This is a genomic window from Symbiopectobacterium purcellii, assembly GCF_052050035.1.
Classification (GTDB): Bacteria; Pseudomonadota; Gammaproteobacteria; order Enterobacterales; family Enterobacteriaceae; genus Symbiopectobacterium; species Symbiopectobacterium purcellii_A.
In genome coordinates this window covers 3,098,706-3,318,698 of sequence record NZ_CP189882.1, presented here as the reverse complement: position 1 = coordinate 3,318,698, position 219,993 = coordinate 3,098,706, and the positions used below count along the sequence as shown (strand labels likewise).

General features: G+C 49.7%; 257 protein-coding genes, 4 tRNA genes, 1 other RNA gene and 30 pseudogenes (2 of these 292 running past the window's edge). 87 read left to right on the top strand and 205 right to left on the bottom strand.

Annotation, left to right across the window (positions count from 1 at the left end; genetic code table 11):
- The 23 genes from ACQGXV_RS22910 to ACQGXV_RS22800 all read right to left on the bottom strand — a co-directional run.
- Positions 1-414, bottom strand: partial view of an HNH endonuclease gene (locus ACQGXV_RS22910; RefSeq protein ID WP_440863193.1) — the 5' portion only. Its footprint begins 237 nt before the window's first position; the window shows 414 of its 651 coding nt (coding positions 1-414); its start codon is at positions 412-414; its stop codon lies beyond the left edge, outside the window.
- Positions 415-427: 13 nt separating this feature from the next.
- On the bottom strand, positions 428-784 hold the full coding sequence (locus ACQGXV_RS22905) for an HNH endonuclease (RefSeq protein WP_440863192.1): 357 nt from the start codon (positions 782-784) through the stop codon (positions 428-430).
- Positions 785-846: 62 nt separating this feature from the next.
- A complete protein-coding gene (locus tag ACQGXV_RS22900; RefSeq protein ID WP_440863250.1) occupies positions 847-1,149 on the bottom strand; it encodes a hypothetical protein in 303 nt (100 codons plus the stop codon).
- A 118-nt stretch (positions 1,150-1,267) separates the two neighbouring features.
- Positions 1,268-1,951, bottom strand: coding sequence for a KilA-N domain-containing protein (locus ACQGXV_RS22895; protein ID WP_440863249.1), 684 nt, complete (start codon positions 1,949-1,951; stop codon positions 1,268-1,270).
- 224 nt (positions 1,952-2,175) lie between these two features.
- A complete protein-coding gene (gene lysC / locus ACQGXV_RS22890; protein WP_440863248.1) occupies positions 2,176-2,508 on the bottom strand; it encodes an Rz1-like lysis system protein LysC in 333 nt (110 codons plus the stop codon).
- A gap of 287 nt (positions 2,509-2,795) precedes the next feature.
- Positions 2,796-3,323 (bottom strand): lysozyme, encoded by a 528-nt coding sequence (locus ACQGXV_RS22885; RefSeq protein WP_440863247.1) that lies wholly within the window; start codon positions 3,321-3,323, stop codon positions 2,796-2,798.
- The gene (locus ACQGXV_RS22880; protein ID WP_438815808.1) at positions 3,323-3,535 is read right to left on the bottom strand and encodes a class II holin family protein; all 213 of its coding nucleotides are present in this window, start codon (positions 3,533-3,535) and stop codon (positions 3,323-3,325) included. Before ACQGXV_RS22880 ends, ACQGXV_RS22885 begins: the two co-directional genes overlap by 1 nt.
- 81 nt (positions 3,536-3,616) lie before the next feature.
- Positions 3,617-3,691: transfer RNA gene (locus tag ACQGXV_RS22875), tRNA-Asn, on the bottom strand.
- A 216-nt stretch (positions 3,692-3,907) separates the two neighbouring features.
- Complete coding sequence (locus ACQGXV_RS22870; protein WP_440863246.1) at positions 3,908-4,585, bottom strand: bacteriophage antitermination protein Q; 678 nt, start codon at positions 4,583-4,585, stop codon at positions 3,908-3,910.
- Between the two features lie 755 nt (positions 4,586-5,340).
- The gene (locus ACQGXV_RS22865; protein WP_440867562.1) at positions 5,341-8,028 is read right to left on the bottom strand and encodes a DUF927 domain-containing protein; all 2,688 of its coding nucleotides are present in this window, start codon (positions 8,026-8,028) and stop codon (positions 5,341-5,343) included.
- Entirely contained in the window at positions 8,028-8,366 is a 339-nt protein-coding gene (locus tag ACQGXV_RS22860) for a hypothetical protein (protein WP_440867360.1), read from the bottom strand. The genes ACQGXV_RS22865 and ACQGXV_RS22860 overlap by 1 nt, the downstream gene beginning before the upstream one ends.
- 15 nt (positions 8,367-8,381) lie before the next feature.
- Complete coding sequence (locus tag ACQGXV_RS22855) at positions 8,382-8,960, bottom strand: hypothetical protein (protein ID WP_440863245.1); 579 nt, start codon at positions 8,958-8,960, stop codon at positions 8,382-8,384.
- On the bottom strand, positions 8,957-9,289 hold the full coding sequence (locus ACQGXV_RS22850; protein WP_440863244.1) for a hypothetical protein: 333 nt from the start codon (positions 9,287-9,289) through the stop codon (positions 8,957-8,959). The genes ACQGXV_RS22855 and ACQGXV_RS22850 overlap by 4 nt, the downstream gene beginning before the upstream one ends.
- Positions 9,282-9,482 (bottom strand): hypothetical protein, encoded by a 201-nt coding sequence (locus ACQGXV_RS22845; RefSeq protein WP_440863243.1) that lies wholly within the window; start codon positions 9,480-9,482, stop codon positions 9,282-9,284. The genes ACQGXV_RS22850 and ACQGXV_RS22845 overlap by 8 nt, the downstream gene beginning before the upstream one ends.
- Positions 9,475-10,362, bottom strand: a complete 888-nt coding sequence (locus ACQGXV_RS22840; RefSeq protein WP_440863242.1) for a hypothetical protein — start codon at positions 10,360-10,362, stop codon at positions 9,475-9,477. The genes ACQGXV_RS22845 and ACQGXV_RS22840 overlap by 8 nt, the downstream gene beginning before the upstream one ends.
- Complete coding sequence (locus ACQGXV_RS22835) at positions 10,355-11,149, bottom strand: ORF6N domain-containing protein (RefSeq protein WP_440863241.1); 795 nt, start codon at positions 11,147-11,149, stop codon at positions 10,355-10,357. Before ACQGXV_RS22835 ends, ACQGXV_RS22840 begins: the two co-directional genes overlap by 8 nt.
- 10 nt (positions 11,150-11,159) lie before the next feature.
- Positions 11,160-11,660 carry a hypothetical protein gene (locus ACQGXV_RS22830; RefSeq protein ID WP_440863240.1) on the bottom strand — a complete coding sequence of 167 codons (501 nt, stop codon included), beginning with the start codon at positions 11,658-11,660 and terminating at the stop codon, positions 11,160-11,162.
- A gap of 186 nt (positions 11,661-11,846) precedes the next feature.
- Positions 11,847-12,134: an ANR family transcriptional regulator gene (locus ACQGXV_RS22825; RefSeq protein ID WP_440863239.1), complete on the bottom strand. Its 288-nt coding sequence runs from the start codon at positions 12,132-12,134 to the stop codon at positions 11,847-11,849.
- 238 nt (positions 12,135-12,372) lie between these two features.
- Positions 12,373-12,975 carry an ORF6N domain-containing protein gene (locus tag ACQGXV_RS22820; RefSeq protein ID WP_440863238.1) on the bottom strand — a complete coding sequence of 201 codons (603 nt, stop codon included), beginning with the start codon at positions 12,973-12,975 and terminating at the stop codon, positions 12,373-12,375.
- A complete protein-coding gene (locus ACQGXV_RS22815) occupies positions 12,968-13,138 on the bottom strand; it encodes a hypothetical protein (RefSeq protein WP_440863237.1) in 171 nt (56 codons plus the stop codon). The genes ACQGXV_RS22820 and ACQGXV_RS22815 overlap by 8 nt, the downstream gene beginning before the upstream one ends.
- Complete coding sequence (locus ACQGXV_RS22810) at positions 13,131-14,297, bottom strand: hypothetical protein (protein ID WP_440863236.1); 1,167 nt, start codon at positions 14,295-14,297, stop codon at positions 13,131-13,133. Before ACQGXV_RS22810 ends, ACQGXV_RS22815 begins: the two co-directional genes overlap by 8 nt.
- Before the next feature lie 96 nt (positions 14,298-14,393).
- Positions 14,394-14,591 (bottom strand): helix-turn-helix transcriptional regulator, encoded by a 198-nt coding sequence (locus ACQGXV_RS22805; protein WP_440863235.1) that lies wholly within the window; start codon positions 14,589-14,591, stop codon positions 14,394-14,396.
- A 99-nt stretch (positions 14,592-14,690) separates the two neighbouring features.
- Positions 14,691-15,449, bottom strand: coding sequence for a protein kinase (locus ACQGXV_RS22800; protein WP_440863234.1), 759 nt, complete (start codon positions 15,447-15,449; stop codon positions 14,691-14,693).
- Positions 15,450-16,888: 1,439 nt separating this feature from the next.
- On the opposite strand from ACQGXV_RS22800, the pseudogene ACQGXV_RS22795 reads away from it, so the two are divergent.
- A pseudogene (locus ACQGXV_RS22795) lies at positions 16,889-18,008 on the top strand (tyrosine-type recombinase/integrase).
- Between the two features lie 67 nt (positions 18,009-18,075).
- Here ACQGXV_RS22795 and ACQGXV_RS22790 read toward each other — a convergent pair.
- The 7 genes and pseudogenes from ACQGXV_RS22790 to ACQGXV_RS22760 form a co-directional block, all read right to left on the bottom strand.
- On the bottom strand, positions 18,076-19,287 hold the full coding sequence (locus ACQGXV_RS22790) for an IS256 family transposase (protein WP_440863233.1): 1,212 nt from the start codon (positions 19,285-19,287) through the stop codon (positions 18,076-18,078).
- 145 nt (positions 19,288-19,432) lie between these two features.
- Positions 19,433-20,407 carry an IS30 family transposase gene (locus ACQGXV_RS22785; protein ID WP_440862690.1) on the bottom strand — a complete coding sequence of 325 codons (975 nt, stop codon included), beginning with the start codon at positions 20,405-20,407 and terminating at the stop codon, positions 19,433-19,435.
- 102 nt (positions 20,408-20,509) lie between these two features.
- Positions 20,510-21,129 (bottom strand): annotated as a pseudogene (locus tag ACQGXV_RS22780) (IS5 family transposase); the annotation flags it as partial.
- A gap of 75 nt (positions 21,130-21,204) precedes the next feature.
- Positions 21,205-21,277: transfer RNA gene (locus ACQGXV_RS22775), tRNA-Lys, on the bottom strand.
- 9 nt (positions 21,278-21,286) lie between these two features.
- Entirely contained in the window at positions 21,287-21,418 is a 132-nt protein-coding gene (locus ACQGXV_RS22770) for a hypothetical protein (RefSeq protein ID WP_440863232.1), read from the bottom strand.
- A 19-nt stretch (positions 21,419-21,437) separates the two neighbouring features.
- A pseudogene (locus tag ACQGXV_RS22765) lies at positions 21,438-22,283 on the bottom strand (IS3 family transposase); the annotation flags it as partial.
- Positions 22,284-22,320: 37 nt separating this feature from the next.
- Positions 22,321-23,480 (bottom strand): IS3 family transposase gene (locus tag ACQGXV_RS22760; protein ID WP_440863231.1). Its coding sequence is split into 2 segments (ribosomal slippage): positions 22,321-23,225 and positions 23,225-23,480, totalling 1,161 coding nucleotides; the frame shifts between segments, so codons are not numbered across the junction.
- Positions 23,481-23,978: 498 nt separating this feature from the next.
- Here ACQGXV_RS22760 and ACQGXV_RS22755 point away from each other — a divergent pair.
- From ACQGXV_RS22755 to ACQGXV_RS22745, 3 genes are read left to right on the top strand one after another with little or no spacing between them, the layout of a single operon-like run.
- Positions 23,979-24,344, top strand: coding sequence for an IS630 transposase-related protein (locus ACQGXV_RS22755; protein ID WP_440862584.1), 366 nt, complete (start codon positions 23,979-23,981; stop codon positions 24,342-24,344).
- A 15-nt stretch (positions 24,345-24,359) separates the two neighbouring features.
- Entirely contained in the window at positions 24,360-24,800 is a 441-nt protein-coding gene (locus ACQGXV_RS22750; RefSeq protein WP_440862664.1) for an IS630 family transposase, read from the top strand.
- 42 nt (positions 24,801-24,842) lie between these two features.
- Positions 24,843-25,052 (top strand): hypothetical protein, encoded by a 210-nt coding sequence (locus ACQGXV_RS22745; RefSeq protein ID WP_440863230.1) that lies wholly within the window; start codon positions 24,843-24,845, stop codon positions 25,050-25,052.
- A gap of 19 nt (positions 25,053-25,071) precedes the next feature.
- Here ACQGXV_RS22745 and ACQGXV_RS22740 read toward each other — a convergent pair whose 3' ends face one another.
- From ACQGXV_RS22740 to ACQGXV_RS22730, 3 genes are all read right to left on the bottom strand, one after another.
- Complete coding sequence (locus ACQGXV_RS22740; RefSeq protein ID WP_440867561.1) at positions 25,072-25,605, bottom strand: IS630 family transposase; 534 nt, start codon at positions 25,603-25,605, stop codon at positions 25,072-25,074.
- Complete coding sequence (locus tag ACQGXV_RS22735; protein WP_440863229.1) at positions 25,529-25,717, bottom strand: IS630 transposase-related protein; 189 nt, start codon at positions 25,715-25,717, stop codon at positions 25,529-25,531. The genes ACQGXV_RS22740 and ACQGXV_RS22735 overlap by 77 nt, the downstream gene beginning before the upstream one ends.
- A gap of 180 nt (positions 25,718-25,897) precedes the next feature.
- Positions 25,898-26,092, bottom strand: coding sequence for an IS630 transposase-related protein (locus ACQGXV_RS22730; protein ID WP_440863228.1), 195 nt, complete (start codon positions 26,090-26,092; stop codon positions 25,898-25,900).
- A gap of 38 nt (positions 26,093-26,130) precedes the next feature.
- On the opposite strand from ACQGXV_RS22730, the pseudogene ACQGXV_RS22725 reads away from it, so the two are divergent.
- A pseudogene (locus tag ACQGXV_RS22725) lies at positions 26,131-26,282 on the top strand (IS5/IS1182 family transposase); the annotation flags it as partial.
- Positions 26,283-26,383: 101 nt separating this feature from the next.
- Here ACQGXV_RS22725 and ACQGXV_RS22720 read toward each other — a convergent pair.
- Complete coding sequence (locus ACQGXV_RS22720; RefSeq protein ID WP_440863227.1) at positions 26,384-27,490, bottom strand: hypothetical protein; 1,107 nt, start codon at positions 27,488-27,490, stop codon at positions 26,384-26,386.
- A gap of 360 nt (positions 27,491-27,850) precedes the next feature.
- Between ACQGXV_RS22720 and ACQGXV_RS22715 the strand changes: the two genes are divergently transcribed.
- The 5 genes and pseudogenes from ACQGXV_RS22715 to ACQGXV_RS22695 all read left to right on the top strand — a co-directional run.
- The gene (locus ACQGXV_RS22715; protein WP_440863226.1) at positions 27,851-28,102 is read left to right on the top strand and encodes a hypothetical protein; all 252 of its coding nucleotides are present in this window, start codon (positions 27,851-27,853) and stop codon (positions 28,100-28,102) included.
- Positions 28,103-28,912: 810 nt separating this feature from the next.
- Positions 28,913-29,212 carry a hypothetical protein gene (locus ACQGXV_RS22710; RefSeq protein ID WP_440863225.1) on the top strand — a complete coding sequence of 100 codons (300 nt, stop codon included), beginning with the start codon at positions 28,913-28,915 and terminating at the stop codon, positions 29,210-29,212.
- 21 nt (positions 29,213-29,233) lie between these two features.
- Positions 29,234-29,617: a Rha family transcriptional regulator gene (locus ACQGXV_RS22705; RefSeq protein ID WP_440867560.1), complete on the top strand. Its 384-nt coding sequence runs from the start codon at positions 29,234-29,236 to the stop codon at positions 29,615-29,617.
- 81 nt (positions 29,618-29,698) lie between these two features.
- Positions 29,699-30,210 (top strand): annotated as a pseudogene (locus ACQGXV_RS22700) (IS5 family transposase); the annotation flags it as partial.
- 57 nt (positions 30,211-30,267) lie between these two features.
- Positions 30,268-30,654: pseudogene (locus ACQGXV_RS22695) on the top strand (transposase); the annotation flags it as partial.
- Between the two features lie 65 nt (positions 30,655-30,719).
- Here ACQGXV_RS22695 and ACQGXV_RS22690 read toward each other — a convergent pair.
- The 3 genes from ACQGXV_RS22690 to ACQGXV_RS22680 form a co-directional block, all read right to left on the bottom strand.
- Positions 30,720-31,643 (bottom strand): IS5 family transposase, encoded by a 924-nt coding sequence (locus ACQGXV_RS22690; RefSeq protein WP_440863224.1) that lies wholly within the window; start codon positions 31,641-31,643, stop codon positions 30,720-30,722.
- Between the two features lie 128 nt (positions 31,644-31,771).
- Entirely contained in the window at positions 31,772-32,671 is a 900-nt protein-coding gene (locus ACQGXV_RS22685) for a transposase family protein (protein ID WP_440862705.1), read from the bottom strand.
- Positions 32,672-32,738: 67 nt separating this feature from the next.
- A complete protein-coding gene (locus ACQGXV_RS22680; RefSeq protein WP_440867832.1) occupies positions 32,739-32,873 on the bottom strand; it encodes a hypothetical protein in 135 nt (44 codons plus the stop codon).
- 898 nt (positions 32,874-33,771) lie between these two features.
- On the opposite strand from ACQGXV_RS22680, the pseudogene ACQGXV_RS22675 reads away from it, so the two are divergent.
- Positions 33,772-34,395 (top strand): annotated as a pseudogene (locus ACQGXV_RS22675) (DUF1611 domain-containing protein); the annotation flags it as partial.
- 48 nt (positions 34,396-34,443) lie between these two features.
- On the opposite strand, the gene ACQGXV_RS22670 reads toward ACQGXV_RS22675, so the two are convergent.
- Positions 34,444-34,623, bottom strand: a complete 180-nt coding sequence (locus ACQGXV_RS22670; RefSeq protein ID WP_440863223.1) for a hypothetical protein — start codon at positions 34,621-34,623, stop codon at positions 34,444-34,446.
- On the opposite strand from ACQGXV_RS22670, the pseudogene ACQGXV_RS22665 reads away from it, so the two are divergent.
- Positions 34,539-34,808, top strand: a pseudogene (locus ACQGXV_RS22665) (alpha/beta hydrolase fold domain-containing protein); the annotation flags it as partial. The gene ACQGXV_RS22670 and the pseudogene ACQGXV_RS22665 sit on opposite strands and share 85 nt — an antisense overlap.
- A gap of 153 nt (positions 34,809-34,961) precedes the next feature.
- Here the strand turns inward: ACQGXV_RS22665 and ACQGXV_RS22660 are convergent.
- A complete protein-coding gene (locus ACQGXV_RS22660; RefSeq protein ID WP_440862665.1) occupies positions 34,962-35,495 on the bottom strand; it encodes an IS630 family transposase in 534 nt (177 codons plus the stop codon).
- Positions 35,419-35,784 (bottom strand): IS630 transposase-related protein, encoded by a 366-nt coding sequence (locus ACQGXV_RS22655; protein WP_440862584.1) that lies wholly within the window; start codon positions 35,782-35,784, stop codon positions 35,419-35,421. The genes ACQGXV_RS22660 and ACQGXV_RS22655 overlap by 77 nt, the downstream gene beginning before the upstream one ends.
- Positions 35,785-35,846: 62 nt before the next feature.
- Here ACQGXV_RS22655 and ACQGXV_RS22650 point away from each other — a divergent pair.
- From ACQGXV_RS22650 to ACQGXV_RS22630, 5 genes and pseudogenes are all read left to right on the top strand, one after another.
- Positions 35,847-36,864 (top strand): annotated as a pseudogene (locus ACQGXV_RS22650) (IS5 family transposase).
- A gap of 74 nt (positions 36,865-36,938) precedes the next feature.
- On the top strand, positions 36,939-37,085 hold the full coding sequence (locus ACQGXV_RS22645) for a hypothetical protein (protein ID WP_440863222.1): 147 nt from the start codon (positions 36,939-36,941) through the stop codon (positions 37,083-37,085).
- The gene (locus ACQGXV_RS22640) at positions 37,086-37,451 is read left to right on the top strand and encodes an IS630 transposase-related protein (RefSeq protein ID WP_440863221.1); all 366 of its coding nucleotides are present in this window, start codon (positions 37,086-37,088) and stop codon (positions 37,449-37,451) included.
- Entirely contained in the window at positions 37,375-37,908 is a 534-nt protein-coding gene (locus ACQGXV_RS22635) for an IS630 family transposase (protein ID WP_440862665.1), read from the top strand. Before ACQGXV_RS22640 ends, ACQGXV_RS22635 begins: the two co-directional genes overlap by 77 nt.
- 84 nt (positions 37,909-37,992) lie before the next feature.
- Positions 37,993-39,204 (top strand): IS256 family transposase, encoded by a 1,212-nt coding sequence (locus tag ACQGXV_RS22630; RefSeq protein ID WP_440862551.1) that lies wholly within the window; start codon positions 37,993-37,995, stop codon positions 39,202-39,204.
- 115 nt (positions 39,205-39,319) lie between these two features.
- Here the strand turns inward: ACQGXV_RS22630 and ACQGXV_RS22625 are convergent.
- From ACQGXV_RS22625 to ACQGXV_RS22615, 3 genes and pseudogenes are all read right to left on the bottom strand, one after another.
- Positions 39,320-40,164, bottom strand: a pseudogene (locus tag ACQGXV_RS22625) (IS5 family transposase).
- Between the two features lie 81 nt (positions 40,165-40,245).
- Positions 40,246-40,932, bottom strand: coding sequence for a transposase family protein (locus ACQGXV_RS22620; RefSeq protein ID WP_440863220.1), 687 nt, complete (start codon positions 40,930-40,932; stop codon positions 40,246-40,248).
- Between the two features lie 183 nt (positions 40,933-41,115).
- Entirely contained in the window at positions 41,116-41,469 is a 354-nt protein-coding gene (locus ACQGXV_RS22615; RefSeq protein WP_440863219.1) for a helix-turn-helix domain-containing protein, read from the bottom strand.
- A gap of 85 nt (positions 41,470-41,554) precedes the next feature.
- On the opposite strand from ACQGXV_RS22615, the gene ACQGXV_RS22610 reads away from it, so the two are divergent.
- A complete protein-coding gene (locus ACQGXV_RS22610; RefSeq protein ID WP_440867559.1) occupies positions 41,555-41,752 on the top strand; it encodes a helix-turn-helix domain-containing protein in 198 nt (65 codons plus the stop codon).
- A 37-nt stretch (positions 41,753-41,789) separates the two neighbouring features.
- Here the strand turns inward: ACQGXV_RS22610 and ACQGXV_RS22605 are convergent, their stop codons facing one another.
- From ACQGXV_RS22605 to ACQGXV_RS22595, 3 genes are all read right to left on the bottom strand, one after another.
- Positions 41,790-42,128: a transposase family protein gene (locus ACQGXV_RS22605; protein WP_440867558.1), complete on the bottom strand. Its 339-nt coding sequence runs from the start codon at positions 42,126-42,128 to the stop codon at positions 41,790-41,792.
- 123 nt (positions 42,129-42,251) lie between these two features.
- Positions 42,252-42,422 (bottom strand): hypothetical protein, encoded by a 171-nt coding sequence (locus ACQGXV_RS22600; protein ID WP_440863218.1) that lies wholly within the window; start codon positions 42,420-42,422, stop codon positions 42,252-42,254.
- Entirely contained in the window at positions 42,374-42,886 is a 513-nt protein-coding gene (locus ACQGXV_RS22595; RefSeq protein WP_440863217.1) for a helix-turn-helix domain-containing protein, read from the bottom strand. Before ACQGXV_RS22595 ends, ACQGXV_RS22600 begins: the two co-directional genes overlap by 49 nt.
- A 100-nt stretch (positions 42,887-42,986) precedes the next feature.
- Between ACQGXV_RS22595 and ACQGXV_RS22590 the strand changes: the two genes are divergently transcribed.
- Positions 42,987-43,199: a hypothetical protein gene (locus tag ACQGXV_RS22590; RefSeq protein ID WP_440863216.1), complete on the top strand. Its 213-nt coding sequence runs from the start codon at positions 42,987-42,989 to the stop codon at positions 43,197-43,199.
- A 6-nt stretch (positions 43,200-43,205) separates the two neighbouring features.
- Here the strand turns inward: ACQGXV_RS22590 and ACQGXV_RS22585 are convergent, their stop codons facing one another.
- From ACQGXV_RS22585 to ACQGXV_RS22565, 5 genes are all read right to left on the bottom strand, one after another.
- Positions 43,206-43,718, bottom strand: coding sequence for an IS630 family transposase (locus ACQGXV_RS22585; protein WP_440867557.1), 513 nt, complete (start codon positions 43,716-43,718; stop codon positions 43,206-43,208).
- Between the two features lie 343 nt (positions 43,719-44,061).
- On the bottom strand, positions 44,062-44,424 hold the full coding sequence (locus ACQGXV_RS22580; protein ID WP_440863215.1) for an IS630 transposase-related protein: 363 nt from the start codon (positions 44,422-44,424) through the stop codon (positions 44,062-44,064).
- Positions 44,425-44,621: 197 nt separating this feature from the next.
- A complete protein-coding gene (locus ACQGXV_RS22575; protein ID WP_440863214.1) occupies positions 44,622-45,545 on the bottom strand; it encodes an IS5 family transposase in 924 nt (307 codons plus the stop codon).
- A 65-nt stretch (positions 45,546-45,610) separates the two neighbouring features.
- Complete coding sequence (locus ACQGXV_RS22570) at positions 45,611-45,712, bottom strand: DUF3772 domain-containing protein (RefSeq protein ID WP_440867556.1); 102 nt, start codon at positions 45,710-45,712, stop codon at positions 45,611-45,613.
- Complete coding sequence (locus tag ACQGXV_RS22565) at positions 45,675-46,175, bottom strand: hypothetical protein (RefSeq protein ID WP_440867831.1); 501 nt, start codon at positions 46,173-46,175, stop codon at positions 45,675-45,677. Before ACQGXV_RS22565 ends, ACQGXV_RS22570 begins: the two co-directional genes overlap by 38 nt.
- 274 nt (positions 46,176-46,449) lie before the next feature.
- On the opposite strand from ACQGXV_RS22565, the gene ACQGXV_RS22560 reads away from it, so the two are divergent.
- A tRNA-Arg gene (locus tag ACQGXV_RS22560) sits at positions 46,450-46,526 on the top strand.
- A 111-nt stretch (positions 46,527-46,637) separates the two neighbouring features.
- Here the strand turns inward: ACQGXV_RS22560 and ACQGXV_RS22555 are convergent.
- The 29 genes and pseudogenes from ACQGXV_RS22555 to ACQGXV_RS22415 form a co-directional block, all read right to left on the bottom strand.
- Positions 46,638-48,470 carry a hypothetical protein gene (locus ACQGXV_RS22555; protein WP_440863213.1) on the bottom strand — a complete coding sequence of 611 codons (1,833 nt, stop codon included), beginning with the start codon at positions 48,468-48,470 and terminating at the stop codon, positions 46,638-46,640.
- 268 nt (positions 48,471-48,738) lie between these two features.
- Complete coding sequence (gene gpJ, locus ACQGXV_RS22550; RefSeq protein WP_440863212.1) at positions 48,739-52,686, bottom strand: TipJ family phage tail tip protein; 3,948 nt, start codon at positions 52,684-52,686, stop codon at positions 48,739-48,741.
- A gap of 59 nt (positions 52,687-52,745) precedes the next feature.
- Complete coding sequence (locus tag ACQGXV_RS22545; protein WP_440863211.1) at positions 52,746-53,363, bottom strand: tail assembly protein; 618 nt, start codon at positions 53,361-53,363, stop codon at positions 52,746-52,748.
- Positions 53,347-54,075 (bottom strand): C40 family peptidase, encoded by a 729-nt coding sequence (locus ACQGXV_RS22540; RefSeq protein WP_440863210.1) that lies wholly within the window; start codon positions 54,073-54,075, stop codon positions 53,347-53,349. The genes ACQGXV_RS22545 and ACQGXV_RS22540 overlap by 17 nt, the downstream gene beginning before the upstream one ends.
- Before the next feature lie 3 nt (positions 54,076-54,078).
- Positions 54,079-54,831 (bottom strand): phage minor tail protein L, encoded by a 753-nt coding sequence (locus tag ACQGXV_RS22535; RefSeq protein WP_440863209.1) that lies wholly within the window; start codon positions 54,829-54,831, stop codon positions 54,079-54,081.
- Positions 54,832-54,843: 12 nt separating this feature from the next.
- Entirely contained in the window at positions 54,844-55,197 is a 354-nt protein-coding gene (locus tag ACQGXV_RS22530; protein WP_440863208.1) for a phage tail protein, read from the bottom strand.
- Positions 55,194-58,505 carry a phage tail tape measure protein gene (locus ACQGXV_RS22525; protein WP_440863207.1) on the bottom strand — a complete coding sequence of 1,104 codons (3,312 nt, stop codon included), beginning with the start codon at positions 58,503-58,505 and terminating at the stop codon, positions 55,194-55,196. Before ACQGXV_RS22525 ends, ACQGXV_RS22530 begins: the two co-directional genes overlap by 4 nt.
- A gap of 37 nt (positions 58,506-58,542) precedes the next feature.
- The gene (locus ACQGXV_RS22520) at positions 58,543-59,010 is read right to left on the bottom strand and encodes a hypothetical protein (RefSeq protein WP_440863206.1); all 468 of its coding nucleotides are present in this window, start codon (positions 59,008-59,010) and stop codon (positions 58,543-58,545) included.
- A 56-nt stretch (positions 59,011-59,066) separates the two neighbouring features.
- The gene (locus tag ACQGXV_RS22515; protein ID WP_440863205.1) at positions 59,067-59,342 is read right to left on the bottom strand and encodes a phage tail assembly protein T; all 276 of its coding nucleotides are present in this window, start codon (positions 59,340-59,342) and stop codon (positions 59,067-59,069) included.
- Between the two features lie 23 nt (positions 59,343-59,365).
- Positions 59,366-59,740, bottom strand: coding sequence for a phage tail assembly chaperone (locus tag ACQGXV_RS22510; protein ID WP_440863204.1), 375 nt, complete (start codon positions 59,738-59,740; stop codon positions 59,366-59,368).
- Between the two features lie 17 nt (positions 59,741-59,757).
- Positions 59,758-60,465, bottom strand: coding sequence for an immunoglobulin domain-containing protein (locus ACQGXV_RS22505; RefSeq protein WP_440863203.1), 708 nt, complete (start codon positions 60,463-60,465; stop codon positions 59,758-59,760).
- A gap of 59 nt (positions 60,466-60,524) precedes the next feature.
- Positions 60,525-60,872: a tail completion protein gp17 gene (gene gp17 / locus ACQGXV_RS22500; protein WP_440863202.1), complete on the bottom strand. Its 348-nt coding sequence runs from the start codon at positions 60,870-60,872 to the stop codon at positions 60,525-60,527.
- On the bottom strand, positions 60,869-61,318 hold the full coding sequence (locus ACQGXV_RS22495; RefSeq protein WP_440863201.1) for an HK97-gp10 family putative phage morphogenesis protein: 450 nt from the start codon (positions 61,316-61,318) through the stop codon (positions 60,869-60,871). Before ACQGXV_RS22495 ends, gp17 begins: the two co-directional genes overlap by 4 nt.
- On the bottom strand, positions 61,311-61,652 hold the full coding sequence (locus ACQGXV_RS22490; RefSeq protein ID WP_440863200.1) for a phage head closure protein: 342 nt from the start codon (positions 61,650-61,652) through the stop codon (positions 61,311-61,313). Before ACQGXV_RS22490 ends, ACQGXV_RS22495 begins: the two co-directional genes overlap by 8 nt.
- Entirely contained in the window at positions 61,649-61,948 is a 300-nt protein-coding gene (locus tag ACQGXV_RS22485; RefSeq protein WP_440863199.1) for a head-tail connector protein, read from the bottom strand. The genes ACQGXV_RS22490 and ACQGXV_RS22485 overlap by 4 nt, the downstream gene beginning before the upstream one ends.
- Before the next feature lie 89 nt (positions 61,949-62,037).
- Complete coding sequence (locus ACQGXV_RS22480; RefSeq protein ID WP_440863198.1) at positions 62,038-63,258, bottom strand: phage major capsid protein; 1,221 nt, start codon at positions 63,256-63,258, stop codon at positions 62,038-62,040.
- Between the two features lie 8 nt (positions 63,259-63,266).
- Positions 63,267-63,866 (bottom strand): HK97 family phage prohead protease, encoded by a 600-nt coding sequence (locus ACQGXV_RS22475; protein ID WP_440867358.1) that lies wholly within the window; start codon positions 63,864-63,866, stop codon positions 63,267-63,269.
- The gene (locus ACQGXV_RS22470) at positions 63,859-65,088 is read right to left on the bottom strand and encodes a phage portal protein (RefSeq protein ID WP_440863197.1); all 1,230 of its coding nucleotides are present in this window, start codon (positions 65,086-65,088) and stop codon (positions 63,859-63,861) included. The genes ACQGXV_RS22475 and ACQGXV_RS22470 overlap by 8 nt, the downstream gene beginning before the upstream one ends.
- Positions 65,078-65,236, bottom strand: coding sequence for a hypothetical protein (locus ACQGXV_RS22465; RefSeq protein WP_440863196.1), 159 nt, complete (start codon positions 65,234-65,236; stop codon positions 65,078-65,080). The genes ACQGXV_RS22470 and ACQGXV_RS22465 overlap by 11 nt, the downstream gene beginning before the upstream one ends.
- Positions 65,233-66,990 (bottom strand): terminase large subunit, encoded by a 1,758-nt coding sequence (locus ACQGXV_RS22460; protein WP_440863195.1) that lies wholly within the window; start codon positions 66,988-66,990, stop codon positions 65,233-65,235. Before ACQGXV_RS22460 ends, ACQGXV_RS22465 begins: the two co-directional genes overlap by 4 nt.
- Positions 66,990-67,463 carry a phage terminase small subunit P27 family gene (locus ACQGXV_RS22455; protein WP_440863194.1) on the bottom strand — a complete coding sequence of 158 codons (474 nt, stop codon included), beginning with the start codon at positions 67,461-67,463 and terminating at the stop codon, positions 66,990-66,992. Before ACQGXV_RS22455 ends, ACQGXV_RS22460 begins: the two co-directional genes overlap by 1 nt.
- Positions 67,464-67,609: 146 nt before the next feature.
- Complete coding sequence (locus tag ACQGXV_RS22450; protein WP_440863193.1) at positions 67,610-68,260, bottom strand: HNH endonuclease; 651 nt, start codon at positions 68,258-68,260, stop codon at positions 67,610-67,612.
- 13 nt (positions 68,261-68,273) lie between these two features.
- Positions 68,274-68,630: an HNH endonuclease gene (locus tag ACQGXV_RS22445; RefSeq protein ID WP_440863192.1), complete on the bottom strand. Its 357-nt coding sequence runs from the start codon at positions 68,628-68,630 to the stop codon at positions 68,274-68,276.
- A gap of 550 nt (positions 68,631-69,180) precedes the next feature.
- Positions 69,181-69,426 (bottom strand): annotated as a pseudogene (locus ACQGXV_RS22440) (colicin E3-like toxin immunity protein); the annotation flags it as partial.
- 8 nt (positions 69,427-69,434) lie between these two features.
- Positions 69,435-70,769: a colicin E3/pyocin S6 family cytotoxin gene (locus ACQGXV_RS22435; protein ID WP_440863191.1), complete on the bottom strand. Its 1,335-nt coding sequence runs from the start codon at positions 70,767-70,769 to the stop codon at positions 69,435-69,437.
- Between the two features lie 175 nt (positions 70,770-70,944).
- Complete coding sequence (locus ACQGXV_RS22430; RefSeq protein WP_440863190.1) at positions 70,945-71,634, bottom strand: Rha family transcriptional regulator; 690 nt, start codon at positions 71,632-71,634, stop codon at positions 70,945-70,947.
- A gap of 164 nt (positions 71,635-71,798) precedes the next feature.
- Complete coding sequence (locus ACQGXV_RS22425) at positions 71,799-72,386, bottom strand: hypothetical protein (protein ID WP_440863189.1); 588 nt, start codon at positions 72,384-72,386, stop codon at positions 71,799-71,801.
- Positions 72,365-72,880 (bottom strand): lysozyme, encoded by a 516-nt coding sequence (locus tag ACQGXV_RS22420; RefSeq protein WP_440867555.1) that lies wholly within the window; start codon positions 72,878-72,880, stop codon positions 72,365-72,367. The genes ACQGXV_RS22425 and ACQGXV_RS22420 overlap by 22 nt, the downstream gene beginning before the upstream one ends.
- Positions 72,880-73,134 (bottom strand): HP1 family phage holin, encoded by a 255-nt coding sequence (locus ACQGXV_RS22415; protein WP_440867554.1) that lies wholly within the window; start codon positions 73,132-73,134, stop codon positions 72,880-72,882. Before ACQGXV_RS22415 ends, ACQGXV_RS22420 begins: the two co-directional genes overlap by 1 nt.
- A gap of 165 nt (positions 73,135-73,299) precedes the next feature.
- Between ACQGXV_RS22415 and ACQGXV_RS22410 the strand changes: the two genes are divergently transcribed.
- On the top strand, positions 73,300-73,512 hold the full coding sequence (locus ACQGXV_RS22410) for a YdiH family protein (protein WP_440863188.1): 213 nt from the start codon (positions 73,300-73,302) through the stop codon (positions 73,510-73,512).
- A 284-nt stretch (positions 73,513-73,796) separates the two neighbouring features.
- Here ACQGXV_RS22410 and ACQGXV_RS22405 read toward each other — a convergent pair whose 3' ends face one another.
- The 12 genes from ACQGXV_RS22405 to ACQGXV_RS22350 form a co-directional block, all read right to left on the bottom strand.
- Positions 73,797-74,594 (bottom strand): ORF6N domain-containing protein, encoded by a 798-nt coding sequence (locus tag ACQGXV_RS22405; protein ID WP_440863187.1) that lies wholly within the window; start codon positions 74,592-74,594, stop codon positions 73,797-73,799.
- 241 nt (positions 74,595-74,835) lie between these two features.
- Entirely contained in the window at positions 74,836-75,174 is a 339-nt protein-coding gene (locus tag ACQGXV_RS22400) for an antiterminator Q family protein (RefSeq protein WP_440863186.1), read from the bottom strand.
- On the bottom strand, positions 75,171-75,329 hold the full coding sequence (locus ACQGXV_RS22395) for a helix-turn-helix domain-containing protein (RefSeq protein WP_440863185.1): 159 nt from the start codon (positions 75,327-75,329) through the stop codon (positions 75,171-75,173). Before ACQGXV_RS22395 ends, ACQGXV_RS22400 begins: the two co-directional genes overlap by 4 nt.
- Positions 75,326-75,787 (bottom strand): hypothetical protein, encoded by a 462-nt coding sequence (locus ACQGXV_RS22390; RefSeq protein ID WP_440863184.1) that lies wholly within the window; start codon positions 75,785-75,787, stop codon positions 75,326-75,328. The genes ACQGXV_RS22395 and ACQGXV_RS22390 overlap by 4 nt, the downstream gene beginning before the upstream one ends.
- Before the next feature lie 2 nt (positions 75,788-75,789).
- Positions 75,790-76,305 (bottom strand): phage N-6-adenine-methyltransferase, encoded by a 516-nt coding sequence (locus ACQGXV_RS22385; RefSeq protein ID WP_440863183.1) that lies wholly within the window; start codon positions 76,303-76,305, stop codon positions 75,790-75,792.
- On the bottom strand, positions 76,302-76,757 hold the full coding sequence (locus tag ACQGXV_RS22380; RefSeq protein WP_440863182.1) for a YbcN family protein: 456 nt from the start codon (positions 76,755-76,757) through the stop codon (positions 76,302-76,304). Before ACQGXV_RS22380 ends, ACQGXV_RS22385 begins: the two co-directional genes overlap by 4 nt.
- A gap of 169 nt (positions 76,758-76,926) precedes the next feature.
- Entirely contained in the window at positions 76,927-77,127 is a 201-nt protein-coding gene (locus tag ACQGXV_RS22375) for a hypothetical protein (RefSeq protein ID WP_440863181.1), read from the bottom strand.
- A gap of 23 nt (positions 77,128-77,150) precedes the next feature.
- Entirely contained in the window at positions 77,151-79,025 is a 1,875-nt protein-coding gene (locus ACQGXV_RS22370; protein WP_440863068.1) for a toprim domain-containing protein, read from the bottom strand.
- Positions 79,026-79,125: 100 nt separating this feature from the next.
- Positions 79,126-79,935 carry a hypothetical protein gene (locus tag ACQGXV_RS22365; protein WP_440863067.1) on the bottom strand — a complete coding sequence of 270 codons (810 nt, stop codon included), beginning with the start codon at positions 79,933-79,935 and terminating at the stop codon, positions 79,126-79,128.
- Positions 79,932-80,096, bottom strand: coding sequence for a hypothetical protein (locus tag ACQGXV_RS22360; protein ID WP_440863043.1), 165 nt, complete (start codon positions 80,094-80,096; stop codon positions 79,932-79,934). Before ACQGXV_RS22360 ends, ACQGXV_RS22365 begins: the two co-directional genes overlap by 4 nt.
- 98 nt (positions 80,097-80,194) lie before the next feature.
- Positions 80,195-80,527: a hypothetical protein gene (locus ACQGXV_RS22355; RefSeq protein ID WP_440863180.1), complete on the bottom strand. Its 333-nt coding sequence runs from the start codon at positions 80,525-80,527 to the stop codon at positions 80,195-80,197.
- A gap of 237 nt (positions 80,528-80,764) precedes the next feature.
- Positions 80,765-80,989, bottom strand: coding sequence for a Cro/CI family transcriptional regulator (locus ACQGXV_RS22350; protein ID WP_440863179.1), 225 nt, complete (start codon positions 80,987-80,989; stop codon positions 80,765-80,767).
- Between the two features lie 64 nt (positions 80,990-81,053).
- Here ACQGXV_RS22350 and ACQGXV_RS22345 point away from each other — a divergent pair, with 64 nt between their 5' ends.
- From ACQGXV_RS22345 to ACQGXV_RS22320, 6 genes are all read left to right on the top strand, one after another.
- Complete coding sequence (locus ACQGXV_RS22345; RefSeq protein WP_440863178.1) at positions 81,054-81,710, top strand: S24 family peptidase; 657 nt, start codon at positions 81,054-81,056, stop codon at positions 81,708-81,710.
- Positions 81,711-82,167: 457 nt separating this feature from the next.
- Entirely contained in the window at positions 82,168-82,539 is a 372-nt protein-coding gene (locus tag ACQGXV_RS22340) for an antitermination protein (RefSeq protein WP_440863177.1), read from the top strand.
- Positions 82,540-82,734: 195 nt separating this feature from the next.
- Positions 82,735-82,917 (top strand): hypothetical protein, encoded by a 183-nt coding sequence (locus ACQGXV_RS22335; protein ID WP_440863176.1) that lies wholly within the window; start codon positions 82,735-82,737, stop codon positions 82,915-82,917.
- Positions 82,914-83,219, top strand: coding sequence for a hypothetical protein (locus tag ACQGXV_RS22330; protein WP_440863175.1), 306 nt, complete (start codon positions 82,914-82,916; stop codon positions 83,217-83,219). Before ACQGXV_RS22335 ends, ACQGXV_RS22330 begins: the two co-directional genes overlap by 4 nt.
- Positions 83,219-84,124: an ATP-binding protein gene (locus ACQGXV_RS22325; RefSeq protein WP_440863174.1), complete on the top strand. Its 906-nt coding sequence runs from the start codon at positions 83,219-83,221 to the stop codon at positions 84,122-84,124. The genes ACQGXV_RS22330 and ACQGXV_RS22325 overlap by 1 nt, the downstream gene beginning before the upstream one ends.
- Positions 84,121-84,729 carry a hypothetical protein gene (locus ACQGXV_RS22320; protein ID WP_440863173.1) on the top strand — a complete coding sequence of 203 codons (609 nt, stop codon included), beginning with the start codon at positions 84,121-84,123 and terminating at the stop codon, positions 84,727-84,729. Before ACQGXV_RS22325 ends, ACQGXV_RS22320 begins: the two co-directional genes overlap by 4 nt.
- Positions 84,730-84,795: 66 nt before the next feature.
- Here the strand turns inward: ACQGXV_RS22320 and ACQGXV_RS22315 are convergent.
- Positions 84,796-84,868, bottom strand: a tRNA-Lys gene (locus ACQGXV_RS22315).
- Positions 84,869-84,877: 9 nt separating this feature from the next.
- Positions 84,878-85,267 (bottom strand): DUF1640 domain-containing protein, encoded by a 390-nt coding sequence (locus ACQGXV_RS22310; protein ID WP_440863172.1) that lies wholly within the window; start codon positions 85,265-85,267, stop codon positions 84,878-84,880.
- Between the two features lie 109 nt (positions 85,268-85,376).
- Here ACQGXV_RS22310 and ACQGXV_RS22305 point away from each other — a divergent pair, with 109 nt between their 5' ends.
- The 5 genes from ACQGXV_RS22305 to ACQGXV_RS22285 all read left to right on the top strand — a co-directional run bounded on the left by ACQGXV_RS22305 (position 85,377) and on the right by ACQGXV_RS22285 (position 88,420).
- A complete protein-coding gene (locus tag ACQGXV_RS22305; RefSeq protein ID WP_440863171.1) occupies positions 85,377-86,162 on the top strand; it encodes a KilA-N domain-containing protein in 786 nt (261 codons plus the stop codon).
- Positions 86,163-86,453: 291 nt separating this feature from the next.
- Positions 86,454-87,023: a Rha family transcriptional regulator gene (locus ACQGXV_RS22300; protein ID WP_440863170.1), complete on the top strand. Its 570-nt coding sequence runs from the start codon at positions 86,454-86,456 to the stop codon at positions 87,021-87,023.
- A 63-nt stretch (positions 87,024-87,086) separates the two neighbouring features.
- Complete coding sequence (locus ACQGXV_RS22295; RefSeq protein ID WP_440863169.1) at positions 87,087-87,668, top strand: Rha family transcriptional regulator; 582 nt, start codon at positions 87,087-87,089, stop codon at positions 87,666-87,668.
- Between the two features lie 366 nt (positions 87,669-88,034).
- Entirely contained in the window at positions 88,035-88,244 is a 210-nt protein-coding gene (locus ACQGXV_RS22290) for a ParE family toxin-like protein (protein WP_440863168.1), read from the top strand.
- A gap of 14 nt (positions 88,245-88,258) precedes the next feature.
- Positions 88,259-88,420 carry a protease FtsH-inhibitory lysogeny factor CIII gene (locus ACQGXV_RS22285; RefSeq protein ID WP_440863167.1) on the top strand — a complete coding sequence of 54 codons (162 nt, stop codon included), beginning with the start codon at positions 88,259-88,261 and terminating at the stop codon, positions 88,418-88,420.
- Positions 88,421-88,832: 412 nt separating this feature from the next.
- On the opposite strand, the gene ACQGXV_RS22280 is transcribed toward ACQGXV_RS22285, so the two are convergent.
- Positions 88,833-90,053, bottom strand: a complete 1,221-nt coding sequence (locus tag ACQGXV_RS22280; RefSeq protein WP_440863166.1) for a tyrosine-type recombinase/integrase — start codon at positions 90,051-90,053, stop codon at positions 88,833-88,835.
- A gap of 90 nt (positions 90,054-90,143) precedes the next feature.
- Here ACQGXV_RS22280 and ACQGXV_RS22275 point away from each other — a divergent pair, with 90 nt between their 5' ends.
- Positions 90,144-90,350, top strand: coding sequence for a hypothetical protein (locus ACQGXV_RS22275; RefSeq protein WP_440863165.1), 207 nt, complete (start codon positions 90,144-90,146; stop codon positions 90,348-90,350).
- Between the two features lie 59 nt (positions 90,351-90,409).
- Entirely contained in the window at positions 90,410-91,573 is a 1,164-nt protein-coding gene (gene yqhD, locus ACQGXV_RS22270) for an alcohol dehydrogenase (protein ID WP_440867553.1), read from the top strand.
- Positions 91,574-91,636: 63 nt separating this feature from the next.
- Here the strand turns inward: yqhD and ACQGXV_RS22265 are convergent.
- Both ACQGXV_RS22265 and ACQGXV_RS22260 read right to left on the bottom strand, forming a co-directional pair.
- Positions 91,637-92,743: pseudogene (locus tag ACQGXV_RS22265) on the bottom strand (NADH:flavin oxidoreductase).
- Between the two features lie 71 nt (positions 92,744-92,814).
- Positions 92,815-93,183, bottom strand: a complete 369-nt coding sequence (locus ACQGXV_RS22260; protein WP_440863164.1) for a MarR family winged helix-turn-helix transcriptional regulator — start codon at positions 93,181-93,183, stop codon at positions 92,815-92,817.
- Positions 93,184-93,210: 27 nt separating this feature from the next.
- Between ACQGXV_RS22260 and ACQGXV_RS22255 the strand changes: the two genes are divergently transcribed.
- The 4 genes from ACQGXV_RS22255 (at position 93,211) to ACQGXV_RS22240 (ending at position 96,731) form a co-directional block, all read left to right on the top strand.
- Positions 93,211-93,378, top strand: coding sequence for a hypothetical protein (locus ACQGXV_RS22255; protein WP_440863163.1), 168 nt, complete (start codon positions 93,211-93,213; stop codon positions 93,376-93,378).
- 127 nt (positions 93,379-93,505) lie between these two features.
- The gene (locus ACQGXV_RS22250) at positions 93,506-94,066 is read left to right on the top strand and encodes a hypothetical protein (RefSeq protein ID WP_440863162.1); all 561 of its coding nucleotides are present in this window, start codon (positions 93,506-93,508) and stop codon (positions 94,064-94,066) included.
- Positions 94,067-94,714: 648 nt separating this feature from the next.
- The gene (gene pykF / locus ACQGXV_RS22245) at positions 94,715-96,127 is read left to right on the top strand and encodes a pyruvate kinase PykF (protein WP_440863161.1); all 1,413 of its coding nucleotides are present in this window, start codon (positions 94,715-94,717) and stop codon (positions 96,125-96,127) included.
- 367 nt (positions 96,128-96,494) lie between these two features.
- Entirely contained in the window at positions 96,495-96,731 is a 237-nt protein-coding gene (locus ACQGXV_RS22240) for a major outer membrane lipoprotein (protein ID WP_440863160.1), read from the top strand.
- A gap of 203 nt (positions 96,732-96,934) precedes the next feature.
- Here the strand turns inward: ACQGXV_RS22240 and ACQGXV_RS22235 are convergent, their stop codons facing one another.
- From ACQGXV_RS22235 to sufA, 7 genes are all read right to left on the bottom strand, one after another.
- A complete protein-coding gene (locus ACQGXV_RS22235) occupies positions 96,935-97,957 on the bottom strand; it encodes a L,D-transpeptidase family protein (RefSeq protein ID WP_440863159.1) in 1,023 nt (340 codons plus the stop codon).
- 285 nt (positions 97,958-98,242) lie between these two features.
- Positions 98,243-98,659 (bottom strand): cysteine desulfuration protein SufE, encoded by a 417-nt coding sequence (gene sufE, locus ACQGXV_RS22230; protein WP_440863158.1) that lies wholly within the window; start codon positions 98,657-98,659, stop codon positions 98,243-98,245.
- A 103-nt stretch (positions 98,660-98,762) separates the two neighbouring features.
- A complete protein-coding gene (sufS, locus tag ACQGXV_RS22225) occupies positions 98,763-99,986 on the bottom strand; it encodes a cysteine desulfurase SufS (protein WP_440863157.1) in 1,224 nt (407 codons plus the stop codon).
- Positions 99,983-101,287: a Fe-S cluster assembly protein SufD gene (gene sufD, locus ACQGXV_RS22220; RefSeq protein ID WP_440863156.1), complete on the bottom strand. Its 1,305-nt coding sequence runs from the start codon at positions 101,285-101,287 to the stop codon at positions 99,983-99,985. The genes sufS and sufD overlap by 4 nt, the downstream gene beginning before the upstream one ends.
- Positions 101,262-102,008, bottom strand: a complete 747-nt coding sequence (sufC, locus tag ACQGXV_RS22215) for a Fe-S cluster assembly ATPase SufC (RefSeq protein WP_440863155.1) — start codon at positions 102,006-102,008, stop codon at positions 101,262-101,264. Before sufC ends, sufD begins: the two co-directional genes overlap by 26 nt.
- 108 nt (positions 102,009-102,116) lie before the next feature.
- Entirely contained in the window at positions 102,117-103,613 is a 1,497-nt protein-coding gene (gene sufB, locus ACQGXV_RS22210; RefSeq protein ID WP_440863154.1) for a Fe-S cluster assembly protein SufB, read from the bottom strand.
- A gap of 8 nt (positions 103,614-103,621) precedes the next feature.
- Entirely contained in the window at positions 103,622-103,996 is a 375-nt protein-coding gene (sufA, locus tag ACQGXV_RS22205; RefSeq protein WP_440863153.1) for a Fe-S cluster assembly scaffold SufA, read from the bottom strand.
- Between the two features lie 442 nt (positions 103,997-104,438).
- Between sufA and ACQGXV_RS22200 the strand changes: the two genes are divergently transcribed.
- Complete coding sequence (locus ACQGXV_RS22200) at positions 104,439-104,840, top strand: hypothetical protein (RefSeq protein ID WP_440863152.1); 402 nt, start codon at positions 104,439-104,441, stop codon at positions 104,838-104,840.
- 57 nt (positions 104,841-104,897) lie between these two features.
- Here the strand turns inward: ACQGXV_RS22200 and ACQGXV_RS22195 are convergent, their stop codons facing one another.
- Both ACQGXV_RS22195 and ydiJ read right to left on the bottom strand, forming a co-directional pair.
- Complete coding sequence (locus ACQGXV_RS22195; RefSeq protein ID WP_440863151.1) at positions 104,898-105,314, bottom strand: hotdog fold thioesterase; 417 nt, start codon at positions 105,312-105,314, stop codon at positions 104,898-104,900.
- A gap of 12 nt (positions 105,315-105,326) precedes the next feature.
- Complete coding sequence (gene ydiJ / locus ACQGXV_RS22190) at positions 105,327-108,383, bottom strand: D-2-hydroxyglutarate dehydrogenase YdiJ (protein WP_440863150.1); 3,057 nt, start codon at positions 108,381-108,383, stop codon at positions 105,327-105,329.
- 370 nt (positions 108,384-108,753) lie between these two features.
- Between ydiJ and ydiK the strand changes: the two genes are divergently transcribed.
- The 3 genes from ydiK (at position 108,754) to apbE (ending at position 111,421) form a co-directional block, all read left to right on the top strand.
- On the top strand, positions 108,754-109,872 hold the full coding sequence (ydiK, locus tag ACQGXV_RS22185; RefSeq protein ID WP_440867552.1) for an AI-2E family transporter YdiK: 1,119 nt from the start codon (positions 108,754-108,756) through the stop codon (positions 109,870-109,872).
- Between the two features lie 269 nt (positions 109,873-110,141).
- Positions 110,142-110,255, top strand: an RNA gene (gene rprA, locus ACQGXV_RS22180) — antisense sRNA RprA.
- Between the two features lie 131 nt (positions 110,256-110,386).
- On the top strand, positions 110,387-111,421 hold the full coding sequence (gene apbE, locus ACQGXV_RS22175) for an FAD:protein FMN transferase ApbE (RefSeq protein WP_440863149.1): 1,035 nt from the start codon (positions 110,387-110,389) through the stop codon (positions 111,419-111,421).
- A gap of 74 nt (positions 111,422-111,495) precedes the next feature.
- Here the strand turns inward: apbE and ppsA are convergent, their stop codons facing one another.
- Positions 111,496-113,871 carry a phosphoenolpyruvate synthase gene (ppsA, locus tag ACQGXV_RS22170; RefSeq protein ID WP_440863148.1) on the bottom strand — a complete coding sequence of 792 codons (2,376 nt, stop codon included), beginning with the start codon at positions 113,869-113,871 and terminating at the stop codon, positions 111,496-111,498.
- Positions 113,872-114,204: 333 nt separating this feature from the next.
- Between ppsA and ppsR the strand changes: the two genes are divergently transcribed.
- Positions 114,205-115,026 (top strand): posphoenolpyruvate synthetase regulatory kinase/phosphorylase PpsR, encoded by an 822-nt coding sequence (ppsR, locus tag ACQGXV_RS22165; protein WP_440863147.1) that lies wholly within the window; start codon positions 114,205-114,207, stop codon positions 115,024-115,026.
- A gap of 551 nt (positions 115,027-115,577) precedes the next feature.
- On the opposite strand, the gene ACQGXV_RS22160 is transcribed toward ppsR, so the two are convergent.
- From ACQGXV_RS22160 to ACQGXV_RS22145, 4 genes are all read right to left on the bottom strand, one after another.
- A complete protein-coding gene (locus tag ACQGXV_RS22160) occupies positions 115,578-115,850 on the bottom strand; it encodes a hypothetical protein (RefSeq protein ID WP_440863146.1) in 273 nt (90 codons plus the stop codon).
- Positions 115,772-116,983: an IS256 family transposase gene (locus ACQGXV_RS22155; RefSeq protein WP_440863145.1), complete on the bottom strand. Its 1,212-nt coding sequence runs from the start codon at positions 116,981-116,983 to the stop codon at positions 115,772-115,774. Before ACQGXV_RS22155 ends, ACQGXV_RS22160 begins: the two co-directional genes overlap by 79 nt.
- A 4-nt stretch (positions 116,984-116,987) precedes the next feature.
- The gene (locus tag ACQGXV_RS22150) at positions 116,988-117,251 is read right to left on the bottom strand and encodes a transposase family protein (RefSeq protein WP_440863144.1); all 264 of its coding nucleotides are present in this window, start codon (positions 117,249-117,251) and stop codon (positions 116,988-116,990) included.
- A gap of 120 nt (positions 117,252-117,371) precedes the next feature.
- Positions 117,372-117,992, bottom strand: a complete 621-nt coding sequence (locus tag ACQGXV_RS22145) for a transposase family protein (protein WP_440863143.1) — start codon at positions 117,990-117,992, stop codon at positions 117,372-117,374.
- Between the two features lie 75 nt (positions 117,993-118,067).
- Here ACQGXV_RS22145 and ACQGXV_RS22140 point away from each other — a divergent pair.
- Positions 118,068-118,199: pseudogene (locus ACQGXV_RS22140) on the top strand (ornithine carbamoyltransferase); the annotation flags it as partial.
- 288 nt (positions 118,200-118,487) lie between these two features.
- Here ACQGXV_RS22140 and ACQGXV_RS22135 read toward each other — a convergent pair.
- The gene (locus ACQGXV_RS22135) at positions 118,488-118,664 is read right to left on the bottom strand and encodes a substrate-binding domain-containing protein (RefSeq protein WP_440863142.1); all 177 of its coding nucleotides are present in this window, start codon (positions 118,662-118,664) and stop codon (positions 118,488-118,490) included.
- Positions 118,665-118,889: 225 nt separating this feature from the next.
- Here ACQGXV_RS22135 and ACQGXV_RS22130 point away from each other — a divergent pair.
- A pseudogene (locus tag ACQGXV_RS22130) lies at positions 118,890-119,192 on the top strand (helix-turn-helix domain-containing protein); the annotation flags it as partial.
- A 230-nt stretch (positions 119,193-119,422) separates the two neighbouring features.
- On the opposite strand, the gene ACQGXV_RS22125 reads toward ACQGXV_RS22130, so the two are convergent.
- Positions 119,423-119,689, bottom strand: coding sequence for a transposase (locus tag ACQGXV_RS22125; RefSeq protein WP_440867551.1), 267 nt, complete (start codon positions 119,687-119,689; stop codon positions 119,423-119,425).
- Positions 119,690-119,833: 144 nt separating this feature from the next.
- Between ACQGXV_RS22125 and ACQGXV_RS22120 the strand changes: the two are divergent.
- Positions 119,834-120,493 (top strand): annotated as a pseudogene (locus ACQGXV_RS22120) (FecCD family ABC transporter permease); the annotation flags it as partial.
- Positions 120,486-121,362, top strand: a pseudogene (locus ACQGXV_RS22115) (heme ABC transporter ATP-binding protein). The pseudogenes ACQGXV_RS22120 and ACQGXV_RS22115, both read left to right, overlap by 8 nt.
- Position 121,363: 1 nt before the next feature.
- Here ACQGXV_RS22115 and ACQGXV_RS22110 read toward each other — a convergent pair.
- From ACQGXV_RS22110 to ACQGXV_RS22085, 6 genes and pseudogenes are all read right to left on the bottom strand, one after another.
- A complete protein-coding gene (locus ACQGXV_RS22110) occupies positions 121,364-122,815 on the bottom strand; it encodes a protein adenylyltransferase SelO (RefSeq protein WP_440863141.1) in 1,452 nt (483 codons plus the stop codon).
- A 246-nt stretch (positions 122,816-123,061) separates the two neighbouring features.
- Complete coding sequence (locus ACQGXV_RS22105) at positions 123,062-123,241, bottom strand: hypothetical protein (protein WP_440863140.1); 180 nt, start codon at positions 123,239-123,241, stop codon at positions 123,062-123,064.
- 25 nt (positions 123,242-123,266) lie between these two features.
- Positions 123,267-123,800, bottom strand: a complete 534-nt coding sequence (locus tag ACQGXV_RS22100) for an IS630 family transposase (RefSeq protein WP_440862665.1) — start codon at positions 123,798-123,800, stop codon at positions 123,267-123,269.
- The gene (locus ACQGXV_RS22095) at positions 123,724-124,089 is read right to left on the bottom strand and encodes an IS630 transposase-related protein (RefSeq protein ID WP_440862584.1); all 366 of its coding nucleotides are present in this window, start codon (positions 124,087-124,089) and stop codon (positions 123,724-123,726) included. Before ACQGXV_RS22095 ends, ACQGXV_RS22100 begins: the two co-directional genes overlap by 77 nt.
- A 35-nt stretch (positions 124,090-124,124) precedes the next feature.
- A pseudogene (locus tag ACQGXV_RS22090) lies at positions 124,125-124,358 on the bottom strand (transposase); the annotation flags it as partial.
- 198 nt (positions 124,359-124,556) lie between these two features.
- Positions 124,557-124,940 (bottom strand): annotated as a pseudogene (locus ACQGXV_RS22085) (transposase); the annotation flags it as partial.
- A 235-nt stretch (positions 124,941-125,175) separates the two neighbouring features.
- Here ACQGXV_RS22085 and ACQGXV_RS22080 point away from each other — a divergent pair.
- Positions 125,176-125,589, top strand: a complete 414-nt coding sequence (locus ACQGXV_RS22080) for a GNAT family N-acetyltransferase (protein WP_440863139.1) — start codon at positions 125,176-125,178, stop codon at positions 125,587-125,589.
- A 497-nt stretch (positions 125,590-126,086) separates the two neighbouring features.
- Here the strand turns inward: ACQGXV_RS22080 and mfd are convergent, their stop codons facing one another.
- Positions 126,087-129,536 (bottom strand): transcription-repair coupling factor, encoded by a 3,450-nt coding sequence (mfd, locus tag ACQGXV_RS22075; RefSeq protein WP_440863138.1) that lies wholly within the window; start codon positions 129,534-129,536, stop codon positions 126,087-126,089.
- 147 nt (positions 129,537-129,683) lie between these two features.
- On the opposite strand from mfd, the gene lolC reads away from it, so the two are divergent.
- The 9 genes and pseudogenes from lolC to ACQGXV_RS22030 all read left to right on the top strand — a co-directional run.
- Complete coding sequence (gene lolC / locus ACQGXV_RS22070; RefSeq protein ID WP_440863137.1) at positions 129,684-130,886, top strand: lipoprotein-releasing ABC transporter permease subunit LolC; 1,203 nt, start codon at positions 129,684-129,686, stop codon at positions 130,884-130,886.
- Positions 130,879-131,586 carry a lipoprotein-releasing ABC transporter ATP-binding protein LolD gene (gene lolD, locus ACQGXV_RS22065; RefSeq protein ID WP_440863136.1) on the top strand — a complete coding sequence of 236 codons (708 nt, stop codon included), beginning with the start codon at positions 130,879-130,881 and terminating at the stop codon, positions 131,584-131,586. Before lolC ends, lolD begins: the two co-directional genes overlap by 8 nt.
- A complete protein-coding gene (lolE, locus tag ACQGXV_RS22060; RefSeq protein ID WP_440863135.1) occupies positions 131,583-132,830 on the top strand; it encodes a lipoprotein-releasing ABC transporter permease subunit LolE in 1,248 nt (415 codons plus the stop codon). Before lolD ends, lolE begins: the two co-directional genes overlap by 4 nt.
- Positions 132,831-132,880: 50 nt before the next feature.
- A complete protein-coding gene (nagK, locus tag ACQGXV_RS22055; protein ID WP_440863134.1) occupies positions 132,881-133,795 on the top strand; it encodes an N-acetylglucosamine kinase in 915 nt (304 codons plus the stop codon).
- 78 nt (positions 133,796-133,873) lie between these two features.
- Positions 133,874-134,704, top strand: a complete 831-nt coding sequence (cobB, locus tag ACQGXV_RS22050) for a Sir2 family NAD+-dependent deacetylase (protein ID WP_440863133.1) — start codon at positions 133,874-133,876, stop codon at positions 134,702-134,704.
- A 208-nt stretch (positions 134,705-134,912) separates the two neighbouring features.
- Positions 134,913-135,812: a transposase family protein gene (locus ACQGXV_RS22045; RefSeq protein ID WP_440862939.1), complete on the top strand. Its 900-nt coding sequence runs from the start codon at positions 134,913-134,915 to the stop codon at positions 135,810-135,812.
- A 189-nt stretch (positions 135,813-136,001) separates the two neighbouring features.
- Positions 136,002-136,976, top strand: a complete 975-nt coding sequence (locus ACQGXV_RS22040; RefSeq protein WP_440863132.1) for an IS30 family transposase — start codon at positions 136,002-136,004, stop codon at positions 136,974-136,976.
- Between the two features lie 203 nt (positions 136,977-137,179).
- Complete coding sequence (locus tag ACQGXV_RS22035; RefSeq protein ID WP_440863131.1) at positions 137,180-137,647, top strand: NlpC/P60 family protein; 468 nt, start codon at positions 137,180-137,182, stop codon at positions 137,645-137,647.
- A gap of 57 nt (positions 137,648-137,704) precedes the next feature.
- A pseudogene (locus ACQGXV_RS22030) lies at positions 137,705-138,617 on the top strand (lipoate--protein ligase); the annotation flags it as partial.
- Between the two features lie 35 nt (positions 138,618-138,652).
- On the opposite strand, the gene ACQGXV_RS22025 reads toward ACQGXV_RS22030, so the two are convergent.
- Together ACQGXV_RS22025 and ACQGXV_RS22020 are read right to left on the bottom strand one after the other, a co-directional pair.
- Positions 138,653-139,186 (bottom strand): IS630 family transposase, encoded by a 534-nt coding sequence (locus ACQGXV_RS22025; RefSeq protein WP_440862665.1) that lies wholly within the window; start codon positions 139,184-139,186, stop codon positions 138,653-138,655.
- Positions 139,110-139,475 carry an IS630 transposase-related protein gene (locus ACQGXV_RS22020; protein ID WP_440862584.1) on the bottom strand — a complete coding sequence of 122 codons (366 nt, stop codon included), beginning with the start codon at positions 139,473-139,475 and terminating at the stop codon, positions 139,110-139,112. Before ACQGXV_RS22020 ends, ACQGXV_RS22025 begins: the two co-directional genes overlap by 77 nt.
- Before the next feature lie 21 nt (positions 139,476-139,496).
- Between ACQGXV_RS22020 and ACQGXV_RS22015 the strand changes: the two are divergent.
- The 3 genes and pseudogenes from ACQGXV_RS22015 to yegD all read left to right on the top strand — a co-directional run.
- Positions 139,497-139,775: pseudogene (locus tag ACQGXV_RS22015) on the top strand (transposase); the annotation flags it as partial.
- On the top strand, positions 139,753-140,520 hold the full coding sequence (locus tag ACQGXV_RS22010; RefSeq protein ID WP_440863130.1) for a transposase family protein: 768 nt from the start codon (positions 139,753-139,755) through the stop codon (positions 140,518-140,520). The pseudogene ACQGXV_RS22015 and the gene ACQGXV_RS22010, both read left to right, overlap by 23 nt.
- Before the next feature lie 52 nt (positions 140,521-140,572).
- Positions 140,573-141,406, top strand: a pseudogene (gene yegD, locus ACQGXV_RS22005) (molecular chaperone); the annotation flags it as partial.
- Positions 141,407-141,447: 41 nt separating this feature from the next.
- On the opposite strand, the gene ACQGXV_RS22000 reads toward yegD, so the two are convergent.
- From ACQGXV_RS22000 to ACQGXV_RS21965, 8 genes and pseudogenes are all read right to left on the bottom strand, one after another.
- Positions 141,448-141,987, bottom strand: coding sequence for a glycine zipper 2TM domain-containing protein (locus ACQGXV_RS22000; protein WP_440863129.1), 540 nt, complete (start codon positions 141,985-141,987; stop codon positions 141,448-141,450).
- A 334-nt stretch (positions 141,988-142,321) separates the two neighbouring features.
- The gene (locus ACQGXV_RS21995) at positions 142,322-143,629 is read right to left on the bottom strand and encodes an NAD(P)/FAD-dependent oxidoreductase (RefSeq protein WP_440863128.1); all 1,308 of its coding nucleotides are present in this window, start codon (positions 143,627-143,629) and stop codon (positions 142,322-142,324) included.
- A gap of 392 nt (positions 143,630-144,021) precedes the next feature.
- Positions 144,022-144,558 (bottom strand): annotated as a pseudogene (ycfP, locus tag ACQGXV_RS21990) (alpha/beta hydrolase YcfP).
- Positions 144,559-144,704: 146 nt separating this feature from the next.
- Complete coding sequence (locus tag ACQGXV_RS21985) at positions 144,705-145,571, bottom strand: phosphotransferase (RefSeq protein WP_440863127.1); 867 nt, start codon at positions 145,569-145,571, stop codon at positions 144,705-144,707.
- Complete coding sequence (gene lpoB, locus ACQGXV_RS21980) at positions 145,552-146,130, bottom strand: penicillin-binding protein activator LpoB (protein ID WP_440863126.1); 579 nt, start codon at positions 146,128-146,130, stop codon at positions 145,552-145,554. Before lpoB ends, ACQGXV_RS21985 begins: the two co-directional genes overlap by 20 nt.
- 20 nt (positions 146,131-146,150) lie before the next feature.
- Positions 146,151-146,537 carry a YcfL family protein gene (locus ACQGXV_RS21975; protein WP_440863125.1) on the bottom strand — a complete coding sequence of 129 codons (387 nt, stop codon included), beginning with the start codon at positions 146,535-146,537 and terminating at the stop codon, positions 146,151-146,153.
- A 4-nt stretch (positions 146,538-146,541) separates the two neighbouring features.
- A complete protein-coding gene (hinT, locus tag ACQGXV_RS21970) occupies positions 146,542-146,892 on the bottom strand; it encodes a purine nucleoside phosphoramidase (protein WP_440863124.1) in 351 nt (116 codons plus the stop codon).
- A 185-nt stretch (positions 146,893-147,077) separates the two neighbouring features.
- Positions 147,078-147,794 (bottom strand): annotated as a pseudogene (locus tag ACQGXV_RS21965) (glucose PTS transporter subunit EIIB); the annotation flags it as partial.
- 35 nt (positions 147,795-147,829) lie between these two features.
- Here ACQGXV_RS21965 and ACQGXV_RS21960 point away from each other — a divergent pair.
- Positions 147,830-148,195, top strand: coding sequence for an IS630 transposase-related protein (locus tag ACQGXV_RS21960; protein ID WP_440863123.1), 366 nt, complete (start codon positions 147,830-147,832; stop codon positions 148,193-148,195).
- Positions 148,119-148,544, top strand: coding sequence for a transposase (locus tag ACQGXV_RS21955; RefSeq protein ID WP_440867550.1), 426 nt, complete (start codon positions 148,119-148,121; stop codon positions 148,542-148,544). The genes ACQGXV_RS21960 and ACQGXV_RS21955 overlap by 77 nt, the downstream gene beginning before the upstream one ends.
- Positions 148,545-148,615: 71 nt before the next feature.
- Here the strand turns inward: ACQGXV_RS21955 and ACQGXV_RS21950 are convergent.
- Positions 148,616-148,885, bottom strand: a pseudogene (locus ACQGXV_RS21950) (alpha/beta hydrolase fold domain-containing protein); the annotation flags it as partial.
- Positions 148,886-148,926: 41 nt separating this feature from the next.
- Here ACQGXV_RS21950 and ACQGXV_RS21945 point away from each other — a divergent pair.
- Complete coding sequence (locus tag ACQGXV_RS21945) at positions 148,927-149,109, top strand: transposase (protein ID WP_440867469.1); 183 nt, start codon at positions 148,927-148,929, stop codon at positions 149,107-149,109.
- Between the two features lie 21 nt (positions 149,110-149,130).
- On the opposite strand, the pseudogene ACQGXV_RS21940 reads toward ACQGXV_RS21945, so the two are convergent.
- Positions 149,131-149,802, bottom strand: a pseudogene (locus ACQGXV_RS21940) (PTS transporter subunit EIIC); the annotation flags it as partial.
- A 663-nt stretch (positions 149,803-150,465) separates the two neighbouring features.
- Here ACQGXV_RS21940 and ACQGXV_RS21935 point away from each other — a divergent pair.
- On the top strand, positions 150,466-151,365 hold the full coding sequence (locus ACQGXV_RS21935) for a transposase family protein (RefSeq protein ID WP_440863122.1): 900 nt from the start codon (positions 150,466-150,468) through the stop codon (positions 151,363-151,365).
- Positions 151,366-151,590: 225 nt separating this feature from the next.
- Here the strand turns inward: ACQGXV_RS21935 and ACQGXV_RS21930 are convergent, their stop codons facing one another.
- From ACQGXV_RS21930 to yceD, 13 genes are all read right to left on the bottom strand, one after another.
- A complete protein-coding gene (locus ACQGXV_RS21930; RefSeq protein WP_440863121.1) occupies positions 151,591-152,388 on the bottom strand; it encodes a metal-dependent hydrolase in 798 nt (265 codons plus the stop codon).
- Positions 152,389-152,407: 19 nt separating this feature from the next.
- Complete coding sequence (holB, locus tag ACQGXV_RS21925) at positions 152,408-153,421, bottom strand: DNA polymerase III subunit delta' (protein WP_440863120.1); 1,014 nt, start codon at positions 153,419-153,421, stop codon at positions 152,408-152,410.
- 2 nt (positions 153,422-153,423) lie between these two features.
- Positions 153,424-154,092: a dTMP kinase gene (gene tmk / locus ACQGXV_RS21920; RefSeq protein ID WP_440863119.1), complete on the bottom strand. Its 669-nt coding sequence runs from the start codon at positions 154,090-154,092 to the stop codon at positions 153,424-153,426.
- Complete coding sequence (mltG, locus tag ACQGXV_RS21915; protein WP_440867549.1) at positions 154,082-155,107, bottom strand: endolytic transglycosylase MltG; 1,026 nt, start codon at positions 155,105-155,107, stop codon at positions 154,082-154,084. The genes tmk and mltG overlap by 11 nt, the downstream gene beginning before the upstream one ends.
- A 14-nt stretch (positions 155,108-155,121) precedes the next feature.
- A complete protein-coding gene (gene pabC / locus ACQGXV_RS21910; protein WP_440863118.1) occupies positions 155,122-155,922 on the bottom strand; it encodes an aminodeoxychorismate lyase in 801 nt (266 codons plus the stop codon).
- A 197-nt stretch (positions 155,923-156,119) separates the two neighbouring features.
- Entirely contained in the window at positions 156,120-157,361 is a 1,242-nt protein-coding gene (gene fabF / locus ACQGXV_RS21905) for a beta-ketoacyl-ACP synthase II (RefSeq protein WP_440863117.1), read from the bottom strand.
- 82 nt (positions 157,362-157,443) lie between these two features.
- Positions 157,444-157,680 carry an acyl carrier protein gene (gene acpP, locus ACQGXV_RS21900; RefSeq protein ID WP_440863116.1) on the bottom strand — a complete coding sequence of 79 codons (237 nt, stop codon included), beginning with the start codon at positions 157,678-157,680 and terminating at the stop codon, positions 157,444-157,446.
- Between the two features lie 154 nt (positions 157,681-157,834).
- Positions 157,835-158,569, bottom strand: a complete 735-nt coding sequence (gene fabG / locus ACQGXV_RS21895) for a 3-oxoacyl-ACP reductase FabG (protein WP_440863115.1) — start codon at positions 158,567-158,569, stop codon at positions 157,835-157,837.
- Positions 158,570-158,582: 13 nt separating this feature from the next.
- Positions 158,583-159,512 (bottom strand): ACP S-malonyltransferase, encoded by a 930-nt coding sequence (fabD, locus tag ACQGXV_RS21890; RefSeq protein ID WP_440863114.1) that lies wholly within the window; start codon positions 159,510-159,512, stop codon positions 158,583-158,585.
- A gap of 18 nt (positions 159,513-159,530) precedes the next feature.
- The gene (locus ACQGXV_RS21885; protein ID WP_440863113.1) at positions 159,531-160,484 is read right to left on the bottom strand and encodes a beta-ketoacyl-ACP synthase III; all 954 of its coding nucleotides are present in this window, start codon (positions 160,482-160,484) and stop codon (positions 159,531-159,533) included.
- Between the two features lie 5 nt (positions 160,485-160,489).
- A complete protein-coding gene (gene plsX, locus ACQGXV_RS21880; protein WP_440863112.1) occupies positions 160,490-161,536 on the bottom strand; it encodes a phosphate acyltransferase PlsX in 1,047 nt (348 codons plus the stop codon).
- A 29-nt stretch (positions 161,537-161,565) separates the two neighbouring features.
- Positions 161,566-161,736, bottom strand: a complete 171-nt coding sequence (gene rpmF, locus ACQGXV_RS21875) for a 50S ribosomal protein L32 (protein ID WP_009112338.1) — start codon at positions 161,734-161,736, stop codon at positions 161,566-161,568.
- 16 nt (positions 161,737-161,752) lie between these two features.
- Complete coding sequence (gene yceD, locus ACQGXV_RS21870) at positions 161,753-162,274, bottom strand: 23S rRNA accumulation protein YceD (RefSeq protein ID WP_440863111.1); 522 nt, start codon at positions 162,272-162,274, stop codon at positions 161,753-161,755.
- Between the two features lie 158 nt (positions 162,275-162,432).
- Here yceD and ACQGXV_RS21865 point away from each other — a divergent pair, with 158 nt between their 5' ends.
- Positions 162,433-163,029 carry a Maf family protein gene (locus ACQGXV_RS21865; protein WP_440867548.1) on the top strand — a complete coding sequence of 199 codons (597 nt, stop codon included), beginning with the start codon at positions 162,433-162,435 and terminating at the stop codon, positions 163,027-163,029.
- Between the two features lie 60 nt (positions 163,030-163,089).
- On the opposite strand, the gene rluC is transcribed toward ACQGXV_RS21865, so the two are convergent.
- Positions 163,090-164,043 carry a 23S rRNA pseudouridine(955/2504/2580) synthase RluC gene (gene rluC, locus ACQGXV_RS21860; protein ID WP_440863110.1) on the bottom strand — a complete coding sequence of 318 codons (954 nt, stop codon included), beginning with the start codon at positions 164,041-164,043 and terminating at the stop codon, positions 163,090-163,092.
- A 597-nt stretch (positions 164,044-164,640) separates the two neighbouring features.
- Between rluC and rne the strand changes: the two genes are divergently transcribed.
- Positions 164,641-167,952, top strand: coding sequence for a ribonuclease E (gene rne, locus ACQGXV_RS21855; protein ID WP_440863109.1), 3,312 nt, complete (start codon positions 164,641-164,643; stop codon positions 167,950-167,952).
- A gap of 69 nt (positions 167,953-168,021) precedes the next feature.
- Here rne and ACQGXV_RS21850 read toward each other — a convergent pair whose 3' ends face one another.
- From ACQGXV_RS21850 to ACQGXV_RS21830, 5 genes and pseudogenes are all read right to left on the bottom strand, one after another.
- Positions 168,022-168,309 carry a putative quinol monooxygenase gene (locus ACQGXV_RS21850; RefSeq protein ID WP_440863108.1) on the bottom strand — a complete coding sequence of 96 codons (288 nt, stop codon included), beginning with the start codon at positions 168,307-168,309 and terminating at the stop codon, positions 168,022-168,024.
- A 60-nt stretch (positions 168,310-168,369) separates the two neighbouring features.
- Entirely contained in the window at positions 168,370-169,170 is an 801-nt protein-coding gene (istB, locus tag ACQGXV_RS21845) for an IS21-like element helper ATPase IstB (RefSeq protein ID WP_440867547.1), read from the bottom strand.
- Positions 169,170-170,399: an IS21 family transposase gene (gene istA, locus ACQGXV_RS21840; RefSeq protein ID WP_440863107.1), complete on the bottom strand. Its 1,230-nt coding sequence runs from the start codon at positions 170,397-170,399 to the stop codon at positions 169,170-169,172. The genes istB and istA overlap by 1 nt, the downstream gene beginning before the upstream one ends.
- On the bottom strand, positions 170,338-170,598 hold the full coding sequence (locus tag ACQGXV_RS21835; RefSeq protein WP_440863106.1) for a hypothetical protein: 261 nt from the start codon (positions 170,596-170,598) through the stop codon (positions 170,338-170,340). The genes istA and ACQGXV_RS21835 overlap by 62 nt, the downstream gene beginning before the upstream one ends.
- Positions 170,520-171,464, bottom strand: a pseudogene (locus tag ACQGXV_RS21830) (IS256 family transposase); the annotation flags it as partial. The pseudogene ACQGXV_RS21830 and the gene ACQGXV_RS21835, both read right to left, overlap by 79 nt.
- Before the next feature lie 36 nt (positions 171,465-171,500).
- Between ACQGXV_RS21830 and ACQGXV_RS21825 the strand changes: the two are divergent.
- Both ACQGXV_RS21825 and ACQGXV_RS21820 read left to right on the top strand, forming a co-directional pair.
- Positions 171,501-171,866 (top strand): IS630 transposase-related protein, encoded by a 366-nt coding sequence (locus tag ACQGXV_RS21825; protein WP_440862584.1) that lies wholly within the window; start codon positions 171,501-171,503, stop codon positions 171,864-171,866.
- Positions 171,790-172,323, top strand: a complete 534-nt coding sequence (locus tag ACQGXV_RS21820; protein ID WP_440862665.1) for an IS630 family transposase — start codon at positions 171,790-171,792, stop codon at positions 172,321-172,323. Before ACQGXV_RS21825 ends, ACQGXV_RS21820 begins: the two co-directional genes overlap by 77 nt.
- Positions 172,324-172,349: 26 nt before the next feature.
- Here ACQGXV_RS21820 and ACQGXV_RS21815 read toward each other — a convergent pair.
- The 4 genes and pseudogenes from ACQGXV_RS21815 to ACQGXV_RS21800 all read right to left on the bottom strand — a co-directional run.
- Positions 172,350-172,604: pseudogene (locus ACQGXV_RS21815) on the bottom strand (transposase); the annotation flags it as partial.
- A gap of 211 nt (positions 172,605-172,815) precedes the next feature.
- Positions 172,816-173,589 carry a transposase family protein gene (locus ACQGXV_RS21810; protein WP_440863105.1) on the bottom strand — a complete coding sequence of 258 codons (774 nt, stop codon included), beginning with the start codon at positions 173,587-173,589 and terminating at the stop codon, positions 172,816-172,818.
- Positions 173,590-173,802: 213 nt separating this feature from the next.
- A complete protein-coding gene (locus ACQGXV_RS21805; protein WP_440862665.1) occupies positions 173,803-174,336 on the bottom strand; it encodes an IS630 family transposase in 534 nt (177 codons plus the stop codon).
- Positions 174,260-174,625, bottom strand: a complete 366-nt coding sequence (locus ACQGXV_RS21800; RefSeq protein WP_440863104.1) for an IS630 transposase-related protein — start codon at positions 174,623-174,625, stop codon at positions 174,260-174,262. The genes ACQGXV_RS21805 and ACQGXV_RS21800 overlap by 77 nt, the downstream gene beginning before the upstream one ends.
- Here ACQGXV_RS21800 and ACQGXV_RS21795 point away from each other — a divergent pair.
- From ACQGXV_RS21795 to ACQGXV_RS21780, 4 genes are all read left to right on the top strand, one after another.
- Positions 174,617-175,528 (top strand): IS30 family transposase, encoded by a 912-nt coding sequence (locus tag ACQGXV_RS21795; protein WP_440867546.1) that lies wholly within the window; start codon positions 174,617-174,619, stop codon positions 175,526-175,528. The genes ACQGXV_RS21800 and ACQGXV_RS21795 overlap by 9 nt on opposite strands.
- A 587-nt stretch (positions 175,529-176,115) precedes the next feature.
- Positions 176,116-177,159 (top strand): dihydroorotase, encoded by a 1,044-nt coding sequence (gene pyrC, locus ACQGXV_RS21790; RefSeq protein WP_440863103.1) that lies wholly within the window; start codon positions 176,116-176,118, stop codon positions 177,157-177,159.
- A 141-nt stretch (positions 177,160-177,300) separates the two neighbouring features.
- The gene (gene dinI / locus ACQGXV_RS21785) at positions 177,301-177,540 is read left to right on the top strand and encodes a DNA damage-inducible protein I (RefSeq protein WP_440863102.1); all 240 of its coding nucleotides are present in this window, start codon (positions 177,301-177,303) and stop codon (positions 177,538-177,540) included.
- A 380-nt stretch (positions 177,541-177,920) separates the two neighbouring features.
- Positions 177,921-178,913, top strand: a complete 993-nt coding sequence (locus ACQGXV_RS21780; RefSeq protein WP_440863101.1) for an Rpn family recombination-promoting nuclease/putative transposase — start codon at positions 177,921-177,923, stop codon at positions 178,911-178,913.
- On the opposite strand, the gene ACQGXV_RS21775 is transcribed toward ACQGXV_RS21780, so the two are convergent.
- From ACQGXV_RS21775 to ACQGXV_RS21655, 25 genes and pseudogenes are all read right to left on the bottom strand, one after another.
- Positions 178,910-179,557 carry a tail fiber assembly protein gene (locus tag ACQGXV_RS21775; RefSeq protein ID WP_440863100.1) on the bottom strand — a complete coding sequence of 216 codons (648 nt, stop codon included), beginning with the start codon at positions 179,555-179,557 and terminating at the stop codon, positions 178,910-178,912. The genes ACQGXV_RS21780 and ACQGXV_RS21775 overlap by 4 nt on opposite strands.
- Positions 179,557-179,991: pseudogene (locus ACQGXV_RS21770) on the bottom strand (phage tail protein); the annotation flags it as partial. The pseudogene ACQGXV_RS21770 and the gene ACQGXV_RS21775, both read right to left, overlap by 1 nt.
- Positions 179,992-180,869: 878 nt before the next feature.
- Entirely contained in the window at positions 180,870-181,514 is a 645-nt protein-coding gene (locus ACQGXV_RS21765) for a DUF2612 domain-containing protein (RefSeq protein ID WP_440863024.1), read from the bottom strand.
- Positions 181,511-182,743 carry a baseplate J/gp47 family protein gene (locus ACQGXV_RS21760; RefSeq protein ID WP_440863023.1) on the bottom strand — a complete coding sequence of 411 codons (1,233 nt, stop codon included), beginning with the start codon at positions 182,741-182,743 and terminating at the stop codon, positions 181,511-181,513. Before ACQGXV_RS21760 ends, ACQGXV_RS21765 begins: the two co-directional genes overlap by 4 nt.
- Positions 182,740-183,099 (bottom strand): hypothetical protein, encoded by a 360-nt coding sequence (locus ACQGXV_RS21755; protein WP_440863022.1) that lies wholly within the window; start codon positions 183,097-183,099, stop codon positions 182,740-182,742. The genes ACQGXV_RS21760 and ACQGXV_RS21755 overlap by 4 nt, the downstream gene beginning before the upstream one ends.
- Positions 183,096-183,521 carry a hypothetical protein gene (locus ACQGXV_RS21750; protein ID WP_440863099.1) on the bottom strand — a complete coding sequence of 142 codons (426 nt, stop codon included), beginning with the start codon at positions 183,519-183,521 and terminating at the stop codon, positions 183,096-183,098. Before ACQGXV_RS21750 ends, ACQGXV_RS21755 begins: the two co-directional genes overlap by 4 nt.
- Positions 183,496-183,900 (bottom strand): hypothetical protein, encoded by a 405-nt coding sequence (locus tag ACQGXV_RS21745; protein ID WP_440863098.1) that lies wholly within the window; start codon positions 183,898-183,900, stop codon positions 183,496-183,498. Before ACQGXV_RS21745 ends, ACQGXV_RS21750 begins: the two co-directional genes overlap by 26 nt.
- Position 183,901: 1 nt before the next feature.
- Entirely contained in the window at positions 183,902-184,588 is a 687-nt protein-coding gene (locus ACQGXV_RS21740) for a hypothetical protein (protein ID WP_440863097.1), read from the bottom strand.
- Positions 184,589-184,751: 163 nt separating this feature from the next.
- A complete protein-coding gene (locus ACQGXV_RS21735; RefSeq protein ID WP_440863096.1) occupies positions 184,752-185,054 on the bottom strand; it encodes a phage baseplate plug family protein in 303 nt (100 codons plus the stop codon).
- Positions 185,051-185,287 carry a hypothetical protein gene (locus ACQGXV_RS21730; RefSeq protein WP_440863095.1) on the bottom strand — a complete coding sequence of 79 codons (237 nt, stop codon included), beginning with the start codon at positions 185,285-185,287 and terminating at the stop codon, positions 185,051-185,053. Before ACQGXV_RS21730 ends, ACQGXV_RS21735 begins: the two co-directional genes overlap by 4 nt.
- Positions 185,288-185,384: 97 nt before the next feature.
- Complete coding sequence (locus ACQGXV_RS21725) at positions 185,385-186,284, bottom strand: transposase family protein (protein WP_440862939.1); 900 nt, start codon at positions 186,282-186,284, stop codon at positions 185,385-185,387.
- Positions 186,285-186,351: 67 nt separating this feature from the next.
- A complete protein-coding gene (locus ACQGXV_RS21720) occupies positions 186,352-186,906 on the bottom strand; it encodes a phage baseplate protein (protein WP_440863094.1) in 555 nt (184 codons plus the stop codon).
- A 103-nt stretch (positions 186,907-187,009) separates the two neighbouring features.
- Entirely contained in the window at positions 187,010-187,672 is a 663-nt protein-coding gene (locus ACQGXV_RS21715; RefSeq protein WP_440863093.1) for a transglycosylase SLT domain-containing protein, read from the bottom strand.
- A gap of 48 nt (positions 187,673-187,720) precedes the next feature.
- Positions 187,721-188,818, bottom strand: coding sequence for a hypothetical protein (locus ACQGXV_RS21710; protein WP_440863092.1), 1,098 nt, complete (start codon positions 188,816-188,818; stop codon positions 187,721-187,723).
- A gap of 211 nt (positions 188,819-189,029) precedes the next feature.
- Positions 189,030-189,440, bottom strand: coding sequence for a hypothetical protein (locus ACQGXV_RS21705; protein WP_440863091.1), 411 nt, complete (start codon positions 189,438-189,440; stop codon positions 189,030-189,032).
- The gene (locus ACQGXV_RS21700) at positions 189,440-189,874 is read right to left on the bottom strand and encodes a phage tail fiber protein (protein WP_440863090.1); all 435 of its coding nucleotides are present in this window, start codon (positions 189,872-189,874) and stop codon (positions 189,440-189,442) included. The genes ACQGXV_RS21705 and ACQGXV_RS21700 overlap by 1 nt, the downstream gene beginning before the upstream one ends.
- Positions 189,875-189,884: 10 nt before the next feature.
- On the bottom strand, positions 189,885-191,372 hold the full coding sequence (locus ACQGXV_RS21695) for a DUF3383 domain-containing protein (RefSeq protein ID WP_440863089.1): 1,488 nt from the start codon (positions 191,370-191,372) through the stop codon (positions 189,885-189,887).
- Positions 191,369-191,884 (bottom strand): phage neck terminator protein, encoded by a 516-nt coding sequence (locus tag ACQGXV_RS21690; protein WP_440863088.1) that lies wholly within the window; start codon positions 191,882-191,884, stop codon positions 191,369-191,371. Before ACQGXV_RS21690 ends, ACQGXV_RS21695 begins: the two co-directional genes overlap by 4 nt.
- Positions 191,881-192,252, bottom strand: a complete 372-nt coding sequence (locus ACQGXV_RS21685; protein ID WP_440863087.1) for a hypothetical protein — start codon at positions 192,250-192,252, stop codon at positions 191,881-191,883. The genes ACQGXV_RS21690 and ACQGXV_RS21685 overlap by 4 nt, the downstream gene beginning before the upstream one ends.
- Entirely contained in the window at positions 192,239-192,691 is a 453-nt protein-coding gene (locus ACQGXV_RS21680; RefSeq protein WP_440863086.1) for a hypothetical protein, read from the bottom strand. Before ACQGXV_RS21680 ends, ACQGXV_RS21685 begins: the two co-directional genes overlap by 14 nt.
- Positions 192,684-193,088 carry a DUF4054 domain-containing protein gene (locus ACQGXV_RS21675; protein WP_440863085.1) on the bottom strand — a complete coding sequence of 135 codons (405 nt, stop codon included), beginning with the start codon at positions 193,086-193,088 and terminating at the stop codon, positions 192,684-192,686. Before ACQGXV_RS21675 ends, ACQGXV_RS21680 begins: the two co-directional genes overlap by 8 nt.
- A 2-nt stretch (positions 193,089-193,090) precedes the next feature.
- The gene (locus tag ACQGXV_RS21670; RefSeq protein ID WP_440863084.1) at positions 193,091-193,417 is read right to left on the bottom strand and encodes a hypothetical protein; all 327 of its coding nucleotides are present in this window, start codon (positions 193,415-193,417) and stop codon (positions 193,091-193,093) included.
- A complete protein-coding gene (locus ACQGXV_RS21665; RefSeq protein ID WP_440863083.1) occupies positions 193,417-194,436 on the bottom strand; it encodes a hypothetical protein in 1,020 nt (339 codons plus the stop codon). Before ACQGXV_RS21665 ends, ACQGXV_RS21670 begins: the two co-directional genes overlap by 1 nt.
- Positions 194,436-194,933 carry a structural cement protein Gp24 gene (locus tag ACQGXV_RS21660; RefSeq protein ID WP_440863082.1) on the bottom strand — a complete coding sequence of 166 codons (498 nt, stop codon included), beginning with the start codon at positions 194,931-194,933 and terminating at the stop codon, positions 194,436-194,438. The genes ACQGXV_RS21665 and ACQGXV_RS21660 overlap by 1 nt, the downstream gene beginning before the upstream one ends.
- A gap of 1 nt (position 194,934) precedes the next feature.
- Positions 194,935-195,183, bottom strand: coding sequence for a hypothetical protein (locus ACQGXV_RS21655; RefSeq protein WP_440863081.1), 249 nt, complete (start codon positions 195,181-195,183; stop codon positions 194,935-194,937).
- Positions 195,184-195,189: 6 nt separating this feature from the next.
- Between ACQGXV_RS21655 and ACQGXV_RS21650 the strand changes: the two genes are divergently transcribed.
- A complete protein-coding gene (locus ACQGXV_RS21650; RefSeq protein WP_440863080.1) occupies positions 195,190-196,095 on the top strand; it encodes an IS3 family transposase in 906 nt (301 codons plus the stop codon).
- A 1-nt stretch (position 196,096) separates the two neighbouring features.
- On the opposite strand, the gene ACQGXV_RS21645 is transcribed toward ACQGXV_RS21650, so the two are convergent.
- From ACQGXV_RS21645 to ACQGXV_RS21595, 11 genes are all read right to left on the bottom strand, one after another.
- A complete protein-coding gene (locus ACQGXV_RS21645; RefSeq protein ID WP_440863079.1) occupies positions 196,097-197,074 on the bottom strand; it encodes an anti-CBASS protein Acb1 family protein in 978 nt (325 codons plus the stop codon).
- Positions 197,071-198,441 (bottom strand): PBSX family phage terminase large subunit, encoded by a 1,371-nt coding sequence (locus ACQGXV_RS21640; protein WP_440863078.1) that lies wholly within the window; start codon positions 198,439-198,441, stop codon positions 197,071-197,073. The genes ACQGXV_RS21645 and ACQGXV_RS21640 overlap by 4 nt, the downstream gene beginning before the upstream one ends.
- The gene (locus tag ACQGXV_RS21635) at positions 198,428-198,901 is read right to left on the bottom strand and encodes a terminase small subunit (RefSeq protein ID WP_440863077.1); all 474 of its coding nucleotides are present in this window, start codon (positions 198,899-198,901) and stop codon (positions 198,428-198,430) included. Before ACQGXV_RS21635 ends, ACQGXV_RS21640 begins: the two co-directional genes overlap by 14 nt.
- Positions 198,902-199,378, bottom strand: a complete 477-nt coding sequence (locus tag ACQGXV_RS21630) for a BRO-N domain-containing protein (RefSeq protein ID WP_440863076.1) — start codon at positions 199,376-199,378, stop codon at positions 198,902-198,904.
- A gap of 167 nt (positions 199,379-199,545) precedes the next feature.
- Positions 199,546-199,968, bottom strand: a complete 423-nt coding sequence (locus ACQGXV_RS21625; protein WP_440863075.1) for a lysis protein — start codon at positions 199,966-199,968, stop codon at positions 199,546-199,548.
- Positions 199,965-200,492, bottom strand: coding sequence for a lysozyme (locus ACQGXV_RS21620; protein WP_440867545.1), 528 nt, complete (start codon positions 200,490-200,492; stop codon positions 199,965-199,967). The genes ACQGXV_RS21625 and ACQGXV_RS21620 overlap by 4 nt, the downstream gene beginning before the upstream one ends.
- The gene (locus tag ACQGXV_RS21615) at positions 200,492-200,746 is read right to left on the bottom strand and encodes a phage holin (RefSeq protein WP_440863074.1); all 255 of its coding nucleotides are present in this window, start codon (positions 200,744-200,746) and stop codon (positions 200,492-200,494) included. Before ACQGXV_RS21615 ends, ACQGXV_RS21620 begins: the two co-directional genes overlap by 1 nt.
- Before the next feature lie 124 nt (positions 200,747-200,870).
- The gene (locus ACQGXV_RS21610) at positions 200,871-201,404 is read right to left on the bottom strand and encodes a hypothetical protein (protein ID WP_440863073.1); all 534 of its coding nucleotides are present in this window, start codon (positions 201,402-201,404) and stop codon (positions 200,871-200,873) included.
- A 306-nt stretch (positions 201,405-201,710) separates the two neighbouring features.
- A complete protein-coding gene (locus ACQGXV_RS21605; RefSeq protein ID WP_440863072.1) occupies positions 201,711-202,463 on the bottom strand; it encodes a BRO-N domain-containing protein in 753 nt (250 codons plus the stop codon).
- Between the two features lie 239 nt (positions 202,464-202,702).
- Entirely contained in the window at positions 202,703-203,047 is a 345-nt protein-coding gene (locus ACQGXV_RS21600; protein ID WP_440863071.1) for an antiterminator Q family protein, read from the bottom strand.
- Positions 203,044-203,202 carry a helix-turn-helix domain-containing protein gene (locus ACQGXV_RS21595; RefSeq protein WP_440863049.1) on the bottom strand — a complete coding sequence of 53 codons (159 nt, stop codon included), beginning with the start codon at positions 203,200-203,202 and terminating at the stop codon, positions 203,044-203,046. Before ACQGXV_RS21595 ends, ACQGXV_RS21600 begins: the two co-directional genes overlap by 4 nt.
- A gap of 109 nt (positions 203,203-203,311) precedes the next feature.
- On the opposite strand from ACQGXV_RS21595, the gene ACQGXV_RS21590 reads away from it, so the two are divergent.
- Positions 203,312-203,839, top strand: a complete 528-nt coding sequence (locus ACQGXV_RS21590; RefSeq protein ID WP_440863070.1) for an IS630 family transposase — start codon at positions 203,312-203,314, stop codon at positions 203,837-203,839.
- 176 nt (positions 203,840-204,015) lie between these two features.
- Complete coding sequence (locus ACQGXV_RS21585) at positions 204,016-204,291, top strand: hypothetical protein (protein WP_440863069.1); 276 nt, start codon at positions 204,016-204,018, stop codon at positions 204,289-204,291.
- A 7-nt stretch (positions 204,292-204,298) separates the two neighbouring features.
- Here the strand turns inward: ACQGXV_RS21585 and ACQGXV_RS21580 are convergent, their stop codons facing one another.
- The 7 genes from ACQGXV_RS21580 to ACQGXV_RS21550 form a co-directional block, all read right to left on the bottom strand.
- Entirely contained in the window at positions 204,299-204,814 is a 516-nt protein-coding gene (locus tag ACQGXV_RS21580; RefSeq protein ID WP_440863047.1) for a phage N-6-adenine-methyltransferase, read from the bottom strand.
- Positions 204,811-205,248 (bottom strand): recombination protein NinB, encoded by a 438-nt coding sequence (locus tag ACQGXV_RS21575; RefSeq protein ID WP_440867544.1) that lies wholly within the window; start codon positions 205,246-205,248, stop codon positions 204,811-204,813. The genes ACQGXV_RS21580 and ACQGXV_RS21575 overlap by 4 nt, the downstream gene beginning before the upstream one ends.
- Before the next feature lie 109 nt (positions 205,249-205,357).
- Entirely contained in the window at positions 205,358-207,232 is a 1,875-nt protein-coding gene (locus ACQGXV_RS21570; RefSeq protein WP_440863068.1) for a toprim domain-containing protein, read from the bottom strand.
- 100 nt (positions 207,233-207,332) lie between these two features.
- Complete coding sequence (locus tag ACQGXV_RS21565; RefSeq protein WP_440863067.1) at positions 207,333-208,142, bottom strand: hypothetical protein; 810 nt, start codon at positions 208,140-208,142, stop codon at positions 207,333-207,335.
- Positions 208,139-208,303: a hypothetical protein gene (locus ACQGXV_RS21560; RefSeq protein WP_440863043.1), complete on the bottom strand. Its 165-nt coding sequence runs from the start codon at positions 208,301-208,303 to the stop codon at positions 208,139-208,141. Before ACQGXV_RS21560 ends, ACQGXV_RS21565 begins: the two co-directional genes overlap by 4 nt.
- Positions 208,304-208,401: 98 nt before the next feature.
- Complete coding sequence (locus ACQGXV_RS21555) at positions 208,402-208,734, bottom strand: hypothetical protein (RefSeq protein WP_440863042.1); 333 nt, start codon at positions 208,732-208,734, stop codon at positions 208,402-208,404.
- A gap of 202 nt (positions 208,735-208,936) precedes the next feature.
- Complete coding sequence (locus ACQGXV_RS21550; RefSeq protein WP_440863066.1) at positions 208,937-209,191, bottom strand: transcriptional regulator; 255 nt, start codon at positions 209,189-209,191, stop codon at positions 208,937-208,939.
- An 88-nt stretch (positions 209,192-209,279) separates the two neighbouring features.
- On the opposite strand from ACQGXV_RS21550, the gene ACQGXV_RS21545 reads away from it, so the two are divergent.
- The 3 genes from ACQGXV_RS21545 (at position 209,280) to ACQGXV_RS21535 (ending at position 211,395) form a co-directional block, all read left to right on the top strand.
- Positions 209,280-209,939 (top strand): LexA family protein, encoded by a 660-nt coding sequence (locus ACQGXV_RS21545; protein WP_440863065.1) that lies wholly within the window; start codon positions 209,280-209,282, stop codon positions 209,937-209,939.
- Between the two features lie 257 nt (positions 209,940-210,196).
- Positions 210,197-210,511, top strand: coding sequence for a hypothetical protein (locus tag ACQGXV_RS21540; protein ID WP_440863064.1), 315 nt, complete (start codon positions 210,197-210,199; stop codon positions 210,509-210,511).
- 521 nt (positions 210,512-211,032) lie between these two features.
- Positions 211,033-211,395, top strand: coding sequence for an antitermination protein (locus ACQGXV_RS21535; RefSeq protein WP_440863063.1), 363 nt, complete (start codon positions 211,033-211,035; stop codon positions 211,393-211,395).
- Between the two features lie 14 nt (positions 211,396-211,409).
- Here the strand turns inward: ACQGXV_RS21535 and ACQGXV_RS21530 are convergent, their stop codons facing one another.
- Positions 211,410-211,856 (bottom strand): hypothetical protein, encoded by a 447-nt coding sequence (locus tag ACQGXV_RS21530; RefSeq protein WP_440863037.1) that lies wholly within the window; start codon positions 211,854-211,856, stop codon positions 211,410-211,412.
- Between the two features lie 268 nt (positions 211,857-212,124).
- On the opposite strand from ACQGXV_RS21530, the gene ACQGXV_RS21525 reads away from it, so the two are divergent.
- The 7 genes from ACQGXV_RS21525 to ACQGXV_RS21495 all read left to right on the top strand — a co-directional run bounded on the left by ACQGXV_RS21525 (position 212,125) and on the right by ACQGXV_RS21495 (position 214,755).
- Positions 212,125-212,400 (top strand): hypothetical protein, encoded by a 276-nt coding sequence (locus tag ACQGXV_RS21525; protein ID WP_440863062.1) that lies wholly within the window; start codon positions 212,125-212,127, stop codon positions 212,398-212,400.
- Between the two features lie 18 nt (positions 212,401-212,418).
- Positions 212,419-212,550, top strand: coding sequence for a hypothetical protein (locus ACQGXV_RS21520; RefSeq protein ID WP_440863061.1), 132 nt, complete (start codon positions 212,419-212,421; stop codon positions 212,548-212,550).
- Positions 212,551-212,787 (top strand): hypothetical protein, encoded by a 237-nt coding sequence (locus tag ACQGXV_RS21515; RefSeq protein ID WP_440863060.1) that lies wholly within the window; start codon positions 212,551-212,553, stop codon positions 212,785-212,787.
- Positions 212,788-212,929: 142 nt separating this feature from the next.
- Positions 212,930-213,109, top strand: coding sequence for a hypothetical protein (locus tag ACQGXV_RS21510; RefSeq protein WP_440863059.1), 180 nt, complete (start codon positions 212,930-212,932; stop codon positions 213,107-213,109).
- Positions 213,106-213,411: a hypothetical protein gene (locus tag ACQGXV_RS21505; protein WP_440863058.1), complete on the top strand. Its 306-nt coding sequence runs from the start codon at positions 213,106-213,108 to the stop codon at positions 213,409-213,411. The genes ACQGXV_RS21510 and ACQGXV_RS21505 overlap by 4 nt, the downstream gene beginning before the upstream one ends.
- Complete coding sequence (gene bet, locus ACQGXV_RS21500) at positions 213,408-214,148, top strand: phage recombination protein Bet (protein ID WP_440863057.1); 741 nt, start codon at positions 213,408-213,410, stop codon at positions 214,146-214,148. The genes ACQGXV_RS21505 and bet overlap by 4 nt, the downstream gene beginning before the upstream one ends.
- The gene (locus ACQGXV_RS21495; RefSeq protein ID WP_440863056.1) at positions 214,132-214,755 is read left to right on the top strand and encodes a lambda exonuclease family protein; all 624 of its coding nucleotides are present in this window, start codon (positions 214,132-214,134) and stop codon (positions 214,753-214,755) included. The genes bet and ACQGXV_RS21495 overlap by 17 nt, the downstream gene beginning before the upstream one ends.
- A 66-nt stretch (positions 214,756-214,821) precedes the next feature.
- Here ACQGXV_RS21495 and ACQGXV_RS21490 read toward each other — a convergent pair whose 3' ends face one another.
- Positions 214,822-215,223, bottom strand: coding sequence for a coiled-coil domain-containing protein (locus ACQGXV_RS21490; protein ID WP_440863055.1), 402 nt, complete (start codon positions 215,221-215,223; stop codon positions 214,822-214,824).
- A 109-nt stretch (positions 215,224-215,332) separates the two neighbouring features.
- On the opposite strand from ACQGXV_RS21490, the gene ACQGXV_RS21485 reads away from it, so the two are divergent.
- A complete protein-coding gene (locus tag ACQGXV_RS21485) occupies positions 215,333-215,455 on the top strand; it encodes a hypothetical protein (RefSeq protein ID WP_440863054.1) in 123 nt (40 codons plus the stop codon).
- A gap of 287 nt (positions 215,456-215,742) precedes the next feature.
- Here ACQGXV_RS21485 and ACQGXV_RS21480 read toward each other — a convergent pair whose 3' ends face one another.
- Both ACQGXV_RS21480 and ACQGXV_RS21475 read right to left on the bottom strand, forming a co-directional pair.
- On the bottom strand, positions 215,743-216,528 hold the full coding sequence (locus tag ACQGXV_RS21480; RefSeq protein ID WP_440863053.1) for a hypothetical protein: 786 nt from the start codon (positions 216,526-216,528) through the stop codon (positions 215,743-215,745).
- 240 nt (positions 216,529-216,768) lie between these two features.
- Positions 216,769-216,936: pseudogene (locus tag ACQGXV_RS21475) on the bottom strand (IS5/IS1182 family transposase); the annotation flags it as partial.
- A gap of 305 nt (positions 216,937-217,241) precedes the next feature.
- Here ACQGXV_RS21475 and ACQGXV_RS21470 point away from each other — a divergent pair.
- Positions 217,242-217,538 (top strand): annotated as a pseudogene (locus ACQGXV_RS21470) (Rha family transcriptional regulator); the annotation flags it as partial.
- 602 nt (positions 217,539-218,140) lie between these two features.
- On the opposite strand, the gene ACQGXV_RS21465 reads toward ACQGXV_RS21470, so the two are convergent.
- The 3 genes from ACQGXV_RS21465 to ACQGXV_RS21455 form a co-directional block, all read right to left on the bottom strand.
- Positions 218,141-218,674 (bottom strand): IS630 family transposase, encoded by a 534-nt coding sequence (locus ACQGXV_RS21465; RefSeq protein WP_440862665.1) that lies wholly within the window; start codon positions 218,672-218,674, stop codon positions 218,141-218,143.
- Positions 218,598-218,963 (bottom strand): IS630 transposase-related protein, encoded by a 366-nt coding sequence (locus ACQGXV_RS21460; protein WP_440862584.1) that lies wholly within the window; start codon positions 218,961-218,963, stop codon positions 218,598-218,600. The genes ACQGXV_RS21465 and ACQGXV_RS21460 overlap by 77 nt, the downstream gene beginning before the upstream one ends.
- 663 nt (positions 218,964-219,626) lie before the next feature.
- Positions 219,627-219,993, bottom strand: partial view of a BRO-N domain-containing protein gene (locus ACQGXV_RS21455; protein ID WP_440863052.1) — the 3' portion only. The gene runs 254 nt beyond the window's last position; 367 of the gene's 621 nt are visible here — the last part of the coding sequence; the start codon falls outside the window, past its right edge; the stop codon is at positions 219,627-219,629.

Genomic DNA, 219,993 nt, shown 5'->3' with positions numbered 1-219,993 from the left:
TTTCTGATTACACACGGGGCAACTGGCAACCAGGTTTGTCAGCTCATTGTTGGTCTTACAGTTATCAAGATGATCGATGTGAAGGGTATCCCAGTTCACAGACTTACAGCACCAGTGACAGCGGAAAGGGCCAGCGCCATGCTTATCGTAATAAACCAAGCGATGTTCATAGACTCGGCTAGTACCACAGGCTAGGGGGTGATTGGGTGCATAGACCAGTAGATAACCACCTGAGTGCTCTAGCTTACCCTCCTTTCTGGTGCTTTGTTTTTCGGTTGAACCATGACGACGAACGCGCATGTAATGTTTCTCACAGTACCTGCTGTTGCGTGAACGGACAGGCACGCCGCAGTTTTCAACTTCGCAAATACTATGGGCGTGCGAAAGCCCTGAATCATTATTTGATTCAGTCATATTCACCTCGTTATTAAAATCGTTTCAGGCGTTCGTGTGCAGTCTTGGCTTTATGGCAGGAGTAACAGATCGACTCCAAATTAGAATCATCATCGGTACCCCCATGCGCCTTAGCGTTGATATGGTCAACCGTCTTAGCCTCTACTGCACGGCCATTGCGTAGGCATTCTTGACACAGATGATTGTCACGCTTCAGGATGCGAGCACGAATGATATCCCACGGGCGACCATAACCACGCTCATGCCTGCTCTTGCCTTGTTGGTGTTGCTGCCAACCTTCATGCCTATGCTTCTCGCAGTAGCCTGAGCGATCAGTTGTTGTGCCTGGGCAACCCCGCTTACGGCAGGCACGAGGTATTAGCGCTGGCATGAGAGACCTCATAAAGAAAAGCCCGGCAGATGCCAGGCTCTAATGGACAGATACAACAAAAGCTATTCGCTCTTTATTAGTTTTACAGGCTTCTCACCCGCTTCAGGACACCAGTTGTTGTATTCGTGAACCGTGCGCATTAATTCGCCGTCATACTTACCAATCTTATCAACCAACTCGGCAAGTAGTTGAGGATCAAACTCTACAATCTCAGGCGGAGTGCGATTGATATTCCCCTTTTGATGCAGGCCGTAAATGGCAGAACGCAGACTGCTAATTACTCCCATGCGTTTAGCGTGAAGCGCTTTGATTTTTTCGCTCAGTATTTTACAGCGTCCGATAGCTTCATAATTCAACGCAGACATTGGACTTCCCCATACCAATCAAGGGTTATATTTTAACTTATGAGCAATAAACAAACAGCTCTGGCGAGAGCGATAATCGTCGAGAACATCGCGGCGAGCGTGAGGAGTTTCCAGCGCATCATGCTGCCAGTCGGTGCTGTTCTTCAATCAATGGCTGACGATGGTTTTTGTTGAATATCCCCATCAGCGTAGCCTTGCGTTGCTCGAAGTCCCATCCCATGCCAATGAATACCGTATTAGCGCGTTGCAGCTCGGTAATGCAGTGGATCTGCTCAGGTGTCAGGTAGTCTCGGATGCTCTCTTTCTTATCTATCTCGTGATAGACGCGGAATTTCGCCGCCGTCATATCAAGCGCGATACGATTAATCAGGTCAGCCTCGTTGCTGAAGTGATGTGGTGATATCTGCTTACCCTGCGCCTCACGCTCATGCTTAATGGCATCAGTCATGGGCTTGTATTCAAGACGAGCTGTATCTCGATAAGAAACGCGAATCTTCTCTTTAGCGGCCAAAGCATCAAATGTGCGAATAACCTGGAGGTTGAACTCGGGGCTTATCCACATGGCGTAGGAATAAACCAATTCCTTGCACACGAATGTACCTTGATTCTTCCCACCCTTTACGGTCGTTACGGGAATTCCCGTATCGCTCAATAAATTAATGAGGTCTTTTGTCTGTTTGAGGCGCATCCAATCATGCGGATCGTTACGACGTTCACCACCCGCCGCCTTGTGTAAATCATTCAGACAATAGCGACCATCTTTATCTTGCTTTACGGCAACATCAGAAATTACTAATTGCATCGTATTTACCTTCTGTGGTGCGAGCCTGTTCGCGTAGACATGGGCAGCCGAGAGCGGAACGATGTGATCCACCGCCCTATCTCAGACTCACACTACGGAAAGCTCTCTAGTGAAGTGCACGCGAATGCACGGTTTGATTTACTTCAGGTACAAAAAAGGCCCGGATTAACCGAGCCTCATTGTTGGGTTTCGCAGCCTTTCCACCTCTTCACAGAGTTGCGCAGCTACTTGTCAGGTAAATTCTTCCGGGATCCTTCGATTTCACGAATGCTTCGCTTGTCGGCGTTACACTTCTCAATAACGGTCAGCAGTTCTTCATTCAGCGCTACGCTCTTACCGTAGGTCATTCGCGGCGTAATTTCCGGTGCTGGGCAGTCCTGTAAGAGTTCAGCGGAGATCGGCACGATGGGTGCCGTTGCGAATTCTGTCCGCGTGCTCTCGCAGCTTGCTAACGACATCATCAGGAACAGGCCGAACAGCACACTCATCAGTCGATAACCTTTCACGGATGTAAACCACGGCATTTTCAGACCGCTGCTGTATCTGCTGTTTTTCATCGTGATTGGCCCGCGTGATGGCGTTGAATATGCGCATCGACTGGATCACATTTCCAGCGATGGTTTCGGCCTGCTGTTGTTTCCGCGCTGCTACTTTGAGGTCTTCCTTTGTGTCACTGTATGCGTCGTGGTAGTAGTAGAAGCCGAATGACAGTGCGGAAATGAGGGCAGCGAGAGCGGCATAGAGATATGGCCTCACGATAGAATTATCCCAGCGAATAAGAACCAACCCCAACCGTCCGATCCATTAAATGCGAGCAATGCGGCACAGACAAAACAGAATACATTCATCCGCCCATCCCCCAGCACGAAAGCTCAGATTCCTGGTCCCGCCGTTCTATCTGCCCATAACAGTTGTTTGAGCGGATACGGCAATCTTTCCCACCGTCCCACATCCAGCGCTTAATCTCTTTACAAGCACCCATCAGATCGCCTGCATTCAATTTGCGGTAGAACGTTGAGGTGAAGCATTTAGCGGGGCCGATGCTCCACGGACAAAACGAGGCAATACCGACTTTTTGCACCTCAGTGAGCGGCACGTTAACGTTGCGGTCCAGCCAATCGAGCGCCTTCTTCTGCTCAATGGCGTCAATCTTTGCGCAACGCTCAGCGGTGAGCTTCATGCCCTTCACGACCGGTTTGCCTTCTACCCACGTCACACCACCGCAAATCGTCCAAATGCCGCCGCCGTCAGGATAAGCGGTTAACCGCATACCCTCTTTTTCCGACTGGAATTGCGCCATCATCACCGGGGCTAATGCGCCCGCAGCGATGAGCGCCAGCATTGCCGCACTGAGTTTGCTTGCTTTTGACATTATTCACCCCGCGCTTCTTTGCGCCTGTCTTCCCTGATTTTAAAATAGAGGTTGGTCAGAAAAGTAAGCAGGCCAAATACCAGGCTACTGAGTACGCCCAGCGCCGCCCATTGTGTCGGCGATACGGTATCGAGTAATTGCAGCATCCAGTAACCGCCGCTTACACCCGATGCGCCGTATGAAACGCCAGTGGTTATTTTGTCCAATTGCATAGCCTCACCGCCGATTTTTCGGATGGCGCTGTGTGATTGAGGGGAAATAAAAAAAGCCACGCCGGAGCGCAGCCTGAAATGTGGCGAGACAGGAAGGATTCGAACCTTCGACCATTCGGTTAACAGCCGAACGCACAACCGCTATGCTTCTGACCCTGAAATAGAAAAACCCCAGCGGTTAACTGGGGTCTTATCGCACATCTTAACCAAACTGATATAGAGGGAACAACAAGCGAGATGTGCGACACAATCATCTTATTCAGCAATCAGTCGCTGTCAATAGTCACGTCAAATTTAAGTAAAGGATTTAAATTTATGGCAGCATATCAAATATGGCGAAAATATAGTCCATAAAGTTCGGTTTTGCAAGCGCTATGTTGCAAAATATGCCAAACGTGATTCGCTTCGCCGTGTTTTTACGGCTAACAATGCGTCACTGTCCAGACATGATACGCAAGCAATCAGCCCCTGCCAGTGATGACGATAATTCTCTGACCACGTTGATTTAGTGACACCAGATAAAACTGCCAGTTCACTATCACTGTAATCAGGACATGCCTTCGGACAGCCACATTCAGACGCATAACGTTGTACAGCTAACCATACCAGAGATTCGATACGACGGCGGGATCTATCTGTTGTCCGCTTGCCCGATAGCGTTTCCCGGTATTCGTTCCAGACGTGCTGGCAAATGATTACCTGGTAGTCGTAGTTCAAATCGTTGCCATAGCAGTACCGTATCCATGCCTCTTGATGGGGTTCAAGATGCCCTAAAGCCCTGCGCCATGAAGCTGTGCTGTAGGTGATAGGGTCTATCGGGGGCATTGGCTTTCTTCTGCTGCGTGTTTCCGTACAGTGCATTGGGTCTGTTGTAGCGCAAACTTTACGTCCCTCAAGCTGAACCAGGCGGGGGCGTTTACGGGTGTGTACCGTTGTTCCGACCATCGCAGCACCGTTAAATGTATCCAGTTGGCCCCTCCCGGTTTGCCGAACGTCTGCCAGTGCGGTACTGACACAGCCACGCAAATATTCAACATATTGCTGATTCATCAGGCAACCCCCATAATTATTTTGACAGCATCAGAAATAAAGGCGTTGAACCAAAAATAATTCAACGTTCATAGCCGATTATTTTTTTATTTTCTGATAGATTAATTATCGCATAATAAATCGCGGTCAGTAAGCCTTACTGGATCTTATGCTGGACAATAAGATTAAGATAAGCCTGCTCAACTTTTATCCCTTTATTTAATAGCGTCTGAAAGTCAGCGTTAATTAGTTTTATTTCAACTGCCGATAATCGTCTATTTCTGTCTCCTTTTGGTTAGGTGCTAAATAATGTATCCCGGCGTCGTCTGCAAGCAGGGTAGGCCAGCCAGAGAAGAGGCTTTTCCTTTGGCTGGCGATGTTGGTTTAGCTGAGGTGCCAGCATCGACGGTAGATAAACTATCTCTTGCCTGAAAAACTTATTTATTTAGATAGGCGAAAAGTGGTGGTTTCAGTAGTTTCAGTGGTTTCAAAAAACACATAGTATTGATTTATAATAGATTTAAAAATAAACTTGAAACCACCATCCCCCATTTTGAAACTACTCCCCCAAACTTTGAAACTACCCCGGCGACAAAGTACTATTTCTTTGCAAGCATATATATTTTTCATTCAGTGGTTTCAAAACCGCCTTAAGTAGTTTCACTGTGGTTTCGGAGGTGAAAATAAAATCATTAAATAACATAATCTTATTAAATATTGTTACATTTGAAACCACTGAAACTACTGAAACCACCTAACTTGCCTCATGTGGAAAACTACTCTTCTTCCTTGGCTGTGAGCGGTATCAGCAAATAGGCTTTTTGCTGAATCCCCCCGAGATGTTCAAGGCGTGGAGTAAGAACCTGATAGCCTCTTCCACTGGCTGGCTTCTTCAACCGTCCTGACTCGTGCAGAGTCTTGGCAAACTGTGCTGGGTCATGTCCTTTCGCCATCTCTTCCTTGAACGGCTTGGGCAGCACGTAGAACACCACAGGGTCGCCATAGCGCTTAGAGACACGATACCCGGCAAGATTGGGGATAATTAATGCCTGCTCATTATAATCCAGCGGAGCAAACCTGCTCATACCATAGGCGCTCAGGAATGCCTCCGCTTGCTCGATTATCTGTTCGCACTCTTTGTTACCCGTCCCGAATGCAGCAATCCATTCATTGAAAACATGCTGTAATGCATCGCGGCAATCCTGCGCATCCCACCCGGTTATGACTTTTCCCATGATCAATGCTGCCTCGATGACGGCAAAACGGTCGGTCACGCGATGCACCTGTTCACCGTAGCTTTCCGGGATAAGTGATAGCCAGCGTCGTTTAGCCTCTTGGTACGCTTCGATAGCTTCTTGCTTACGGGTTGATAGGTATTGGATCCACTCACGACCCGCCGCCCCGTGATGCTGTTTCCACGCGTCTTTCAACGCATCCGCATGCGCCTTACCACTTTCGTATCCGTGTAACTTCGTCGGACGTGTCACCGGGATATTGAGCAACCGCACCAGTTGCCCGGCGTTAACCTTGATACCTGCACTTTTCAGGTAGGTTTCCAGATCACGCTCTCCGGTACTTATTACCGCGGTTTTCCAGTATTTTTGCTCACGGTTGCCGCCTTCCGGGGAACCCTGCAATTTTCCCTTACCGTTGAACAGCGTATAGGCTGCGGTGTACACATGCTTGGGCGCGGCCCCCTGGTCTACCTCATCGAGCGATAGCAGACCGTGGTTATGCGCCTCCGCCTCGTTTGCTACACCAAGTGCCGTGCCGTACCACGTTAACCGCTGGCGCTCTGGCTCACCGTACAGGCTGGCGGCTAAATCCTCCGCGGTCGTCTTACCGGCGGTAGACTGTGCATACAGATGAACGCCGAACCCATCAGCCCCCACCAAGGGCAGCATCGGGGCGGCAAGGGCAACACCCACGGTGAGCATCTGGAAAGGATTACCAGAAGCCAGACGAGCCACATTATCCCGCCAGCTTTCAGGCGTTCCCGCGACGCTGTAGGCTTCTGAGGCGGCGGTGCTTCCGTTAAACAGAATCGGCTGTTCTGGATCCCCGATAATTGAACCATCGGGCATGATATAGGCCCCTTTATGCCAGCCAGAGCGCGGGGTTATGCGCCACATTTCTTCTCCTGCTGAACGTTGCAGCCAGTCGCCGAGCGTTGCCCGCAATCCTGATTTCGTCGTGACATCAACGCCGCCCGCTTTCAGGGTGCGCCATCCTTCACGCTCACCAATGTCAGCAGCCCGTATTGCCCGAGTCACCGCTTTTTGCTTACCCTTGCGCCATTCCAGAATCAGGTAACGCTCTTTTTTATCCTCTCCCTTGCCGATAACCGTGAGAGGCGAGCATAACCACTGCTCCCTGTTAACGATTTCACCACTGTCTTTATCCATTTTAGGCTCGACCCAATACACGCCTTCATCGCGGCTCTCAATCCGGGGCTTAAGCGGATCTGGCGTTTTCTTCGCTTTCTTTCCGCCTTCAATGACAGTTAATGTTGTTGGTGACACGACACTTTCCTCAACCTGCTCTCCCCCCTCCGCTATCAGTATTTCTGGCACCGCTGTACTTGCCACAAAAGCCCGCTGTAGCGCCTCTACGCCGTTCTGTTGGCGGTAATCGTTCCAGTCTGCCTTGTGGTCAGTTGGCGGCACGGCAACCAGGCAACCGGCAGCACGTGCGGCTTCCTCGGCAGCATGCTTACCGACGTTTTCACCCTCCGGGGTCACATCGTTATCTCCGGCTATGATGATCGGCGTTTGGGGCCAGCGCTCCCGCACGACTTGAGCGACAGATAGCAGATTGCCCGCATCAATGGCCGCCAGTATGACCTCAGCGCCACACGCAACCAGACTCAACCCAGTGGCATAGCCCTCGGTGATCACCACGTTATCGGGGTTCTCGGGGATATCGCCGACGGGAATAAAGGCCCCTTTCTTTTTCGTACCCGCGAGTAGACGCTTTTCTCCCGTGGGCCGTATGGTTTGAGCGCCCGTTACCGTGCCTGCCATCGTGCGCAGTACCAGCAGTAGCGAACCATCGTCAAGCAATGGATGGGGGCCTTTCAGCCCCTTATTGTTGAGATAGACGGACTCGTCCCTATGGGTAGCTTTCACCAATGCCGCCACACGTTCAGCTATCGGGCGTAGAGGCTTCTCTTTGGCGGGCTGCTTCTCCGGCAGCGGCATAGACATAACCTCCGCCACCATCGCGGTTGCCTCGGGGGCAGTGCATTGCTTGACCTTCATCACCAAATCCAGCCCGGTTCCTGAGCCACAGTGGGAACACAGGTAAGTTCCACGCCCCTCTAAATCATCAAAGCGGTAGCGGGTCTTGCCGCCACAGCTCGGGCACTCGCTTTCCTTGCGGTTGGTCGATATGCCAAGGCGCTCCAGAATTGGCTCCCAATGGCCGTTTGCCTTGGCGCGGACTTCATCGACAAAGGAGGGCATTATTTCCCCCTCGCGATAACGGTCGCACCCATGTCGTTGACCATGCTTTGCCATATTTCCCGCCCGGCCTTTGTCAGCCGTTTACCTTTCAAGGATTTGGTAAGCAGCGCGATTGCCAATGATTCCCACTGCGGGTAATTCAGCTTCATGGCTTCCAGCCCGTAAGCGTCTATCAGCTCACGCACCCCGGATACACCACCGATAATGTCAACGCGGATGTCCTGCTCACCTGCGTTTACGGTAAACCAATCGCCGCCGTTCTCTTTTTGTATCGCGGCATACACCGCGGCAGAGTACTGGTTAGCCAGCGAATTAAGACGGAAGTCTTTTGTTACCAGTGCCATATTTCCCCCTTAATGTGCGGTCGGCGCTTCCGGCATCCCGGAATCGTAAATTTGCTGAATGAAGCCATCATGCAACTCGGATAGCACTTCGCGTCCCATCTCGGAGAGGCCGCCGTTTTCATCCCGCATGGCGGCATAGAACTCGATGGCGTTTAGCGTTCCCTGTTCCGCGCCGTATTTCTTAATCAACGCCCCCTCAATGTTGTTAGCCATCGCGAAACGTTCAGTGGACAGATAAAGGTTCATTGCGCCATATTCGCCCTGATAAACCGCACATTCGCGGAACTCGCCCGGCCTCCACTCAACCGTCACGGTGCCGTTGGCTTCCCGCTGCTCATGGTTAAAGGCAAAGGCAATCACCCAGCGCCACAGCAGTAGCACGTCATTGTGGGTATAGTCGTAGTCGGACTGCCCCCATTTGCGGGTGATCTCAAACGCCAAATCAAGGTCGTCATCCCACTCACCAGCGTCAAGGCGCGTCATGGTCTCGGCGTAGGGAATAAGGTCTACATGTTCGTACAGGCGCTCGGCGGTGTGCTGCGATATATTGATACCGTCCGGGGTATTCTCGACGTGATAACGGCTCATGCGGCATCCTCCGTTTTAGCTTTGCAGGATGCAGGCAGACCTTCACGGCACCGGAGTTCAAAATCTGCATCGATTTCATTAAATTTGAGCGCTTCAGCAAAGCGCGGGAGGTACATCAATGGTTCAGCGACTGCCCGTAAATCTTCAAGGGCCAGATCATCGCCATATTCCTCACTGCTGCGCGCCCAGAATGCCATGCTGCCCATCGTGCGCAGTGCTGCCATAATGCCATCGAACGCATCGCTGTACTGGTTACGGGCCTCCCTCAGGCTATCCGTGTCCATCTGCTGAAAATCGTGGCGAATAAGTTGGTTGTAGATATCAGCCATGATGTTCCCCCTCCGTCACAGCATCCAACGAGCGACTGATTTCAAAGTTTATGTCACAAGCCAGACTGATTAAGTCGATGAGTACAGGTGAAGATTTCTCATCATTAGCCTTATCAAGAATGACCTCGTACAGCGAACAGGCCACGCTTGCCCGGTATGCGGCGGTATCGAGAGGGATGGGGGTATTACGCATGGTGCACCTCCAGCTTTACCGTCCTGGCTGTGTAGCCGGTTAGTTGTTGTCCATCGATGCGGATGCGTTTTTTCTTCAGTAAGCGGATGTGGTCGGCATAGACATACAGCCATTTACCATCAACGGGGATGCGTTTGAAGCCGAAGCGCTCACGTTCAGATGCCTGCACAAATGGAATAAAAGTATTTTTAGACAATTGGTTATCTGCACACACCCCCACATCTAGCAATCCCTTTCCCCTGATGCGGTATACCCAGAAGCTCTCAAAGCGCCCGGTGATTTTTCGGGTGCGGATGCTTACATACCCTAAGCGGGTCATCAATCGGCTGAATTCAGCATCGTTCCTGAAGATGCCGGTCAGGTAGTCTATAGCGTGCCGATGCCAGCCCAAGCGCTGATAATTTTTGGCGAGGCCCGAATAGCGCTTTGTATCCAGCAATTCGTACTTATCCGATTGGCGTGGGTTCTGAAATATCAACCAGCCATCCGTTGCCTTTCGCCGCACATCTGGATTGATTTGCAGGGCAAATGTTAATAGCTGCTTGCCATTGCGCCGCTGCTCAAAATGGGTACATGCGGAGCTACTAATGAGGATATTCAGACAGTAATCATCAAGCTTACGTGAATGCACAAAAGACAATAAATTCTTACCTTTCAGTTTATTATCTGCACATACCCCCCAGTGGTACTCATGTGATATCTTGCCGCTTCCTGCCAGCCCGGTATCGCTATCAGCCTCATGCACAGAGACGCCGGAATGCAGCCAGACAAGGCCGTTACCGTTATGCCGCAAGCCAAGGTCGGTCAGCGTGCATATGCCGTTGTTGATGGGCACCCAGTCACCAGAGATGACCTGACGGCGTAATGTTGCGTTATACATGGTGCACCTCACCAAACAGTTCGGGCAGATTGATACCGTGAACCGTTATCCACGCTTTAGCAGGCCATGCATTGACGATACCGTAACGTGCATCCGGGACGCGGATGACCGAGACATCATGCTCGGCACACCATTTGCGCAGCGGACGCCACGGGTATTCCTTGCCGGTTTTGTTCATCACTGCCAGCACCGTTGCGTGTTTGGTACATTCACCCAGACGGGCTGCCAGCTTATTGCGCTCCCGCACGGCTACAGAAGCGGTTGCCATCGCGCTTGCTTCACGGCGGCTGCCAATCTCCGCTTTGGTGCGGATAGCTTCGTCACGCTCGAAGGAAATCAGTTGTACGACCTTGCGCTCTTCACCCCATGCGATCGCCGCTTCCGCCGGGTCAAGGAAATTCGGCAAGCCGAGTTCGACGGGGGATTTTTGTTCGCGTAAGCGGAAGTAGTTATCCTCCAGCGCCTCATACCATTCCCACGCTTGGTCGGTCTCGAGCATCTTGGCGTGACGGGAAGCGCCGCGCTCAGTCCAGAGGGTGAGGGTGCGAGATTTGGATGAAATTTGTGCGTCGATTATTTCGACGCGCAAAGTGTTAAGCTCTTCCCCATCAATTTGGAAGTAATGCTTCCCTTCAACAAAGCGAGACTTGTTGTTGTTGAAGTTTTGACGGATGTTCTGAGTAGTTGCCCGATACCCCTGAGCCAACAGCTCAGTCGTAATCACACGCTGGCTCTGATATTCGATAACAGGCAGTTGGGTATTCTGAATAGTGATAATCTGGGTCATGATCCTTTCCTTAATGAATTTGTTTAGATTTAGGTGTGTCGATAAATGAATCCAGCATTTCTTCGGCGCAGGCGATTAACACTTCGTCGATAAAGTCAACCAGCCAAGGGGATGTGCTACGCTTCCGATTAATTTCATCCCGTTTATAAAATTTCATGACGGAAAGATATTTATCCTCGGGATCCTCATCTATCAGGACATCTTCAATCTGCGTCTTGAGCAGCTTTTCAATCACCGGCTTGTCGATTTCCACCACAATATTTTCATGACAAAAAATAAATTGTCCGTTTGGGCCACGACCAAATCGTTTAATACACTCACCGATATAGTAGAGTGCAGCACAGGACCTTAGTTGAATGCTGTGAATTTCCGCGAACTCTAATTGCTGTTCGCGTGTCAGTGGGCGTTGTTTTTCTCCCGGCTTCATATCAATTAACCATTGAGGGATATCTACACCGCTCTTTCTGATAAATTCAACGAGTTCTTTTTCACTCATTTCATCAATATTCATGGATATAATTCCTGATTAATTAATAACCCTTACGTTCAGAGCAACGCTTGATGGCGTTAATGCAGATGTTCTGCTTTTCGTTCGAGGGGGACAGCGGGACGGCTCGACGCCACAGCGTGACAGCCCGGCGGTAAAGCCCTCTGCCCTCCAGCCTCTCAGCGGCCTCTGCAAGGCATGTCCAACCGTTCATGAGGCGTTCTCCTCGCAAAGATGGGCTTGCAAAGCTCCCCCGATGACTTTCTTTTCTTTTTTCTCAGCATGTAATCGCTGAGCTTCCAGCTTCAACAGCCAATAACGTTCGTCCAGCGAATGAAGTTTATTGTTTAGCGTTACCCTTGCCAAAGCATATGCCTTGTTTTTAGGATTGTTGGCATATTCTGCCGCCCGCTTCCATGCGTATTCAGCTACTTTGTACTGCCGTTGTTTTTCCATCTCTACGGCATGATTGGCCTCTTGATAATAGAGTTCGTTCATCGCATATCCTGTATTTAGTTAAGGGGATCCCCTGCGGCTATTTCCGCATCATTTAAAATAATTAATTCATTTTAAGTATTAATGCCTGCCGCTCATGGCACCCTGTTTTATTTTATTTAGACATCTTCTCCTTTGGACGAAAGGTGAATTTCGCCACCCGGTTAGAATACTCCGTCCGTATTTATATTCCCTAAATGTTAGTAACGATCAAACTATTCATACCCATAGATATAAACAGTTAGGTGTTATTTATCACCTTGACAAAATCACTCAAGTCGCAAATAGAAATCTGGTGCAGGTCAATTAATGTCTTTATTGCCGGGCGTATCTGCTTTAATTCCTTGCGGCGTAGGGTCATGGCGGCACTACCGGGCTTGCCGTGACCATGAGAGGATTCCTTTTCAGCCTTGGCAACAATATGCTGGGCTTTCTCCGCTGGCATTTGGCGTAGCTCTTCGAGGCTGTGGATCTCGACGTGGCGGAGTTCGCCCAAGGTGTTGCTGCGGAAGTAGACTTCGACCATCTGGCGCTGTACATCCCAAGAGAGATCATCACTGAATGATTTGGTCAGCATCAAATAACCGAACTCTGTGATGAGGATCCCTTTTGAGGAACGAGCGGGGAATACCCCTTCCAGCGACCTCGTATGTTTAACATACGTGGTCACGTCCAAGAAGTCTCGGCCTTCTATAAAACGATGGCGGTTACGATTAAACGTTACACGAGCTGTTCCTTTCGGACGTCCATGCGCCTTATCGATCATGGAAAAGGTGACGACGCGCTTACCTTGGTACTCGACTACCGGCATAGCGGTGTTCTGGATGGCGACGAAGTTAGACATGTGCCACCCCCTGCGCTTTCTTGGCGGTCGATTCAATGACACCTATAACTTCATTACCTAATGCGCGCTCATATTCATCATCGGTAAGGTGCGCAGCGGCAGCGGCTAATGCCTCTATTTTTATTAAGGCGTCAAGCGGCGCTAATGTGATTTCTTCACGCATGTGCCACCACCTGAACTGTAACGATTTCCGTTATGGTTGAAGGTGGGGCGATGTTAACTCCGCCTTGGGTGGTGGAGATTTCCTCTATGCCTTCGACGGGCAGCTTTGGCGACTGGGTACGTTTAACGTTCTCAGTGAAGTACTTCACAGGTTGACGCCCAGCCCATATCAGGCGGCTGTCTTTGAACATGGCGATGAAAGTGCGGCGATCTTGACGTGTGAACGACACTTTGCCGTAGGGCGTGGTCTCGTAAAACGGGACGATCCAATATGTTTCTAGAAATTCAGGGCGAGCTTGGGTAAAGCTCGGCTTGTCCTTGCCGATAAGGGCTGTATAGTTACGCATAGCTACCTCGATACTTGCGTTATCGTTGGTGGTCAGAGGCCCGGTTAGTGTTGTCGCACTGCCGGGCTTCGGTTTACTGCAAGTCATACAATGAAGTACATTGTCAACTCTAGAGCAGGCTACCTCATAGGAGTTGACAATGTCAACATTAGAAAAGAAAGAACGCAATGTTGTCCAGTTACGGTTAGATAAAGATTTGTCAGATCGACTATCTATTGCCATGCGAGAAGATGGTGATGACAACAAATCTGGCTGGGTCAAGCGCTTGTTACGCCGTGAACTAGATAGAAGAGACATCAAATCCAAAGACTGAAGCAGCGGCTGGCATTGAGCGAAGCTGGTAGCTTGCAAGTGAGAATTGTGGTGTAATTCGTCCGATTCTCCAGTGCAGGAAATCAAGGATGTGGGAAGAAGGGCTGGACTAACCTCTGGCCCTTTTTCTTTGCCTGTCGTCTGCACAAATGCCGAATATGCCTTTATATTCAGTTGGTTATCTGAGCGTAAGCCCCCCATGTAAGCGGAAGCTAACCCATTGATTGGATTGCGAGAGGTCACAGTGACCTCCGGCATGGGGATCTGGTACTGACGATATTTTGCGATCGCCCGTTTTGGCGAACTCAAATTGGTGTAACCTACTGCATCCTCCGATGTCATCGATACAGTGACCTCGGGGTAAGGCTTTGATTCCTCCGAGGCCGTCACTTTGAATTGGCAAAATATTAAGCTTAGTAGGCCAGTCGGAGGATAGTTCTTTCCTTGGCTGACTTTAGGTTGAGTCCGTTCGCTACCAGTTAAGACAGTTAATTTTTTCATGATCGGTTATTCTCAGTTAAAGCGATGTATTGCTATCGCTGTTCTATTCGGATAATTAGCAAGCACATGTAAAAACGCACACCCCGTGTTTGCCTATTAGTTGCACTCCCCACGAGACTCGGTGATGCGCTCTTTAATCCACTCATCAATTTCACTCTCAATGAAAGCGACTGAACGCAAGCCTGTCTTAATGGGAGAGGGGAAACGTTTTTGGCTGATCAGGCGGTAAATCCATGCCTTACCGAACCCGGTACGGCGCTGGACTTCTGGTAGACGTATAAGCGTTTGAGACATTTTTGCTCCTGTTTGTCTGAGTTAACAGGAGTGATTAAAAAGCTTTTTGGAAGAGAGATCATCCCAATAGGGGTAAGATTGGCCCCTATTGGGGTAGTGCTATTCTTTTATGCTTCGATTTGCTGCAGCAAATTTTGATTCCAGGTTTGTTGAACTAATGCCATATATACCCTCATAGTACGCTAGCAAAGCGCTGATGATCGCCCCTTGGCTAGTAAAGATAGAGTGCTTTTGTCCACCAGATGACGTACCTAAAATTAAATTAACAAGAGCTCCAATAATGTTTGAGTAAGCTTTTTCGGTTCTAGAATCTAGGGCATAGGAGCCAGTATCCACCATTTTCTTCAATGATTCATTGATCCCCTGTAAGTGTTCAATAGTGGATTTTTGCTCACGAAAAGTTTTTACAGCATCGTCCAATCTAAGGCTCAGCCGTGTCTTTTCAGCAAGTAATGCTTGATAAGCATCAACTGTTATTCCCGAATGTAATTGTCTTTCTACTTCATCAAATAAAAATGCTGGCTTTTGGTTAGGGTAATATTTTGTGATCCATGCTTTTAAATTATTGTGGGCAATAGTTAATCTGTGTTTGGCAACTAGCTCCCCATCAGATACTGTCCTTCCATCACGGCCATATGGGAGTTCATGATTCATAGTGGCAGACAATATTTTTTCAGCATTAACGCGCAAACACGGCCATTGAGGGAAATCCCTGACTCCTGGCAATGTGGCATCACCAACTTTAGTAAGAATCATCACCTCATGAGCAATGAGGTTACACCATCTTAAAGCGGCTTCTAGTGGTGTGTAGTAAGCTTTTTCGAGCGAACTGCAACTTTTGGAATTATAACCTGACAATTATCGTCACCTCACGTCCTCTAATTTTAGATCGGCTATGTCAGCCCGTAGAGGTGTCCGGATTTTCGGAGATCAGCCTAGACATAGCCTATTCATCTACTGAAGTCTACCAACTGGCTATACATACAGCAAGATTGCAATACTATTAGTGATCAGCGTATTCCGTTAGCATAGGGACCAGCCAAGGAAGGGGCTTTTCTGCTAAACCATCGGCTTTGTTGAATAATTTAACCGTCTGATTTACATCTTCTTTAGTTAGAATGCATTTACAGAGAATGTATTTTGTTAGAACGACAAATCAAATAGTTAGCACAATAAAAAGCATTCCGAGAGGAAAAATTAGTCGTTGAAATGGCTTTGTTGAATAATTTAACCGTTTGATTTACATCTTCTTTAGTTAGAATGCATTTACAGAGAATGTATTTTGTTAGAACGACAAATCAAATAGTTAGCACAATAAAAAGCATTCCGAGAGGAAAAATTAGTCGTTGAAATGGCTTTGTTGAATAATTTAACCGTTTGATTTACATCTTCTTTAGTTAGAATGCATTTACAGAGAATGTATTTTGTTAGAACGACAAATCAAATAGTTAGCACAATAAAAAGCATTCCGAGAGGAAAAATTAGTCGTTGAAATTTTATAATGCTTATATAAATCAGTATCTTAAATTATTCAACAAAGCCAAACCATCCCCCCCGATGCCACATAGCCGCCATTACTGATAGATACCGCTCCTGTTCAGTGGTTTCAAAACCGCCTTAAGTAGTTTCACTGTGGTTTCGGAGGTGAAAATAAAATCATTAAATAACATAATCTTATTAAATATTGTTACATTTGAAACCACTGAAACTACTGAAACCACCTAACTTGCCTCATGTGGAAAACTACTCTTCTTCCTTGGCTGTGAGCGGTATCAGCAAATAGACTCTTTGCTGTATGCTGCCTAAGTGCTAAAGGGTAAGGATCAGCACTGGTAGCGCTTTCCTTTGGCTGGTTTCTTCAAGCGTTGGGATTTTGCTACATACCGAGTGTGCCTCGAGAATGGTTTTGCAGGAATTAAGTTCAGAATCTGTTCCTATTGCGGACTTCATATTTGTATAATATTTAAACAATAGACCTCGATAGATTTCTATAGCTCAGTGAAGAAAGTGAGACAGTAATTCTTTGTATTATACAAAGCGACGAAATTTCAAAAGGGGCTTTAAAATGGGGCTTAATTTTAAATTAAGTTAAAAAATAATATAAAACATAATACTTATTAAAGATTCGATTCCTGCTGGGGACACCATCAGTAAGTTCTATCACTTCCTGCAACGTTCTCAAAATCCCTTTAAAACCAATACTCACGTAAATATGACGTTCCGTAAAGTAATTTGACAACCGCTATGCTTGATGGGTAAAAAGTGGGTAAATGTTTTTTACCCGAAGAATTTTACCCATGCTAACCGTCAAGCAGATTGAAGCAGCCAAGCCGAAAGACAAACCTTATCGCCTGCTGGATAGCAACGGGCTTTATCTCTTTGTGCCTGTGAGTGGTAAAAAAGTCTGGCAACTGCGTTACAAACTGGCGGGTAAAGAGAAGGTTTTTACCGTGGGTAAATATCCGTACATGTCACTGCAAGAGGCAAGGGATAGGGCTCACGACGCGAGAAAGCTGATTGTCGATTATATTGATCCAGTTAAGTCAAAGCAAAATGACAGCGAGCCAGATTCTTTCTCCGTAATTTTCAGTGAATGGTATGAGCACAAAAGGCAGGTATGGTCGGAGGGCTATGCGTTAGGGTTTGAACGCATGTTCAGAGATGACATTATTCCAATCATCGGGCACCTCAAAATGGAAGAGATAGAGCCAATGGTGGTGCTGTCAGTGATACGCAGGTTTGAAGAGCGTGGAGCAATGGAACGGGCAAATAAAGCACGTCGGCGCATTGGTGAGGTGTTCAGTTACGCAATAAGCACAGGTCGAGCAAAGTACAATCCGTCTCCTGACCTTGCGGGCGCAATGCGAGGATACAGAAAAGAGGAACTTCCCGTTCCTGCCGGCAGAGCAGATACCAGCATTTAACGTAGCTCTTGCGACATACTCAGGCAGCACGGTTTCTCGCATTGCCACGCAGGTATTGCAGTAGACAGCCATGCGAACCAAAGAACTCCGCTCGATGAAATGGCGGTACGTCGATTTTGAAAACATGATGATCACAATCGAAGAGGAAGAGATGAAGAGCAGGAAAATTCATCTTGTGCCAATGTCTACCCAAGTGGCCGCATTGCTGCGTACTCTCAAGCCGATCACTGATATCTCTGAATTTGTTTTTTCTGGCAGGAACGATAAAAAAAAGCCGATCAGCGAAAACGCTGTGCTACTCGTCATCAAACAAATCGGCTATGAAGGGCTGGCTAGCGGGCACGGATTCCGGCACCAGTTCAGCACAATACTGAATGAGCAGGGATGGCCCGCTGATGTGATTGAAAAGCAATTAGCCCATGCAACCAGCGGTACTATACGCGGCATCTATAACCACGCCCAATACCTATACAAGCGCAAAGAGATGATGTAGTGGTGGGCGGATTGGATAGGTTAGCATCCTGAGTCTGTAAAGAATTTCGTGTAAATGGCTCCATCGCTTAACCGGAAATCCGATCTCCATACATCAACATGAATTGGCTCATAGCAGGTTTCCAGTCTCTGATTGGCAAGGTCCATTTAGCAGAGATATTATGCAAGGCTAGATAGAGTAATTTTATCACCGAGTCATCCGTTGGAAATATTCGTCGCGTTTTCGTTATCTTGCGCAATGAAGCATTTAACGACTCTATCGCGTTGGTGGTGTAGATAACCTTGCGAATCTCCGGCGGAAAATCAAAAATGACGATGAGACGTTCCCAATTATTTCTCCACGATGGGCTGATCGTCGGGAACTGCTCATCCCATTTGGCCGCGAAGGCATCCAGGGCCTCTTCAGCGCCCTCTAGCGTTGCGGAACTATAGATAGTGCGGAGGTCAGCAGCAACGGCTTTACGCTCTTTCCAGCCGACGTAGCGCAGCGAGTTCCGCACCTGATGCACGATGCAGAGCTGTACCCGCGTATGCGGGTAAACAGCTTCAATGGCATCAGGAAAGCCCTTCAGGCCATCGCAGCAGGCGATGAAGATGTCCTGTAGCCCACGATTTTTCAGTTCTGTCATTACAGATAACCAGAACTTGGCCCCCTCGGTTTTAGCTATCCATAGCCCCAGCAGCTCTTTTTCGCCCTGGCCGTTGATGCCTAGAGCCAAGTAAACAGACTTGTTGGTCACGGCTCCGCCGTCCTGGCTTTTGACCACAATACAGTCAAGGTAAACAATGGGATAAAACGCATCCAGCGGCCGTTGCTGCCAGCGCTTAACGTCATCCATCACGGCATTGATCACTTGAGAAATGAAGCTAGCGGAAACATCGACCCCGTAGACTTCTTTAAAGTGAGCCTGAATATCACGGGCTGATAGCCCTCTGGAATAGAGAGAAATAATGCGGTCATCGAAGCCGTTAAGCTGCTTTTCGTGCTTACCGATCAGTGTCGGCTCGAAGGTACTGTTGCGGTCGCGCGGAATATCGAGCTCGAGCGCCCCATTTTGGCTACGTACGCTCTTGGATGTCTTGCCATTGCGGGAGTTGCCTGAATTATTACCAGCCGCGTCATGCTTAGCATACCCAAGGTGTATCTCCATCTCAGCTTGAAGAACCCGTTCCGCCAGTCTTTTAGTCAGCACCTTGAGTAGGCCTGATTCACCCAGAAGCTCCTGAGGGGAGTGGCAATCCTGAAGCAGTTGGTCAATAAGTTCGTTGCTGATAGGCATTTTTTGTCCTCTGAAGGTTTTCCTCAAAATGCCATTTACACAGATCTTTTTACACTCTCGTGAGCGTCCATCTGAAGCCAGTTTTTCATTTGATTTTCGGGGAATAGCCCCATTCCCAGTCGAAACGCAACAAAACGGTAGGGCATTATGCCGCCTGTAAGTGCGTTAAAAATACCTCATTTGGAGAACGATAACCCAGCGATTTTCTGCCTCGCGTATTGAGCAGGTGTTCGAGTGCTGCAACCTTGCGATGGGTGACATAATTGAAGTCCGTTCCCTTCGGGTAAAAACGCCGTATCAGCCCGTTGGTATGCTCATTCAACCCGCGTTCCCAGGAATGATATGGCCGGGCAAAGTAGACCGGTGCCCCCGTGACTTTTGTAATTTCCCCGTGCTGGGAAAATTCAGAACCGTTGTCAGCAGTCAGGGTTTTAAACTCGCAGAAGGTATTGGCAACGATGTCCCTGAAGGCCGCTACCACTGTCTCTGCTCGCTTGTTGGGCAGTTTGCGAATGATGACCAGCTTGACGGCTTTATCGACCACCGTCAGCAGGAATGATTTCTGATCTTTGCCAAAGATGGTGTCAATCTCGAAATGCCCGGGTTCCTGCTTGAGGTCAGCAACGGCCGGCCGCTGCTCAATGCCAACACGGTTGGGAATAGGACCGCGTTTGTTCTCATCGGTCTGATAGTTATACCGTTTACCCCGATGAGGGAGCTGCTGATACAGCTCACCGCCGGCCCGGCGCTCCTGCTGGATATAGCGATAGAGCGAGTTCTTGCTGACGGACAGGCCAAATTCCAGGACCAGGCGCCCACTGATGACCTCAGGTGAGGTGTGGGTAGACAGCGCCGTTCTGATAAAGTCCTGAATGTGCGGTTCAAGCTGGTTAATCACGCTGTCCGGCCGTGTTTTCTGCCGCCGCCCTCTGGCCAACGTTTCGGCCCTTCTGCAGGAATAGACCCCGTTGAAAGCGGCGTCGGTATTGCGTCTGAGTTCCCTGCTGATGGTAGAACGAGGAAGCTCCAGCTCCCGGGCGATGGTGGCCTGGTTAACCCCATCACCACGCCGCTTTTCGATGTAGAACCGTTCTTTGTGAGTCAGATGTTTTCCCTGCATGCAACGGGATCTCCAGTAGGGCCAGAACGGTGATTTTATCCGACTCTGGCCAGTGGGTCACTTTGTTGCGTTTCGAGTGGGAATGGGGCATAACCTCTCTTATCCCTTTTTTTTCAACTTGTTACGGAGTGCATTGCCAGAGTAGGCTTTGTCAGCCAGTACCGCATGACCACGACGCTTCATGCTACCGTTCTGCCGTTGCACGCCAATGCCGTCCAGGAGTCGTAACGCGAACAGGCTTTCGTGAGCCTGCCCAGCACTCAGTACGATATTTAGCGGGATGCCGCTTCCGTCAGTCGTCATGTGGATTTTGGTGCCATAACCACCTCGTGAGCGACCCAGGCTGTTATCGTTGGTAATATCGGGATGTTTTTTTGAGCGCCAGCCGCACATTTGAGCGCACGGATATTGCTGCCATCCAGCGCAGTGGCTGACCAGTCAACAAGTCCATGAGCATCAAGAAATGAAAGTAACCTATTAAAAATAATGTTAATAACTCCAGACTTTGACCATCTATTGAAACGGTTATAAACGGTTTTCCATGGGCCGTAACGTTCAGGTAAATCACGCCATGGGGCACCTGAACACAGTATCCAGAACATGCCGTTGACGATTTTGCGATGTTCTGCCCATGGCCGGCCTGCCTGAGGAGATGTCAAAACGGTTGGTAACAAGGGCTCAATGATTGCCCATGCTTCATCAGAAAGATCGTAGCGAGCCATAATCCAAAGTGTCTTAGAAACAGATGGATACTATAGCTCAAGCAATTAAGGGACACAGCCTAATCCCCAATATTGTGGATTGTGCAGGATTTGAACATGCGACCGATGGATTAAGAGTCCACAGCTCTACCAACTGAGCTAACAATCCGTAGTGGCATCACATTTTGAGAATGGCAGCAATGATGCTGACGGCGGCGGCCACCATTAGCCCAAGCCGGATGGTCATCTGCATGCCAAGCTTCTCAAATTTATCATTAATTTGTATTAGTCGCGACTTGATCTGACACATGACCTTGAAAGTGTAGTGGTCAACTAAATTTGGCCACCCTACCTGACTGTTGATGGAACAGCCGTTCTGATTCATTTGGTGTTAACCCACCGTTATACCAGTGAGGTCTGACATCGCTATAATAATGGGTTATGTAGCGAATAATGGATGATTGAGCAGTACTAAAGCTTTGGTAGCCAGTCGTTGGCACCCATTCAGTCTTCAGACTACGGAAGAATCGCTCCATCGGACTATTATCCCAACAATTTCCTCTGCGACTCATACTTTGGGTCATCTGATAACGCCACAATGCCTGCCTATACTGACGACTGGTGTAATGGCTTCCTTGGTCACTATGAAACATGACTTGTTTGGGATGCCCACGCAGTTCCCAAGCCATTTGTAGTGCTTTGGCTGTTAATTCTGAATCTGGCGAAAACGACATTGCCCAACCCACGGGTTTTCGGGCAAATAAATCTAATACCACCGCCAGATACGCCCATCGGTCGCCTGTCCAAATATAGGTTACATCGCCGCACCAAACCTGGTCAGGCTTGGTAACAGCGAACTGCCTATTGAGCAGATTTGGAATATCAATACGTTCATTTCCACCGCGGTTGTATTGATGTTTTCTTGTTTGGCAACTAACGAGGGTTAATTCTTTCATCAATTTACCCGCTAACCACCGCCCAAGTTTCACGTCGTGTGTATTGGTAACCATCGTGGCGATAGTCCTTGCGCCCGCAGACCCGCCACTAACGTTCCACGCTTCGCTGACCAGGCTACGTTTTATCGTCCGCTCAATATCTGGCTCCTTAGGTCGACACCAATAGCGATAACTGCTTCGGTGAACATTAAAAATACGACACAACGCTTTCACTGGATAAAGCGCTTGATCTGGCCCAGACTTGGTGGACACGCCCTTAAGAGAGGACTTGTCGTTCAAATACCATCGGGCTGACATAGCCCAGCGTGCTATGCCGCCGTTTCTGATTGTAATCCACCTCAATGTAGTTAAACACCTCAGATTTCATGGTTTCCCGGTCAGGAAAGTGTTCGCCGTGGATCAGCTCCACCTTCAAACTGTGAAAAAAACTTTCAGCACACGCGTTATCATAACAGTTGCCTTTTCCACTCATGCTACATGTTAATTTACTGATTTTAATTAACTTCTGATAATCATCAGAACAGTACTGACTGCCACGATCCGAGTGGACGATGACGCCCTCTGGGGAACCCCGTCGGCTCAGGGCCATCTGCAGGGCATCGCAGACCAGGCCCGACTTCATCCTTACCGACATTGACCATCCCACAACGGCTCGTGAAAATAAATCAATTATTACAGCCAGATAAACCCAACCCGCTTCCGTCCATAAGTAAGTGATGTCACCGACCCATTTCTGGTTCGGGGCTGATGCTGTGAAATCCTGCTGTAGCAGATTCGGCGCCACCGGACGATTATGCTTCGAATCTGTTGTCACCCTGAATTTTTTTGCCGCTTTCGCCTTCAGCCCCTGCCGGCGCAGGCTGGCAGCGATGGTTTTGCGATTGTAATGATAACCGGCATCCTGCAGGTCCAGGCGCAGCCTGCGGGCACCGTTGCGTCCTTTCTGTTCCGTAAAGGCGCTGGCTACCCGGGTATCGCAAAGCTCCCGTCGCTGCTGTGAAACCGTTTTCTGCCCACATCGTCGGCTCCAGGCATAAAATCCGCTGCGGCTGACGACCAGAACACGCGCCATAGACTTAACCCGAAACTCAGCCTGATATTGTTGCATAAAGACGTACCTCACTTCAGGCGTCTGGCGAAGTACGTCGCGGCCTTTTGGAGGATGGCTAACTCCTCAGCCTGATCAGCCAGTTGACGTTTAAGCCTGACAATTTCAACAGATTGCTGCTGTTCACGTTCGGAGCAGGATAGCGCCATTTGCTGTTTTTTACGCCAGGCATAAAGCTGAGATTCGTGAAGATTCAACTCACTGGCTGCTTTGGCTACGCCAATCCGCTGAGCAAGTAGCAGAGCATTCTCCCGAAACTCGTCCGGATAGCGATTGTTGCTCATTTTACGACCGTTCGATTGAGTCATTTTCCACCTCTGTCAGCAATTTTACTCACTTATAGCCAACCGACTTAAAAATGATTACAGCCGATGCCCTGATATGTGGCAAAGAAGCATAGCTGGCTGTTATCAAAATAATGTCGCTTAGCTATAACAGCGTGTCCACGATCTCTGGGCCGGATCAATCTGAACCGGATGTAATCTGACAGACACCTGTATAAATAACCGGTAACTGTCAGATCAGGTCTGAGCTAGGCTGTGTCCCTTAATTACGTAACCGGGCGTAAAACAAGCGGATGCAGCCCAGTTTCACCATTGCTAGATAGTTTCTTGCCGTTTTTTCATATAGCCAACCGACTTAAAAATGATTACATCCTATGCCCTGATATGCGGCAAAGAATCATAGCTGGCTGTTATCAAAATAATGTCGTTTGGCTATAACGTGTGGCAATCCGTCTATATTCCTTTAAACGGCCAAAACATCTTTCTATAGCTAAACGACTTAATTTTGATTACATTATTTAAATGAGCTATTCAATTGATTTTAGGCGTAAAGTGATATCTACACGGAAAAACGAAGGGTTGAGTATCCGAGAAACAGCGAAGCAATTTCGGATTGGCCCTGCCTCTGTATCGCGTTGGATTAATCAAATAGAGTCAAAAGCATCGACCACGCGTCAGCGAAAGATCGATAAATCCGAGTTGATAAAAGATGTTGAACAATATCCAGATGCTTACCAAAAAGAACGTGCAGAGCGTTTTGGCGTTTGTCAGAAGGCCATTTGGCAAGCGCTTAAAAAGCTGGGATTGACCTATAAAAAAAACTCTACGTCATCCGAAAGCCGACGAAAACGCCCGGCAGGGATTTCAACAAAAAAAACAACAGTATGAAAAAGAAGGTAACCTATTGTTTTTATTGATGAAAGTGGTTTTTCACACGATGCCCCACGGACTCACGGCTATTCCCCAAAAGGTCAACGGTGTTTTGGCCTGAAGAACTGGGGAGCTAGGGGAAGAACAAATGTTATCGGCGCTTTATTAGGCACAACGCTGTTTGCTATCGGATTATTTGATATCAATATTAACAGCGATGTTTTCTATGCCTGGGTCACACAAGTCCTTATCCCAGTACTCCCTAAAAACAGTGTAATCATGATGGACAATGCCACTTTTCACAAAAAACATAATATTCAACAAGTCATCATCGATGCAGGGTATATGGTGGAGTATTTGCCTACATATTCGCCAGATCTTAACCCAATTGAGCATAAATGGGCACAAGCAAAAAGCAAAAAAAGAGAGATGGGTTGCGATACAGAGAGTTTGTTCTCAGTCCATATGGTGTAATCAAAATTAAGTCGCTTGGCTATACATCGTGAGAGCCGCATAATGAACACCTATTCAACTGATATTGAAAATGCCGAATTAGGCGAAAACGGCCTCAGCAAAAAGGCGGGTTGGATCACTGTTTATCAAGCGCACCCGGTCACGCGCGAATACCAAAGCGCCAGCATGGAATACCTCATGTTCGATGTAGGCCTTCCAGCCCACAGTTACCCCGATAAGCCAGAGTTACCGCCTGTTGGGCAAGCGCTATAGCCAAGCGACTTAATTTTGATTACACCATATGGACTGAGAACAAACTCTCTGTATCGCAACCCATCTCTCTTTTTTTGCTTTTTGCTTGTGCCCATTTATGCTCAATTGGGTTAAGATCTGGCGAATATGTAGGCAAATACTCCACCATATACCCTGCATCGATGATGACTTGTTGAATATTATGTTTTTTGTGAAAAGTGGCATTGTCCATCATGATTACACTGTTTTTAGGGAGTACTGGGATAAGGACTTGTGTGACCCAGGCATAGAAAACATCGCTGTTAATATTGATATCAAATAATCCGATAGCAAACAGCGTTGTGCCTAATAAAGCGCCGATAACATTTGTTCTTCCCCTAGCTCCCCAGCTCTTCAGGCCAAAACACCGTTGACCTTTTGGGGAATAGCCGTGAGTCCGTGGGGCATCGTGTGAAAAACCACTTTCATCAATAAAAACAATAGGTTTACCTTCTTTTTCATACTGTTGTTTTTTTTGTTGAAATCCCTGCCGGGCGTTTTCGTCGGCTTTCGGATGACGTAGAGTTTTTTTTATAGGTCAATCCCAGCTTTTTAAGCGCTTGCCAAATGGCCTTCTGACAAACGCCAAAACGCTCTGCACGTTCTTTTTGGTAAGCATCTGGATATTGTTCAACATCTTTTATCAACTCGGAGGCTTTGTTGAATAATTTAACCGTTTGATTTACATCTTCTTTAGTTAGAATGCATTTACAGAGAATGTATTTTGTTAGAACGACAAATCAAATAGTTAGCACAATAAAAAGCATTCCGAGAGGAAAAATTAGTCGTTGAAACTTTATAATGCTTATATAAATCAGTATCTTAATTTATTCAACAAAGCCCAACTCGGATTTATCGATCTTTCGCTGACGCGTGGTCGATGCTTTTGACTCTATTTGATTAATCCAACGCGATACAGAGGCAGGGCCAATCCGAAATTGCTTCGCTGTTTCTCGGATACTCAACCCTTCGTTTTTCCGTGTAGATATCACTTTACGTCTAAAATCAATTGAATAGCTCATTTAAATAATGTAATCAAAATTAAGTCGTTTAGCTATATCACGATGCGTTGCTGAGAAAAAAATCAGGCTCCTTATCCCGCCGCGAAGCGGGGCGCAATACTGGCCGGACAAGTACCATGAACGTAACCATGCGGTGGCGAATCAGCATCTGAGCGGCAGCAATGACGAGTGGAAGAAAAAAGTGGGCTATCCGGGCCAGGGGTCCGGATTACATAAAACAGGTGTTCCAGCGGGAACCATCCTGTCCGCTAACTCTGATTTATTCAACAAAGCCCACGTGTCATTTAAAATTTACGCGTATTTTTTCACATGCTTATATGCATATGGATAGTTTTTACTATTCTCTAATATAAAATTATCTATTTCTTTGAGTAATTCTGATTTATCAATACTCTTTTTATCTATTCTTGCGTAAACACCACCATTTGTTGGACGGTTATAATATTTATTAGATGGGATTTCTGATGAGTTAAATTGAAAATTATCACAAATAGGTTTATTGCTTTGGTTATATGGCTCTGCATATATAAATTCATCATCTAATTCACTAGAATGAGAATAGACTATCAATTTATTTAACTCATTAATTCTATTATTAATTTTTTCAGCAAGGCTTTTTTGTGTATTTTTTCTTATTTCGTTAATTGATTGAGCAAAACGATAAATCCACTCATTTTCTGTTCCTATTGTTTTTGTGATATCCATGCCATCAATAGAATCTAGCGAAGAGCGTTGCTGGGCATAATAATCAAAACATTTCATTTGTAATGAAATCCATTTTTGGGCTAAACTCTGATTAATAGCCATTTCTTGTTTTGCCTCTTCATTCAATAAATGCAGATTTACTCGTCCATGATTTGCTAAAGACACGCCTTCGAATTTATTTTGCTTACCATCGTATTTTACTTTATTTAAAGCTACATCGAGACCTTCACGGATGACAGTGTCATTGTCTAATAATTCGCTACTATTAGTTAATTCTCTTTCTTTTAAAGAACAAACATCTTTTTCAGTGCTCCCATAAACTAATTCTCGCTCATCCATAACATTTTTAATAGAAAAAGAAAGAGTATATGTACCATTTTTGTTATTTTGAGTAATAAATGCCTGAAATCTATTTTGATAAGCCGGATATGCCATTTCCTTAAGTTGATAAAAAGCAGTAATTTTTTTCAAAACAGATTCAGTAGTAGGTTCATCATTACTATGCGTTAACTCATAAATTTTTTCCAGTGCTTCACTTGCTTTGGCTCCACAAAACCAATCTTTAATTTTTTCCCATATTCCAACATGTATGGCTTCATCTTTTGATGAACTATTAATAGCGCGCTGGATATATTCATCACTAAGCGTTCTATTGAATGCGAATAGTGAATTACCTTGAATAGAAAGTGGCATAATATCGATCCTTTTCTGGTTGCGACTCAAATTCGTTGATAGTAGATATTTATCACATATTTATTCTAAACAGATTATCTATAGATAACAGTTAGCGATGTTTCTTTGTCAGATATCAGGTCATAGACAGGCTTTGTTGAATAAATCGAACTTTTAAGAGATTGGCGGATCTGATCACTACAGTAGTTTCAGCATCGGGTTCCCACGGCAAAGCAAACGTTTAAAATCACCAACTGGTCCGTCTACAACAATACTCTCAGTCAGCGCGGTTCATTAAACTAGTTGCTGAATAGAGACTTGCATTTTTTGTCAGACTATTGAGAATAAAAAGAGGTTTAACTTAGAGAATAAAGGTTTGAAATGATCAACAAAGAGCGGTTGTTACGAGATAATCGTTTATGTAAAGCAATCATTGGATTATCAGTCGAAGAATTGAAAAATTTAGCCGCTGAATTTTCAGCTTGTTATTTGATTTATCGGCAAAAGAATCGAAAAGATCACGAGCGGCAGATGGGTGCAGGGCAGAAAGGATTTATCCCAACCCCATTAGATAAACTGCTTTTTATTTTATTGTATTTAAAATGGGCTTTGTTGAATAATTTAAGATACTGATTTATATAAGCATTATAAAATTTCAACGACTAATTTTTCCTCTCGGAATGCTTTTTATTGTGCTAACTATTTGATTTGTCGTTCTAACAAAATACATTCTCTGTAAATGCATTCTAACTAAAGAAGATGTAAATCAAACGGTTAAATTATTCAACAAAGCCCCTTTATTGATGATACCTTCTTACTCCTTAGCGCCGGTCTTTGGAATTTCCATCTCAGAACAGCGTAAAATTTACTTCAATCACCGAAACACCCTTATTTCACTATTAAGCAACACGCTTATTGACAGTCTCGTTTCAAGCGCCAGCAATTGCTCGGACTCGCTGAGCGCAAGCCACGTCCCAGCAGCAAGCATCCCGACAAAGAGAAGCTGTTCTGGTCGCTAACGGAGAAAGCCCTGCAGTTTTTGGCAAGAATCACACTGACCCAGCCAATCCGCGCCAGACACAGTCACACTTCTACGGGCTTTGTTGAATAATTTAACCGTTTGATTTACATCTTCTTTAGTTAGAATGCATTTACAGAGAATGTATTTTGTTAGAACGACAAATCAAATAGTTAGCACAATAAAAAGCATTCCGAGAGGAAAAATTAGTCGTTGAAATTTTATAATGCTTATATAAATCAGTATCTTAAATTATTCAACAAAGCCTGTGGCAGCATAAACCAGCATATTGACGCAAGGATAAACCATGCGCTATAGTCGCTCTGCATATGCAAATTCAGGTGCATGGATTGCAAACCCGTCGATGAAACCGCGACAACGACACGCAGTAAGCGTGTTTTTTGTTGCCTGAAAGCTGCACCTCTATGGTGGGCCGGATGGGGGAGCCTCACTGCTCGCCGGGCGGCTTCTCCGGTTTTTGCAGCCCCGTTCAGCTCACCACCAATGAGTCTGCAAACTCTGGTGGTGATAACACAAAGAAACCATTGGAGGTCATTATGGCCCTTCAAACATCCCTTGCTTCACCCAAAGTCACTATCCGCAATGGTAAAGCTGTAACTACATCACTGGACGTTGCCGATTACTTCGGTAAGCTACATAAAAACGTCATCCAGAGGATAGAATCCCTGGATTGCTCGCCTGAATTTACATCAGCTAACTTTTAAGCCGATGTTCAAAAAGTCGGCATCGGCAACGGCGCAACCCGTGATTCCAAAATATTCACTATGACCAAGGACGGCTTCGTCTTCCTCATCATGGGCTTCACGGGCAAGAAGGCAGCAGCGTTCAAGGAAGCTTACATCGCGGAGTTTAACCGCATGGAGGCTCAATTATATGCATCAACATCTGATGAATCGATAAAAGTCACTATTCCCTCGGAAGGCCGCTGGTTAGTTTGCTACCAGCATAGACACCACAGAGTAATCAACATCGATGGTAAGGATTGTGTTGACTCAGACTATGTCCGACGTCTACGCCACGATATCCACTCGCTTGTTGAAATACTACAGGACTTTGGTTGCCGCACATTGGTAATGTCTGGTGATGCCAGTCCCGACGCGCTTAGATAAACCACTTATCGAAAAACACTAGGCTGTGTCCCTTAATTGCTTGAGCTATAGTATCCATCTGTTTCTAAGACACTTTGGATTATGGCTCGCTACGATCTTTCTGATGAAGCATGGGCAATCATTGAGCCCTTGTTACCAACCGTTTTGACATCTCCGCAGGCAGGCCGGCCATGGGCAGAACATCGCAAAATCGTCAACGGCATGTTCTGGATACTGTGTTCAGGTGCCCCATGGCGTGATTTACCTGAACGTTACGGCCCATGGAAAACCGTTTATAACCGTTTCAATAGATGGTCAAAGTCTGGAGTTATTAACATTACTTTTAATAAGTTACTTTCATTTCTTGATGCTCATGGACTTGTTGACTGGTCAGCCACTGCGCTGGATGGCAGCAATATCCGTGCGCTCAAATGTGCGGCTGGCGCTCAAAAAAACATCCCGATATTACCAACGATAACAGCCTGGGTCGCTCACGAGGTGGTTATGGCACCAAAATCCACATGGCGACTGACGGAAGCGGCATCCCGCTAAATATCGTACTGAGTGCTGGGCAGGCTCACGAAAGCCTGTTCGCGTTACGACTCCTGGACGGAGAGTGTAAAAAGATCTGTGTAAATGGCATTTTGAGGAAAACCTTCAGAGGACAAAAAATGCCTATCAGCAACGAACTTATTGACCAACTGCTTCAGGATTGCCACTCCCCTCAGGAGCTTCTGGGTGAATCAGGCCTACTCAAGGAGCTGACTAAAAGACTGGCGGAACGGGTTCTTCAAGCTGAGATGGAGATACACCTTGGGTATGCTAAGCATGACCCGGCTGGTAATAATTCAGGCAACTCCCGCAATGGCAAGACATCCAAGAGCGTACGTAGCCAAAATGGGGCGTTCGAGCTCGATATTCCGCGCGACCGCAACAGTACCTTCGAGCCGACACTGATCGGTAAGCACGAAAAGCAGCTTAACGGCTTCGATGACCGCATTATTTCTCTCTATTCCAGAGGGCTATCAACCCGTGATATTCAGGCTCACTTTAAAGAAAAGCGAGTTGGCTTTGTTGAATAAATCAGAATTAGCCGACAGGATGACTCCCTCTGCTACACCTGTTATCCTATCCTGACGCTGTGTGGCATACCCAACAACGTCATACGGTTCAGCGCTTTGACCATCGCTATGGCTTCACCTACTTGAGCCTCATAGTCACGCAGGCTCAGATGGCCACCCAGCAAAGTTTTTATGCGGAACATCGCTGTTTCTGCCACTGAACGCCGGTGATAACCCACTTTCTTTTTCCACATATCATTACTCCCGCTCAGACGCTGATTCGCCACCGCATGGTTACGTTCATGGTACTTGTCCGGCCAGTATTTGGCTCCGCTTCGCGGCGGGATAAGGGGCCTGATTTTCTTTCTTAGCAACGCATCGTGGCAGTAACGGGCGTCATAAGCACCGTCTGCTGACACTTCCCTGATTTTTCGGTGGGTTTGGTTAATCAGGCCCGGCAGTGCCTGCGCATCTGTCGTTCCGCTGAGCGATAAGTCGGCACAGATAATCTCATGCGTCGCACTGTCTGCTGCCAGATGAAGCTTGCGCCACACTCTTCGTCTGTCAGCCCCATGCTGCCTGACTTTCCATTCACCTTCGCCAAAGACCTTCAGACCGGTACTGTCGATGACCAGATGCGAGATTTCACCACGCGTTGGCGTTTTTATGCTGATACTGACGGTTTTTGCCCGCCGACTGACCAGAGAGTAGTCCGGGCAGCGCAGTGGCAGGCTCATCAGTGTAAAAACCGAGTCGACAAAGCCCTGTAATGCCCGGAGCGACAGGTTAAACACGCGCTTTATCATCAAAACCGTGGTAACAGCCATATCGGTGTAGTAAAGCGGCCGACCACGACCTTCAGGCGAAGCACTGTCAGTCCATGCAGCGATGGCCGACTCATCAAGCCAGACCGTCAGGGAGCCGCGTTGTCTGAGTGCTTTGTTGTAGGTGGGCCAGTTGGTGATTTTAAACTTTTGCTTTGCCATGGGGAGCTGCTATCGGGAGCGATGATAGTGCTTTGATCCGGCGATCCCCTGAAAGTTCGATTTATTCAACAAAGCCAAGCGAGTTGCTTAATAGTGAAATAAGGGTGTTTCGGTGATTGAAGTAAATTTTACGCTGTTCTGAGATGGAAATTCCAAAGACCGGCGCTAAGGAGTAAGAAGGTATCATCAATAAAGGGTCTACGATTCCGTAAAATTTGGGTCATGCAACCGAGGCGCTTGATACCCGCGATGGCGTGTTCAACTGTAATACGGATGCCCGAGATTATTTTATTTTCTTGTTTTTGTTCAGGCGATAAAGGTCTTTTTCGAGTTCCTTTTTTTGGGATTTGTGTATTAGGATGCTGTTTATCTATACCTTGAAAACCGGTATCTGCCCAGATGGTTACCTCAGGAGGAATATGGCGAATTATATCGACTTTATCGAGTAAGCGTTTATCGTGACCGCGCCCATTTTTGCTCATGGGGATAAATCCAATTTGCCTTGTTTCGTCAGTCATAATAAGCCCTTTTCGAGTGGTCTGTCTTTTCTTTCCCGAATACATTTTTTTTCGCCGACGCAGATTCTTAGGCTTTTGGACAGGTCGTTCTGTCCCATCAATAAAGACGTCTTTAACTCCAGGAAAGGCGCGAAAAAATTCCTCAGCAGAGCGAATTTGACGAGCGGGCAAAACACATTCTCGCCCCAAGGTCATCTCTAAAACCGGCAATAATATTTTTACCCAGCGACATACCCGTGTTCTATCTAAACCAAAAAGAAGTCCTTGCAAATCATAGGTCGGATAACATTTTAAATACAATAAAATAAAAAGCAGTTTATCTAATGGGGTTGGGATAAATCCTTTCTGCCCTGCACCCATCTGCCGCTCGTGATCTTTTCGATTCTTTTTCCGATAAATCAAATAACAAGCTGAAAATTCAGCGGCTAAATTTTTCAATTCTTCGACTGATAATCCAATGATTGCTTTACATAAACGATTATCTCGTAACAACCGCTCTTTGTTGATCATTTCAAACCTTTATTCTCTAAGTTAAACCTCTTTTTATTCTCAATAGCCTGACAAAAAATGCAAGTCTCTATTCAGCAACTAGTTTAATGATGTCCTCGCCACGACGGCGGGCAGCCATTTTCAATTCAGCGGTAATGTTAAATACATACGGTGGAAGACGATCGATGCGCGTAAAACGGCGCGGAGAATTTGAATCAGCCATAACATCCTCAGCGTGAGCGCCCGGACCGTCCGAGCGACGCTTAGCTCTTGTGAGCTAATTGTTACGCTATCTTAGAAATTGTTGGCTGTCGAGAGTGCGAACAAGAAAAATTTAAACTGAGAACTCTTATCGCCAAATTTTATGCTGACATTTGCCATCACCTTTCACGGTTCAGCATATTATTTCAAAAAATCAGAGAAACTTTGCATTACTTTTTCTTGTTTTCAAGGCGATGGTATGAGTAACGTGAATAAAGCTCAAACATCCATTGAGAAATAATGACGCATTGCATTATTAGTGGGCCCAATTTTATGGCATTGCGCCAAAACGAAGCAGATAATGAAAAACAAAAAACACTTAAAAAAACAACAAAATAAAAAGAATAAGAAAACAGTATGATCGTGCGTTTTTATAAAAAACCGAGGAAATAACAAAATAACGCACAACGCAGGCTAAAACACCACGCTAAAAAGCAATCAATTCATTCAATCGCCAAAAAACCAGACCATGCCATTACATTATGCTAAAAACACCGTCATATTGACAATAAAAAGACTATGAATATTATCAAAGGTAATCAGCTGTTATCCAGATAACAATCACTGACGCGCCTGATAGCGATTTATCATTTATTACGTCAAAAATTTAATGAGGAAAAATAATGGATATCAAAAAGCCCTATTTGCTTTTTCTTGGTGATGCGCACGATCAGTTAGCCGCCAAGGGGCTTTGTTGAATAATTTAACCGTTTGATTTACATCTTCTTTAGTTAGAATGCATTTACAGAGAATGTATTTTGTTAGAACGACAAATCAAATAGTTAGCACAATAAAAAGCATTCCGAGAGGAAAAATTAGTCGTTGAAATTTTATAATGCTTATATAAATCAGTATCTTAAATTATTCAACAAAGCCCCGCCAAGGTCGCTATCGGCATCAAGCAGTGGCACCCCGAATATTGCGTGGGCCAATACCGTATGGCCGATTGTCACGCAGATTGCGGCCTGCCGGATCTGGATATCCCAGCAGCACGGGCCGCTGGAGCACAAACCCTGTTGATTGGCGTGGCCAACCGGGGCGGCATTATTTCTCAACAGTGGATCGCCATTTTACGTGAAGCGCTGGAAAGCGGCATGGATCTCGCCGCCGGGCTGCACAACAAACTCGCTGACGTGCCGGAATTGCGCGAAGTGGCGGCAAAACTGGGGCGTTCCTTGTTTGACGTGCGCCATCCAACGGAAACCTACCCGGTGGCAAACGGCCGCAAGCGCAGCGGCAAGGCGACGTTCCGCGCGACCGGCCAGACCGGTATTCTGATCAGCGGTGCAGGTGTCAGTATTGATGCCGTGGTTTCTGACTTTATCGCCGGAGCCGTTGAAGTGTTGGCGCCCGCCAATGATGCGGATCACTGGGATGTGATTGAAGGCCAAGGCTCATTGTTCCACCCATCTTTCGCAGGCGTGACCACTGGGATTATTCACGGTGCACAACCGGATGCGCTGGTACTGTGTCATGAACCAACAGGCTTTGTTGAATAAATCGAACTTTCAGGGGATCGCCGGATCAAAGCACTATAGCCAAGCGACATTATTTTGATAACAGCCAGCTATGCTTCTTTGCCGCATATCAGGGCATAGGATGTAATCATTTTTAAGTCGGTTGTCTATACCTGCGCGAACACGCCGCAGAATATGGCATTGATCCGCAGCGTATCGGCGTATTGGGTGATTCTGCGGGTGGATATCTGGCACAAATGCTGGGTGTCACCAACGGTGAAAAAACCTTCGATAAAGGGGATTATCTCAATCAATCCTCGGATGTTCAGGCCGTGGTGACCCTCTATGGGCTCTCCAATCTGCTCAACATCGGTGCTGGCTTCCCAGAGAATATTCAGGATGTACACCGCTCACCGGCGTCAACCGAAGCGCTGTTGGTTATAGCCAACCGACTTAAAAATGATTACATCCTATGCCCTGATATGCGGCAAAGAAGCATAGCTGGCTGTTATCAAAATAATGTCGCTTGGCTATAACGGTGCAGCCTTCCGCGATTTCCCTGGTGCAGCTATAGCCAAGCGACTTAATTTTGATTACACCATATGGACTGAGAACAAACTCTCTGTATCGCAACCCATCTCTCTTTTTTTGCTTTTTGCTTGTGCCCATTTATGCTCAATTGGGTTAAGATCTGGCGAATATGTAGGCAAATACTCCACCATATACCCTGCATCGATGATGACTTGTTGAATATTATGTTTTTTGTGAAAAGTGGCATTGTCCATCATGATTACACTGTTTTTAGGGAGTACTGGGATAAGGACTTGTGTGACCCAGGCATAGAAAACATCGCTGTTAATATTGATATCAAATAATCCGATAGCAAACAGCGTTGTGCCTAATAAAGCGCCGATAACATTTGTTCTTCCCCTAGCTCCCCAGTTCTTCAGGCCAAAACACCGTTGACCTTTTGGGGAATAGCCGTGAGTCCGTGGGGCATCGTGTGAAAAACCACTTTCATCAATAAAAACAATAGGTTTACCTTCTTTTTCATACTGTTGTTTTTTTTGTTGAAATCCCTGCCGGGCGTTTTCGTCGGCTTTCGGATGACGTAGAGTTTTTTTTATAGGTCAATCCCAGCTTTTTAAGCGCTTGCCAAATGGCCTTCTGACAAACGCCAAAACGCTCTGCACGTTCTTTTTGGTAAGCATCTGGATATTGTTCAACATCTTTTATCAACTCGGATTTATCGATCTTTCGCTGACGCGTGGTCGATGCTTTTGACTCTATTTGATTAATCCAACGCGATACAGAGGCAGGGCCAATCCGAAATTGCTTCGCTGTTTCTCGGATACTCAACCCTTCGTTTTTCCGTGTAGATATCACTTTACGTCTAAAATCAATTGAATAGCTCATTTAAATAATGTAATCAAAATTAAGTCGTTTAGCTATATCATCGCTCCCGATAGCAGCTCCCCATGGCAAAGCAAAAGTTTAAAATCACCAACTGGCCCACCTACAACAAAGCACTCAGACAACGCGGCTCCCTGACGGTCTGGCTTGATGAGTCGGCCATCGCTGCATGGACTGACAGTTCTTCGCCTGAAGGTCGTGGTCGGCCGCTTTACTACACCGATATGGCTGTTACCACGATTTTGATGATAAAGCGCGTGTTTAACCTGTCGCTCCGGGCATTACAGGGCTTTGTCGACTCGGTTTTTACACTGATGAGCCTGCCACTGCGCTGCCCGGACTACTCTCTGGTCAGTCGGCGGGCAAAAACCGTCAGTATCAGCATAAAAACGCCAACGCGTGGTGAAATCTCGCATCTGGTCATCGACAGTACCGGTCTGAAGGTCTTTGGCGAAGGTGAATGGAAAGTCAGGCAGCATGGGGCTGACAGACGAAGAGTGTGGCGCAAGCTTCATCTGGCAGCAGACAGTGCGACGCATGAGATTATCTGTGCCGACTTATCGCTCAGCGGAACGACAGATGCGCAGGCACTGCCGTGCCTGATTAACCAAACCCACCGAAAAATCAGGGAAGTGTCAGCAGACGGTGCTTATGACGCGCGTTATAGCCAACCGACTTAAAAATGATTACAGCCGATGCCCTGATATGTGGCAAAGAAGCATAGCTGGCTGTTATCAAAATAATGTCGCTTAGCTATACTGCCACGATGCGTTGCTAAGAAAGAAAATCAGGCCCCTTATCCCGCCGCGAAGCGGAGCCAAATACTGGCCGGACAAGTACCATGAACGTAACCATGCGGTGGCGAATCAGCGTCTGAGCGGGAGTAATGATATGTGGAAAAAGAAAGTGGGTTATCACCGGCGTTCAGTGGCAGAAACAGCGATGTTCCGCATAAAAACTTTGCTGGGTGGCCATCTGAGCCTGCGTGACTATGAGGCTCAAGTAGGTGAAGCCATAGCGATGGTCAAAGCGCTGAACCGTATGACGTTGTTGGGTATGCCACACAGCGTCAGGATAGGATAACAGGTGTAGCAGAGGGAGTCATCCTGTCGGCTAATTCTGATTTATTCAACAAAGCCGAACCAACACGCAAAACCATGCGTGGCGTTGACTACCCGATCCCCGATCTGGCGGCCTGCATGGCGCTCAACCTGTCGATGGCGCGGCTGACCAACCCTGATGCCCGGTTTGTTGGCATCTCGGTGAATATAGCTAAACGACTTAATTTTGATTACATTATTTAAATGAGCTATTCAATTGATTTTAGACGTAAAGTGATATCTACACGGAAAAACGAAGGGTTGAGTATCCGAGAAACAGCGAAGCAATTTCGGATTGGCCCTGCCTCTGTATCGCGTTGGATTAATCAAATAGAGTCAAAAGCATCGACCAAGCGTCAGCGAAAGATCGATAAATCCGAGTTGATAAAAGATGTTGAACAATATCCAGATGCTTACCAAAAAGAACGTGCAGAGCGTTTTGGCGTTTGTCAGAAGGCCATTTGGCAAGCGCTTAAAAAGCTGGGATTGACCTATAAAAAAAACTCTACGTCATCCGAAAGCCGACGAAAACGCCCGGCAGGGATTTCAACAAAAAAAACAACAGTATGAAAAAGAAGGTAAACCTATTGTTTTTATTGATGAAAGTGGTTTTTCACACGATGCCCCACGGACTCACGGCTATTCCCCAAAAGGTCAACGGTGTTTTGGCCTGAAGAACTGGGGAGCTAGGGGAAGAACAAATGTTATCGGCGCTTTATTAGGCACAACGCTGTTTGCTATCGGATTATTTGATATCAATATTAACAGCGATGTTTTCTATGCCTGGGTCACACAAGTCCTTATCCCAGTACTCCCTAAAAACAGTGTAATCATGATGGACAATGCCACTTTTCACAAAAAACATAATATTCAACAAGTCATCATCGATGCAGGGTATATGGTGGAGTATTTGCCTACATATTCGCCAGATCTTAACCCAATTGAGCATAAATGGGCACAAGCAAAAAGCAAAAAAAGAGAGATGGGTTGCGATACAGAGAGTTTGTTCTCAGTCCATATGGTGTAATCAAAATTAAGTCGCTTGGCTATAGAGACTGTAAAATAATCTGTGTAAATGGCATTTTGAGGAAAACCTTCAAAGGATAACAAAATGCCTATCAGCAACGAACTTATTGACCAACTGCTTCAAGATTGTCACTCCCCTCAGGATCTGCTGGGTGAATCAGGCCTACTCAAGGTGCTGACTAAAAGACTGGCGGAACGGGTTCTTGAAGCTGAGATGGAGATGCACCTTGGGTATGCTAAGCATGACCCGGCTGGTAATCATTCAGGCAACTCACGCAATGGCAAGACATCCAAGAGCGTACGTAGCCAAAATGGGGAGATCGAGCTCGATATTCCGCGCGACCGCAACAGTACCTTCGAGCCGACACTGATCGGTAAGCACGAAAAACAGCTTAACGGCTTCGATGACCGCATTATTTCTCTCTATTCCAGAGGGTTATCAACCCGTGATATTCAGGCACACTTTAAAGAAGTCTACGGGGTCGATGTTTCCGCTGGCTTCATTTCTCAAGTGACCAATGCTGTGATGGATGAAGTTAAGCGCTGGCAGCAACGGCCGCTGGATGCGCTTTATCCCATTGTTTACCTTGACTGTATTGTTGTCAAAAGCCAGGACGGCGGAGCCGTGGCCAACAAGTCTGTTTATCTGGCCCTCGGCGTCAACGGCCAGGGCGAAAAAGAGCTGCTGGGGCTATGGATAGCCAAAACTGAGGGGGCCAAGTTCTGGTTATCTGTGATGACAGAACTGAAAAATCGTGGGCTAAAGGACATCTTCGTCGCCTGCTGCGATGGCCTGAAAGGCTTTCCTGATGCCATTGAAGCTGTTTACCCGCATACGCGGGTACAGCTCTGCATTGTGCATCAGGTGCGGAACTCGCTGCGCTACGTCGGCTGGAAAGAGCGTAAGGCCGTTGCTGCTGACCTGCGCACCATCTATAGTTCCGCAACGCTAGAGGGCGCTGAAGAGGCCCTGGATGCCTTCGCGGCCAAATGGGATGAACAGTTCCCGACGATCAGCCCGTCGTGGAGAAATAATTGGGAACGTCTCATCGTCATTTTTGACTTTCCGCCGGAGATCCGCAAGGTTATCTACACCACCAACGCGATAGAGTCGTTAAATGCTTCATTGCGCAAGATAACGAAAACGCGACGAATATTTCCAACGGATGACTCGGTGATAAAATTACTCTATCTAGCCTTGCATAATATCTCTGCTAAATGGACCTTGCCAATCAGAGACTGGAAACCTGCTATGAGCCAATTCATGTTGATGTATGGAGAACGAATCTCCGGTTAAGCAATGGAGCCATTTACACAAAATTCTTTACAGACTCTGGCTATATATCGCGCGGGTGAAAACACAGGTCGAATAACGGTGATCTAGCCGCTTGTTTCAGGCTAGGCTGTGTCCCTTAATTACGTAACCGGGCGTAAAACAAGCGGATGCAGCCCAGTTTCACCATTGCTAGATAGTTTCTTGCCGTTTTTTCATAACGTGTGGCAATCCGTCTATATTCCTTTAAACGGCCAAAACATCTTTCTACAACGTTGCGACGGCGATAAGCATCACGATAAAGTTGTGAGCGTCCATCTGAAGCCAGTTTTTCATTTGATTTTCGAGGAATAACCGTTTTTATCCCTTTTCTTTTCAACTTGTTACGGAGTGCATTGCCAGAGTAGGCTTTGTCAGCCAGTACCGCATGACCACGACGCTTCATGCTACCGTTCTGCCGTTGCACGCCAATGCCGTCCAGGAGTCGTAACGCGAACAGGCTTTCGTGAGCCTGCCCAGCACTCAGTACGATATTTAGCGGGATGCCGCTTCCGTCAGTCGCCATGTGGATTTTGGTGCCATAACCACCTCGTGAGCGACCCAGGCTGTTATCGTTGGTAATATCGGGATGTTTTTTTGAGCGCCAGCCGCACATTTGAGCGCACGGATATTGCTGCCATCCAGCGCAATGGCTGACCAGTCAACAAGTCCATGAGCATCAAGAAATGAACGTAACCTATTAAAAATAATGTTAATAACTCCAGACTTTGACCATCTATTGAAACGGTTATAAACGGTTTTTCATGGGCCGTAACGTTCAGGTAAATCACGCCATGGGGCACCTGAACACAGTATCCAGAACATGCCGTTGACGATTTTGCGATGTTCTGCCCATGGCCGGCCTGCATGCGGAGATGTCAAAACGGTTGGTAACAAGGGCTCAATGATTGCCCATGCTTCATCAGAAAGATCGTAGCGAGCCATAATCCAAAGTGTCTTAGAAACAGATGCCCCATTCCCACTCGAAACGCAACAAAGTGACCCACTTGCCAGAGTCGGATAAAATCACCGTTCTGGCCATACTGGAGAGCCTGTTGCATGCAGGGAAAACATCTGACTCAGAAAGAACGGTTCTACATCAAGCGTGTTGCTTAATAGTGAAATAAGGGTGTTTCGGTGATTGAAGTAAATTTTACGCTGTTCTGAGATGGAAATTCCAAAGACCGGCGCTAAGGAGTAAGAAGGTATCATCAATAAGGGTCTACGATTCCGTAAAATTTGGTTCATGCAACCGAGGCGCTTGATACCCGCGATGGCGTGTTCAACTGTAATACGGATGCCCGAGATTATTTTATTTTCTTGTTTTTGTTCAGGCGATAAAGGTCTTTTTCGAGTTCCTTTTTTTGGGATTTGTGTATTAGGATGCTGTTTATCTATACCTTGAAAACCGGTATCTGCCCAGATGGTTACCTCAGGAGGAATATGGCGAATTATATCGACTTTATCGAGTAAGCGTTTATCGTGACGGCGCCCATTTTTGCTCATGGGGATAAATCCAATTTGCCTTGTTTCGTCAGTCATAATAAGCCCTTTTCGAGTGGTCTGTCTTTTCTTTCCCGAATACATTTTTTTTCGCCGACGCAGATTCTTAGGCTTTTGGACAGGTCGCTCTGTCCCATCAATAAAGACGTCTTTAACTCCAGGAAAGGCGCGAAAAAATTCCTCAGCAGAGCGAATTTGACGAGCGGGCAAAACACGGCTTTGTTGAATAATTTAAGATACTGATTTATATAAGCATTATAAAATTTCAACGACTAATTTTTCCTCTCGGAATGCTTTTTATTGTGCTAACTATTTGATTTGTCGTTCTAACAAAATACATTCTCTGTAAATGCATTCTAACTAACGAAGATGTAAATCAAACGGTTAAATTATTCAACAAAGCCGCAAAACACATTCTCGCCCCAAGGTCATCTCTAAAACCGGCAATAATATTTTTACCCAGCGACATACCCGTGTTCTATCTAAACCAAAAAGAAGTCCTTGCAAATCATAGGTCGGATAACATTTTAAATACAACAAAATAAAAAGCAGTTTATCTAATGGGGTTGGGATAAATCCTTTCTGCCCTGCACCCATCTGCCGCTCGTGATCTTTTCGATTCTTTTTCCGACAAATCAAATAACAAGCTGAAAATTCAGCGGCTAAATTTTTCAATTCTTCGACTGATAATCCAATGATTGCTTTACATAAACGATTATCTCGTAACAACCGCTCTTTGTTGATCATTTCAAACCTTTATTCTCTAAGTTAAACCTCTTTTTATTCTCAATAGCCTGACAAAAAATGCAAGTCTCTATTCAGCAACTAGTTTATCGAAAAGCGGCGTGGTGAAGGTGTCAACCAAGCTACCATCGCCAGAGAGCTTGCTCTGCCTCGCTCGACCATCAGCAGGGAACTCAGACGCAATACCGACCCTACTTTCAATGGTGTCTACTGCTGTAGAAGGGCGGACACTCTGGCCCGGGAACGCCGTCATAAACCTCTGCCAAACAATAAGCGTGTTGCTTAATAGTGAAATAAGGGTGTTTCGGTGATTGAAGTAAATTTTACGCTGTTCTGAGATGGAAATTCCAAAGACCGGCGCTAAGGAGTAAGAAGGTATCATCAATAAAGGGTCTACGATTCCGTAAAATTTGGGTCATGCAACCGAGGCGCTTGATACCCGCGATGGCGTGTTCAACTGTAATACGGATGCCCGAGATTATTTTATTTTCTTGTTTTTGTTCAGGCGATAAAGGTCTTTTTCGAGTTCCTTTTTTTGGGATTTGTGTATTAGGATGCTGTTTATCTATACCTTGAAAACCGGTATCTGCCCAGATGGTTACCTCAGGAGGGGCTTTGTTGAATAATTTAACCGTTTGATTTACATCTTCTTTAGTTAGAATGCATTTACAGAGAATGTATTTTGTTAGAACGACAAATCAAATAGTTAGCACAATAAAAAGCATTCCGAGAGGAAAAATTAGTCGTTGAAATTTTATAATGCTTATATAAATCAGTATCTTAAATTATTCAACAAAGCCCTCAGGAGGAATATGGCGAATTATATCGACTTTATCGAGTAAGCGTTTATCGTGACGGCGCCCATTTTTGCTCATGGGGATAAATCCAATTTGCCTTGTTTCGTCAGTCATAATAAGCCCTTTTCGAGTGGTCTGTCTTTTCTTTCCCGAATACATTTTTTTCGCCGACGCAGATTCTTAGGCTTTTGGACAGGTCGCTCTGTCCCATCAATAAAGACGTCTTTAACTCCAGGAAAGGCGCGAAAAAATTCCTCAGCAGAGCGAATTTGACGAGCGGGCAAAACACATTCTCGCCCCAAGGTCATCTCTAAAACCGGCAATAATATTTTTACCCAGCGACATACCCGTGTTCTATCTAAACCAAAAAGAAGTCCTTGCAAATCATAGGTCGGATAACATTTTAAATACAATAAAATAAAAAGCAGTTTATCTAATGGGGTTGGGATAAATCCTTTCTGCCCTCCACCCATCTGCCGCTCGTGATCTTTTCGATTCTTTTGCCGATAAATCAAATAACAAGCTGAAAATTCAGCGGCTAAATTTTTCAATTCTTCGACTGATAATCCAATGATTGCTTTACATAAACGATTATCTCGTAACAACCGCTCTTTGTTGATCATTTCAAACCTTTATTCTCTAAGTTAAACCTCTTTTTATTCTCAATAGCCTGACAAAAAATGCAAGTCTCTATTCAGCAACTAGTTTAATGCTTTTTACCCGTTGGAGCCACACATTCAGAACTTCATCAGGCAGGCGCTTTCCACTCACTCTTCACCTGAAATCATCAGTGGCCGTTTGCACCTGGAATTCGGTATATCTGTCAGCAAGAATACGCTATATCGCTATATCCTGCAGGAGAGACAGGCTGGCGGGGAGCTATATCAGCAACTTCCTCATCGGGGAAAACGTTACAGGTATAGCCAAGCGACTTAATTTTGATTACACCATATGGACTGAGAACAAACTCTCTGTATCGCAACCCATCTCTCTTTTTTTGCTTTTTGCTTGTGCCCATTTATGCTCAATTGGGTTAAGATCTGGCGAATATGTAGGCAAATACTCCACCATATACCCTGCATCGATGATGACTTGTTGAATATTATGTTTTTTGTGAAAAGTGGCATTGCCCATCATGATTACACTGTTTTTAGGGAGTACTGGGATAAGGACTTGTGTGACCCAGGCATAGAAAACATCGCTGTTAATATTGATATCAAATAATCCGATAGCAAACAGCGTTGTGCCTAATAAAGCGCCGATAACATTTGTTCTTCCCCTAGCTCCCCAGTTCTTCAGGCCAAAACACCGTTGACCTTTTGGGGAATAGCCGTGAGTCCGTGGGGCATCGTGTGAAAAACCACTTTCATCAATAAAAACAATAGGTTTACCTTCTTTTTCATACTGTTGTTTTTTTTGTTGAAATGGCTTTGTTGAATAATTTAACCGTTTGATTTACATCTTCTTTAGTTAGAATGCATTTACAGAGAATGTATTTTGTTAGAACGACAAATCAAATAGTTAGCACAATAAAAAGCATTCCGAGAGGAAAAATTAGTCGTTGAAATGGCTTTGTTGAATAATTTAAAATACTGATTTAAATGGGTATTATAAAATTTTAACGACTAAATTTTACTACCGTAATGCTTTTTATTGTGCTAACTATTTGATTTATCGCTCTAACAAAATACATTTTCTGTACATGCATCCCACCTAAAGAAGTTGTAAATCAAAACGTTAAATTATTCAACAAAGCCCGTTGAAATTTTATAATGCTTATATAAATCAGTATCTTAAATTATTCAACAAAGCCTGTTGAAATCCCTGCCGGGCGTTTTCGTCGGCTTTCGGATGACGTAGAGTTTTTTTTATAGGTCAATCCCAGCTTTTTAAGCGCTTGCCAAATGGCCTTCTGACAAACGCCAAAACGCTCTGCACGTTCTTTTTGGTAAGCATCTGGATATTGTTCAACATCTTTTATCAACTCGGATTTATCGATCTTTCGCTGACGCGTGGTCGATGCTTTTGACTCTATTTGATTAATCCAACGCGATACAGAGGCAGGGCCAATCCGAAATTGCTTCGCTGTTTCTCGGATACTCAACCCTTCGTTTTTCCGTGTAGATATCACTTTACGTCTAAAATCAATTGAATAGCTCATTTAAATAATGTAATCAAAATTAAGTCGTTTAGCTATAAAACAACGTTCCATACCGCCAGTCCTGCTCCCAGGTTGCACTCAACGTATCACTGAGCTGCGCCTGAAACTGCGTCAACCGCTTTTCATCCTCAGCCTGAGACGGGCTTTGTTGAATAAATCAGAATTAGCCGACAGGATGACTCCCTCTGCTACACCTGTTATCCTATCCTGACGCTGTGTGGCATACCCAACAACGTCATGCGGTTCAGCGCTTTGACCATCGCTATGGCTTCACCTACTTGAGCCTCATAGTCACGCAGGCTCAGATGGCCACCCAGCAAAGTTTTTATGCGGAACATCGCTGTTTCTGCCACTGAACGCCGGTGATAACCCACTTTCTTTTTCCACATATCATTACTCCCGCTCAGACGCTGATTCGCCACCGCATGGTTACGTTCATGGTACTTGTCCGGCCAGTATTTGGCTCCGCTTCGCGGCGGGATAAGGGGCCTGATTTTCTTTCTTAGCAACGCATCGTGGCAGTAACGGGCGTCATAAGCACCGTCTGCTGACACTTCCCTGATTTTTCGGTGGGTTTGGTTAATCAGGCACGGCAGTGCCTGCGCATCTGTCGTTCCGCTGAGCGATAAGTCGGCACAGATAATCTCATGCGTCGCACTGTCTGCTGCCAGATGAAGCTTGCGCCACACTCTTCGTCTGTCAGCCCCATGCTGCCTGACTTTCCATTCACCTTCGCCAAAGACCTTCAGACCGGTACTGTCGATGACCAGATGCGAGATTTCACCACGCGTTGGCGTTTTTATGCTGATACTGACGGTTTTTGCCCGCCGACTGACCAGAGAGTAGTCCGGGCAGCGCAGTGGCAGGCTCATCAGTGTAAAAACCGAGTCGACAAAGCCCTGTAATGCCTGGAGCGACAGGTTAAACACGCGCTTTATCATCAAAACCGTGGTAACAGCCATATCGGTGTAGTAAAGCGGCCGACCACGACCTTCAGGCGAAGAACTGTCAGTCCATGCAGCGATGGCCGACTCATCAAGCCAGACCGTCAGGGAGCCGCGTTGTCTGAGTGCTTTGTTGTAGGTGGGCCAGTTGGTGATTTTAAACTTTTGCTTTGCCATGGGGAGCTGCTATCGGGAGCGATGATAGTGCTTTGATCCGGCGATCCCCTGAAAGTTCGATTTATTCAACAAAGCCCCTGAGACGCCAACAGAGGGGACCAGAAACTCGCCCCCAGAATGCTGCCCGAGTTAAGTGCCAGTTGCGTTTTTAGCGCATTGCGACGCAGCGTAACTATCTGCGCCGAGAGATTGAGGGCCCCCCGTTCTGATGGCCTGAATCTGCTCCAGTTGCGCGTCCAGTTTGGTTTTTTGCACACTCAAACTGGCACGTTTACGCGTAACTTCGCTAGTTTCCGTTATCGCTGCCCCCTGCTCTGGCGCAGGCCCCAGCACATCGACTTGCGCCTGGAGCTGTGCCTGAAGCGGCGCCAACGCAGTGGCGAGATCGTTGGTGTTGCCGATCAACTGCTGCACAGCGTCATTCAATTCGCCGTATTTACTGTCGCTGGCGGCATTTGAGACCTGCTGCTTGATGCCATCCAACTGCTTTTGCAATTTGGCGACTTCACTGTCTACATTGATTTTTGCGGCAGCAGTCACATCCGCAGGCGTGGTGTTATCAGCAGCCGTAGCCGGTGACGAGGCGCAAAACAGAGCAAATAATGCGGCAAACAGGACGGGAAGCCACACCTGCACAGCGCGTTGAGGCACTCGCCTCAAAAGGTTTCGTTGCATCAATAGGGCTCTTCTCTTGGCAATTGTCAGACCTGCATGTGCTTAATACACAATAGATTGCCTTTGTACGCAAGGGGGATAATCTGGAAGCCAGTTAACAGATATTGCGTTAAACTGTACAGCGATTCACCAGATAACATAATTCCGGGCGCAATGCGTTGACTCACCAAGACGTGTGGGTATAATCCAGCCCACTATGGTTACCTACCATAGTGACAACGCACTCTATGCGCCCTTAGCTCAGTTGGATAGAGCAACGGCCTTCTAAGCCGTAGGTCATAGGTTCGAATCCTATAGGGCGTACCATTTAAATCAACAAGTTACCTTAATGAAGCTAACCAAATCATTTTATTTAGGTGTTCTAACGGGTGCTGTAACGTTCAGGAATCTCCTAGCCGAGCGGAGTGTGTTTTTCGTTTAGCTTGCTACGGTATTGCAATAAACATTACTGTGAATTACCTTCGGGTTAGGCTCCTCACGTTCTGGCATCTGCACACGCACCGATATGAAGGTGTCACGCGGGATATCTATCGGGTCGCCGTTGGCGTATCCCTCTATCTCATTGCGAGCGAAAACAGGCGCATCCGGGTGTGGGCGGTGATAGGTGCGAATAACTATCGAGCCATCCGGGTTTATCTGCTCACTTCCATCATCACCACCGTAGTCCACCCACAGGCGCGGTAACTTGTTGCGGCACATCGGCACATCGATACCGCCCTCATCACCGCCCCAGGCGCGATCGGCATTCAGGCCCAAACAGCCGGAAATGCGGTACACACCTTCACTCAGACGTTCGGTGGTGATGTCCTCAGCTTCGCTGGTCAACTCGCTGGTACCATCGGCGAACAGCTTCACAACCGGGCTTGCTGTTTTCCAGAAGCCGTTGGAGTCGGTTACGGCGTTATTGCCAGTAACAAGCACGTTGCCGGACGCAGCGCTCGGGAACGTTACAACGGTTTGTCCTGTTGCTGATCCAGTGCCGTCCCGTCTTATTATTTTAAGTTGTCCGTTCTCAGCGGAAATAAGAACCCTGCGCCCAACTGTTGCCTGTGCGACCGTAGTCGATTCAAGGTATATCGCAGGGTATTGCCTAAGAATAAAGAAATCGTTAGTTAAGGTTTTTAGCCCGGATATTGTCTGTGCGCTGTCGAGCGTAGCCAACTCATGCCACGCACCAACGGCGTTGTTCTCGATTGTTCTAAAACGGTACGATGGCGTGCTATTTCTCACATCGATCCAAACTTGAGCGCCATAGGTGCTGCTTGGATTGCCGAACAGATTTTGTAAATAGCCGCTATTAGGAACATCAGACTGTTCAGCTGACCGGGCATACCAAACGCCATTTGCTCGGTGATCAGATGCAAGGGTTGCGCCGGGCAACACTTGCGATGTGTTACTGCCAATACCACCAGCTAACCCGGCAACCAACACCTGACCAGCAGTAGCCAATGACGCTGTCTGCTTAGCAAGATTTTTGTCGGTCCAAAAGTTATGGATCACCGTAGCCGTTCCGGCTTCGTTACCTACAGTTGCCCTAATACCAAAAGACGGCGCTCCCACAACGGCTTCATGACCAAAAGACATTGAAGCCCACAAATCGCCCGTTTTTAGAAGAACGGACGGCGCATATCTGAGGCCATAAGAAACACGGCTTGTGTCATTACGGTATATGCGACTCCCTGTGTCGGAAGCCCTAAGCCACGCAATCATTGCCGCATCATCACGGTTGAAAGCCTGCCCTTTCGCCCCCCAACCCCAAGCCCCGTTTATCAATAGCGAGCCTGCGGTAGCATCAAACTGGCCAGTCTGCTTAACCCCTGTTACCTTCCCATTCAGCGCATCATCCCATGCCTTTTGCGAGCGAACGGTGACAGTCTGGCCGTCGGGCGTAGTTAAGGTAACGTTTCCCGCTCCGGTTAATATCTGCTGCCAGCCTGATAGTTGCTGCTGGTAATAGGCCAGCGTTGATGCAAACTCATGGGCAAACTGTTCAACCGAAACAGCCGGTGAGGTGGGAATAGCATAAGCTTTGCCTGTTCCCGTTGTGCCATTGAACGCCGATACCAGCGTTAATTGTGTATCGGATTGCACAGACTCAATTTCATAAATCTGAACAGTGCCAGCAGCAGGCAACAATAACATCCGGCCCGCTGATACACCGTTTAATGGATGAGTGAATTGGGTTCCTGTGCCCGTAATGATTTTGCTGCCATTAGTGGCAGTTAGCGTTCCGGTTTTATACCAAGACATATTTTCACCACACACAAAAAAACCGCAGAATGCGGTTTATGGTTTTCGATAGCATTGGTTGATATAGCCAACCGACTTAAAAATGATTACAGCCGATGCCCTGATATGTGGCAAAGAAGCATAGCTGGCTGTTATCAAAATAATGTCGCTTAGCTATATACCAACATGATAGATATTTTTACTTTCTAAAGATCACCGGTTGTAACTAGCAACTACAAATATTAGATAGCACCCGTTGTGTGCCATGCTTTCATACGTTTACCCTGCTTTATTGCCAATTCATTATCGGCGTAATCGAACTTGATTGCCGAAAAGCAGCAACGTCGAATTTGAACACAACCTTGTGAACCATCGTTCCACCACTCGATGGGCTTCTATGCATCTTTATTGAAACGACAGAAAATCCCTCACCGGCTGGGATAGTGAGAATTATTTTTCGAGGACGGATATAGGGTGCTAATTCGGCGCGACCCCACATATTTATGACTAAATCATCATCAATATATAATCCACCGTACCCCCCAGCGCCGGTTTGTCCGTTGAAAAACCAAATTTCATTAGTTTCCCTGTATATGGGAGGATTGAAAGCGCGGGTCCTCTCGTCGGTCGAGCCAATCATAATGATTGTTTTATCAAATAATTCTCTTTTTATTTTAAATAATTGATAGCTATAATCGCCACCATCTAAACCAATAATGCCGGTATATTCTCCGGCAAAGCTGTAGGTGTAATCATAAACATCACCAACAATTTTTCCAGCATAGACAGTCCCGTAGAAACTACCGTCATGAAATTCAGCATCCCCGTTCTTAGATATCTTCCATCCACGCACATCTTTAGCATAATTATTTGATTGTAGGTCGCCTCTAAACAACATGTCGTTGAACTCAGCAGTACCGTCTTTATTGATCATCCACCCTGAAACACCAGCAGAATAGTTTTTTGACTTGATGAGATCGCCAATCATCAGGTCAGTGATTGTGCCCTTACCAATAATCGCAGAATTAATAATTACCTGATCCCCCTGCGTGGTGAATATGAGTTGTGGATTTCCCCCGGCTGCATTCATGATCGAGAATCGGTCTTGCAGGAATATAGTATTCGACTGCATACCCTGGTCCGAGTCCTCAATGCTCTGCGTCATGCCGGCCACATAGTGGCACCCATTTGCATCAACCTTAATGCGCAGTGTGCGATAGGCCGACAACTTCACATCTGTGCCATTCACAATGCTGCTGATATCGCTGATTTCCGTTGTGACACCGTTAACCGTGGAGGTGAGTTGGGTGAGCTGCGTAGCTTGCGCTGTAAGCTGCCCGTCAATGTTGGTGACAGAGGTTTGCAGCCCCTGCACCGCCGTCGCATTCGCTGTAAGGCCAGTAGCAGGATCGTTCATCTGACTGTTGAGATCGGTCAGCTGCTGCGATGTGGTTTCGTTTTGCGTTGCCACTGTCTGCTGCAACTGCGTCAGATTACTGTTCGTCGTGCCGATACTTGACTGCATTTCCAGCATCGCAATCGTTCTGGCCTCAACTTCATTTGCTATTACTGCACGCGTTTCCGTGATTTCTGCCGCTCTATCACCGTTCTGCGCGCGCCAGCGTCGTGTTTCAGCATCGTTAGCCAGGCTGTTACGGATAATCGCTTTGGCCTGTTCAATGCTGTTCAGCATGCCGTCCGATATTTGCAGGGTATTGTTCTCAACCTCACCAACCAGAGATTTCCATGCATCGGTTTCAGTGATTTCACCCACAATCACATCCGTAATATCGCTTACGTCTGTGCTGGATCCCCCGCGTATCCAGTTCGTCCACGGTCCCTGATTGCCTGACTTGTCAACAATACGGGCACGGTAAAAGAACGCCTGACCGACACTGAGCCCCATTTGCTGATAGGTGCGAGTGGGGTAAGCCACATCGGCCAGCAGCAACGCAGTCTGCCCGTCGCTCGTAGGGGAATACTGAATCTCCGTTTTCAGGGTATCGTCTGTGTCAGCAGGAAAACTCCAGTTAAGCTGAATGCCGAAAACGAGTGGCACTGTGATGAAACTCGCCAGCGCAGGCGGGTTGCCCTCTTTGCCGTTAAGCCGGGTCTCCTGCGCGTTAGCCCACATGCTGGAGATTTCAGCCGCATTAATAGCCCGGACGCGAGCCTGATATTGCCCGGCGTAAATGCCTGGTACTTCAAAACCCAACGCAGAAGTACGCGCTGCATTTATCCAGTTGCCATTATCACGTCGCCATTGCGCCTCATAAGCGATTGCGCTTTCAGCCCGATCCCACGTTACCCGAAGTGTCGTAACGTTTATGCCCTGATCGACAGTGTTGTAACTGCCAATCTCGACACTTTCGGGGGCAGGTTGTACTGAAGGCGGAATAACGCTGATCGGACGCGATTCAATGCGTGCGCCGTTATCAATATTGTCCCATTTGTCCGGGTCATACTCGACGCCGGTGATATCAAATGACAGACCACCATCAGCCTCGGCCACACCAACAATGCGGTACAGTTGCAAAGCCAAATCAGTGGCATCTATCGCCCATACAGATTCTGCGATCGGCGTTTCGCTGTAGTCTGTTGTGACCGTAATGATGTTGTCGTTTACCGCTTCAATGGTGCGCCCTTCCGCTTTCCCACTCGGCAGGTTAACAATCAGGCGCTCACCAATGGCCGCAGACGATACGCGATCAAGTGTGATGTTACGCCCGTCAACCGCACTGATGCGACCCCCCAGGGGACGCCCTGCCAGTAACGAATCAGCTACCCCAACAATTGAGCCAGGCACCGGAATATCGCCATCCAGCCCCATTGTGTACGCAATGGCCCTGTCCGCATCATTGGTGTGCAAAATCCATTTACCACGGCGGATCGCCTCCGTCTGACGAATACAACCAATCGCCGTCACTTCGGCCTGTTTAATCCCGTAACGTTTAACCAACTTGTTATCATTGACGGCTTCAACGGCATCCTGATAGCTGTTGGCAGGATCGGACCATGACACCATGGCCTGGCTATAATGTGTTTTCTCGCTGGCGTTGCTGTAGGTGAATTTCCCGTCTTTCACGTTGGCGCGCGTCACGATGTAATCAATATCGCGCGGCATATCGGCGATCACATTCATCTGGTTGTTGCCCCAGAACGTGGCACCGCGAAAGATTGCAGCCAGATCATTAAGCACGGTCCAGGCTTCTTCCTGCGACTGGATATACACATCGCATAAAAAACGTGGTTCAGTGCCATTACCGCCCCGGCCATCCGGTACTAACTGATCGCAATACTGTGCAATCTGATACAGCGACCATTTTGAAACGGAGAGGTTTTCAGCCTTGATGCGGTTGCCAAGGCCAAAGCGATCGCTGATCTGGATGTCGTAATACACCCAGGCAGGGTTATTGGTGAATGCCCATTTAAAGGTGCCGTTCCATGCCCCGCTGTAAGTTCGGGCTACCGGATCATAATTTGAGGGGACGCGGATAATGCGCCCATCGGGCTCACAGGAAATGACCGGGATATTCTGGAACTGTTTCGCATCAAACTGAATAAACAGCAGCGCGGTTTCCGGGTAACGCAATTTCGCATCAATGATTTCCGTAACGGCATCAATAACCATTTTATCGGCAATGCGGTTGCTCGTTGAATTCGGCGTAATGCGACGCACACGGATTTGCCAGCCGGTTGTTGCATCAGGTAAGTCAATACGGTGGCTACGCTCATATTTCGTCGTAGTCTTACCGTCGACCGCTGTTTTCAGCAGTTCCTGATAGCTGCCGCCATCCGTGGCCACATCAATCGCATACTCAATGCGATAACCACCAACATCGCCGTTATCCTGTTGTTGCTGGAGTGCAGACCACGAAAAGCGTAGACGTACCGCTGAAAGCTGAGTATTGGTGAGTGACCGCACCCAGGCTGTCTGACTGGTTAATTCTGTGCTGACGGTAATTTCATTCTCAACGCCAGGGAAGCCGGGTATATAGGATTGATCGGGCGTGCCGGAGCGAAACTCCCACGTCACGCCTGAAAAGTTTGCGTTGCCGTGCGCATCAGTGATCGGTGTGCCGTCCAGAAAAACCCGCGAGCCATCCAGCCCACCGCTAAATTCCCCCTCCCCCAACGCCAGCAGAATTTTTGCGTAGGACGTAGACTGAATAGAATCAGGTGACTCAACCGGTGTGCGGGCATTACCGCCGCCACCTTTACGACCACGAATCGTCATGAATGCTCCAAAAACAAAAAAACCGCTAAGCGCGGCTTAAACGTGTGAAGGGATAATGATTACTGCTGATCTTCTGCGTAAATACCCGCAGAGATAATCGCGCCACCGATTCGGCGACGGCCATAGAGGATCGGCACCGGATCCCCCTGAGCAATGGAGTTAACCGGCCCACCGAAAGCGTATGAGGGTTTGTTGTCGGGAGATTCACGCATAGCAATCCCGCCCTGAACGGGCGTTAGCATCTGCACCACTCCGCCAAGCATCATCGATGCCCCCATCATTCCCATACCGAACGCTAGTTTGGGCCAGAGAAACCCAATTCCATACGCAGGGCCAAGAATAAGAGAACTGGCTAGTAATACGGCCCCAAAAATCGTTTGAAACATTCCCGCCTTCTTGCTCCCGATAATGACGGGAGCAATACGGATTTCATGACTGACATTAAAATCCAGCTCATCACGCGTAAGATTTCGCTTACCGTCAAATACCGCATAGGTCAGCCCCCGCGCTTTACTCGTCAGTAGAAACTTCTCAAAGCCGGGGATGACTATGCTTAGCGCCTTGATAGCCTCCTGACGGCTTTCAACCGCCAGACGGTGCACGCGCCCAAACGTTGCACCCAGGACGCCATAGAGACGGATGTTTTTTAGGGGTTGGTACTCAATGGCTACCGACATTAACACCTCCTGTATAGCGCAAGCGGGTTATGGTTCTGTCAAACCAGTAACCGCCATAGGGGATTTTTTGGCTCAACTGGTTATACATATGATGGAGCATTTCACCGTTTCCAACATAAACCCCTGCGTGGTTTGGCTCGCTGGCGCGTACTTGCATAATGATCACGTCACCGGGTTGTAGTTCACCACTGACAGCAGTAAATCCCGCCTCGGCGTAATGTTTCATGTAAAGGTTTTCGCTACGGTTCCACCATCCATCGGCGCGTTCAAAATTGGGCAGCGTTATGCCTCGTTCCAACAGATACCAGTCACGCACAATGGCATAGCAATCCCAGATGCCATGCACAAAAGGACGCCCCAGCAACGGCTTGATACTCTCCGCAGGCATAATGGTGCGAATATCCCCCTCCGGCCAACTGGCGATCACCCAAGGCAGTTGCGACACATCACACTCAGCCTGATCAACATGACTAGGTTGTGTGGTGGCATCCGGGTGACTGTGGACAATGGCAATGATGGCCCCGCTATCTTCCGCCTCTGCGTAATCCTCCGGGTTCATCGTGAAATGTTCTTCTGGCTCCAGCGCCTGATTACGGCAGCGCACATAGCGTTGTTTCCGCCCGGTCTGGATAATTAATCCGCACGCCTCATAGGGATAGACGTGCTCAGCATGTGCCAGTATTTCTGTAATGATTAATTTGCTGAGTTTCACTATTCACCTCTTAATCAGCGCGGAGCCGGGAAAACCGCCGAAGGGCAATTCGGCATCTTCACCAAATCGCAACTTACAGCCTGTCGATAGCAACCCCGAGCATTCATCCAGCGCCGGATCGTCAACAGGATTGCCATCCGCATCAAAAAAGTTTGTGCCGGTATAACCACATGATGCCCCGCGATACTGACCACGCATGCACCAGGTGCACAGACTGTGTATCTGCCGGGTGGGGATCATGATGCCTTGCAGGTCTGCCGGGGATGACAATTTAAAGGTCACTGACTCATCATCCTCTGCGGTCTTGCTGTCGATGTACCAGACCTCTAATCGTTCCTGCGTTGGATCTGCGTCGGCATTACCTTTGGGGAAATTACGCGCATCAAGATAGTGGGCAAACGTAGTGTGAACGCGCACCGTGGCTTGTGCCAGATTCTGATAAGCCAGACAGAGCGCCGTAATGGTGCCATCGATATTACCCACCGTCAGTGTGGGCGTGGGGGCGCTGCCGTCGCTGGTCATTTCCAGCCCTTCGACCTGCGTTGGCCAGGCTTTGTATTCTTTGCCCTGCCACCAGATCGATTTTGCGAGTATCTTTGCTGCATCGTCACCCGCTTCCTCAATTTCCTCCGAGGTATGAGCGATAGCATGACTGTGGAAGTACAATTCCGGGCCATCAAATGCGGTGCAATCCACTTCAAATAGACGCACGCGATCGCCCGGCTCCAGTTTTTGGGAGTCGGTGTTTATAGCCATGATTAGCCTTGATTACGGATGATAGGCGGTGACAAACGTTGCGGTGAGTTGAAATACCTGGTCGCCACGACTGTTTTTACCCAGCGCCGTAACGTTAAATCCGTCAGGGCAGCAATACAGCCCTAACTCAGAGAATGGGTTTACCCATTGAAATGCGGTATAGCCCTTGTGACGTCGCAGGAATGCAATAATTGGCTGAACATGGACATTATCGCCAACAAACGTTAACGGCCAGCTTTGTGACTCGCTGTTAATCCCATCGCCTGCCCGCTGGGTGTACCCATCATCGAACTGTATCGATCGGGTTCGTTGTGTAAATGCGCCCTCCGGGTTAACGCGAGGGCAAAAATTAAAGGTTTCCATCATCCTCCCCTACGCCCATTTCTTGCTGCTGATAAAACGCCACCTTGTCCCAAATCCTTTTCACGCAACTTACGGTATTCTTCCTGAATTATTTTCGTGAATGTACGAGCGAAATCCTGATTACCATTACCCGCAACAGATGTTGTGCCGTTTTCATTAATGGTTACGTAGACGTTGCCGCCATTACTAACGGTAGATGTATCTGGCATGATCGCCCTGACACCGAGCGAACCATTTGCAGCACGAGTGAGTGGCATGATGGCTTCTGGTCCTGCCTCAGCAAACACCCCTGCGCCTTTAGCAAAAGCAAAAAGCTGTGGTGTACTGTATACACCTCCACTGTAGGCGCTGAGAGATGGAGAGTCATAAACTCCGCCCTTAGCATTGGGGACATAGGACTGCCACCCCGTACCCATCCCCATTGCCCCGGTACTGCCAGCGCTTGCAGCGCCTGCAATTCCCGAAGCAGCAGAGAGTCCGATGCCAAATAAACTGCCGATTGAGCTGGCTGCGTTGGCAACCATCATATTCACCAAAACGTTCTCGATAATTTTAAGAACGCTAACACCCCAGTCTTTCCAACTATCAACGTTGCCATTGAGCATTTCAGTGATTGACCCCACCGCACCGCTCATGGCTGTCTTCATCCCTTGAGATGCCTGAGTAGTATAATCGGTAGCCTCATCAGCCCAATCGGCAAAACCATCACGCATGCCGCCCATCCAGTTATTGCGCTGGTCATCAAGCGAGGAGTAATACACCTGCTGGTCACTCAGGCGTTTATCGAGATAGCGCTTATTCAGGGAAATGGCTCGATTGAAAAATTCGTCATCAATTTCACCCGCCTGATGCTGACGCCGTAGCTCATCATCTTTCTGGATAAACTCGCGGCGAATGCTGATCATTTCCTGCATACGTTCACGAACGCGGGAGCCCTCACCAAAACCAATAAAGTTCGCGTCATTAGCTGCTTTAGCGTTGGCATTGGAATCAATCAGACCATTTTCGTATTCAGTAGCCTTCTTACGTATTTCTGCCTGGTCTATCAATGCAGCATTGCGTAAAATCTCCTGCTTTTGAAGACTGGAAAGGGTCGATAATTCACCCTGAGAGGTTTGATACGCCATTTTTGCCAGTTCTGTGTTTGAACTCCCCAGCGCCAGCCGTTCACGTTGTTGCTTAATCAGGCGGTCATAGGTATCAACCGCTTTTTCTTCTTCACTTTTTGGCCCTTTTGCTGTGGGTTTATTGGCCTCGATATTTTTCCACTCCGCCACACCATTATTGATATATTCCTGCCGTGCTTTTTGGTCTGAGGGAATATGAGTAAACCCAAGCGAATCGGCGGCATAAGCAAGACGTTGCCGCTCTCTTGCTTCACCTTTAAGTTTTGATATTTCCAGATCCTGACGACTTTTTTCCAGCGCATCCGTTTGCTTGTCTGTTAAGGTAGCGTCAGGAACTCGAAACGGGAATGACGCGCTACCCTGACGAGCGGATAATAGGACATTACCCAGAGATAGCAGACGGTTAAATTCGGTGTGCTGTCCATTCATTCGCAGAAGAGATTGATAAGCAGCATTCTGCTCAGCAGCTTGTTGTTGAATTAAAACCACGCGGCGATGTTCTAATCTTGCCAAAACACTTTGAATGTCTTGAGATTTATTCTGAAGACGAGAAAGACGATCCTGCTCAACGGATAAATTGTCTGTTGCCGCTGACAGTCCATTAGTTGCCTCTTCAACGCTCATCAAGTGGTTAATCATATAACCATTGATGGTTAGCCCTGCGTTTGCCAGCATTTGCTGATAACCCTCAATCTCCACTTTGATTAACCGAACCTTTTCTTTTTGCTCATCAATCAACCGGTTCTGTTCGGATAACGATGACTTTGCTTTATCATAATTATCTACCGTATCGGCTAAAGACATAGCGCCTGATCGCTGGCGAATTTCTTCAATAGTAGTAGCGTATTCCTGCGCAGATCGTCGGGCTTGTTCTTGGTTTTGGTACATTGAATACCAGGAGCCGCCAGCCAATAGAAGCGCGGCTGGCCACCCCCCGATAAGTCGCAACATGCCACCAGCCAATCTTGAGCCTACAGCGGTAATGCCATTTAATGCAGTTTGAGCTGTTGTACGCGCAGCTATGTTTCGTGACAGTGAATTTTGCGCAGCATTCAATCGGACCTCTGCCGCCGCCTGAGCATCAGTTCCGCGCGCAGCGACTAATGCCTGCTGAGCGCGGTAAACAGCAGCACGAGCGCGAGCGATAGCTATTTGAGTTCCTCGAAGTTGCGCTTCAGCTAAAGCAACCTCACTTTTTGCGGCTGAAATAATGCCCGCCGTAGCGCTGTATGCTCCGTTAGCCATATTCCCAAAATAGCGGGCGGCACCGACAGCCACCAGCGCCCCGGCTGCGGTTGCTACATCGTCAATATTACCTGCAAGTTTATCCAGCGTACCGGAGAGCGTGGCCGTCACGCCGGATGTCTGATTAACACCACCTACCCATTGCTGAAAAGCATTTTGCACTTTCGTTACCGATCCACCAACGGTGGCTGGCATTGCCTCAAACTCTTTTTGCATCGCTCCAAGCTGGCTAATGAGCGCAGGGACAACTTTGTCGGCCGTGAGCTTTCCGTCATCAGCCATCGCTTTAAGGTCTTTACGCGCAACACCCATCCCTGCCGCCAGAGCACGAATGACGCGATCACCATTTTCGTTTACAGAGTTGAACTCTTCACCGCGTAGGACGCCTTGCGCCAGCGCCTGGCTGAATTGGGTAATAACAGAACTGGATTCCTGAACACCAGCACCAGAAAGTTTAAGGCCGGTAGCCAATGCCTCAGTAACCTTTAATGCGTCCTGCGATGAGTAACCGTATTCGCGCAGTGAAGCCGCAGAACGGGCAAATAACCCTGCATTATCTGCAAAAGCGGTTCCTGTTCTTTGGCTAAGAGCCATTAACGCAGACTGGTTACTGGTAAAATCCTGCGTAGACGTTGATGCTTGTTTCAGGCGGGCATTAACCAAATTCCACTGATCAGCAAGATTAATCAGATGCCCGGTAGCGAATGCGCCAGCGAGTGCACCGGTCATGCTCAACGCCGTAGATTTAACCGACGCAAGCTGTGCATTGACTTCTGCCAATGCGCGTTGACTTTCACGCGACGCTGCCGCCGCTTGTCGCCCACCATTTTGCATGGTTTTGTAATAGTTTTCGCCCATACGCGAAGCACGGGCGATCTCGGACTGAAATGATTGTGAATTGGCTGAGATTTTTATGATTAATTCGCGCAGGGTTGCCATTTTTTCTCCGGCTGTAAAAAAACCCGCCGAAGCAGGTTTATTCTCTCACGTAATTATTACTTAGGTTAAGTATTCCCTCGCTAGATCTTTTTTTGTTCACTTGCTTTAGAAATTTATTCTTAACAGGAATGTCATAACCAGCTGATGCACAATTTGAAGATATTATATCTTGATCATACTGCTCACCTGTCAATTTATTAAAATCCATAGTCGGCGCAACGATAATACCGTCATTATTTCTCACTACAAAGTTAGAGAACAACTGCTTACCAGTAAAAGCACCAAATGAATTTTTAGCATTCATGTATCCGCAATATATCCCTGTTTTATCTGGATAAGGGTAATCTCCATGATAAAACTTAACAGAGTCAGGATCTTTCAAGTTTTCTTTTACTAACTCCTCGACTGCTAATATTTCTTCTTCTGTGATTGGTCTGCTATTTGCGAATGGTAAATAAATAGTAAAAATGAATAAAGCAAAAAAAATCTTCATCTCTATAGTCATCAGTAACAAGTGGTTACAAACTACCACCAGTTGACGTAGGGATCTATACATGAACGCTAACTCGCCGCCATAGAAAGAAACGCCTCCAGATTGCCAAACGGATCGGCCTCATCCTCTTCCCTGCCTGACCAGTCGAGCATTGCGTCAGTGAGAGGCACTTTTACACCCTGAGCCCCCCAAACAGCACTGACAATCTGCGCCGCTTGAATGTCGCCACGCGTATCACTGATGGGGGAAAGTTTGTCGTACTCAATCCACATCATCAGTTCGCTGGCCGTCATCGTCTGGCGCATTTCTGACAGCGTGCGCCCCATGCGGAGCGCCAGCGCCATCAAAAACTGCATGCCAGGCTGAGCTACTTTTTTTTGGCTATCTCCGCGTCGTTGATGATGTCCAGCGCCTGACGCAGCAAGCGACTGTGTACAGGACCATAAACGCATTCCACCTCTTCGAGATCATCGACTGAAAATACAGGCTCACCCTCTTCATCGCGCAGAATATCGATAAACAGCGTGGCATCAGCGTGAAGATTACGGCGGGCGCGCTCAGATATACACAGAGTTTCTTTGTCGTCGTCGGTTTTCAGTGCATCCTGCCAGCGCAGCCAGGCTTCGGCGGTGGGTTCGCGTAGCATGACTTTCACCCCCTCCCACTCTGGCACCTCGATAGCCTTGGTGAGAAAGCCAGCACCGGGAGCCAGAGCCAGAGATTTAATGCTTTTCTTTGCCATGCGTTTGTTGCTCCGGGTTAGCTGATGGTGACAGTGCAGGATGCGGAGGTGATTGTTACCGGGGATGGTGCCGAGTCTGTAACTTCACAGGTATAGACGCCTGCATCTCCTGATTCGGCCGCTGCCTTATTGAATGATGCAGATGTGCGACCACTGATCGCGGAACCACCTTTCAGCCATTTGTAGGAATACGGCGCGATACCACCATTCACCGCAACGGCCATCGCCAACGCAGCACCCTCAGCCACCGTTTTTGTCGATGGAAGATTAGTTGTAAACGCCAGTGGACCGGGCGCAATGTTTGTTGGCTTGCCCTTTAGCCGCAGGGAGAACGTTGCAGCCACCACGTTGTTGGTGCCTGACGACCAGGTGTGCTGGCGCACCTCTGCCAAAAACTGGAAGCCGTTACCGGACGGGAAAATCACCTGGAAGGCATAGCGCGTGTCATTGTCGTAGGCATCTCGCAGGGCATCCTGCGCTGGATTACGGTAAAAGTTACCGGACAATGAAATTTCAGACGGCGCAGGCAGGCCGTTGATGTTCTCCGTTTCGTCCGAACACAACGTTGTTACGTCGATATCGTTTTTCTGTCCACCAGTGAACTGAATTTCTTTAATGGTGCAAGTCAGATCGAGAAATGTGGCGGTATCAATCCCCTCCAGCGTGGTTGGCGCTGACGAGATTCGGATCACCGTTTTCTGTGACTTTTCATACAGTGATGACATGGCTGTCTCCAAAATAAAAAACCCGCTCTATGGCGGGTCTGGATGATGAGGATGTAGGGTTAGTCGATAAACTGTAGTTCTACTGTAGCCCGGTACAATGCTGTTTCGGTGTCAAATTCCTGAGTGAGCATTTGATGGGCAGGTGCAAGGGGTGATACTGCGGCAATAACAGCACTGCGTATATCCCGCGCCTGGGCGATGGTTGTGGCGTAAACATCAAACTGAACGGACGATGCGGTTTCTGCTGGGCCACACAGCACATCAGCGGATAGTTGGGACACAAACGAGAACACCACCCACGGCGGCGAAATCGCGGGCTCTCCTTCGCTATTCAGCGGAATGATATAGGGATAAACATTACCGTTTGCTATTCCGGTTATTAGTGGATGAATATCGGTTTCTGTCATTTACTCAATGCCTCGTCGATAGCGGTATTCATGCGTTTGATAGCCGCCTCTGCCGCCATTTCTTGTGCTGTATCGAATGCAGGGCGCACAAAAGGATGCGCAGGCATATTCACTGTACCCATTTCAACAAAGCGCCAGTAAAAGACATTGCGTGGGTTTTTCGCCTTCATAGTATTATCGCTGTTACCCGTTCGGGGATTAACACCGCGAATATGTACGCCAGATGATATTTCCCCTTTTCGCCGTGATTTCTGAGTAACCACCACAACGTTTTTGCGCATTTTCCCAGTGCGAACCGGGGCGCGGGCAATAACCTCCTCTTTCAGCACTTCGGCACCGGCGCGAGTAGCATCACGCAGTACCTTGTTGTTTTCGGCCCGACTCAGTTTTTCCAAATCCCTTGCAATATCGTCCAGGCCGGAAAAATCAAGACCAAAATCAATCACGTTTCACCCCCAGCTTGCACAATATTTCCAGTCGGGTGCACTTACCGTCTGGGATGGGTGGCCCGATAACGTCCAGTGTTAAGCCTTTAAACGGCCCGTTCAGGCACAGTAACCGTGACGCCGCCGATACATCACGGCGGTGACGCATCCACACACGAATTGTCGCCTCAGCAGATACCGCCCCTGAAGCCACCAGCTCACGTCCGCTTATAGGTGCGACCTCGGCCCACACAGTAGCAGCATCAAACCACGTCTTGATGAGTTGCCCGCTGGCATCGCGTGTTGTGGTGAAGTTCTGGATGGTGACGCGGTGGCGCATTTTTCCGATGTTCATAGCGGAATAAACCTGTAAGGTTGCAGTATTGAGAAAAATCCCGCTGGCAGGCTCTGCGCCTCACGATTTTCATACCAAAACCCAACCGCAAGCATCAGCGCCAGTTTAATATCCGACGAGATCACCAGCCCCTCACTTTCGTTTTCAGGCACCGCAGCATCATATAACTTACGGTTAATATAATTCTCGGCCCTTCCCTTTGCCGCCAAACAGTAAAGCGTAAGCATCTGGTCTTCGGTAGCGTCATCGCTGTCTATTCGGCACTGATTGCGCAATTCATCAATCGTTGGGACCATAGAAAGCACTCCGCCCGCAACCCGTTACCAGATTGCGGTCATGAAAAAACCGCCTAAGCGGTAAACGTTGTCAGTACAGTGATTGTGCCTTATGCGGGCTTGCCCACCAGCGCCTTAATAGCCGCGACATCTTCCAGTACGCAGTCAAAGCGATGGAACGCGAGGAATGCAGTCTGGTCGTACTCAGCGTAGCGTTCAACCAGGCGCTTAAGCGTCATGTACGTGATTCGGCGGATGATGAAGCGGTTAAAATCTCCCAGGAATGCGAACTTTTTACCCGCTGCAATGCTGCCGATAGCCTGATCGATAACGTATGGAATGTTCAGAATCGTAGCGGGAGAACCGCCGACGATATCAGGAAGCCATAGCGGGCGCTTCTGATCATCAACCATCTCTTCGATGATTTGGAGTGTTGAATCGTTGAACGCCCAGCGGTATTTAGGTCCACCTCGATACGCGGGGTCAATGGCGTGCTTGAGGCTATTCATCTCTTTCCATGTAAATGCAGCAGCGGCAGCGGTATTAACCGTCCCCGTCACGGACGTTACAAGTCCTTTCGGTTGAACCGGAGCACCAGCGCCCGTCCCTTGTACCAGATATTTGGCCTCACCGCGCCCAATGCGCTGCCCGATGCGCCCAGCTAAATAGGCTTCAATATCAACACCGCTATCTTGCAGTAATTCATTAGAGACGCGAATGATTTTGGATGACAGTTTTTTTGCACCCAAGATCGCTGTACCAAAGCTCACATCTTCTTCCGATGCCTCGGTATTTTCACCCAGCAATTCGCCTTCTTCAGAAGTGCCGTCAGACGTTGACCAGGTGATGTCCTGACCATTAGATGTGTTGAGAATCTGCGCTACGCTGGCAATGCCGCCGTAAGCCTTCATTGAATCGACAATCTTATTCAGCATCTGCGTTGGGACGGTGTAGCCACCCTTTGCATCTGGCGTAGTGCCCTGAGCGCGCAATTCTTTCAATGCCTGGCGTTCTTCACTGGTTAATTCGGCAAAACCATTACGCAGGAAGCGATCGAACGCAGCAACGCGTTTTTCTTGAGCTTGCGCAGCCGGATCGCCATTATTTTGCTGGCGCTGTTCCTGCTCGTTGTCATTAACATACAACTGATCTTGACGGCGCAACTCGTCTTCACGAGCAATCTGCGCATCCAGACCGTCCAGTTCAGACTTGGCTTTATTCCACTCAGTACGCTGCTCATCAGTCCATGTGTTTTCACCGATTTTGTCATGCAGGGCGCGCATATCGGTGGCGATGGTGTTACGTTTTTGCTTCAGTTCATGATATTTCATGTCTTTCCTCACGCATTTATCAAATTAAGGAGACGCTCACGCGCCATTTTTTCATTGATAGCTTTCTGTATTGCGCCGCTATCACGCGCCTCCTGCCATGCCGCCATAGAACGCAGCGCGGAATCGGCCTCTTGATACGCCGGGTACGTCACCGGGCTGACATCGAATAGTCGGGAAACCTTGGTGATTTCACGAAGAACAATCCCCTCTTCGTCTTCGTACCAGTGCTCCCCGTCACGAGCGACACGGAAAGCAAAGGAGGACTGGCTGATATCGCCGCGAGCCATGGGTGACAAAACCAGATCGCGGATCGTCTGCGTATCGGGCGCGGTAATGTCATAGCGCAACCCTTTATCATCAACAGCCACAAACAGTGTTCCTGCTGTTGAGCGACCAAGAATAAAATTGGCATCGTGGTTGAACAGCGCTCGCACATCGTCGTTCAGCACATCGTCAAACGCCCCCGGCTTGATGATTTCCCGAAAACCCCATAGCGGTTCGGATCGGGAATTGAAAACAGAGCCGTAACCGATAATGTATGCTGGTCCGTCCCCCGTCTGTTCGGTGCGAACTTCGCCGCTATAGCAACGCAATTCACGATCATTCATTGGTGTTATCCCCATCATCATTTTTCGTGGTTTTAAAATCGCTGGCAGGGTTGGCTGCATTAACGTTCACCAGCATTTCGTCCAGCCCATCCACAGGGTTCATGTCTTCAAAGGCGCGGGCTTCGTTACGACTCATCCAGCCATCAGTGATAGCAAAGTGATAGAACTGCGCACGCTCTTGCGGAGTACCGCGAAGCAGGCCAGTGAGGTTAAAACGGGTGTAATATCCGGCAGCTCTCTCGGAACGCGTAAACAAACGTCTGTTTAGCTCCTGCTCCCAGTTCGTCACCCAGGGCAGCATGGTGTAACGCACAAACTGGATGGCTTGCTGGGTGATGTTGGAAAATGTCGCCTTTTCCAGATCGTTAATCATGTGTGCGGGTACGTTATATATCCCGGCGATCATCGAGCGATTGAGCTTCAGCATGTCGATGATCTGGGCATCGACCGGAGAAATGGTCAGCGCTTTATAGTCAAGGTCAGCAGGCAGCAGCATAGTTTTATTTTCCTGGCTGCGCAGCATGGCAGTGGCCTTCTGCCACTGGTCTTTCAGCCACCCCCAGCTGTCTTTATTCAGTGGCCCTTTAACCGACACGATCCCGGCAGGGCGGGCATTTCCACTGAAGAAATTTTCGGTATATTTCTGCCCACTCATGCCCATGCCGATGGTTTCAGCATGCTGTAGTACAGGGCTGACGCCCATCTTCTGATCGTTGCCCAGCGCCCGAATATGCACCATATCTTCCGGACTAATAGCAAATGAACCTTCGTCGTTATAAACACCGTAGGTGTAGCGCCCGCCAGTATTCAGCAGCGTGGTTTCCCACGGCATGCACGCTTCAAGCTGGATAACTTCGCCCCTGCGATTGCGCTTTATGTGGGTATAGCCATTTCCCCAACCGAGGATATGGCGCTGTTTCAGCTCGCGCCATTTGTAGCTGGTCTGCCAGTCGTTCGGCTCATCATGTACCAGGTGAAAAACAGGATGATCTCGCGCTGGCTCCACCTTGTTATTTGATTTGCGCATCACATGCAGGGGCATCTGCGCAATGTTTGATGAGATGACGTAGATACAGGCATAAACCGCAGCCAGTTTCATGGCCGTTTCGGGACTCACAAAAACGTCACGGCCAAAAATATTGTCTGTTTCTGCTGCATCACCGGTGATCGGTGTCGCAGGACTCTCCAGCGGTTCGTTGCGAAACAAGGCATCAAGCAGCATTTCTCCCCCTTGCAGCCAGCAGCGCAAAAATAAGCAACAGGACACCAGTCAGCATCAATGCCACGGACACCCCAAATTGCAAATACACGCCAGCGGTGAGCGAACCGAAACCGGCTAGCCCGATAACATCAGTAATCAGTGATTTCATAGCATCAACAGGTCTTCATCAGGATCGAGCGTTGAAAGGAAGTCGATTTCATTACCACCATTGACCAGTAGCCGACTCATCGCAGTAAACAATGCGGCGGGACCGTCAATTTTGGCTTCGGGTGTCGATTTGTTGGGGAAAATGTTGTCATGTTTATCCGGCTTAACGGTCACGTTCGACATCATCCAGTTCATGACCGGGTGATTGCTGTGGTGAAAACGTTCACCGTAAACCAGCGCTTCAACCTCTTTCATCGCTTCAGAGAAATTTTTGACCGTTTGAGGGACTTCCACCATCGCTACACCATCATCACGCATCGCAATGCTGAATTGCAGGGCGCTCCACGGGTCAAAACCTGTCTCTCTCAGGTTTTCTCCATTAATCCATTCCAGAAGGTCGGCTTTGATTTGTGCATGGTCAATAACGTCGCCGTCAGTCAGCGCTAACTTGCTGAGATCTGCCCACTTGCGATACATCTGCGCCATTTGTGCAGAGCATCGCTCCAACCGCCCTTCGGGTAACCAGAACTTAAAATCAGCATGCACATGGCCATTGTTTGCCCGCCAGAGTTTGACGGCGGCACAAATATCGATTTTATGCGCCAGATCGACCCCCACCCACATCGGGTAGGTCTTCAGTTCGTGTTGTGGGGCAAGGTATTCACACTTCTCCCACTTAATCATGTCCATCCAGGCAGACTCAGCGGTCACCCAGATATTCATGTGCTTGGTGAAAAAGTTAACGCGGGCTGAAACCTGCTCTTTGGCTTTTTTAGCCAGCCGCCGCAGGTCATCCCAGCGCTTGCAGATGCCAAGTCCGGGATTGGCTTTCTGCCAGACGGTCTCATCAAAGGGATCGTCGTCTTTATCCAGGGTGTAGATAATGGCAAAAAACGTATCGTCCTTTACTGCACCCTCGACCGCGCTGTTATAGCCGTGCAACACCTTGATGGCGTAATCACGCAGTTCGTAACAGATACCTTCTTTATTGAACCCCGCCGTGGTGATGCCAAACAGTAATGATTGCAGGCGAGCGCCGGTTGCCGTCTCCAGAACGTCCCACACGTCGCGGGTTTTGTGCGCGTGCAACTCATCGACAATGCCACAATGAATATTGAGTCCGTCGAGGTTGTTGGCATCCGATGAGAGCGGCTCAAACTTTGACGCTGTTTGTTCCTGGTAAATGGCAAGTTTGTTGAATTCAAACAACCTGCCGAGCGTCGCCTTGGCCTTTTTGACCATGTTTTTCGCATCTTCAAACACAATGCGGGCCTGATCGCGCGTGGTGGCCGCTGAATAGACCTCGGCACCCCCTTCGCTGTCAGCGCCAGTCATATACAGGCCAATACCGGAGGACAGCGTTGATTTGGCGTTTTTGCGCGCCACCTCGTTATAGGCAGTGCGGAAGCGGCGTACCATCACCGGGCGTCCGCTGCCATCGTTGCGTAACACGACCTCCCCGGTCTGCTCATCCATCAGCGGTATAACAAAGCCGAAGATATTGATCAGAATAAACACATGCCAGTCCATCAATTCGATGGGCTGTCCAGCCAGATTGCCCTTAACGTGTGGTACGAACTTATAAAAATTGAGGATGTGTTGTGCGCGTGGCTCGCTGAAATAAATGTTACGGGCTTCGCCATGCTTTAAGTCATCAAGAAAACGCTGGCATGCCAGGCGCACGTACTCGCAGGCAATAATATCCCCCGCCACGACACGTTCAGCGTAGCGAATACCATCAGCAACGTTTGCCATTAATCCCTCGCGTTAAGAAATTCAGCAAGAGGATCACTCTCGCCCGGATCACCCACATTTACTTTTGATCGGCTGGATGGCGTCATGCCAAATTCCTGAAGCCAACCTCGGACTTCTTTTCTGGCTTCTCGGCTCTCACCAAAAAAATCGCTCGGCTTAACCCTGACATCACCAGTAGTGGTGGTGATTTCTTTTGTCGCGCCCTCGCGCTCCAGCGTTTCTTTAATAAGTCGATAGTCAACGTAGGCGTCGACCAACATTTCAAGCGCCTTTCCATCAAGCGCTGTGAGTACGCCGATCCCTGCTAATTGATCGCCCAATCGCTTAAACCAGTACTTACCTTGCTTGGTAAAATGCTTCGGCGTTGGGGGGACCCCTTTTGTCGGTTGCGGCTCATTTTTGTTGATCGGGCGTTTTGATGGGTTACCCCTCACCAAACGTAGATGGGTCGGGGTTTTCGGTGGTCCAGACATAATCGAAAACTCCTATTAATCATCGTATGGGGAACCCCAAAAAAAAGTTTCTAACCTGCGGCGATGTGAAGAAAGGCTAGGCGGCGGTACTGGAGCGACAGGGCTGTAGAGATTTACCCTCCCCCTCCCGCTGATGAGAATCGCTATCATTTGATCGCTTCATGTACTATTTTTGCCAATTTGCGGCTTGGGGGACCGCTGTTGCCAATGCGTGGACTGAATGCTTTGTTGATATCCCATCCAGCATTGAGACGGTACTCAATGGAGTTAGGTGATATGCCGAGATAATCAGCCCATTCATTTAGACACATGGTCTTTCCGTGCACGTTATAGCGTCGGTGTGATTTCTTCCTCATCGTCTGTCTCATCTTTGCTCTACCGCGTTTCTGATTACACACGGGGCAACTGGCAACCAGGTTTGTCAGCTCATTGTTGGTCTTACAGTTATCAAGATGATCGATGTGAAGGGTATCCCAGTTCACAGACTTACAGCACCAGTGACAGCGGAAAGGGCCAGCGCCATGCTTATCGTAATAAACCAAGCGATGTTCATAGACTCGGCTAGTACCACAGGCTAGGGGGTGATTGGGTGCATAGACCAGTAGATAACCACCTGAGTGCTCTAGCTTACCCTCCTTTCTGGTGCTTTGTTTTTCGGTTGAACCATGACGACGAACGCGCATGTAATGTTTCTCACAGTACCTGCTGTTGCGTGAACGGACAGGCACGCCGCAGTTTTCAACTTCGCAAATACTATGGGCGTGCGAAAGCCCTGAATCATTATTTGATTCAGTCATATTCACCTCGTTATTAAAATCGTTTCAGGCGTTCGTGTGCAGTCTTGGCTTTATGGCAGGAGTAACAGATCGACTCCAAATTAGAATCATCATCGGTACCCCCATGCGCCTTAGCGTTGATATGGTCAACCGTCTTAGCCTCTACTGCACGGCCATTGCGTAGGCATTCTTGACACAGATGATTGTCACGCTTCAGGATGCGAGCACGAATGATATCCCACGGGCGACCATAACCACGCTCATGCCTGCTCTTGCCTTGTTGGTGTTGCTGCCAACCTTCATGCCTATGCTTCTCGCAGTAGCCTGAGCGATCAGTTGTTGTGCCTGGGCAACCACGCTTACGGCAGGCACGAGGTATTAGCGCTGGCATGAGAGACCTCATAAAGAAAAGCCCGGCAGATGCCAGGCGCTAATGGACAGATACAACAAAAGCTATTCGCTCTTTATTCGTTTTACCTTTTCTCTTTTTCGCCACACACCACGGAAACCCGCCTGTTGTTTTTTTGGCGGGTTTTTCTTTTAGTAACAGTGACTTTGGTGATTATTTAGCCCTCAATACGCACCGCCAGTTCTATAATCAATGGCATAGGCCCGATAAATTTCAGGGATTTATGCCGGTGCCGGGTGGGGGTAACCGGATGCACCACCTCAAACGCCTGACCTTGGGTTAACTGTCTGTTTTGGGGGGTAAAGGATAGGGTGGTTCCCACATGACCCAAATCACAGTCGAAGGTGCCGCCCAGCAGATGCACCCGCATCATGGCATTGGGTAAGCGGTTTCCATGATATTGATAACTGGCGCGCAGGATTTCCCCGCTAATCTCTGGGGTTAAGGTATAGTGCCAGTTTCCGTCCTGCTGACGGGCAGAGGATTGCTCACACAAATTCCAGCGTAAGGTACGCATGTCTTCTGGCCACTCATCGGCATAATGAAAAGCAACCTGATAATCATATTTATCATATTGAATCGGATGCTTAAAATAGGGCTGAAGGACAGTGACCCACTGGGGTTTAACATCAAATACGCCATTATTGACATTGTCTTCAATCGGCAAGCCTAACTGTTCAATCACAGAGCCATCATCACGTAAGTCACGCGAATATTCTTCATTAATTAAATTTTCTGTTGATTTATCAAAAGATTCTAATCTTAGTTTAAGACCCATATCCTACCTCACAGATATTTTTTAATGTTGCGCCCCGGCACAGCCGGTTTACTTTGCTGACCGGTTTTAGGATCAAAGCTGCCAAGATGCTCACCGTCACTGGCTCGATAACCTTCCAGCTCGCCGTGTTGGTAATCCCATTCGTAAATAGTACGGCCCTTGGCATCAATCCAACGATCCCTTTTTCCTGAGCCACCCTGTTTTGGGGTATTGCCTTTTTTCTTAATAAGACCCGAAAATCCGGTTATATCCTGCGTTTTAGGGGGCTGATGATAATCGTGCCCGGCGGGTTTTGCGCCTTTTCGGGGCTTGTTGAACATCACATAGACCGGCTCCATCCCCGCATCGTCGGGATAGACCAGTATAATATCCCGGTTGACTGAATCAAAGGCGTCAGGAAAGGGGGTGATGGGCACCGCAGGGGGATGGCTTTCGCCGCCGGTATGCACGGTGACGGGCACATCAGCGATTGGCGTTATCAACGGTCCCAATGAGGGAATATCGGCCATTACCGGTGGTGTTGTCACCAGTTTTCCGCCCGGTACCTCGACAACGTCATGGACATACAGTCCGGTACTGACATCGTATTTTGCTTTCACCACCTTGACAGGCTGTACGGTAGGATGTCTGACCACCTTGATGTCAATCGCTTTTTCAGCGGTTAATACACCGCGTACCGGCATATTGACGGTACCTGCGGTATTTGCAGCCTGCGCCAGGGCTGTTTTATCCGGTAAATTCATCACCTGAGCGGGGAGCGCCAGTGAAAAGAAATTTTCAGGGGTTCTGCCCGGCACCTTGTCACTGCCGATACCGACCTTTGGCGAATAAAAAGCTGAAGCGACCAAAAATCCCATTGGTGTCGCTGCGGCGATTTCCGCGCCTGCGCTGGCTAATGCACTGATAGCCGTGCGCAATCCGGCCAGCAAAGCCGCGGTAGAGATGTCGGTGAGGGCAATGCTGCCCACGCCGGCGACCGAGAAAACCGGGACAGGGTGGGCCAGTGCCTCAGGCGTTATCATCGCCCCGGACAGGGAAAGTGTCTTTACCTGACTCAACAAGGCGTGAGCCTGCTGATAACGCGCCCGTTGAGCCGCTATCTCGGCGTTATTCGGGCCTTGATGTCGATGTCGGTCTCCACGCTCGCCACCATTGCCACCGCCACGGTGAGTATGACTGCTAGAGCGGCGATCACTGCCGGAATAGTGGCTTATTGAGCCACGATTATCGGTTGTGGTGGCGGTACCGTCACCATGATGCGTGGTATGGCCCCCGAGATTATGGCTATCATAGCCACCGGGACTGCGTTTTTTTCTCGTGGTTTTTTCTTCTTCGTCAGCCATCAGATAACGCTCCTTATATTGATGCTGTATATTTGTACAGAAAACCTGTTCTGACACGACGTCAACGCCAGGTTTTCGGTGTTTTTAGATGCGCTATTGGTGCGCGGGAATATTGCGGACACAAAAAGGCCCGGATTAACCGAGCCTCAACGTTTCTCTTTCGCTTTTTGTCATACTAAGCCGCCAGTCGGTGTTGTTCTTCAATCAATGGCCGGCGATGGTTTTTGTTGAATATTCCCATCAGCGTGGCCTTGCGTTGTTCAACGTCCCAGCCCATGCCAATGAATACTGTGTTGGCGCGCTGTAATTCGGTAATGCAATGGATCTGCTCAGGGGTCAGGTAGTCGCGGATCGATTCTTTCTTACCTATTTCATGGTGGACTCGAAATTTTGCGGATGTCATACCCAGTGCAATGCGGTTTATTAAATCGGCCTCGTTGCTGAAGTGGTGCGGCGCGATAGTTTTCCCCTGAGCCTCACGCTCATGCTTGATAGCGTCAGTCATTGGGCGGTACTCAAGCCGGGCTGTATTGCGATCTATCTTTTTGCCCGCTAATGCCTTGCGCATACGAAAGAATTCAGCAACCAGACGCTTTTTAAAAGCACGCACAACCTCATTGTTGCGCATATAGGTAATTAAGAGTGTAGTTTGCTGCTCGTTGAGAAATGCAACACGAAGAGGCTTGCCACCACCTTGACTTCTTTCAACCATACGGATTTCAAATCCGAGTGGCCCGAACTCTTCCAGATCGTCTTTATTACGGTCAACAAGCTTGATGATGGTGTCATGATCTTTCTTAACACCTTCAGCAATCGCCATAGTATTCGCTACGAGATCAAGTTTCTTTATTTCCACTAATTGCATCGCTTATTTCCTTTTGGTGATAGAGCCTGCCTCGTAGACATGAGTGGCCCAAGAGGGGTTAGCGATGAAACCGCCACTCTGTCTCAGGCTCATATCCCGAAAGACGCTTGGTTTTGTGCGCACGAGGATGCGCAGGCGAAAAAAAGCCCCGCGAGATACGAGGCTCATTGTTTGGTTTCGTAGCCTTGCCACTTCTTCACAGAGTTGCACAGCGACTTGTCAGGTAAATTCTTCCGGGATCCTTCGATTTCCCTGATACCTGCCAGTTGCCTATTAGCCCGGTCAATCGCTGTCAGCAGCGGATCAATCCAATAAACGGCCTGCGCGTATGTCAATCGGCAGGCGGTGGTAATGGCGCTAACACGGCCTGCGTCAGACTTGCCGGTAGCGGTGTGCATGGCGCTGGAGCGTAAACGGTACGTGTGGTCGAGCAACCGGCTAGCAACATCATCAGGTACGCACTGACGGCCAGCAGGATCACGCTTGATGATGGTGCGGTAAACACTCTGTTTTTCATCGGATTGAGCCTTAATGTTGATGGCGTACTGACTGGCTTGCTGGGATATCTGGTTGAAGCGGTTAAACTCGAAAGCCTGTCTAGCAATTACCGATGCTTGACCTGCTGTTTCTTGCTCCAGCCTTTTTGTTTCGCCTTGCTCATCACTGTACTTGTCGTGGTAGTGGTAGACGCCGAATGACAATGCGGTAATGAGGGCAACGAGAACGGCGATCACTGTAGCCCTGATAGACATAGTTCACGCTCCTTCTCGCGCCGAGCAACGAGGCCAGGAAGAACTTTACCGCCGCTATATACCCAGCGCGGGAACTGCTCACACGCTGCCTGAATTTTTCCGGCACGGAATAACTGGAACATGGTTGAAGCCTGAATCTTTGGACAGCCAGCATTAAAAGCAATGCTTACCGCTGCGCTGAATGCGTTATCTGGCAATTTCTTACCAGCGGCGTATTTGTCAACGCAACTTTCAGCCTCCAGGATGTTTTTTTGCCAGTCGGCGGTAATCTGCTCGTTCGTCTTACGGGTGCCATCAACAACGCCATGCGTATTGCCAATGCCATCAGTTAAAATACCGGCTGGGCATACGTAGGGGTCACGGCGGCATGATTCGGCATTCCCGATAAGCTCCAGGCCTGCTTTGTTAGTTCGCACCTGTCCGTTATTCATCACAATGCCGATGATCACACCCACGGAGCAAATTACACCCGTGGCAGTTTTACGATTGCTCATCACGCACCGCCTTTTTCCCTCAACTGGTATTCCTTCCTGCGGTAGTACCAGTTGATAGCAAAGGTGCCTATTGTGCAGACCATACCGACAATAATAGCCCAGTCGCCAAGGCTTAACGCGGCCATTTTGTCCGCCAGCAGCCATACGCTTTCTTTAGTTGCCTGGGCGTAGGCTCGGGCAGACGCGCCAAGGCCCATTAGCCCCGTTCCGCTTCCGTATGAAAGCCTGCTGTAGAGCGTGCTCATTCGTGTCATAGCCTCACCGCCGATTTTTCGGATGGCGCTGTGTGATTGAAGGGAATAAAAAAGACCGAGCAATGGCTCAGCCTTAGGATATTTATTAAACAAGAATTATGATTAAGTCGTGTTACTGTGGAGTGCTGCACCAAACTGCCGAGTCATAACGAGAAGGACACCGCAATGAACAATAAACCAACAGCCCGCCAACTTGCGTTTGAATATCTTCGCAGACTGTCCGAGGAGCTAAGCCCTACCGATTACCTGAAGAGATTTGAACAGCTGGAATCAGAATTCAGCGCATTACTTCACTCATCAGGCTCCAATGATAAAACAACAGCGCTTTGTGAATTTCTGTCGCGCTTTTGTCCAAAATCAAAATGCAACACTAAATAGTCAACGCTGAAACTTTTAGAAAGGAAAAGCCCCGGAATTAACCGGGGCCTTATCGCACAGCTGAGCCAAACTGATATGGACAAACCAACAAATTCAGATATGCGACCCGACTGATTTTATTTAACAATTAGTTGTTGTCAATAGACAAAAGCCCCAACCACCAGAGGGAGTTGAGGCTTCATGTCCTGCGCGCTTTTGCCGCACTATAGGAGTATTATGTGTGGCCACGTGGCCACAGTCAAGCATTTAACTGATCGTTTGATCAGTTATTTAGCCTCATGCCGTCAATGGCGTTGTAGAAACTGCTGGATATCCGCCTGTTGCCATCGTGCTAAGGTATTCGTCAGCAACAGATTGTGCGACTGATTGGTTTCATCAAGCAGCTGTTTCATTTCAGATACTACGGCGTCAGCATCCTCACGATTCTTGAGAACTCGTCGGACAGCTTGCTTTTCAGCATCGTACATGACTTCTTTCAGCGCATTAGTGAAACTGTAAATACGCTGGCACTCTTCCGCGAGTATCGGAATATGGCTGACGCCAAAATGCTGTGGGGAAGAGACGCCCGCCGCATAGCGTAGTGCGTGCCAGATGGCATTGCTCCATGAGCGCTCGAATCGGAAGCCGTTAGATATGCCCCAGATAAGCCGCGCAAGATGAGATGTATCGTCGGCGGTTAGTGGCTCTCGCGCTTCTGGCTGGTAACGTAGCGGATTGTTAGCACGTGCAGCATTGAAGTAACAGTCTTCCAACTTCTCGAATACTTCCCATGCCTTATCTGTCTCGAGCATCTTGGCGTGTCTTGCGGCTCCGCGTTCTGTCCAGAGCGTTAGATGTCGAGCATTCCGGGCTATTTTCACAAAGTAGTTTAAAGCTACTTTGCTCTTAAAATCGCGTAGTTCATCGCCTTCAAGTTTGAAGTAATGCTTACCTTCGATGAATCTGGTTTTGTTCTCATGATGATTCTGTCTGATGCGAATAGGATCAGTGTCATAAAGCTGAGCAAGAAGATCTGACGTCACGACCAGAACATCTTTGAAGGTGATTGGTGCCAATGTTTCAACAGTAATCTGATTAGCCATGACTGGCCTCCATTTAGTTTAGTTTTCTTAGCACCAGTTAGTGGCTGGTGCCGGGTGTCAACTGAGTCTAAATGAAACTCCGGGCATATTTCCCTTGCGGGTATTGTATTACGCCTCTCCACCCGACTTTGTCTGGATGTAGTTATGCCGGATCGCAGGCATAAAAAAGCCGCATAGCTATCGGGTGCGGTGAGCCGCATTTAGTTCAGTACGGCCAGTATCCCGATAGCTGCGTAAGTTGTCAAGCCGCCTCCAAAAGTTCAGCTACCCTACCCGCAATGTAGGCTTCAGCTCTCGCAAGAAAAACCGCAATACTTTTGTAGTCCCGATTAATTTCACGCCCTATCGCCCTGCACGACACTTTGCCTTTGTAGTACGCCACCACGATATCGTAGCCCAGCGGATCGAAGTGCTTGAGCCGCCCTACCGCCCGGTCAACTATCTCCCCGTCGGCATCAGACAGCATGGGCCGGATATCGCTGCTGGCCGTGACGAGGGGCCATGCTGCCTTGTACTCGGTGCCAATACGTGAGCCACTCCAGTTTCCCCATGCCGTCAACAGGTATCGAATATCTCTCATTTCACCGCCCCCCAGTTTTTGCCATTCCTGATATTGTAGATATGCTGCTTGCTGGTCTCGAATTTCCTCGCCACCTCAGCCACCGGCATACCGGAGGCCAGCAGTGCCCGGATAAGCGGAATATCTTCCGCCGTCAGTCGCACACGCTGTCTCATGCCGCCTTCCCCATCCGATAAGTAATGCCCTCCTGATACCAGGGTGGTAGCGTGAACTCGATGCGCCAGATATTTCCGCCGGCGCGTAATTCCCGGAGACGCTTGAGTTCAGCTTTCATGTGCTGATAAATCCCATCCATTTGCCACGGCTTCAACCGCACCGGCACTGCCGCCAGATGCGCCACGCGGTCAATGACCATCTCCCCATAAGTGATGTTGGCGTGCATCGTGAACTCATACGGGTCTTCGCCCAATTTACGGTGGCAACCCACGCAGTGTGCGAAGGCGTTGAAGGGATGGTAGCGGGTCGCCTTGTGACGGCGGGACTTGAAGTGGGAGCAATGGAGATGACCGTGGTCGTGATGAAAATAGTTACCGCAATAATCACACTGCCAGTTGGTCCTCTCGCGCACAAGTTCGGAAAATACCGCGTCATGCTTATCGCGTTTTAGTGCCATAGCTACCTCCACATCCGGTTAATCAGCGCGTGTTTGCTTACCGTAGTCATCCCTTTTGGGGTTGTGCGCCACGGTCGCCAGATGAACAACACGCTGCCCTTGCTGTTACCCGCCTTGCCTTTTTTGCCCGTTTCAGCGCAGATAAACGACAATCGGCCTTCGGTGATGAACCGCACCTCATCAACCGTTTTCTGTGCCTGTGCGAACCATCCCGTCGACGTATCAGCAGGCAGCAGCATAACGACCGTTTTATTCTGCTTGCGGCTCTGCTCAGCAGCTTTATCAACCCAAGGGCGGATATTGCTGTACGGGGGATTGCAGAATATGGCTCCTCTGCTGCTCCAGTCACAGGCAAGGGCATCATCCTCTGGCGTCAGATACAGACGGCACAGGGTATTGTCGTGGTCAGCGGCAGCATCGAGGTAGAAGCTGAACTCCGCATCCAGCGCGTGGAATATTTCCGGCGATGTGCGCCAACAATCCTTGTGCTCTGGCGCGGTATTGGATTTAATCGTCATTCATTCTGCACCTGTTTGAGTTTTTGATATTCGCAGTCGTTAGGTATCGTCAGGTTGCACCCCATTTCACGCGCCCAGCCCTCTACCTGCGTTAGGTAGAAATGCATGTCGCCCGTATCGAGGTCGGACGTATGCCGTAAACTGCTCACCGTTGTTTTTGCGCCCGTCACCACATCAACCCTCTCGATATCTTCATAGCCCAGATACGTGTGCTTCATGGCATCCTTAACCCATTCTGGAGACGCAAAAGGCTTGCCGCGCTTAATGAGATAGGCGCTGATTTCTGCGTACCACATGTGGGATAGGCTGTTCTGGGAAAGGCTTCGCTTGTCGCGCCACGGTTTGATTGTGAGGCGGTAACATTCTCCGGATTCGAGAAGAGGTTGTAACTGTTGGCCTATGGCCTGAAAGTTTGATTTGTGGATGCGGACGCCATCTTTCGATAGCTCCAATAATTACTCCTTGTCAGGTTCATTTTTGAACAGTTCAATAAACGCTTTCAGGTTTTTTCGTATTCGTTCATCACGCAGCAGGAAGCGTGTTTTATCCATCACCCACCTCTGAATTTACCCATCCAAACAAAAAGGGCTGCCATTGCCAGCAGTCCCATGATGAATTCTGTTAGATATGCGCTCGTTGCGATTTCTCCAAAACTCGAATGTCGATACCTAGAAACTCGCAAGCCCGACGCATGTCATTTTCAGGAATAACGCGCTGACCGTTACTTAACACAATGACTTTGATAGTCAATTCCGGTGAAATGGTGATATTATTTTCTGAAATAACTGTTGGTAAATTTTCTTCGGTCAGATATGCTGTCATGCCTATTTCCCTCGCTGTTTTCGTTAAACCGCCATACGGCGCATTTCAGATATCACCGTGCTTTGTGACTCCCCCCGTGCGTAGTTAAACGGAATGCTCTTTCTGTCGGCCAGAAACTGATTACTCAGCAGGTTGAACACCAAGGGAATTTTTCCCATCCAGCCCTCGCCGTTACGCTGCTTGTCGAGCAATAACAGCGTTCCAGGCGCTTCCAGTAGCTTTTGCTCTTTTTCCGATAAAACCTCGTTGCCAAACTTCCTCGCTTTCTCTACCACGGCTTCACGCGCCTTGTTGCGCCAGACGGTGAGCAGGTTATCGGTCAAATCCGTGATAGCGCCGCTTCCCTTGACATCCATTTTGCCGACCGGTTTTTCTTCGTTCTCCCCTTTTCGAGGATGAGTGACCAACAGCACATGCACCGGATAAGTCAGCTTGAACTCGCATAGCGCTTCCATAAACGCCTTCTGGCCGTTGTAGTCGTCCTCATTAAGTCCGCACATCATCAGCGAGTCCACGACAAACAGCTTGACGCCATAGCGCTTGTGCGCATATTTGAACACGGACAAAATCCGTTCTCCCTTGGCTTTACCCGTCACGTTGAACAACCACATCCGCGCATCGAGCAGGTCCATCATCCGGTCTACATCCTCCGGTGAGGTATCCCCCGTAGATACGGCTTGTCGAATCATCCGTTTCAGCAGGATAGCAGGCCGTAGCTCCATCGAGGCGATGCAGGCAGACACCCCCTGGTACGTCGCCTCAAGCGACAGATGCCCCACAAACTGCGATTTGCCGTGACCGTTAACGCCGTTGACCAAGGTCAGTTCGTGCGTCCTGAATCTGAAATTCTGCTCCAGCGTGGGCCACGGACTGGTGAACAGACCGGGAGCGGGTGAAAAAAAAGCCGCATGGACTTCCTGACGGAATTCGCCCGCCCGTTTGAGTTCTGTGGGGTCGAACGTCTCAGCGTTCATGAAGAGGCGTTGAAACTGCTCCACGGAAATATTATTGACCAGGCATTCGTTAGCGTCCTTGTGGGGTAACTTCACGAAGCTGCAACGATGAATACCCAGCCGGGTAGCAATTTCCTTGGCGGCGGATTGCCCGGCGGCGTCCATGTCCATGCACAGGAATATCTCTCCGAAACGTGATAGATTTTCGTACTCATGCTCAATCCACTGCTGCTTGGCCCCCGTCCCTCCACCGAAGGGAACCGACAGTGCCGGGAGGCCGTACTGGTGGAGGCTCATCGCGTCAATTTCGCCTTCACAAATCACCACCAGATTGCGCTCTTTGGGGTTGATGGCCTGCCAGCCAAACAGACAGGGTTCACAATCAGACTCCGCCATGATGATTTTTTTACCGTCATGACGCTCAATCCCCAACCGCTTGATTTGTTTCAACTCACCGTCGCGCAGGTAGGGGAAGGCGATGGCAGGGACTTCCTGCTTGGTCTCGTGGTTGAATATCACCGCGTCGGTCACTTTGAACGCTTGTGCCGTCTCGTGGGAGATCCCCCTTGAGGCCAAATACGCGAAACAGTCGCGGGAGCCTTTGACGCCCTTGCGCTCAGGCTTCTTGAAGATTTTTGGCTGTTTCGGCAGGAACTCATTGCTCTCGTCCTTGACACCCAGAAACACTTTGGCCTCCTGCATGGCCTGATGGAGTTGGATACCGCACACCGCTACCCACAAGTCCAGCAAGTCGCCACCCTGTCCGCCGTTGAACTCACACCAGACCTGCTTGCCGGTGAGATTGACCTTGAGCGATTGCCCCTTGTTGCCGTCCAAATCACCGACAACCCATTCCCCATTGACGCGCCGACCGTTGGGGAGTAAGTGAGCCACCACCTGCTCCACCCGCTGCCACAACAGGCCGGATAATTCCTGGATAGTCATACTGCCTCCAATCGAAAAATCTTAAAGCCCAGCGTCACTGCCGATATCGGCATAACCCCGTGGCAGTAACCGGCAATCAAAACCGGTTTCAGCCATGATTTCATCGCCCCTCAAGAAGTTCATACAGTGCCAGTTCACGCCGCTGCTCTTCGGTCAACCGGGAGGCATCGAACGCGGGCGTGGTATTGGCTGGCTCGGTGATTTTTTCGGGGAACAAGCCCTGCCAACCGCGCTCGATGGACAAGCCAATCACCGCATCGGGGTTGACATGGTTCTCCAGCATCGACCTGATGCGCTTGCAGGTGGTCGGGGTGAGTGGGTGACGAATTTCTTTCCGGTGCTCCACCCAATCGGCCCAAACCTCTGCCGACACGTTCGACGGTTTTTCGGTTAGCGGGTCAAATTTGTTTTTCTTGTCGGTAAGGGGTAAGGGGGTTTTGTTTTTAATCTCTGTAGTAATCTCTGTAGTAGTCTCTGTATCCTTATCTATACATTGGGTCAAACTTACCATTTGCATTTGGTCAATTTGACCTGATGCATTTGGGTCAATTTGACCTGATGCATCGTCCACATTTTTAACCTCCAGAGATTTCAGCGCGTCATAGTTGATGCTGTACCATTTGCTCCGATCGCGCTGGTCTTTGTTATAATTCGCCGTAAGCAGTAGCCCTTGCTTTTCCAGGCTGGTAAGCGCACGTTTAACGGTAGTTTCACTCCAAAATGGAAATTGAGTTTGCCATTCAGCAACGCTGTTATAGACCCACTTACGGCCGTTATGAACGTGACGAGAGTTGCCCAGCCAGTAATGGATTTGTTGCAGTACCATCGCTTCATTCAGGCCAATGGTGCAGGCCAGAGACGGGAGTACCTGCAACGGATTTTCGTGGATAAGTAAACGGCTTGTGCTCATTTGCGTTTCTCCTCGGACTCATGCTGAGCCAGGTAAAGTTGTTGTTGCAGGCGGAAGAGTTCGGCGAATTTCTTCGCCGCATCCTCCGGCATCAGTGTTTGGGGTTCAGGATGAGGTCGACAGGCGCCCTTTTGCTTGAAATTCCGGCGGTTTAGTGCCATAATTTCTCCTGAAATTAATGAGTTATTGCAGTTTTAAGCCGGAAAAGTGTTCGCGCACTGACCGGCTTTTTCTTTTGTGCTTGCATCATGTTCTCCTCCTATGCAGCAAGGCATTCGTCGCCTGATACAGATTCAGCCGCTTCCAGTTGATACTTCGCGAACTCCATCGCTGAACGAAGCAGATAGCGGTATTCATCCAGCGGCATCTTCTTCTCGCCCTCGAAGACAAAATCCTGCACACCACTGGCGGCTAAGATATCCATTGTCTCGGTGAGCTTCTCTGAGCGGCGCAGGACGGTTGAATCGGCGACACCGAGCATTTTTGCGATGTTGGTCTGGCGTACCCTGACAATCGCCTGATATGCTGTTGTAACGAGGTGACGGCTAATGAACTCAACCGCAGATTTTTTGCGTGTTTTTGCACGTTGCATTTGTGATACTTTCCTTATTGAAAAAAACAGGTTATCGGATGCACGTGTAGAAACACGGCACCTGTGTTTTGGTGATCAACAGACGTGACGAAGCCGTGAGGCAGTCACAGTCAGTTTGTTACTGTGGGATGTTGCGTTCGCCACGTTGTCGGTGGCTTCCGTAGGACGAGTGTCCGTTGTGAAGAGCGGTGCTGCTGGTTAGGCTGCGTCTAATTCAGTACACTGGTTTTAAGTTGGCTATGACTTACATTCCCCCAATGCAGTGTCCACATTTTCCGTATACAAGCTGACTTCAAACTTAAGTTTTGTTTCCGTCAATTTTTCAATCAGAAGCGCGTATTTCCACGGGATTATTGCTTCCCATAGACTGACTGTAGACTTAGAAACCTTTAGGGCTTTGGCTGTAGCCGTTGTACCCCCAAAGTGTTCAATTACTTGTTTTTTAAACATAAATTTTCCCATATATCATGTTTTATATCTTTAGTTTAAATAACAAAACAAAAAAGATCAACAAACAAAACAAACCTTGTTTAATAATACGAACATGAAAAAAACAACACTCTCCGAACGCATCAATCAACGAATGCGGGAATTAAACCTCAAAAGCAAGGATCTAGTTCAAGCAACTAGAGCTTCCAAAGGTTCTGTTAGTCAATGGATTAACGGCGGAAACGAACCCTCAGCAAGGTATGTAACTGCCTTGGCAAGAATATTGAAAGTCAGTGAAAAATGGTTACTTGAAGGCGGAAAAATCGACAATGTTATAATTACTGATACTTCGAAAATCCCATTAATACCCCTCCAACAAGCTGAAAAATGGAGAGATATTATAATGGGTAATAACTTAAATAACATTAAGTTGTGGGTGGAAACCTCTGGGAAAGCTCCGCGTTTTTCTTTCGCCATTCAAGTTGAAGGTGATTCAATGGTGAACACTTCTGGTTCAGGGCCTTCTCTTCCTGAGGGATCAATTTTGCTCATTGACCCTGAATATAAAATAGCAAGCGGACTTATTGTTGCTGCGTACCTTCCAAAAACAGATTCAACCATAGTAAAAAAACTGACAATTGACGGCCCGAATTTATACCTAACCTCACTAAATAATAATTACAAGCCAATTCAAATAGATACATTAGATACCATCATCGGTGTAGCTATTCGCACTCAAATGGATCTCGTCTAACTCTTCCCTTTTAATAAATAAAAAATAACTCAATAATCATTGGGTTATTTTTTAACTAGCAAAAGCACACAGCCTAAAAGTTTAAAAAACAAAACAACCTTTTGACAAAAAATGTTTTGATATATAAACTCACTCCCATCAACCCACCAGACAGCCTCCAGCCAGACGGTGGACCAGCAACTCGCAACGGCAATACCCCCGGCAGGCAAGACCTCGAGTTACCCGCCGATTGCCTGAGCGTAAGTAGCCAGCCCGAGGCGAGAACATGACGGCGGTTGTGGCAGATTTCAGATACATGCTCCTTTAAAACGAGCCTCGTGCTCTACGGAAGGCACCGACAACGTGCCGAACCTTTGCTCAGATGTTTTTGGGGTGTGGTGGGCTGAATAAAAATTATACCCAACACCAGGGTCACCACTGGCTCACCGCACCACCAAAACTATCTGTTGGAGGGAATATGGCTACTATCATTTACCGTAAATCTGTTAATCCCGTTAATTGTGTTAGCAAAACCAATGCCGCTATTCGCCGTCATGCCAGACGCAAGGCAGAGGCCATCAGGCGTGAACTGGTGACATCACGTATCGATAAAGCTTTAGGTCAGAAACCAGAAAAACGCAAAGCGCTTAATCGAATTGAATTAGCCTTCAAGCGCAAACGTGCGCCACGGATTAATTTCGGCTTACTGGCTAAGTTCAGAGAGAAAATTAATCGTTTCGCCGAAATGTACGACATAGTTAAGCGTATTAGCCATCGCATATGGTACAGCAAACCGAAAACGGAGTATGGCATTACCGCCAGAGCAAAGCAGACGTATACATCACACTGATAATATATACTCAATAAACTTCAAGATGCTCGGCAAGGCCTCAAGATAGGCTTACTGCACCTGGCTTCTGCTGAATGTGCGGATGCATCTTGAAGTACGTTGAGTATAGATAACACTGAACTGCCTCTTTATACCCTCGCCGATATTCCTCGGCATCATTAATACATCAATCCAAATAGTTAAACGGAGAACGCCATGCAATATGCCTTTGCAGGGTGGCCTATTGCTGGCCGCTCGGAAACACAATTTGACCCGATTCGGTCAATCGAACATCACCGCTCAAATATCGTCACGGGCCAGAGCTTCAAAAACAAAAGCTGGCTTCAACGGTTATTCGAGCAGCTTATTACAACCGTTAATCAAAAGGGGACGCCATGAAAATAAGCGGATCAGGACAACGGGAGATAAAGGAAATTATCTCGACATTCTCCGATGCCGATTTGGATGTAGTTAACACCTATTACGCGTTTGCCGATACACGGGTAAAGCAGGACGACATTTTTACTGCCATTCGCAGGATGACTGGCGTTGACGAAAGCGTGGTTGACATGCTGGCGAATGACCCTGACCAGCAAGTAGCCGTTGAGACATTCACGGATGGATTTATTCAGCTGCTTGCAAAATACGAATACGCGATGGAGTTGTGGCTGAGAATGAAAGGCGGGGAGGATGCAGCATAATGGCACTTAACATCGTTAAAGCAAGTCAACCCATTGAAGTAAAAAATCTCATCACTTGCATATACGCACCACCTGGATTAGGAAAAACGTCAATGGCATTTACATCTGATACCCCTATCCTGCTGGATTTTGACAAAGGCGCGCACCGTTCGCAGTTCCGCAAGGACACAGTGCAGATCGGCGCATGGGATGAAATAGAACAAATTACAGCGACAGACCTTGAGCCATATAATACCGTCGTAGTAGATACAGCGGGTCGCGCTTTAGATTGTCTGGCAGCAAAGCTAATGAGTGATAACTCAAAGATGAAGAATTACTGTGGGCAGTTGTCGCTACAGGGGTTCGGTGCACTTAAAGGCGGGTTTTCTGGCTGGCTGAACCTGCTTAAGTCGTTCGGTAAAGACATCATTTTGATCGCCCACATGGAAGAGAAGCAAATAGGTGATGAATTAGTTGAACGCCTCGATATTCAGGGCGGATCAAAGGGTGAGATTTACAAGGTCGCTGACGTTATGGGGAGAATCAGGATTGAAGGGTCTGGGAATAACTGGCGTAGAGTACTGGACTTCAACCCTAGCGCGTCAGGGTTTGGCAAGAACCCGGCTCAGTTAGCGGTTCAGGAAATCACTCACTTTAGCTCATCACCTGATTATTTCGCTGGAATACTCGCCAGCATTAAGGGTGAGTTGAACAAGCAATCAGAGGGCGCAAGAAAGGCCCGTGAAGAGTCTGAACGGCTACGCGCTGACCTTGAATTGTTAGAAACGGAACAGGACTTTGTAGACGCACTATCGCAGTTTAAAAACGCGCCGAAGGATCATAAGCGCATTCTTAACGAAGTAGCTAACGGCAAAGGATTTCAGTTTAGCAAAGACGAAGGGAAGTTCGTTAAGGCGGCGGCATGATCCGCATATCGGCGACAAATATTGAGGCGTATCGCAGATGGAGAACAAACCCAGATTCCGAGGTGCAGGAGCTGGTTGATTACCTACTGAGACGAACTCCACCCACTGAGACAATGGCGGCAGGATCCGCCTTTCATAAAGTTATGGAAACCGCCACGGATGGCGAGTTATCCGTTGTTGAGTCAGGTGGTTTTCGATTTGATTTCACCGAAATGACCGATGAGTTATCGCTGCCTGATATTAGAGAGCGAAAACTGACAACGGAAACGGTGATTGATGGAGAAAAAATAACATTTGTTGGCGTGGTTGATGCCATGGACAGCACAACCATTTATGACCACAAATTAACCGGGTCGCTTGACCCTGAAAATTACACCGACTCTATGCAATGGCGCTGCTATTTAGACTGGTCCGGGAAAAACAAATTCACATACAACTTGTTTCACAAATACCAACCAGCAAGAGACCCGGGCTTATACATAATAAAAAGCATTCTGCCAATATCCTTCTATCCTTACCCTGATATGCGAAAGGACGTTATAGAGGAAACAAGGGGGTTAATTGGTTTTATAAAGCAATTTTCGCCTGAAATGGTTAAGGATTAGTCATGTGCATATTCGCATCGTGATCGACCTTAGAGGCGAATCGATGATCGATCGCATGCGAATACGCAGGTTGTGCAGGATTCGAATATGCGACCGATGGATTAAGAGTCCACTGCTCTACCAACTGAGCTAACAACCCGTAGTGGCATTACATTTTGAGAATGGCAGCAATGATGCTGACGGCGGCGGCCACCATTAGCCCAAGTCGGATGGTCATCTGCATGCCAAGTTTATCAAAACCGGCAGCCATATCCTTACGCACATCGGCTATCTCTGCGGATAGGTCCTTACGGACATCGGCTATCTGCGCGTCGGTCTTCTCGAAGCGGGTGTCAACCTTATCGAAGCGGGCGTCAACCTTATCGAAGCGGGCGTCAATTTCCTTACGAACGTCGTCAAGGTCACGCTTGGTAGCAACATCCGCCACTTCATGAGACTTGCGTACGACAAGCGAAATCGCCTTGGCCTGCTCTCTAGAGATGCCAGCAGTTTCAAGCTCTTCTGATGCCTGCAATGTATCAAATGCAACTTGGCCCATAGGGATCCTCCTGTGTTAAGCCAAGTGTAAGCGATCTGACCGCCAATCTGCAAAATTTTACCCGTTAGCCCTCTGATAACCACATCCGTTTCATTATGGAGAAATTGTTATGTCTAAATTAGTTGTCATTGAAAATACCGTCGTCCGTCAGGATGCTTTCGGACGTTACTGCCTGAATGACCTGCACCGCGCTGCTGGTGATATTAAAAAAGACAGTCCTGCGTACTGGCTTGCAAATAAACAGACCCAAGAACTGATTGCTCAATTTTTGATCGAGGACGGAATTCCGGTATCGGTTATCCGTGGTGGCCCCGAACAGGGAACCTATGTTGCCAAAGAACTGGTTTTCGCCTACGCCATGTGGATCAGCGCCGCTTTCAATCTCAAGGTCATCCGCACGTTTGATAAAGCGACCTCTGCGCCCGAGCAACCATTGACAGACCAGCTTCAGGCAGGATTGGCACTGCTCGGTTTCGCTAAGCAGGAATTCCGCCTTGCGCCGTCTGCTGTTCTGGGTTCGCTGCAACAACTGCAAACATCCTGTGGACTACCGAATATGTTGCCCGCCTACGCCGTAGACGCCCCGGAGGGCAGTGTAACTGGGTCAAGTGAAGTCACGCATTCCCTAACCGAACTACTGATGCTGCACGGCAAGCCCTACACCGCACAGTCTGGTTTCAAGCGTCTGCAATTGCTCGGACTCGCTGAACGCAAGTCACGTCCCAGTAGTAAGCATCCCGACAAGGAAAAACTGTTCTGGTCGCTAACAGAGAAAGGCTTGCAGTTTGGTAAGAACTTGACTGACCCAGCTAATCCGCGCCAGACGCAGCCACATTTCTACGACAGCCTGTTTCCACGGCTCTTAGGCGTCATGATGAACGGTGTAGCAGCATAAACCAGCATATTGACGCAAGGATAAACCATGCGCTATAGTCGCTCTGCATCTGCAAATTCAGGTGCCGGGATTCAGACCCTGACAGATACAACCGCGACAGAATGACACGCCGCGAGCGTGTTTTTTTATGTCGCACATCTAGCCACATTTCAATGGTGGGCTGGATGGGGGAGCCGAAAGGCTCGCCGGTTGGTTGTATCCGGTAGTCTGAACCCCGTTCAGTTCACCACCAAATATGAGTTTCAGACCTCATGGTGGTGGATAGTTTAAATACAACCATCGGAGGCTACTATGGCCCTTCCAGCATTAGCAGAAAACCTGCACACTGAAGAACCTCGTGTATTTATCAACGACGGCAAAGCCGTAACCACATCTCTAGACGTAGCAACCTACTTTCGCAAGCTTCATAAAGACGTTCTGCGCAAAATAGAATCCCTAGAATGCTCGCAGGATTTCACTGAGCGCAATTTTACGCCCAGTGAATACACCGACAGCACAGGCCGCAAACTCCCGATGTATACCATGAGCAAAGACGGTTTCGTCTTCCTCGTCATGGGCTTTACCGGCAAAAAAGCAGCAGCGTTCAAGGAAGCTTACATCGCGGAGTTTAACCGCATGGAGGCCAGACTCTCTTCTGCTGTTCAGCCAGCACCAACCCGCCACAAAACACCTGATTGCCGCTACCGGGTACAAGTCACCATCTGGGATGACTTACTCGGCGGCAAGCTTGCATTCGTCGGAAAAGCCAACTCGTTTCGTTCTATCGCAGCAGGGATCGCAACGGATCTGGGTTACAGGCCCACGAGCTTTGTCGAAATTCCCGACGCGCTAGAAAAACTCAGCGCCAGACGCATTCACTAATCATCCCGCCCCGGGATCGTGCCGGGGTTCCATTAATCACATTAACTTGTGAGAGGTTTACTCATGCAAAATTTAACCATTGCACAAAAATTAACCATGTCCAGCCGTGAAATTGCGGAATTGACAGAAAAGCAGCATAAACATGTGCTGGAAGACTGCCGTAAAATGTTCGAGGCGCTCAATATTCAATCGGCCGACTTTTCGGCTGATTACAAAGACAGCAAAGGACGCGTCTATCACGAATTTTTACTTGACCAAGACCTAGCGATGACGCTCGTCATGGGGTACAGCATAGAACTTCGCCATAAAGTCGCCAAACGCTGGCGTGAACTGGAAGAACAAGCCAAGAAACCCGCCATCCCGCAAACATACCCCGATGCACTGCGTCTCGCTGCCCAACTTGCAGAGGAAAAGCAACGTCTGGCATTGGTTAACAAAAAGCAAGAAGAAAAGATTCATTGCCTACAAAACTTATTCCAAGTAGGAATGACGCCCGTCCAGTTCTGCAAGCAATTGAACGGGGTGAATATTATGGGGGTAAATCTGTTTCTGGCAGAGCGTAATTTCCTCTACGACGCACAAAAAGAAGAAAACAAACCTTATGAGTGGCGTGTAAAGGCGTATGCACGCGGCTTTGTTGAATAATTTAAGATACTGATTTATATAAGCATTATAAAATTTCAACGACTAATTTTTCCTCTCGGAATGCTTTTTATTGTGCTAACTATTTGATTTGTCGTTCTAACAAAATACATTCTCTGTAAATGCATTCTAACTAAAGAAGATGTAAATCAAACGGTTAAATTATTCAACAAAGCCTCCGCGAGCACGGTGACCCCGGCATTGATGGCGGACGACTCAGCCCGGACAAGTCAGAATACGAAGGTGTTATTAAACATACTGACCCCTATTTTATCGCCCTCCTCAAGAAAAAACGTGAACTGCATAATGCCCGTCGTCGCCACAGTCGAGCAACTCAGGCATTAATCAAATATCAAATGGAGAAGGCTAATGAAACCTAAAATACCTAACAGGATAAGGGAGCGGGAGAAGTTATTTAAGCGCTTATACCGTGAAGGACTTATCCATGCAAGACGCATACGACAAACCGGTTATTTATCAATACGCCTCTCCCTCTACTGGCGCATGTTATCTAAAGATAACGGTCAGAGTTGGAAAACCATGAGTCACGCCAAGTACGACACCCAAATAGCAATATAATCACAGGAGCACCCATGAATTATGCATTCGCGGGTCATGCTGCCCTCATGGGGAGCTATCACCCGGAAGAAACCCAACTGGATAAAATCGTAAAATGGCTGAGAAACGGATACCGAAAGGTTATCGATATCCTCGAACAGCAAGGCAAACCTCTACGACCTGTTCCAGCATGTTAATCAAGGCTGCGACATGACAGCCTGAAATTACCTTCATCACTGCACACCCTGTCTGCAACCTTCACTGTACCGTTTCTGAGATTCACAAATTCCCCACCCACTCGCAGTCATGACAAACGGCGCAGCGGCACGATTCAAAACGCGAAGTGCAGGATATCCTACTTGAAGCCATGAAGAAGCGAGGTATTTGAAGATGGCAACACGATATATTGGACGCAAAGAAATGTGCAAACTAACAGGTAAAAGTTACCCTACACTTTGGCGGATGTATGCAAGAAAGAAAGAATTTCCAGCTCCGCAAAAAAGTGCCAGCGGTACCTTCCTAGGTTGGCCTGAGCACGTATATGAAGCCTGGGTTCAGCAACAATCACTGAACCAATAAAGTTTACCGCCGTGAGTCACGGTGGGCTTTTTACACCAACGTTTTTAACTTAGCTTCCCACAACGCGATCACTTCGCGCTTTTCCTTTAAATAATCATACCTATCATAGTGTTTGCGTGATACGCCCGGACGTTTATGATTCTGGACGATATCACGCAACTCTGAACTGATCCCCATTTCCCCCGCCAGCGTTTTAAATGTCCTTCTGATATCCCTTGGCGTGAATGCTGAAATTTCTGTTTTAGCGCATAGCTTGCGAAGCTGTTTGCTGAATTCAGCAGACAACATATGTCCTTCTTTTGTCTTTGAAGGGAAAAGGAATGGTGAATCTGGGTTTAACTGCTCTTGAGCTTCAAGAATAGCTATCGCTGAAGGGCAAAGAGCAACAACGTGGTAATCACCATTTTTGGAAATATGCGGCGGCACAGTGAGTGTTTTGCCCTTTTTATCCCAATTATCGCGAGTATTTGTCATTAATTCCCAGGGGCGCTGGCCACCTGTATACAAGCACAAGAGAGCCAATCGAGAAAAGTTAGGATTGATTGGGCATGCAATGTCGTCCACATTCAGCAGCCGCAGCAATTGCGTTAACTCATCCCACGACAAGAACCTATCCAAAGCTTTATCTGCGCCTTTCTGTGCAGGAACTACAGACACAGGGTTGCGTTCAAGGCCGTACTTAATCTTGCCATTTATGTTGGCCGGATCATTATCTGCAAACAGCCCAAAATTGAAAACTGCGTGCAGGCTGGTTCTAACCTTATTAGCTCCTGCCAACACCCCCCTCTTGATAAAATCGGCAAGCACCTTCTTCACATGATCAGGCGTCACATCTTTCGCAGGCGTATCAGGGGAGATAAACCCTGTGGACAGCACCTGTTTAAGCCGATTATCTGTTTTATCGTAAGAGCGGTGCTTTAGCCTCTTCTGATCTGCAATGTAATCATTAAATAGCTGTTGCACCGTCGCGTGTTTAAAAACCACCACCTCTGGCGCTGAAACATTAGCCGCAGCCTCCAGCGCTTTAGCTGTTGCATCTGCCAGTGAAAGATTGGGATAATCACCTAGGGACAAAAACTTCCTAGCTCCATCTTTATGGTACTTGTACACAAAAACTTTACGACCAGACGGGTACACCTTTATTCCCAACCTGCCAGTGCCGCGAGTGGCCATTGCCTGCCAAACGTAGTACGCCGATTCCTTGGGTTTGATGCCTTTTATCTTACTATCGGTGAGTAGTATTCCAGCCATTACAGGTGCCTTAACGGGTGTCGTAATGGTGAAATACTATGATAGAGAGTGAAATCAAACAACATCTTAAAATCGTTAAGTATCAAATGGTTGAAACTTGATGAAATCATTAAAAACCTAAAGAAACAGCATGTTAACGGACTGATACGGCGTTTTTACCCGAAGGGAACGGACTTCAATTATGTCACCCATCGCAAGGTTGCAGCACTCGAACACCTGCTCAATACGCGAGGCCGAAAATCGCTGGGTTATCGTTCTCCAAATGAGGTATTTTTAACGCACTTACAGGCAGCATAATGCCCTACCGTTTTGTTGCGTTTCGACTGGGAATGGGGCTTGAACTGGATAATTACCCTATGCAAAATTTCACACTTCATACCCCGACCAAAATTCTGTTTGGTGAAGGCAAAATTGCCGAAATAGGCAAAGAAATTCCTGCTGATGCGCGCATCCTCATCACTTACGGTGGCGGTAGCATTAAGCGTAACGGCGTACTGGATCAGGTTTATCAGGCGCTGGAAGGCCGTGATGTGCGTGAATTCGGCGGTATCGAACCGAACCCGTCTTATGAAACGCTGATGAAAGCCGTTGAGGTAGTACGAGCCGAAGACATCGACTTTCTGCTCGCAGTGGGCGGTGGCTCCGTCGCCGATATCACCAAATTTATCGCTGCCGCTGCGCACTATGAAGCCGCGCAAGATCCCTGGCATATTTTGGAAACCACCGGCGCACAGGTGACCAATGCCGTGAAAATGGCTTGCGTGCTGACCCTGCCAGCAACCGGTTCTGAATCTAACAATGGTGCTGTTATCAGTCGTAAAACTACGGGTGATAAGCTGCCCTTCTTCTCCCCCTACACCTTCCCCCTGTTTGCCGTACTCGATCCGGTCGTTACCTACAGTTTGCCGCCGCGCCAGGTTGCCAACGGCGTTGTCGATGCGTTTGTGCATGCCGTTGAGCAGTACCTGACCTATCCGGTGGATGCCAAAGTACAGGATCGTTTTTCTGAAGGTTTGCTGTTAACGCTGATTGAAGAAGGCCCACGCGCGCTGACCGAACCGGAAAACTACAAAGTCCGGGCCAACGTGATGTGGAGTGCCAGCATGGCGCTGAACGGGTTGATTGGTGCTGGCGTACCGCAGGATTGGGCTACCCATATGATGGGCCATGACTTGACCGCATTGCACGGGCTTGACCATGCGCAAACGCTGGCGATCGTGTTACCTAGCCTGCTGCAAGCGAAAAAAGCGCAAAAGCGTGCCAAACTGCTGCAATATGCAGAACGCGTGTGGGATTTGCGTGAAGGTAGCGAAGAACAGCGCATTGATGGGGCTATCGCGGCCACGCGCGCATTCTTCGAGAAAATGGGCGTACCAACCCACATGGCGGATTATCAATTGGATGGCAGCACCATTCCGACGCTGGTTGCCAAACTGAAAGAACACGGCATAACGGCGCTGGGTGAACACGCGGATATTACGCCGGAAGTGAGTCAGAAGATCTACGAAGCGGCACGTTAAGCGCCGCCCCTCATTGCTGTGTCTGCGAAGGGAGCCAATTGCTCCCTTTGTCATAGCGGTATTTTAGGCAAGTACGGCCAAATCAGCCGCATTAAATCCGCGTAGAGAATCCGTCTGGACCGACTCGACTTTTTCTGCCCAGTGCGCATCAGAAAGCAGAACCCGCCCTACGGCAATCAGATCAAATTCGTTCCGCTCCATGCGCGTATACAGGTTATCCAAAGCCGCCGCGCCCGATCCTTCACCACCAAAGGCAGCAAAGAAGTCAGAGCTTAATCCCACCGACCCGACGCTGATAGTGGCAGCACCGGTTAACTTCTTCGCCCAGCCGGCAAAATTCAACCCCTGCTCGCCGTCAATTTCCGGGAACTCCGGCTCCCAGAAGCGACGTTGAGAGCAGTGCAGAATATCAACGCCCGCCTCAACCAGCGGCGCCAACCACTCCGTCATTTCTTGCGGTGAGGTTGCCAGACGCGCTTTATAATCCTACTGTTTCCACTGGCTGACGCGCAGGATCAGCGGGAAATCAGGACCAACGGCCGCGCGAACGGCACGCACAATGTCCGCCGCAAAGCGAGAACGCTCACGGATGGTTGCTCCGCCGTAAGCATCGGTACGTTTATTGGTTCCCGGCCAGAAGAACTGGTCGATCAGATAACCATGTGCACCGTGCAGTTCAAGCGTATCAAACCCTAACCGTTTGGCATCCGCTGCCGCTTGGGCAAAGGCGGACACAGTGTCAGCGATATCCTCCTCGCTCATCACCACACCGCGCGGAGTATCCGGTCCAACCAGCCCTGAAGGGCTTTCCACTGGCGCTTCCGGCTCCCACTCTCCCGCGCGTGTCGAGCCTGTGTGCCAAATTTGAGGGCCAATTTTACCGCCTGCCGCATGAACGGCATCGGCAACACCCTGCCACCCGGCCAGCGCGGCGTCACCGTGGAAAAAGGGGATGCCCGCCATATTACGCGAAGCAGGACGGTTCACCACCGTGCCTTCCGTCAGGATCAGCCCAACGTTGCCTTGTGCGCGACGACGATAATATTCCGCATTTTCAGCGCCAGGAATCCCCGCTTTCGCCATACCGCGCGTCATCGGTGCCATCACGATTCGGTTAGGCAGTTGCAACCCGTTCAACGTAAAGGGAGTGAACAAGATATTGTCTGACATGGACCTTTCCTTTTTAACGATTAACGTTCACGAAGTGAGGTAAACACCGTCAGTTCTCAAGACAGGCAGCATCAAGGGCATTGGTGAGGTGGCTCGGCGGCATCTTCGCCGCCGTTATCAAGGCAATCAATGCACTCTTCAAGCAGTTGATGCAGCACAGCCACCCGTTCAGCCCCCAGTTGTGCCACGATCGTCAACTGCGCCTCCTGCCACACCCGTTGCGCTTGTGCCTGTTTCTTCCGCCCTGCAGCCTTCACTTCAATCCGGCGACTGCGCGCGTCATTCCCGGCACAAATTGTTAGCCATCCCTGCGCAACCAAAGGCTGCATATTGCGTGTTAACGTAGAGGCATCCATTTGCATGTGTCGGGCCAGATCGACGGGGCGGACAGGCTCCAGGCTCACAGCATACGACAACAGCGCATACTGGGTATTTTTCAACCCGCATGTCGCAACGTAGTGATCGTAATGTCGCGTCACCATCCGCGTAAGCTGGCGCAGCTTGAGGTTGGTACAGCCCTGAGACGTGTCTGTGTTTTTCATGTCTTTAATTGTATAGCCAAGCGACATTATTTTGATAACAGCCAGCTATGCTTCTTTGCCGCATATCAGGGCATAGGATGTAATCATTTTTAAGTCGGTTGGCTATATATGCAACATTTTTACATCAGGAAGATCGCGGTATTGGTCCATTATCCGACTCATAACGCGCGTAATAGGTGTATATTTACGGTTTCACTCAAGCCAGATTAGCGATAATCTCATGTTTTTCCTATCTCTTTGGAGTCAGCGTGAAACGCCTGTTATCAACCCTGCTTTTGGCAACGCTCACCGCATACGCAATGCAGCGCCTGCTGCCACGGATGTCACCATGACAATTGCATCCCAACAAGATACGGATGACAGTTTAGCCAAAAAACATCCCAGCGAGCTCTATCTGCACGCCAAGCAACTGTTTGAAACCGGCCATAAAGATGAAGCCGTGACCTGGTTTTATGTCGGCCAATTGCGCTGGCGCTACCATTTACTGGCCCACCCCGAACTGCCGCCCGATGGTGAACCTGAGGCAATGGATGCCCTTAATGCTACCCTTGGACAAGCCATCAATGAATGGGCGGGTGGTTCACCCAAGGACTGGCGTGCTGCGATTGGCAAAGCGCTGGCATGGGATGCCGCTCACCCTAAACCTACCACACCTAAAGCTCAGTATGCAGACCAATGGCAGCAGGTGCGTGCTGGCCTGATGCATCTCGATGGTTACCTGCGTGATAATGAAAACCAGATTCGTACGGAACGTCAGGCACGCGGTTTGGAAAACCGGTAAACAAATCTCTTCAGGTTCAACGAGCAGAAAACCACACGAAACGTACTCAGGCCGTGTTTTCCAGACAGAAACACGGCCTTTTTTCACTGGCACACCCAGGTATCGCGCATAATCGCACCAGTCGTTTACCGCAGACTCCCCGTGCGCCCAGTGAGCGCAGCGACAGGGCGCAGCGCAAACCCACCGCTGTGCAGTTGCGCAATAAAAAGAAAGAAAATGAGGGAAAATGACAAAATCGTTAGTTTTTTTGCGCAAACACAATAAAACGCGCTATATTAGCAGCGTAATTATCTTGTTTCCACATTCGTTATAACTATAATACGAAACGTTATTTCATTGAATGGTTTCAGCAAATCGACGTGCCGAAAAGACTACGATTAGACACTGTTACTGCAAACATAACTCCCCGAGACGCGCGTAAGGTTGAAAAATGCGTTTTACCGGTGGAGAGCGACACGGTTGCAGCACATCCCCGCACTCGGCTTACCGTCAGTGGTAACAGGCCACGCCCATCATCTTTCATTCATTGTTACCCGCTACAATTATTATTCACTCTGGACTCGCAAACACATTCCCATCGTCGGCCCCGTACCCGGTGCCTGAGAACTTATGATTTTTTATCCATCACAACTTGTAGAAAACACTCGTATGAAAAAGACTAAAATCGTTTGTACTATCGGTCCGAAAACCGAATCAGAGGAAATGCTGACCAACATGCTGAATGCAGGCATGAATGTGATGCGTCTTAACTTCTCACACGGGGATTATGCTGAGCACGGGCAGCGCATCAAAAACATGCGCGCGGTTATCGAGAAGACTGGTAAACAAGCCGCCATTCTACTCGACACCAAAGGGCCAGAAATCCGTACCATGAAACTGAAAAACGGTGCGGACGTTAGCCTGGTCGCAGGCCAGACCTTTACCTTCACCACTGACCAAACGGTTATCGGTTACAAAGAACGCGTTGCGGTCACCTACGAAGGTTTCGCCACTGACCTGTCCGTCGGCAACACCGTTCTGGTGGATGATGGCCTGATTGGTATGGAAGTCACCGCCATTAACAACGGTGAAGTAGTCTGTAAAGTGCTGAACACCGGCGACCTGGGCGAGAAGAAAGGCGTGAACCTTCCGGGCGTATCTATCCAGTTGCCTGCACTGGCTGAAAAAGATAAGAGCGATTTGGTTTTCGGCTGTGAACAAAGCGTTGACTTCGTGGCGGCCTCCTTCATTCGTAAACGTTCTGACGTTGAAGAGATCCGCGCACACCTGAAAGCGCACGGTGGCGAAAACATTCAGATCATCTCCAAAATCGAAAACCAGGAAGGTCTGAACAACTTTGACGACATTCTGGAAGCGTCTGACGGCATCATGGTTGCCCGTGGCGACCTGGGTGTGGAAATTCCGGTTGAAGAGGTTATCTTCGCGCAGAAGATGATGATCGAGAAATGCAACAAAGCACGTAAAGTGGTTATCACTGCCACCCAAATGCTGGATTCCATGATCAAGAACCCGCGCCCAACCCGCGCAGAAGCCGGCGACGTGGCCAACGCCATTATCGATGGTACCGATGCAGTGATGTTGTCTGGCGAAAGTGCCAAAGGGAAATACCCGTTGGAAGCCGTCACCATCATGGCAACCATCTGCCAGCGCACTGACGTGGTAATGAATGCACGTCTGGATGCACAGCAAGACTCTGCCAAAATGCGCATCACCGAAGCGGTATGCCGCGGCGCAGTAGAAACCGCAGAAAAACTGGATGCTCCGTTAATCGTGGTAGCGACCAGCGGCGGTAAATCTGCGAAATCTATCCGCAAATACTTCCCGCACGCTCGTATTCTGGCACTGACCACCAATGCCATCACGGCGCGTCAATTGTTGCTGAGCAAAGGCGTTGATACGCTGCTGGTGAGCGAAATCGCTTCTACCGACGACTTCTACCGCATTGGTAAAGAAGCGGCGCTGAAAAGCGGTTACGCACAGCCGGGTGATGTTGTGGTCATGGTTTCTGGTGCACTGGTTTCCAGTGGCACGACCAACACGGCATCCGTGCACCGTCTCTGATCGTTTCCACTGGCTGTTGCCGTTAAGGGCGTTGCAGCCAGTCAACTTTCGATCGTGAGTGAATGATCGATAGTAAAAAAGCGCCAAAAATGGCGCTTTTTTTATATTTTTATGTTATCAATCGACTACACTCAGAAAATAAGTGCTATTTCCGCCTACCTATTTCCGCAGAATATATCTCCAACTCGCATCATAAAATACCGCTGTTTTCACTCCTTTTTTAACTACTCTGTAAAACTCGCTGCTTCTTTGAGCGAACGATCAAAATTAAGCACTTTCTCATCAAAAATTTATTCTCATTAGAAAAAGCTTTGTGTAATACTTGTAACGCTACATGGATATTAACTCAATCTAGAGGGTATTAAGAATGAATCGTACTAAACTGGTACTGAGCGCGGTAATCCTGGGTTCTACTCTGCTGGCAGGCTGCTCCAGCAATGCTAAAATTGACCAACTGTCTTCTGACGTTCAGACTCTGAACGCTAAAGTTGATCAACTGAGCAGCGACGTGAACGCAATCCGCGCTGATGTACAGGCTGCTAAAGATGACGCAGCTCGTGCTAACCAGCGTCTGGACAACCAAGTTCGTACTTACAAAAAGTAAGAATTGGTTAAGTAGTGAAAATGGCGCACAGTGTGCGCCATTTTTTTTGCCTGCTGTTTTGCTTATTCAGCACACGTCGTTACCGCCCCCGCAACCCGCTGACGCACGTCACAAGATTCATACAATCTGTCATTGAAGGAAGATATTTCCGGCTTGCGGCATAGAATGGCATTAAAACGCGCTCAACGAGCGCTGAGCGCGTTTTATGTGTTAATTACTCGATCACTGACTGAAGAGATTGGCGCCGCCTGATGCGTTTCAGGTGCTGTTAACGCAGGTTCCTGAAAATGCTCGACGCTTTGCCCAGCGCTGACCAGAATCGGCATTCCGGAACGGCGCACAATCGCATCCCCCACCATTTGGCTATCCGTTTCCACTGCATGGATAAAGCTCTGAATCTGTTTATTCAGCGGGATTGCCATGGTTTGCGGATCGTCCTTGGAGGATTTAGACAGCGGCTGATGCACTTCAATATAACGCTTGCCGTCGGGCTCAACCGAGGTTTTCACCGCGTCATTAATGATCTGCACTCGAGTGCCTACCGGCACATTATTAAATAACCATTCAATGTCATCGGCACGCAGACGAATACAGCCGGAACTGACACGCATACCAATACCGAAATTAGCGTTAGTGCCGTGCAGCAAATAGACACCGCCATGGGCCGCCAGACGCAGGGCATGCAGCCCCATCGGATTATCCGGTCCCGCAGGAACCACCTCCGGAAGTTTGATGCCCTCTTCTTCCAGATAACGCTTACGGATGTTAGCCGTCGGCGTCCAGGTCGGATTAGCACGTTTTTCACTGACTGACGTCACCATCAACGGGGTGTTACGCCCCTGCTGACCGATACCGATCGGGAAAACGATAACGGTACCCTTCCCTTTCGGATAATAGTAAAGGCGCAGTTCAGCCAGATTGGCGACAATGCCCTCACGCGGCGTATCCGGCAGCAGCATCTGCGTCGGGATGATCAAGGTGGATGCCGGCGTCGGCAAATAGGGATCGGTGCCGGGATTGGCTTCCAGCATATTCAACAAGCCGATTTTAAAATCGGACGCAATAGCTTCCAGCGGCCGACCATCATGCGGCACCGGGTAGGCAATGTTCTCACCGATCAGGCGGCTACCAGACGGGGGTAATGGGTATTCGGTGGCGCTCACCGCCGAGCTTCCTACCAGGTAGGTCGCCAGTACCATACCCAAAAATGTAAACATACGCTTCATACGAAAATCTCTACAGGTTGACGTTATTATTCGTTTGCCATTGATACCAGCCGGGGCCTGAATGCGACCACTTCCGTCGGATTCTGCAAGTGTAGCATGCCAAAAATACCCACAGGTTTTATTTGCTAATCAATGTGTTAATATGCAGTTCTTGACAAAGCACCACGACAGAATAAAAGGAGTTTCTGGTAATAACCAGTGGGGTAATCTGAAAAGCCAGGCGGTCGGCGCGCAAACGCCATGTTTGAGTGAAACAGCCCGCTGTAAACGGGCTGGTTAGCAGGATCAGGCCAGAGTAGACGCTTTGGCGCGAATGGCGCGCAGCATCGCTTCCAGTCCCTGTGAGCGCGAGGGCGTTAAATGCTGGCTCAGCGCCAGTTCCGCAAAGAAAGGCCGCACATCAAGCGCCAGTGCTTGCTGTGCCGTCAATGCCTGATACAGGCTGAAGACCACGGCAACCAGTCCCTTGACGATAGCCGCATCGCTGTCACCGCTAAAAACCAGGTGGCCCTGCTCATCACGCGTCATCACTATCCATACCTGACTCTGACATCCAGCAATCAGGTTCTCGGGTTGACGCCACTGTTCTGTCAAAGGGTCTAAACGCCCCCCCAGCTCAATGATATACAGATACTTCTCTTCCCAATTGTTGCAACGCGAAAAATTTCGCAACAATTTTTCTGGCTCTGGCAAGCTTGCCATGAATTCCTCCCAACAGGCTGATATGCACGCCCATCCCATTACCGCCTGGCGACAACACCAGAAAACAAAGACAAGGGGATACGTGGGCGCGCTTGGAGGCTTATCAGCCTCCCAGCAAACGATGAATACGCTGAAGTCCGGCAACCAGCCGATCTATTTCTTCGCGGGTAGTATAAACCGCTAATGAGGCCCGGCACATACTTGGCACGCCATAATGAGCCATCAATGGCATCGCGCAGTGATGGCCGGTACGAATGGCGATACCGTACTGGTCGAGGAAACTGCCGACATCATAGGCATGGTGCTTGCCGAGGTTAAAGGCAATCACCCCTTTTCGCTCTGCCGGACCGTAGAGCGTGATATCCGGTACCGTACTCAGCGCATCCAGCGCGTAGTGCATCAGCGCCGTTTCGTAATCGTGAATCGCGTCCAGCCCGATGGTGGTGACATAATCCAACGCCGCCCCCAGCCCCATGATCCCGCCCGTGTTGGGCGAACCTGCTTCAAAGCGCCACGGCGCATCGGCATAGCTGGTGCCCTGCGTCAGGCTGACGTCACGAATCATCGCCCCGCCGCCTTCCCACGGCGGCATAGCATTGAGCAGCGCATGCTTGGCGTATAGCACGCCAATACCGGAGGGGCCGTACAGCTTGTGGCCGGAAAAAGCATAAAAATCGCAGTCCAACACCTGCACGTCCACACGCTGATGCATCACCGCCTGCGCACCGTCCACCAGCACGGCGCTGCCAACCGCCCGCGCCCGCGCAATCAAGGTTTCCAGCGGGTTTTCCGTGCCCAGCACGTTCGAGACCTGAGCCAACGCCAACAAGCGGGTACGCGTATCCAGTAGCGTATCCAATTGGCTTAAATCCAGCGCGCCTTGCGCCGTGAGGGGCAGCACGCGCAGCTCAACGCCTTGGCGTTTAGCCAGCATTTGCCAGGGCACGATATTGGCATGGTGCTCCATTTCGGTGATCAAAATATTGTCACCGGCTTGAATAAAAGCACTGCCGTAGCTGTTGGCGACCAGATTGATCGCTTCCGTGGTACCACGCACGAAGACGATCTCTTCCGCCGAGGCCGCATTGATATAGCGAGCAACCTGTTCACGCACGGCTTCCATCGCGCTGGTCGCCTGTGCGCTTAGCGTATGAATGCCACGGTGTACCGCGGCATATTCATTACTGTAAAACGCCACTTCCCGGTCAATCACCGCCTGCGGTTTCTGCGAGCTGGCGGCACTGTCAAGATATGCCAGCGGCTGCCCGTTGACCTGCTGCGCCAGCACCGGGAAATCGCGGCGAATACGTTCAATCGGATAATTCATCGGGTCACTCCTGCCGCGTTCGGCAGGCGCAACGCAATACGCTGCAACACCGCGGCTTGCAGCTTGTCGTTAAGCGCTTCCGTCAATTCCGCGGCAAACGCATAGATGATCATCTGCTGTGCATCCTGCTGTGAAATACCGCGCGAACGCAGGTAGAACATCTGCTTGTCATCAATACGTCCAACCGTAGCACCGTGGCTGCATTTCACATCATCAGCGTAGATCTCGAGCTGTGGCTTGGTATCCACTTCCGCCAGACGCCCCAGCAGCAGGTTGTTGTTGGTCATCTGTCCGTCAGTCTTCAATGCCCCCGGCGCGACCTTGATCATGCCGTTGAACACCGCCCGGGCTTTGTCACTGACAATCGCCTTGTGCAGTTGGCGGCTTTCACCGTGGCCCTGATTATGTTCAAGGTAGGTGCGGGTGTCGCACACTTCATTGCCAATAGGCAAAATCAGGCTATTGATAGAAAGGTTGACGCCTTCACCGTTAATCTGTGCACTGGTGTGGTGTCGGGTTAATCCGGCCCCCAACAAGAAGCTGTGGCTGCTCACGCGCGCATCCCGCTCCAATACCAGATCGTTGTGGGCGAAGTGGTAACTGGCGGCAGCCTCAAACGCCAGCTTGAGGTGTTCTACCTGGCTATTAGCCGCGGCATGTACCGTCAGGCGCGTACCGGTGAAGTGCGCCTTGTCATCCACACTGACGTAGTGCTCTATAATCTCGGCGCTGGCTCCAGCCCCGACATACAGATGGTGGCGCTGGTGTGCCATGTTCAGGCTGGCAGACTGTCCACTGCTGATATGCAGAATATACAGCGGTTTCTTCGCCTGACATCCGGTCGGTAAACGGATGGCCGTGTGCTGCTCCGCCAGACTTTCCGTCAGGTGCAAAAACAGTTCGGGTTGAACGGCCGCCAGATCGGTGGGTGCTGCATGGGGCGCGTTCACCGCTATCTGGTAAGGCCCCCACTGCGCATCGCTCAACGCCGCGTTGAAGACGCCATCAACAAACACCAGGCGCCAACATTCCAGCGCCAGTGCGTGTGCCGCCAACGTATCGTCATCAAGGGCTACGGCTGCTGGCGCGCTGAACTGCTGCGCCAGCAGCCCATCCAGCAGCGTGTATTTCCAATGCTCATGTTTGCGCCCCGGCAAACCGAGTCGCATCACTTCCTGCCAGTGATGTTGCGCACTGGGTGCATCGGCCGCGCGTGACGCAGTAAACAACGCCTGCCACTGCTGGAGCGTTTTGGCCTGTTTTTCAGCCAGCGTATTACTGTTGGTCGGTAAGCCAGCCATAGCCTTGCTCCTCCAACTGTTTCACCAGCGAAAAATCGCCCGATTTGACGATACGCCCCTGATAGAGCACGTGCACATAATCGGGTTGGATATAGTCCAAAATACGCTGGTAGTGCGTCACGATAATAAATGCACGTTCTTGATTACGCAGCGCGTTAACGCCGTTGGCCACAATTTTCAGCGCATCAATATCCAGCCCGGAGTCCGTCTCATCCAGAATACACAGCGCTGGCTCCAGCGCTGCCATTTGCAGAATGTCATTACGTTTTTTCTCACCACCGGAAAAACCCACGTTAACCGAACGGGTCAACAAATCTTCCGGCATCTTCAGCAGCTTGATTTTATCTTCAATAAAATCAGCGAAATCGAACCGGTCCAGCGGCTCCTGCTCGCGATATTTACGCACGGCGTTGACGGCGGTTTGCAGAAAGAACTGATTACTGACACCGGGGATCTCAACCGGGTACTGGAAGGCCATAAAGATGCCCTCTCTGGCGCGATCTTCCGGATCTAATTCCAGCAAGTCTTTCCCTTTGAACGCTACCGTGCCATCGTTCACTTCATAATCTTCACGGCCTGCGAGCGTGGCAGAAAGCGTACTCTTGCCAGAGCCATTAGGTCCCATAATCGCGTGAACATCACCGGGTTTCACCTCGAGGTTCAGTCCGTTCAGGATGGCCTTACCTTCAACGCTTACGTGTAAATTCTTAATGCTTAACATAGTTTATCCTTGCTGCGTCGTGCCGAGCACGCCTGATAACATCAATTCGCGTAGGGTGCTGTCAGATTGACATTTGGCACCCTGCTGCATTTTTATTTTGCGACGCCCTTAGCCGACGCTGTGTTCCAGACTGATTGCCAGTAGCTTCTGCGCTTCTACAGCAAATTCCAGCGGCAGTTCCGAAAACACGTCCTTACAGAATCCGTTCACGATCATCGAAATGGCATCGTCTTCGCTGATACCACGTTGCAGGCAATAAAACAGTTGGTCTTCACCAATGCGTGAGGTTGTCGCTTCGTGCTCCAACTGCGCACTATTGTTGCGCACTTCCACATACGGGAAAGTATGTGCGCCGCAGTCGCTGCCAATCAGCATCGAGTCGCACTGGGTGAAATTACGCGCATTGGTGGCAGTCGGCATGATTTTTACCAGACCGCGGTAGGTGTTCTCACTGTGTCCGGCTGAGATCCCTTTGGAGATAATCGTGGAGCGGGTGTTTTTACCGATGTGGATCATCTTGGTCCCGGTATCGGCTTGCTGATGTCCACTGGTCAGCGCAACAGAGAAGAACTCTCCCACCGAGTTATCTCCGCGCAAAATCACACTCGGGTATTTCCAGGTGATGGCAGAGCCGGTTTCAGACTGGGTCCAAGACATCTTGGCATACTCGCCGGCACAGAGTGCACGCTTGGTAACAAAGTTAAGGATACCGCCTTTGGCATCCTGGCCGGAGAACCAGTTCTGAACCGTAGAGTATTTTACTTCGGCGTTTTTGTTGACGATCACTTCCACCACAGCGGCGTGCAGCTGGTAGCTGTCGCGCACGGGAGCTGAGCACCCTTCGATATAGCTGACATAGCTGTCATCATCGGCGATCAGGATGGTGCGCTCGAACTGCCCGGTCTTGGCCGCATTGATACGGAAATAGGTGGAGAGCTCCATCGGGCAGCGCACACCTTTCGGTATGTAGACAAAGGTGCCGTCAGAGGCCACCGCGGCATTGAGCGCGGCAAAAAAGTTATCGTTGGCAGGCACCACAGTGCCAAGGTATTGGCGCACCAGAGCGGGATGCTCCTGAATCGCCTCGCTGAATGAGCAGAAAATAATCCCCTGCTGCGCCAGCTCTTCGCGGTAGGTAGTTGCCACCGATACCGAGTCAAAAATCGCATCTACCGCCACGGCGTGCCCTTCGCGCACCGGCACGCCGAGCTGATTGAAGGCATTTTCGACTTCAACGGTCAGGTAGCTGTTCACCTCGGCAATGCTGGACTGCTGCTTGACGCCGGGTTCAGAGCCGCAGGTATCATCATAGTGACCGCAAGACGGCGCCGAGTAATAGCTGTATTCCTGATAGTCCAGTTTGTCGTAGTGCGCTTTTAGCCAGTGCGGCTCCTCCATCTCCAGCCAGGCGCGGTAGGCGTTGAGACGGAACTCCAGCATCCACTCGGGCTCGTTGCGTTTGGCGGAGATCGCTCGCACCACCTCTTCATTGACGCCACGGCCCAGTTGGTCAGTAGGCAGTTCGGTGAAAAAGCCCTCTTTGTAGCAGCCATCCCCCATCCAGATTTGTACATCATCAGGTACATCTACATTGCTACGCGCCATATCAGTCATCACTCAATGCCAAAGCTTTCGCCACACCCGCAGGCGTGCTGCGCTTTGGGATTATTAAATTTGAAAATCTGGTTCAAGCCTTCACGCACATAATCCAGCTCGGTGCCATCGATAAAAGGCATCGCCTTTAGGGGGACATACAGGTGTGCGCCTTCGCGCTCGAACACCAGGTCACCCGCATCCGGTGCTTTGACCAGATCCAGTACATAACCAAATCCCGCACATCCTGATTGCTTGACGCTCAAACGTAACCCTTTCACCGTGTCATCAGACTGGACAAGGTGCAGGATTTGTTGAGCGGCACTGGCCGTCAACGTCAGCCCTTTCCAGATGTTTTCATCCAGTGAAAATGTCTCTACGTTTCCCGTTTGCATCCGCCGTACCTCGTTTCAGAAAAGCTCTGTCTGAGCCTAATGTTAGTGATAATGATTATTGCTTCAACCTCTTGTTTCGCAGGGGTATTTGTAACATTTCACTGAAACCTTAAAAAATCCGTTTTTTTTTACCTGCCTGCACGCTCATAGCGTAGTTATAAAAAAATAACATGTTGATATAAAATAACTAATTTACCGTCACGTGAAAGCTGGGCGAATTAGTATAAACATATTGTTATCATAATTATAACATTCATAGACGATACCTATTTTTAAAACAGGAAAAATCGTGACCGATTTTATGGTTTGATTGCGCAATTATTGACCATAAAAAGTCCTATCCGGCCGTATACTTTTTTTTCTCTGGCGCGGGGCGATAGGTTGATCCCAATGAACATTATAAATATGATAATGATTATCATTAATATCCATGGTGATTCCTATGCAGTCCGTGAATGCCTGGCTACAGCATCAGATTGATGAGTACAAATTCTTGATCCGGGATGTCACCGTCGATTTCTACATGGCCGAAGCGCGATTGAATCGGCAGGAAAGCCATATCGATCACCTGCGCCGCTACCATAATGCCTGCATGGAGATGATCGATATGTGCCGTAAGAACGGCGATGATGAGAGCTATCTGCATGCACTGGTAAAGTTGCATAACCGATTGATAAAAGAGATTAATAATGAAAGTCGCTGCCATCTTTTCCGCGTGCAGAGCTACTATTTCGCACGCAACACGCTAAAGCTGATTTGCCATCAGCTCAGCCTTGAAGGCAGTTGGGACAAGGCCACCGCTTTTCAGACCGATTTTGTGCGGCGCGTCCCCTTTTTGCCTTGAGGCGCGCGAGAATGAATATGCGCGCCAGTTGGCGCGCATATTACAGTGGCTGCGAGATTACGGCGTCACCACTGCAGTGGTGAGCCGAGAAGTGCAACACAGCCGGTTGTTTTCATCGTAAATGTCGATTTGCCACACCTGGTTACGGCGTCCCACGTGCAATGCACGGCAGACACCACGTACCTCACCCGACGTCACTGCGCGCAAATGGTTGGCATTAATCTCCATCCCCACCACGCTCTGCTCCCCTTCGGTACACAGGTAACCCGCCACCGAACCCAGCGACTCCGCCAGCGCCACCGATGCACCGCCGTGTAACAGACCGAATGGCTGACGCGTTCGGCTATCTATCGGTAGGGTGCCTTCCAGCGAATCGTCGTTAATCGCGGTATAGCGAATGCCGACATGCTCCACCATGCAGCCCTGACTTTGTTGGTTCAGTTGCTCCAACGTAACCGTCCTTCTCCACAGCATAACGCTCTCCTGTCAGACGAGGTTTAGTAGTGCCTGCAACGGATGACGCAGCCCCTGACCTTCCATACGCTTCACCTGGCTGCGGCATGAGTAACCCGTCGTGAGACAGCGCGTGGAGGGTAATTTTTGCAACGCCTGCTGCCAGGACAAGGCATAGATCCCCTTGGAATCAGCCAGATTCTTGCTTTCATGTCCATAGGTGCCGGCCATACCACAGCAACCGACGTTGACGTTTTCCAGTCGGGCACCGAAACGGGCAAAGATATCGGCCCACTGTTTGCTGCTGGTTGGCAACGAGGTCGATTCGGTACAGTGACCAAACAGATACCAGGCATCATCGCGCGGCACGGTCGTCGGCGTTCTCGTCGACAGCAGCGGCAGCAGCCATTCATGCACCAGCTGCACCTGAAAATCGCTGCGTTTATCACCCAAGATTTCACGGTATTCATCGCGATAGCATAGCACCAGCGCCGGATCGACGCCAATCATCGGCATTCCCAACCTGGCAACCCGATTCAGGAAATCCGAGGTTTTGGCCGCAGTTTTAGCAAAACGCGTTAAGAAGCCTTTGATATGCTGCGGCTTACCGTTGGGTGAGAAAGGCAGCAGTACCGGCTTGAGATCCAGTTTTTCCACCAGATGCACCAAATCTGCCACCACTTGCGCATCGTAATAGCTGGTAAACGGGTCCTGCACAATCAGCACATAGCGATCGCGGGACGCTGCGGCGACGCTTTCCAACTGCTCAAGCGTAGTCGTCATTGCCGGGTGTCCGGCAAATTGCTGACGTAGCGAAGGCGAAGAGAGTAACGGCAGATCGGTCATGCCGATCGTCCGGCGACTCAGCGCGTCAACCAACGGCATTTTCAAGAAGAAGTTGAAAGTTTTAGGGCTCAGCGCCATCAACGGCGCATAACTTTCAACACCGGCCACCAAATAATCACGCGCAGGGCGTAAATAGCGCGTGTGATAAAGCTGAAGAAAACGCGCACGGAACCCTGGAACGTCTATCTTGATCGGGCATTGGGTTGAACAGGCTTTACAGGCCAGGCACCCGGACATGGACACTTTCACTTCATGAGAGAAGTCATACTCGCCCTTGCGCGCGCGCCAGCTGTTACGCGTCTTTTCAATCAAGCCACGCAGGCTGTGCGACCGTGCGCTCAACGACTGCTCCAGCGCCACCGGATCGACACCCTGTTCGGCAAGCAAGCGCAGCCATTCGCGTACCAGCGTCGCTCGCCCTTTCGGCGAATGGATACGGTTGCCGGTTATCTTCATGGAAGGACACATCGGGCTGTTTACGTCAAAGTTGAAGCACAGCCCGTTGCCGTTACACTCCATCGCTCCCCGGAACGAGGTACGCACTGCCAGCGGAATGCGGCGATCGAAGGTGCCACGCTTCTCAGCATCAATACGCATCATCGGGGCATCGACGGCCAACGGTGCACAAATCTTACCGGGGTTAAGGCGGTTATGCGGATCGAAGGCGGCTTTGATGCGCCGCAGTTCGTTATACAGTTCTTCGCCAAAAAAAGCCGGGCTGTATTCGGCGCGGAACCCTTTACCGTGTTCCCCCCACAGCAGGCCGTCATATTTGGCTGTCAGCGCAACAATCTGATCGGAAAGCTGTTTCATCAGCACTTCCTGTTGCGGATCGCACATGTCCAGCGCCGGGCGCACGTGTAACACGCCCGCATCCACGTGACCAAACATGCCGTAGGTCAGGTTGTGACTATCAAGCAGCGCACGGAACTCGACGATGTAATCCGCCAGATGCTGCGGCGGCACACAGGTATCTTCCGCAAAGGGGATCGGCTTGGCCTGCCCTTTACTGTTACCCAGCAGCCCCACCGCTTTTTTACGCATGGCGTAAATACGCTCGATCCCCGCAAGGTCGTGGCAAATCTGATAGCCGATCACCCCAGCCTCATGAGCGGCAAGCAGACCATCAATGCGCTCGCATAATGCGCTGACTTGACTGTCGATCAGCGCTTCATCGTCCCCTGCAAATTCAACGATGTTGAGGCCCAGCATATCCTGGCCAGGCACATCCTGAATCAGTTCGCTGACGGAGTGCCACACGATATCTTCACGCGCCAGATTTAACACGCGGGAATCGACGGTTTCCACCGAAAGCGCCTTGGCTTCCACCATAAAAGGTGCGCTGCGCAGCGCTGAATCGAAGGAGTCAAATTTAACGTTGACCAGCCGCCTCACCTTTGGCAAGCGCGTAATATCCAGCTTGGCCTCAGTGATAAAGGCCAGCGTTCCCTCGGCACCGGTCAGGATACGCGTCAGGTCAAACGTTTGCATATCATCGCTGAACACGTGGCGCAGATCGTATCCGGTCAGGAATCGGTTCAGTTTGGGGAATTTCTCGAGGATCAGCGCACGCTGGTCGCGGCAACGTTCAAAAACGGTGCGGTATACGCGTCCTATCGGTGAAGATTCTTGCGCCAACTGCTGCGCCAGCGCCACAGACATCGCCTGAGTATCCAGCATGTCACCGCCCAACAGCACGGCTCGCACGCCAAGGACATGGTCCGAGGTTTTGCCATACACCAGAGAACCCTGCCCTGATGCATCGGTGTTGATCATGCCGCCAAGGGTGGCGCGGTTACTGGTAGACAGTTCCGGTGCAAAGAAATAGCCGTAAGGCTTGAGGTACTGATTGAGCTGATCTTTGATCACCCCGGCTTCTACGCGAACCCAGCCTTCCTCAGGATTGATTTCCAAAATCCGGTTCATGTAGCGGGACATATCCACCACTATGCCCTGGTTCAGCGCTTGCCCATTGGTGCCGGTGCCGCCGCCGCGCGGGGTAAACGTCAGTTCACGGTAAGGCTCTTGTGCTGACAACTTCGCCAGTAGCGCCACGTCCGCCGTCGAGCGGGGAAACACCACCGCATCGGGCAAGAGTTGATAAATGCTGTTGTCGGTCGCCATGGTTAAACGATCGGCATAGCTGGTGGCGGTATCGCCGTTAAAACCACGTTGCTTCAAAGCATCCAAAAAATTAAGCCCCGGCTGAGCCAGCCCTGGTGCATGAGAGATCTGTGGGATCATTATGTGTTGACCCTGTCTGTCGACTAAAAATAATTAGCGTGTTGTGAGTGTGTTTGTTGTAAAAATCATTGTGCGAATTCGCGGTTTTACGTTTTATCACATTTCGGCGCTATGCGCCGCCATCCCAAGAAAAACTTTTTGCCTAGCGACCCCGCATCATTTTTGGAATCCTGTCCGTTAATCCGTTAACAAAATAGCTCACACGCTGTCAAAAACGTGAGAAATGCCCCATGATAAGTTATCCCCGCCGGATGACCCGAGCGATCGCAGGGAGCTTGTTCAACGTTGGGTCTCTATACAGAGGTATTGTCCATTGACGAAGTCATCATCGCCGAAACCGCTGGCCGCACACTCTCCACTGTCTGCAACGATGCAGCAAAACACACGCCAACAGCGTTTTGATTTGCCCCGAATCCTCTTTAGTCTGATGTTTATCACTATCATGATCATCGCCTGCTTCTGGGTGGTGCAACCCTTTATTCTGGGCTTTGCCTGGGCCAGCATGGTGGTGATTGCCACTTGGCCATTGATGCTGAAAATGCAGAAGTTACTGTGGGGCAAGCGCGTGCTGGCAGTAACCGGCATGACACTGTTGCTGTGTCTGCTGTTTGTGATGCCGATTTCCATCCTGGTCAGCACGGTGATAGACAACACGTCCGCCATCGTCAGTTGGGCCTCCGGGCAAGAGAAACTGACGCCCCCTCGCATGGAGTGGCTGACATCCCTGCCTTTTGTCGGCGACAGGCTGTTTTCCAGTTGGCACAGTTTGTTGCAAAGTGGCGGCAGCGGCGTGTTTGCCAAAGTGCAGCCCTATATCGGTCAAACCGCAACCTGGCTGTTATCGCAAGCAGCTCACATCGGACGTTTCCTGATGCACTGTGGCCTGATGCTGATTTTCAGCGCCCTGCTCTACGATAAAGGTGAAGCCGTTGCACAGGGTGTGCGCCACTTTGCGCTTCGTCTGGGGCGCGAGCGCGGTGATGCGGCAGTGATCCTGGCAGCACAATCGATCCGTGCCGTCGCTCTCGGTGTGGTAGTGACCGCCATCGTGCAATCACTACTGGGCGGTATTGGTCTCGCTATCTCCGGCATCCCCTATCCGACCTTGCTCACCGTCGTGATGTTCCTGTTCTGTTTGGCGCAGTTGGGGCCGCTTCTGGTGCTGATCCCCGCGATAATCTGGCTCTATTGGAGTGGTGATACGACCTGGGCCACTATTTTGTTGGTGTGGAGTTGTGTCGTGGGCACGCTCGATAACGTCATCCGCCCGATGTTGATACGCATGGGCGCCGATCTGCCCATGCTGCTGATTCTGTGTGGCGTGATTGGCGGCCTGTTGGCATTTGGTATGATCGGCCTGTTTATCGGTCCAGTGGTACTTGCCGTGTCATACCGCTTGCTCTCTGCCTGGATGAAAGAAAGACCGTTACCAGAAATCATTGCGGACGCATCGCCGTCGCCAAACGAGCGTCCGACACGCTCGCAGTAAAAATGGCTGCCGCATCGTAAAGTCTCAGCGCTGAGGCAAATTCATCAATAGATAAATAATTTTAATGATTAGCGTACAATAGCCACGGATTATTCTGATTTTCTATTGATACGCCGCGACATTACATCAAATACTTTGATAGCCGGCATCTCTGCGTGACAAATCCATTAAAAAAACGTTAAGCATTAGGATGATTCTTAATGACTTAATGCCCCACAGCTTCTAGCATTATTTATGAAACGATTGTCAACCGTTGTCTTGCTGAACAAACGCTTTCTGTAATGACAACGCGAGTTTGCCAACGATGTTTCCTCCTCGTCAGAGCTAGTAACGAATTGCTGTGTGTAGTCTTTGCCCATCCCCTAAGATGGGCATTTTTTTTGGCGTTTATCCGGTGCTTTCCCGCTGCTTTTACTGAGAAATTGCGCCTCATCCTGTTTTTATCAATCTCCGCTTTGCAAGCGCGCATTAATGGATTATTTCTAACGTCTCTTTTTATCAGGAGTCATTTTCTATGTCACATTCCCCACTGGCACGCAGGGTGTGCCTGATTCTCATCAGTCTGGCGGCTTACAACACCGCGATGGCCGATAGCCGGCCGTTGATCAGCCTGGAAGGCAAAACCATGGGGACGTTTTACAGCGTAAAGATCAGCGGCGACCTGCCTGAAGATAAAGCGCACTTGCAACAGGAGATCGATGCCCTGCTTGAACAGGCTAACAACGATATTTCCACGTACCGCGAAGACTCCATCCTGTCGCGCTTTAACCGCTATCAAGGCAACGATCCACAGCCTATTCCCGGCGGTATGGCAGACATTATTCTGGTAGCCCAGCGCATTGGCCGTGCGACAGACAATGCCATGGATATTACCGTGGGGCCGCTGGTGAATCTGTGGGGATTTGGGCCACAAAAACAGCCGGTGACCATTCCGACTCAAGCACAAATCGATGATGCCCGTCAGCGTGTCGGCTTGCAGCACCTTACGCTTACCAGCAACAGCAAAGGAGAGTGGCTGCAAAAAGATCTGCCGTCGCTGTATGTGGATCTCTCGACGTTGGGTGAGGGTTACGGTGCCGACCAGTTAGCGCAGTTAATGACGCGCAAGGGCATTACCAATTATCTGGTTTCAGTCGGCGGTGCTATTTCAAGCCGCGGGGTCAATGGGCAAGGGATGCCGTGGCGGGTGGCAATTCAGAAACCCACCGATAAGGAAAACACGGTGCAAGCAGCCGTCGATCTGCAAGGGTATTCCATCAGCACCTCCGGCAGCTATCGCAACTATTTCGAGCAGGACGGCAAACGCTATTCCCATGTGATCGACCCCAGCACGGGCCACCCCATCAACCATACGCTGGTATCTGCCACGGTGATTGCCAAAACGGCGCTTGAAGCGGACGGTTGGGACACGGGATTAATGGTATTGGGAACGGAAAAAGCGCTGAAAGTGTCCGAACAGTACGGGTTGGCCGTTTATCTGATAACCAAAACCGACAGCGGGTTCGCAACGATGATGACTCCCCAGTTTAAAGCCTTCTTGCAACAATAGGCCAAACCGTAACACCGGGTGAGGTTATCAAATAACAAGCCCCGGCATTGCCGGGGCTTGCTGCTACTGCTCGGTTACTTTTCTGCCAGCGTTAACCAGGTCTGCACCACGGTATCCGGATTGAGCGACAGGCTGTCGATGCCTTGCTCCATCAACCAGATGGCAAAGTCTTCGTGATCGGAAGGGCCTTGTCCGCAAATCCCCACGTATTTCCCCTGTGCCTTGGCTGCCTTGATCGCCATCGAAAGCAGTGCTTTCACCGCCTCGTTGCGCTCATCAAACAGTTCAGACACCACGCCGGAATCGCGATCCAACCCCAACGCCAACTGCGTCATGTCGTTAGAGCCAATGGAGAAACCATCGAAATGTGCCAGGAACTGATCCGCCAGCAGCGAGTTCGACGGGATCTCACACATCATGATCACCTTAAGGCCGTCCTCGCCGCGCTTAAGCCCTTGCTGCGCAAGCTCTGCAACCACGGCTTCCGCCTGTGCCACAGTGCGCACAAACGGGATCATCACTTCCACGTTGGTCAGCCCCATGTCATTACGCACCCGTTTCACCGCAGCGCACTCCAAGGCAAAGCACGCTTTGAAATCCGGTGACACATAGCGCCCGGCACCACGGAAGCCCAGCATCGGGTTTTCCTCATGCGGTTCATAGCGCTCGCCGCCCACCAGGTTGGCGTATTCGTTAGATTTAAAGTCGGACAGACGCACAATAACGCGTTTTGGCCAGAACGCTGCCGCCAGTGTGGCAATCCCCTCCATCAGGCGCGCAACGTAAAACTCGACCGGATCGTCATAGCCCTGCATCAGCCCTTTGATCTCTTTTTGCAGTTCTGGCGTTTGACTGTCGAATTCCAGCAACGCACGCGGGTGCACGCCTATCATGCGGTTAATGATAAATTCCAACCGCGCCAGACCGACGCCATCGTTGGGCAGACAGGCAAAATCAAATGCCCGATCGGGATTCCCCACGTTCATCATGATTTTCAACGGCACCGAAGGCATCTCGCTGACTTGCGAACTCTTGACCTGAAACTCCAGCAGATCGGCATAGACGTATCCTGTGTCCCCTTCCGCACAGGATACGGTGGCTTTTTCGCCATCATGGAGACGCTCGGTCGCATCGCCACAGCCCACTACCGCAGGAATACCCAGCTCACGCGCAATAATCGCAGCATGGCAGGTGCGCCCGCCGGAATTGGTCACGATAGCCGCAGCTTTCTTCATGATCGGCTCCCAATCCGGGTCGGTCATGTCGGTCACCAGCACATCACCCGCCTGCACCAGGTGCATCTCGCTGATATCCTGAATCACTTTTACCGGGCCGGCACCGATACGGTGACCGATGGCACGGCCTTCGGCTAACACCTTGCCACGTTTGATCAGTTGATAACGCTCAATCACCTGACCGTTGGAGCGAACCGTTTCCGGCCGCGCCTGTACGATGTAGAGCTTGCCGGTGTGTCCATCTTTCGCCCATTCGATATCCATTGGGCGACCGTAATGTTTTTCAATCAGCAGCGCCTGATGCGCTAACGCTTCCACTTCGGTATCCGTCAGGCTAAAGCGCACGCTCAGTTCTGCGGGCACATCCTCAATACGAACCTGCTTGCCGTGAGCCTGGCTGTCGGCATACACCATGCGGATTTTTTTCGAACCCATGGTGCGCCGCACAATCGCCGGTTTGCGGTTAAGCAGCGTCGGTTTGTGCACATAGAACTCATCCGGATTCACCGCCCCTTGTACCACCATTTCCCCAAGGCCGTAGGCAGACGTGATAAACACCACCTGATCGAAACCGGATTCCGTATCCAGCGTAAACATCACCCCCGATGCCGCCAGATCCGAACGCACCATACGCTGCACCCCAGCAGAGAGTGCAACGCCACGATGATCGTAGCCCTGATGCACACGGTAAGAGATGGCGCGATCGTTAAACAACGACGCAAATACATGCTTCACTGCCACCATTACCGCATCGATACCCTGCACATTGAGGAACGTCTCTTGTTGCCCGGCAAAGGAAGCATCCGGCATGTCTTCTGCGGTCGCGGAAGAGCGCACCGCAAAAGACGCGTCTTTTTCCCCTTCGGACAGTTGATCGTAAGCCGCAGCGATCGCCTGTTCCAGTTCAGGCTGGAAGGGCGTGTCGATAATCCACTGGCGGATTTGCGCACCCGCTTTGGCTAGTTGGTTCACATCATCGATATCGGTACGATCCAACAGTTCATAGATTCGTTGGTTAATACCGCTTTGCGTAAGGAAATCGTTAAACGCCTGCGCCGTTGTCGCAAAACCATTGGGAACCGATACGCCAAGTTCTGACAAATGGGTGATCATCTCACCCAAAGAGGCATTCTTGCCGCCCACCCGCTCAACGTCATGCATACCAAGCTGGTTATACCAAAGGACATTACGCAAATCAGGGCCGTTATTGGACATCGAAAATAATCCTTTCTGCATACGATTTCGGTCTGCATACCACAGGGTATGGAGACCATTGGGGATATGTAACATGTTGGTTGGGCAGTTGCCTCAACGCCATGAATGTAGCATAGCGTTTAACAAACCTGGGAAAGGTGAATCGTTCAACCTATGAAATAAAAACGATTTCACTGCTGAATCTTGCTTAACGGGGTAAAAATACAATACTGTAAAAGTTTAACTGGTTTATCATGAAGATAATGAAATGTCGTTTCATTAAAAATATCGTTCAACGCCAATTTCTGAACGAGTTTAGTCACGTTTTTTCGCAAAAAAAAAGCAGGGGTTGATGTGGAAAGAAGCGTCTTTTATATCTCTGATGGCACCGCCATCACCGCTGAAGTATTAGGTCATGCGGTGCTTTCTCAGTTTCCTGTCAACACGGTCAGCTACACGCTGCCGTTTGTGGAAAGTGAAGAGCGTGCCAACGCGGTACGCGAACGCATCAATACGCTCTACCAGCAAACGTGCGTGCGTCCTCTGGTGTTTTATTCCATCATCAGCCAGACCGTGCGGGATATTATTAACAGCAGCGACGGTTTTTGTCAGGATATCGTGCAGGCGCTGGTTGCGCCATTACAGGGAGAACTCAATATCCCTCCTGCGCCGGAGGCCAACCGCACCCACGGTCTGACGGCTAAAAACCTCGGCAAATACGATGCGCGCATCGCTGCCATTGACTATACCCTCGCCCACGACGACGGTATTTCATTACGCAATCTCGATCAGGCGCAGGTCATTTTACTCGGAGTGTCCCGCTGCGGCAAAACGCCCACCAGCCTGTACCTCGCCATGCAGTTTGGCATTCGCGCAGCCAACTACCCTTTCATCGCCGATGACATGGACAATCTGCGCCTGCCTGAAGCGCTTAAACCGTTTCAACATAAGCTGTTCGGCCTGACCATCAATGCCGAACGTTTGGCGGCGATCCGAGAAGAGCGGCGCGGCAACAGTCGCTATGCGTCGTTACGCCAGTGCCGAATGGAACTGAGTGAGGTGGAAGCGCTATTTCGACGTCAACAGATCCCTTATCTCAACACGACAAACTACTCCGTAGAGGAGATTTCCGCCAAGATCATCGATATATTAGGCATGAGTCGTCGCATGCACTAGTACATTATCATTTTTTAGCGAAAGCGGGTTGAATTGCCCCCTGATTCAGTTACCGTGGACGTCATGACTTCCCGACATGTCGTCGTAGCGAAGCAACCCATTTGGTAGGAGACGGGGCTTTGTTGAATAATTTAAGATACTGATTTATATAAGCATTATAAAATTTCAACGACTAATTTTTCCTCTCGGAATGCTTTTTATTGTGCTAACTATTTGATTTGTCGTTCTAACAAAATACATTCTCTGTAAATGCATTCTAACTAAAGAAGATGTAAATCAAACGGTTAAATTATTCAACAAAGCCAGGAGACGGAGAAAAAACTGACACTCGCTTAGCGCCCAAGAGCCCCGCCGCCGTCTGACACGATGCGCGAGCCATTTACTCACCCTAGCCTTATCTTCAGGAAGATAAACGCAGTGTGAGCGATGACTTATTTCTATACGTGTTACCCCTTGGTTCAGCGGCGTTTCTTTGCGAGACGAGTCACCATGCGACACGAAGCGTGTTGCTTAATAGTGAAATAAGGGTGTTTCGGTGATTGAAGTAAATTTTACGCTGTTCTGAGATGGAAATTCCAAAGACCGGCGCTAAGGAGTAAGAAGGTATCATCAATAAAGGGTCTACGATTCCGTAAAATTTGGGTCATGCAACCGAGGCGCTTGATACCCGCGATGGCGTGTTCAACTGTAATACGGATGCCCGAGATTGAGTCTGTAAAGAATTTTGTGTAAATGGCTCCATTGCTTAACCGGAGATTCGTTCTCCATACATCAACATGAATTGGCTCATAGCAGGTTTCCAGTCTCTGATTGGCAAGGTCCATTTAGCAGAGATATTATGCAAGGCTAGATAGAGTAATTTTATCACCGAGTCATCCGTTGGAAATATTCGTCGCGTTTTCGTTATCTTGCGCAATGAAGCATTTAACGACTCTATCGCGTTGGTGGTGTAGATAACCTTGCGGATCTCCGGCGGAAAGTCAAAAATGACGATGAGATGTTCCCAATTATTTCTCCACGACGGGCTGATCGTCGGGAACTGTTCATCCCATTTGGCCGCGAAGGCATCCAGGGCCTCTTCAGCGCCCTCTAGCGTTGCGGAACTATAGATGGTGCGCAGGTCAGCAGCAACGGCCTTACGCTCTTTCCAGCCGACGTAGCGCAGCGAGTTCCGCACCTGATGCACAATGCAGAGCTGTACCCGCGTATGCGGGTAAACAGCTTCAATGGCATCAGGAAAGCCTTTCAGGCCATCGCAGCAGGCGACGAAGATGTCCTTTAGCCCACGATTTTTCAGTTCTGTCATCACAGATAACCAGAACTTGGCCCCCTCAGTTTTGGCTATCCATAGCCCCAGCAGCTCTTTTTCGCCCTGGCCGTTGACGCCGAGGGCCAGATAAACAGACTTGTTGGCCACGGCTCCGCCGTCCTGGCTTTTGACAACAATACAGTCAAGGTAAACAATGGGATAAAGCGCATCCAGCGGCCGTTGCTGCCAGCGCTTAACTTCATCCATCACAGCATTGGTCACTTGAGAAATGAAGCCAGCGGAAACATCGACCCCGTAGACTTCTTTAAAGTGTGCCTGAATATCACGGGTTGATAACCCTCTGGAATAGAGAGAAATAATGCGGTCATCGAAGCCGTTAAGCTGTTTTTCGTGCTTACCGATCAGTGTCGGCTCGAAGGTACTGTTGCGGTCGCGCGGAATATCGAGCTCGATCTCCCCATTTTGGCTACGTACGCTCTTGGATGTCTTGCCATTGCGTGAGTTGCCTGAATGATTACCAGCCGGGTCATGCTTAGCATACCCAAGGTGCATCTCCATCTCAGCTTCAAGAACCCGTTCCGCCAGTCTTTTAGTCAGCACCTTGAGTAGGCCTGATTCACCCAGCAGATCCTGAGGGGAGTGACAATCTTGAAGCAGTTGGTCAATAAGTTCGTTGCTGATAGGCATTTTGTTATCCTTTGAAGGTTTTCCTCAAAATGCCATTTACACAGATTATTTTACAGTCTCCCGAGATTATTTTATTTTCTTGTTTTTGTTCAGGCGATAAAGGTCTTTTTCGAGTTCCTTTTTTTGGGATTTGTGTATTAGGATGCTGTTTATCTATACCTTGAAAACCGGTATCTGCCCAGATGGTTACCTCAGGAGGAATATGGCGAATTATGGCTTTGTTGAATAATTTAAGATACTGATTTATATAAGCATTATAAAATTTCAACGACTAATTTTTCCTCTCGGAATGCTTTTTATTGTGCTAACTATTTGATTTGTCGTTCTAACAAAATACATTCTCTGTAAATGCATTCTAACTAAAGAAGATGTAAATCAAACGGTTAAATTATTCAACAAAGCCGCGAATTATATCGACTTTATCGAGTAAGCGTTTATCGTGACGGCGCCCATTTTTGCTCATGGGGATAAATCCAATTTGCCTTGTTTCGTCAGTCATAATAAGCCCTTTTCGAGTGGTCTGTCTTTTCTTTCCCGAATACATTTTTTTTCGCCGACGCAGATTCTTAGGCTTTTGGACAGGTCGCTCTGTCCCATCAATAAAGACGTCTTTAACTCCAGGAAAGGCGCGAAAAAATTCCTCAGCAGAGCGAATTTGACGAGCGGGCAAAACACATTCTCGCCCCAAGGTCATCGCTAAAACCGGCAATAATATTTTTACCCAGCGACATACCCGTGTTCTATCTAAACCAAAAAGAAGTCCTTGCAAATCATAGGTCGGATAACATTTTAAATACAATAAAATAAAAAGCAGTTTATCTAATGGGGTTGGGATAAATCCTTTCTGCCCTGCACCCATCTGTCGCTCGTGATCTTTTCGATTCTTTTTCCGATAAATCAAATAACAAGCTGAAAATTCAGCGGCTAAATTTTTCAATTCTTCGACTGATAATCCAATGATTGCTTTACATAAACGATTATCTCGTAACAACCGCTCTTTGTTGATCATTTCAAACCTTTATTCTCTAAGTTAAACCTCTTTTTATTCTCAATAGCCTGACAAAAAATGCAAGTCTCTATTCAGCAACTAGTTTACTGCCTGCCCGCGTTCCATGACGATCAGACCACCATCTGCAAGCAGATGGCCGAGCAGTATGGTTTGCACGGCGGCATGGAAGTGACCGACGAGGTGTTTGAATCAGCGCAGGCTTTGTTGAATAATTTAACGTTTTGATTTACAACTTCTTTAGGTGGGATGCATGTACAGAAAATGTATTTTGTTAGAGCGATAAATCAAATAGTTAGCACAATAAAAAGCATTACGGTAGTAAAATTTAGTCGTTAAAGTTTTATAATACCCATTTAAATCAGTATTTTAAATTATTCAACAAAGCCATCAGCGCACAGCATTGTGTTCGATCAGGCAGAAAACCGCATGCACACCATCAAAGCGGTGATGGTCGCCACGCTCGGCCAAGAGTAAAGGTCGCGCGGCGCGCCATGCTTAACGCCTGGCGACGGACTCTCGGATGACCAAACGTCCTTGATGGTGACAAGGCGCTGTCGGCATGGCATCGCCTTGTGACGCCGCCACCAGACGGCCAATGGCATCCTGAATCATGGCAGCAATCGGCACATGCACCGTCGTTAAGGCGGGAGAAAAGTAGCGCCCAATCAGCATGTCATCGTTAGAGAATAAAGGTTTGAAATGATCGGCTTTGTTGAATAATTTAACATGCTGATTTACATAATTATTATAACACTTCAACAACTAAGTTTTCCTACCGTAATGCTTTTTATTGTGCTAACTACTTGATTTGTCGTTCTAACAAAATACAGTCTCTGTACATGCATTCTACCTAAAGAAGATGTAAATCAAACGGTTAAATTATTCAACAAAGCCGAAATGATCAACAAAGAGCGGTTGTTACGAGATAATCGTTTATGTAAAGCAATCATTGGATTATCAGTCGAAGAATTGAAAAATTTAGCCGCTGAATTTTCAGCTTGTTATTTGATTTATCGGAAAAAGAATCGAAAAGATCACGAGCGTCAGATGGGTGCAGGGCAGAAAGGATTTATCCCAACCCCATTAGATAAACTGCTTTTTATTTTATTGTATTTAAAATGTTATCCGACCTATGATTTGCAAGGACTTCTTTTTGGTTTAGATAGAACACGGGTATGTCGCTGGGTAAAAATATTATTGCCGGTTTTAGAGATGACCTTGGGGCGAGAATGTGTTTTGCCCGCTCGTCAAATTCGCTCTGCTGAGGAATTTTTTCGCGCCTTTCCTGGAGTTAAAGACGTCTTTATTGATGGGACAGAGCGACCTGTCCAAAAGCCTAAGAATCTGCGTCGGCGAAAAAAAATGTATTCGGGAAAGAAAAGACAGACCACTCGAAAAGGGCTTATTATAGCCAAGCGACTTAATTTTGATTACACCATATGGACTGAGAACAAACTCTCTGTATCGCAACCCATCTCTCTTTTTTTGCTTTTTGCTTGTGCCCATTTATGCTCAATTGGGTTAAGATCTGGCGAATATGTAGGCAAATACTCCACCATATACCCTGCATCGATGATGACTTGTTGAATATTATGTTTTTTGTGAAAAGTGGCATTGTCCATCATGATTACACTGTTTTTAGGGAGTACTGGGATAAGGACTTGTGTGACCCAGGCATAGAAAACATCGCTGTTAATATTGATATCAAATAATCCGATAGCAAACAGCGTTGTGCCTAATAAAGCGCCGATATAGCCAAGCGACATTATTTTGATAACAGCCAGCTATGCTTCTTTGCCGCATATCAGGGCATAGGATGTAATCATTTTTAAGTCGGTTGGCTATATAGCCCGATGTTGGCTGCTTTCGCCGGCAGTCTGGCGGTGACGGCCATCCTGTTTATACTGGGGCGCGATGAACGTAGCGGCGTTACGCGCCTGCTGTTAACCTGTATTGCCCTGAATGCGTTGTGTGGAGCAGCCGTTGGCGTACTGACCTACATCAGTAACGATCAGCAGTTGCGTCCGTTTTCATTGTGGGGCATGGGCAGCCTGGGACAAGCACAGTGGCCGGTGCTGCTGGTTGCTGCTTCGCTGATCGTTCCCGCCATGGTGGGTGTTCAGTGTTATGCTCGCAAACTCAATCTGCTTCAGTTGGGGGATGAGGACGCACACTATCTGGGCGTCAAGGTGAAACAGACCAAGCTGATATTACTGCTGCTCAGCGCGCTGCTGGTTGGCACCGCGGTAGCGGTCAGCGGCGTGATTGTGTTTATCGGACTGGTTATCCCGCATCTGGTTCGCATGAATCTGAGTGCCGATCACCGTTGGTCACTCCCCGGTTCAGAGCTGGCAGGTGCGGGGTTGCTTATTGCGGCCGATACGCTGGCTCGCACTGTGCTAGCTCCGGCGGAAATGCCCGTGGGTTTACTCACCAGCCTGATAGGCGGTCCCTACTTCCTATGGCTCATTGTCACGCACAAGGGACGAACCCATGACTAATAGCCTGACGGCCCAGCATCTGCACTATCAGGTTGACGGACGCACTTTGATTGATGATGTTTCGTTGGACATCAACGGCGGTGAAATCGTCGCTATTATTGGCCCGAATGGGGCGGGAAAATCCACGTTGCTGCGGCTGCTCACCGGCTATCTGGCCCCCGACAGCGGTCAATGTCAGTTGGCCGGGAAAGCGCTCGCAGATTGGCAACCGGATGCCTTGGCCAAAACCCGCGCCGTGATGCGCCAGCACGGTGTGCTAAATTTCCCCTTCAGCGTACGCGACGTGGTCGCCATGGGACGAGCCCCCTATCGCCACGATCGCGCAGGCGACAGCGTGGTCGATCATGTCATGGCGTTAACCGAATGCACCGCATTGGCCCAGCAGGATTATAGCCAAGCGACATTATTTTGATAACAGCCAGCTATGCTTCTTTGCCGCATATCAGGGCATAGGATGTAATCATTTTTAAGTCGGTTGGCTATATCGCCACCTTTCCGGCGGGGAGCAGCAGCGCGTACAGTTAGCACGGGTGCTGGCACAATTATGGCACCCAACACCGACGCCCTGTTGGCTGTTTCTGGATGAACCGACATCCGCACTCGATCTCTATCATCAGCAACACCTGCTGCGTCTGCTTAAGCAGCTCACACAGCAGCAGCCCCTTGCGGTATGTTGCATCCTGCACGACCTGAATCTGGCCGCGCTGTATGCCGATCGCATTGCCCTGCTGCATCAGGGAAAACTGGTGGCACAAGGCACACCACAGGCGGTATTGCAAAGCGAAACGCTCACGCAATGGTATCAGGCCGACGTGCTGGTACATCCACACCCCGACGACGCTACGCCGCAGGTTTTTCTGCGCCGTTAGCCTAGCTGGAGCAAGACACTTCCAACGCTTTGCCCCACGCTGGCGGTGCCGCCGCCAGCGATTGGTATTCGGGCTGTTCATCATAAGCGCGGGAAAGCGCCTGATGCAGTTGCGCTAACGGGCCAACATCATCCTGCTCTGCTGCTTCAATCGCCTGCTGTGCCAGGTAGTTACGTAGGATATATTTCGGATTAGCCGCTTTCATGCTGCGCTGTCGTTCCGCATCACTCTGCGTCTCCAGCGCCAGGCGTGCGCGATAATCGCGAAACCAGGCGTCAAATGCGGCACGGTCGATAAACAGGTCACGCAGAGGCGACTCGGCCTGCGGCACGTTGGTATCGCTCAGCAGGCGGAAAGTACGGGTATAGTCACTGCGCTCACGTGCCATCAAGCTCAGCAATGCTACCAACAGATCGTTGTCTCTGGCATCCGCATCGAAAAAACCCAACTTGGCGCGCATCAGTTGACCAAAATGCGCCATCAGGGCCGGTTCATAGCAACCCAGCGCTGTTTCAAGTGATTCAACCGGCAACAATCCAGAGAGTGCCTGCGCTAAGCGGTGCAAATTCCACAGCGCCACTGCTGGCTGGTTGTCAAACGCATAACGACCGTGGTAATCGGAGTGGTTACAGACAACGTCAGGTTGATAGTCATCCATAAAACCATAGGGGCCATAATCAAACGTCAGGCCAAGGATCGACATATTGTCCGTGTTCATCACGCCGTGGGCGAACCCCACCGCCTGCCAATGGGCAACCATGCGCGCCGTGCGTTCAACAATATCGGTAAACCAAAGCGAGTAACGCTGCTCATCGTGCTGCCACTGTGGCCAGTGGTGCGTGATGGCGAAATCGGCCAGTTTTTTCACCTGCTCCGGCTGACGCGCATAGTAAAAGTGCTCAAAATGCCCGAAACGCAGATGACTTTCGGCAACGCGTATCAGCATCGCCCCCTGCTCTTGCTGTTCGCGTTGAACGGGTTCATCGCTCGTAACGATCGCCAAGGCGCGCGTGGTGGGAATGCCCAAATGATACAATGCTTCTGACGCGAGAAATTCGCGAATCACCGAACGCAGCACCGCACGGCCGTCTCCCATGCGCGAATAGGGGGTCAACCCTGCCCCTTTCAGGTGCCATTCCATGCTGGAACCGTTCGCCAGTCGCTGCTCACCCAGCAAAATCCCCCGCCCATCCCCCAGTTGCCCAGCCCATACGCCAAACTGATGGCCGCTGTAGACCTGCGCCAACGGCAGCATACCGGGCAACAGCGTCTTTCCCTGCCAGATATCAATGTATTCAGGCTGAAACCAACTGGCAGGCACCCCTAACTGCTCCGCCAGTTTCGCGCTGTGATACAGCAAGCGCGCCCCCTGTAAGGGGGTGGGCAAAAGCGCCGTGTAACAACCAGGCAAGGCGTCATGGTAGTGATGGGTAAATCGTAATCCCTGTGTCATCGTCGTTCTGTCACTCTACTGCGTCTGTCAAACTTGAGTGTAGAACGTCAACAAGGAAATAAACACGGAGAAAATATAGGGATACTGGTTTACGCCGCCGGCGTCAGTTCCTGCTCCAACGCATGCAGCGGGATGGCAGGCCACAGCTTGCCTTGTATAGCCAAGCGACATTATTTTGATAACAGCCAGCTATGCTTCTTTGCCGCATATCAGGGCATAGGATGTAATCATTTTTAAGTCGGTTGGCTATATCGCATCCACCTTGAGGTGATGCACTTTTTTCAAATGCTCGGGCGTATCAATCCCTTTAGCGATCACCCCGAGGCCCTGCTGATGGCTTTTCATCACGTTAAGCAGCGGATCCATGATCATATCGGGGGCTGGACGAGATAGAATATCCCACACCAGTTTCGGATCGATTTTCACATATAGCCAAGCGACTTAATTTTGATTACACCATATGGACTGAGAACAAACTCTCTGTATCGCAACCCATCTCTCTTTTTTTGCTTTTTGCTTGTGCCCATTTATGCTCAATTGGGTTAAGATCTGGCGAATATGTAGGCAAATACTCCACCATATACCCTGCATCGATGATGACTTGTTGAATATTATGTTTTTTGTGAAAAGTGGCATTGTCCATCATGATTACACTGTTTTTAGGGAGTACTGGGATAAGGACTTGTGTGACCCAGGCATAGAAAACATCGCTGTTAATATTGATATCAAATAATCCGATAGCAAACAGCGTTGTGCCTAATAAAGCGCCGATAACATTTGTTCTTCCCCTAGCTCCCCAGTTCTTCAGGCCAAAACACCGTTGACCTTTTGGGGAATAGCCGTGAGTCCGTGGGGCATCGTGTGAAAAACCACTTTCATCAATAAAAACAATAGGTTTACCTTCTTTTTCATACTGTTGTTTTTTTTGTTGAAATCCCTGCCGGGCGTTTTCGTCGGCTTTCGGATGACGTAGAGTTTTTTTTATAGGTCAATCCCAGCTTTTTAAGCGCTTGCCAAATGGCCTTCTGACAAACGCCAAAACGCTCTGCACGTTCTTTTTGGTAAGCATCTGGATATTGTTCAACATCTTTTATCAACTCGGATTTATCGATCTTTCGCTGACGCGTGGTCGATGCTTTTGACTCTATTTGATTAATCCAACGCGATACAGAGGCAGGGCCAATCCGAAATTGCTTCGCTGTTTCTCGGATACTCAACCCTTCGTTTTTCCGTGTAGATATCACTTTACGTCTAAAATCAATTGAATAGCTCATTTAAATAATGTAATCAAAATTAAGTCGTTTAGCTATAGCAACGCATCGTGGCAGTAACGGGCGTCATAAGCACCGTCTGCTGACACTTCCCTGATTTTTCGGTGGGTTTGGTTAATCAGGCCCGGCAGTGCCTGCGCATCTGTCGTTCCGCTGAGCGATAAGTCGGCACAGATAATCTCATGCGTCGCACTGTCTGCTGCCAGATGAAGCTTGCGCCACACTCTTCGTCTGTCAGCCCCATGCTGCCTGACTTTCCATTCACCTTCGCCAGGCTTTGTTGAATAATTTAACCGTTTGATTTACATCTTCTTTAGTTAGAATGCATTTACAGAGAATGTATTTTGTTAGAACGACAAATCAAATAGTTAGCACAATAAAAAGCATTCCGAGAGGAAAAATTAGTCGTTGAAATTTTATAATGCTTATATAAATCAGTATCTTAAATTATTCAGCAAAGCCCCTTCGCCAAAGACCTTCAGACCGGTACTGTCGATGACCAGATGCGAGATTTCACCACGCGTTGGCGTTTTTATGCTGATACTGACGGTTTTTGCCCGCCGACTGACCAGAGAGTAGTCCGGGCAGCGCAGTGGCAGGCTCATCAGTGTAAAAACCGAGTCGACAAAGCCCTGTAATGCCCGGAGCGACAGGTTAAACACGCGCTTTATCATCAAAACCGTGGTAACAGCCATATCGGTGTAGTAAAGCGGCCGACCACGACCTTCAGGCGAAGAACTGTCAGTCCATGCAGCGATGGCCGACTCATCAAGCCAGACCGTCAGGGAGCCGCGTTGTCTGAGTGCTTTGTTGTAGGTGGGCCAGTTGGTGATTTTAAACTTTTGCTTTGCCATGGGGAGCTGCTATCGGGAGCGATGATAGTGCTTTGATCCGGCGATCCCCTGAAAGTTCGATTTATTCAACAAAGCCACTGATTGGCGTCAATGCAGCTAACCCTTTCTGGCATGTTGCACCCTGTGAATATGTAAGTGGTTGGTGTTTTATGTTTATTTAAGTATTGGATAGTTTTATGCCGTTAAAATTCGCTCGGCGAACTGTGTGAGTTATTAGCAACCACAGGGGGAAACGATGAATTATCTATTGCATTGCATACCTGATGAAAATGAAGAGAAACAGATACTTGATGGTTTATGGAAACATAATGACCAATTTGCACCTGTTAATATTCAACCATTGAGAATCACGGTTAAAGATGAATCAGGGAACATCAAGGGGGGCATAATAGCCAGGACATGGTGGGGCGGATTAGATATCCAATACCTTTGGGTTGCGGCTGAATATCAAAAAAACGGCGTCGGACGTGAATTGATGCTAATGGCTGAGCGTGAGGCGATAGAGAGAGGTTGTCATTTTTCTTATGTTGATACATTCAGCTTTCAGGCGCGTGGGTTTTATATAAAACTGGGCTATTCGGAATATGGCAGCCTTGATGGCTTTTTTATGAAATTTTCAAGGCATTACTTGGGCAAGCAACTTCACTGATTGCAAAGGGAAGCTATGTGCGTTGCCGGCGATTCTTCTAGCGCTATCGGCATTCACCCAATGCTAAAATTATTAAATAAAAGTAACTATCAAATAACGTCAGCAGGAACCTGATAGGTTTATCTATTTCCTGACGCTGTTAGGCATTATTTTCCCACCTGTCGTCGGCGTGATGATTGTGGGGGATTTTTGCGTAAAAGCGCATGCTGAAAAACGGAGTCGGTCTCGTGATACTAACACCTTGCCCGGGGATGACATCGCGCCATTAATAGGTTGGGCCGCTATTTTTTGCTGTTTGTTAGGGAATTTTTTGGGGGCTATCGACAGATGGGGCATTCCCTCGATTAGCTCACTATTGGTTGCCATGGTTTCTTATTGGGGAATTTATAAAATTAACGTCTTTACCAACACCGTTTCCCGCTAGTGCCGCGTAATCACATTATATCCAACCCCGTACACCTTGGTGGCTAAGCGATAATAGCCACCAAGGTGCACGTTTATGCCGCTAAGGTGTGCTGGGCCATGTCAGTCAGAAGGCCTGCGATGAAATCGATACGCTGTGGCCTTTCGCTGAGGTCTTTCATAAATCTCAAGCGTGTAGGGCCATCCAAGCGATAGACGCGAGGATCGCTCTGTAACAGGCCAATCAGGTGCGTAGGGTCGACCCGATTGTGGGCGCTGAACTCGATAAATCCCCCTTTTTCGTTGCCCTCGATACGTTTGATTCCCAGCGATTGTGCCTGCTGGCGCAACGCGGCAATCTGCAACAGATGGTGCGTGGCATCTGGCAGGGTACCAAAGCGATCGATAAGTTCCACTTTCAGCTCTGCCAACGCGTTATCATCCTTGGCGCTGGCAATGCGCTTATAGAACGACAACCGCGTGTTGACGTCAGGAATAAAGGCTTCTGGCAGCAAGGACGGTAGGCGCAGTTCCACCTCGGTCTGGCTGCTGATCAGATCTTCCAACGAGGTTTCACGCCCGGCTTTGAGTGCATCGACCGCACTTTCCAGCAGTTCCATATAGAGCGAAAAACCGACGGTAGTCATCTGCCCACTTTGATCTTCGCCAAGCAGTTCACCCGCACCGCGAATCTCCAAATCATGAGTTGCCAGCGCAAAGCCTGAACCCAGATCTTCCAGTGAGGCGATGGCTTCCAGTCGTTTGTGCGCATCCGTACTCATCGCCTTCGGGTTCGGCGTCAGCAAATAGGCATAGGCCTGATGGTGCGAACGTCCTACGCGGCCGCGCAACTGGTGCAACTGGGCCAAACCAAAATGGTCGGCACGCTCAATGATGATGGTGTTGGCGCTGGGGATATCAATGCCGGTCTCAATGATGGTGGTGCACACCAGTACGTTAAAGCGCTGATGGTGGAAATCGCTCATCACGCGTTCCAGATCCCGTTCGCGCATTTGGCCGTGACCAATCGCAATGCGCGCTTCAGGGACTAACTCAGCCAGACGTTGAGCGGCTTTCTCGATGTTCTCTACGTCGTTATAGAGGTAATAAACTTGTCCGCCGCGCAGAATTTCACGCAGCATCGCTTCGCGCACCAACAATCCATCATACTCGCGTACAAAGGTTTTTACCGCCAGACGGCGAGCAGGCGGTGTGGCAATAATCGAAAGATCGCGCATCCCGCTCATCGCCATGTTCAGCGTTCGCGGGATCGGTGTGGCGGTTAGCGTCAGGATATCCACGTCGGCACGCATCGCTTTGATACGCTCTTTGTGGCGCACGCCAAAACGGTGCTCTTCATCGACAATCAGCAGCCCAAGGTCACGCCAGTGCACGTCACTTTGCAGCAGTTTGTGGGTGCCAATCAGAATGTCTACCTTGCCTTCCTGTGTTTGTTCCAGCACCTGCGTCTGTTCTTTGGCGCTGCGGAAACGGGAAAGCATTTCGATTCGGATAGGCCAGTTGGCAAAGCGATCGCGGAAGTTGTCGTAATGTTGTTGTGCCAACAGGGTGGTTGGCACCAGCACGGCCACTTGTTTGTGGTTTTCTACCGCGAGAAACGCGGCACGCATCGCGACTTCGGTTTTGCCGAAGCCAACGTCACCGCATACCAGCCGATCCATTGCCAGCGGCTGGCACATGTCGCTCAGCACGGCATTAATAGCTTGCGCCTGATCCGGCGTGGTTTCGAACGGGAAACCCTCGCAGAAAAGTTGGTATTGCTCGCGATCGTGCTTAAAGGCAAAGCAGCTTTTTGCGGCGCGTTGGGCATACACATCCAGCAGTTCGGCTGCCACATCACGCACCTTCTCCGCCGCTTTTTGCCGCGCACGTGACCAGGCATCGCCGCCCAGTTTGTGCAACGGCGCGTTATCATCCGCTCCGCCGGAATAACGGCTGATAAGGTGCAATGATGAAACCGGAACATAGAGTTTATCTTCTCCGGCATAGGTCACGATCATGTACTCAGCGGTGATGCCACCGGCTTCCAGCGTAGTGAGACCGACGTAACGGCCAACACCGTGTTCCAAATGCACCACCGGCTGGCCCGGATGCAGTTCGGCCAGGTTGCGGATCAGCGTGTCGGTATTAATGGTGCGGCGGCTGTCCTGACGTCGACGTGCAACGCGTTCGCCGAGCAGATCGCTTTCACAAATCAACGCGCGCTGGCGCAGCGTGTCGATAAAACCGTGCTCGCTGGCGCCGATAATCAGATAAGCGCCGGGCTTATCCGCCTGATCCAACCGAGCGATTGGCGTCGGTGCCAATTTGATACGCGCCAGTAATTCCTGAAGGGTTTCACGGCGCCCCTCGCTTTCGACGGAAAAAATAACCTGTCCGGTAAAGCCTTCCAGAAAACGTCGCAGTGCATCCAGCGGCGCTTTATGCTGATGCTGGATGGCAATGTCCGGTAGCGTTTGGTAACCGAGGTTGCGGTGCGCCGCTTTCTCTGTCAGCGTTTCTTTACTGAGTTGAACGCGCGGCCAGGCTTTCAGTTCGCTGAACAAGGCATCGACTCGCAGCCACAATGCTTCCGGCGCTAACAGCGGACGCATCGGGTCTATGCGGCGACTTTCAAAGCGTTGTTGAATATCGGCCCAAAAGCGGGTGGCGCTTGCCTCAAGATCGCCGGTATTAACCAGCAGTGCATTGCGGGGGAGATAGCTGAATAGCGTGCTAAGCGGCTGTTCAAAAAACAGCGGCTGCCAATATTCAATGCCCGCAGGCCAGGTGCCTTTGCTGACCTGTTGATAAATATGCTCGGCATCACGACGCACTTCAAAGGTTTCGCGCCATTGGCTGCGAAAGCGTTCGATGGCATTTTTGTCGGTAGGAAATTCGTGCGCAGGCAGTAGGCTAATCTGTGCCACTTCGTGCAGCGTGCGCTGGCTATCGACATCAAATACGCGCAGGCTGTCTACGTCATCATCGAAAAAATCGATGCGATAGGGTTCTTCGCTGCCCATGGGAAAGAGGTCCAACAGCGCACCGCGTGTGGCAAACTCCCCGTGCTCCATTACCTGGTCGACACTGCGATAACCTGCTTGCTCCAACTGCGCGCGCAGTTTATCGCGCGACAAGCGTTGCCCCTTTTTCACCATCAACGCATGACCGTGCAAGAACGTGTGCGGGCACACCAACTGCATCAGCGTATTGACTGGCAACACCAGCACGCCTCGCGTCATCTCAGGGAGGTGATGCAGCGTGGAGAGGCGAGCGGAGATTATCTCCTGATGCGGCGAGAAACTGTCGTAGGGGAGCGTCTCCCAGTCAGACAGCGTGGTGACCGGATGCGACGTAAACTGCTGAAGTTCATCGCGTAGCCGCAGCGCGTTTTGCATATCGGGTGCAATAAGGACCACTGGCCCGGCGTGGCGTTCAATGATGTCGGCACACTCGACGGCGCAGGCAGCGCCGGTTAGTTGGCCTAACAGACGTTGTTCACCCGCTTTTACGGGCAGAGCATAGCGATTTTTTTCAGGCATTTTTCAGGCATATTCCGAATATCTGGTGTTGCCCCGTTCCAGCATAAGAAAAAGCAGTGTAGAAAGCGGGGTAGGGTTCCATAAAGTGATATGACCCTTTATTATCCTTAATCACTTTGCTTTAGCAACCTTATCCAGACGGATTTCATGTATCAACCTGTCGCTTTATTTATTGGCCTGCGTTATATGCGTGGGCGAGCAGCGGATTGCTTTGGGCGATTTGTCTCCTGGTTATCGGCTATTGGCATCACGTTGGGCGTCATGGCACTGGTGACCGTATTGTCGGTGATGAACGGTTTTGAACAGGAGCTTGAGGAGAGCATCCTGGGACTGATGCCTCAGGCGGTGGTGACCACTCCGGGCGGTTCGCTCGATCCGCAGGCGTTGCCTGCCTCGTCGTTGAGCACCTTACAGGGCGTGACGCGCATTGCCCCTATCACCACGGGTGAAGTGGTGCTGCAAAGTGCGCGCAGCGTGGCCGTGGGCGTGATGCTGGGCATTAATCCCAATGAACCCGAGCCTTTGTCGCTTTTTTTGAAAAACACCTCGCTCACGCAACTTCAGCCGGGTGAATACCAGGTGATCCTGGGTGAGCAGTTGGCCTCTCAGCTTGGGGTTAAGCGCGGTGAACAGCTGCGTATTATGGTTACCGGTGCCAGCCAACTCACACCGATGGGGCGCATTCCCAGCCAGCGCTTATTTACCGTGGCGGGTACTTTTGCCGCAGGTAGCGAGGTGGATGGTTACCAGATGCTGGTGAATCAGCAGGATGCATCGCGTCTGATGCGTTACCCGGCCGGGCACATAACTGGCTGGCGCCTGTGGCTGGAAAACCCGTTGGATATTGTGGCGTTCAGTGCGCAGCCAGTGCCACAAGGATGGGTGATGAAAGACTGGCGTGAGCGCAAGGGCGAACTGTTTCAGGCTGTTCGCATGGAAAAAAATATGATGGGGCTGTTGTTGAGCCTGATTGTCGCTGTCGCGGCGTTCAATATCATTACGTCGTTGGGGTTGTTGGTGATGGAAAAACAGGGTGAGGTGGCCATTTTGCAAACGCAGGGGCTGACTCAACGCCAGATTATGGCGGTGTTTATGGTGCAGGGGGGAAGCGCCGGGGTGGTTGGCGCGCTGTTGGGCGCCGTGCTCGGTACGTTGCTGGCTAGCCAGCTTAATACGCTGATCCCGGCATTGGGGCTGTTGCTGAATGGTGCCGCGCTGCCCGTTCATATTGATCCGGTGCAGGTGGTGACCATCGCGCTGGTGGCGATGATCGTTGCCTTGCTGTCTACCCTTTATCCTTCCTGGCGCGCCGCCGCCGTTCATCCCGCAGAGGCTTTACGCTATGAATGATTCCCTGTTGTTGCAATGTAATGACCTGTGCAAAACCTACCAGGAAGGGAAGCTGTCCACCGACGTGCTGCGTCATGTGACCTTCAGCATGCAAGCTGGTGAAATGATGGCGATTGTCGGCAGTTCCGGTTCAGGCAAAAGCACCTTGTTGCATCTGCTGTGCGGACTGGATGCGCCCACCGCGGGCGATGTTATCTTCAAAGGTCAGGCGCTCAGTCGGCTTTCTGCCGCCGCTAAATCGGCGCTGCGCAACCGTGAGCTGGGCTTTATCTACCAGTTTCACCATTTACTGCCGGATTTCACCGCGTTGGAAAACGTGGCGATGCCATTGTTGATTGGCAAAACGCCGCCCGCGCAGGCGCAGGATCAGGCGCGCGCCATGCTGGCCGCCGTGGGGCTGGATGCACGACGCGAGCACCGCTCCAGCGAATTGTCCGGCGGGGAGCGTCAACGCGTGGCCATCGCCCGCGCGCTGGTGAACAACCCGTCGCTGGTGCTGGCGGATGAGCCTACGGGTAACCTCGATCAGCGCACGGCGGATACCATTTTTGAACTGCTGGGCGAATTAAACGTGCGTCAGGGCACCGCGTTTCTGGTGGTGACTCACGATTTGTCACTGGCTGCGCGTTTGCGTCGCCAGTTGGAAATGCGTGACGGGCAGCTTCAGCAAGAGTTAACCCTGATGGGAGCCGCGCAATGAGTTTTCCCCCGCTCTCCCTGCTGATTGGGCTGCGTTTTAGCCTGGGTCGTCGGCGTGGTGGCATGGTTTCCCTGATCTCGGTGATCTCAACCATCGGTATTGCACTCGGGGTGGCGGTGCTGATCGTCGGCCTCAGCGCGATGAACGGCTTCGAACGCGAATTGAAAAATCGTATTCTGGCGGTGGTGCCCCATGGTGAAATTGAGCCGATCAATCCGCCGTTCACCGGCTGGCAGAACATGTTGCCTAACATTGAGCATGTGCCTGGCATTGTTGCCGCGGCGCCCTATGTGCATTTCACTGGGCTGCTGGAGAGCGGTCCCAGACTGCGCGCGATACAGATGAAAGGCGTCGATCCGCAACAGGAACAACGTTTCAGCACCTTGCCAACGTTCGTGGCGGGAAACGCGTGGGCCAATTTCAAAGCGGGTGAGCAACAGGTTATTCTCGGCAAGGGCGTCGCGCAGGCGCTTGAAGTGAAAACCGGGGATTGGGTGACGGTGATGATCCCCAACAGCGATCCGCAAATGAAGCTGTTGCAGCCGAAACGCATTCGCCTGCACGTGAGTGGCATTCTGCAACTTAGCGGGCAGCTCGATCATAGTGTGGCGTTGATTCCTTTGGCCGATGCGCAGCAGTATTTGGAAATGGGTGATGATGTCAGCGGCATTGCTATCAAGGTCGATGACGTATTCGCCGCCAGCAAACTGGTGCGAGATGCAGGGAAAGTGACTGATACCTATATCTATATTCGTGACTGGATTGGCACCTACGGCTACATGTATCGCGACATCCAGATGATTCGTACTATCATGTATTTAGCGATGGTACTGGTGATTGGCGTTGCCTGTTTTAACATCGTTTCCACGTTAGTGATGGCGGTGAAAGACAAAAGCAGCGACATCGCCGTATTGCGCACGTTGGGGGCGAGCGACGGTCTTATTCGCGCCATTTTCATTTGGTACGGGCTGCTGGCAGGCCTGCTCGGCTGCGTGATCGGCGCCGTGATTGGCGTGGTGGCGACGCTGCAACTGAGTGCGATTATTCGTGGGCTCGAATCGCTGACCGGACACCATTTTCTGTCGGGCGATATCTATTTTATCGATTTCCTGCCGTCAGAATTGCACATGACGAATGTGGTTCTGGTGCTGCTCACCGCCGTGGCGCTGAGCTTGCTGGCCAGTTGGTATCCGGCGCGGCGCGCCAGTCGTATTGAGCCCGCTCGCGTGTTAAGCGGACAGTAGCGCTACGGCCCTTGCAATCCATAACCTATTCAGCCACAGAGGAGTAAGCCATGTATTATGGTTTTGATCTGGGCGGCAGTAAGATTGAAGTCGGCGTCTTTGATGCGGATATGCGGTCCGTATGGCAAAAGCGGGTGCCCACGCCGCGTAATGACTACGATGCGTTGCTGGCGGCCTTCGTTGCACTCACGCAGGAAGCCGATGCGTTGACGGGCAAACAGGGAACCGTCGGCGTCGGCATTCCCGGTATGCGCGGCGGAGATGATGGCGCGCTGTTTACCGCTAATTTGCCGGCAACCATGGGAAAACCATTACAGGTGGATTTACAACGCCTGTTACAGCGCGATGTACGCATGACCAACGACGCCAACTGCTTTGCCCTTTCGGAAGCCTGGGAAGGCGAGTTCCGTCAGTACCCCGTGGTGTTGGGGCTGATCCTTGGCACCGGCGTCGGTGGCGGTCTGGTGATCAACGGTGAAGTGATTGATGGGCGCAACGGCATCACCGGTGAGTTTGGCCATTTCCGGCTACCGGTGGATGCGCTGGATATCATGGGTGAAGCTATCCCCCGGGTGAAATGCGGATGCGGACAGTCGGGCTGTATCGAAAACTATATTTCTGGCCGGGGTTTCGAGTGGCTTTATGCACATACTTATGGTGAAAATCTTAATGCTGTCACCATTATTCGCCACTATCGGGCGGGTGAGACAAACGCGCTGGCGCATGTCGATCGCTATATGAGCGTACTCGCCGCTTGCGTGGGGAATCTGTTGACGATGTTTGATCCCCACTTGCTGGTGCTGGGAGGTGGTTTGTCTAATTTTGATGAGATTTACCATTTTCTCCCGGCGCGGTTGCCTGAGTATTTGCTGCCGGTAGCGCGCTTACCGCGCATTGAGAAGGCGCGCTATGGCGATGCCGGTGGCGTTATGGGCGCGGCCCTGCTGCACTTTTCTGCGCAGTAGTTTTTTAGCGACACACGTTTATTGCCAATCAAGCAGGCAGTGTTAGACACTTTCCACCCAGCGTTCACAGGAGCAGACATGCATACGCGTCAAAGGATGATACGGTTTCATCAAGGAAAGCGACTGCGTCAGCAGCGTCTGCGTTCACGTGTTTTCCATAAGTATTATCTGGCCGTGAATGAATCAAAAAGCCCGCGCGTGGTGGTGCTGACCGGCGCCGGGATTTCAGCGGAATCTGGCATTCGCACCTTTCGTGCAGCGGATGGCCTGTGGGAAGAGCACCGGGTGGACGATGTCGCCACGCCGGAAGGGTTTCAACGCGATCCACAACTGGTACAGGCATTTTACAACGCGCGGCGTAAGCAGTTGCAGCAGCCAGAGATAGTGCCCAATGCGGCACACCTGGCGTTAGCCAATCTTGAGGCGGCGCTCGGGGATAACTTCCTGTTGGTGACGCAAAATATCGATAATTTGCACGAGCGTGCGGGCAGCCAGCGGGTTGTTCATATGCACGGCGAATTGCTTAAGGTGCGCTGTTGCCAGAGCGGACAGGTTATCGAGTGGACCGGTGATATCGCAGCCGATGAACGCTGCCACTGTTGCCAGTTCCCCGCACCGTTGCGCCCGCACGTGGTGTGGTTCGGGGAAATGCCCCTTGGTATGGAACGTATTTATCAGGCGCTGGCGCAAGCCGATTATTTCATCGCTATCGGTACTTCCGGCCATGTCTATCCCGCCGCAGGATTCGTTCATGAAGCGCACACCCATGGTGCTTACACCATAGAACTGAATCTCGAGCCGAGTCAGGTAGAGAGCCAGTTTGATGAAGAAATCTACGGTGCGGCGACGGCGGTGGTGCCGGAGTTCGTCGGGGCCTGGCTAACTGGGCGGCGTAAAGTGGCATTTTAATCGCCTGAATACGTTAGCGTGATGAACGGCGTGCAGTGACGCTACATGAAAGACGGTCGAGTTAAGCCGAGTTGGGTTTGCGGGGTGTGACCGCAGTGTACAGGATAGCGTTATGCAGCCATTAAACTAGTTGCTGAATAGAGACTTGCATTTTTTGTCAGGCTATTGAGAATAAAAAGAGGTTTAACTTAGAGAATAAAGGTTTGAAATGATCAACAAAGAGCGGTTGTTACGAGATAATCGTTTATGTAAAGCAATCATTGGATTATCAGTCGAAGAATTGAAAAATTTAGCCGCTGAATTTTCAGCTTGTTATTTGATTTATCGGAAAAAGAATCGAAAAGATCACGAGCGGCAGATGGGTGCAGGGCAGAAAGGATTTATCCCAACCCCATTAGATAAACTGCTTTTTATTTTATTGTATTTAAAATGTTATCCGACCTATGATTTGCAAGGACTTCTTTTTGGTTTAGATAGAACACGGGTATGTCGCTGGGTAAAAATATTATTGCCGGTTTTAGAGATGACCTTGGGGCGAGAATGTGTTTTGCCCGCTCGTCAAATTCGCTCTGCTGAGGAATTTTTTCGCGCCTTTCCTGGAGTTAAAGACGTCTTTATTGATGGGACAGAGCGACCTGTCCAAAAGCCTAAGAATCTGCGTCGGCGAAAAAAAATGTATTCGGGAAAGAAAAGACAGACCACTCGAAAAGGGCTTATTATGACTGACGAAACAAGGCAAATTGGATTTATCCCCATGAGCAAAAATGGGCGCCGTCACGATAAACGCTTACTCGATAAAGTCGATATAATTCGCCATATTCCTCCTGAGGTAACCATCTGGGCAGATACCGGTTTTCAAGGTATAGATAAACAGCATCCTAATACACAAATCCCAAAAAAAGGAACTCGAAAAAGACCTTTATCGCCTGAACAAAAACAAGAAAATAAAATAATCTCGGGCATCCGTATTACAGTTGAACACGCCATCGCGGGTATCAAGCGCCTCGGTTGCATGACCCAAATTTTACGGAATCGTAGACCCTTTATTGATGATACCTTCTTACTCCTTAGCGCCGGTCTTTGGAATTTCCATCTCAGAACAGCGTAAAATTTACTTCAATCACCGAAACACCCTTATTTCACTATTAAGCAACACGCTTATTGAACAAGGGATACTCGCTGTTGCGTTTGCGCCAGCGTTATCATGAGCCCCATTCCCAGTCGAAATGCAACAAAGTGACCCACTGGCCAGAGTCGGATAAAATCACCGTTCTGGCCCTACTGGAGATCCCGTTGCATGCAGGGAAAACATCTGACTCACAAAGAACGGTTCTACATCGAAAAGCGGCGTGGTGATGGGGTTAACCAGGCCACCATCGCCCGGGAACTGGAGCTTCCTCGTTCTACCATCAGCAGGGAACTCAGACGCAATACCGACGCCGCTTTCAACGGGGTCTATTCCTGCAGAAGGGCCGAAACGTTGGCCAGAGGGCGGCGGCAGAAAACACGGCCGGACAGCGTGATTAACCAGCTTGAACCGCACATTCAGGACTTTATCAGAACGGCGCTGTCTACCCACACCTCACCTGAGGTCATCAGTGGGCGCCTGGTCCTGGAATTTGGCCTGTCCGTCAGCAAGAACTCGCTCTATCGCTATATCCTGCAGGAGCGCCGGGCCGGCGGTGAGCTGTATCAGCAGCTCCCTCATCGGGGTAAACGGTATAACTATCAGACCGATGAGAACAAACGCGGTCCTATTCCCAACCGTGTTGGCATTGAGCAGCGGCCGGCCGTTGCTGACCTCAAGCAGGAACCCGGGCATTTCGAGATTGACACCATCTTTGGCAAAGATCAGAAATCATTCCTGCTGACGGTGGTCGATAAAGCCGTCAAGCTGGTCATCATTCGCAAACTGCCCAACAAGCGAGCAGAGACAGTGGTAGCGGCCTTCAGGGACATCGTTGCCAATACCTTCTGCGAGTTTAAAACCCTGACTGCTGACAACGGTTCTGAATTTTCCCAGCACGGGGAAATTACAAAAGTCACGGGGGCACCGGTCTACTTTGCCCGGCCATATCATTCCTGGGAACGCGGGTTGAATGAGCATACCAACGGGCTGATACGGCGTTTTTACCCGAAGGGAACGGACTTCAATTATGTCACCCATCGCAAGGTTGCAGCACTCGAACACCTGCTCAATACGCGAGGCAGAAAATCGCTGGGTTATCGTTCTCCAAATGAGGTATTTTTAACGCACTTACAGGCGGCATAATGCCCTACCGTTTTGTTGCGTTTCGACTGGGAATGGGCCACTGGCTGGTGCCGGTGTCCGAGTAACCGCGCATTCGCCGCGTCAGACTTGCCAAAACAGTTAAATCAACGCTAAATTGGGCAGTAATATCATTCTGATAGCGTGACATTCGCCGCAGGACGCGGTGAACAAGAAAACGAACCGATACTCGCAGGATACCGCAGATGCGCTGGATTCAGGGGGTGCTGATCGCAAGTTTATTTTTGGTTGGGTGCAGCAGCCACCACGCTCCACCGCCTAATCCGCGTCTGGGCGACTCCATCATGGTAATAAGCCAACTTAACGAACAGCTCACGCAGTGGCGTGGCACGCCGTATCGCTATGGTGGGCTGGATCACCGCGGCATAGATTGTTCTGGCTTTGTCTATCTAACCTTTCGCGATCGTTTTGGTATGCAACTGCCGCGCACCACCGAAGCGCAAACGGAATTGGGTTCCCGCATTGACCGGGACGATCTGATGCCCGGCGATTTGGTGTTTTTTAAAACCGGCAGCGGCAGCAGCGGATTGCATGTGGGCATTTATGATAAAGACGATCAGTTTATTCACGCCTCCACCAGCCAGGGCGTAATGCGATCGTCATTGGATAACGTCTACTGGAAGCGGGCCTACTGGCAGGCGCGCCGAATCTGATTCCACTCTCAAGTGACGGCTGTCGAGGTCGGCAGGCCGTTTGCGCATGGAGCCTCAATGTCTTCACTTCGTTTGTTGCTGTCTGACTCGTACGATCCCTGGTTTAATCTGGCCGTCGAAGAGTGCATCTTTCGCCAAATGTCGCCTACGCAGCATGTGCTGTTTCTCTGGCGCAATGCGGAAACGGTGGTGATTGGCCGGGCGCAAAACCCGTGGAAAGAGTGCAATACTCGCAAGATGGAGGAGGATGGCATCACACTGGCGCGTCGCAGCAGCGGTGGCGGCGCCGTTTTCCACGATTTGGGCAACACCTGCTTTACCTTTATGGCAGGAAAGCCGGGGTATGATAAAAGTGTTTCAACGGCCATCATTCTTAATGCGCTGACCGCGCTAGGCGTTACTGCTTCGGCTTCAGGGCGTAACGATCTGGTGGTGGCGACGCCTGATGGTGAACGTAAGGTTTCGGGTTCCGCTTACCGGGAAACCAAGGATCGCGGTTTTCACCACGGTACGCTGTTGCTCAATGCGGATCTTTCACGTCTGGCAAATTACCTTAACCCGGATGTGAAGAAATTACAGGCCAAAGGTATCACCTCAGTCCGCTCTCGCGTTGCCAATTTGGTGGAACTGTTGCCGACTATTGATCACGTGCAAGTGTGTGAGGCGGTGCGTGATGCATTTTTTGCCTATTACGCGGACAGTTGCACGGCTGAACACATTTCACCCGCGCAAATGCCCGATCTTCCCGGCTTTCGCGAACAGTTTGCCAAGCAAAGCAGCTGGGAATGGAATTTTGGTCAGGCGCCAGATTTTACCCATATGCTGGATACGCGTTTTCCGTGGGGCGGTATTGAGTTGCATATGGACGTCGATCGCGGTGTCATTACGCGCAGCCAGTTGTTTTACCGACAGCCTGAACCCCGCGCCGCTAGAAGCGCTGGCGCAGTCCTTACAGGGACGGGCATATCGCGTGCCCGACATTATAGCCAAGCGACTTAATTTTGATTACACCATATGGACTGAGAACAAACTCTCTGTATCGCAACCCATCTCTCTTTTTTTGCTTTTTGCTTGTGCCCATTTATGCTCAATTGGGTTAAGATCTGGCGAATATGTAGGCAAATACTCCACCATATACCCTGCATCGATGATGACTTGTTGAATATTATGTTTTTTGTGAAAAGTGGCATTGTCCATCATGATTACACTGTTTTTAGGGAGTACTGGGATAAGGACTTGTGTGACCCAGGCATAGAAAACATCGCTGTTAATATTGATATCAAATAATCCGATAGCAAACAGCGTTGTGCCTAATAAAGCGCCGATAACATTTGTTCTTCCCCTAGCTCCCCAGTTCTTCAGGCCAAAACACCGTTGACCTTTTGGGGAATAGCCGTGAGTCCGTGGGGCATCGTGTGAAAAACCACTTTCATCAATAAAAACAATAGGTTTACCTTCTTTTTCATACTGTTGTTTTTTTTGTTGAAATCCCTGCCGGGCGTTTTCGTCGGCTTTCGGATGACGTAGAGTTTTTTTTATAGGTCAATCCCAGCTTTTTAAGCGCTTGCCAAATGGCCTTCTGACAAACGCCAAAACGCTCTGCACGTTCTTTTTGGTAAGCATCTGGATATTGTTCAACATCTTTTATCAACTCGGATTTATCGATCTTTCGCTGACGCGTGGTCGATGCTTTTGACTCTATTTGATTAATCCAACGCGATACAGAGGCAGGGCCAATCCGAAATTGCTTCGCTGTTTCTCGGATACTCAACCCTTCGTTTTTCCGTGTAGATATCACTTTACGTCTAAAATCAATTGAATAGCTCATTTAAATAATGTAATCAAAATTAAGTCGTTTAGCTATAATTGGGAACGTCTCATCGTCATTTTTGATTTTCCGCCGGAGATCCGCAAGGTTATCTACACCACCAACGCGATAGAGTCGTTAAATGCTTCATTGCGCAAGATAACGAAAACGCGACGAATATTTCCAACGGATGACTCGGTGCTAAAATTATTCTATCTAGCCTTGCATAATATCTCGGCTAAATGGACCCTACCAATCAGAGACTGGAAACCGGCTATGAGCCAATTCATGTTGATGTATGGAGATCGGATTTCCGGTTAAGCGATGGAGCCATTTACACGAAATTCTTTACAGACTCAAACTGCTTTTTATTTTATTGTATTTAAAATGTTATCCGACCTATGATTTGCAAGGACTTCTTTTTGGTTTAGATAGAACACGGGTATGTCGCTGGGTAAAAATATTATTGCCGGTTTTAGAGATGACCTTGGGGCGAGAATGTGTTTTGCCCGCTCGTCAAATTCGCTCTGCTGAGGAATTTTTTCGCGCCTTTCCTGGAGTTAAAGACGTCTTTATTGATGGGACAGAGCGACCTGTCCAAAAACCTAAGAATCTGCGTCGGCGAAAAAAAATGTATTCGGGAAAGAAAAGACAGACCACTCGAAAAGGGCTTATTATGACTGACGAAACAAGGCAAATTGGATTTATCCCCATGAGCAAAAATGGGCGCCGTCACGATAAACGCTTACTCGATAAAGTCGATATAATTCGCCATATTCCTCCTGAGGTAACCATCTGGGCAGATACCGGTTTTCAAGGTATAGATAAACAGCATCCTAATACACAAATCCCAAAAAAAGGAACTCGAAGAAGACCTTTATCGCCTGAACAAAAACAAGAAAATAAAATAATCTCGGGCATCCGTATTACAGTTGAACACGCCATCGCGGGTATCAAGCGCCTCGGTTGCATGACCCAAATTTTACGGAATCGTAGACCCTTTATTGATGATACCTTCTTACTCCTTAGCGCCGGTCTTTGGAATTTCCATCTCAGAACAGCGTAAAATTTACTTCAATCACCGAAACACCCTTATTTCACTATTAAGCAACACGCTTATTCTTGAGCGCGCAGCAACGCGCGCCGGGTTTCGTGATATCGCATTTCAGTTTGAACCTGTCGCCGCCGGGCTGTATTTTGAAGCGACGCTTCAGCAGGAAACGCGGGTGTTGGTGGTAGATATCGGCGGGGGAACTACCGACTGCTCGATGCTGCTGATGGGGCCTGCGTGGCACCGCAAGCAAGAGCGCTACGACAGTCTGTTGGGACACAGCGGATGCCGTACCGGCGGCAACGATCTTGATATCCAACTGGCCTTCAAACAGTTTATGCCGCTGCTCGGTATGAATGGCATGACAGAAAAAGGCATTGCCCTGCCAACCTTGCCCTGGTGGAATGCGGTCGCTATTAACGATGTGCCGGCGCAGAGTGCGTTTTACAACAATGCAACCCGCACACTGATCAACGAGATGATCCGCGATGCGCGTGAACCGGCACAGGTCAAACGCTTATTGAGCGTATGGCAGCAGCGCTTTAGCTATCGTTTGGTGCAGCAAGCGGAGGCTTGCAAAATTGCCTTATCCGATGCCTCCCTGACCGATGCTACGCTAGCGTTTATTGAAACCGCGCTGGCAACACGCGTTTCTGCCGAAGAGATGGTGCAGGCGATTGCGCAACCCGTGTCGCAGATTCAAACCCAAATTCGCCAGGCGCTGGACGACAGCGCCACACGTCCAGATGTCGTGTATTTGACCGGTGGAAGCGCGCGCTCGCCGCAACTGCGTCTGGCGGTACAACAAGCATTGCCTGATGTGGCTATCGCCAGCGGTGATGATTTTGGTTCCGTCACCGCCGGGTTAGCTCGCTGGGCGGAATTACTGTTTGAGCGTTAAGCAAGGAATGACAGGCCCTGACGGGCGTGTCAGATTTCCACTTATGCCTTTTGATTCAGTACCAATTGCCCATTTCTGTCCAACGGGATTTGGGTGCCGGGATCGCGATCCATGCGGATCTTGCCTTGCTGTGCGCCAATTTTATAGGTGACGTCATAGCCCATCACTTTCTGGGATTTGTCATATACCGTCTGGCAACGCTGTTGCGTCGTAGTGTAGGTATCATTATTCTGCATATGGCCCTGAACCTGATTGCCTGCATACCCGCCCGCCAACGCCCCCGCCACCGCGGCAATATCCTTGCCTCGACCACCGCCGACCTGATGGCCCAAGACGCCACCGGCCACCGCACCGAGTACCGACCCCGCCAGACGATTCTCATCTTGCACCGGACGACGATGGGTTACGCTGACATCACGGCACTCCTGACGCGGTGTTTTCACCGTTTCTTTAATGGGTGTTGCCGAAATAACCTGGGCAAACTGCGGCTCGGGTGAAAAAACCTCCATGCTGGCTACCGCCGCTACGCCCAGAGCAGCAGCCACACCGATACCCACCCCCGCTAACATGGATTTGTTCACAGAAACCTCCTTAATGACCGCTCGCACCTGCTTTATTCGCTGTATCCATGAGCGTCAGAGGATGGTGCCCATAACGTCGGTATCAGCCATTACAGCATGCGTTGTTTCGTTAATAACTGACGAAAGTGTGCATTCGAAGAAAATAAGTGACAATCAGATTAGTTAACCAAAAGCCTGGATATGTTAATAAAATGCGGTTATTTAGGATTTTTCTTAGGGGAAATTGGCGTTAAGGCGAGATGTTATTCTGCGAGTAAAAAGACGCCATATCTGAGCCTTTCAGGACAGGACAACGCGCCACCCCAACAGGTAGCACGTTGTAGAATCCCGTCGATTAATGCAGTTTCAAGCGCGGGCGAATCACGCGGTTAATACCGCCCACCAGCATCATCAACCCGGTTTTGGTATAGCCGTGCAAGGCAATCTGGTGCATACGGTACAGTGAAATATACACCACACGCGCAATGCGCCCTTCCACCATCACCGATCCACGCATCAGGTTACCCATCAGGCTGCCGACAGTGCTGAACTTGGATAACGATACCAGCGAACCGTGATCCTTGTAGACATAAGGCTTCAACGCCTGACCGTTAAGCTGGGCGATAATATTGTGATAGCAACGCGTCGCCATCTGGTGCGCCGCCTGGGCGCGCGGCGGGACCACGCCGCCACTCGGTTGCAGACACGATGCACAATCGCCGATGGCATAGATATTCGGATCGCGCGTGGTTTGCAGCGTCGGCTCCACCACCAACTGGTTGATGCGGTTGGTTTCCAGACCGGCTATCTCTTTCATGCCATCGGGTGCTTTGATCCCTGCGGCCCACACCATCAAATCGGCTTCGATAAACTCGCCCTCTTTGGTGTGTAAACCACCGGGTTTCGCTTCTGTGACCATGGTTTTGGTCAGAACGCGTACACCGATATTGGTCAACTCCTGATGTGCGGCAGCAGAAATACGCGGCGACAACGCGGGCAAAATACGCTCACCGGCCTCTACCAGCGTCACGTTCAATGCCTGATTATCCAGCCCGTCAAAGCCGTAGCTGTGCAGTTGCTTCACCGCATTGTGCAGTTCTGCGGAGAGTTCCACCCCAGTTGCGCCGCCGCCGACGATAGCAATGTTAACCTTTTCTTTGTCGTCGTTAGCGTTTGAGGTGAATTTCAGGAACAGGTTAAGCATTTCATTGTGGAAACGGCGCGCCTGTTTGGGGCTGTCGAGAAAAATACAGTTGTCTTTCACGCCGGTGGTGCCGAAATCGTTGGAAATACTGCCCAGCGCGATCACCAGAATATCATAGGACAGCGAACGTTCAGCAACCAGCATTTCAGCCTGACCGTTATAGATTTCGGCCAGTCGGATGCACTGGTTTTCACGATCGATGTCCATCAGAGTACCTAACTGAAAGTGGAAGCCGTGGTTGCGGGCATGCGCCAGATAGCTCATCGCGTCAATGTCATCATCCATCGAGCCTGTTGCCACTTCATGCAGCAACGGTTTCCATAAATGACTTTGATTACGATCGACCAAGGTGATCTCAGCTTTGCTTTTACGCCCCAGCTTATGGCCCAGGCTGGTGGCTAATTCCAAACCGCCGGCTCCACCGCCGACAATAACAATTTTTTTAAGTGCTGATGTCAAAACGCCCCCCTGATTGTGAACCAATAATTAATAATGCGTAAAAAACAATATCCTTATATTACATAGGGTTCTCATAAGTTAAATGCAAAATCTGAGGGAAGAATAGCACGCCAGGTCATTTGGTCATACCAAAATTGATATAGCCAACCGACTTAAAAATGATTACATCCTATGCCCTGATATGCGGCAAAGAAGCATAGCTGGCTGTTATCAAAATAATGTCGCTTGGCTATATATATGAATTTATTTTTTATCCACTTGATTCGCAGCAAAAAAATTTCTTTTGAATTCATCAAATTATTTGTAGGTGGTGATATCAGTATAGGACACACGACGTTAGACGATGAACGTCAAACTCCGTGGCAGGGAAAAATAAAAGGAGTTGTTAGCGATTAACCGAGCGTTTTAAACGCCTTAATGCGCTGAAGGTGCGGCGAGATACTCTTGAATTTATGTGTCTGGAGATCGTCCTAAATCACTTCGTAGAACGCCCCCAACAGCGCGGCACTGCGCTGGCTGTCCAGCATTTCATCGTTGCGCGACAGCACGGTCAGACAGCGATCGCGATTCTTCTCACGGAAATTGGCGACACACTTGGTGGCAATGTCGGAATACTCTTCAGGACTGTCGATTTTTCCTGCCATATTCTCTTGCGGGAACAGGTTTGCGTTGAAAATGACCTGACGGATATCACATAAAAAGCCGATACATTCAGCCCAAAAACCACCCAGCCCTACACCACAAATCAGCGGACGCTCGTCCTGCGCACGCTGGATCAGCTTCTCGACGTGTTTAAGTAAATGTTGCATATCATGCCGGGGATGAAGCGTACTGTAGCTCAGCAGCTCAACGTCCTGGTCAATAAACTGCAACACTTTTTCATGGTTACCAGGGCTAGTGGAGTCAAAGCCATGCAAGTAGATAATCATCTGAACTCCATCCTCCGGTTACGGCCAATGCCAGACGTCGCCTCATTATCGCGAGCAAACGCTTTTTGATAATACACCTGATGGATCGTGCCTGCATTGACCGGTGACAGGTTATCTGACGCGCAGGTGTAGATTACTCGTCCAGATTACACGTTCAGTCCGAGAGCACGACGCGAAGCCGAACCTGCCGCTAAAAACGCCGTTTGTCCCGTTTGATGCCAGCACACCTCACACCACATCAGAATAAGATAATCGGCCCAGGGCAGCCACTGTTGAACCGATGCGTTCAATGCCTGCGCGCACAAACCCGGGCGCTGCTGTTGGTAGGTTCGCAGCAAGTGCCGTTGTGACTCAACGTCAAGCCCGTTGCCACGCACCAGCAGCGCCAGTTCCAGCCCAATGTCACCATCGGCGGCGTATTCCCAATCGATAAGCAGCAGCGACCCCTGCGGCGTGATCAAGACATTCTCGCTATGCACGTCAAGATGCAAAGGTGCCCACGCGAGCAAGTCAGGTGGAGCTTTACGCTGAAAATGGTGGTGCCAGCGCAGCAGCGCAGGCGAGCGCCGACGCGGATCCATGTTTTGCCAATGGCGGGTAAACTGCATCGGCAAATTCAAACGAAAACCACAACACGGCTGGCGATGAAGTTGGCTGAGCAGTTGTGCCAGCGATCCGTTTTCCAATAGGCAGGAAAAATCCTGCGCAGACACTGTAGCCCCTGAGGCCCATTCCACAATGAGCCAACCGTCGCGGTACACAACAGGCTTAGGGGCCAGTTGCCGTGCTGAGAGTTGACGTAACACCCGATATTCACGCTGCCTGAAGACACCTAGCTGCGCTGCCCCGGTGGTTTGCGGCCGCGCCAGCAGTTGAGGATCATCCACGCGAACGCGCCAGCAACCGCGTCCCGAACCGTTCACGGCATCGAAATGAAAACCGGCGGTATCGACCGCCGGAAAGTGTTGCGCAAGCAGACGTTCAAGCGCCACTTTACTGTTGGACGGCACCATTTCCCGACCACACGATTTCACCGGTTTGCACCAGCATCAGTTGCATATCCAACTGCGGGGTTTTCACATCACCGCTTACATCGCTGTAGAGCACATACTGCGCGCTCACGTAGCGCGCCAGGCCAATCGCCTTAGTGCGAGAGCCCAGACTGTCCTCTGCCGATAACCCCAGCGTCTGTTTCGCCACGGCCACCTGTTCATGCGGCACCAGCGTGAATGCGTTGCCGTTGCCAAGCGCAGCGTAAATCGCCGCTGTTGCCTTCGCGACCGGCAGCGAGCCGTTGGTGTTGTTCTTCACGCTGTCAACCAGCAGGATACTGCCGGGTGCGACGCCGCTGGCCTGTCGCATTTGTGCCACTAACGGCCCGACGCTGTCATCCCAGTTCAGGGTTTGCATTTTCGGAGGCGTAGGCAACGACTGTCCCGGCGGCGGGGTGACCACTTCCGGCAGCGACGGTTGCACCGGTTCGATCTGCGCCGGTGGCTGTTGCTCTGGCGGACGGGTCATACATCCGGTCAACACCATCGCCCCGAACAGCAGCACAAGATACTTTTTCATGCTTTCCTCTCTAAACGCTTTTACAGAAACAGATGGAGGCGGACTTGCTGAACATTCTGCCCCTCATGCGCACCGGAGATACGCATTTCGCTCTGTGCTTGCACCAGAACGCTGCTCACCTCGTCATAAGGCAGTACATCTAACCCTTTTCCGTCATACCAGTAGAAGCGGTACTGCACCGCCACGGCCTGGGATGAGGTATTGCGCAGCACCGCCCAGGCGCTTCCCCCCTCACTGCGCGTGGTCAGATCGGGTTTTGATGCCGTAATCCCTGCGGACAGCAGAGAGGCATCAAGCACTAACGTTTGCCGCTCGTTGATGGTCAACACGGGCGGTTTGCTGGAACACGCAACGGCCCCCAACACCAATACCGCAGATAACAGGCCGCGCACAATCTGGAAGTTCATGAAGTTAGTCCGACAACAACGGCCCCAGAGGACGTCCACCCAGCAGGTGCATATGAATATGATAGACCTCCTGGCCGCCATGGCGATTGCAGTTAACGATCAGACGATAACCGTCTTCATCGATGCCTTCGTCGCGCGCAATCTTGCTCGCAATAGTAAACAATCGCCCGAGCGCCTGCTCATGCTCAGGCAACACATCGTTTACGGTCGGAATCAGCACGTTAGGCACGATCAGAACGTGCGTTGGTGTACGGGGAGCGATGTCACGAAAGGCAGTCACCAGTTCATCCTGATAGACGATGTCGGAAGGAATTTCCCGGCGGATAATTTTACTGAAAATGGTTTCTTCAGCCATGTTTGAGTTCCTTGTAAACGTGTAATGCCGAACGGTTACGGCAGTATGAGTGACTCTTTCGGTTGCTTTCAACCTTCTTTCTATTTTTTCTTATTCAGACGTTTGAATTTTAGCGCGTTCACCGCAGGCTTGCGCCCAATAAAAAAGGGAGCTTACGCTCCCTTTATCACTCCCCGGACAACGAATCAATGATTACGAATGTAATCGTCCATATCCGTTTTCAGGTTGTCAGATTTAGTACCAAAAATCGCCTGTACACCGGAGCCTGCAACAACAACGCCGGCTGCACCCAGTTTTTTCAGACCTGTCTGATTCACTTTGGCAACATCACCGACGCTGACGCGCAGACGCGTGATACAGGCGTCCAAATTGGTGATGTTCGCTTTGCCACCGAATGCTGTCACCAGTGCCGCGGCCATTTCACTGTTGTTCTGCGCAGACTGTTCAGCGGTACTCTCTTCGCGGCCCGGCGTTTTCAGATTCAGTTTTGCAATCAGTACGCGGAAGATGGTGTAGTAAGCCAGCGCATAGCCCAAGCCAACGATCGGGAACAGCCACAGATTGCTGCCGTTACCGCTCAGTACCACGAAGTCGATCAAACCGTGGGAGAAGCTGGTGCCATCACGCATCCCCAGCAGGATACAGATAGGGAACGCCAGGCCCGCCAGAATGGCATGGATCACGTACAGGATCGGTGCCACAAACAGGAAGGAGAACTCGATCGGTTCAGTGATCCCGGTCAGGAACGACGTCAGCGCCGCAGATAGCATTATGCCGCCCACTTTAGCCCGATGCTCCGGCTTGGCAGAATGCCAGATGGCAATCGCTGCCGCAGGCAAACCGTACATTTTGAACAGGAAGCCGCCTGCCAGTTTACCCGCAGTCGGGTCTCCGGCCATGTATAGCTAAACGACTTAATTTTGATTACATTATTTAAATGAGCTATTCAATTGATTTTAGACGTAAAGTGATATCTACACGGAAAAACGAAGGGTTGAGTATCCGAGAAACAGCGAAGCAATTTCGGATTGGCCCTGCCTCTGTATTGCGTTGGATTAATCAAATAGAGTCAAAAGCATCGACCACGCGTCAGCGAAAGATCGATAAATCCGAGTTGATAAAAGATGTTGAACAATATCCAGATGCTTACCAAAAAGAACGTGCAGAGCGTTTTGGCGTTTGTCAGAAGGCCATTTGGCAAGCGCTTAAAAAGCTGGGATTGACCTATAAAAAAAACTCTACGTCATCCGAAAGCCGACGAAAACGCCCGGCAGGGATTTCAACAAAAAAAACAACAGTATGAAAAAGAAGGTAAACCTATTGTTTTTATTGATGAAAGTGGTTTTTCACACGATGCCCCACGGACTCACGGCTATTCCCCAAAAGGTCAACGGTGTTTTGGCCTGAAGAACTGGGGAGCTAGGGGAAGAACAAATGTTATCGGCGCTTTATTAGGCACAACGCTGTTTGCTATCGGATTATTTGATATCAATATTAACAGCGATGTTTTCTATGCCTGGGTCACACAAGTCCTTATCCCAGTACTCCCTAAAAACAGTGTAATCATGATGGACAATGCCACTTTTCACAAAAAACATAATATTCAACAAGTCATCATCGATGCAGGGTATAGCCAAGCGACATTATTTTGATAACAGCCAGCTATGCTTCTTTGCCGCATATCAGGGCATAGGATGTAATCATTTTTAAGTCGGTTGGCTATAACCAACAGCGCTTCGGTTGACGCCGGTGAGCGGTGTACATCCTGAATATTCTCTGGGAAGCCAGCACCGATGTTGAGCAGATTGGAGAGCCCATAGAGGGTCACCACGGCCTGAACATCCGAGGATTGATTGAGATAATCCCCTTTATCGAAGGTTTTTTCACCGTTGGTGACACCCAGCATTTGTGCCAGATATCCACCCGCAGAATCACCCAATACGCCGATACGCTGCGGATCAATGCCATATTCTGCGGCGTGTTCGCGCAGGTATAGACAACCGACTTAAAAATGATTACATCCTATGCCCTGATATGCGGCAAAGAAGCATAGCTGGCTGTTATCAAAATAATGTCGCTTGGCTATATATGGTGGAGTATTTGCCTACATATTCGCCAGATCTTAACCCAATTGAGCATAAATGGGCACAAGCAAAAAGCAAAAAAAGAGAGATGGGTTGCGATACAGAGAGTTTGTTCTCAGTCCATATGGTGTAATCAAAATTAAGTCGCTTGGCTATAACGTGGGATGTCACCATGGAACACCTGGCCCGCTGCGTTGGTGAACTCACCGATCTGCATCTGGAACGGCACGTTCCAGATATGGTGCAAACCAAACGGCACCAACGAACGTTCAACAATACCGTACAGACCAAATGCCAGCACCGGGTTCTGGTAGGCTGCCCAGTGCGAGAACGTCTGGATTGCGGTCCCGACCGGTGGCCAGATAAAAGAGAGCACCACACCGGTGATGATCGCCGTCAGGCCAGATATAATCGGCACAAAGCGCTTACCGGCAAAGAAGCCCAGGTATTCCGGCAACTGGATGCGGTAGAAACGATTGAACATGTAAGCCGCAATCGAGCCCGCGATGATCCCGCCGAGTACCCCGGTATCCGCCAGGTGCTGTTTGATGATCACGTCAGGCGGCAGTTGCAGCACGAGTGGAGCCACCGCAGCCATCGTCTTCACCATAATGCCGTAGGCAACAACGGCCGCCAGCGCTGAAACCCCATCGTTATTGGTAAAACCGAGGGCAACGCCGATGGCAAAAATCAGTGGCATATTGGCGAATACGGAGTCACCCGCTTGCGCCATCACGCTTGAGACGATGGCCGGCAGCCAGCTAAAGTTGGCCGATCCGACTCCCAGCAGGATACCTGCAATGGGCAGTACGGAAACAGGCAGCATCAGCGACTTACCTACTTTTTGCAGGTTGGCAAAGGCTTTGTTGAATAATTTAACCGTTTGATTTACATCTTCTTTAGGTAGAATGCATGTACAGAGAATGTATTTTGTTAGAACGACAAATCAAATAGTTAGCACAATAAAAAGCATTCCGAGAGGAAAAATTAGTCGTTGAAATTTTATAATGCTTATATAAATCAGTATCTTAAATTATTCAACAAAGCCGTTGGCAAATGCATTCTTGAACATAATTGAGTGTGCTCCTGAGTAATAGTGCTTTACGGCGTTATAGCAACAAAAGGCGGGGAGGATACCCTTTGTTATTTGAGGGATTTATCCCTCTTTTAATTTTTACGCAGAGTAAAATAAATGAATCATTCAATAAACTAGTTGCTGAATAGAGACTTGCATTTTTTGTCAGGCTATTGAGAATAAAAAGAGGTTTAACTTAGAGAATAAAGGTTTGAAATGGGCTTTGTTGAATAATTTAACATGCTGATTTACATAATTATTATAACACTTCAACAACTAAGTTTTCCAGCCGTAATGCTTTTTATTGTGCTAACTACTTGATTTGTCGTTCTAACAAAATACAGTCTCTGTACATGCATTCTACCTAAAGAAGATGTAAATCAAACGGTTAAATTATTCAACAAAGCCTTTGAAATGATCAACAAAGAGCGGTTGTTACGAGATAATCGTTTATGTAAAGCAATCATTGGATTATCAGTCGAAGAATTGAAAAATTTAGCCGCTGAATTTTCAGCTTGTTATTTGATTTATCGGAAAAAGAATCGAAAAGATCACGAGCGGCAGATGGGTGCAGGGCAGAAAGGATTTATCCCAACCCCATTAGATAAACTGCTTTTTATTTTATTGTATTTAAAATGTTATCCGACCTATGATTTGCAAGGACTTCTTTTTGGTTTAGATAGAACACGGGTATGTCGCTGGGTAAAAATATTATTGCCGGTTTTAGAGATGACCTTGGGGCGAGAATGTGTTTTGCCCGCTCGTCAAATTCGCTCTGCTGAGGAATTTTTTCGCGCCTTTCCTGGAGTTAAAGACGTCTTTATTGATGGGACAGAGCGACCTGTCCAAAAGCCTAAGAATCTGCGTCGGCGAAAAAAAATGTATTCGGGAAAGAAAAGACAGACCACTCGAAAAGGGCTTATTATGACTGACGAAACAAGGCAAATTGGATTTATCCCCATGAGCAAAAATGGGCGCCGTCACGATAAACGCTTACTCGATAAAGTCGATATAATTCGCCATATTCCTCCTGAGGTAACCATCTGGGCAGATACCGGTTTTCAATGTATAGATAAACAGCATCCTAATACACAAATCCCAAAAAAAGGAACTCGAAAAAGACCTTTATCGCCTGAACAAAAACAAGAAAATAAAATAATCTCGGGCATCCGTATTACAGTTGAACACACCATCGCGGGTATCAAGCGCCTCGGTTGCATGACCCAAATTTTACGGAATCGTAGACCCTTTATTGATGATACCTTCTTACTCCTTAGCGCCGGTCTTTGGAATTTCCATCTCAGAACAGCGTAAAATTTACTTCAATCACCGAAACACCCTTATTTCACTATTAAGCAACACGCTTAATGTTTGACTGCTATCACGTTTCATTGCGCCAGCAGGTCGAATAGCGCACATCACTATTTCTGTACGTAACAGGCAGGCATAGCGTCTGTCGCTGGTGGTGAAATCACCAACCAACGCACAGGTAAGCATCAATTAATTACGCGGCACAAAAAAACTCGGACATTGTAAACACTAGACTGCGGCGGTCAACCGCTGTGAATCGATGTGGAACAGGCGGGAGAAATTGTCTGTGGTCGTTGCCGCTAATTGTGCGATATCAACCCCTTTTAGCACAGCCAGATACTCGGCAACATCGCGCACATAGGCCGGCTGGTTCTCTTTGCCACGAAACGGCACCGGCGCCAACCAAGGTGAATCGGTTTCAACCAGCAGGCGGTCCAGCGGAACAAAGCGGGCAACGTCACGAAGTTCGTCTGCATTACGAAAGGTCACAATGCCTGAAAATGAGATATAGAAGCCCATATCCAGCAGCGTGCGCGCCGTCGCGATATCCTCAGTGAAGCAGTGCAGCACACCACCACAGCGCTCTACTCCCTCTTCCTTCAGGATATCAAGGGTATCCTGACGCGCCGAACGGGTATGCACGATAACCGGCTTGTTTAACTCACAGCCGATGCGAATGTGTTCCCGAAAGGAATCACGCTGCTGCACCTGTGTTTCCGGTTGATAATGGTAATCAAGACCGGTTTCTCCCATCGCCACCACGCGCGCATCGGCTGCCAGTTGGCGTAACTCGGCATAATCATACGATGCGTCCTGATTGAGAGGGTGTACACCACACGAATAGTCCACTCCTGGGCGATCGCCGATCAGTTCACGCATGGTGCGAAAACCTGGCAGTGTGGTTGCTACCGCCAGCACAAAGCCGACGTCACGCGCCCGCGCTTTGGCCAACACATCAGACACATCTTTATGCAGAGATTGATAATCCAGGCCATCAAGGTGGCAATGCGAATCCACTAATAACATGCTATTTACTCAAAGCTTATCAAACAGAGAAAGAAGGGAGGACATTAAGGCTTGCTGTCTGGAACCGTTGTTCCCATTCCAGTAACACATCAGCCAGCAGGAGTTCACGGTTTACGCCTGTCACCGTCAGGAGTTGATGACGGCAGCGCAGCCAACGAGCAAGCACGGCGTCGATTTCCGCCGCGGACAACTGGTTGGCTAACAGCGCGATCAGCGCATCCTGATCGAGGTTGACGCGCGCACTCGCGGCGCCACGCTGTATTTTTAACGCATCCAGCAGAAGCGAGGAGAGCCAGTGAAGGCGCTCCGGCGCGTCTTCGTGGTTCAGTTGTGGCAACAACGAATAAAACGCACGTGCTGGCACCGCGTTTGCCAACGCCTGACATAGTGCCGTGCGCTGACGTGCGGTATCGTCTTGCAGCAGGTGCTCAGCCGCTAGCGGTGCACCTGCCTGCAAACGCAGCGCGGTTTGCAGCGCCTGCTCAGAAGCAGGGTGTCGTTTATTGAGCCAGACCACGCTCTGCGCTTCGTCAGGCGTAGGCAGATAAAGGTGCAGGCAGCGGCTGCGCAGTGTCACCAGCAAACGCGTTGGTTCATGACAACCCAGCAAAAAATAGGTCTCTTCTGGCGGCTCTTCCAGGGTTTTTAACAACGCATTGGCCGCCGCTTCCGTCAACTGCTCGCTGTTTTGAATCCATACCAGCTTGGCACCGCCCTGCCGCGAACGCTGATAGAGGTTTTCCAATACGCTGCGTATCGCATCAACCCCTAACGTCTGTTTGCCCTTTTCCGGGCTGAGGGCATACAAGTCCGCGTGCGTGCCCGCCATCATCAATTTACAGGAATGGCATTCACCGCAGCTTTTCATGCCCTCAGGCTTCTGGCACAGAACGCGTCTTGATAACGCATACACCAGCGATTCGCGTCCCATACCCGGCAACGCGTGCAGCAATACCGCGTGGTGCGCCCGCCCCTCCTGATATCCCTCAATCAGTTGCCGATAGGGGCCATTCAGCCAGGGATACCATTCCATGCTTAGCGCTCCTGTACCGACAACGGCGCGGCATCTGGTGCCTGTTGCTGACTAAGCCACTGCACCAGCGCGGCTTCAATATCCGCACTCACCCTGTCCAACGGTTGTGAGGCATCAATGGTAACGATGGTGGCATCGGTGGCAGCCAGCGCCTGATAACGTGCGCGGGTACGGGCAAAGAAATCCAGCGATTCTTGCTCAATACGGTCAAGCGCACCGCGTTGGCGCGCGCGCGCCAGCCCCTGCTCCGGGGGAATATCAAGGTACAGCGTAAGATCGGGACGAAATGTGCCCAGCACTGTATCACGCAGTGACTGCATGAGCTGTTGATCCATACCGCGCCCGCCGCCCTGATAAGCCTGCGAGGAGAGATCGTGGCGATCGCCAATCACCCAACTGCCACGCGCCAAGGCAGGTTTGATGATATTATCTACCAGTTGTACACGTGCGGCATAAAGCATCAATAGTTCCGCTTTATCTCTGATTCTTTCGTCGTCGGCCCCCTGTTTTATCAGGTCACGGAGTCGCTCGGCCAGCGGCGTACCGCCCGGCTCGCGGGTAAAAACCACATCCTGCACGCCGTGCGTCCGTAAGGTTGCTAATACGGTATTCTGCGCACTGGTTTTACCTGCGCCTTCCAATCCTTCAATCACGATAAATTTACTGTTCATCCCGGTCCTTCAGCGTTGAGCGGTAAGCGCGCACTGCACGGTTATGATCGGCGAGGTTGGTCGTGAAACGGTGCCCTCCCTTCCCGTCCGCCACAAAATAAAGATAATCTGTTTTTGCCGGATGCGCGGCAGCTTCAAGTGCAGCTCGGCTCGGCATGGCGATTGGCGTCGGCGGCAACCCGGCAATCACATAGGTATTATACGGCGTGGCGGTGTCCAGCGCGCTACGCGTTATCACACCACGATAATCCTCACCCATACCATAAATCACGGTAGGATCGGTTTGCAGACGCATGCCAGCGCGTAAACGATTCACAAAAACAGAAGCAACCTGAGGGCGATCCTCTTTGACTGCCGTCTCTTTTTCCACGATAGAGGCCATGGTCAGCAGTTCTTCCGGCGATGCATAAGGCAAGCCCGCTTCGCGGTTTTTCCACACGCCATCCACCACATTACGCATACGATGATGCGCACGCAGCAGCAGATCGCTATCGCGCGTGCCTGCGGTATAGAGGTAGGTGTCAGGGTAGAGCCAGCCCTCCGGACTCTCCGTCTCTTTAATGTCCAGCAGAGCAGCAATCTCTTGCGGCGTTTTATCCTGCACGCTGTGCGCCAGGTAGGGTGCGGTTTTCAACATTTCCAGCCAGTCGCGCAGTCGCGATCCTTCGACAAAACGAATAGAGAACTGCGCCTCTTTGCCACTCGCCAGCAGCGCTAGCATCTCCCGCACCGTCATGCACGGCATCAAGCGATAGGTGCCCGCTTTGAACTTTGCCAATTCGGGCTCCACGCGCAACAACCATTGAAACAGCACCGTTGGAGGGATCACCTGCTGTTCTGTCAGCGAGGTTTCCAGCGCTTCTCTGCCGGTTCCGGCTGGGAGGGTGAAAATGGTCTCTTGTTCAATCAACAGCGGTGAGCGGGCAAACTGTTGCAGGTTATGCCATGCAGCGCCGAGTGCCGAGGCGATTACCATCACTCCCAGCAGGAAAAATAGCGTTTTCTTTCTTTTCATCATTCAACCATCGACTAACCGTTAGGGCTCAGTAGTTGGTACAACGCTCTGGAGCGATAACACCAGGTATCAATTTGATTGACCGGAAGCACCGGCATCAATGCATTACAAACAAACACTTCATCAGCATCGGCGAGCGTCGTCACAGGTTCGCGCACCACCTGCAGCTGATAATCGGGGTACTGAGCCAAGCGGGTCATCACCTGCTGACGCGCCACGCCGTTCACGCCCGCGAATGACAAATCCGGCGTAAATACCTGATAGCCTTTGCGCCAAAACAAATTAGCCGCACAGCATTCCACCAGGCAGCCCTCAGTGTCAAGCACCACCACATCATCGACACCTTGCGCCTCCATCTCGTGGCGTATCAGGATCTGCTCCAGCCGGTTCAGGTGTTTAATGCCTGCCAGTCGTGGGTTGCGCCCCAACGCGACCGGGCTGATACCAAGGGCAATGCCCTGCCTGCGCCATTCGGTGTAATGAGCAGGATAGCCAGTCTGCATGACAATACGTGTTGGTTCGCTACACGACAGCGTACTGTAACCTCGGCCTCCACTGCCACGCGTCAAGATGGTTTTCACTACGCCTTGCTCCACGCCCTGCGCCGCCCGTTCCATTTCGACATGCAGTGTATCCCATGCCGCAAACGGAATATGTAAACGCGCCGTGTCCTGTCGTAACCGTGCCATATGCAATGGCAGCCATACGATCTTGCCGTCCAGCACGCATGCGGTGGTGAAGCAACCGTCACCATACTGGAGGCCACGATCGGTCACGGTTATCTGCGCTTGCGCCTGGCCATTTATCCAAAACATTCGCTGTCCTCACCCAACAGGTTCATGAACGCCGATGTCAACACCGCCGAGGGTAGTGGCAACCGCGTGACGTCCAGAGTGCCAGTAACCCATGACGCCAACAAGGGGCACGTTCTGAATTATGCCCTGTCCACAGTGGCGAGTGACAGGCAAAAAAAAACCCGGTTGCCCGGGCTTTTAGCGGTATCGCAGCGCCATTACACGCGGCGGAATACCAGGGAACCGTTGGTGCCGCCAAAACCGAAGGAGTTACACAGCGTGTATTCCATATCGGAAACCTGACGAGCTTCATGCGGTACAAAATCCAGATCGCAACCTTCGTACGGATTATCCAGATTGATGGTCGGCGGCACAGCCTGATCGCGCAACGCCAGCGCCGTGAAGATAGATTCCACAGCACCCGCAGCCCCTAACAGGTGGCCGGTCATGGATTTGGTTGAGCTTACCATTACGCGGCTCGCTTGTTCACCAAACACAGATTTCACTGCGTGCGTTTCCGCCAGATCGCCCGCTGGCGTTGAGGTGCCATGCGCATTGATATACCCAATCTGAGACGGCGTGATACCGGCATCGCGCAGGGCATTTTGCATCGCCAACGCTGCACCAGCGCCGTTTTCCGGCGGTGACGTCATGTGATAGGCATCGCTGCTCATACCGAAGCCAACGATTTCGGCGTAAATTTTCGCGCCGCGTTTCTTCGCATGTTCATACTCTTCCAGCACCATGATCCCGGCGCCGTCACCCAGCACGAAACCGTCACGATCTTTATCCCAAGGACGGCTTGCCGCCTGAGGATTATCGTTACGCGTGGACAGTGCACGAGCTGCGCCAAAGCCACCAACGCCCAGAGGCGTACTGGCTTTTTCTGCACCACCAGCCAACATGATATCTGCATCGTTGTAAGCAATGATGCGCGCCGCATGGCCGATATTATGCACGCCAGAAGTACAGGCGGTGGCAATGGAAATACTCGGACCACGCAGTCCGAACATGATGCTCAGATGCCCTGCAACCATGTTAACAATGGTAGAAGGAACAAAGAACGGACTGATTTTACGCGGACCGCCGTTCACCAGTGAACTGTGGTTCTCTTCAATGAGCCCCAAGCCACCAATGCCGGAACCGATCGCCGCACCGAAGCGCGTCGCGTTTTCTTCCGTTACTTCAATACCGGAATCACGCATGGCGTTAATGCCCGCGGCGACACCGTATTGGATAAAGGCATCCATCTTGCGCGCTTCTTTGCGCGAGATGAAATCTTCGCTATTGAAATCCTTTACTAAGCCAGCAAAACGAGTTGCATAGGCAGTAGTATCGAAATGGTCGATCGGGCTGATGCCACTCTGACCGGCAAGAAGAGCAGTCCAGGTGGACTCAACTGTATTGCCGACAGGAGTTAACATGCCCAGTCCGGTCACAACTACACGACGCTTAGACACGCTTGTCCTCCAGGGAGGGAAAATATGACACTGTGGGACAAAGAAAACTTAGGCGGTCGAATGACCGCCTAGATATGTTCGCTTACTGCTGGTTAGCCTGAATAAAATCAATGGCTGCCTGAACAGTTGTGATTTTTTCTGCTTCTTCGTCTGGAATTTCAGTATCAAATTCTTCTTCCAGCGCCATTACCAGCTCAACGGTGTCAAGAGAATCAGCGCCGAGGTCATCAACGAAGGAAGCGTTGTTAACCACTTCTTCCGGTTTAACACCAAGCTGTTCAACGATGATTTTCTTAACGCGTTCTTCGATAATGCTCATACTCTTAAATTTCCTATCAAAACTCGCTTTCGCGATGGTTTTCGTAGTGTATAAAATGTTGAAAAAGATGCAACAAAATCCCGGCTGGTCTAACCACGGTTTTGTGCTATTTTGCGGTTTTCACCGCAAATAACGCAAATAAACTCCGAGCTATTTAGATCATATACATGCCGCCGTTGACATGCAATGTCTCACCCGTAATATAACCAGCCTCATCGGAGGCCAAAAAAGCAACAGCACTGGCGATCTCTTTCGCGTCCCCAAGACGGTTCGCAGGAACCTGGCTCAAAATGCCTGCACGTTGTTCTTCTGTCAATGCCTGCGTCATATCGGTTTCAATAAAACCTGGCGCAACCACATTGACAGTAATGCCGCGTGAGGCCACTTCACGCGCCAGCGACTTGCTAAAGCCAATCAGGCCCGCTTTCGCCGCCGCATAGTTCGCCTGTCCGCCGTTCCCCATGGTGCCGACTACGGAGCCGATGGTAACGATACGACCAAAACGTTTTTTCATCATGGCACGCAACACGGCTTTTGACAGACGGAATACCGATGTCAGATTGGTGTCGATGAGATCTTGCCACTCGTCGTCTTTCATTCGCATCAACAGGTTATCACGCGTAATGCCGGCGTTGTTGACCAAAATGTCGATTTCACCGAAATCCGCACGAATCGCTGTTAATACTGCCTCAACGGACGCCTGATCGGCGACGTTAAGCATATAACCTTTGCCATTGGCACCCAACCACTCACTGATGGCTTGCGCGCCATTTTCGCTGGTCGCGGTTCCCACCACGGTGGCACCGCGAGCCACCAGCGTTTCTGCTATCGCACAGCCAATACCGCGGCTTGCACCCGTTACCAGGGCGATTTTTCCTTCAAAGCTCATGGTACTCTCCGTTTTATTGTTCCAGGGCCGCAGCCAGTGAAGCCGGGTCGTTAACCGCCGCCGCACTCAGGGTGTCAACAATACGTTTTGTCAGCCCGGTCAACACTTTGCCTGGTCCCACTTCCAGCAAGCTCTCAACACCTTGAGCCGCAACGTAGGAGACACACTCGGTCCAACGCACCGGGCTGTAAAGCTGTTTCACCAGCGCCGCACGGATGGCATCAGGATCGGTTTCACTACGCGCATCAACATTGTTGACCACAGGAATGGCTGGCGTAGTAACTGTAATTGTTTTTAACGCTTCTGCCAGTTTTTCTGCCGCAGGCATCATCAACGCGCAGTGGGAGGGCACGCTGACCGGCAGCGGCAACGCACGCTTGGCTCCGGCAGCTTTGCAAGCCACACCGGCACGCTCAACGGCTTCTTTGTTACCCGCAATCACTACCTGTCCCGGCGAGTTGAAATTCACCGGAGAAACCACTTGCCCCTCAGCAGACGCTTCACAGGCAGCCGCAATGGCATCGTTATCCAGACCGATGATGGCGTACATCGCGCCCGTGCCTTCCGGCACGGCTTCCTGCATCAGTTTGCCGCGCAACTCAACCAGACGCACCGCTTCCTGAAAGTCCAGAGCACCGGCGCACACCAGCGCCGAATATTCACCCAGACTGTGGCCGGCCATCAGCGCGGGCTGTTTGCCGCCCTGCTGCTGCCACACCCGCCAAATCGCCACCGACGCTGTCAGCAGTGCTGGTTGGGTTTGCCAGGTTTTATCCAGTTCTTCCGCTGGGCCTTGTGCAGTGAGCTGCCACAAGTCGTACCCAAATACCTCAGAAGCCTGAGCAAAGGTGTCTTGTACTACCGGGTATTGTGCTGCCAGCTCAGCGAGCATGCCGACTGTCTGGGAACCTTGCCCCGGAAATACCATTGCAAATTGCGTCATATTAAACGTCCCGTTTGATCAAAAACGAACCAGAGCAGAACCCCAAGTGAACCCGCCGCCAAAGGCTTCCAGCAGGATCAACTGACCGGGTTTTATCCGACCATCGCGCACGGCTTCATCAAGCGCGCTGGGTACGGAAGCGGCCGACGTATTGCCGTGGCGATCGAGTGTCACCACAACCTTGTCCATGCCCATACCCAATTTCTTCGCCGTGGCACTGATGATGCGCAGGTTAGCCTGATGCGGCACCAACCAGTCCAACTCGCTCTTATCGAGTTGTGCGGCATGCAGCGTTTCTTCAACGATATGCGCCAGTTCGGTCACGGCGACTTTGAACACTTCGTTGCCAGCCATGGTCAGGTAGGCAGGCTGATCCTGATGCGCACGATCCTGATGAGGCAGCGTCAATAAATGACCGTAGCGACCATCCGCGTGCAGGTGGGTTGACAGGATACCGTGTTGTTCAGAGTGACCCAACACGACCGCGCCCGCACCGTCACCGAACAGAATGACGGTACCGCGATCGGCCGGATCCAGCGTGCGCGCCAGCGTGTCTGAGCCAATCACCAGCGCATAATCTACCGCGCCGTTTTTGATGTATTGATCGGCAATGCTGAGCGCATAGGTAAACCCTGCGCAAGCCGCAGCAACGTCAAAGGCGATGGTGTCGCGGATCTCCAGCATCTGCTGAACCTGACACGCGGCACTCGGAAACGCGTGCGTCGAGGACGTGGTTGCGACAATCAGCAAACCAATTTTGTCCTTATCGATGCCCGACATCTCCAGCGCGTTTAGCGCGGCCTGATGACCCATGGTCGCCACGTTTTCATCCGGCCCGGCAATGCGGCGCTCACGGATACCGGTGCGCGTCACAATCCACTCATCGGAAGTGTCGACCAATTGTTCTAAATCAGCGTTCGTCCTGATTTGTTCAGGCAAAAAGCTGCCCGTTCCGATTATTTTAGTATACATGTCGCTCAGTCACTCTTGGGTAATACAGTTTTCAGGCGCGCCGCAATCCGGTCGGGAAGTTGCCGCTGCACCGCCTGCATTGCCTGTTCGATAGCAACAGCAAACGCCCGCTGGTTTGCCGCGCCATGGCTTTTTATCACGGTGCCCCGCAGCCCTAACAGACATGCGCCATTATATTGATCAGGATTGAGATGACCGAACAGTTTCGCTAATCGTCTTTGGATAAAACGGCCGATCAACGTGAGCCACCACGCTTGCTTTGCTTTACGTCCGACATCCGTCGACAACGATTTAAGCAGTGACAGGAACATCCTTACCACGCCTTCCATCGTCTTCAATGTGACATTACCCACAAAGCCGTCACAGACCATCACGTCGGTTTTACCCGTCAGCAACTCATTGCCTTCAAGATAACCAATATAGTTAATCGAGGGCGTATTCTTTAATTGCGCCGCCGCATCGCGAATCGCGGCCAGGCCTTTGGTCTCTTCTTCACCGATGTTCAGCAGAGCAACGCGCGGATTGTGCAGCGACAGCACTTCTTCGGCCATCACTGAACCCATAACGGCAAACTGAACCAATTGCGCGCTGTCACACTCGACGTTGGCACCCAAATCCAGCACCACCGTTTTGCCCTGCTGCTGATGCGGCAACACCGTCACCAACGCAGGACGATCGATACCTTCCAACGGCTTGAGCAGGAGTTTCGCCAGCCCCATCAGGGCTCCGGTATTTCCTGCACTCACGCACGCCTGTGCCCTACCCGTTTTTATCAGTTCCAGCGCAATGCGCATCGACGTACCACGACTGGCACGGATCGCCTGCGACGTACGCGCATCACTCGCAATAACCGATTCAGCCGGCACAATTTCCAACCGGGACAGTAACGCAGAATCGACTTTGTCGAGTAATGGATGAAGCGCAGCGGGATCGCCGACCAATAACAAGTTAAGACCCGGATTAGAAGCCAGTGCCTGCAATGCCGCAGGCACCGTTACGGAGGGACCAACGTCCCCGCCCATTGCATCTAACGCCAGTGTGAGGCGTGTCAAAGTATTGCCTTGCTAATAATTCGTGAGAATTATTTGGCAATAACCTTGCGACCGCGGTAGTAGCCATCCGCAGTGATGTGGTGACGCAGATGAGTTTCGCCAGAAACTTTGTCTACGGAAACAGAAGAGGTGGTCAGCGCATCGTGAGCACGACGCATACCACGTTTGGAACGGCTAGGTTTGTTCTGTTGTACGGCCATGGACCTTACTCCTTAATTACTTACGCTTTAAACTGGCTAATACGGCAAACGGGTTCGGTTTCTCCGCCTCTTCAGGCAGTTTACCAAACACCATGTCCGTTTCGGACACTTCACAGTGTTCAGAATCATGTACCGGAGCGATGGGCAATACGAGAATAATCTCATCTTCAACCATCGCCAGCAAATCGACTTCGTCAAACTCATCGACATCGATTGGCTCATACGCTTCCGGCAGAGCCTCTGCCTGCTCGTCATTGACGACAGGACTGAAACAAAATGTGGTGTGAATCTGATGTTCAAACGGCTTTTGGCAACGCTGGCACATCAGCGTAACGGCCACTTGTGCACTGCCGTTAATCACCGCCAGGCGCTGATTATCGATATTAAACGATAAATAGACCTGTACATCACTATCCACACTGGCCACAGACTCGGCAATGCGTGCAACTTGTTCAACCGTGTAGACACCAACATAGTATAAACGATTTTGAGCTGTGCGAACTGCATCCAGGGTCAGGGGTAATTTTACCTTTTGCATAGGGCGCGCATACTAACGTCGTAACGACATAGAGTCAAAGGAAAAGGCGGCGTTGTCTTACTATTTTATCAAGATTCGCGATCGCCCAGATTCGCTTTCTCAGCGGCGCACAGTGTAAAATGCCTTTTTTGATTACGCTACGGTTTATCGTAAAAATTATGTCTCCGATTGTGCTCGCCTCTACCTCTCCTTACCGTAAAAGCCTACTCGACAAGCTGGGACTGCCTTTTCAATGTGCCAATCCCGCTATTGATGAAACACCACGCCCGCAGGAGCGTGCCGTCGCGCTGGTTGAGCGATTAGCACGGAAAAAAGCACAAGCGTTGGCTACCCGCTATCCTGCACACCTGATAATCGGTGGCGACCAAGTCTGCGTGCTTGACGGTGTCATTACAGGAAAACCGCTGATAGCGGAGAAGGCAGCGCAGCAGCTGCGTCAGGCCAGCGGTAATCGCGTCACTTTTTATACCGGCTTGGCGCTGCTCAACAGCGCCAGTGGCGTGCTGCAATCGCTGGTCGAGCCCTTTGACGTGCATTTTCGTACGCTGAGTGAAGAAGAGATTGCTGCCTACCTGGCGCGTGAACAACCGTGGCACTGTGCGGGCAGTTTCAAAAGTGAGGGATTGGGGATTGCGCTGTTTGATAAACTGTCCGGACGCGACCCGAATACCTTGGTCGGCCTGCCGCTCATTGCGCTGTGCGAGATGCTGCGCCAGGAGGGTGTGAATCCGTTAACCCTGACCGGATTAGGCTAACGCTCACTAACAAACCGCCTGCGCAAAGCAGGCGATTTTGATTGTCACACATTATTGATGCTATTTCTGCTGCCGCAATACCTGTAAGCAGTGACGTAATGCAGCGTCAAGCGGCGCTTCGACACGCATCATCTCACCGGTACCGGGGTGCTCAAAGCTCAATGATTGCGCATGCAAGAACAAACGTGACAGCCCAGTGGCAGCAAGTTGCCGGTCAAATTCTCTGTCGCCATATCGATCGTCAAACGCGATAGGATGACCGGCGTGCAGCGTATGTACGCGGATCTGGTGAGTACGCCCCGTCACCGGACTGGCGCGGACCAGCGTCGCCAGCTCAAAGCGTTCTTCTACCTTGAAACGGGTTTCAGAAGGTTTCCCTTCGCTACTGATACGCACCACGCGCTCACCGCTTTGCAAAATATTCTTCAACAGTGGTGCCTGCACCACTTTGCAATGGGATTGCCACTGACCGCGTACCAGCGCCAGATAATTTTTCTGCATTCCCTTGAGCCGCAGTTGCTCATGCAGCGCACGCAGCGCCGACCGTTTTTTTGCGATCAGCAATACGCCAGACGTATCGCGATCGAGCCGATGTACCAATTCCAGAAAACGCGCTTCAGGCCGCAGCGCGCGCAGCCCTTCGATGACACCGAAACTCAGCCCACTGCCGCCGTGCACCGCTGTGCCGGAGGGTTTATTGAGCACGATCAGACTGTCATCTTCATACAAAATGCAATCGGCTAACGCGGCCACCTTATCGAGACTGGCAGACACCGACGGTTCATCGCGTTCCGCTACGCGCACGGGAGGAACGCGCACCACATCGCCATCCAGAAGCTTATATTCAGGCTTGATGCGTTTTTTGTTCACGCGCACCTCGCCTTTACGCAAGATGCGATAAATCATACTTTTCGGCACACCTTTAAGCCGCGCCAGCAAAAAGTTGTCGATACGCTGCCCTGCTTCATCGGCAGAAACTGCGATAAATTGTACTGATGGATTCTCTGTTTTCATGATGCGCGATTCTAAATAGCCCGTGCGGATAGCGCCACTCCTTTTTATGTGCTTAACTGTCTGTCAGGTACTTAATGGGCGGTTACCGAGATAGTAGACCCTCAGATTGCCATCGAAGGTGCGGACTTCAGTCATACTGCTCGCACATTTGGTAAAAATCAGGAGAACAATCTTGTTGCACATCCGTAAAGTCACCTTGCTATAACAGTACCAGCAATGGAATAATGCTGTGGTTTTACCCGCCTATCTTCCTGAAACAGTGGAAAAGGCAAAATAGGTAAATTTGCCTGATAACGCATAAACGCAGCAATGGCGTAAGACGTAATGTGTAATCAAGCAGTTAGCGGGCTGCGGATGGCAGCTTGGCCGGTAAATGGAATCAGATCTGGTGCCCCTTCTTCAGAAGCTGTTCCCTCAATAAATGTGCTGTTTTCCACCAGGAAATACAGGCTACCGAAATATGCGCCTCTATGCAGGCGACAACCGGGAGGTTGACGTGCCTGCGATAAGCCACGAGGCCATCGGTGAACCCGGTCATTCAGCATCTTTGTCCGTAGCTCTATCAATGATGCAAGTAAAAATAACGAGTAAGTTAAGATGAAAAGAATGTTAATTAACGCGACTCAGCAAGAAGAGTTGCGTGTTGCTTTGGTTGATGGTCAACTGCTCTACGATCTGGATATTGAAAGCCCAGGCCATGAGCAGAAAAAAGCCAATATCTATAAAGGAAAAATCACCCGCATCGAACCCAGTCTTGAAGCTGCTTTTGTCGATTACGGCGCTGAAAGACACGGTTTCCTTCCGTTAAAAGAGATTGCTCGCGAATACTTCCCCAGTAACTATGCCTCCCACGGTCGTCCCAACATCAAAGACGTGTTGCGCGAAGGACAGGAAGTAATTGTTCAGGTGGACAAAGAAGAGCGTGGCAACAAAGGCGCAGCGCTGACCACGTTTATCAGCCTGGCAGGCAGCTATCTGGTGTTGATGCCGAACAACCCGCGCGCGGGTGGCATTTCTCGTCGCATTGAAGGCGACGATCGCACTGAACTGAAAGAAGCACTGAGCTCGCTCGAACTGCCTGATGGCATGGGGCTTATCGTGCGTACCGCTGGTGTTGGCAAATCTGCCGAGTCGCTCCAGTGGGATCTGGCATTCCGTCTGAAACACTGGGATGCCATCCAAAAAGCGGCGGAAGGTCGCCCTGCCCCTTTCCTGATTCATCAGGAAAGCAATGTTATCGTTCGCGCATTCCGCGACTACATGCGCCCGGATATCGGTGAAATTCTTATCGATAATCCGAAAATCCTCGACCTTGCCAAAGAGCATATTTCTGCCCTGGGTCGTCCGGATTTCAGCAGCAAAATCAAATTGTACAGCGGTGAAATCCCGTTGTTCAGCCACTACCAGATCGAATCGCAGATTGAATCCGCCTTCCAGCGTGAAGTGCGCCTGCCTTCTGGCGGCTCGATTGTTATCGATACGACGGAAGCGTTGACAGCGATCGACATCAACTCCGCCCGCGCAACACGCGGCGGCGATATCGAAGAAACTGCCTTCAACACCAACCTCGAAGCGGCAGACGAAATCGCCCGCCAGTTGCGTCTGCGCGACCTCGGTGGTTTGATTGTTATCGACTTTATCGACATGACTCCAGTTCGCCATCAGCGCGAAGTGGAAAACCGCCTGCGCGATGCCGTTCGTCAGGATCGCGCACGTATTCAGATTGGTCGCATCTCCCGCTTCGGCCTGCTGGAAATGTCCCGTCAGCGCTTGAGCCCGTCGCTCGGTGAATCCAGCCATCACGTCTGTCCGCGCTGTAGCGGAACGGGCACTATCCGTGATAACGAATCGCTGTCGCTCTCTATCCTGCGTCTGATTGAAGAAGAAGCGCTGAAAGAGAACACCCGTGAAGTTCACGCTATCGTGCCGGTGCCTATCGCGTCTTATCTGTTGAACGAAAAGCGCGAAGCCGTGAATGCCATTGAGAAGCGTCAGGGTGGTGTGCGCGCCGTTATCGTGCCGCACGATGGTATGCAAACGCCGCATTATCACGTTCTGCGCGTGCGTAAAGGTGAAGAAAAGACCACGCTCAGCTATCTGCTGCCACAGCGTCTTGATGCTGAGGCACAACAGGTTCAGGAAGAGCAATCTCTGGAACGTAAGGTTCCTGAGCAGCCGGCCTTGGCCACGTTTACCATGCCTGATCTGCCTGAATCACCGGTCATTACACCGGAGCAAGCTGCTGCGCCAGCAACGCCAGGGCTGTTTGGTCGTCTGTTCGGCGCGTTGAAAAACATGTTTGCCAGCGCGGAAAGCCAACCGGAAAGCACCAATACACAAGAAGCAGCGTCTACGGAGCAGCGCCAAGAGCGTCGTTCCGGTCGTCGTCAAGGCTCAAACAACCGTCGCGATCGTAATCAACGTGACGGCGCGCGTGACAGCTGTGATGGCAACAAGGAAAGCCGTGACGGCAACCGCGAATCACGCGATGAGAACCGTCGCAAAAAACGCCAGAACGCTCCAGCGGTAACGGAAGCTGTCGCCCCCGTTGAAGAAGCGGTAGAAAAAGCGCCGCGTGACGATCAGCAACGCCGTGAACAACGTGCAGAGCGTCAACGTCGTCGTCAGGATGAAAAACGTCAGGTTCAGCAAGATGTTAAAGCCCTGAACCGTGATGAAGAAAGCGTACAGGAAGAGAGTGAACAGGAGAAACCGACGCCGGTAATGCCGCGCCGTCAGCGCCGCCAGTTAACACAGAAAGTGCGTATCATTGACGGTGACACAGCTCAGGCAGATAGTCAGGTTGAAGCCTCAGCATCCCCGGCACCGGTGGCAGAACACGCGCTGCCATTGTTGACCGATGTCGTGACAAATGCGCCTTCGGAAACTGAAGCCAACGCTGAGCAGGCCGAGGCGGGCCGTAATGATGCCAATATGCCACGCCGCTCGCGCCGTTCACCGCGTCATCTGCGCGTGAGTGGTCAACGTCGTCGTCGCTATCGTGATGAGCGTTATCCGACACAATCTCCGATGCCGTTGGCACAGGCTTCTGCCTCGCCGGAAATGGCGTCCGGTAAAGTGTGGGTCCGCTATCCGGTGGCTGCATTGGCACAAAACGACGAACAAACCACTGAGCTGGCACCCGCTATCGAAGCACCGGTTGCGGCACTGCCGGTCATTGCTGCTCTTGACGCTGAAGTGCAACCTGTTGCTACGCTTGCGACTGACATCGTCACCGCACCGCTTATCGCCGACACGGCGAGTATCGAGCCGGTTACCCCTGAAGATGTCGCACAAGACGCGGTCGAAGCACCTGTTACCGTTGAACAGGTCGTAGTCCCTGAGGCGGTGTTAGCAACAGCACCCGTTGAGGTTGCAGATGCAGAGGTGACTGAGCCTGTCGCTGTCGTGGAAACGGCTTCGGAGCAAAGTTCAGTTGTCGAGGAACAGCCGGTGGTAACACCAACGGCACCCGCAGCGATCGCTGAGCAGGCGGCTGTCGAAGCCGTCGAAGAACACGCCGCAGTAGCGAAGGTCGCGCAGGTAACGGAAGACACAGCGCCAGCGGTTGCTGACGTTGAACCTGTTGATGTTAAAACGACAGAAGCCGCCGACGTGATTGAGTCCATTACACCGGTCGCCGCTGTTGAAGCTGCACCGGTGGTAGCCGAATCTTCGGTTTCGCCCACGACTCGTTCGGTACAGCCGTTACGAAGCGCGGCAAAACAGCAGCACGCAGCCTCCGCCCCGATGACTAAAGCGCCTGCGCCTGCCTATGAGGCGGAAGCACCGCGCCACAGCAATTGGGTACGCACCACCACCGAGTTCGCCGGTAAAGGCAGCGCGGGTGGGCACTCTGCCGTCAACCATGCGACCGCAGCAGCAGCAAAACCCGCTGCGTTTGAGTAAATACGCCGTCCAGGCACAAAAAACCCCTCTTTAGAGGGTTTTTTTTATGGCAGTAGTAAATACCGCAACTTAAATCAGCGCGCGCAGCGGGGTGATCACCATACCCAGCGTTTTGCCTTCCAACTCGGCCACCAGTTGCTGAAAGTTTGGGGTTGCTTCGTGTTCCGTCAAGACCTCACGGCTTGTCCAACGTTCAAAAAAGACGAACGTACCCGGCGCTTCCAGTGATTCGTGCAGATCGTATTGCAGGTTTCCCGCTTCGGCCCGACTGGGTGCCACCACCTTTTTCACCGCTTGTGCTACAGCATCGACGTGCTCTGGTTTGGCCTGAATACTGGCGACAATACGCAATTCCATATGTTGTGTCAACGCAACGATCTTTGACCGTTTTTCACCATTTTTAATGTCCGCTATTCATCAACCAGGTTGACCGCTTTTCTCCAGCGATGCCTCGTTGTTTTCTGGCGCACGATTCTTGCTCAGTACGCCTGCCTTACGTTTCTCTCTTAGCCGGTAGCTCTCCCCCTTGATATTCAGCGTCGTTGAGTGATGCAGCAACCTGTCCAGGATCGCCGTTGCCAGCACGTTGTCGCCGAACATCTCTCCCCAGTCCGCGAACCCCTTGTTCGACGTCAGGATGATCCTGGCCTTCTCGTAACGCCGATTCAGCAGCCTGAAGAACAGGCTTGCCTCCTCACGGTTCATCGGCAGGTAGCCGATTTCATCGAGGATCAGCACGCGCGCATAACTCAGCTGCTGCAGCTGGCGCTCCAGACGGCTTTCCTGTCGCGCCTTCATCAGCGTCGCTATCAGCCTGTCCAGCGGCATGAACAGCACCCGATGCCCTGCATCCGCCGCTTTCACGCCCAGCGCCACCGCCAGATGCGTTTTGCCCACGCCCGGTGGACCCAGCAGGATCACGTTTTCGCTTCGTTCTACTAACGCCAGGCCGGCAAGCTCTCTCACCACCTTACGGTCGATGCCCGGCTGGAAGCTGAGGTCGAACTGCTCCAGCGTTTTCACCCAGGGGAGCCGGGCTTGCTTCAGCCGGGACTCCATACCGCGTTGATGGCGCCCGCTCCATTCCTGTTGCAGCGCTCGGCACAGGAACTCGCGGTAGTTGAGTTCTTCCTTCGCCGCCTGCTCCAGCAGGCTTTCTACCTGGTACCCCAGATGCTCCATTTTCAGACGGCCCAGCAGCGTCTCCAGTTCATGCATCACAGCAGCTCCTCATAAGCACTCAGCGGACGGTGTTCTACCATGCTCACCTGTTGCCACAGCGGTGCATGGTGCTCCGGAACGGTCTGCCACCCGGTACCACGGTTGTTCCGGCGATGAGTGGCCACAAGCTGCTCATTGCCGTAGTTCCTCAGCTCATCATCCAGCGTGATCCGGATTGAGACCGGGCGGCCACACCAGGCCTCCGGCACGGAGTAACGATTACCCCGCACCTCGATATAGCCGTCCCAGGCCACATGACGGATGTCGAAGTAGCTGGTATCGAAGTCCGTTGCCGGCAACGCCTGCAGGTGCCCTTTTTCTTCCTCGAAGCGGGTCGCCGGCGTTTGCCGGAACTGGCGCAGCTCGCGCTGGTCTGCGACCTCGGCAAGCCACTGCTCCAGCAACTGGTTAACGTGCGCGAAGCTGTCGAACTGCGTGTAACGGACAAAGAAGTTGTATTTGAGGTAGTCGACCATGCGTTCAACCTTGCCCTTGGTTCGCGCGCGGCGGGGGCGACACGCCCGGGGCTGGAAGTCATAGTGCTGCGCCAGTTGCAGGAAGCCTACGTTGAACACCACATTGCCGTTGTGATTTTTCAGCACGGCCGCTTTCTGATTATCGACCAGCACGGTTTTCACGCCGCCACCGAAGTAACGGAAGGCCCGCACCAGGGACTCATAGGTGTGCTCCGCATCCTGGCTCGGTGCCGCAAAGACGTGGAGGCGACGCGAGTAACCCAGCGTGTTCACGGCGAAGTTGATTTTGCAGCGTTCACCAGACACCTCCGCCTCGATTTCTCCCCAGTCATGCTGTAACTGGTAACCTGGCTGGGTTTCGAAGCGCACGGTCTTTTTACCCGGCCACATTTTACGTTTGGGCTGGATGTAAGCCCGAAGCGTGGAGCGTCCGCCGGGATAGCCCATCTTTCTGATTTCATGGAATATCACTTCGGCGTTCCAGACGTTTTCGGTCAGACGCATATCGATGTACTCCATGAAAGGGCGGAGTTTTTCCATTCGCAGCCGGGCCTTACGCGCCGGCGGAGATGGATAACGCAGATACCGTCTGACGGTGCGCTCGGAACAACCGATTTGGGTGGCAATATCGACAATAAGCGTGTTGCTTAATAGTGAAATAAGGGTGTTTCGGTGATTGAAGTAAATTTTACGCTGTTCTGAGATGGAAATTCCAAAGACCGGCGCTAAGGAGTAAGAAGGTATCATCAATAAAGGGTCTACGATTCCGTAAAATTTGGGTCATGCAACCGAGGCGCTTGATACCCGCGATGGCGTGTTCAACTGTAATACGGGAGTCTGTAAAGAATTTTGTGTAAATGGCTCCATTGCTTAACCGGAGATTCGTTCTCCATACATCAACATGAATTGGCTCATAGCAGGTTTCCAGTCTCTGATTGGCAAGGTCCATTTAGCAGAGATATTATGCAAGGCTAGATAGAGTAATTTTATCACCGAGTCATCCGTTGGAAATATTCGTCGCGTTTTCGTTATCTTGCGCAATGAAGCATTTAACGACTCTATCGCGTTGGTGGTGTAGATAACCTTGCGGATCTCCGGCGGAAAGTCAAAAATGACGATGAGACGTTCCCAATTATTTCTCCACGACGGGCTGATCGTCGGGAACTGCTCATCCCATTTGGCAGCGAAGGCATCCAGGGCCTCTTCAGCGCCCTCTAGCGTTGCGGAACTATAGATAGTGCGCAGGTCAGCAGCAACGGCCTTACGCTCTTTCCAGCCGACGTAGCGCAGCGAGTTCCGCACCTGATGCACAATGCAGAGCTGTACCCGCGTATGCGGGTAAACAGCTTCAATGGCATCAGGAAAGCCTTTCAGGCCATCGCAGCAGGCGACGAAGATGTCCTTTAGCCCACGATTTTTCAGTTCTGTCATCACAGATAACCAGAACTTGGCCCCCTCAGTTTTGGCTATCCATAGCCCCAGCAGCTCTTTTTCGCCCTGGCCGTTGACGCCGAGGGCCAGATAAACAGACTTGTTGGCCACGGCTCCGCCGTCCTGGCTTTTGACAACAATACAGTCAAGGTAAACAATGGGATAAAGCGCATCCAGCGGCCGTTGCTGCCAGCGCTTAACTTCATCCATCACAGCATTGGTCACTTGAGAAATGAAGCCAGCGGAAACATCGACCCCGTAGACTTCTTTAAAGTGTGCCTGAATATCACGGGTTGATAACCCTCTGGAATAGAGAGAAATAATGCGGTCATCGAAGCCGTTAAGCTGTTTTTCGTTCTTACCGATCAGTGTCGGCTCGAAGGTATAGCTAAACGACTTAATTTTGATTACATTATTTAAATGAGCTATTCAATTGATTTTAGACGTAAAGTGATATCTACACGGAAAAACGAAGGGTTGAGTATCCGAGAAACAGCGAAGCAATTTCGGATTGGCCCTGCCTCTGTATCGCGTTGGATTAATCAAATAGAGTCAAAAGCATCGACCACGCGTCAGCGAAAGATCGATAAATCCGAGTTGATAAAAGATGTTGAACAATATCCAGATGCTTACCAAAAAGAACGTGCAGAGCGTTTTGGCGTTTGTCAGAAGGCCATTTGGCAAGCGCTTAAAAAGCTGGGATTGACCTATAAAAAAAACTCTACGTCATCCGAAAGCCGACGAAAACGCCCGGCAGGGATTTCAACAAAAAAAACAACAGTATGAAAAAGAAGGTAAACCTATTGTTTTTATTGATGAAAGTGGTTTTTCACACGATGCCCCACGGACTCACGGCTATTCCCCAAAAGGTCAACGGTGTTTTGGCCTGAAGAACTGGGGAGCTAGGGGAAGAACAAATGTTATCGGCGCTTTATTAGGCACAACGCTGTTTGCTATCGGATTATTTGATATCAATATTAACAGCGATGTTTTCTATGCCTGGGTCACACAAGTCCTTATCCCAGTACTCCCTAAAAACAGTGTAATCATGATGGACAATGCCACTTTTCACAAAAAACATAATATTCAACAAGTCATCATCGATGCAGGGTATATGGTGGAGTATTTGCCTACATATTCGCCAGATCTTAACCCAATTGAGCATAAATGGGCACAAGCAAAAAGCAAAAAAAGAGAGATGGGTTGCGATACAGAGAGTTTGTTCTCAGTCCATATGGTGTAATCAAAATTAAGTCGCTTGGCTATACTGTTGCGGTCGCGCGGAATATCGAGCTCGATCTCCCCATTTTGGCTACGTACGCTCTTGGATGTCTTGCCATTGCGGGAGTTGCCTGAATGATTACCTGCCGGGTCATGCTTAGCATACCCAAGGTGCATCTCCATCTCAGCTTCAAGAACCCGTTCCGCCAGTCTTTTAGTCAGCACCTTGAGTAGGCCTGATTCACCCAGCAGATCCTGAGGGGAGTGACAATCTTGAAGCAGTTGGTGGCTTTGTTGAATAATTTAACCGTTTGATTTACATCTTCTTTAGGTAGAATGCATGTACAGAGACTGTATTTTGTTAGAACGACAAATCAAGTAGTTAGCACAATAAAAAGCATTACGGCTGGAAAACTTAGTTGTTGAAGTGTTATAATAATTATGTAAATCAGCATGTTAAATTATTCAACAAAGCCGCAGTTGGTCAATAAGTTCGTTGCTGATAGGCATTTTGTTATCCTTTGAAGGTTTTCCTCAAAATGCCATTTACACAGATTATTTTACAGTCTCTAATACGGATGCCCGAGATTATTTTATTTTCTTGTTTTTGTTCAGGCGATAAAGGTCTTTTTCGAGTTCCTTTTTTTGGGATTTGTGTATTAGGATGCTGTTTATCTATACATTGAAAACCGGTATCTGCCCAGATGGTTACCTCAGGAGGAATATGGCGAATTATATCGACTTTATCGAGTAAGCGTTTATCGTGACGGCGCCCATTTTTGCTCATGGGGATAAATCCAATTTGCCTTGTTTCGTCAGTCATAATAAGCCCTTTTCGAGTGGTCTGTCTTTTCTTTCCCGAATACATTTTTTTTCGCCGACGCAGATTCTTAGGCTTTTGGACAGGTCGCTCTGTCCCATCAATAAAGACGTCTTTAACTCCAGGAAAGGCGCGAAAAAATTCCTCAGCAGAGCGAATTTGACGAGCGAGCAAAACACATTCTCGCCCCAAGGTCATCTCTAAAACCGGCAATAATATTTTTACCCAGCGACATACCCGTGTTCTATCTAAACCAAAAAGAAGTCCTTGCAAATCATAGGTCGGATAACATTTTAAATACAATAAAATAAAAAGCAGTTTATCTAATGGGGTTGGGATAAATCCTTTCTGCCCTGCACCCATCTGCCGCTCGTGATCTTTTCGATTCTTTTTCCGATAAATCAAATAACAAGCTGAAAATTCAGCGGCTAAATTTTTCAATTCTTCGATTGATAATCCAAGCCCCATTCCCACTCGAAACGCAACAAAGTGACCCACTGGCCAGAGTCGGATAAAATCACCGTTCTGGCCCTACTGGAGATCCCGTTGCATGCAGGGAAAACATCTGACTCACAAAGAACGGTTCTACATCGAAAAGCGGCGTGGTGATGGGGTTAACCAGGCCACCATCGCCCGGGAACTGGAGCTTCCTCGTTCTATAGCCAAGCGACTTAATTTTGATTACACCATATGGACTGAGAACAAACTCTCTGTATCGCAACCCATCTCTCTTTTTTTGCTTTTTGCTTGTGCCCATTTATGCTCAATTGGGTTAAGATCTGGCGAATATGTAGGCAAATACTCCACCATATACCCTGCATCGATGATGACTTGTTGAATATTATGTTTTTTGTGAAAAGTGGCATTGTCCATCATGATTACACTGTTTTTAGGGAGTACTGGGATAAGGACTTGTGTGACCCAGGCATAGAAAACATCGCTGTTAATATTGATATCAAATAATCCGATAGCAAACAGCGTTGTGCCTAATAAAGCGCCGATAACATTTGTTCTTCCCCTAGCTCCCCAGTTCTTCAGGCCAAAACACCGTTGACCTTTTGGGGAATAGCCGTGAGTCCGTGGGGCATCGTGTGAAAAACCACTTTCATCAATAAAAACAATAGGTTTACCTTCTTTTTCATACTGTTGTTTTTTTTGTTGAAATCCCTGCCGGGCGTTTTCGTCGGCTTTCGGATGACGTAGCGTTTTTTTTATAGGTCAATCCCAGCTTTTTAAGCGCTTGCCAAATTGCCTTCTGACAAACGCCAAAACGCTCTGCACGTTCTTTTTGGTAAGCATCTGGATATTGTTCAACATCTTTTATCAACTCGGATTTATCGATCTTTCGCTGACGCGTGGTCGATGCTTTTGACTCTATTTGATTAATCCAACGCGATACAGAGGCAGGGCCAATCCGAAATTGCTTCGCTGTTTCTCGGATACTCAACCCTTCGTTTTTCCGTGTAGATATCACTTTACGTCTAAAATCAATTGAATAGCTCATTTAAATAATGTAATCAAAATTAAGTCGTTTAGCTATACCATCAGCAGGGAACTCAGACGCAATACCGACGCCGCTTTCAACGGGGTCTATTCCTGCAGAAGGGCCGAAACGTTGGCCAGAGGGCGGCGGCAGAAAACTCGGCCGGACAGCGTGATTAACCAGCTTGAACCGCACATTCAGGACTTTATCAGAACGGCGCTGTCTACCCACACCTCACCTGAGGTCATCAGTGGGCGCCTGGTCCTGGAATTTGGCCTGTCCGTCAGCAAGAACTCGCTCTATCGCTATATCCAGCAGGAGCGCCGGGCCGGCGGTGAGCTGTATCAGCAGCTCCCTCATCGGGGTAAACGGTATAACTATCAGACCGATGAGAACAAACGCGGTCCTATTCCCAACCGTGTTGGCATTGAGCAGCGGCCGGCCGTTGCTGACCTCAAGCAGGAACCCGGGCATTTCGAGATTGACACCATCTTTGGCAAAGATCAGAAATCATTCCTGCTGACGGTGGTCGATAAAGCCGTCAAGCTGGTCATCATTCGCAAACTGCCCAACAAGCGAGCAGAGACAGTGGTAGCGGCCTTCAGGGACATCGTTGCCAATACCTTCTGCGAGTTTAAAACCCTGACTGCTGACAACGGTTCTGAATTTTCCCAGCACGGGGAAATTACAAAAGTCACGGGGGCACCGGTCTACTTTGCCCGGCCATATCATTCCTGGGAACGCGGGTTGAATGAGCATACCAACGGCCTGATACGGCGTTTTTACCCGAAGGGAACGGACTTCAATTATGTCACCCATCGCAAGGTTGCAGCACTCGAACACCTGCTCAATACGCGAGGCCGAAAATCGCTGGGTTATCGTTCTCCAAATGAGGTATTTTTAACGCACTTACAGGCGGCATAATGCCCTACCGTTTTGTTGCGTTTCGACTGGGAATGGGGCCAATGATTGCTTTACATAAACGATTATCTCGTAACAACCGCTCTTTGTTGATCATTTCAAACCTTTATTCTCTAAGTTAAACCTCTTTTTATTCTCAATAGCCTGACAAAAAATGCAAGTCTCTATTCAGCAACTAGTTTAATGTAAGCCCCCTGATGGCACATTTGCTTTATCATGAAAAAGTCCTCTCTGCTCAGCATGTTGATATCCTTTTCGGTGTAGGAACCATAAGGAAACAACATGTTGGGTGGAGCGGACAAATCAAATGGTGAATTAGGGACTTATATCACTGGCGCTGACAGTTGCTCCTGTTAGGTATCCCAGTGGGCCTTAAAAGGCCTGACTGAGAAATTAGCGATGGGACTTACCATACGCTACTCTTTCCCTGCCGTGTACCCTGTACCGCGGTCGTTAGCACAGAACGCCACTCACTTCGAATAAGGTGTCGTCAGCAACAAACGGGTGCATTCCCAGCCCTTTACGCTTATGCTTGTGTCCCGCCGTATCTGCTCGTGACATTTAGCATTTAGCCCGCTGGAGCGCTTTTCATGACAACGCTGTCTACCGTATTAAAAATTCGCCGTCCTGATGACTGGCATCTTCACCTGCGCGACGATGACGTACTCGCAACCGTGTTGCCGTTTACCAGTCGCCATTTTGGCCGCGCGATCGTAATGCCCAACCTGACACCGCCTATCACCAGCATTGCCAGTGCGCTGGCCTATCGCGAACGTATTGTTGCCGCGATCCCGGCGGGAGACGATTTTCAACCGTTGATGACATGCTATCTGACAGACTCGCTGGACGCGAAAGAGGTTGTTACAGGCTTCCAGCAAGGGGTATTTACCGCCGCCAAACTCTATCCGGCGAACGCGACGACCAACTCCAGTTTTGGGGTTACCGATGTCGCCAATATCTTCCCTATTCTTGAGCAGATGGCAGACATCGGCATGCCGCTGCTGATTCACGGCGAAGTGACCGATCCGGCTATCGATATTTTCGACCGTGAAGCCCGTTTTATCGAATCAGTGATGGAGCCGCTACGCAAACGCTTCCCTACGCTGAAAATCGTGTTTGAACACATCACGACCCGTGAAGCCGCACAGTACGTGTTGGACTGCGATCGCTATCTGGGCGCCACCGTGACGCCGCAACACCTGATGTTTAACCGCAATCATATGCTGGTGGGCGGTGTGCGGCCACACTTGTATTGCCTGCCGATTCTGAAACGCAATATTCATCAACAGGCATTGCGCGATGCGGTCGCCAGCGGTTCTGACCGTTTCTTCCTCGGTACAGATTCAGCCCCCCACGCACGTCACAAAAAAGAAGCAAGTTGCGGCTGTGCCGGGGTATTTAACGCGCAGGCCGCGCTCTGCGCCTATGCTACCGTGTTTGAAGAGATTGGCGCGCTGGATAAGTTAGAAGCGTTCTGCTCGCTCAATGGACCCGCCTTTTATGATTTACCCATCAATGAAGGCTGGATTGAACTGCATAAGGCTCCCACGACCTTCTCAGAAAGCATCGCGTTAGGTGATGATGCGCTGGTGCCTTTCCTCGCGGGTCAAACTCTGAACTGGCAAGTGCGTTAATTTTCCCGCCCGTGCGCTGCTTAGTCGCGCTGCACGGGCTTTTAACGGCCTTTGCGTTTCACTACCACATATTTGTATCACCCCTCTTGCTCCCCTTCGTCTTTAACTGTATAAATAACCAGTCAATTAAAGGAGAGTATCATGCGCGTAGAACTCACATTAGCCAAATCAGCCCCTTTACCCGCTGGCGCCATTGAAGCCTTGACGTACGAATTGACCCAGCGCGTACACCGTCATTATCCCGATAGTGCCATTCAGGTTCGTTACGCAGCGGCCAACAATCTGAGCGTATTGGGGGGCAATAAGGATGATAAAGCGTTAATTTCAGAAATCCTTCAAGAAACCTGGGAAAGCGCCGACGATTGGTTTAGTGCAGAATAATCACTGACGTTAATAATCGAGACCTTCTATTTTATCCTTGCAATCTTCACACTAGCCGGTAGATGGTCGATGACGGAGGGACATGACAATGACGGTAGAGAAACCAGAACAAGCCATGACGTTCGGCGAATTATTGGCGCTGATTGGCGAACAGCAGAATTAAGGCGAATAAAAACCATAAATATCAATAAATTGCTTTACCTTATCGCTCAAAAAATAGGCGACAAAACACAACAAAGCACGACAATACACGACATTTTTATCAATAAGTTACCGTCCATTTCGACTTGCCGACTACGCCAGAATCGTCCAGATTTGACAGACTTGAGGGAGGGGGATTTCGATGGCATAGCCTAACCTGAGCAAGGTATACTGCGCCAATGACAACATCCTCACTCTCACAACACGACTCGCTGTTCAAAAAGTTTCTCGGCGATATCGCTGTGGCCCGAGACTTTTTGGAAATCCATCTGCCGCCCCACCTGCGTGAACGCTGCGACTTCAGTACCCTTGCGATGGAGTCGGGCAGCTTTATCGAAGACGACCTGCGCACCCAGTGTTCGGATATGCTCTATTCCGTGCAGACGAATGCGGGGAAAGGCTACATTTATACACTCATCGAGCACCAAAGTAGGCCCGAGAAGTTGATGGCGTGGCGTTTAATGCGTTATAGCATGGCAGCCATGCAGCGGCACCTGGAGCAAGGTAACGAGACCTTACCCGTGGTCATCCCGCTCCTGTTCTACCACGGCACCACGTCGCCCTACCCCTACAGCACCCAATGGCTCGATTGCTTTGCTGACCCTGAACTGGCAGAATCAGTCTATACGCAGGCATTCCCGCTCGTTGATATCACCGCTATGCCTGATGATGAAATCCTGACGCATAGGCGGGTGGCGTTGCTAGAGTTAGTACAGAAGCACATCAAAACGCGCGATATGCTGGAACTGGCAGCCGATATCGCCCGCCTACTCAATCTATGGGCGATACCTAAAGAGCAGTTTCGTAGCCTGATATACTATATTGCAGAGCGGGGAAATACGTCGGATGAAGAGCAATTCCTACAATATATCGCCGCCACAGCCATTGACTATCGGGAGGACATCATGACCATTGCAGAGCAGCTTGAAGCCAAGGGCATCCAGAAGGGCAAGCAGGAAGGCTACCAGTTAGGCCGACAGGATGGTGTTCATGAAGGCGTACAACTCGGTCGCCAAGAAGGACGCCAAGAAGGACGCCAAGAAGGCGAGCATAGTGCCTCGCTCAAAATTGCAAGGCAAATGCTGACCCGTGGAATTCCGCGCGACGCTGTAAAAGCGTGCACCGACCTTTCCGACGACGAACTGTCTTCCCTGTTCGACGACCGGCGCTAATTCCCCGTTTTTTCACCTTCTGGCGCTTCCGGCCAGTCGATATCCGGCGCTTTGCTGATATCCACCCGGTTAAGCAGCACGCGGTATTTCTTCCACCCTGTGAGTATTGCCGTCTCTTCTTCTGTTGCCATATTCAGATCAACCGCATCGCTCAGCGTTTGAATACGCGCATTCGCCACGGTAAGACGTGAGCTTAACGCCTGTTGCGCTGCCTGCTGCGCAGCGTGTGATTCTGCCGCTTGCTGGGCTTGCGTGTCTGTCACCCATTTTTTCCCGTTCCACACATCAAATTCGGTTTGTGGTTTCAGTAACGTGACATTATCCGGCAGTTCGCCGAATTGAGTAACCGTCTGCTCCTGTCGCGTTTCCGTGCTGTAAACCGTTTGTCCGCGATAATCTGGCAAGAACTCCCACGACTTGCCATCCACCGTGCGACGTAGAGCTTGCCCAGCAGGCGGTAACTCTGGCTTATCGGGGTAACTGTGTGCGGGAAGGCCTACACCGAGCATGAGGTATTCCATGCTCGCGCTTTGGTATTCACCAGTGTATTGATTGACATGATAGACAGTGATCCAGCCAGCTTTTTTGCTGAGTCCGTTTTCGCCTAATTCGGCAGTCTCAATATCAGTGGAATAGTTGCTCATTATGCTGCTCTCACAATGTAGTTAAAGGCAATATTGCGTGGGCGATTTTCTGCTGCCGTAGGGACAACCTTTGATGCGTCAAAAGTCAGGCTACCCCATTGGCAAAAACCGGATCCCTTAGCGAGTTGGGCTTCATGTTTAAATACTGTTGAGAATGCCCCCATGTCTTCGCCGTCGGACCATTCCGCAACGCCGTTCCTGGTGGCTGTGATGTTTCTAATCGCATCGCCCTGAGATGACAGCAACGCTCGTCCGGTATCAACCTTGCGCCCATCATCCCAGCCACGAATAAATTCGCCGCGCAGGTCAGGTAAATGACCGGATGGGTAGAGCTCCGCGAGAATCGGATAGGTTGTTTTATCAAACGCCTGTCCGTTGCATTTCAGAAAACCCGATGGAGCAACAGCCCCAGGGAACGGGAGCGGAATACCTGCAAACTCCGATGCTGATATAGGGTTTGGTAGGTTTTGGTTTGTCCACAATTCATAAGATTGAGTTTCCGAACCGCTGTTATTCCCGCTCGATATTCTTACGCCGTTTACATCAGGACCGCCCGCGATAGCTCCTACAGAAATTAGGGACCATGTATCACCAGCCCTCATAAAAACGCCTGAGCCGTATCGTTTGCTGTATGGTGTAGCCGTGTCGTTGCGAAAAACCCTACCGCCATTTGCCGCATTTCTCGCCCATGTGAGAAATGTTTCAGCGGTCCACGCTTGATTGTAGCCTGAACCTCCCCACCCCCACGCAGTATTAAGTGCAATGGAACCGGCAGTGGCGTCGAATTGGTTCGTTTGCTTAACCAATCCAACATTCTTGCGAAACAACGGTTTATCGGGTATGTCTGCGCCGTTCTGCTCTTTCGCCAGCTTCCCGTCTATATCTTGTTGTACCGATTCAGAAACACCGATAAAATCTGCCGCGTTTTTCCACGATCCGGTATTTGTTGAATTGGGGTTGTCAGTGTTATTGTCTATGACGCTAATAAATATCTTGTCGCCAGCATCGCTTAATACGAGAGCCCCGCTTGGGTATCCACTAATTGCTGATGAAAATGCTGGGTCGAATGCGTTTATCGCACCTGTGCTCGCCCAGCGCATTAAATCAGAAAGCTCAAAGAGTATCTGGTTCATGTCCTGCCCCTTCGGGGGAAGGCCTCCTGCGGCTTTCAGAATCATTGTTACGGGAGGGAACCCCTTTGAATAAGAGGCTGTGTTGTCACCTGCTGGGGTATCCTCCAGAAGGTTCTCCCTCTGACCATTCGTTCCGAATGGGAGTGGCTGTTTTTTGGGTGGAGAGCTTCTATGCATTATTAACCTTTAAAAAATGCTCCATCGTTGAACGGGTATGCGTCATCAGCAAAGCCAAAATAGGGCGGCACAAGCTGAGTGGTCGTCAATAAAACCCCTTGAGGGGTTGGTAATACGTCGTATTTATTCAAAATCACCTTTTCGTAAGGCGCTAAATAAAACTCACAAATAATCCCCATTCTCATTTCACCATAATCAACACAGAATACCTTTCCTCTCCCTTTAAAGAGTATGGTTAAAAACCTGTTCATTTCTCTTATTGTCGCCATGCTGATATTGGAAAATGCTTTAGCTAAAATAAGTGTCCTGTATGCATCATCAGTAAGTCTAACGGTTTCAGTCTCTTGAATTCCGGCATAAAAAGGCACTTCGTTGAATGGCGAGGGGTGATCATTAATATTGCCATCGTCCGCTTCTGAAAATCCGAAACTGTTGCTGCTAATATCAGATTGAATATGTCTTGATACGTTTGCTATTTTACCCCAAATATCTAGCCCGTAGGTTCCATTTGTTGTTACATCCCAAACTTCATCTATAAATTTATCGGTAAAATCATCAAGATTCATGGCCTGATTAAATGTTTCGATGATTGCCAGTAATCTTGGGCTTGCGGAGTATTGAGTCAGTATAGTTTCTTTCCAGCTCACACTGTGATCACCTCCACGTCAGCTTCCTGTATGGTGGGTACTTGATCTATTCCTGCCGTTACCGACTGAGCATAATTAACCCCATCCACAGAAAGGGTTAAGGATAGAATATTCATGTATTCAGGAGAAAGGCTTATCACGGGTGCGTAATACGTACCACCGCTAATCCTTGAACCAATTCTTGCCTTTGTTATTCCTTCGTGGTTACCGTTGAAAACGCTGGAAACCATTTTTTTAATCTGGGCTGTTACATCGGACGGAAGATTGATTATGTCGTTTTGTATCTGAACGCGAAAGTATATCCTCAATGGGTCTGCTTTCTTCCATTTTATTATATATTCAGGATAGGGTGGGCTGTAATTTTCTTTGTCCTGAATAATAAATGTAGCGTTTCCGTTCAGGTTTACGCCGGGTTTTTTTGTTGCGTATATCGCTTCCGCAACATCTGCGTCAGTCCCTCCATAGGCACACACATAGAGGGAGTGGCGAGCTACCGGGAATGATGTTTCACCCTTATTCACCGTCACGTCCTCTCTATTGGACCATACATAAGCGTCAAGTACACCATCGGTAGCAAGAAGCGCCGCCAATGTTGACGCGTCTGTGTTTCTTCCTGTGCGTGCTACAGATTGTCGGCGTCTCGTCTCGAATGCAATGCGCGACTCTACATCAATACCCACGACTCCAGCGGCATGATTAATTAGGGCATCCCACCCTGAAACTGGAGATACAATCTGGTTTAGTTCACCAACACCGCAAGCGATAGGGCCGGTCGTCTGATTTTGGAACTCGACATCGACCACACCGTCAGGGCCAATCGTGGCTGCGCTTATGGACGCATAGAGGTATCCAGATTTATCCTGTGCGGTGCTTCCTTCTGGGATTGTCCTACCGGCTGCTCCCGTACAAGTTGCGGTGACTATAGTCCCTCGTGCAGCGATGCGCTCCATGAAGTTGATGCGGCCTATCCCATCCTGCCAGCGCCCCGTCGCGTAGTCTGGGTTCATCTGGTTGAACAGGCAGAGCAGCGCGTCGTAGTTTGTGGCAATAATCTCGGTATCAGACTGTGCAATCTGCCCCTGGGGTGATGACAGGGATTTACTCGCCCCGCCCTCCATTGCTGTATCCATGTCAGTAAGGCGACCGGAAAGCACATCGGCAATGTCTGGCACCCTTAACCCATTTTCGGTTATCGTCACTCCGGGGACTGCCGTTTTTAATTTTGTCATAGGGTGACCTGCGATTCGTTTCCGTCGTTGTCAGTTATGCGGATAACACCGCGAGTCTGGCGGGTGTTTTTGTCGAAGAGCACGGAAGCTAGCGCCTGATTGACGACGGGTAGCTTTCTGGCCTCTGCCTCCATTTTCCCGGCAATGTATCCCGGTGAAGGACGATGACCAAGAACCTCTTCTTTCCACGGGATGCCCAACGTGTTGTCGTAATAACACTCGCCAGCAAACACCAGGCAGGCGCTGGCAACATCCTGAGCTACTGCATAACCTGAATCTGCAATAGCCATATTCCCGCTTCCATCCAACGTCAAATCCCACACTTGCATCGAAAGTTTTAGCGTTCGGTAGGTCATGATGGTTTATCCGTAGCATTGGAAATGACGCTGGAAGAGCCTGGCTGAACACCCCTCACTGGGTGTTTGTGGTCATTGTAGTTGTCACGCAGCATTTTTAGTGATGAAGCCTGTGTTCCAGCATTATCAGTGATGTTGCCGTCTGCCGTTACGTCCCCGGTGAAATGCGCGGAAGGGGTATCTATCGTTACGCCTTGAGGGGCTGCTACCGTCGCTTTTGAACAGGTGATATTTACCGGGTTCGGTGAAGTGATATTCAGTGCTCCATCTGCAAACTCCATAAACTGCGTCGGCGGCCTATTGAGTAGGCCGCCCATATATAGCCAAGCGACATTATTTTGATAACAGCCAGCTATGCTTCTTTGCCGCATATCAGGGCATAGGATGTAATCATTTTTAAGTCGGTTGGCTATAGATGGCATCTGATTTACTGTGCGCCCGACGACTTCCCGGCACAGACGCTTTCCGATTTGCACGGGCTACAGAATTATCACGGTCGCAAACGGCAATCCACCCAATATCGCCCGGAACGGGGTTCATGATGATCGCACTATTTCCACGCTGCGCACGGTAAACGGGTATGTTGTACACTACAGCGTTTTGTATCATCTGATTATTCTGGTCAAGGCGAGCAACTAGCGGGAGAACATCGACAGTCAGATTTGGTGCTTCGCCTTTAATCGCCTTCACTTCAACAATTTCAATGAAGCAATAACCGGACAACATCTGCTTGAAAATATAATCAAGCGATTCCGCATCGTTAGTTTGTGGCCCGGTTGGTGTAAGTAATTTATCTGACACGTCACACTCCGTCTCTCTGTTTGTTGGCCATGCATATTGAGTGCCACGGGCCATCAGGTATCATTGAGGAAAGCTCATGCGTCACGCTGGTGAGTTGATAAGTTCCCTTTGCGTGAGGTAGTGAAGTGTCAAGGTTTATATTCCTCCCTGCCGTCAGCAGGGTTGAAAACTGAGTCTGAAACATCACCCCGCCGTTTGAAAATATGGGATAACCGATCAACCCATGACGGTGAGAAACCAGGGGAATAACGTCATCCCTTTTACTTTCCGAGGGCCAGAAGGATATTTTTGGCTGCATGACAGACATTGCTATCGCGAAGTCATGACATACCCCTGAAAGCTGTTCAAAAACGCTACCTGAGTAGTGTGGATTTGTCGCCACCGGGTTTTTCAGCCCGGTAATTAACGGCTCATAGCCTACTGGTTTGCATATTGCCGTCAAAATATCTGTTACCGGAATGGGGCCGCCGAAAGAAAAAGGGGGCATAACCTTATTCTGTAGCTCATAACTTGCTGTTGCGTTTATTATGAGCGCCGCATTGGGAACCCTGTTCATGTTGGCAATGGATGAATTCATGAACCCTGAGAAAATCTTATTCTCTTCAACGAAAATATCCAGCGACACGCTTTCGGTTCCCGTGCCGTAATTCCCCATCGCCCTTGCTGATAAGGCAGCAAGTAATTCCATGTTTAACCCGTAAAGGTTGGCGCTAACCTGTGTCCCGAATAAATTTCCTGATGACTGGAGGGATAGGCTGGATCGAACGTTATCTATCGATATTTTGTTGTTGCCCTTCATTCCCTCAAACGGTTCAAGGTGATTCGTGAATTCAAATCGGAGAGATCGCTTTTTATACAAGTTCGCTCTCCTCTATGTAGTACAGGGAATACCTCCGGCCCAATCCATCCCACTGAGGATCGCTTTCACCTGAGTTATCAATGAAAACCATATCCCCACGGAAACCCAGGTGACGGTAGCGCACCATCTTGTTACCAAACAGGCAGGGGACCCCCTGAAGAATAGGAGCGCCGTTAACCTCCATGTCCATGTATAGGAAAGAAGCTCGCTGAACCAGCCTGATGCGGCACTGCTGTCCGCCAAGGCTGATAGATATTGACTGAGACTTTTCAGGCTCAAGCGGGATTGTTCTCATGTGCTTTTCTCGGTGATATTTTTAGCCAATTCACCAAGCTTTTGCCCGGCACTGTCCACAACGGTAAGAACCGGCTTGGCCACCGTTTCCAGTGCGCTCTGGTATCCTGCGGTTATTTTCCCTGCGGCTGAGTCGGCAATCGTGCCAACAGATTTTTTCAGCGATTCCCACGAGTTGCTTAGCTGATCAACAGTGGACGGCGTAGAGCCTGCTTCTTTGGTTATTTCAGCCATCCCGGTAGTGCCCTGGGATTTATCGTTGTTCGACGGCTTGTCTTTAAGCGTGTTGCTTAATAGTGAAATAAGGGTGTTTCGGTGATTGAAGTAAATTTTATGCTGTTCTGAGATGGAAATTCCAAAGACCGGCGCTAAGGAGTAAGAAGGTATCATCAATAAAGGGTCTACGATTCCGTAAAATTTGGGTCATGCAACCGAGGCGCTTGATACCCGCGATGGCGTGTTCAACTGTAATACGGATGCCCGAGATTATTTTATTTTCTTGTTTTTGTTCAGGCGATAAAGGTCTTTTTCGAGTTCCTTTTTTTGGGATTTGTGTATTAGGATGCTGTTTATCTATACCTTGAAAACCGGTATCTGCCCAGATGGTTACCTCAGGAGGAATATGGCGAATTATATCGACTTTATCGAGTAAGCGTTTATCGTGACGGCGCCCATTTTTGCTCATGGGGATAAATCCAATTTGCCTTGTTTCGTCAGTCATAATAAGCCCTTTTCGAGTGGTCTGTCTTTTCTTTCCCGAATACATTTTTTTTCGCCGACGCAGATTCTTAGGCTTTTGGACAGGTCGCTCTGTCCCATCAATAAAGACGTCTTTAACTCCAGGAAAGGCGCGAAAAAATTCCTCAGCAGAGCGAATTTGACGAGCGGGCAAAACACATTCTCGCCCCAAGGTCATCTCTAAAACCGGCAATAATATTTTTACCCAGCGACATACCCGTGTTCTATCTAAACCAAAAAGAAGTCCTTGCAAATCATAGGTCGGATAACATTTTAAATACAATAAAATAAAAAGCAGTTTATCTAATGGGGTTGGGATAAATCCTTTCTGCCCTGCACCCATCTGCCGCTCGTGATCTTTTCGATTCTTTTTCCGATAAATCAAATAACAAGCTGAAAATTCAGCGGCTAAATTTTTCAATTCTTCGACTGATAATCCAATGATTGCTTTACATAAACGATTATCTCGTAACAACCGCTCTTTGTTGATCATTTCAAACCTTTATTCTCTAAGTTAAACCTCTTTTTATTCTCAATAGCCTGACAAAAAATGCAAGTCTCTATTCAGCAACTAGTTTTTTGTTCTGCGCCCCCGATAGGGAGACAACCATTTGCTGCATGACCTCCTGAAAGTAAAGGGATATGGTCAGCAGAGAAACGTTGTGCTGCGATGTCACTTCGTATGAGTGATCAACCAGGTCATAACTCGTCAGCGTCTCTTTCGGGGTCTCGATGTCGTATACCTCCGCTGTCTCCAGCATGCTCTTGATGGTTTCCAACACCCGGCTCTGACTGGTAAATGTCAGATCGAAGAGGTTAGGAATGCTGCCAGAGAACCCCGTTAGCCCCGATATGACAATCGCACAACGAACAATCGACGGCTCCTTTACCTTGTTTATTGACTGATATTTCCCACCCTCAACCGGGGCGGTTGTTATCTGCGCCCGACCGCTGGGCTGGATAGATACCATGCCACTGAAATTAAGCGCCACCTCTGATGATTTGTGCTTTCTGATGACGTACTGAGGATGAAGGACGCTATTGATGATAGAGAGCGGCGAACCTCCGCCGATAGCATTGAATATGTCCGCCGTATTTAGGCTGATAATGCTCATCTTTTCTCCAACAAAAAGCCCACCTAAGTAGGCTATTGCGTGTTATTGCATCGGTTAATGGGTAGAATCACCCAAAACCCATACAGAGTGCATGGTTAATGGGCTATGGTTTTTGAGCACTAGAGAATGGCGCGTTTGTTGACGAGCGCCTCGCTACATCCTCAACGCTGCGATTTAGCGCATCAACAGACTGCGGGTTACTGTTCACGTTAACTGTGTTTATGTGAGTGCTGTTGGTGATCGTCGGGCCGCCGCTAGAAGATAACTGGTAAGGCCTGCTATCAGCAAGTCTGCCCTGAGTAGCATAGTAATTCCTTGCCCCACCATCATTACTGGCCGTTTTTCCCTCCATGGCGTCATAAATCTTACCAGCGTAATCCCTTGTTTCTTTCGGTACGGGACGCCACTTACCGTCCTTATCCTTGAAACCATCACCGCGGCCTTGAGCGATCCACTGGTCAACGTTAGTCGGCCCCCAGTTATATGCCATCAACGTATCATCGAGATTTCCTTTGTATTTATTCAAAAGCTTACTGAGATAGATTGTGACTGCGGCCCTGGATTTTTCTGGGTTGAGCCTTTCATCGACCTGTGAGTCAATTCTAAGCCCCAACTCCCGTCCAGTATCAGCCATGATTTGATATTCACCCACAGCCCCGGCACGGCTGTAAAGGTGTTTACCATCGCTAGACTCTACCTTCCTGATGGCATCAATAACCCCGTCGGTACTTCCTGGAATGTCATACTGTAGGTTACGGCCCTGCACTGTGCCCTTGTATCGACCAAAATCAGTATCGAAACCAATTGATCGAAATCAATCACCTATATTTTTCTTCGTGTAGCTCAGTGAAGACTCTGCGCTATCCTTGATGTTCTGCTTGTCGTTATAGAGATATGTTCCGTATGCAACCAGCGCAGCCAACCAAGGAGGGACGCCGCCGCCAGTCACCTTACTCCCAACATAAGCCGCAGCCAGAATTTTTAGCGCGTTCTCTGCCCCGCCCACGGCATCGGTGAATTTCTTTATTCCATCCCCGGCGTCACGAAAGAAACCGATGACGTCTCCGTGATGCTGCTCTATCCATTTGCCGAATGCCTCCATTCCCGAAATCACTTCCGGCGTAAATGCGGCCACAAGCCCTTGCTGTAGGCGAGAAAACTGAGCGTCAAGCTGATTCAGAGTGGCGACAAGGTTTTCCTGCTCCTTCACCTGCTGCGCGGTGATATTGGACTTCTTCGTTTCCGAGTCTACCAGTGACTTCAGCTCACCAGATTTAATCTTGGCGGCGTCAGTCGGATCGAACCCGGCGGCAGACATCACCTGCATGAGGTTGTCTTGCGAGTGCGTTTTACCGTACCGGGTGAACTCAGCCAGCGCCTTGTTAGGGTCACCAAGCTGGTTGATGTTCAGGCCAGTGCGAGCGCCCAACACCATCAGGTTTTGTGCCGCACCCGTCAGGCCGCCGAAGATAGTCGGGTCTTTGATGTTCGCCAGCGCCATGCGAGCATTGCCGGAAGCGCCGATAAAGGCGTCACCGTTTAGCCCTGCCTGCTGGAATCCGCGACGAACGCCGAACATCTTATTCACGTCCGATCCGAAGAATCTGGCCTGAGTGCTGGCGCGTACAATCTCGTTTGCGGTTGAGGTAAATAACTGCTTAATGCCGTACAGCCCAGCCCCAATACCCAAGAACCCAGCGGCAGCAACAGTAACGCCACGGAATGACGACACGGCAGCCTTGCCGAACTGAGTGAAGTCCTCAGCCGACGATTTAAGAGTGCGCTTAATGTTGCGGCCAGAACGCTCGAAGTCACCTTCCAGCTTTTTAACCTCATCGCCAACCTTCTTCTTACCGTTAAGGAATTCATCGGCCTTGATGGTGACCTTATAGGCCAACTCATTAATAATCATCGCTGCTCCTGGTGCTTGTGCCACACGCGCTGATTGAAGTTTTCCACCGATATAATCTCAAGCAAGTTGTACATGTCAGCCACGGAAAGGCGCTCCTGCAAGTCAATGTAGGACGCCTTGCCTGAGCATATGATTGCGTTGATGGCCGGAGGGATGTTGGCGGTTGATATCAGTTTCGCCGGAAGGGATTCCTCTTCGAGAAACGGGTACTTTACCCTTCGGCGATGGCTAAAAAATTGAAATTCACCTGGAACACTTTATCCAGCAGGGAGCGGATAGTTGACACCTCTTCGAAGTCAATAGCACCATTCACCTTGCGGCGCTGCTGGACCCCATCGTGAGAGATGACAACCTCAACGGTATCAATGAGGCGGTCGCGTAGTGTTCTTGCTACATCCGGGGATGACGCAGAAATAACGCTCAGGCCCACGGTTGCCAGACCCGCACATCCCATAGCGATCACATCAGCCGGGATAGCGCTATAGTTCGATTCACCCATAGCACGAAAGATATCCTGTGCCAGCGTATCGGCATCCCACGCCGACATCTCTGTGATGATGAACTCTTTACCTTTGTCGCGGCCTTCTTTATCAACGACATAGATGATTTCTTTACGTGCCATTAGATAGCGCTCCGTGTTGCTGATTCAAAATGGAATACCGCCGGGCGGGGTTGAAGGATCCTGCGGCCCGGAGGCGTCGGCGTCCACGTATACAGCACACCATTTACAAAGTTCCACTTAGCGCTCAGCGCCGGAACAGTCAGTACGGCGTTACATGCAAAGGCTGAAATAGCCGTTCGCTCGGCGGCCATCCAGTCATCGAGAAGGCGACTGGCGTTAGAGGTTGCCATCAGGTTGATAGTGAATTCAGTCGGGTTGAAGATAAAACCAGCATGGTATTTGCCATCGGCCGACATCATGTCCTCTTTGTTCTGCAACGCGCCAGTTTCAAACATGTTGTCGGCGGCGTAGTCATCAACATCAAAGCCACCCGGATAGTAAGCAGGCACGACGATGCGCAGCTTGGAATTAGCACTGGTAATGTCAATTGGCATTTTGTCGTCCTTACAGGATTGCGGTAGAGGCCATGTTGATGGACTGGATTAACTGCCCATCTACATAATAGAAAATGACACCCTTCAATTCCCGATCAATACGAGCATCCCCGGTTTGCGTCGGGATGTGAAGGTAGTGGCCCTGAGAATACAGCGTTGAGGAAATGTCCTTTCCTACGGTGTTATTCACGATACGGATTTGGGATGCGTCCAGCGCTACACCTTTCTGAATAGCGCCGAAGTTAACCGCACGCTCTGCCGGGTCAATGACCGCCGCCTGCACGGAAGCATAGCCGGTCGCGTTGTAGGAGTACGATTGGTTATTGGTGAACAGGTTAGCAAACGCTGAAACCAGATTGGCGTTAATCCACACCTGGTTAAGAAAGCTGTCCAGCCACATAAATTTACCCGTTATAGCGCCGTCAGAAGCGTATTGCTTCATTGTCTTGTTTAGGCCGTGAGCACCATAGTAGTTGTAGCCATTGGACTTCAACGCTTGAGCGTCTGACAGGTCGCTTACGTTAGGCGCAAGCCCTGCAAAGCCACGGAATTTGTATGACACGCGCCCAGAGGTGCGTGAGAAGTCGACAGAGGCCGCATAAGCCAGAGGAGGCACGGCGTACAGGTATGAACCGTAAACCACGAACACATTCTCATAGCCATTTGCCGCAACCACGCTCTTAGCGAAGCACGCAGCGTTGTTTGGCACTTTTCCGGCTTCTGTGGTGTCGTGAACGACGTAGCCAAAGCGGTTATGGCTGGCACTCACCCATGCGCATAGTTCTTGCTTCTGATCGTCGGTCAGTTCAACCACCGAGTTAAACAGCACCCAGTTCTGATTGGTATTGATGACACCATTCATTGTGTCTGTGAGCGACGTAGCGGCGGCACCAGGTGAAACCACGGCAGCGGTGGCGGCAGTCAGAAGCAGGCCGTTAGCCAGGGCTCCGCCAATCGCATAGGATACTTCACTATCAGCGCCGGTGGTTGCCGATCTGATGATGAAGCGATTTGCAACGGGAAGCCACTCAACGGCCACCTTGCTCGCACCGATACCTATTTCCAGTTTATCAGCGATATCAGAGAAGCTCGTCGCCGTTGACAGGTCAATCGAAGTGCTAGTGGTTGATACCCCGTCAATAGACAAAGTGATAGTGCCAGCCGGAATCGCCTTGAGCGTAGCCAGCGGCACACCTTTCAGGTTTCCAGACAGTAAGTACCCGGCGACATCTGAGGTCACTACGCGGTACATCAGCAACTCACCAGGAATAACGGAGGAGTTGTCGTAACCATTGAAATACTGCTTGGCAGCAAGGAATTCTCTTGAAGTGCTCCCCATCAGCGCTGAAACATCAGCAGACTGATAGAAAGATTGAACTTTACCTACAGGAACAAGTTCATTGTCGGTAAGCATCAGGCCGTTAGCATCAACCGCAGAACCGGCAGGCGTAACGACATTGGGCGTTATGGAAAAGTCTTTAGACAGAGGAATAGTCATATGTGTGTATCTACCTGTTTTGTAGGGATTTCTGCCTTATCGAAATAGTCCTGAGGGAACGACACGGTAATGTGAGCCTGTAGCGAGAGAGTGACGATATAGCGCTCCTGCCACTGACTCTCGGCGTTAATCATGGGGGCCTGAATAGCTGCAGAGGAATGCAGTGGAGCCAATCGCCCATCAATGGATTTGATTTTGTCGTAGCCATAGCTGCTGGCGAAAACAGTCTCCAACGCAATAGCCCGATCACCGGCATTTGCGCCGTATATATCCACTTGTACATCGGCCTGCCGGACTTCGGTGTAACCCATGGCGCTTGTCGATGGGTCTCCGGTGTCCTGCCTGATTTCTCGCGTGGTAGAGAGGCGCGCAAACCGCAAAGGAGTGAGGATGCAGAATTCCCCCTTCGGCATGGGGACTCTATTCGCCTGAGCCTGCTGCGCTTTCCCGCAAATCGGTTCAACAAAATAAGCCAGCGTATCGATGAGGTTGTCTATGGTGTAATCGATCATGTATCCGCCTGTAGGCAAACCAGCAATCTCGACCAGTCAGGCCATAACTCCAGCGGCTCAATGACCAGCCACGTTTTGCCATCGACAATGAACAGGTCGCCACCCTTCTGCATCTCGCGGTTGACGCTGTAGAAGCTTCCGTTTACATGGATAGACTTGAATAACCCCTGAATATTGAGGCCGTCTACGTGCTGTAAATCGCCTTTGGTGAGCGGCTGGAACTGAATGGTGATTGGCTCATCTGGTGCGTACTGAGGAATTGGCTTTCGTCCCGGACCCATTGCTTCACCCACGTACCGACGAACGATGGCGGTGATGTTTGGGTTTACACGGCGAGTGGCCGCATTGGCGATGTTACGTAGATTCAATTTCTCCCACCTCGTAGTTGACGTCGCCGATCATGACCTTCGTATCTACCAGGGGCTTACTTGAGTCGTTCCCTTTCATTTTTCTGGCAGCTATTGTCGCAGGAGAAAGCGCTGGCTCCATTAAGGTGGCGATGGATGCCTGTACATCACCCTGTATCTGAACGCCTACCACCTCAAGAGCCTGGTCAACCGCAATGCCAGCGCGAATGCCTCGAGCTATAGTTTCCTGCCACTCGCCTTCATGATCGGAAATCGCATTACGGAAGAATGGACGAGAAGGCTGGTTGTTTTCGGGTCGTCCGTATTCGTTAGTCGCTGCAACCATCGCTACTGGCGTTCCATCCGGATATGTTGCCCCATCAATGAAACCGACCGTCACCTGCTTCGACTCCAGTTGTCTCGCAACGTTATTGAGAAAGTTTTCAATCGAATCAGCCATGCACGCTCCCCGGGTAGTAGTTCGCCATACGGTAAACCTTCGTAGCCTGCCAGTAATCCATGCCATAAGGACTCTGCGTGTACCACATGTAACGGAACTCTATTTGCCCAGCATCAGAAGATACGGAAACACTACCCTCTGATGCTGACGACAACCGCCCAACCATGCCTGAACCACCGTTACCGTTATCATCCCCATAACGCACGTACGCTAAGTGACCCATAAGCAGGTAGAGCAAGCGCTCTCGCTTAACGGGATCCTCAACAAGTGAGTACTCAGAGTTGTTCAGGTGATCGGTAGCTTGGTCAAACAGGAAGGGGAGTTGTGCCTCAGTTACATTGGAAAACTCAGGAAACATGTCGCGGAACTTGCTGATATCGAGCACCACGATTGCCATCGTTAATCCTTATCTGGCTGAGTTTGCTGTCTGTTAGGATCGAGTTGTTCAAGGCCGGTCTTCTGACCCTGAAGCTCAGCAGAAGCACCTTTGGCTGACTTCTCGTCAGTCACCGCGAACACGATGCCATTTTTAATCAGCAACTGATCGGCAAAGGTCTTTTCGAAACCTTCCCACAGGTCAGCAGGAACGTCTCGAGTGATCCCGAAGCCGTTAATTAGCAGAGAGTCGTTAGCTCCTGCCAGAGTCATGCTCTGGCCTTCGTGGCTGATGGTCAGGCCAGCAGGAAGTTTGCAGCCCACGATGTATTTCTCAGGTTTAGCAGCCATTACGCCCCCAGCATTTGTGCGAACAGGAAAGGTTGAGTGATCACAGCGCCGTAGGTGGTGCCAGAGTATTTCTGCTTGTAGTGAGACAACTCAGTAATGAGCGGATGAGCGCGCAGTTTTTCACTGTACGCCATGAAGCCTACTTCCTGCCCCTGAGCGGTCTCAACAAACATCTGAATCAGCTCACCAGTAGATGTGCTGTATTGAGGCGCCGTCTCGATACGCATGTTTGGAAAGGCTTTCTTCAGCATATCTTCAAGTGAAGTTGCGAAAACTTCATTCGCTGATTTCAGATTTACGCTGAGCTTGTTAGACATCGCAAGAACCAGACTTGAGGACATATTGACGCCATCACCCACGATGCCGTTAGTGCGTGTTACGAGATCGCCATACAGCGCCAGTATGTCGTTATAACGATCAACGACAGCTTTGTCTTTCCACAGCACCTTGCCGCTTACGGTTAACGGAGTGATGGGCGCTGGTAGAGCCGGATCATTCAGCAGACCATAGTTGCGCAGCCCTGCAATTCCGTAGAAATAGAACTTGTTCTGGTCCTGGTCTAGAACGTTGATAGCAGCACGTTGCTTCTTTGCTGCGTATGGCAGCATAGCCAGGCCGTAACGCTCCTGCTCCAGCTCGCCGTATTGGACGACGGTCTGATAGCGATAAACGTCACGGTTTTCCCATGACGGAGTGACCTGAACCGCTCCCTGCTCGCTGTAGTCGTCATACGCCACAGTATCACCGGTCTCCTCAATGCGCTGGATCATGAAGCTGTCCTGCGCCCATGCACCACGCTTTTCCTCTCTGCCGAGAATTTCCACAGCGCGATTTGGGGTAAACAGCGTTTCTACAATCGTCGGGTCAATGAATGTAGAAACTATTGCCGGGAGGCCGCCGTTTGCAGGCAGAGAAGGCTGAGGGTCAGCATCCATTGCCAGGCGGTTAACTGAGGGTTGCAAATAGATACCCTGCGCGTTGGCAACCTGGGTGAAGTCTTTAAATGATGGTCGTGACATTACGCTTTACTCCAAGAAGAAATAATTACCAGGTCACCTACTGCGGCACCTTGAGATACATACCAGTCAGTTTCAACATGCCCCGTAACGGTAGCGCCGGACGCATCCGTGGCGATACTGCCATCTGTTACGCTTGCGAAAACCTTCTGGCCTACAGTGGCAACAGTCTTTGATTCAACCCAAAAGTCACCGGCAACTTTCGGAGAGACTTCTACACCGCCGCGAATCAACATGCTCGCGCTTTTACCATAGTCAATAGTTGCCTGACCGAGATTCTGAATAAATCCAATGGCTTTTGAGTCAGCAGCCGGAGCAACATTAGTGACAATTTTGGGATCGGTTGCATCGCGAAATACAAATGTACCGATGGTGACGCCAGCTGAGGCGGTTTTAAAAGCGCCCGGGCCACCGGCAGCAGCGATAATCGGAGAAGTTGATGCGGGGTGGCCTACCTGACCAACGCCGCGATACGTACCTACTGATTGCTGAAATGCCATGTTATTTACCCCCGCGAATCATTTTCAGTACATCGGATTTGGTGTCGCCACTCACAATTTGCGGCGATGAATCTTGTGCCAGCGCAGCAGGTCGCGCCCAGGCTTTGAAAACCGAACTAAGAGCCGCAACCGGTAAAGTGGCATGGTCATCACAGCCTAGTTGTTTCAGCCCAGTACGATAGGCCTCTTCAGCGCTGTCGCAGGCCAGATCGCCAACTACCGGACGCACATCACGCTCAGCCTGACGCAAAGCGATGTGACGCTCCTCAACGCGCTTCACTTCACGACGAATGGCAGCATCCGATACCGGTTCATTCTCGACAATGCCACTGACTTCAGCGTTCGTACACTCTGTCGGGTCATGCGTGTGACGGCCTCTGCCTGGTATGCATGGCGAAAAAAGCCCGCCGAACCGCTGCAAAAAGACGTGGAGGTCCGGGTCAGGTTAAAGGCGCTGTTCGCCGCCAGCAGGCAGGGAGCAGGAAGCCGGACGCTGGTCAAAAGGCTTCGTGGAGAAGGCATCATAATCAGCCGCTGGCGGGTGAGGAAACTCATGCAGGAAGAGGGGCTGGTCTGCCGACAGCGCCGGACTTATAAGGTCACGACAAAACCCCGCCCGGGTGCAGAGGTGGCCCCAAACCTGCTGAACCAGAATTTTAACCCGCCGGGGCCAAATCAGGTGTGGGCGAGTGACATCACGTATCTGAAGACCGGTGAAGGCTGGCTGTATCTGGCGGCTATTATGGATTTGTACTCCCGGCAGATAGTGGGCTGGCAGGTGGACAGACGGATGACCTCATCGCTGGTCTGCGGGGCCCTGATGCAGGCATATAACCTGCGAACTCCCCCGCCGGGCCTGGTGGTGCATACGGACAGGGGGGCGCAGTACACGGGACAACGCTTTCAGGCGCTGCTGAGCAGCTACAGGCTGAGGAGCAGTATGGGAGACGTGGGTGCCTGCTGGGATAATGCGGTGATGGAGCGCTTCTGGGGCAGTCTGAAACATGAATGGTTGCTGCTGGTACCCCAGCCAACACGGGCTTACATGGAGCAGGATGTGGCGACGTATATCCGCTACTACAACCTACACAGGCATCATGCGGCTAACGGGGATCTGTCTCCGGTGCGTTATGAACAAATGGCTGAGAAAAAAGTGTCCTGATTTACTTGACCAGTGCAGTTTGCTGATGTAGCAAATCCTCATCATTATCCAATGCCCATATGCCAAAATTGTCCTGATACTGCGTGAACAACTTAATGCGTTTATCGAACGCTCCAGGCTCCTTTAAGCGAGCTTCCATATCGGTTTTAAGCGCCCGCATACGGAGCGTGCGAAGGATTTTAATCACGTTCTTCTTGGCGTCGCGCCAGTCGGTAACGTAATCCTCCATCAGTTGCGTGAGTGACAGGCCGCCAAAGTTGTAGGACGGCTTGAGGATGTCTGGTACTGGACGACTAACGATGTCCATAAACCGGGACTCGTCAACGGTATCGCCCATAACGAACCACGCTTGCGGCTTGTAGAACCCCTCACGTAGAGGCCAGCGGGTGTTGTACATGGCTGGGTAAACCCATGTCGGATCGACGACGCGCAACCCCTTGAGTGAACCTTTAGTGATCTTGCGCGGGTCGAGAAAAATCGGCTTGCTTAACTCTTCGCCCGTCGCGCCCACATCGATAAAGATATGCGCCACGCCGAACATTGAATCCTGCCGAACAGCTTCATGCATCAGGCGCTTAACATCGTACTTTTCAAGCGCCTGTATCATTTCGTCAATCGCGGGGTCTTTGTCGCCTTTTTTGCTCTTTACCTCTATCCAATTACGCGTCATCTCGTCAGCAGATACGTTGTGCATGTTCGAGTATTCAACCTGCTGAGACATTGCCGCCAGCGCCGGATAACCACGGAAGCGGGAATACTCAGTACCGGCATACATGGCATTGATCACCTCGTAAGGTGTCGCATCCATCGCAAACGCGGCTTTCTCTTTTCCTGCGGGTATTACGCCTGGCAATGGCTCATAGGTCCTGAATTCACCCACCGGCGCAGCATCATTAGCAACAGAAGCTGCATCGATGTGCATTTGCGTAATCTTTGCTGGCTCCCGGCGAGGTGCCTGTGCGGCCTTACGTCTTGTCATTGCAGTATCTCGTCAGGGATATGGAATGGTTTGTGAATCGGTGCGAATGCCATAATCAGCGAATCGGCCATGTTGGGTGACGGTATACCCCTCTTCTTCATGTCCTTTTTACTCTCAACCTTCACGCGCCCATTGTTGTCGTAGTCCACCCACGGGCGGGACAGTTCGGCTTTGAGGTATTCAAGCTGCTTGATGCCGGAAGATAGGCTGATTAACTGGTCATCGCTGAATTGCTTCACAAAATCAGTATCGTTCGGGTTGTCTTCGAGATGTTTAATCACACGCCAGGTGTTGTAGAACCGGTCACGCACTCCCCACCATGCCTGAGCCTTGATATTGGAGAACATGTCTTTATTGGTCTTACCGTCAGCATATTTAGCATCGGGCTTAAATACAGACTCACCAGCGTTAAAACCGGTGGTTGGTATTTTGCATACGCGCTTGAGGTGAGCTTTTACGCCAGCACCAACACCAATGGAGTCGTAAACTATCTCGCTTGCACTTACCTCTTCTGCGTAGTTTTTAACGCGATCAGCGGAGGTGATCACATCGCCTTTGTTCCACTGGTTGCAGTCAGTCACTACGGAGCCGTGAGCCAGTGTGGTGGCATTGCTGTCCTCGCCTTCATCTGCAACGTCGAAACCAACGCGTTTACGGCCGGATGCTGCAAACCCAATTTTCAGGTGAGCATCCACAGCAGCTGCAATCCACGATGGTTTGATAATCGCCATCTCGCTGTCAGCGACTGGCTCACCTTCCCATATATGGAGGTAAAGGTCATAGTCTTTGCGCTTGCAATCTTCCATCTCCAGGCGAAGAACTTCAGGGAAGTGCGGGTTGTCATTGTGATTAACGGTTAGCAGACAGATGTCATCAGGCGGGTTAATAACAAATCGCTGATGAGTGTCGTCCAGAATGTTCTTTGGGTTGTAGCTAACCCAAATCTCTGAACCGGGCTTACGAATTGTAGGTATCAGTATTTCCCACGACTCTTTAGAAACCGCCTCCGCTTCTTCCATCCAGCAAATGTCGATACCTTCGAGTGATTTTATTTTTGTTGGATTGTTCTTAATGCCGTAGAACATGAATTCACTGTTTGTGATCAGATGCCTAATGCAGTTGCGTTGCACCTCGAATTCAGCCTGATATTTTTCACGATTGATCGTGTCGTCAAGTAAGCGAATAACTGAATCGCTGATGCTGTTTTGAAGTTCGCGGGCGCAGAGAAAGCGATAGCACCCCCGGCTAGATATCTCTACGAGTAAACGTGCAATTGCCCAGCTTTTCCCTGACCCGCGACCACCTTTTGCCACTTTGTAGCGATGGGGCTTAATGAACGGCCTGAAGATAGGGTTAATTGCTGTCATCGTCGAATAGCTCGCTAAGAGATTTATTCAGGTTGAGTCCAATAGACCCCGCATGCTCAGATTTAATAGTGGTTTTGAATGCCTGGACAGTGATGTGTTCACCAACCAGCTTCAATGCAGCAGCTGCGCCTTTAGCGTCAAAATGGTAAATAGTCCGCCCCTGGTGATCGTTCACTTCTTCGCCACGGCGATCAGTTATCGGCTCCACTTCCTGCATACATCGCTCATGAAGCTTTACTGCCTGACGAAGAACGTAATCGGCATCAACCTGTACTCTCTGAATTCTTTCAGAATTAAGCTCTGCGATGCGCTCTGTTAAGTCTGGTTTTGAGAGGTTTTCGCTACCTATCTTGCGGGCTGTTTTCTCACTGTAACCCGCCCTGATAGCTGCCTGAGTGGCGTTTAAATCTTTCAGGTACTCACGGGCAAACAGCTCTTGTTTGTCGGTGAGCTTTGCCATTTAGCATTTCCTGCTGTTTAGGTAGATATACACCTCGGCAATGCTGAGACCAGCAGCCGATGAATCTTCATCGGATGCTTTACGTGCTGAGGCAACGATATTCTGCATCTGCTGGATGGTATGACGCACATCATTCGGTTGGTACTCATTTTCCATCAGATCAAGAGCCCAGCGCCGAAGTTCCTTTGCCACCTCAGTTTCTGCCAACATACCGAGTAGATGTAGGCCACGTAACGAGAAAATACGAGTCTTTGTTCTCAAGTTTCCGCAACCCTTTGATTTTTCCGAGGTCACTGTAACAATGACCTCGGTCATGCTCGGAGAAAACTCGTCACTGTTTGAGTTGAAAAGGTTAGTTACCGATTTTACGTTTGCATAACCCAGCATTTTCGATGATTGCCGGGCGGTGAACCATAAGCCACCGTCTCCACGATCATATGTAGACACGGAGTGATTTTTAAACGTTAATGCTGTCATTGCGTTTACCTTTTAGAAAGTGAGCCTGTCTCACAGAAAAGCCGCCCGAGAGAGGTCGCCACCTATAACGGCTGTTCTCAGGCTCGCTTACTGAAAGGCTCTCGTTGAGATGCGCGTGAGATGCGCGGTGAATTACAGATAAAAAAAGCCCGAATTAACGGGCCTGTTTATTTCAAGCACTGCTCGCGGACGTATTGCTGCAAGCCGGTCAGTTGCTTTGTGATGGTTTCGATTCCGGCTCTGAGACGGAAATAATCCCGCTCAGCATCAGGAGTAATTCGGGCGCTGGCTGCATCATCCAAGCTGGGGGTGGCGGTGGTTTGCTTGATGACATTGACGCGCAGCCCGCACTTGCCAGCAGCAACACAGCGCTGCAAATCAGCCAGCTTGCTTTTAGCATCTGCGAGTTCTCCGGTGTATTTGGCATCAAGCGCCGCAACATCACGCTGACGGGTTTGCATGTCGGTGATTGTCTCTTTCGCCAGGCTCAAATCTTTATCGGCTTTGCTGTATGCGTCGTGGTAGTAGTAGACGCCGAAAGACAATGCAGCAATAAGGGCAGCGAGAGCGGCGTAGAAATATAGCCTCATGCGCCCAATCCCCAGCACGAAAGCTCTGACTCCTGGTCACGCCGTTCTATCTGCCCGTAACAGTTGTTTGAGCGGATACGGCAATCTTTCCCACCGTCCCAAATCCAACGCTTTATCTCTTTACAGGCACCGATAAGGTCACCAGCATTCAATTTGCGGTAGAACGTTGAAGGGAAGCAGTTACCGGGTCCAATGTTCCACGGACAGAAGGAAGCGATGCCGACTTTCTGAATCTCAGTGAGCGGCACTTTAACGTTGCGGTCCACCCAATCGAGCGCCTTCTTCTGCTCAATGGCGTCAATCTTTGCGCACTGCTCAGCGGTCAGCTTCATGCCCTTCACGACTGGCTTACCCTCTACCCGTGTCACGCCACCGCAAATCGTCCAGATGCCCCCGCCGTCCGGATAAGCGTTTATACGCATACCCTCTTTTTCCGACTGGAAGTGCGCCATCATCACGGGGGCAGTCGCGCCGGCAGCGATTAGCGCCAACATTACCGCACTGAGTTTGCTTGCTTTTGACATCATGCACCGCCTCTTTCCCTCAGTTGGTATTCCTTCCTGCGGTAGTACCAGTTGATAGCAAAGGTGCCTATTGTGCAGAGCATACCGACGATGATCGCCCAGTCACCGAGCGTTAACCCGGCCATTTTGTTTGCAAGCAACCATACGCTCTCTTTAGTTGATGCGGCGTAGGCTCTGGCTGATGCACCAAGGCCCATTAAGCCCGTCCCGCTTCCATATGAAAGCTTGCTGTAGAGAGTGCTCATTCGTGTCATAGCCTCACCCGCTAAGTGGGCGCTGTGTGGTTTAATTAGGAATAAAAAACCCCGACAAACGCCGGAGCTTAAAAACGAAAAAACCCGCACTGATGGCGGGCTTCTATGCAGAATAAATTATGAATCAGACAAGCACAGCAGCAGGTGTCGCTCTGTCGATAGAAATAGTGATGAGCTGTTTAATTGCGGCGCACACTTCGAAGAATCCACCCGGCTTTGGTGAAACCTGCAACTGCACGGTGTCATCACCCGAACCAATGAATGCATAAAGGGCCACATGCTCATATCGAAGGGAAACGCTAACACCATGCCTGTAACCACCGGTCATCGGTGAATCATCCAGCGTTGTCGCAATCACAAAATTAAGGCTGTAATTGGCGTCCATCTGCAAACGAAGGAGAGGCGTTGCCTCAAATTTGCCAGGCGAGGACCACACACCTGTTTCAACATAAGGATGCGCTTTCCCCTGAGAGTCAGTCCACGAGGTGGCAGGAAGAGATAGCGATTCGGCATATTCTCGCAATAAATCACCCGCTTTATCCTGCAAGTGCTCCCGTAGACACCACTGAGTCTCAATTAATTTCAGGTGCTTTTCTTTCAGATCATTGAATGTCGTCTCCATGCCACCCACCAGACAATTTTTAAACGGAATTAGCATGATAACGTACCTCACCTTTAACCACTCACTTTTTCAGATTAAAATGAAAAAGCCCCGGTGATTAACCGGGGCCTTATCGCACATCTGAGCCAAACTGATAGGGACGGGACAACAAGCAGATGTGCGACGCAATAATTTTATTCAGCAATCATGCGCTGTCAATAGTCAGAAGCCCCAACCACCAGAGGTGTTGAGGCTTCATGTCCTGCGCGCTTTTGCCGCAGCATGGACAGATTATATGTAGCTCAGGTGCTCACGTCAAGCATTTAACTGATCGTTTGATCAGTTATTTAACGTCAAGCGTCGTTAATGGCGTTGTAGAAAGCGCTGGATATCCGCCTGTTGCCATCGTGCTAATGTATTCGTCAGTAACAGATTGTGCGATTGATTGGTTTCATCAAGTAGTTGCTTCATCTCTGATACCACTGCCTCCGCATCCTCACGATTCTTGAGAACTCGCCGGACAGCCTGCTTTTCAGCGTCGTACATAACCTCTTTCAGCGCATTGGTGAAACTGTAAATTCGTTGGCACTCTTCTGCGAGTATCGGAATATGACTGACACCAAAATGCTGTGGGGAAGACACGCCTACTGCATAACGTAGTGCATGCCAGATGGCATTGCTCCACGAGCGCTCGAATCGGAAGCCGTTAGACATGCCCCAGATGAGCCGCGCAAGATGAGATGTATCGTCGGCGGTTAGTGGCTCTCGTGCTTCAGGCTTATGAGTAGGGTGCTCATACTTGCCGGTTTTACGAATAGTTGGCAACACCTCACTAGTCACCCATTTTTTGAATTTCCTAGCTTCAGCTTTACGACTCGTGAGTATTAACGAATATAACCCTGACTCATTTATTGTGCTTAGTTTCTGCTCTCCGCCAGGGGTATTCATATTATGAATATCCTTTTCATCCTCATCTAGGCGGCTCAAAGCACGCGCAGTATTAACGATGGAAAGGGCGCCGCAAACATCAGAAGCAACGAACCAAGGCTGGTCATCAATGATTATGATGCGAATTTTGTAAGAATCTTGGAATGTTAAATCGAAATGACTTGGCATAAAGCCTCCTTACTAGTTTAGTTTTGATTACCAGTTAGTAGCTGGTAGCCGGGCGTCAACTGAGTCTAGTAAGCAACTCTGGGCATATTCCCCTTGCGGGTATTGTATTACGCCTCTCCACCCGGCCTTCGGATGTGTTTACGCCGTTTTACGGGCATAAAAAAGCCGCAAAGCTATCGGGTGCGGTTGGCCGCTTACTAAATTCAGTTCGGCCAGTATCCCGATAGCTGCATGTATTGTCAAGCCGCCTCCAAAAGTTCAGCCACGCGGCCTGCAATGTAGGCTTCGGCCCTTTCGAGCACCTTGCTCACATAAGTGCGATGGCGATGTGGTTGCAGTGCTTCACCTATCATCTGGCACGACACTTTCCCCTTGTAATACGCCACCACGATATCGTAGCCCAGCGGGTCGAAGTGCTTGAGCCGCCCTACCGCCCGGTCAACTATCTCACCGTCGGCATCAGACAGCATGGGCCGGATATCGCTGCTGGCCGTGACGAGGGGCCATGCTGCCTTGTACTCGGTGCCAATACGTGAGCCACTCCAGTTTCCCCATGCCGTCAACAGGTATCGAATATCTCTCATTTCACCGCCCCCCAGTTTTTGCCGTTCCTGATGCTGTAGATATGCTGCTTGCTGGTCTCGAATTTCCTCGCCACCTCAGCCACCGGCATACCGGAGTCCAGTAGCGCCCGGATAAGCGGGATATCTTGCGCCGTGAGTTGCACACGCTGTCTCATGCCGCTGCCCCCATGCGATAGGTATAGCCAACCGACTTAAAAATGATTACATCCTATGCCCTGATATGCGGCAAAGAAGCATAGCTGGCTGTTATCAAAATAATGTCGCTTGGCTATACGTCATCCGAAAGCCGACGAAAACGCCCGGCAGGGATTTCAACAAAAAAAACAACAGTATGAAAAAGAAGGTAAACCTATTGTTTTTATTGATGAAAGTGGTTTTTCACACGATGTCCCACGGACTCACGGCTATTCCCCAAAAGGTCAACGGTGTTTTGGCCTGAAGAACTGGGGAGCTAGGGGAAGAACAAATGTTATCGGCGCTTTATTAGGCACAACGCTGTTTGCTATCGGATTATTTGATATCAATATTAACAGCGATGTTTTCTATGCCTGGGTCACACAAGTCCTTATCCCAGTACTCCCTAAAAACAGTGTAATCATGATGGACAATGCCACTTTTCACAAAAAACATAATATTCAACAAGTCATCATCGATGCAGGGTATATGGTGGAGTATTTGCCTACATATTCGCCAGATCTTAACCCAATTGAGCATAAATGGGCACAAGCAAAAAGCAAAAAAAGAGAGATGGGTTGCGATACAGAGAGTTTGTTCTCAGTCCATATGGTGTAATCAAAATTAAGTCGCTTGGCTATAATGCCCTCCTGATACCAATCCGGTAGGGTGAACTCGATTCGCCAGATGTTGCCGCCAGCCCGTAATTCCCGCAGTCGCTTGAGCTCAGTTTTCATGTGCTGATAAATCTCATTCATCTGCCACGGCTTTAACCGCACCGGCACTGCTGCCAGATGCGCCACGCGGTCAATGACCATCTCCCCATAAGTGATGTTGGCGTGCATCGTGAACTCATACGGGTCTTCACCCAATTTACGGTGGCAGCCAGCGCAGTGTGCGAAGGCATTGAAGGGATGGTAGCGTGTCGCCTTGTGTCGGCGGGACTTGAAGTGGGAGCAATGGAGATTACCGTGGTCATGATGAAAATAGTTACCGCAGTAATCGCAACACCAGTTGGTTCTCTCACGTACAAGCTCAGAAAATACCGCATCATGCTTATCGCGTTTTAGTGCCATATCACCCCCACATCCTGTTAATCAGCGCGTGTTTGCTTACCGTGGTCATCCCTTTTGGGGTTGCACGCCACGGTCGCCAGATGAACAACACGCTGCCCTTGCTGTTACCCGCCTTGCCTTTTTTGCCCGTTTCGGCGCTAATAAACGACAATCGTCCTTCGGTGATGAAACGCACCTCATCAACCGTTTTCCGTGCCTGTGCGAACCATCCCGTCGAGGTATCAGCAGGCAGCAGCATAACGACCGTTTTATTCTGCTTGCGGCTCTGCTCAGCAGCTTTATCAACCCAGGGGAGGATAGTGCTGTACGGGGGATTGCAGAAGATGGCTCCGTTGCTACTCCAATCACAGGAAAGGGCATCATCCTCTTGCGTCAGATACAGACGGCACAGGGTATTGTCGTGGTCAGCGGCGGCATCGAGGTAGAAGCCAAACTCCGCATCCAGCGCCTGGAAGACCTCGGGCGGGGTTCGCCATGTGTCCTTGTGCTCTGGTCTGGTGTGTGATTTTAGTGTCATCGGACTCTCCCAAAATAATCCCCTGAATAACGCACCTTGCGCAGCCTGACGCCGTTGCCGACCGCCCACGACTGGGTATATTCGATTAAACTGTTCATGCGCTTTACGCCCATCTGAGCTGTGCTCTCGCGGAGGCTGCAAAACTCCCCCTCCAGTCCTGTGACTACCTCCGCCGGCCTGCCGGTAGCGATGGCATGTCCCGAGACAAACAGCGCCTTCCAGTCCAGCAGCGGGCGCGGTTTATCGGCCCACACCACCTGACGCGAAACATCGGTGCATAACGCATGGAACAGGTCGTTCTGCGGTAATGTCCGTTTAGCATCGTTGATGGTAATTTCGAGGGGGCGTTGTGAGTCGGTGGGCAGGGAATCAATAAACGCTTTCAGGTTTTTTCGTATTCGTTCATCACGCAGCAGGAAGCATGTTTTTTCCATCACCCACCTCTGAATTTACCCACCCAAACAAAAAGGGCTGCCATTGCCAGCAGCCCCACGATGCATTCTGTTAGATATGCCGTCATTCGTATTTCCCTCGCTGTTTGCGTTAAACCGCCATACGGCGCATTTCAGATATCACCGTGCTTTGTGACTCCCCCCGTGCGTAGTTAAACGGAATGCTCTTTCTGTCGGCCAGAAACTGATTACTCAGCAGGTTGAACACCAAGGGAATTTTTCCCATCCAGCCCTCGCCGTTACGCTGCTTGTCGAGCAATAACAGCGTTCCAGGCGCTTCCAGTAGCTTTTGCTCTTTTTCCGATAAAACCTCGTTGCCAAACTTCCTCGCTTTCTCTACCACGGCTTCACGCGCCTTGTTGCGCCAGACGGTGAGCAGGTTATCGGTCAAATCCGTGATAGCGCCGCTTCCCTTGACATCCATTTTGCCGACCGGTTTTTCTTCGTTCTCCCCTTTTCGAGGATGAGTGACCAACAGCACATGCACCGGATAAGTCAGCTTGAACTCGCATAGCGCTTCCATAAACGCCTTCTGGCCGTTGTAGTCGTCCTCATTAAGTCCGCACATCATCAGCGAGTCCACGACAAACAGCTTGACGCCATAGCGCTTGTGCGCATATTTGAACACGGACAAAATCCGTTCTCCCTTGGCTTTACCCGTCACGTTGAACAACCACATCCGCGCATCGAGCAGGTCCATCATCCGGTCTACATCCTCCGGTGAGGTATCCCCCGTAGATACGGCTTGTCGAATCATCCGTTTCAGCAGGATAGCAGGCCGTAGCTCCATCGAGGCGATGCAGGCAGACACCCCCTGGTACGTCGCCTCAAGCGACAGATGCCCCACAAACTGCGATTTGCCGTGACCGTTAACGCCGTTGACCAAGGTCAGTTCGTGCGTCCTGAATCTGAAATTCTGCTCCAGCGTGGGCCACGGACTGGTGAACAGACCGGGAGCGGGTGAAAAAAAAGCCGCATGGACTTCCTGACGGAATTCGCCCGCCCGTTTGAGTTCTGTGGGGTCGAACGTCTCAGCGTTCATGAAGAGGCGTTGAAACTGCTCCACGGAAATATTATTGACCAGGCATTCGTTAGCGTCCTTGTGGGGTAACTTCACGAAGCTGCAACGATGAATACCCAGCCGGGTAGCAATTTCCTTGGCGGCGGATTGCCCGGCGGCGTCCATGTCCATGCACAGGAATATCTCTCCGAAACGTGATAGATTTTCGTACTCATGCTCAATCCACTGCTGCTTGGCCCCCGTCCCTCCACCGAAGGGAACCGACAGTGCCGGGAGGCCGTACTGGTGGAGGCTCATCGCGTCAATTTCGCCTTCACAAATCACCACCAGATTGCGCTCTTTGGGGTTGATGGCCTGCCAGCCAAACAGACAGGGTTCACAATCAGACTCCGCCATGATGATTTTTTTACCGTCATGACGCTCAATCCCCAACCGCTTGATTTGTTTCAACTCACCGTCGCGCAGGTAGGGGAAGGCGATGGCAGGGACTTCCTGCTTGGTCTCGTGGTTGAATATCACCGCGTCGGTCACTTTGAACGCTTGTGCCGTCTCGTGGGAGATCCCCCTTGAGGCCAAATACGCGAAACAGTCGCGGGAGCCTTTGACGCCCTTGCGCTCAGGCTTCTTGAAGATTTTTGGCTGTTTCGGCAGGAACTCATTGCTCTCGTCCTTGACACCCAGAAACACTTTGGCCTCCTGCATGGCCTGATGGAGTTGGATACCGCACACCGCTACCCACAAGTCCAGCAAGTCGCCACCCTGTCCGCCGTTGAACTCACACCAGACCTGCTTGCCGGTGAGATTGACCTTGAGCGATTGCCCCTTGTTGCCGTCCAAATCACCGACAACCCATTCCCCATTGACGCGCCGACCGTTGGGGAGTAAGTGAGCCACCACCTGCTCCACCCGCTGCCACAACAGGCCGGATAATTCCTGGATAGTCATACTGCCTCCAATCGAAAAATCTTAAAGCCCAGCGTCACTGCCGATATCGGCATAACCCCGTGGCAGTAACCGGCAATCAAAACCGGTTTCAGCCATGATTTCATCGCCCCTCAAGAAGTTCATACAGTGCCAGTTCACGCCGCTGCTCTTCGGTCAACCGGGAGGCATCGAACGCGGGCGTGGTATTGGCTGGCTCGGTGATTTTTTCGGGGAACAAGCCCTGCCAACCGCGCTCGATGGACAAGCCAATCACCGCATCGGGGTTGACATGGTTCTCCAGCATCGACCTGATGCGCTTGCAGGTGGTCGGGGTGAGTGGGTGACGAATTTCTTTCCGGTGCTCCACCCAATCGGCCCAAACCTCTGCCGACACGTTCGACGGTTTTTCGGTTAGCGGGTCAAATTTGTTTTTCTTGTCGGTAAGGGGTAAGGGGGTTTTGTTTTTAATCTCTGTAGTAATCTCTGTAGTAGTCTCTGTATCCTTATCTATACATTGGGTCAAACTTACCATTTGCATTTGGTCAATTTGACCTGATGCATTTGGGTCAATTTGACCTGATGCATCGTCCACATTTTTAACCTCCAGAGATTTCAGCGCGTCATAGTTGATGCTGTACCATTTGCTCCGATCGCGCTGGTCTTTGTTATAATTCGCCGTAAGCAGTAGCCCTTGCTTTTCCAGGCTGGTAAGCGCACGTTTAACGGTAGTTTCACTCCAAAATGGAAATTGAGTTTGCCATTCAGCAACGCTGTTATAGACCCACTTACGGCCGTTATGAACGTGACGAGAGTTGCCCAGCCAGTAATGGATTTGTTGCAGTACCATCGCTTCATTCAGGCCAATGGTGCAGGCCAGAGACGGGAGTACCTGCAACGGATTTTCGTGGATAAGTAAACGGCTTGTGCTCATTTGCGTTTCTCCTCGGACTCATGCTGAGCCAGGTAAAGTTGTTGTTGCAGGCGGAAGAGTTCGGCGAATTTCTTCGCCGCATCCTCCGGCATCAGTGTTTGGGGTTCAGGATGAGGTCGACAGGCGCCCTTTTGCTTGAAATTCCGGCGGTTTAGTGCCATAATTTCTCCTGAAATTAATGAGTTATTGCAGTTTTAAGCCGGAAAAGTGTTCGCGCACTGACCGGCTTTTTCTTTTGTGCTTGCATCATATTCTCCTCCTATGCAGCAAGGCATTCGTCGCCTGATACAGATTCAGCCGCTTCCAGTTGATACTTCGCGAACTCCATCGCTGAACGAAGCAGATAGCGGTATTCATCCAGCGGCATCTTCTTCTCGCCCTCGAAGACAAAATCCTGCACACCACTGGCGGCTAAGATATCCATCGTCTCGGTGAGCTTCTCTGAGCGGCGCAGGACGGTTGAATCGGCGACACCCAGCATTTTTGCGATGTTGGTCTGGCGTACCCGGGCAATCGCCTGATATGCTGTTGTAACGAGGTGACGGCTAATGAACTCAACCGCAGAATTTTTGCGTGTTTTTGCACGTTCCATTTGTGATACTTTCCTTGTTGAAAGAATAGGTTATCGGATGCACATGTAGATACACGGCACCTGTGGTGTAATTAGGTAATCAACAGACGTGACGAAGCCGTGAGGCAGTCACAGTGAGTGTGTTACTGTGGGATGTTGAGTTCGCCACGTTGTCGGTGGCTTCCGTAGGACGAGTGTCCGTTGTGAAGAGCGGTGCTACTGGTTAGGCTTCTGAAGCCGATAAAAATTGATAATATTCAGATTTCTGTGGTACACCCACTGTATTTCCATAAATATCAGGACGTAATTGAGCTTTGGTTACAGCACCATCGGTTGCCTCTTCCAAACTTCTGGCAAGAGAAAAACCCACCTTTTTGTAACCATTAAAAATTAGTCGTAAGTATCCACGGCTACTACCAACTTTATGAGCAAGCTCATATTGTTCTGCTGCTGTTAACTTATCCCAAAACGCTTTCATTAGTACCTCCTAGATACATTATACACATTCAAAATGAACACGCAAGACACTTGTACCCAATTGATACATTTAGATAGCATTGGACGCAATGAAAACTAATGATGAAATCAGGCGAGATAACGCCAGAAAGCTTCGTGATAGCGTAGGAGGTAATAACTCTTTCGCTACTTTTATTGATCGTGAGTCAACACAGGTCAGCCGTATCATTGGGAAAAATCCGACAAAAAAGATTGGGGATGACTTAGCTCGCCATATCGAAAAATGCTTCTCTTTAGCTGTCGGTTGGCTAGACAGTGAACACCAAGTAAGTAATGCTGTTAATATAAATAATATATCTGAAACTAATCTTGAAATACGAATGGTTCCCCTTATCTCTTGGGTTCAGTCGGGATCTTGGACTTCTATTCAAGATCCAGAGAAGGATGATAATTTTTTGCAACAGTATCCATGCCCTGTTCCTTGTAGCGAAATGACTTACATTTTAAGAGTTGTTGGTGACTCGATGATAGAAGAATACTCGCCAGGCGAGATGATTTTTGTTGATCCACAAGTTGAAGCCAGTCATGGTGATGATGTAATAGCTTTGTTGCCTGACTCGGGGGAAGCTACATTTAAGAGACTTATTGAAGATAGTGGCAAAAAATATTTGAAGGCACTAAATAAAAACTGGCCAGAACAGTATATACAAGTAAATAGTCGTTGCTCAATAATAGGTACTGTTATTTTTTCTGGAAAAACAAGACGTTAGCTTAAATAAGAAAAAATCTTGATAAGAGCCCGCAAGTGCGGGTTTTTTTATGCTTGACAAATGTACCCTTAAGATACATTATGTTTCTCAGAGACCCACCAGACAGCCTCCGGCCAGACGGTGGAACACCAACCCGCAACGGCAATACCCCGGCAGGCAAGACCTCGAGTTACCCGCCGATTGCCTGAGCGTAAGTAGCCAGCCCGAGGCACAGGAACATGACGGCGGTTGGGATAGCTAACGAGAGAGGATGAGAGATGAAAATCATGCAGATTCGAGGGAATAACCAAGATTACTTGAATTGGAAGAACAATGTGATGCGTGATGCTAACAGCTTTACGCCAGGATGCCACCTTATCATGGCAGCCTGTGAGCAAGCAGATGAAACAGGGCACATGATAGAAAAAGCGTTTTTCTCCACATGCCCCAAAACTAAGAAAATAACGCTATACGTATCAGGTGATCCGGACGTGTTTCTTAAAACGATACGAATTATTGAAATGAAATCTACATTTTTACTTCAGTCTGAAACCCCGTTTTTCGCGGAAGAGAAATATTTTTTTAATCAATGAGATAATTTCTGAGCGTGTATCTTCGATATCGACAGAGGTGAATTTTGTATCTGGAACATGATTACGCACAGAATCGATCATCGCTAAAGCGGGCTGTGTAATGTTATTACTACCATCAATATATGATATTGCAATTAATGGGATATTAATTTGAGCTGCTGCTTTTACCGCAGTTTCCAAAAAATCAACATAAGTATCTTTGTTGGATGCCATAACAATAATTGCTCTTGATTGCCTGTGGAGTCACTAAATTATCAGATTCTCTAGCCTGTGGAAAGGAGGGAACCACTGCCGCCTGAGGTGGAGAAGTAAACCGGGCATTAAACCACAGCAGATTAATGAGTCTGCTCTGTTTTAACCGCTCTTTCAAAACGAGCCTCGTGCTCTACGGAAGCCACCGACAACGTGGCGAACCTTTACCCAGATGTTTTTGGGGTGTGGTGGGCTGAATAAAAATTATAGCCAACACCAGGGCCACCACTGGCTCACCACACCACCAAAACCATCTATTGGAGGGGAGCATGGCTACTATCATTTACCGTAAATCCGTTAATCCTGTTAATTGTGTTAGCAAAACAAACGCCGCTATTCGCCGTCATGCCAGACGCAAGGCAGAAGCCATCCGGCGTGAACTGGTATCATCCCGTATTGATAAAGCTTTAGGTCAGAAGCCAGAAAGACGCAAAGCGCTTAACCGCATTGAATTAGCCTTCAAGCGCAAACGTGCGCCAAGGATTAATTTCAATTTACTGGCTAAGTTCAGAGAGAAAATTAATCGTTTCGCCGAAATGTACGACAGGGTTAAGCGTCTTAACCATCGCATCTGGTACAGCAAGCCGAAAACCGAGTATGGCATTACCGCCAAAGCAAGGCAGACGTATTAACTTGGCAGCACTGATTACCCACAAAGTAACCGTAACAACATTGATAGCCTGGAAAGCTTTTCTTGATTTTCAACAGGCAGATCAATTTTTATTTGCGTTTTCCGCAATGCTATAGGCTTCAGACAGGACCAGATGTTGTTATCGGCACTATCAAGTTCAATAAGTTTTGCTTTCAGGTCTGCATCACTGAACCGGGCTTCATTTGTGAATAATCGAAGATACTCAAAGGATTGTTTCGCGGCTCCTGCGGACTGCTTGCCAAATTGGTAAGTCGATTGCACCGCTGAAATGATCACGATCATCACCCCGAAGAGAAATGGGTTCGCTTTTAGCACTATCGCTGAGCCGAAAATCAACGTTAACACCGAAAAGAGTCGGTCAATCCGTCCCGTCGCGGTGGAGTACAACTGTTCTAGATAATATCCATAAAGGATGTGGTCTTTAATTTCATCTCGGCTCATAGCGATTCCTTATGGTTGTCAGCCTCCGGTTTTCTTCGGTGGCGGTGGCGGCGGAGCCTTAGGTTGTGGCTCGGGTCTTACATTCTTTTCGGGTAAATGGTCATAGGCCAGCCTTTCGGTAGGTGTGACCGTTTGCTTTTTAGACATCTGCTTGTCCTTCTATTGCATTGGGGTAAGCATATTTTAACCGATTCCTTTGCATTGGGGAATGCAGGAACCCTCGCCGCCTGAGAGGGTCACCAAAGCAGGCCTTAACACAGAGGCCACCATGCAAAAGCTCATTGACGAATTCGACCACCTGATAGAGCCAGGGACGATTGTGACTCAAATCATCCTGTCGGGCGTTGTAGACGACTGTGGTTATCTCATACAAGAGAATGATAATCCTGATTTCTTTAGTGTTTACATCCGTGGCGGCGACGGCTTGCTACAGACCATTGGCGACTTCTCCGACCGTGAGCACGCACTCGCTTATGCCGCGAGGATGGTTGAGAAATATCAAGCACAACTCACGGACAATACCCGGAAATTATTAAATGATTGAGGAGCATGAAATAGCGTTATGGCAGATAATGTAGATATAGCCAGCCAAAACGAAGAAGCCTTTCGCCAACATCTCATTACCCATTATCGGGAGCAGCAATTACACCTCACCAGCCGTTGCTATAATTGTGACGAGCCAACGGAGGATTGAATGATGCAACTTAATAAACCTCATATCACGACCTTCAATCACCCTAATTTCGGTGACATGGTCGCTGTCACCAACGGCAGCAATAATATTAATGATTCACGTTATTTGATGAGCATTGACATCCTCCCTTGTGATGACAATGAGACAAGAGTATACAAGTCAACTATTTTCTATCTGACGGAAGAAAATAAGTGGCTCAAAAAGCAAGTGAAAAAATTAACGCCAGTGTATGACTGAAACACTTTCAGCATTCCCATCATCCGCTTATCGCCGCAATCAACATCACACTAATAATATATAACACTGAACTGCCTCTTTATACCCGCGCCGATATTCCTCGGCATCATTAATACATCAATTTAAATTAAGGAAAGCCACGATGGAACTTGCTATCGCGGGCGCACCCATCGTGCGTCCTGAAATTACATTTGACCCGATTCGGTCAATCGAACATCACCGCTCAAATATCGTCACGGGTCAGAGTGTCAAAAAGAAAAGCTGGCTGCAACGGTTATTCGAACAGCTTATTGCAACCGTTAATCAAAAGGGAACACCATGAAAATAAGCGAATCAGGAAAACGCGAGATAGAGAAAATTATCTCGACATTCTCCGATGCCGATTTGGATGTAGTTAATACCTATTACGCGTTTGCTGATACACGAGTAAAGCAAGATGACATTTTTAATGCCATTCGCAGGATGACTGGCGTTGACGAAAGCGTGGTTGACATTCTGGCCAATGACCCTGACCAGCAAATAGCCCTTGAGACATTCACGGATGGATTTATTCAGCTGCTCGCAAAATACGAATACGCGATGGAGTTGTGGCTGAGAATGAAATGCGGGGAGGATGCAGCATGAACACGGCATTAGCAACCATGGCTGGAAAACTGGCTGAACGCCTTGGCATGGATCCCGGCACTGATTTAATGAACACGCTTAAGAACACCGCGTTTAAGGGCGGGGGCGTCAATGATGAGCAATTTACCGCCCTGCTCATTGTCGCCAACCAGTACGGTCTAAACCCCTGGACAAAAGAAATTTATGCCTTCCCGGATAAGGGTGGCATAGTTCCCGTCGTCGGCGTTGACGGCTGGGCGCGGATCATTAACGAACATCCGCAATTCGATGGCATGGAATTCGAGTATGACAAAAACGAAGGCGCTTGCACCTGCAAGATTTACCGTAAAGACCGCAAGCACCCGACTGTCGTTACCGAATACATGGGCGAGTGTAAGCGTAATACCCAGCCGTGGCAGTCACACCCCACCCGTATGCTACGCCACAAGTCACTTATTCAGTGCGCTCGAATGGCATTTGGGTTTGCTGGCATTTACGACAGCGACGAGGCAGAGCGGATTATTGAAAGCACGCCAGCAAGTGTTCTCGTCGGAAAGGAAACCGACGAACGTCGCCCCGCCCTGATCGCCAGATGCGAAGAGGCGGCGCAACTGAGCATGGAAGTCTTCGCTGAAACGTGGAAGCGCCTCTCTCAGGAAGAGCGCCAGATTATCGGCAATGCAGAGAAGGAGCGCATCAAGGAAAGCATTCCCGTCGACGCAGAATACAGTGAGGTGGATCATGCAACAGCGCAGTGATGAATGGTTTGCCGCCCGGTGCGGCAACGTGACCGCCAGTCGCCTGTCTGACGTGATGGCGAAAACCAAATCGGGCTATTCCGCCTGCCGCCAGAACTACATGGCAGAGCTTATCTGCCAGCGCCTGACCGGAAAACTCGAAGGAGGTTATGCCAGCGCCGCCATGCAGCGGGGTACTGAACTTGAACCGGTGGCGCGGGAAATGTACCTGCTTAACCAGTTCGATGCGGAAGTGACGGAAGTCGGGTTTATTCTTCACCCCGATATCGCAGGATTTGGCGCATCACCTGATGGTCTTGTGGGGGATGATGGTCTGATTGAAATCAAGTGCCCCAATACATGGACGCATTTAGAGACCATCAAGACAGGCAAACCCAAACAGCAATATCTGCTCCAAATGCACGCCCAAATGATGTGTACGGGCAAGAAATGGTGTGATTTTGTCAGCTATGACGACAGGCTACCGCCAGACCTTGCCTATTACCAGTTGAGAATTCATCAGGACGATAAACGTGTTGCTGAAATAGAAGAAGCGTTAACGCAGTTCCTGGCTGAACTTGAAAGAGAGCTTGAGGTTATTAGAAATTTAGCCAAGGTGGCGGCATGAGTACCTGCACGTCGTCGGACGGCTACACAATCACGTTCCGCCTGACCCAAGGGATATAGTGCACCGTCACATTTTGAGAATGGCAGCAATGATGCTCACGGCAGCGGCGACCATTAGACCAAGCCGGATGGTCATCTGCATGCCAAGTTTATCAAAACCGGCAGTCATATCCTTACGGACATCTGCTATCTGAGCTTCAGTTTTCTCGAAGCGTGCCTGCATCTGAGCTTCGTTCTTCTCGAAGCGAGCGTCAATATCCTTACGGACATCGGCTATCTCACGCTTCACCTCGGCGATATCAGCGGACAGGTCTTTGCGCACATCGTCGAGATCGCGCTTTGTTGCAAGATCTGCTACCTCGTGTGATTTTCGCACAACAAGAGATATCGCCTTAGCCTGGTCTTTCGGCAATCCGGCGTTTTCCAGCGTTTCAACGAACTCTTGAGTATCAAATGCAACTTGGCCCATAGGGATCCTCCTGTGTTAAGCCAAGTGTAAGCGATCTGACCGCCAATCTGCAAAATTTTACCCGTTAGCCCTCTGATAACCACATCCGTTTAATTATGGAGAAATCGTTATGTCTAAATTAGTTGTCATTGAAAATACGGTCGTCCGTCAGGACGCTTTTGGGCTTTACTGCCTTAACGATTTGCACCGCGCCGCCGTTGCACAAGGTAAAGCGCTACCCATTAATAAATAGTCAAAATTATTTTTAATGCATGGCGCTATACATTGATTATATTAGAAAATGCTATGGACAGCCCCTTAAAGAAACGTCTATTTATTAGTGGTCATAGCTATATTGAAAAGGATATAGCGATCAGATGCGCCAATCTCCTAATAGTTTGATTTATTTAACAAAGCCGTATGAAGCATGAGAGTTAGCTCGTGTTTTGTTTAAGGATTGCACACCCATATCAAAACCGGTAACTCTCAACCTTTCAAGGTCCAGTGTCAGCTCAAGTCACGACTAATACAGATAAGTATTTAACTTGGCCGTGGACTCTTCTTCTTGCCAAGGGCAATAGTAACATGCTCCTCATTTGCAACATGTTCAGCGACATTAGCGATATCCCATGCTATTTGTCTAACATTTAATTGTGCTGCTTTTAGCATGTCTGAATAACGCAGAATTTCTTGCGCCTGCTTTACGCAGTGTATGCTATAGAGACCAGTACATTCGTGTTTATATGTAGCGGTAAGATTATCAATTGTCCGTTTAAAACCGCCTGCTCTGTCTATAGCTTCAGCAAGCTTTATTTGCAATAAATCTAGCTCATATCCCTCATGAGCAAGATTTCTTCTTGTATTTGCTGGTAAGTGATTAGCCGATGTCTGCTGTTGATTGTAGTAAAGTTCGAGAAACGCATTACTAACCCAACGACAGGTAGAGGCTACACCCGTTACTGCGCCCGCTTTAGTTGCCGCAAGTATGACGTTAGCTGTACTTATGGGGTCCGTCGGTGGACTCCATGCTCTCAACCAAGCAGCTGCATTTGCACCACAGATGGTTGCAATAACATTTGCTCCATCACCGCTAGTTAAAGGTCCACCTCCTCTGGCAACATAAGCTAACACTGAATTTAATGTTCCCCAGCCAGCCCAAGCCCCCCCGGCAGCAGCGCCGTATATAAGTGTCTTGTACTGTTGGTTAGTAAGTGCATAAACAGGATTTAGAGCCCCTAAGCACATAAACACTAGGTAAGTAATAAGTGATTTTTTAATACTTGACATGAAACCCCCATAAATGGCGAACATATCCAGAGGTTTCATATTAATTGGTAATTATTAAAATAGTATTACATATATATTACCATTTGTTAATAAAATTAAATGTTGAGGTTAATTAGCAGAGCTCGCCACAGATTTTATGAATCACAGGGAATAATGCTATCATGGCATGCCTATTTTGGATTAAAATGTTGTTAACTCTAGGCGGCGTCCCTTAATTGCCTAGGGCTTTGTTGAATAAATCAGAATTAGCCGACAGGATGGCTCCCTCTGCTACACCTGTTATCCGATCCTGACGCTGTGTGGCATACCCAACAACGTCATACGGTTCAGCGCTTTGACCATCGCCATTGCTTCACCTACCTGAGCCTCATAGTCACGCAGGCTCAGGTGGCCACCCAACAGAGTTTTGATGCGGAACATCACTGTTTCTGCCACTGAACGGCGGTTATTGACGCAAGGAGAACCCATGCGCTATAGTCAAGCTGCATCTGCAAATTCAGGTGCCGGGTTTGAGACCCCGCCGAGATTCACCGCGACAAACTGACACGCCGCGAGCGTGTTTTTTTATGTCGCAATCTAGCTACACTTCCATGGTGAGCTGGATGGGGCAGCCGTAAGGCTGGCCGGACGGTGATCCCGGTAGTCTCAACCCTGTTCAGTTCACCACCAAATATGAGTTTGAGACCTCATGGTGGTGATTATAAGTTCACTATCTGGAGGTCACCATGACGCTTCAACCATCTGTTACCACACCAAAAGTTACCATCCATAACGGTAAAGCTGTTACTACGTCACTAGACGTTGCTGGTTATTTTTGCAAGCTCCACAAGAACGTTATCCGTAGCATCGAATCGCTCGATTGTTCACCTAAATTCACTGAGCTCAATTTTGAGCCGAGTGAATATACCGACAGCACAGGCCGCAAACTCCCGATGTATAAAATGACTAAAGACGGCTTCGTCTTCCTCGTCATGGGCTTCACGGGCAAGAAAGCAGCAGCGTTCAAGGAAGCTTACATCGCGGAGTTTAACCGCATGGAAGAGCGGCTTCATGGAGCAGTTGCCGTCAGTGGTGTAACCAGCGAAATCTTACTTACCCTTCAAGATAATAAAATCATCAGCTCCCGGCCCATCGCTGACAACGAGTATGTTGCCAGTCTCGATACATTGTTCGAGATTGCGCGCCGAGCTGACTATCTCGTCATACACAAAGACGATCTGATTAAAAAGCTCGCTAGCTAATCACCAATCCCGCCCCGGTATCGCGCCGGGGTTTTTGTGCCCTATTCCCAGCATTTCGAACTACCTCAAATTCCTGGGTAGTTGCCCAATCGATTTAGGTACCACCAATTTCATCGTAACTCACTGATTATAGAGTGCAGGATCTGCACGCCTCCCGATATGGGCACCACCTGCACATTTTCCCCACTCCTGCATATTTTATCTACTCCTGCGCATTTTCGTTACTCCTGCATATTTACCATGGTAGATTCTGAGTACTAGGCTCGTAATTCCCTGCTATGCCTGCCGCCCGGCCCCGCGCCGGTTTTTTTTCACCACTAATCATCAATCCCGCCCCGGTATCGTGCCGGGGTTTCATTAATCACATTGACTTGTGAGGACCTTACTATAGCCAAGCGACTTAATTTTGATTACACCATATGGACTGAGAACAAACTCTCTGTATCGCAACCCATCTCTCTTTTTTTGCTTTTTGCTTGTGCCCATTTATGCTCAATTGGGTTAAGATCTGGCGAATATGTAGGCAAATACTCCACCATATACCCTGCATCGATGATGACTTGTTGAATATTATGTTTTTTGTGAAAAGTGGCATTGTCCATCATGATTACACTGTTTTTAGGGAGTACTGGGATAAGGACTTGTGTGACCCAGGCATAGAAAACATCGCTGTTAATATTGATATCAAATAATCCGATAGCAAACAGCGTTGTGCCTAATAAAGCGCCGATAACATTTGTTCTTCCCCTAGCTCCCCAGTTCTTCAGGCCAAAACACCGTTGACCTTTTGGGGAATAGCCGTGAGTCCGTGGGGCATCGTGTGAAAAACCACTTTCATCAATAAAAACAATAGGTTTACCTTCTTTTTCATACTGTTGTTTTTTTTGTTGAAATCCCTGCCGGGCGTTTTCGTCGGCTTTCGGATGACGTAGAGTTTTTTTTATAGGTCAATCCCAGCTTTTTAAGCGCTTGCCAAATGGCCTTCTGACAAACGCCAAAACGCTCTGCACGTTCTTTTTGGTAAGCATCTGGATATTGTTCAACATCTTTTATCAACTCGGATTTATCGATCTTTCGCTGACGCGTGGTCGATGCTTTTGACTCTATTTGATTAATCCAACGCGATACAGAGGCAGGGCCAATCCGAAATTGCTTCGCTGTTTCTCGGATACTCAACCCTTCGTTTTTCCGTGTAGATATCACTTTACGTCTAAAATCAATTGAATAGCTCATTTAAATAATGTAATCAAAATTAAGTCGTTTAGCTATATAGGCTTCCTTATACAAAAGATGCGGTGAAGACGATACCAAACCCCGTATCTGTATCGACAGTCCACAGAAAACAAGATATATCGCACACAATGCCCAGCACAGGGTAAACGTAACCATGCCCGCACTCAGGAAAATGGATGGCTGCTTTTGGGTTAGAAGCAGAAAAGATGATCCAATACCTACAATGAGAATGTTTAATAGTTTATAGCTATTTTCTTTGCTCACAGTATTCGACTGATGAAGCTCCCTAATGCAGTCTTCTCCCTGCTTTTCTAAAAAGTTAAGCAACTCATCATCGATATCGAGGAAATAATCCTTCGGTAGATTTTCCACTATGCACCACCCGTTAAAAAGGAAAAGCCCCAACCACCAGAGGGAGTTGAGGCTTCATGTCCTGCGCGCTTTTGCCGCAGCATGGGCAAATTATATGTAGCTCAGGTGCTCACTTCAAGAATTTAACTGATCGTTTGATCAGTTATTTAACGTCAAGAGTTAATGGCGTTGTAGAAACTGCTGGATATCCGCTTGTTGCCATCGTGCTAAGGTATTCGTCAGCAACAGATTGTGCGATTGATTGATTTCATCAAGCAGCTGTTTCATTTCTGATACAACAGCGTCTGCATCCTATCGATTCTTGAGAACTCGCCGGACGGCTTCCCTTTCAGCATCGTACATGACCTCTTTCAGCGCATTAGTGAAACTGTAAATGCGCTGGCACTCTTCGGCGAGGATCGGGATATGACTCACGCCAAAATGCTGTGGGGAAGAGACGCCAGCCGCATAGCGCAATGCATGCCATATGGCATTGCTCCACGAACGCTCGAAGCGGAAGCCGTTTGTCATACCCCAGATGAGCCGTGCAAGATGAGATGTATCGTCGTCGGTCAGTAGCTCTCGGGCCTCTGGCTGGTGAACAGGCTGGCCCACTTTGCTGTCGAGGACATCCAACACCCATTTGCGGAACTCTTTGGCAATCGGCGTATTGGCGAAC

Coding starts and splice junctions, on each gene's coding strand:
- ACQGXV_RS22420 (WP_440867555.1), bottom strand. CDS start 72,880: ATGAGCAATCGTAAAACTGCCACGGGTGTAATTTGCTCCGTGGGTGTG.
- ACQGXV_RS21695 (WP_440863089.1), bottom strand. CDS start 191,372: ATGACTATTCCTCTGTCTAAAGACTTTTCCATAACGCCCAATGTCGTT.
- ACQGXV_RS22045 (WP_440862939.1), top strand. CDS start 134,913: ATGATCAACAAAGAGCGGTTGTTACGAGATAATCGTTTATGTAAAGCA.
- ACQGXV_RS21775 (WP_440863100.1), bottom strand. CDS start 179,557: ATGAGCAACTATTCCACTGATATTGAGACTGCCGAATTAGGCGAAAAC.
- ACQGXV_RS21545 (WP_440863065.1), top strand. CDS start 209,280: ATGAAAACTAATGATGAAATCAGGCGAGATAACGCCAGAAAGCTTCGT.
- nagK (WP_440863134.1), top strand. CDS start 132,881: ATGTATTATGGTTTTGATCTGGGCGGCAGTAAGATTGAAGTCGGCGTC.
- ACQGXV_RS21680 (WP_440863086.1), bottom strand. CDS start 192,691: ATGGCTGATTCGATTGAAAACTTTCTCAATAACGTTGCGAGACAACTG.
- ACQGXV_RS21625 (WP_440863075.1), bottom strand. CDS start 199,968: ATGAGGCTATATTTCTACGCCGCTCTCGCTGCCCTTATTGCTGCATTG.
- ACQGXV_RS22240 (WP_440863160.1), top strand. CDS start 96,495: ATGAATCGTACTAAACTGGTACTGAGCGCGGTAATCCTGGGTTCTACT.
- ACQGXV_RS22410 (WP_440863188.1), top strand. CDS start 73,300: ATGAACAATAAACCAACAGCCCGCCAACTTGCGTTTGAATATCTTCGC.
- ACQGXV_RS22680 (WP_440867832.1), bottom strand. CDS start 32,873: ATGGCTGATTCAAATTCTCCGCGCCGTTTTACGCGCATCGATCGTCTT.
- pabC (WP_440863118.1), bottom strand. CDS start 155,922: ATGTTTTGGATAAATGGCCAGGCGCAAGCGCAGATAACCGTGACCGAT.
- ACQGXV_RS21485 (WP_440863054.1), top strand. CDS start 215,333: ATGTCTAAATTAGTTGTCATTGAAAATACGGTCGTCCGTCAGGACGCT.
- ACQGXV_RS22820 (WP_440863238.1), bottom strand. CDS start 12,975: ATGTCTAACTTCGTCGCCATCCAGAACACCGCTATGCCGGTAGTCGAG.
- ACQGXV_RS22390 (WP_440863184.1), bottom strand. CDS start 75,787: ATGGCACTAAAACGCGATAAGCATGACGCGGTATTTTCCGAACTTGTG.
- sufS (WP_440863157.1), bottom strand. CDS start 99,986: ATGAATTATCCGATTGAACGTATTCGCCGCGATTTCCCGGTGCTGGCG.
- ACQGXV_RS22110 (WP_440863141.1), bottom strand. CDS start 122,815: ATGACACAGGGATTACGATTTACCCATCACTACCATGACGCCTTGCCT.
- ACQGXV_RS21490 (WP_440863055.1), bottom strand. CDS start 215,223: ATGGGCCAAGTTGCATTTGATACTCAAGAGTTCGTTGAAACGCTGGAA.
- ACQGXV_RS22850 (WP_440863244.1), bottom strand. CDS start 9,289: ATGGCTGATATCTACAACCAACTTATTCGCCACGATTTTCAGCAGATG.
- ACQGXV_RS22400 (WP_440863186.1), bottom strand. CDS start 75,174: ATGAGAGATATTCGATACCTGTTGACGGCATGGGGAAACTGGAGTGGC.
- istB (WP_440867547.1), bottom strand. CDS start 169,170: ATGCATGAACTGGAGACGCTGCTGGGCCGTCTGAAAATGGAGCATCTG.
- ACQGXV_RS22525 (WP_440863207.1), bottom strand. CDS start 58,505: ATGGCAACCCTGCGCGAATTAATCATAAAAATCTCAGCCAATTCACAA.
- ACQGXV_RS21660 (WP_440863082.1), bottom strand. CDS start 194,933: ATGGCATTTCAGCAATCAGTAGGTACGTATCGCGGCGTTGGTCAGGTA.
- ACQGXV_RS22825 (WP_440863239.1), bottom strand. CDS start 12,134: ATGAACGAACTCTATTATCAAGAGGCCAATCATGCCGTAGAGATGGAA.
- ACQGXV_RS22290 (WP_440863168.1), top strand. CDS start 88,035: ATGAAACCTAAAATACCTAACAGGATAAGGGAGCGGGAGAAGTTATTT.
- yqhD (WP_440867553.1), top strand. CDS start 90,410: ATGCAAAATTTCACACTTCATACCCCGACCAAAATTCTGTTTGGTGAA.
- ACQGXV_RS22095 (WP_440862584.1), bottom strand. CDS start 124,089: ATGAGCTATTCAATTGATTTTAGACGTAAAGTGATATCTACACGGAAA.
- ACQGXV_RS22280 (WP_440863166.1), bottom strand. CDS start 90,053: ATGGCTGGAATACTACTCACCGATAGTAAGATAAAAGGCATCAAACCC.
- ACQGXV_RS21985 (WP_440863127.1), bottom strand. CDS start 145,571: ATGGTGCCGTCCAACAGTAAAGTGGCGCTTGAACGTCTGCTTGCGCAA.
- ACQGXV_RS22250 (WP_440863162.1), top strand. CDS start 93,506: ATGTTTTTCCTATCTCTTTGGAGTCAGCGTGAAACGCCTGTTATCAAC.
- ACQGXV_RS22135 (WP_440863142.1), bottom strand. CDS start 118,664: ATGCTGATTGGGCGCTACTTTTCTCCCGCCTTAACGACGGTGCATGTG.
- ACQGXV_RS22810 (WP_440863236.1), bottom strand. CDS start 14,297: ATGAAAAAATTAACTGTCTTAACTGGTAGCGAACGGACTCAACCTAAA.
- ACQGXV_RS22720 (WP_440863227.1), bottom strand. CDS start 27,490: ATGCCACTTTCTATTCAAGGTAATTCACTATTCGCATTCAATAGAACG.
- ACQGXV_RS22510 (WP_440863204.1), bottom strand. CDS start 59,740: ATGGCAAAGAAAAGCATTAAATCTCTGGCTCTGGCTCCCGGTGCTGGC.
- ACQGXV_RS22755 (WP_440862584.1), top strand. CDS start 23,979: ATGAGCTATTCAATTGATTTTAGGCGTAAAGTGATATCTACACGGAAA.
- ACQGXV_RS22415 (WP_440867554.1), bottom strand. CDS start 73,134: ATGACACGAATGAGCACGCTCTACAGCAGGCTTTCATACGGAAGCGGA.
- ACQGXV_RS21645 (WP_440863079.1), bottom strand. CDS start 197,074: ATGACAAGACGTAAGGCCGCACAGGCACCTCGCCGGGAGCCAGCAAAG.
- ACQGXV_RS21710 (WP_440863092.1), bottom strand. CDS start 188,818: ATGATTATTAATGAGTTGGCCTATAAGGTCACCATCAAGGCCGATGAA.
- ACQGXV_RS22790 (WP_440863233.1), bottom strand. CDS start 19,287: ATGCCTATCAGCAACGAACTTATTGACCAACTGCTTCAGGATTGCCAC.
- ACQGXV_RS21800 (WP_440863104.1), bottom strand. CDS start 174,625: ATGAGCTATTCAATTGATTTTAGACGTAAAGTGATATCTACACGGAAA.
- ACQGXV_RS21630 (WP_440863076.1), bottom strand. CDS start 199,378: ATGACAGCATTAACGTTTAAAAATCACTCCGTGTCTACATATGATCGT.
- ACQGXV_RS21560 (WP_440863043.1), bottom strand. CDS start 208,303: ATGGCACTAAACCGCCGGAATTTCAAGCAAAAGGGCGCCTGTCGACCT.
- ACQGXV_RS22715 (WP_440863226.1), top strand. CDS start 27,851: ATGATCAACAAAGAGCGGTTGTTACGAGATAATCGTTTATGTAAAGCA.
- sufA (WP_440863153.1), bottom strand. CDS start 103,996: ATGCAAACGGGAAACGTAGAGACATTTTCACTGGATGAAAACATCTGG.
- ACQGXV_RS22355 (WP_440863180.1), bottom strand. CDS start 80,527: ATGCAACGTGCAAAAACACGCAAAAAATCTGCGGTTGAGTTCATTAGC.
- ACQGXV_RS22490 (WP_440863200.1), bottom strand. CDS start 61,652: ATGAACATCGGAAAAATGCGCCACCGCGTCACCATCCAGAACTTCACC.
- ACQGXV_RS21760 (WP_440863023.1), bottom strand. CDS start 182,743: ATGACAAAATTAAAAACGGCAGTCCCCGGAGTGACGATAACCGAAAAT.
- ACQGXV_RS21515 (WP_440863060.1), top strand. CDS start 212,551: ATGATGCAACTTAATAAACCTCATATCACGACCTTCAATCACCCTAAT.
- ACQGXV_RS21535 (WP_440863063.1), top strand. CDS start 211,033: ATGGCTACTATCATTTACCGTAAATCCGTTAATCCTGTTAATTGTGTT.
- sufE (WP_440863158.1), bottom strand. CDS start 98,659: ATGGCAAGCTTGCCAGAGCCAGAAAAATTGTTGCGAAATTTTTCGCGT.
- ACQGXV_RS22785 (WP_440862690.1), bottom strand. CDS start 20,407: ATGCAGGGAAAACATCTGACTCACAAAGAACGGTTCTACATCGAAAAG.
- gp17 (WP_440863202.1), bottom strand. CDS start 60,872: ATGACAGAAACCGATATTCATCCACTAATAACCGGAATAGCAAACGGT.
- ACQGXV_RS21505 (WP_440863058.1), top strand. CDS start 213,106: ATGAAAATAAGCGAATCAGGAAAACGCGAGATAGAGAAAATTATCTCG.
- ACQGXV_RS22630 (WP_440862551.1), top strand. CDS start 37,993: ATGCCTATCAGCAACGAACTTATTGACCAACTGCTTCAAGATTGTCAC.
- ACQGXV_RS22865 (WP_440867562.1), bottom strand. CDS start 8,028: ATGCCCTCCTTTGTCGATGAAGTCCGCGCCAAGGCAAACGGCCATTGG.
- ACQGXV_RS22395 (WP_440863185.1), bottom strand. CDS start 75,329: ATGAGACAGCGTGTGCGACTGACGGCGGAAGATATTCCGCTTATCCGG.
- sufC (WP_440863155.1), bottom strand. CDS start 102,008: ATGTTAAGCATTAAGAATTTACACGTAAGCGTTGAAGGTAAGGCCATC.
- ACQGXV_RS21585 (WP_440863069.1), top strand. CDS start 204,016: ATGCGCCACGCGGTCAATGACCATCTCCCCATAAGTGATGTTGGCGTG.
- ACQGXV_RS22450 (WP_440863193.1), bottom strand. CDS start 68,260: ATGACTGAATCAAATAATGATTCAGGGCTTTCGCACGCCCATAGTATT.
- ACQGXV_RS21725 (WP_440862939.1), bottom strand. CDS start 186,284: ATGATCAACAAAGAGCGGTTGTTACGAGATAATCGTTTATGTAAAGCA.
- ACQGXV_RS21975 (WP_440863125.1), bottom strand. CDS start 146,537: ATGAACTTCCAGATTGTGCGCGGCCTGTTATCTGCGGTATTGGTGTTG.
- ACQGXV_RS22305 (WP_440863171.1), top strand. CDS start 85,377: ATGTCTAAATTAGTTGTCATTGAAAATACCGTCGTCCGTCAGGATGCT.
- ACQGXV_RS21495 (WP_440863056.1), top strand. CDS start 214,132: ATGCAACAGCGCAGTGATGAATGGTTTGCCGCCCGGTGCGGCAACGTG.
- ACQGXV_RS22145 (WP_440863143.1), bottom strand. CDS start 117,992: ATGATCAACAAAGAGCGGTTGTTACGAGATAATCGTTTATGTAAAGCA.
- ACQGXV_RS21850 (WP_440863108.1), bottom strand. CDS start 168,309: ATGGAATTGCGTATTGTCGCCAGTATTCAGGCCAAACCAGAGCACGTC.
- ACQGXV_RS22340 (WP_440863177.1), top strand. CDS start 82,168: ATGGCTACTATCATTTACCGTAAATCTGTTAATCCCGTTAATTGTGTT.
- ACQGXV_RS21575 (WP_440867544.1), bottom strand. CDS start 205,248: ATGGAAAAAACATGCTTCCTGCTGCGTGATGAACGAATACGAAAAAAC.
- ACQGXV_RS22430 (WP_440863190.1), bottom strand. CDS start 71,634: ATGCAATTAGTGGAAATAAAGAAACTTGATCTCGTAGCGAATACTATG.
- ACQGXV_RS22900 (WP_440863250.1), bottom strand. CDS start 1,149: ATGTCTGCGTTGAATTATGAAGCTATCGGACGCTGTAAAATACTGAGC.
- ACQGXV_RS22365 (WP_440863067.1), bottom strand. CDS start 79,935: ATGAGCACAAGCCGTTTACTTATCCACGAAAATCCGTTGCAGGTACTC.
- ACQGXV_RS22885 (WP_440863247.1), bottom strand. CDS start 3,323: ATGTCAAAAGCAAGCAAACTCAGTGCGGCAATGCTGGCGCTCATCGCT.
- ACQGXV_RS21720 (WP_440863094.1), bottom strand. CDS start 186,906: ATGAGCATTATCAGCCTAAATACGGCGGACATATTCAATGCTATCGGC.
- ACQGXV_RS22600 (WP_440863218.1), bottom strand. CDS start 42,422: ATGTATTCGGGAAAGAAAAGACAGACCACTCGAAAAGGGCTTATTATG.
- ACQGXV_RS22745 (WP_440863230.1), top strand. CDS start 24,843: ATGAACACCTATTCAACTGATATTGAAAATGCCGAATTAGGCGAAAAC.
- ACQGXV_RS21540 (WP_440863064.1), top strand. CDS start 210,197: ATGAAAATCATGCAGATTCGAGGGAATAACCAAGATTACTTGAATTGG.
- ACQGXV_RS22235 (WP_440863159.1), bottom strand. CDS start 97,957: ATGAAGCGTATGTTTACATTTTTGGGTATGGTACTGGCGACCTACCTG.
- ACQGXV_RS21580 (WP_440863047.1), bottom strand. CDS start 204,814: ATGACACTAAAATCACACACCAGACCAGAGCACAAGGACACATGGCGA.
- ACQGXV_RS21810 (WP_440863105.1), bottom strand. CDS start 173,589: ATGGGGCTTGGATTATCAATCGAAGAATTGAAAAATTTAGCCGCTGAA.
- rpmF (WP_009112338.1), bottom strand. CDS start 161,736: ATGGCCGTACAACAGAACAAACCTAGCCGTTCCAAACGTGGTATGCGT.
- ACQGXV_RS21640 (WP_440863078.1), bottom strand. CDS start 198,441: ATGACAGCAATTAACCCTATCTTCAGGCCGTTCATTAAGCCCCATCGC.
- ACQGXV_RS22460 (WP_440863195.1), bottom strand. CDS start 66,990: ATGGCAAACGTTGCTGATGGTATTCGCTACGCTGAACGTGTCGTGGCG.
- ACQGXV_RS21605 (WP_440863072.1), bottom strand. CDS start 202,463: ATGCCAAGTCATTTCGATTTAACATTCCAAGATTCTTACAAAATTCGC.
- ACQGXV_RS21735 (WP_440863096.1), bottom strand. CDS start 185,054: ATGAGAACAATCCCGCTTGAGCCTGAAAAGTCTCAGTCAATATCTATC.
- ppsA (WP_440863148.1), bottom strand. CDS start 113,871: ATGTCCAATAACGGCCCTGATTTGCGTAATGTCCTTTGGTATAACCAG.
- ACQGXV_RS22080 (WP_440863139.1), top strand. CDS start 125,176: ATGAATTATCTATTGCATTGCATACCTGATGAAAATGAAGAGAAACAG.
- ACQGXV_RS22335 (WP_440863176.1), top strand. CDS start 82,735: ATGCAATATGCCTTTGCAGGGTGGCCTATTGCTGGCCGCTCGGAAACA.
- rne (WP_440863109.1), top strand. CDS start 164,641: ATGAAAAGAATGTTAATTAACGCGACTCAGCAAGAAGAGTTGCGTGTT.
- ACQGXV_RS22655 (WP_440862584.1), bottom strand. CDS start 35,784: ATGAGCTATTCAATTGATTTTAGACGTAAAGTGATATCTACACGGAAA.
- ACQGXV_RS21595 (WP_440863049.1), bottom strand. CDS start 203,202: ATGAGACAGCGTGTGCAACTCACGGCGCAAGATATCCCGCTTATCCGG.
- bet (WP_440863057.1), top strand. CDS start 213,408: ATGAACACGGCATTAGCAACCATGGCTGGAAAACTGGCTGAACGCCTT.
- ACQGXV_RS22255 (WP_440863163.1), top strand. CDS start 93,211: ATGTCGCGTCACCATCCGCGTAAGCTGGCGCAGCTTGAGGTTGGTACA.
- ACQGXV_RS22330 (WP_440863175.1), top strand. CDS start 82,914: ATGAAAATAAGCGGATCAGGACAACGGGAGATAAAGGAAATTATCTCG.
- ACQGXV_RS21705 (WP_440863091.1), bottom strand. CDS start 189,440: ATGGCACGTAAAGAAATCATCTATGTCGTTGATAAAGAAGGCCGCGAC.
- ACQGXV_RS22895 (WP_440863249.1), bottom strand. CDS start 1,951: ATGCAATTAGTAATTTCTGATGTTGCCGTAAAGCAAGATAAAGATGGT.
- ACQGXV_RS21825 (WP_440862584.1), top strand. CDS start 171,501: ATGAGCTATTCAATTGATTTTAGACGTAAAGTGATATCTACACGGAAA.
- ACQGXV_RS21670 (WP_440863084.1), bottom strand. CDS start 193,417: ATGGCTGCTAAACCTGAGAAATACATCGTGGGCTGCAAACTTCCTGCT.
- ACQGXV_RS22350 (WP_440863179.1), bottom strand. CDS start 80,989: ATGGGAAAATTTATGTTTAAAAAACAAGTAATTGAACACTTTGGGGGT.
- ACQGXV_RS21555 (WP_440863042.1), bottom strand. CDS start 208,734: ATGGAACGTGCAAAAACACGCAAAAATTCTGCGGTTGAGTTCATTAGC.
- ACQGXV_RS22035 (WP_440863131.1), top strand. CDS start 137,180: ATGCGCTGGATTCAGGGGGTGCTGATCGCAAGTTTATTTTTGGTTGGG.
- ACQGXV_RS22285 (WP_440863167.1), top strand. CDS start 88,259: ATGAATTATGCATTCGCGGGTCATGCTGCCCTCATGGGGAGCTATCAC.
- ACQGXV_RS22160 (WP_440863146.1), bottom strand. CDS start 115,850: ATGGACCTTGCCAATCAGAGACTGGAAACCTGCTATGAGCCAATTCAT.
- ACQGXV_RS21635 (WP_440863077.1), bottom strand. CDS start 198,901: ATGGCAAAGCTCACCGACAAACAAGAGCTGTTTGCCCGTGAGTACCTG.
- ACQGXV_RS22300 (WP_440863170.1), top strand. CDS start 86,454: ATGGCCCTTCCAGCATTAGCAGAAAACCTGCACACTGAAGAACCTCGT.
- ACQGXV_RS22835 (WP_440863241.1), bottom strand. CDS start 11,149: ATGACCCAGATTATCACTATTCAGAATACCCAACTGCCTGTTATCGAA.
- ACQGXV_RS22505 (WP_440863203.1), bottom strand. CDS start 60,465: ATGTCATCACTGTATGAAAAGTCACAGAAAACGGTGATCCGAATCTCG.
- ACQGXV_RS21750 (WP_440863099.1), bottom strand. CDS start 183,521: ATGCCATCTATAGCCAACCGACTTAAAAATGATTACATCCTATGCCCT.
- ACQGXV_RS22870 (WP_440863246.1), bottom strand. CDS start 4,585: ATGAATCAGCAATATGTTGAATATTTGCGTGGCTGTGTCAGTACCGCA.
- ACQGXV_RS22615 (WP_440863219.1), bottom strand. CDS start 41,469: ATGATCAACAAAGAGCGGTTGTTACGAGATAATCGTTTATGTAAAGCA.
- lysC (WP_440863248.1), bottom strand. CDS start 2,508: ATGAAAAACAGCAGATACAGCAGCGGTCTGAAAATGCCGTGGTTTACA.
- lpoB (WP_440863126.1), bottom strand. CDS start 146,130: ATGAAAAAGTATCTTGTGCTGCTGTTCGGGGCGATGGTGTTGACCGGA.
- ACQGXV_RS22535 (WP_440863209.1), bottom strand. CDS start 54,831: ATGGCTATAAACACCGACTCCCAAAAACTGGAGCCGGGCGATCGCGTG.
- ACQGXV_RS22815 (WP_440863237.1), bottom strand. CDS start 13,138: ATGCGTGAAGAAATCACATTAGCGCCGCTTGACGCCTTAATAAAAATA.
- ACQGXV_RS22805 (WP_440863235.1), bottom strand. CDS start 14,591: ATGTCTCAAACGCTTATACGTCTACCAGAAGTCCAGCGCCGTACCGGG.
- ACQGXV_RS21460 (WP_440862584.1), bottom strand. CDS start 218,963: ATGAGCTATTCAATTGATTTTAGACGTAAAGTGATATCTACACGGAAA.
- holB (WP_440863120.1), bottom strand. CDS start 153,421: ATGGAATGGTATCCCTGGCTGAATGGCCCCTATCGGCAACTGATTGAG.
- ACQGXV_RS22195 (WP_440863151.1), bottom strand. CDS start 105,314: ATGCTGTGGAGAAGGACGGTTACGTTGGAGCAACTGAACCAACAAAGT.
- dinI (WP_440863102.1), top strand. CDS start 177,301: ATGCGCGTAGAACTCACATTAGCCAAATCAGCCCCTTTACCCGCTGGC.
- ACQGXV_RS22520 (WP_440863206.1), bottom strand. CDS start 59,010: ATGACTATAGAGATGAAGATTTTTTTTGCTTTATTCATTTTTACTATT.
- ACQGXV_RS22405 (WP_440863187.1), bottom strand. CDS start 74,594: ATGGCTAATCAGATTACTGTTGAAACATTGGCACCAATCACCTTCAAA.
- ACQGXV_RS22375 (WP_440863181.1), bottom strand. CDS start 77,127: ATGACAGCATATCTGACCGAAGAAAATTTACCAACAGTTATTTCAGAA.
- ACQGXV_RS22480 (WP_440863198.1), bottom strand. CDS start 63,258: ATGAAATATCATGAACTGAAGCAAAAACGTAACACCATCGCCACCGAT.
- ACQGXV_RS22880 (WP_438815808.1), bottom strand. CDS start 3,535: ATGCAATTGGACAAAATAACCACTGGCGTTTCATACGGCGCATCGGGT.
- ACQGXV_RS22845 (WP_440863243.1), bottom strand. CDS start 9,482: ATGCGTAATACCCCCATCCCTCTCGATACCGCCGCATACCGGGCAAGC.
- ACQGXV_RS22640 (WP_440863221.1), top strand. CDS start 37,086: ATGAGCTATTCAATTGATTTTAGACGTAAAGTGATATCTACACGGAAA.
- ACQGXV_RS22370 (WP_440863068.1), bottom strand. CDS start 79,025: ATGACTATCCAGGAATTATCCGGCCTGTTGTGGCAGCGGGTGGAGCAG.
- ACQGXV_RS21525 (WP_440863062.1), top strand. CDS start 212,125: ATGCAAAAGCTCATTGACGAATTCGACCACCTGATAGAGCCAGGGACG.
- ydiK (WP_440867552.1), top strand. CDS start 108,754: ATGCAGCAAAACACACGCCAACAGCGTTTTGATTTGCCCCGAATCCTC.
- acpP (WP_440863116.1), bottom strand. CDS start 157,680: ATGAGCATTATCGAAGAACGCGTTAAGAAAATCATCGTTGAACAGCTT.
- ACQGXV_RS21835 (WP_440863106.1), bottom strand. CDS start 170,598: ATGGACCTTGCCAATCAGAGACTGGAAACCTGCTATGAGCCAATTCAT.
- lolE (WP_440863135.1), top strand. CDS start 131,583: ATGAGTTTTCCCCCGCTCTCCCTGCTGATTGGGCTGCGTTTTAGCCTG.
- lolC (WP_440863137.1), top strand. CDS start 129,684: ATGTATCAACCTGTCGCTTTATTTATTGGCCTGCGTTATATGCGTGGG.
- apbE (WP_440863149.1), top strand. CDS start 110,387: ATGTCACATTCCCCACTGGCACGCAGGGTGTGCCTGATTCTCATCAGT.
- ACQGXV_RS22360 (WP_440863043.1), bottom strand. CDS start 80,096: ATGGCACTAAACCGCCGGAATTTCAAGCAAAAGGGCGCCTGTCGACCT.
- ACQGXV_RS21530 (WP_440863037.1), bottom strand. CDS start 211,856: ATGAGCCGAGATGAAATTAAAGACCACATCCTTTATGGATATTATCTA.
- ydiJ (WP_440863150.1), bottom strand. CDS start 108,383: ATGATCCCACAGATCTCTCATGCACCAGGGCTGGCTCAGCCGGGGCTT.
- ACQGXV_RS22555 (WP_440863213.1), bottom strand. CDS start 48,470: ATGTCTTGGTATAAAACCGGAACGCTAACTGCCACTAATGGCAGCAAA.
- ACQGXV_RS21615 (WP_440863074.1), bottom strand. CDS start 200,746: ATGACACGAATGAGCACTCTCTACAGCAAGCTTTCATATGGAAGCGGG.
- ACQGXV_RS22830 (WP_440863240.1), bottom strand. CDS start 11,660: ATGAATATTGATGAAATGAGTGAAAAAGAACTCGTTGAATTTATCAGA.
- sufD (WP_440863156.1), bottom strand. CDS start 101,287: ATGGCTGGCTTACCGACCAACAGTAATACGCTGGCTGAAAAACAGGCC.
- ACQGXV_RS22425 (WP_440863189.1), bottom strand. CDS start 72,386: ATGTCTATCAGGGCTACAGTGATCGCCGTTCTCGTTGCCCTCATTACC.
- ACQGXV_RS21935 (WP_440863122.1), top strand. CDS start 150,466: ATGATCAACAAAGAGCGGTTGTTACGAGATAATCGTTTATGTAAAGCA.
- ACQGXV_RS21945 (WP_440867469.1), top strand. CDS start 148,927: ATGCGGCAAAGAAGCATAGCTGGCTGTTATCAAAATAATGTCGCTTGG.
- yceD (WP_440863111.1), bottom strand. CDS start 162,274: ATGCAAAAGGTAAAATTACCCCTGACCCTGGATGCAGTTCGCACAGCT.
- ACQGXV_RS22295 (WP_440863169.1), top strand. CDS start 87,087: ATGCAAAATTTAACCATTGCACAAAAATTAACCATGTCCAGCCGTGAA.
- ACQGXV_RS21755 (WP_440863022.1), bottom strand. CDS start 183,099: ATGACCTACCGAACGCTAAAACTTTCGATGCAAGTGTGGGATTTGACG.
- fabD (WP_440863114.1), bottom strand. CDS start 159,512: ATGACGCAATTTGCAATGGTATTTCCGGGGCAAGGTTCCCAGACAGTC.
- ACQGXV_RS22320 (WP_440863173.1), top strand. CDS start 84,121: ATGATCCGCATATCGGCGACAAATATTGAGGCGTATCGCAGATGGAGA.
- ACQGXV_RS22530 (WP_440863208.1), bottom strand. CDS start 55,197: ATGATGGAAACCTTTAATTTTTGCCCTCGCGTTAACCCGGAGGGCGCA.
- ACQGXV_RS22200 (WP_440863152.1), top strand. CDS start 104,439: ATGCAGTCCGTGAATGCCTGGCTACAGCATCAGATTGATGAGTACAAA.
- ACQGXV_RS22155 (WP_440863145.1), bottom strand. CDS start 116,983: ATGCCTATCAGCAACGAACTTATTGACCAACTGCTTCAAGATTGTCAC.
- ACQGXV_RS21570 (WP_440863068.1), bottom strand. CDS start 207,232: ATGACTATCCAGGAATTATCCGGCCTGTTGTGGCAGCGGGTGGAGCAG.
- pykF (WP_440863161.1), top strand. CDS start 94,715: ATGAAAAAGACTAAAATCGTTTGTACTATCGGTCCGAAAACCGAATCA.
- pyrC (WP_440863103.1), top strand. CDS start 176,116: ATGACAACGCTGTCTACCGTATTAAAAATTCGCCGTCCTGATGACTGG.
- ACQGXV_RS22710 (WP_440863225.1), top strand. CDS start 28,913: ATGGTGGGCCGGATGGGGGAGCCTCACTGCTCGCCGGGCGGCTTCTCC.
- lolD (WP_440863136.1), top strand. CDS start 130,879: ATGAATGATTCCCTGTTGTTGCAATGTAATGACCTGTGCAAAACCTAC.
- cobB (WP_440863133.1), top strand. CDS start 133,874: ATGCATACGCGTCAAAGGATGATACGGTTTCATCAAGGAAAGCGACTG.
- tmk (WP_440863119.1), bottom strand. CDS start 154,092: ATGAACAGTAAATTTATCGTGATTGAAGGATTGGAAGGCGCAGGTAAA.
- hinT (WP_440863124.1), bottom strand. CDS start 146,892: ATGGCTGAAGAAACCATTTTCAGTAAAATTATCCGCCGGGAAATTCCT.
- ACQGXV_RS22310 (WP_440863172.1), bottom strand. CDS start 85,267: ATGGGCCAAGTTGCATTTGATACATTGCAGGCATCAGAAGAGCTTGAA.
- mltG (WP_440867549.1), bottom strand. CDS start 155,107: ATGAAAAGAAAGAAAACGCTATTTTTCCTGCTGGGAGTGATGGTAATC.
- ACQGXV_RS22515 (WP_440863205.1), bottom strand. CDS start 59,342: ATGGCGCTGGCGCTCCGCATGGGGCGCACGCTGTCAGAAATGCGCCAG.
- ACQGXV_RS21730 (WP_440863095.1), bottom strand. CDS start 185,287: ATGGCTGAAATAACCAAAGAAGCAGGCTCTACGCCGTCCACTGTTGAT.
- ACQGXV_RS22385 (WP_440863183.1), bottom strand. CDS start 76,305: ATGACGATTAAATCCAATACCGCGCCAGAGCACAAGGATTGTTGGCGC.
- ACQGXV_RS21740 (WP_440863097.1), bottom strand. CDS start 184,588: ATGGAATTACTTGCTGCCTTATCAGCAAGGGCGATGGGGAATTACGGC.
- ACQGXV_RS22730 (WP_440863228.1), bottom strand. CDS start 26,092: ATGAGCTATTCAATTGATTTTAGACGTAAAGTGATATCTACACGGAAA.
- ACQGXV_RS22455 (WP_440863194.1), bottom strand. CDS start 67,463: ATGTCTGGACCACCGAAAACCCCGACCCATCTACGTTTGGTGAGGGGT.
- ACQGXV_RS22445 (WP_440863192.1), bottom strand. CDS start 68,630: ATGCCAGCGCTAATACCTCGTGCCTGCCGTAAGCGTGGTTGCCCAGGC.
- ACQGXV_RS22010 (WP_440863130.1), top strand. CDS start 139,753: ATGGAGATCGGATTTCCGGTTAAGCGATGGAGCCATTTACACGAAATT.
- ACQGXV_RS22325 (WP_440863174.1), top strand. CDS start 83,219: ATGGCACTTAACATCGTTAAAGCAAGTCAACCCATTGAAGTAAAAAAT.
- ACQGXV_RS22905 (WP_440863192.1), bottom strand. CDS start 784: ATGCCAGCGCTAATACCTCGTGCCTGCCGTAAGCGGGGTTGCCCAGGC.
- ACQGXV_RS22020 (WP_440862584.1), bottom strand. CDS start 139,475: ATGAGCTATTCAATTGATTTTAGACGTAAAGTGATATCTACACGGAAA.
- ACQGXV_RS21565 (WP_440863067.1), bottom strand. CDS start 208,142: ATGAGCACAAGCCGTTTACTTATCCACGAAAATCCGTTGCAGGTACTC.
- ACQGXV_RS21700 (WP_440863090.1), bottom strand. CDS start 189,874: ATGCCAATTGACATTACCAGTGCTAATTCCAAGCTGCGCATCGTCGTG.
- ACQGXV_RS22595 (WP_440863217.1), bottom strand. CDS start 42,886: ATGATCAACAAAGAGCGGTTGTTACGAGATAATCGTTTATGTAAAGCA.
- ACQGXV_RS22575 (WP_440863214.1), bottom strand. CDS start 45,545: ATGGCAAAGCAAAAGTTTAAAATCACCAACTGGCCCACCTACAACAAA.
- ACQGXV_RS22840 (WP_440863242.1), bottom strand. CDS start 10,362: ATGTATAACGCAACATTACGCCGTCAGGTCATCTCTGGTGACTGGGTG.
- ACQGXV_RS22690 (WP_440863224.1), bottom strand. CDS start 31,643: ATGGCAAAGCAAAAGTTTAAAATCACCAACTGGCCCACCTACAACAAA.
- ACQGXV_RS21885 (WP_440863113.1), bottom strand. CDS start 160,484: ATGTATACTAAAATAATCGGAACGGGCAGCTTTTTGCCTGAACAAATC.
- ACQGXV_RS22580 (WP_440863215.1), bottom strand. CDS start 44,424: ATGAGCTATTCAATTGATTTTAGACGTAAAGTGATATCTACACGGAAA.
- ACQGXV_RS21665 (WP_440863083.1), bottom strand. CDS start 194,436: ATGTCACGACCATCATTTAAAGACTTCACCCAGGTTGCCAACGCGCAG.
- ACQGXV_RS21960 (WP_440863123.1), top strand. CDS start 147,830: ATGAGCTATTCAATTGATTTTAGACGTAAAGTGATATCTACACGGAAA.
- ACQGXV_RS22465 (WP_440863196.1), bottom strand. CDS start 65,236: ATGAAATCACTGATTACTGATGTTATCGGGCTAGCCGGTTTCGGTTCG.
- ACQGXV_RS22545 (WP_440863211.1), bottom strand. CDS start 53,363: ATGTCGGTAGCCATTGAGTACCAACCCCTAAAAAACATCCGTCTCTAT.
- ACQGXV_RS21480 (WP_440863053.1), bottom strand. CDS start 216,528: ATGAAACCTCTGGATATGTTCGCCATTTATGGGGGTTTCATGTCAAGT.
- ACQGXV_RS22475 (WP_440867358.1), bottom strand. CDS start 63,866: ATGAATGATCGTGAATTGCGTTGCTATAGCGGCGAAGTTCGCACCGAA.
- ACQGXV_RS21690 (WP_440863088.1), bottom strand. CDS start 191,884: ATGATCGATTACACCATAGACAACCTCATCGATACGCTGGCTTATTTT.
- ACQGXV_RS21610 (WP_440863073.1), bottom strand. CDS start 201,404: ATGCTAATTCCGTTTAAAAATTGTCTGGTGGGTGGCATGGAGACGACA.
- ACQGXV_RS21520 (WP_440863061.1), top strand. CDS start 212,419: ATGGCAGATAATGTAGATATAGCCAGCCAAAACGAAGAAGCCTTTCGC.
- ACQGXV_RS21620 (WP_440867545.1), bottom strand. CDS start 200,492: ATGTCAAAAGCAAGCAAACTCAGTGCGGTAATGTTGGCGCTAATCGCT.
- mfd (WP_440863138.1), bottom strand. CDS start 129,536: ATGCCTGAAAAAAATCGCTATGCTCTGCCCGTAAAAGCGGGTGAACAA.
- ACQGXV_RS21675 (WP_440863085.1), bottom strand. CDS start 193,088: ATGGCAATCGTGGTGCTCGATATCAGCAAGTTCCGCGACATGTTTCCT.
- ACQGXV_RS21510 (WP_440863059.1), top strand. CDS start 212,930: ATGGAACTTGCTATCGCGGGCGCACCCATCGTGCGTCCTGAAATTACA.
- sufB (WP_440863154.1), bottom strand. CDS start 103,613: ATGGCGCGTAGCAATGTAGATGTACCTGATGATGTACAAATCTGGATG.
- gpJ (WP_440863212.1), bottom strand. CDS start 52,686: ATGACGATTCGTGGTCGTAAAGGTGGCGGCGGTAATGCCCGCACACCG.
- ACQGXV_RS22435 (WP_440863191.1), bottom strand. CDS start 70,769: ATGGCTGACGAAGAAGAAAAAACCACGAGAAAAAAACGCAGTCCCGGT.
- ACQGXV_RS22470 (WP_440863197.1), bottom strand. CDS start 65,088: ATGCTGCTTGATGCCTTGTTTCGCAACGAACCGCTGGAGAGTCCTGCG.
- ACQGXV_RS22645 (WP_440863222.1), top strand. CDS start 36,939: ATGCGTGGCGTTGACTACCCGATCCCCGATCTGGCGGCCTGCATGGCG.
- ACQGXV_RS21865 (WP_440867548.1), top strand. CDS start 162,433: ATGTCTCCGATTGTGCTCGCCTCTACCTCTCCTTACCGTAAAAGCCTA.
- ACQGXV_RS21600 (WP_440863071.1), bottom strand. CDS start 203,047: ATGAGAGATATTCGATACCTGTTGACGGCATGGGGAAACTGGAGTGGC.
- ACQGXV_RS21930 (WP_440863121.1), bottom strand. CDS start 152,388: ATGTTATTAGTGGATTCGCATTGCCACCTTGATGGCCTGGATTATCAA.
- ACQGXV_RS22685 (WP_440862705.1), bottom strand. CDS start 32,671: ATGATCAACAAAGAGCGGTTGTTACGAGATAATCGTTTATGTAAAGCA.
- ACQGXV_RS22855 (WP_440863245.1), bottom strand. CDS start 8,960: ATGAGCCGTTATCACGTCGAGAATACCCCGGACGGTATCAATATATCG.
- rluC (WP_440863110.1), bottom strand. CDS start 164,043: ATGAAAACAGAGAATCCATCAGTACAATTTATCGCAGTTTCTGCCGAT.
- ACQGXV_RS22485 (WP_440863199.1), bottom strand. CDS start 61,948: ATGGTCCCAACGATTGATGAATTGCGCAATCAGTGCCGAATAGACAGC.
- ACQGXV_RS22040 (WP_440863132.1), top strand. CDS start 136,002: ATGCAGGGAAAACATCTGACTCACAAAGAACGGTTCTACATCGAAAAG.
- ACQGXV_RS21780 (WP_440863101.1), top strand. CDS start 177,921: ATGACAACATCCTCACTCTCACAACACGACTCGCTGTTCAAAAAGTTT.
- ACQGXV_RS21550 (WP_440863066.1), bottom strand. CDS start 209,191: ATGAAAGCGTTTTGGGATAAGTTAACAGCAGCAGAACAATATGAGCTT.
- ACQGXV_RS22770 (WP_440863232.1), bottom strand. CDS start 21,418: ATGTGTCAGATCAAGTCGCGACTAATACAAATTAATGATAAATTTGAG.
- fabG (WP_440863115.1), bottom strand. CDS start 158,569: ATGAGCTTTGAAGGAAAAATCGCCCTGGTAACGGGTGCAAGCCGCGGT.